The following is a 230,686-nucleotide window of genomic DNA, read 5'->3' as shown; positions in this document are numbered from 1 at the left end:
ACGAAGACGGCGAACCGCACGTCGCCGACCGTGGCCCGCATGAAGTAACGCTTGGCCCGCGCCGCCAGCAGTAAGGTGACCGCGATCAGCAGGACCGGCCAGACGAAGTAGTACTGCTCCTCGACGCCGAGCGACCAGGCATGCTGCAGCGGCGACGGCGGCGCACCCTGCGTGAAATAGTCGGTCTGCTGCGCGACGAAACGCCAGTTGGCCACCCACAGGAACGCCGCGATCGCGTCGTCGCGCAACCCGGTAAGGGCCTGGGCGGGAAGCAGTTCGCGGGCCGCGCCGACGGCGAGCACCATCAGCACCAGCGCCGGAAGCAGACGGCGAGCCCGGCGAATCCAGAACCCGGTGAGGTCGATGCGACCGGTGCGCCCAAGTTCGTCCAGCAACAGCGAGGTGATCAGAAATCCGCTGAGCACGAAGAAGACGTCGACGCCGAGGAACCCGCCGCTGATGCCGGGAATGCCGCCGTGATCGGCGAGCACCAGGGCGACGGCTACCGCTCGCAGTCCATCGAGTGCGGGAATACCGCTGTGCCGATCGGGTTTATCCCAAATCGCCAGTCGGCCGACACGACGTACCGGGTCTACCCAACGCTTCTGCCGAGCAGAAGATGCCGGCTCGGTGTACATCCCGTCCGGCTCAGTGGTTGCTTGTAACGCGCCCTGACCGCTGCGTTGCCCGGCGCGGTAGTTGCTGCCGATACGTCGTCGCCCCTCCTCTTGATCTCAGCAAGCTTAGAGGCGGCGCCGCCGGATGCGGCGCAGACACGCGCCGGTTTCCGGCCGTGGTGCGTTCGGATTTCGGCCTACGGTGTCAGGCCTTGTCGGGGGCTTTCTCAGGGGCATAGCCCAGGGTGCTTTTGACTTCCAGATACTCGTGGAAGCCGAACTCGCTCCATTCGCGACCGTTGCCGCTGCGCTTGTAGCCGCCGAAGGGCGCATTCATGTCGAATGCGTGATTGATCGTCACCCACCCGGCGCGAATCTTGCGGGCAACCTCGCGGGCCTTGTCGAGGTCGGCTCCCGAGACGAACCCGGCCAGGCCGTATTCGGTGTCGTTGGCGATCTCGACGGCGTGGTCGAGGTCGTCGTAGCCGAGGATGCACAGCACGGGCCCGAAGATTTCCTCGCGGGCGATCGTCATGTCATTGGTGACATTCGCGAAGACGGTCGGCTTGACGTAGTAGCCCTTGTCCAGCCCGTCCGGCCGGCCCGGGCCGCCGGTGACCACGGTCGCGCCCTCGTCGACGCCCTGCTGGATCAGCCGTTGGACCTTGTCGAACTGCGTCTTCGACGCCACCGGCCCGATCGTCGTCCCGGAGCCCGGGGCTCCCACCGTGACCTGCTGGGCGGCCTCGCGCGCGATGGTAATGGCCTCGGCCATCCGGGAATTCGGCACCAGCATGCGCGTCGGCGCGTTACAGCTCTGCCCGGAGTTGGGCATCATGTTGGCTACGCCGGCGCGCACACCGTCGGCAAAGCCACTGTCGTCGAGCACGATGTTGGGGCTCTTGCCGCCGAGCTCTTGAGTCACCCGCTTCACGGTCGGGGCGGCAAGCTTGGCCACCTCGACACCCGCGCGGGTGGAGCCGGTGAACGACACCATGTCGATGTCGGGATGGCTGGCCAAGGCGACGCCCACGCCCGCGCCGTCGCCGTTGACCAGGTTGAACACCCCGGCCGGAACGCCTGCGGCATCCAGGATCTCGGCGAAGATGTACGGCGAATACGGCGCCACCTCAGACGGTTTCAGGATCACGGTGCAACCGGTCGCCAGCGCCGGGTAGACCTTGACCGCGACCTGGTTGATCGGCCAGTTCCACGGCGTGATCAAACCGCAGACACCGATCGGCTCCTTGGCGATCAGCGTGGCGCCCTTGTGTTCGGAAAACGCGAAGTTCTTCAGGGCGTCGATGGCCGTGTTCAGATGCCCGATGCCGAGGAAGACCTGCGGTCCCGCGGCCAGCGACGGCGGCGCACCGATTTCCTCGGTGACGGCCTCGGCCAGATCGTCGGCGCGTTTCTGGTATTCGGCGAGGATGGCCTGCAACAGGTCCAGCCGCTGTTCGCGGCTGCTTTGCGACCAGCCGGCGAACGCTCGCCTGGCCGCCTTGACCGCGACGTCGACGTCGTCGGCCGATCCCAGCGAGATCTTGCCGGACACCTGTTCGGTCGCCGGGTTCTCCACGTCGAAAGGGTTGGGCCGCAACGGCTCGACCCATTTGCCGTCGATGTAGAAGTTCAGGTAGTCGCGCATGGCTGCTCCTTTAGTTACTGGGTGCCTTCGGCGTACCAGGTGCGGAATCGGTCGTATTTGGGCATCTCTTCGGAATTGGCCTTCGGATCGATGCAGACGTGCACCACGCCGACTTTGCCACTGGCGTAGGCGCGAGCGATCGCCGGGCCGATTTCCTCTTCCTTCTCGACGTACTCGCCGTGGCAACCGAAGCCCTCGGCGACCTTGTCCATCCGGACGTCCTTGCTCCAGTGCACCCCGGGCTGCGGCGACGGCTGGGCGAAGGTGCGCTTGTACACGCCCACCTCCAGGCCCCACTGGTGGTCAACACCCACCACGCACACCAGCGGAAGGTTCTGCCGCGCAGCGGTTTCCAACTCGGCGATGTGGAAGAGGAAAGCCGAATCGCTGGTCAGCAGCATCACCGGGCGCTTACCGCCCTCGGCGACCGACGCTCCGACCGCGTACGGCAGGCCGGTGCCGAGGTGGCCGAAGTTCTGGTTCCAGATGACGTCGCGCGGCTTGGACTGCGAGTAGGTCCATCCGAAGATCACGGTCGCGCCGCCGTCGCGCACCAGGATGCCGTCGTCGAGTTCGTTGAATGCCTTGGTGGCCTCGACGACGTAGCGCGCCGGGTGGATCGGCGAGCGTCCGGACGGTGCCGACTCCGCCATGTCCGCAAGCTCTTTCGCGTCCTTGTCGATCAGGGCCTGCAGCGCGGGTGCGGCTTGGCGCGGCGAGTCCTTGAGCGCGGAGACCAGCTGCGGCACCACGCCGCGCAGATCGCCGACCAGTGCCACGTCGAACCGGCGGTTGACGCCGATGGCGGCCGGGTCCTGCTCCACGTACACCCATTTGCGGTTCGCATCGTTGCCCGCCCAGTGCTGGGTGCGGCCGTAGTGCATCGGCTCACCGAGTTCGGTACCCAGCGCGACGCACAAATCGGATTGTTCGACGGCCTCATTGGCGGCCGGGGAAAACAGATAGGGGAACGTCCGGTCCCGCAGCCCCGGGATGAACGAGGTGCCGCCGGAGGTCTGGATCACCGGGCAGGCCATCAGCTCGGCCAGCTCCTTGACGTGCTGTTGAGTGCGGGAGGTGTGCACGCCGTGGCCGACCAGCAGGATCGGGCTCTTGGCCTCGCGGATCAGCTGCACGGCCTCGGCCACCTCGCGGGTTCCGGCGCCCTGGTTGACCAGCCGGTAGGCCGACGGCGCGGGCGCGGCCTCGACATCGAGCTCTTCGAGGATGACGTGCGACGGGAACTCGACGTAGGCCGGGCCGGGGGTGCCCGACATGGCCCGGCGGATGGCCTCGTGGATGATCTCGTCGGTCTGATCGGCGTACTCGATCGAGCTGCTGTACTTGACGGAAGCCGCGAAAAGTGGCTCCTGCTGCACGAATTGGATGCGGCCGCGTCGCACTCGGCGCTCGGTGACGCGAGCCCGCTGCCCGCCCAGGAAGATCACCGGCGAATTCTCCACGAGTGCGCATTGGATCGCTCCGGCGATGTTGGCCATGCCCGGGCCGAGGGTGCCGATGCACAGGCCGGGGTTACCCGTCATTCGCGACGCCGCCTCCGCCATGAACCCCGCGCTCAGTTCGTGATGCGGTGCGACCACCGACCAGCCGCGAGCGTCGGCCTCGGCGAACATGTGCACGAAGTTCGGGTCCGGGATGCCGAACAACGTGTTGACACCCTCGGCCTCGAACAGGTCGAGGATGCGTTTGTAGACCGGCACAGCCATGGTTCAGAGTTCCTTTCCGTCGCGAGCGCCGATTTCGGCGAGCACTTCTGCGGTGTGGGCGCCCAGCTGTGGCGCCGGCCCCGCAACCCGACCCGGGGTCTGCGAGAACCAGGTCGGCACGCCAGGGAAGCGCACCGGTCCGTGCGGGGTGTCCACCGTCTCGAACATGCCGACGGCGGCCAGATGCGGATCGTCGAAGAGCGCGCCAGGCGTATTCAGTGGCGCGGCCGGTATCTCGAGTTGGCGCAACAGGGCCAACCACTCCGCGGTGGAACGCTCCTTCATCGTTTCGGCGACCAGCCCGTAGACGGTGTCGATCTCGCGAGCGCGCTGCTCCAAGGTCGAATACAGCTCGCTGGCCCACGGTGGCTGCACGGCCTGTATGAAGGCGTTCCAGTGTTTGTCGTTGTAGATCAATGCGGCGATGTAGCCGTCGCTGGTGCGGTACGGGCGGCGGTTGGGCGCCACGGTCCGCGGATACACCGCCGGTCCGAGCGGAGGGTCGAACATGGCGCCGTTGGCATGTTCGACGAGCATGAACGAGGCCATGGTTTCGAACATGGCGACCTCGACCTCTTGGCCCTGTCCGGTGCGCTCGCGGTGAAACAGCGCCATCATCGTCGCGTACAGCGCAGTCAGACCCGCCACCTTGTCGGCCATGATGGTGCCGACGTAATCGGCTTCACCGGTAAGTTGCTGCTGGACTGCCGGCAGGCCGCATTCGGCCTGGATCGTGTCGTCGTAGGCGGGGCGGTCGTGATCGGGTCCGCGTCGCCCGTACCCATAGCAATTGGTGTAGATGATCGCGGGATTGATTGCGGCGACGTCGTCGTAGCCGAAGCCGAGCTTGGCGATCGCCTTGCCGCGCATCGAATGGATGAACACGTCGGCGGTCTCGACGAGAGCGCGTAACGCGCGCGTTCCGGCATCGGTTTGCAGGTCCAGCACGACGCTGCGCTTGCCCCGGTTGACGTTGACGAATACCCCGCTCATGCCCGGCGCCGGCCCCACCGAGATGTATCGGGTGTTATCTCCTTGGGGTGGTTCGACTTTGATCACGTCGGCGCCCATGTCCGCCAGGATCTGCGTGCAGTACGGTCCCATCACCATCGCGGTGAGGTCGATCACGCGCACACCGGTCATCGGGCCGGTCGGGCTAGTGCCGTGGACCGTCAATTCGCCCGCTCCCTTCTCTTCGGCGCGCCGAGCGTGGGGGATATGCACGAAAAGCACACGGATAGTGTCCATATCCCCCACGCTCGGCATGTCCGACACAGGACGCTAGCCATGGAACGCTCCTTGATCGGTTGAGCGGTGAGCCAGCTCGAAGCTGTAGCGGATGTGCTCGTTATGTCCATCCGGGACGACCGGAAACATCAGCGGCGCTTCGACATAGCGGATCGCGTCCAGGTGGCCGCCGACGTCCTCGATCGTCCACGACGACCGGCACACGCCCGGGCTCTCGGCGACGACCGCGCGGGCCACCCGGCCCGCCAGCGCGATGAACAGTTCACCGGTCACCGAGCACGACTCGTGCGAGAGCCAACCCACCACGGGTGCAACGAGTTCCGCGCCCATCGGCGGGTAGGCCGAAGTGTCGATGCCTTCGGCCATGCGCGTCACCGCGGCCGGCACGATCACGTTGCACCGCACCCCCTCGGCCGCGCCTTCCAGCGCGGCGACGTTGGACAACCCGATCACGCCGGCCTTGGCCGCGGCGTAGTTGGCCACGTTGTGGTTTCCGTACAGGCCACCGATCGACGACGTCAACACGATACGGCCGTAGCCCGCCGCGCACATCACCGGAAACGCGGGCCGCACCACGTGAAACGCACCGCGCAGGTGCACGTCGAGCACGGCATCGAAGTCTTGGTAGCTCATCTCCTTCAGCGAGCCGCGACGGACATTGCCGGCGTTGTGCACCAAAATGTCGATGCGGCCGAAGTTTTCGACCGCCGCCGCGACGATCGCCTCACCGCCCTCGGCGGTCGCCACCGATGCGCTGGATGCGACGGCCACTCCCCCGGCCGCGGTGATCTCAGCGACCACCTCTTCGGCCGGACCGGCGTCGACCCCGGCGCCGTCGAGGCTGCCGCCGACGTCGTTGACGACCACCTTCGCTCCGCGCGAGGCGAGCAGTCGCGCGTAGGCGCGGCCTAGACCGCGCCCGGCTCCGGTCACCACGGCTACCCGGTCGTCGAATCGCAATTGCGGCCCCTGGGTTTCGCTCAAGTGCCGAGCACCAAGCCTTCCAGGTCGCCCTTGTCGCGCCACACCCGCAGCAAGTCCTCGAAGGCGTAGAAGCCCGGGCCGTACGGTTCGCCCAGGTGCGACCGGATTCCTTCTCCTCCGCCGCCACCTTCGTTGTTGTAGTAGCCGGGCGTGCACTGGGCGTCGAACGCCGAGTTGTCGATCGCGGTTTCCCGGATCGTCGCGCACCACTGGTCTTGGGCGGCTTGGCTGGGCTCCACGGTGGTCGCGCCCCGCTTCAACGCCTCGGCGATGATGTAGGCGATGTGCTCGCCCTGCAGCTCGTAGTTCGCGGCGATGTTGGCGGAGATGCCGACTTGGGTGAAACCCGTATAGAACTGGTTCGGGAATCCACGGCTGGTCATCCCGTGCAGCGTCTTGTAGCCGCCGTGCCAGTGGTCGAACAGCGACAGTCCGTCGCGTCCCTCGATCGCTTCGATGGAATAGCGGCGGCTGATCTCGGTCGTGATCTCGAAACCGCTGGCGTAGATGATGCAGTCGACCTCGTACTCGACACCGCCCGCGACCAGGCCATTTTCCGTGATGCGTTCCACGCCTTTGGAATCGGAGACGTCGACGAGGGTGACGTTGGGCCGGTTGAACGTCGGCAGGTACTCGTCGTTGGACAACGGTCGCTTGCACAGAAACCGGTAGTAGGGCTTGAGCGCCTCGGCGGTCTGCGGCTCCTCGACAAGCGAGTCGATGCGGCGGCGCAGCCGCTCCATCAACTTGTAGTCCTCTTCTTCGCGGATCGCCATGAACTGCTCGGGGGTCATCGACGCGGGGTCATCCAGGGCCAGCACTCGGGCCGCGGTGTTGCGCCCCAACTCGGTCCAGAAGTCGCACACCAGATCCGGTTGACCCAGCGCCATGCCCTCGAACGTCCAGGAGTGGAAGTTGCGCTGACGCTCCCGCTGCCAGCCCGGCCGCAGCGTCTTGACCCATTCCGGGTCGGTGGGCGCGTTGTTGCGCTCGTCGACCGTCGAGGGGGTGCGCTGAAAGACGTAGAGGTGCTTGGCGTCTCGGGCCAGGAACGGCACGATCTGGATCGCGGTGGCGCCGGTGCCGATCACGGCGACCTTCTTGTCGGCGAGCTTGTGCAGGTTGCCGCTGGTGTCGCCGCCGGTGTACTCGTAGTCCCAGCGCGACGAGTGGAACGCGTGGCCCTTGAAGTCCTTGATCCCCGGGATGCCGGGCAATTTGGGCCGGTGGAACGGGCCCGAGGCGAGCACCACGAACCGGGCGCGGATATCGTCGTCACGGTTGGTGCCGATTCTCCAGCGTTTGATCTCCTCGTCCCAGCGCAGGTCGCGTACCTGGGTGGAGAAGATCGCCGAATCGTAAAGTCCGAAATGCTTGCCGATGTTGCGGCAGTGCTGGTAGATCTCGGCGCCGTCGGCGAATTTCTTCGACGGCATGAAATCCAGCTCTTCGAGAAGCGGTATGTAGCAGTAGGATTCGTTGTCACACTGGATGCCGGGATAGCGGTTCCAGTACCAGACGCCGCCGAAGTCGCCGCCGAGCTCGATGATCCGCACGTCGTCGACGCCCGCCTTCTTCAGGTGGGCCGCCGACAGCAGGCCGCCGAATCCGCCACCGAGCACCGCGACGTCGATGTCCTCGGCAATCGGCTCGCGCGGCACGGCGGGCGTGTGGGGATCGACTTCGTAATAGCCGGCGAAGTCGTCCTCCAACGCGATGTACTGCTTGGAACCCTCTTGGCGCAGCCGCTTTTCGCGTTCATGGGCATATTTCTCGCGCAGCGCGTCGATGTCTAGGTCGTCGGGCGTCTGGGTTGGCCCACAACCGTCTTGGTACATCGTCATGCCAGTGGGTGCTCCTTATCTTCAAAGCTCTTGGGGCGCACCGGCACCCATGTATCTCGACAATTGGTAGTGCAGATTGACCGTGCTGCGTTCGCGGTATGGGTTGGGCTTGGTGCCCGGAAAGCCGAGGGATTTCATGCCCTGCTGCACGGCTGCCATGTTGGAGAAGTCTTGCGGTAGCACCGACCGCCACCTGGGGTCCCCTACCGGGGTGTACTCCCACTCCGTCTGGGGCTCTTCGCCTTTCGGGTACAGCTCGAAGACCGACACCTCGAAGATGCACTTGTCGGGATTGTAGCTGGGGTGCGGCCGCGCGCCGTAGCACAGCGCGCTGGTCAGGCCCTGCCCGATCTGGAAGTTGGGAAAGATCTGCCATGCGGTGCCGGCCTGGCCCAGGATGTCGGCGGGAATCGTCGGCCAGACCACACCGCGGGCCTCGTCGTCGCGGCGTGCCGATGCCAGCCAGTGCTCGAGAACCTTGTCGGCCGGTGTCCCCTCGGGTAACTCGTCAACCAGCCGCTTGGCGGCGTTCACCAGTGTCTGGGTGGTGGTGGCATTGGTTTCCTCCATCGTGTACACCTGCATCTCCGCGGTCGACACGCGCGGATCGGCGCCGATGCCGAGTCGGATCTTGGACTTGGTGGCCTCCATGTCTTCCGGCGCGTCGTAACCGATGTGGCTGTGCTTGCCCTGCGCTTTCGCCCAGCCCTTGAACTCGCCGAACTTATTGAACTCGGGATGGGTGGTGTAGACGTGGTAGGTCTCGTTGAAGGCCTCCAGCGCGACTTTCCAGTTGCAGTCGAATTCAAGCCATTTGCGCCATTTGTAGCGCATGTTCTCGCACCCGAACGGGTCGAGAATCTTCGCGGCGGGAAACAGGTAGTCGGCCAGCGGCTCACAGTCGGGGTCCATGTTGATCCACAACCAGCCGCCCCACGTGTCGACCTTCACCGGCCGCAGGTGGGTGTTGTCGGGCGTGAGCGCGTCCTGCCAGTCCTGCTGTTCGCGTATGTGCGTGCACGCACCGTCCAGGCCGTAGGTCCAGCCGTGAAAGCCGCAGACGAACGACTTTCGGGCTCGGGCACAAGCGTTCTTGGCGCCCTCGGGCGTGTCGATCAGCCGGCGCCCGCGGTGCATACAGACGTTGTGGTGCGCCCGAAATTCATTGCTGCCGGTGCGCACCACGATGATCGAGTCGTCGAGGATGTCGTAGGTCAGGTAGCTGCCCACCTCGGGCAGCTCCTCGACGCGGCCGACCTGCTGCCAGACCTTGCGCCACAGCTTGTCGCGCTCGGCGCGGGCATAGTCCTCGGAGATGTAGGCCTCGACGCCGATCGTCATCGGTGTCGAAAGTTCCTCGGCCGCAGCATCTTTGGCCAGGTCGGTCATCACATCCTCCTAATCGCCGCGCGGAAGGACTCGTCCTTGAGGAAAAGCGAGGTGTTGTCGGCGCCGAGATGGCTCCACTTGAGGTCCAGCCCGCCGTCGACGAGCAGCGTCTGGCCGGTGATGTAGCTCGACATCTCGGAGAGCAGGAACAGGATCGCCGCGGCCTGCTCCTCGGGCCGCCCGCGTCTACCCATCGCGATCGCCCGCCGATCCCGCTCGGGGTCCTCGTCGACATAGGTGCGGGAGGCCGCGGTCTCGGTGACGCCGGGTGCCACCGCGTTCACCCGAATTCGCGACGCCGCCAACTCGACGGCCATCGTGCGGGTCATCGCCGCGATCGCGGCCTTGGCCGTGCCGTAGGCGATGTGAAACGGCGCGGTGTTCATGCCACTGATCGAGGAGATCGACACGATCGATCCCGGCTGTTGCTGCACGAGGAGTTCAGCGGCCACGGCCTGGCTCATGAAGAAGGCCGTTTCGAGATTGTCGGCGAAGATCTTGCGCCAGTCGCTGCGCGCCACCCGGGTCGACGGCATCCACGTCGACGGTTCGGCGCCGCCGGCGACATTGACCAGCCCGTACAAGCTGCCCTCGGCTCGGCGGGCGTGGTCGATCACCGCGGCGATGCCGTCGTCGGTGGACGCGTCGGCCGCGACGGGCACCACCGCCAGCCCCTGACTGGCCAGGGGTGCGACGTGCTGGTCCAGGTTCTCCTTCGATCGGCTGACCGCGATCACCGTGGCGCCGGCCCGAGCGGTCATGGCCGTGACGGTGGTTCCGATGCCGCCCCCGCCGGCGCCGGATACCACCACGATGCGGCCGTGAAGCCCCAGGAGATCCTCGTGATCGTCCATGACCTGCTTTCGCCTGCTGTGGACGAGGCTTTCGTCTCGTCCACAGCAGGATCTATCATCCGTTTTGTCCGGACAAAATATCGCGTTCTGTCCTTTGGAGAACACTATTCCGATCGGTGGACTTGGCTGTCAAGGTCCATCCGGGTCGGCTTCGGTGCCTATTGTCTGGACTAGGTGGAGTTGATAACGTCCAGCCCAAACGGCCGACGGAAGGACCCGGCGAGTCATGGCGATCTCAACGCAGCCCTCGCGGTACGAAGGGACGCACCCGGTGGACGTTGCGCCGGGTTGGGAGCTCGAACGGGTCACCGCGCCCAGCCGGCTGTTCGGCGCCAACGGATTGCGCACCGGCCCGGACGGTCGCATCTACATCGCCCAGGTGACCGGCAGCCAGATCAGCGCGCTGGATCACCGCACCGGGGAATTGGTGACCGCCAGCCCCAAGGGTGGGGACATCGTGGCGCCCGACGACGTCGCGTTCGACGCCGACGGCAACCTGTACGCGACCGAGGTGATGGACGGCCGGGTCAGCATGCGCGATACCCGCGGACGCACGCGGGTGCTGCGTGACGACGTGCCCTCGGCCAACGGCATCACCGTCCATGCGGGCCGGTTGTTCATCGGTGAATGCCGCGAGGGCGGGCGGCTCATGGAACTCGACCTGGCGGGCGGACCGCCGCGCGTCCTGTTGGAGAACGTGCCCTCACCGAACGCGATGGAGGTCGGCCCCGACGGCCTGCTCTACTTCCCGGTGATGGGCGCCAACGAGATCTGGCGCATCGACCCTGACGGCGGCGAGCCGCAGTGTGTCGCAGGCGATCTCGGCGTGCCCGACTCAGTCAAGTTCGACGCCGAGGGCTACCTCGTCTCCACACAGGTGGCCAGTGGGCAGGTGCTGCGCATCGATCCGCGCAGCGGCGAACGGCGCCTGCTCGCCCAGCTGAATCCGGGCCTGGACAACTGCACCTTCGTGGGCGAACAGCTGTTCGTCTCCAACTTCACCGGCGAGATCACCGAGATATCGCCCGACGGCACAACGCGATCCGTGTTAGCCGGTGGACTGAACTGGCCGATGGACCTCGCCGTCGGCCACGACGGACGGCTCTACATCGCCGACGGCACATACTTCTACGTCGCCCTGCCCGGCGGATCCCTGCATACCGCGGGAATGCTGTTCAGCCCCGGCTATCCGGGATTCCTGCGCGGCGTCGTGGCCAGCGGCCCCGGCGAGTTCGTCGTGACGACGTCCGGTGGGCAGGTCAGCCGCTACCGGCCCGAAGCCAGCGAAACCGAGGTGCTGGCAGACGGTTTCGACCAGCTCTACGGAGTCGCCCTGACTCCCGGCGGTGCGGTGTTTGCGGAGTTGGGCACCGGGCGGGTGCTGTCGCTGCGGTCGGGGGCCGTCGAGGTGCTGGCGACCGATCTGCGCGAGCCGGTCGGCGTCGCGATCGACGCCGACGGGGCATGTCTGGTCGCGGAGGCCGGAGCAGGACGGGTGGTCAGGGTGACCGGGTCGCGGACCGACACCGTTGTCGCCGATCTGCAACGCCCGCAAGGCATTGTGGTCCGGGGCGACGTGCTGTACATCGTCGATGCCGGCGCCAAGGAAGTGGTCGCGTTCGATCTGGCCAGCAGCACGCGGCGCACGATCGCGTCGGGGCTGCCGGTTGGTCCGCCGCCCGGTGTGACGCCCAAGCCGCTGCGCGGCATGCCGCCGTTCTCCGGGCCGCAGGGCCCATTCGCCGGGATCACCGCCGCGCCCGACGGCACGCTGTACCTGTCGGCCGACGGCGACGGCAGCGTGCTGGCGCTGCGCAAGGACGGCGGCTGATGCCCCAGACCATCGAGGGAGACCACCGCTACCTTCAGATCGCGCGCACGCTGCGTAAGGAGATCGTCGACGGCGTTTACCCGGTGGGCTCGCAGCTGCCGACCGAGCACCAACTGTGCGAGCGCTTCGCGGTGAGCCGCTACACCGTCCGCGAAGCCTTGCGCCGGCTGCGCGAGGACAACCTGGTCGCGTCTCGACCGCGGGCGGGCACCCGGGTGGTTCCCCGGCCGGCCTCGAGTTCCTATGCCCAGGACGCGTTGTCGATCGACGACCTGCTCGCATTCGCGGCCGGCGCGCAGCTGACCATCGAATCCAACTCGATGGTGACGATCGACGACGAGCTGGCGGCCCGGACCGGGCTCGAGGTCGGTACCCAGTGGCTGTCGGTGCGCGGCTATCGGCAGGCCGACGGCGCGTCGGCGCCGATGTGCCGCACCGAGTACTACATCAGCCGGAGCTTCGCCGCGGTCGGCAGGCTGCTGCAACGCCATGTCGGCCCGATCTTCCCGTTGATCGAGGATCTGTTCGGCGTGAGCGTCGCGCAGCTGCACCAGGAGATCGCCGCGGTGCTGCTCTCGCCGGAACTGGCGGACGGTCTGGGCGTCCAACCAGGCACGGCCGCGCTGCAGATGCGGCGCACCTACACCACCTCCGACGGCGAGGTGGCCCAGGTGACGATCAACACCCATCTGTCGTCGAAGTTTCGGTACGCGATGACCATGCGTCGCATCACCGGTCAGGCCGGCTGAGATGCTTACCCGGGCACCGCAAGACGCCGCGCTCGCGTCCGAGGCATACCGCCGCGGGCTGTGGGTGCACTCCACGCTGGCCGATTCGCTGCGCACCGCCGCGCAACTATCGCCGCAGCGAACGGTGGTGGTGGACGGGGAGGTTCGACTGGATTGCGCCACGTTGCATTCGCAGGCCGGCGCGCTGGCGGCCGCCATGCTGTCGCGCATCCCGCCCGGCAGCGTTGTCTCGTTCATGCTCCCGAACTGGCACGAGGCCGCAGTCATCTATCTGGCCGCGACCCTGGCGGGAATGGTGGTCAACCCGATCCTGCCGTCGCTGCGCGACCACGACCTACAATTTGTCCTCGAAGACGCCGGCACCGCAATGGTTTTCGTCCCCGGCCGGTATGGCGGGCATGACTACGCCGGGATGCTGGAACGCGTGACCGCCGCGATGAGATCGGCGCCGACAGTGGTGGTGCTGCGTGGTGATGCCGGTCCGCACACACCGTACCCGGCCCTGCTGGCGCAAAGACCAAACGAGACACTTCCCGCGCTGGATCCCGATGCCGTGCGGATGATTCTCTACACATCCGGCACCACAAGTCGCCCGAAAGGCGTCCTGCACACCCATAATTCGATACACGCCCTGATAGTTCAGATCCGCGACCACTGGATGATCGAGCCCGGCGACAAATTCCTGGTCCCGTCGCCGATCGCCCACATCGGTGGCTCTATATACGCGTTCGAATGCCCGCTGCTGCTGGGAACGACGGCAGTGTTGATGGACCGCTGGGAACCTTCGCAGGCGGTCGCGTTGATGGACGCCGAACGCTGTACCCACATGGCCGGGGCCACCCCGTTCTTGCAGCAGCTGTTGTCCGCCGCCCAGCGCGCCGAAACCCACCTGCCCGACTTGAAGGTATTCGTCTGCGGCGGCGCATCCGTATCGCCGCCGCTGATCCGCCGCGCTACCCAGTATTTCGAGCATGCGGTGGTCACCCGGGTGTACGGATGCACGGAAGTGCCCGTCGCGACGGTCGGCGCCCCGCGGCCCGGCGAAGCCGATCACGCGGCGGACACCGACGGCAGGCCCGGGATCGCCGAGATCAAGCTCGTCGCGCACGAGGCGGCGCCCGCCGGTGACGGGGAGATCTGTGTGCGCGGTCCGCAGATGCTGGTGGGCTACCGTCATCCCGAAGACGAATCTTTGGATGCCGCAGGCTTTTTCCGCACCGGGGACCTCGGGCGCTGGGTCGATCAGAAGTACCTGGTCGTGACCGGCCGGGCCAAGGACGTCATCATCCGCAGCGGTGAGAACATTTCGGCCAAGGAGGTCGAGGACCTGCTCGCCGACCATCCCGGCATCGCCGAAATCGCGGTCGTCGGACTGCCCGACGAGCGCACCGGCGAGCGGGCGTGTGCCGTGATCGTTCCCTCGGGCACCGAGCACCCGGACGTCGCGAGTCTGCTTGCGCTGCTGGTGAGCAAGGGCGTCGCCAAATTCAAGGCACCGGAACAGGTCGTGATCGCCGACGCGCTGCCGAAGAACGACGCCGGAAAGGTTCTCAAGCATCGGATCCGGGCGTCATTGCTGCGGACGGGAACCGAGGATGGGTGAGATGCAGGTCGCTATCGTCACGGGAGCCAGCAGCGGTATCGGCTTGGGCTGCGCGGTAAAACTGGCCGAAATGGGCATGGCGGTCGTGGGCACCGGCCGGGACCGAGACCGGCTCGCCGAACTCGAAAAGGCGATCGGCGATCCGGATCGCGTCGCCACCCTCGCGGTCGACCTGACCGACGATGACGCGCCGCGACGCATCGTGGACCTCGCGGTCGGGCGATGGGGTCGCATCGACTTCCTGATCAACAACGCCGGCGTGGGCAGCCCCAAACCGCTGCACGAGACGGACGACGAAACCCTGGACTATTTCCTGGGTTTGATGCTGCGGGCACCGTTTCGGCTCGCTCGCGAGGTGCTGCCGCACATGTCACCCGGATCGGCGATCATCAACGTGACGTCGACATTCGCGGTCGTCGGCGGCTTGCGCGGCGGCGCCTACTCCGCCGCCAAGGGCGGGCTGACCGCCCTGACCACCCACATCGCCTGCCAGTACGGCGCGTCGGGGATCCGCTGCAATGCCGTCGCACCCGGGGTGACGGTGACGCCGATGGTCGAGAAGCGCTTGGCGGACGAGCGATTCCGCAAGATCAACACCGAGATGACCCCGCATCAACGGTTGGGCCGCATCGACGACATCGCCAGCACCGTCGCTTTCCTGTGCTCGCCGGGCGGAAGTTTCATCAACGGCCAAACGATCGTCGTGGACGGCGGCTGGAGTTCGACGAAGTACCTGTCCGAGTCCGCGCTGAATTCGCGGTGGATCGAGCAATGAATCTGTTTGCGATGCTCGAGCAGGCCGCAAGCCGGTTCCCCGATCGCGGCGCCGTGTACCTCGGCAATCACCAGGTCTGCACGTGGGTTGAGTTGCGGGACAGGGCATTACGCTTGGCGGCAGCGATCCGCCAGCAGCACGAGGCGGGTGCTCGTATCGCGATCGCCACGCACAACCGCCCCGAGATCGTCGAGTTGATGTTTGCGATCTGGGCCGCCGAGTGCGTCGCCGTCCCGATCAACTACAAGCTGCATCCACGCGAGATGGCGCAGATCCTCGAGGACGCGGGCGCGGCTCGCGTGTTCGCCTCGTCCACCATCGGCGGCGAGCTTGCGTCGTTGACCGCGACACCAACGGAAGTCATTGACTCCGGGGACTATTCGCGACGATTCGCCGCCGCCCCGTGGGCTCCGCCGCGCACCGACCCGACGGCGCTGGCGTGGCTGTTCTACACCAGCGGAACCACCGGCCGGTCCAAGGGCGCGATGCTGTCGCACCGCAACCTCACGGCGATGACCGTCGCCCACCTGGCCGACATCGACGATCCGGACGAAGGCTGCAGCCTCGTGCATGCGGCACCGATGTCGCACGGCTCCGGCCTTTACGTGCTGCCGTACGTGCTGCGCGCCGCCCGTCAGGTGGTGCCCTCCTCGGGTGCATTCGATCCGGACGAGTTTCTCGATCTCTGCGCGCAGCACCCGGCCGCCAGCGCATTTCTGGCTCCCACGATGGTGCAGCGGCTGGTCGATACGGGCCGCGGCCGTCCGGCCAATCTCAAGAAGATCGTCTACGGCGGTGGGCCCATGTATGTCGAAGGCCTGCGCAAGGCGATCACGGCGTTCGGCCCGATCTTCGCGCAGATTTACGGGCAGGGCGAGTCCCCGATGACCATCACCGGGCTGCGCGGCGTCGATCACGAGTCGGGCGACGACGCGATTCTCGGTTCGGTCGGTTATGCGCGCTCCGGGATGGAGGTCGCGGTGCTGCGCGCGGACGGTCAGCGGGCACCCGTCGGCGAGATCGGCGAAATCGTCTGCAGCGGAGACGCGGTGATGTCCGGATACTGGCGAAACCCCGGCGCGACCGCTGCCACGCTCAAAGATGGCTGGCTCTACACCGGTGACATGGGTTCCTTCGACTCGCGGGGTTATTTGACGCTGCGCGATCGGTCGAAAGATGTTGTCATCAGCGGCGGGAGCAACATCTACCCCCGGGAGGTGGAGGAGGTGCTGCTCGAGCACCCCGGAGTCGCCGAGGCATGCGTGGTAGGCACGCCCGACGCCGAGTGGGGCGAGGTGGTGGTCGCGTTCATCGTCGGCGCGGTCGACCCGGCCGCTTTGGACGCGCATCTGTTGCGGCGCATTGCCCGCTTCAAACGGCCCAAGCGCTACGAATTCGTCGACGAGTTACCGAAAAACAGCTACGGCAAGGTGCTCAAGCGGGAACTGCGGGCCAGCTTGGCGCGGTGAGCCCGCGGCGAATGCCGAGAGAAATCAAGGAGGTCGCAATGAAGTGTCGTGCCGCGGTGATTCGCGGGGTCGGCCAGGATTGGGAGATCCGCGAGATCGAGCTCGATCCGCCCCGCGCCGGTGAAGTCCTGGTGCGGATGGCCGTCGCCGGGGTCTGCCACTCCGACGACCACCTGTTCACCGGCGACGTCGTGCCGACCCCCGAGGTGCTGGCCGCCAGCGGCCAGCCCGCACCGGACTGGTTCCCGCTGCTCGGCGGTCACGAGGGTGCCGGTGTGGTCGCCGAGGTCGGGCCGGGCGTGACGACGGTGCGGCCCGGCGATCACGTGGCGCTGTCGTTCATTCCGGCGTGCGGCAGTTGCCGGTTCTGCGTGAACGGGCAGAGCTACATCTGCGACATCGGCGCCAGCCTGTTCCGGCGGGAGATGCCGACCGACGGAACGTGTCGCCGGCACCTCGGCGACGAAAACCTGTTGGCCTACGGTCAACTCGGCACGTTCGCCGAATATGCGGTGCTGTCGGAGAAGTCCGTCATCAAGATCGACGACGCGATCCCCTTCCATGCCGCCTCCCTGGTGTCGTGCGGGGTCAGCACCGGCTGGGGCTCCGCGACGATCTCGGCCGGCACCGAGCCCGGCGACACCGTGGTGGTCATCGGCACCGGCGGGGTCGGGATGAACGCCCTGCAGGGCGCGCGAGCTGTCGGCGCAACCTATGTTGTCGGGGTGGATCCGGTTGACTCCAAACGGGATTCGGCCAAGTTCTTCGGGGCCACCCATACCGCCGCGTCGGCCGAGGAAGCGATCCCGTTGGTCAGGGAGATCACCGACGGCCTGATGGCCGACCGGGTGGTGGTCTGTCCCGGCGTCGTGCACGTCGACTTGATCCCGTTGGCGCTCACGCTGCTTCGCAAGGGCGGGATCTGCGTGCTCACCGGTATCACCCCGTACACCGAACCTCCGACACCGTTGGTCCTGCAGGAGATGACGCTGTCGGCCAAACAACTCCGCGGGGCTCTGTACGGCGGTATGAACCCGCGCACCAGCGTGCCGCTGCTGTTGTCGTTGTATCAGGCGGGCGCACTCAAACTGGACGAGCTGGTCACCCGCCACTATCGGCTCGAGGACATCAACGAGGCGATGACGGATTTGCGCGAGGGCCGCAACATTCGCGGCGTGATCGATTTCGCCGGTACGTGATCGGGCGCGCAGATCATCCGGACTCGAAGTGATTCCGAATGCCCGCCAGCATCTTGATGTGTGCCTTGACCCCCTCGCGGACGGTCACCCCGGCCAACAGGCGCGGCGCGGTGAACCCGATCCGCTCGGTGACCCGGGTGCCGCCGTCGACCGGTTCGAAGCTCACCGTGCCGCGTAGCCGCACCCCGGGCGACTGGTCGGCCTCCGTCAGTACATCGCCGTGCGCGGGCACTCGCAGCCGGGCCTGATAGGTGGTCCGTAACGTCAACGGCCCCAGCGGGATTCGATCGACCACTCGATAGGTCTGCTGATAGCCGTCCTCGGTTTCGCTGCGCGACACCGTTTCCACGGACACGATCAACGGGTGGACGAGCTTGATGTTGTTCAGGTCCACGTAATAGTCGCGCACCGCGTCGGGCGGCGCGGGCACCAGCTCGGACAGCGTCCGGTCGGTGTGCACGGTCCACCAGCTCATGGAGGAAATCTAGCCCGCGGATGCGCGGAAAGGCCCGCGAGCGTAACGCCACGCTGGTTTTCCGCGGTTGTTCGACCGTGGCGTTACGCTCGGCGCAGACAGCGGAGCGGAGGCGACATGGGCAACCAAGGTCACGTGGTCGAGCGCTACCTGGAATGCCTGGCCGCCCACGACTGGGACGGACTGGCCGACACCATCGCCGAGGAAGGCCTGACCCGGGAGGGTCCGTTCTGCGATGTCGTCGACGGCAAGGCGCGCTACGTCGCCTATCTGCGCAAGGTATGCACCAATCTCAAGGGCCACCGGCTGCACGTGCAGCGGGTCTCACACGTGGACTCCCGGATGTCGTTCGCCGAGCTGTCCGAGACGTTCGAGATCGACGGCGTCGCGACGACGTGGCCCGAATGCATCCTGTTCGAGCAAGACAATGACGGCTTGATCGCTCGGGTCAGCGTGTTTTTCAAGCAGCGCCACGCCGACAACACGTAGCGGTCTATTCCCTCACTCGCGGAATTGACCTAACGTGTCAGGGATGGAGGCAGATGCGACTCCGGAGTCGGTAGCGGTCGAGAAATTGCACTCGGGCGACCCGATCACCGATTGTGGCCAGCGGTACATTGTTCTCGAATCGAAATCCCTCGGCGATAGCTGCGTAGTTCTCGAACTGGAGTCCCGGGTGGATCACCAGCTGCAGGTCATCGAGAAGTCCTTCCCGGCCGGATACCAGGTCGACAGGGCACACCACCGAATTCTGTAAAGCGAATTCACGCGTCGGAAAATAATGCGCGAGTAGCCGTGGGACGGCTACCGCGCATTCGTGTTATTCGGGCCTAATTCCGGGCAATCAAACGCGTTTACGCGGCGGGCGTTGGTCGTTGGGATCGTTCGGGTCGGGTTCGCCGAACCACCGCGACGGCTCGTGCTGCCCGTAGGCGTCATGCCAGTCCCACCACTCGTACGGCGCGGTCTGCGGGTACCCCGGCGGCGAGTCCTCCCAGGCCTCCTGGCGCCCCAGCGCCGTCATGTCCAGGAAGCTCCACGTGTTGCCCAGCACCTCGTCGCCCCGGTTGTTGATGAAGTAGCTGCGGAAAACCCGGTCGCCGTCCCGGATGAAGGCGTTCGTGCCGTGCCACTCGTGCACGCCGAAGTCGACATCGAAGCTGTCCGTGATCGTGTACCACGGCATCCGCCAGCCCATCCGCGCCTTGAGGCGGTCGATGTCGGGCTGGGGTGCACGCGAGGCGAACACCAAGGTGGTGTCGCGCGCGTTGAGATGGGCGAGATTCCCGATGTGGTCGGCGATCATCGAGCAGCCGCGGCAGGCGTGGTCGGGCCAGCCGTGGACGTCGGGCCCGAAAAAGGCACGGTAGACGATCAACTGGCGCCGGCCTTCGAAGAGCTCCAGCAGGTTCACCCGGCCGTCCGGCGCATCGAATTCGTACTGCTGGTCCACTGCCAGCCACGGCATGCGCCGCCGCATGGCCGCCAGTGCATCATGGGCGCGCAGCACCTCCTTCTCCTTGACCAGCAGCCGCTGATGCTCGGCCGCCCACTCCTGCGCCGACACGATCGGTGGTGTGTCCATTGCGTTGTCCGCCTTTCGCTTTGATGTCAGGTCAGCGCCGACAGGCCCGACGCGGTGAGCAGATAGGCGCCGTGCTGACCGGGCTCGCCGCCGGCGATCGCCGATACCGAGGTGCCGACGAGTTCGACGGTCAGCGCGGGTCCGGTCGACGCGACGAAGGTGTCGACGTCGACGCCTTGACGCTCGGCATAGGCCGCAACGGCCTTCGCGCCCAGCTCGGTGGCCGCGGTCAGCCGCGGCAGTACCGAGACGAAGGTGATGCCCAGCCCGGCCCGGTCCGACTCCCCCGCCGCATAGCCGGCGATGAACCGCACCGTCGACTTCGCCCCCGCATAGCCACCGGACAGTGGCGACCCGTTGACCGCGGCGCCGCTGGACATCAGGATGACCGCGCTGCCCGGCGCCAACGGGCGCGCCAGCGCGTGGCGGGTCCAGTGAAACGCTTGCGCGACATCAACATTCCAGTTGGCGCTGAAGGTTTCCCAGCTCTGCTCCTGCAGCGGGCTCATCCGCGGGGCGGAGCCGGCGCACAGCACCAGCGTGCGCGGGTTGTACTTGTCGATCAGCTCGCCGGCCGTGGCCGGGTCGGCGGCGTCGGCGACCACCGGGATGAAGGAGTCGCCGAGTTCACCGCGAACCTCGTCAAGCAGGGCGGCGGTGCGTGCGACGCCGACGACCCCGGCACCGGCTTCGGTCAGCGCGGCCGCGATGGCGCGACCGAACCCGCGACTCGCACCGGTCACGATCGCGGTGGTGCCCGCAAGTTTCTGGTTGGGCCGGTTCATTTGCGTACTCGCTTCCTTGGTGAACTCTGCCGGTGCAACCCCGGCGTGGCTAGACATCCACTGGTTCAGATACGGCGCTTCGACCGAATTAATCGGCCGAAGGGCGATGAATTTCGCCGGCCCGATGTCTCTGTAGAAGGAGTAGCGTTTCGGCCCACCCCGCGAGACATAGGAGAGCGCCTGTGCCGGCTCAGCAGGATTTCATCGAGCAGGCCGCCCCGTATCGCGGCGAGTTGATTGCGCACTGTTACCGGATGCTCGGCTCGGTGCACGACGCCGAAGACCTCGTCCAGGAGACCTATCTGCGCGGCTGGCGTGGTTATCAGGCATTCGAGGAGCGCGCCGCGCTGCGGACCTGGCTGTACCGCATCGCCACCACGGCATGTCTGCGCGCGCTGGAGAACCGCGCCCGCCGGGTGCTGCCGGCCGGCCTGGGCGACAGCTCAATTGACCCGGATACCGATCTCGACGGCGGCGGCGGCGCCCATCAATGGCTGGAACCGATCCCGGATACGCACGTGTTCGCGACCCCGGAACACAGTGTGACGGCGCGGCACAGTGTGCGGCTGGCGGTGATGACGGCGCTGCAGGAACTCCCCGCGCGGCAGCGGGCCGTGCTGATACTGCGCGACGTCGTGCAGTTCAGCACCGCCGAAGTTGCCGAACTGCTGGAAACCACCCCCGCCTCGGTCAACAGCGCGCTGCAGCGGGCGCGGGCCCGGCTCGCCGAGGCCTCCCCCACCGAGGACGACGCGGTCGAGCCCGACGACGCCAAGCGCCGCGAATTGCTCGACCGTTACTGTGCGGCATTCGAAAACGCCGACATGGCCGCGTTGACCGCGCTGCTGCAGGCCGACGTCAAACTCGAAATGCCGCCGCTGCCGGTGTGGTTCACCGGCCGCGACACCGTGCTGGAATTCCTTGCCGCGCACGCATTTACAACCGCCGGTGACATTGTCATGGTCCCGACTGCCGCGAATGCCCAACCGGCCGTGGCCGAGTACCGCCGCGCCGCCGACGGAATCCTGCGGGCGCATTCGATACACGTCATCACTGTCGGTGCCGACGGTGTCGCCGCCATAACGGTTTTCCTCGACCCGGCGTTGTTCGCGACGTTTCATTTGCCGTCCAGCCGGTAAACTTCCCAGGGGACGCGATTACACCCGCTGTTAACCCAGCGAAAATCCCCAACCCACCGAAGCCGTTGGTGTCATCGCCCGGCCTGCCTTCGGGCACAGATGTGGACAGGTCCCCGGCACCCCAGGATTATTAGCGCGACAGACGTATTTGAAGGATGACCGAATGAAGATTCCGGGTGTAACCAGCGTCGTCGCTGGTCTCACCGACGGAGCAGCCCAGCTGGTGAAAGCCGGCGTGTCCACCGCGGCGGGCGCCGCGGGTGCGGTGCAGCTCCTGGCGAGCCCGGTAGTCGAACTGGCCGGGCCCGTGGTGCAGTCGATGGCCGACTCCACCAACCGGGCACTCGGAATCAACCCGTCATCCAACGGGTCTGCTGCCCCCATCACCCCGCCGGTGCGCTGGCAAAGCGGTCGGCGGGTGCACCTGGACCTGGATCCATTGCTGCCGTTCTCGCGCTGGTACGAGTACTCGGCCGTCGTCGAGGAGCCGGTTCGCCGGATCCCGGGCGTAGCCGAGGCCCACGTCGAGGGCTCCCTGGGCCGGTTGGTGTTCGAACTCGCCGAGGACGCCGAAGACTACGACGCCGTCCTGGACGAGGTGCGGTCGACGGTTGCCGCGATTGCCGCCGACCTGGCTTCCACAAAGTCGGACGTACCGATTTCCGCGCCGTTCGCCGACCCGGGCAACCCGCTTGCGATTCTGGTGCCGCTCACCTCGGCGGCCATGGACATGGTGGCGATGACCGCCGCCGTCACCGGCTGGGTGACCCGCCTGCCCGCCGCGCCACAAACCACCCGGGCAGCGGCCGCCCTGATCAACCATCAACCCCGGATGGTGTCGATCCTGGAGTCGCGACTGGGGCGGGTAGGCACCGATATCGTGCTGGCCGCCACGACGGCGGCGGCGCACGGGCTGACCCAAATCGTTCGGCACGCCGCTGCTCGATATGACGCAACGGACGCTGCAGATCACCGAGGCGGCGGCACACCGGCGGGTGTGGCGAGAGCGCGAGCCACACCTGGCGTCGCCCGATCGTCCGCAGGCTCCGGTGGTCCCGGTCATCTCCTCGGCCGGCGCCAAGTCGCATCTACCCCGGCACAGCTGGGCCGCCGCGGCGGCGGGCGAAGCCTCGCACGTCGTGGTCGGCGGAGCCATCGACGCGGCGATGGACACCGAGAAGGGGTCGATGGCCGGCCCGGTGGAGGCCTATGTCGAGTCGGCGGCCAACGGCTCGCTGATCGCCGCGGCCAGTGCGCTGGTGGCCGGCGGCGGCACCGAGGACGCGGCCGCCGCGATCGAGGCCGGGGTGCCCCGCGCCGCGCACATGGGCCGGCAGGCGTTCGCCTCGACGCTGGGCCGCGGCCTGGCCAACGGCGGGCAACTGGTCCTCGACCCCGGCGCCCTGCGTCGGCTGGACCGGGTGAAAGTGGTCGTCATCGACGGCGCGGCGCTGCGCGGTGACCACCGTGCCGTCCTGAAATCGATCGGCGAGGCACCCGGATGGGACGACGACCGGGTTTACGAGGTCGCCGACGCGCTGCTGCACGGGGAACAGGCGCCCGAGCCCGATCCCGACGAGCTGCCCGCCACCGGTGCGCATCTGAGATGGGTTCCGGTGCAAGGCCCGTCGGCCACCCCCGCGCAGGGTCTGGAAAGTGCGGACCTCATGGTCGACGGCGAATGCGTCGGCAGGGTCGAGGTCGGTTGGGAAGTCGACCCGTACGCGATTCCGTTGCTGCAGACCGCGAACCGGACCGGGGCCCGAGTGGTCCTGCGTCACGTCGCCGGCACCGAGGATCTGACCGCCAGCGTCGCCGCGACGCACCCGCCCGGCACACCGCTGCTGACCGTGGTGCGTGAGCTGCGGGTGGATCGCGGCCCGGTGCTGCTGATCACCGCGGTGCACCGCGATTTCGCGTCGACCGATACGCTGGCCGCCTTGGCCATCGCCGATGTCGGTGTGGCACTTGATGATCCACGTGCCGCCACCCCGTGGACCGCCGACATCATCACCGGTACCGACCTGGCCGACGCGGTGCGCATCCTGTCCGCGATTCCGGTGGCCCGCGCGGCCAGCGAATCGGCGATACACCTCGCCCAGGGCGGCACGACGCTGGCCGGGCTGCTGCTGGTCACCGGCAGCGACCAGGAGCGGCCCAGCAGCCCGGCGAGTTTCCGCCGCTGGCTCAACCCGGTCAACGCCGCCGCGGCCACCGCGCTGGTGGCCGGAACCTTCTCGGCCGCCAGGGTGCTGCGGCTGCCCGACCCCACCCCGCAGCCGCTCACCGCCTGGCACGCGCTGGACCCCGAGATCGTGTACTCGCGGCTGGCCGGCGGTTCACGGCCGTTGGCCGTGGAGACCCTGACCCCGTCCTGGCGTCGCCGCCTCGACGACCTGTCCTACAGCCCGCCTTTCGCGGGACTGCGCGGACCGCTGCACAACCTGGCGCGGCTGGCCGCGGCGACCCGGGTCGAGCTCTCCGATCCGTTGACCCCGATTCTGGCGGTGGGGGCCGCCGCGTCGGCCATCGTCGGCAGCAACATCGACGCGCTGCTGGTCGGCGGCGTCATGACTGCCAACGCGATAACCGGTGGGGCACAACGATTGCGGGCCGAGGCCGCGGCCGCCGAGCTGTTCGCCGAGCAGGATCAGCTGGTGCGTCGGGTCGCGGTCCCCGCCGTGGCCACCACCCGGCGCCGCCTGGAGGCGGCCCAGCGCGCCACCCGCACGGTCACGGTGTCCGCCAAGTCGCTGCGACCCGGTGACGTCATCGACCTGGCCGCACCGGAGGTGGTTCCGGCCGACGCGCGACTGCTGGTGGCCGAGGACCTCGAGGTCGACGAGTCGCTGCTGACCGGCGAGTCGCTGCCGGTCGACAAACAGGTGGAGCCGGTCGCCGTCAACGACCCGGAGCGGGCGAGCATGCTGTTCGAGGGCAGCACGATCGTCGCCGGTCACGCTCGCGCGATCGTCGTGGCCACCGGGGTCAATACCGCTGCGCACCGGGCGATCTCGGCGGTTGCCGACGTCGAGACGGCGGCCGGAGTGCAGGCCCGGCTGCGCGAGCTCACTTCCAAGGTGCTGCCGTTGACCCTGACCGGCGGTGCCGCGGTGACCGCGTTGGCGTTGCTGCGGCGCGCGTCGCTACGTCAGGCCGTCGCCGACGGTGTCGCGATCGCCGTGGCCGCCGTGCCGGAGGGTCTGCCGTTGGTGGCCACGCTGTCCCAGCTGGCCGCCGCGCAGCGCCTGACGTCGCATGGGGTGCTGGTCCGCTCGCCGCGCACGATCGAAGCGTTGGGCCGGGTCGACACCGTGTGTTTCGACAAGACCGGCACCCTCACCGAGAACCGGCTGCGCGTCCTGTGCGCGATGCCGCACGATGCCCGGCCGGGCGATCCGTTCCCGGAAGCCGAGGATCCGCGCTCGGCCGCGGTGCTGCGGGCCGCGGCCTGGGCGTCGCCTCAGCCCCAGGACGGACAAGGCCACGCGCACGCCACCGACGAGGCGATCCTCACCGCCTCGAGTTTCCTTCTCACCAAGAACAATTCGGGCTGGCAGCTGCTTGCCGAGGTGCCGTTCGAGTCCAGTCGTGGCTATGCCGCCGCGATCGGCACCCTGAGCGCGGACGCCGACAAGCCGGTGCTGATGCTCAAGGGCGCACCCGAGGTGGTGCTGCCCCGCTGCCGGTTCGCCGACCCGGCGGCCGACCGGGCGCACGCCGAGTCGGTGGTGCGCAGCCTCGCCGAACGGGGTTTGCGGGTGTTGGCGGTGGCGCGCCGCCCCTGGCCGAACGGGACCACGCATGACGAGGACACCGACGTCGATGCCGTCGACGCCACCGCACACGACCTCGAGCTGCTGGGCTACGTCGGCCTGGCCGACACCGCACGGGCGTCGTCGCGCCCGTTGATCGAGGCGCTGGAGGCAGCCGGCCGCGAGGTGGTGCTGATCACCGGAGACCATCCGATCACGGCCCGGGCGATCGCCCGCCAGCTGGGGCTGCCGGCGGATGCGCGGGTCATCACCGGCGCCGAACTGGCCGGTCTCGACGAGGACGCCGCCGCCAAGGTCGTTTCCAACGTCCAGGTGTTCGCCCGCGTCAGCCCGGAGCAGAAGGTGCAGATCGTGGCGGCGCTGCAGCGCTGTGGCCGGGTGACGGCGATGGTCGGCGACGGCGCCAACGACGCCGCGGCCATCCGGATGGCCGACGTGGGGATCGGCGTAAGCGGGCGCGGTTCGTCGGCCGCCCGCAGCGCCGCCGACATCGTCCTGACCGACCGCGATCTGAGCGTGCTGCTCGACGCGCTGGTCGAGGGCCGCAGCATGTGGGCCGGTGTTCGCGACGCCGTCACGATCCTGGTCGGCGGCAACGTCGGCGAGGTGCTGTTCACCATCATCGGGACCGCGTTCGGTCAGGGCCGCGCGCCGGTGGGAACCCGTCAGCTGCTGCTGGTGAACCTGCTCACCGACATGTTCCCCGCGCTGGCGGTTGCCGTCACGTCGCAGTACGTCGAACCCGACGAGGCCGAGTACGAAACCGAGGAGCAGGCCGAAAACGCCCGCGCCGCACACCGTCTCGCGGTGTTGACCGGCCCCACACCCTCGCTCGACGCCCCGCTGATGCGCCAGATCGTCACCCGCGGCGTGGTCACCGCCGCGGGCGCGACGGCGGCCTGGACCATCGGGCGCTGGACACCCGGCAGCGAACGGCGCACGGCCACAATGGGATTGACGGCGTTGGTGACCACGCAGCTGGCCCAGACGCTGCTGACCCGCCAGCACAGCCCGCTCGTCGTGGCGACCGCGCTGGGCAGCGCGGGTGTGCTGGTCGGCATCGTGCAAACCCCGGTGGTCAGCCAATTCTTCGGATGCACACCGTTGGGACCGATCGCGTGGTCGGGCGTGATGGGGGCCACCGCGGGCGCCACCGCGATCTCGTGGCTGGCGCCCAACTGGCTCAACAAGACCATCGGTGTCATCCAGCCCGACCAGGAGTGAGACTCCGGGCACGGTAGCCTCGAGATTTTCGAGTGGGACTGACGAAACCCCGGATGATCCGGCACGCCATGTGGTCCAATCCCGTAGGTGCGGCAACGGTGATCGGCCATCATCCGACGGCATCCCAAATCTTGACGCCCGCGATCGTGTCAGAAGCTAGGAGTCTTTATGTCACGTCCAACGCATCGACATTCAACTGGCCGAAACGGGTGCACCATCGCGGTTGTAGTCGCCTGTGCCGTAACGCTCTTCGGGTGCGGCTCGCCGGCGAAACGCCCGCAGGGTTCGCCGGCGACTGGGACGACGTCGACTGCACCGCAGCGATCGACACGAGCGACTCTGCCCGGCACCCAGGGTGATCGATTGCTGCGGAACTCGTCGACGATCTACGCGGGTTGCGATCCCGCAGTCCAACCCAACGCCCCCCAAACGGGCCAGATCTTCGATACGCAAACCGGCGACAATATCGCCTTGCCGCATCCGGCGATCGCCGCCGGCGAGAAGCTGATGGCGCAGGGCTGCGCGGTCGCGACCACCAACGACGGCAAGCAACGGGTCATCTACCTGCTCACCACCAAGACCCCGTCCCAAGGGCTGACTCCGGAGTCTCAACAGACCAATCTCATCGCCTTTGATCCGTCAACTCCCCAACCGACAGCAAAGAAGCCATTTTCGCCACCGGCCCCCGGAAACGAAGTCGACGCAAACTGGTCGATTTATCCAGCCGAGGGCGGGTTCGTGGTCGTCCACTGGTCGGGACCCGACTTGATCTCGGTTGCCTTCTTCGATCCCAACACGCTTGAGACGAAGGCGCATCTCGAGGTGGCACTGAACACCGATACCGGCATCAGGGGAATCAACTACGACGGTTACGCGGTGCAGAACGCCATCAAAGGGCCCACCTATACCACCTTCGATTTGCACTTCCACAGCGGCGCCGACGGGACCGAAGTCGGCACATTCCGCAACCTCGGCAATATCATTGCGGTAGATCATGGCTTCCTACTCGAACACAACGTGCAAGCCACCCCCAAGGCCGGAGCATCCGTCGACCCGGCGGATCTTGCGCCTGGTGTCTTCTATTTCGACATGCGGGCACGGGACATCACCGGTCCCATCGCGCCCTACCTCGACATGAGTCAGGGAATGGCTCCCTCCCCAACGATTCCCGCGCTGGCGGAGGCCTTCACCTACGGTGACACGATCATCTTGGCGGGCAGTGACAGCCGTCGCGGTGGGTATCTCAAGATCTTCGACACGGCCGCCAAGAAAGAAGTCTTCGGATTGAGTGATCAGCAGATCAGCGGCCTGAAAATTTCGGATGCGGATATCGGCGGAAACCTTGTCTATCTGAAGAATGAATCCGACAACCCGGTGATCGACTACCGCACATCGAAGACCATGTCCGCAGGATGGTCCGTGCGCCCGCTTGCGAAGCTGGACGGCGGATGGGTCCTGCTTCGCACCGAAGGACCCAAGACTTCAACTGGTTCCAACACTTTGTGCGTAGGCAGCTACAGCTTTCCGTGCGGCGGCGGCGGCGCAACAGCGATGGATCGCTCCGGTGCATATCTCGCCCGTGGGGCAACCGGTGACTACGCCGGTCCGTGGTTTTAGCCCGACAGCTCCTTGCGGATGACCTTGCCGGCGGGGTTGCGCGGAATGCTGTCGACGACATGAATGTCTCGGGGCTGTTCGAAGCGAGAGACCTTGCCCTTCAAGTACTCTCGTAGCGCCGCCACGTCGATCTCCCGCTGATTGCGGGCAACGACGAATGCGGCCAGTCGGCGGCCGAACTGTTCGTCGGGCACCCCCACGACCGCGTTCTCGGCGACGTCGGGATGCCCGGCGAGCGCGTTTTCCAGCGCCCGCGGATACACGTTCTCACCGCCCGACACGATCATGTCGTCCTCCCGGCCAACGATGTAGAGCCGGCCCGAGTTGTCCAGATAGCCCATGTCCCCGGTGCTGGTCATCTGGTCGATGACCGTCTTGGCGCCACCGCCGATGTAGCCCTTGGTCATCAGCTCGCCGCCCACGAAGATGCGGCCGGTAACCCGCGGCCCGACGGCCCTGCCGGTCTTGTCGAAGATACGAACCGGGCACCCCGCCACCGGCCGTCCGACCGTGTCCGGGGCATGGCGTAGCTCGAAAGGTGTTGCCAACGCCCCGATTCCGACTTCGGTGGAACCGTATCCGTTGTAAAGGATTTCGCCGTAGGCGTCCATGAAACGGCTGGCGAGGCTGGGATCGAGCCGATCGCCGCTGGATATCACAACCCGCAACGACAACGGGTTTCGCATACGTACCCGTTTCGGCAAGTCCATGATGCGCGCCAGCATGATCGGGACCACGCTGAGCGCATCGGCGCGCTGCAGCGATGCCTGGGCCAGCGTCGCCTCGGCATCGAACCGCCGATGCGTCAGAACCGTACCGCCCAGGCTGATCGTGAGCATCAGCATGCCCAGGCCCAAGCCGTGAAACATCGGTACCGCCACCGCGATTCGCGATCCGACGCGCAGCCCCGTGCGCTCCAGAATCGTCATGCCGACGCCCACTCCCGAACTCATCCGCGGCAGTCGCGGTACGCCCTTTGGCGTACCGGTGGTGCCCGAGGTCAGCAGGATGAGTCGGCCGGACTCGAAAACGCGCGGTCGCGGCGTGCCCGGCCGGCTCTGCACGGTCGCCGGGTCGATAACGTCCACCGCGGGCGCGGCATCGCTGACCCGCTCGGCGAACTCGTTGTCGCAGAACATGTTTCGTACCTGATGCGACCCCAACGCAGTTGCCAGGGCAGTGGCGCGGAACTCCGTGTTCACCAGCACCACGTCCGCACCGACCAGGGCCGCGGCGAACACCGATGCCGCGAAGTCCCGGCCGTTGCGGCACATGATTCCGACGGCCTCGCCGGGGCCGGCGCCGTCGCGGACCAGCTCGTGGGCGAGCGCCTCGGTCTTGGACTGCAGTTCGCGGTAGCTCAGCGCGCCGTCGTCGTCGATAATCGCCGTGCGCTCCGGCCAGCGCGCCGCCGCGACGGCCAACAGCGTGCACAGGTTGGTGCCGCCGCGATACACCTCGCGGATCAGCCGCAGCACCGCGATCGGGGTGGGCACGCTCAGCAGCCGCGACGACACCAGGGCCCGGGCCGTCGTGGCGACCACACCGTCGGTCATCCGTCCGCCTTTCGGCCAGCGGCGAAGAAGTGGCGATGCCATAACCGGGCCGCCCAGTCCGCCGGGCCGGCCAGCAGCACCGAAGCCAGCTCGGCCGGAAACACCCACGGCGGTTCGACGGTACGCGGGCGCTCGACGACCGCCTTGGCGATGACATCGGCGGCCTGGCCGGGGGACAGACCGGGCAGCCGGCCCAGGATCGGCGTCGGCGCGATCATCCGCGTTCGAACCAGCGCGAAGTAGACCGACGTGACAGCAACGCCGTCGGCGTGCAGTTCCGGCGCCACGCTGCGCAGCCAACGATCGAACGCGCCCTTGGACGCCTGGTAGGCACCCCATTGCGGGCCGGGCACCACCCGCACGCCGACGCTCGACACGTTCACGATGTGGCCACCGCCGTTTTCCCGCATGGCCGGCAGCAGTCCCAGCAGCAGCCAGATCGGCCCCAGGTAGTTGATGTCGATGGTGCGCTGGAAATCGTGCGGGCGGTCGTATTGCTGATGCAGCGAACGGCGCAGCGATTTTCCGGCATTGCTGACCACGATGTCGAGGGGGCCGTGGTTCTCGGTGATCTGCTTGGTCAGCACGTGGACGGCGGCCTCATCACTCAGGTCCGTCGGGTAGGCGACGGCGTGCCCGCCGCCGGCGTTGATCGCCGCGGCGAGATCGTCGAGCCGTTCGGCCGATCGCGCGACGACCAGCACGGTCGCGCCGGCGGCGGCCAGTCGGCGGGCAGTCGCCTCCCCGATTCCGTATGACGCGCCGGTGACCAGTACCGTCTTGCCCGAAACCGCGGCGCGCAGCTTGTCTGGATCCGCGACCCGCGCGGGGTTGGCCAACCGGTCCGTCGCCGTCTTAAAGGCCTGGCCTATCAAGTTCACCTTCACACCGCATTCACCGAGAGGCGTGCCGAGTCCTGGTGCAGCGCTGCTTTCCCAACGCTTTGCGACTCGTAACCTACAGCTACCAGACCGCGGGCACCGGCCGAACCCCCGGTACCGGCTGCAGGCCGATGCGGTGTCAGTTCACGATTCGCGACGCTCGGAGTCGGACGCGACTTCGTCGGTCGCGCCGGAGGTTTCGTCGCAGGGGTCCTCGTGCCAATCGCCGAACGGGTCGGGATAGCCGCCCCACTCCCGCGGTTGCGCCATTTCCGCGTCGGTCAGCAGCGCCCCGTGCAGGGCGTCGAGAATGTCGGGGGGTTGCCCGCCGCAGACCAGCACCGTCATCGCGGTGTGCCGGTCGCCGAACCGGTATTCCCACTGCAGCTCGGCGAACAGGCGCCGTTGGGCGTCGACGTTGGCCGCCTCGTGCGTGGTCATGGCCGCCAGCCACTTCCCGGCACCGGCGACCCGTAGGCCGCCGCCGGCGGACTCCAGCCACATGACCTGGTCCGGTCGGCTGGCCAGCCACAGCCGCCCGCGGGCGCGCACCACGCCGGTCAGCAGCAGGTCCACCGCGGCGTGCAAGCGCTCGGGGTGAAACGGGCGGCGGGCGTTGAACTCGACGATTCGCACGGGCCCGTCGGCGCCCAGCGGCGGGCGCCCGGCGAGCAGCCAGCCGTGCGGATGATCGCTGCGGCCACGTCGCGAGTCGTCCTCCAGATTGGCCAGCGCCATGTCGACGCGTTCGAGCCCCACGGTGATCCGCGCCCGCGGCGCAAGCCGGCGCAACACGGCCAGCGTCACCGGCTCGGGACGGGTCAGCACCAGCAGGTCGGCGAACTCGGCCTGGCCGACGACGACCTGTGCCGTCGTGCGTCCGTCCGGCAGCAGGGCGTCCCCGAGCGCGCGGGTGAGCCAGCTGTGGGAGTCGATGCACGTCACCACCCCGGCGATCGCCACATCCAGGGCGGCCGGGCCGTCGGGGTAGCCGGGACCGATCCGCACCCGGACGTGGTTGATCGCGACGCAGATGGGCTCGGGTTCCAGCCATTGCGACAGATGTACGACGATCCGCTCGACCCCGTCGTGGCGGGCCAGTTTGCGCAGCAGTGTCAGCAGGTCGTTGCGCACGGTGCAGGACACACACCCGTGTGCCAGCTCCAGTGCGTCCCCGGCGGTGGTGAGTTCGCCCTTGCACAGCATGGCCGTCGTCCGCCGTACCACGTGTCCGTCGAATCGATGCTCGACGACCACGGTTCCGGGCCGGCGCAGGAACGCCCCCGTCACCGCGTCGGTGTCACCCTGACCCGCTACCAGCACCACCGGGGTCCGCATGCCCACTCCTTATTGCAAATGATTTTCAATAATGCAGCCGCCACGGTACAGTGCGGGCGAGGCCTTGTCGAAAATGATTTTCAATAACCGCGCGCGGGCCGGCCGAAGAGAGGAGGCGTCATGTCCATGCACTGTCAGGTCACCGGCCGCACAGTGGGTTTCGGCAACTCGGTGTCGCACTCGCATCGGCGAACTTCGCGTCGGTGGTCGCCCAACATTCAGACCAAGACGTATTGCCTGCCGTCGGAGGGCAGGCGCATCACGCTGCGCGTGAGCGCCAAGGGCATCAGGGTGATCGACCGCGACGGCATCGAGGCCGTCGTCGCGCGGCTGCGCCGGGAAGGCCGGCGCATCTGATGGCGCGCAACGAGATTCGGCCCATCGTCAAGCTGCGCTCGACGGCGGGCACCGGCTACACCTACATCACCCGCAAGAACCGGCGCAACGACCCCGACCGGCTCACGCTGCGCAAGTACGACCCGGTGGTGCGTCGCCACGTCGAGTTCCGGGAGGAACGCTGAATGGCCAAGAAATCCAAGATCGTCAAGAACGAGCAGCGTCGCGCGATCGTCGCCCGCTACGCCGAGCGTCGGGACCTGCTCAAGCAGATCATCCGGTCGCCGGCGAGCACGCCCGACCAGCGGATGGCGGCGCAGCAGGCGCTGGCCCGGCAGCCGCGCGACGCCAGCGCGGTGCGGGTGCGCAACCGCGATGCGGTCGACGGTCGCCCGCGCGGGCACCTGCGCAAGTTCGGGCTGTCCCGGGTGCGGATGCGCGAGCTGGCACACGAAGGGCAGCTGCCCGGCATACGAAAGGCGAGTTGGTAGATGGCCGGCAGTTCGAAGTCCAAGACCCGCCCGGCCCGAACTTGGTCGGCCGAGGAGAAAAAGAACTTGCTGGCCAGCCTCGGGCTCAAATACGTCGACTACAAAGACATTACGACGTTGCGGATGTTCCTCTCCGAGCGCGGCCGGATCCGGTCCCGCCGTGTCACCGGCCTGACGGTGCAGCAGCAACGGCAAGTCGTTACCGCGATCCGGAATGCCCGCGAGATGGCGCTGTTGCCCTACATCAACGCCGGCTAATCCCGAATGAAACCCTTGTTACGCATCAGCGCGTCGGCCAGGAATCCGTCGTGCGGGATCTCGGGTGCCCCGTAATATGTCGGATGGTTTCCGCGGTAGACGTTGCTGATCGTCGGGTCACCGAGCAGACCGTCGATCAGGTCGTCGTCGCCGGTAATCACGTTGACCACCAAGGATTTTCGCAGCGGCACCAGGCCGTCGGCGCGCGACCACGGCGACACCCACACACACGGGAACGCCAGTTCGGTGTTGATCTTGTCGACGTCGGGTTCGGTCAGCAGGTACACGGCCGGCCGCAGGGCCGCATAGCCGTCGCCCACCGCGGCGACGACCTGATCGGCGCCGAGCAGCGCGGTGGTGCCGGCGGCCTTGGCCGCCAGATAGTCGGCGAGCGCCTGAGCCTTTTCCACGGGCTGGGTGGGCAGGATCGCCCGCTCGTCCTCGGTGGGCAGCGGTTCGATCGCCGCCAACTTCTCGGCAACCGCCGCGGCCAGCGGGGCCGGGTCGCCCTCGTAGAGCACGGCGGTGGCGTTGACACACGCCATACCACCCAGATTCGCGATCGAGTCGACGATCAGGTCGAGGTGGTCGCGCCAATCACGATCGGCGGTGATCAGGATCTTGGCCCGGCCCGGTCCGTTCACCATCACCGTCGGATCGACGGCGTATTTGTCGACGACGTCCTGGCCGCCGTACACCATGGCGAGATCGGCGCAGCGAATGATCTCGTCGGCGCAGGCGTGATCGGTGGGCAGAAAGACGGCGTCCTCGTACCGAAAGCCGGCTTGGCGCAAGGCACTAACCAGGCGGTGCCCGGTGAGCGGTTCACGCCGGGACGGGCGCACCGCGACCCGGTAGCCCAGGGCGAGCGCTTGGGGCCACAACCCGTGCACACCCGGGCCGTTTCCGGCGGCGTGCACGGCGAACACCTCGCCGCGCCGCGTCCAGACCGCACCGCCGGCGCGGGTGCGTTCCTCGCGCCAGTCGCGGGCCGCGCCGGTCGGCTGGGCCGGTCGCACCGCGTCGAATGCGTGCGCTACCGCGTCCGCCACGGCGCGGGCCCCGGCGCGGGTGACGGCAATCGGCACTCCCGAAATCCGGCTGGCCAGTTCGACATACGTGTCGAACCCCAGGCCGCCGATTTCCGCGCTCGCAAAGATTTCGGCGGCGGCGGCCAACGTCTTTTCCCGCTCCGCGGCCGGCAGTGGCGCGACCTTGCGCTGCGCGGCGATGGTGCGCGATACATACAGCGGCGGCACCAGACTCAACTCGGCGACCGGCACCCCGGCCGTGGTGGTGACGATCTCGCGGTTGCGGGTCCGGTACTCGCCCCCGGGCCCGAGCGCGTCGAGCAGCACTAAATCAGCAGCCACACCGGATGTTTCGCCACCCACGTCAGTAGACACCCTCGATGACGGCCTCGCCCTCGAAAGTGGCGACCGGCCGTACCGCGCTGACCGAGTCGCTGAGTTGCCCTGCGGGCCCGGGCATCCGGATCGCCATGTCGCGCTCCAGGTTGTTCGGCAGGAACATGCCCTTGCTGATGTGGTTCATCACCACCTGGCCGAGCTGTCCGTAGGGCACCTGCTCACCGGTGTCGGGATCGACTACCCAGAACACGACGTAGGGTGTGCGCGGGTCGAAAACGAACGCGTCACCATCGACTCGGGTGACAGCCTGCGACAGAATCATCGTGCTGCCGAATGCCATCGTGATCGTCGTATCCGGGAAGATGTCGCGCAGCAGGTCCAGCGTATCGGCATCCACGTGCGCGCCGCTGAGCAGCAGGTAGCGAATCTTGGCGTTTACCAAGTCCACCAGGCCGTCGTCGCGGGCAATCGCCTCGAGCAACGGCGGAGTGGCGTGTAGATTCGCGACGTTCTGTGTCTGCAGGACGTGTGCCGCCTGCTCGAGGACGTGGTCGACATAGGCCGCCACCTCACCGGCGGCATTGCGCGCGGCGATCTTCTTCACCCAGCGGGGATCGATGTCGATCGCATGAAACGCCGAACCCAGCCGGTCGGCGACCAGCCGCGAGAAGAAACCCACGCCGTGCGGGCCACTCGGCATCAGGCACAGGAAGCCCCGGCCGCGCTGAAAGCCGCCGGTGGCGAAGTCCTCGGTTTGCCATTCGATGACTTGCGCGACCCAATCCGGAAGTTGCGCAGTACGTTTCGGAGCCCCGGTGGTACCACCGGATTCGAAGACCTGCGGCACCGGCGGCGGTGAACCGTAGCCGCGCGGGATCAGATCCTCGACCGGCACCTTGCGCAGCTCACTGAGCAGGTTCGGAAACAAGCGCAGATCGGCGAAGGTCTTGATATCGGTCAACGGGTCGAAGTCCAGCGTCTTGGCGGTCCGGAGCCAAAACGCGGAGCCGGTGTCCTCGCCGAAGTGCCAGGCGATGGCCGCACGCAAATAGGCCTCGGCGTCTTCGACCGGTGCCGATCTCGGGACGTCCAACAACGAAAAGTCGATATCGGCCATGCCCTCGATCCTGTCGCATGCCGGTCCACCCCGCCACGCGGGCTCAGCCGCGCCAGGACATACAAAGGCTGAACGTTAGCCCATCCCGCGGCGAATTCTGCGTGACCGCAAGGTTTTCAGTGGGCTCCCTGGCTGCTGCCCGCGCCGCGCAGCCACGCCGTGATCGCCTCGTTGAAGGCCGGATAGATCTCCTGATAGGTGCCATCGCGTTCGGCGTAGCGAAAGTTCTTGACCCGCTCCACCACGATCTCCTCGGCCTGCGGCTGCGACTGCAGCAGTGCCATCGTCTCGGCGATGTAGTCATCCAACGGCATCGCCCGCGGGTCGAATCCGCGCTCCCCCTGCAGCGCGGTCTGCACATGCGGCGGAATGATCTCGATGACCTGGACCGCGGTGTCGCGAAGCTGGAACCGCAGCGACTGCGTGTAGGAGTGCAGTGCGGCTTTGGAGGCGCAGTAGGTCGGCGTGAGCGCACTGGGCATGAATGCCAGGCCCGACGTCACGTTGAGGATCGCCGCGCGCGGCTTTCGCAGCAGCGCCGGGAGCAATGTCGAGATGAGGCGGATCGGGCCCATCAGGTTGATCGCGATGCTCTGTTCCGCCGCGCCGGCGTTGCTGGCGGTGAGGTCCTCGACGCGTTGAGTTCCGGCGTTGTTGATCAAGACGTTGAAGTTCGGGTAGCGGTCGGTCAGCTCGACCGCGAACCGCCTGACGTCGGCCGCGTCGGATTGGTCCAGCGGCAGGTAGCCGATGCCTGGGTTGGCCTCGACGACGGCCCGCAGCAGCTCACGACGACGGCCCGCGATCACGACCTGGTTGCCGAGCCGATGCAGCGACTCCGCGAGACCGCGGCCGATCCCGCTGCCACCGCCGGTGACCAGAACGGTATTACCCGTCATTTGCATTGCTGCGCTCCTCACGCTCGGGCTGACGTAGCGGGATGCTCAGATATGCCTTGAGGTAACCACGAGTTTCCGCCCGAGTCACCACCCATCGGCTCAACTCTGCGAATATGCGTCGCAGACATACTCTCTATGCGAGATATTCATTTCACAAATAGCAGGCCGGGGCGCAGAGTCGAAGGGAGACACAGTAATCCGACAGTGAGGAAACCCGATGCGCTACATCGCTTTAGAGGAAGCGTTCTTCATCCCCGAACTCGCCGAGCGCCAGCCCACTGCGGAGCACCAGCAGCTGCAGAAGCGCATGACGGCCGAATACGCCCAGCGTTGCGAACTCCGGCTCCCCGACGTCGGCGAGCACCGGTTGGCGGAGATGGACGACGCCGGCATCGACATCCAGGTGCTCTCCCTGACGTCGCCCGGGCTGCAGGTCGACATCGACGCCGAACGGGCCCGCGACAACGCCCGCTTCGCCAATGACTACCTGGCCAAGGCGATCAGCGAAAATCCGGATCGCTTCCGCGGATTCGCGGCGTTGCCCTTGCAGGATCCCGCCGCCGCGGTGGCCGAACTGGAACGCGCCGTCACCCAGGACGGCTTCTGCGGCGCCCTGGTCAACGACTGCATCACCGGACCCGGCGGCCGCTACCTGGACGGGCCCGAATACGACGAGGTGTGGGCGGCGGTGGAATCCCTTGGCGTGCCACTGTATTTGCACCCCGGCGCACCCCCGGCCGATCACTGGCAGGTCATCGAGGGGCGCCCGGAGCTGTACGGCGCGACCTGGAGTTGGGCCGCCGAAGTCGGCGGACATGCGCTACGGATCCTGTTCAGCGGCGTGTTCGACCGGCACCCCGGAGCGACGATGATCTTGGGACACATGGGCGAGTTCCTGCCGTTCCAGCGCAGCCGCATCGACTCCCGCTTCGCGTCGACGTCGCTGGCGCAGACCTGCACGTTGCGGCGCGCGCCGTCGACCTACCTCGGCACCAACATCGTCTTCACCAACAGCGGTGTGTTCTCACCCGCGGTGATGAAAGGAGCCGTGCTGGAGGTCGGCGCCGACGCGCTGATGTTCTCCGTCGATTACCCGTACGAGTCCTCCTACGAGGCAGTCCGGGGCTTCGAGCAGACGATGCTGTCGCCCGCCGACCGGGAGAAGATCGCACACGGCAACGCCGAACGGCTGCTGCGGATCAGCTAGCCGCGCGGTTGTGCAGCCGGCGCGGGTCAACGCCCGCCCGGCGCCAGGCCGTCACCGCCCATGGCGTGTAGAGAAACCAGAGCGGAAGCCGGTTGAACACCGGGTTCAGTGCCCGCACGACGGCGGCAAACCGCTGAAATCGCTTCTCCTTCTTGGCATCCCACTGCAACTGGCACACTTCACGCATCTGCGGCGGCATGGTTCCGACCAGCACGAGACGGGTGTAGGCGTTCAACGGCGCGGACAGCACCTTCCAGATTTCCTTGGGCATCCAGCGCGGTCCGGGAATGCCCTTACGGATGTAGCCGGTGCCGTACAGCACCGTCTTGTGCGGCACGAACCGCTCGAGCATGTCGTCCCAATAGGCGACGAAGTCGGCGTAGGTCTCCGGCTGGCCGCGACCGCTGACGCCGTAGAGGCTGTACCAGACCTTGCCTTCGTCGAAGATCTGTTCCTTCTCCGCGTCCGACAGCCGGCGGATGAACGTGTCGGTGTTGTAGATGACCTGATCGACGAAAGTCGCGTGCGCCCAATAGAACAACTCGGGATTCAGGGCGTGATACCGCGAGCCGTCGCTGATGGTGCCCTTGATCGGTTTGTGAAAGTCGCGGACCTTGCGACCCCACTCGTGCGGGGCGTCGGAGTAGACGGTCTTCATCAACGGCGGCGCGGTTCGCTTGGCCCGGCCCAACGTGTCGCTGAAGATCACCGAGTGGTCAAGCACGCCCTGGGCAAGCTGCTCGATGCAGTTCTCCACACCGGCAACGCGCTGGAACCCGAAGAATTGGGTGCGGTGATCGCCGTAGAACTTCCAGATCAACGAATCGGGCCCGAGCCGCGCCGCGGTCTCGTCGTCGACCTGCCCCTCAACCACGATGGGGACCGCCTCCCGCACGCCACTGTCGAAACGGGCGCCGGCCGACCGGTCATTGAGGGTAGTCATGCCCAACCTCCCCGTGAGTCAGTGACACAAAGATGTATCTTTGTGTCACCGTAGCATTCCGGCGTCGACAGTGCCGAGGGAGGTCGTGATCCGTGCGAAACCGCAGCCGTGACGGCAGTCTCGTCGACACCGCCGACATCGACGACACCATCCTGGACACCGCGCGAGCGGTCTTCGAGACCTACGGCGTGCGCCGCGCGAACATCGAGGACGTCGCCGCCCGGGCCGGGGTCAGTCGCAGCACCGTCTACCGGCGGTTTCCCACCAAGGACGATCTCGTCGAACGGGTGGTGCGCCGCGAGGGCGAGCTGTTCTTCGCCACCTTGGACCGGGCCACCGCCGGCTGCACTCCGGCCGAAGCGGTGATCGAGGCCTTCACGCTGGGGGTGCGCCTGGTCCAGGACTCCCCGCTGTACTCGCGCATCGTGGAAAGCGAGCCCGAGCTGTTCGGGCTGTTCTCCCGGTCGCACGCCTTCCCGATCGGCCAATTCGCCGCCGGGATCGCACACACGCTGCGTCGATGCGGCGCCGACATCCCCGATGCCGACCTGGCCAACATCGCCGACGTGCTGCTGCGGGTGGCGCTGGGCATCATCGTGTTCCCCACCGACCGGCTCGACATCTCCGATCACGCCGCGGTGCGCAAGTACGCCGCGCGCTACCTGGTCCCGATCATCGGCGACTTGGCCTGACCTTGTCCTAGCCCTGCATTAGCCTGGTGACGTGGCGCCGGTTCCGCGGACCCGGTACGCCAGTTGCGGCGAGATCGACATCGCCTATCAGGTCTTTGGCGATGGTCCGATCGACTTGCTGGTGCTGCCGGGCCCACTCATTCCGATTGACTGTGTCGACAGCGAGCCGTCGATGTACCGCTTTCACCGTCGGCTGGCGTCGTTTTGCCGGGTGATCCGGTTCGACCAGCGCGGGATCGGCCTGTCGTCGCGGCTCCCTTCGCTGGACATGATCGGGCCGAAATCCTGGGCACAGGACGCGATCGCCGTGATGGACGCGATCGGGTGTGAACGGGCGACGATCTTCGCCCCCGGTTTCACCTCAATGGCCGGGCTGGTGCTCGCCGCGGATTTCCCCGAGCGAGTCAGCAACCTGGTGATCTTCAACGGTGGGGCCAGGACGCTGCGTGGTCCCGACTACCCGATCGGCAGCGACGAGAGCGCCGCGGAACCGTACACGACGATCGGGATCGAACCGGACGCCGTCGAGCAGGGCTTCGACATGCTCGGCATCATCGCGCCGTCCGTGGCCGCCGACGATGCGTTCCGCGCGTGGTGGGACCACGCGGGCAACCGGGCGGCCTCCCCGAGCATGGCCCGGCTCTTCATCGACACCATCCGGCGCTCCGACGTGCGCGACGTGTTGCCGCGCGTCACCGCACCGACGCTGATCCTGCACCGCGACAATCCGGAATTCGCCCCGATCGGGCATGGCCATTACCTTGCCGAGCACGTCGCCGGCTCGCGCCTGGTCGAGCTGCCCGGCGAAGACTCCCTGTACTGGGTGGGCGACACCGCGCCGATGCTCGACGAGATCGAGGAGTTCATCACCGGCCTGCGCGGCGGCTCGGACGCCGAGCGCCTGCTGACCACGATCGTGTTCACCGACATCGTCGGCTCGACCGAACGGGCCGCCCTGCTCGGTGATGATCGCTGGCGCGATCTGCTGGACAACCACGACGCCATCGTGCGCCAAGAACTGCAGCGCTTCTCCGGCCGCGAAGTCAACACGGCCGGCGACGGATTCGTCGCCACGTTCAGCAGCCCGAGCGCCGCGATCGCGTGTGCGGACGCCATCGTCGACGCGGTCCGGGTGCTCGGGATCGAGGTGCGGGTCGGAATCCACGCGGGTGAGGTCGAGGTGCGCGGCGGCGCCGTCAAGGACGACATCGCCGGCATGGCCGTGCACATCGGCGCCCGGGTCGCCGCCCTGGCCGGCCCCAGCGAGGTATTGGTGTCGTCGACGCTGCGCGACATCGTCACCGGGTCGCGGCACCGGTTCACCGATCGCGGCGAGAGCGCCCTCAAGGGCGTGCCGGGCGAGTGGCGGCTCTATGCCCTGGTGAGCGAGCACGCCGTCGTCAAGCGTTAACGAAGGCCACATTCTCGGCGGGTCGAGGCGCCCGGTGGCCGCGCGTAGGCTGCGTTGGGGACTGTCAACGTCGCGGCTCCCGTATTTCGGCGTACAGCTTGGTATTTGATCGAAGGAGTACGCATGACGGACGTACACGTCTCCCTTCCTCCCGCATTGCGCAAAGCGCTGGACCTGCTTGCCGATCCGCCGGCGAATCCGGACGCCGGCAACGGTTATCTGGATCTGCTCGGCGCCGAATCGGAGCACGTTGCCAAGAACACCGGCCCGATCCAGGCCGCGTGGGCATCGCCCATCGGCTCGCTGCTCTACGACCATGCCCAGGCGTTCTCACGACGGCTGCTCACCGCGTTGCAAAACCCCGCCGACTGGCTGGACATCCCGCCGGGCGGAACTGTGCTGGACGTCGGATCCGGTCCGGGCACCGTCACCGCCTCGCTGGCCCGCGCCGCGGGCAAGGACGGACTCGCCCTGGGCGTGGACATTTCCGAGGCGATGCTGGCCCGCGCCGTGCGCAATGAGGCAGGCCCGCACGTCGGCTTCATAAGGGCTGACGCACAACGACTTCCGCTGCGCGACGACACCATCGATGCGGTGGTCTCGATGGCGGTGCTGCAATTGGTGCCGGATCCGGCCGCGGCGTTGGCCGAGATGGCGCGGGTGCTGCGGCCCGGCGGACGACTGGTCATCATGGTCCCGACCGCTGGGCGGGCCGCGCGGGCCTGGCGACTGCTGCCCAACATCGGGGCGCACATATTCGGCGAAGACGAAATCGGCGACATCCTGGAAGACAACGGATTCGCCAGCGTGCGAGTCAAGGACATCGGCACGTTCCAGTGGGTGCGCGCCAAAAAGGGCTGAAGCTCAGTCGCGCCTGAACGCCGGATGACCGCGCACCGGCAGCGGCAGCAATGACTCGGGCGCTTCGGCGGGCTGCTACCCGAGCTGCTGGGCGAGCATGGCGAGCTTGTCCATCGACTCGCGCAACATCTCGGGCGTGGTCGAACGCGCCTTCTCCAGCCGCGTCGTGTCGGTCAACGCGGTGAAGTCGTACGTGTGGGTGACATTGGTCAGGGTGGGATTGATCTCGCTGAGCTCCCAGCGCCACAGGTGACCGGGCGGTTTCTTGCCGGGTTCTGCTGGACGCCAAGCGATCTTGGTGCCTTCGATGAACTCCACGACGTGATTCTCCCGCACCGCGCCGTTGGTCAACGTCGTCTTGAACACGTCACCGACCGCGTGGACGCGCTGCCCGGGAGCCGAGGAGGCCAGGTTGTTGTTCCCGTCCCAGCTCGGCTGACTCGACGGCTCGGCGATCAGTTCGAAGATTCGCTCGGCGCTGGCCGAGATGAAGCGCGTGGCGCTGACAATGCCTTCGGGATCCGTATCGGCCATAGGCCAATCCAAACACGTCGGGCACGCCGATGGGGGCCGGCCTAGTGCCAACCCCCATGGCGGGTGAGTCTCAGCTTGCGCGGAGCAACTCGGCCGGTCCGGCCAGTGCGGCCTTGGCCTGGCGGGAGTGCTGGTCGGCGAGCACCTCGCCCTCGCCGTCCCGGATGCCGTCGACGATCTGCCGTGCGACGTCACGCGGGTCGTTCTTCGGCACGGAGAACTCGGCGGTCATGTCGGTGTCGGTGTAGCTCAGGTGCACCGACGTGACCAGCGTGCCCTGCTTCTCGAGTTCGACGCGCAGCGAGTTGGTCATCGACCAGATCGCGGCCTTGGAGTCGCCGTAGCCGCCGAAACCGCCCACCCAGGCCAGCACGGAACTGATGTCGACCAGGGCTCCGCCGCCGTTTTCGGCCAGGATCGGCGCAAACGCCTGGGCCACCCGCAGTGCACCGAAGTAGTTGGTCTCGAACACCTCCCGCACCTCGTCGATGTCGCTGGTCAGCAGCTGGGCGGCGCCGATGATACCGGCGTTGTTGACCACAATGTCGGCGTCCGACGCCGTAATCGCCAGGGCCGCAACCGAATCCGCCTTGGTCACGTCGAGTGCGACGCTTATGACGCGCGGGTCGGTGCTGGGCTTGGGGGTACGCGCCGTGGCGTAGACCTTGGCCGCGCCCCTACTCAGAAACTCGTCCACGATGGCCTTGCCGAGTCCGCGCTGTCCGCCGGTGACCACGACCGTCGCTCCCTTGATGTTAACCATGATCCACACTCCTTGACTTAGGTGAAGCAGCTTTGCCTCTGTCAAATTAATTGCCGGTTTTGACATAGTCAAGTAGAATTTGATTATGTCTGCATGGCCTGCGTCACACCGCTTCGAACTCACGACCGCGCCCGAGGGCCTCGGGTTGGTGCACGACTTCCTCAACACGGTCCACCAGCCCGACCTCTTGGCCGACACCGCGCTCGCGCAGCAGTGGCTGACCGACGCGGTACCGATGTGGTCCGAGCTACGCGGCGTCAGCGCCGCGCCGCCCGGCCTGACCGATGCGGATCTACCGAAGCTTCGCGCGCTGCGCGGCACCATCGCACAGCTGGTACGCGGGGATGCCCCCGCCGGGGGCGCGCTCGCTCCCGCGTCGTTGGCGGTGTCCGACAGCGGCGCGGTCCGGCTGGAACCAGCCGGCAGCGGCTGGCGCTGGGTGGCATCGGCGCTCTGGGGTGAGATCCTGCTCAGCCAGCAAGCGGGCACCTGGCGGCGACTGAAGCAATGCCACAACCACCCATGCGAATCGACGTTCTACGACCGCTCGAAGAACAACAGCGGCGTGTGGTGCAACGTGAAGACCTGTGGCAACGTCGCCAATCTGCGGGCCTCGCGGGCGCGCCGGCGCGAACGTGACCGGGCCGCGCAGGACACCCGGGGCTGACCAGCACCCGGAGCAGGTGCAGCGGTGCCACCTGGTCGGCGATGACGATGTCACGGTGTGCAGCCGCGGATCCACCCCCGCCCGCGACGCCGGTGAAAACGATTGTGCGGCAATCGAATCGCTGTGGGATCGCAAAGATGACGCCGAGCGTCACCGCGCTCGGTTGGGGGGCCAACTCGAACTTCAGTCGCCGGCCGTGGGCTCAGGCATCGCCGGCGGTTCTATCGACCCGATCAGAGGGTCAGCAGCGCTCCGCGCCCCTGCGCATGACGCGCGAGTCATCTGACTGCCCGCGTGACCTGCTTCTCCGGACCAGGTTCAGCGCGTCACAGGCGCGGGCTTTGATTGGGGCCACTACATCGAGGTTGGTAGCGCTCTGGTTGATCAAGGTCTGCAGTGTTTGCACAGTCTCGACCCCTCCTTCGCCGGTCTAGTTAGCCGACTCGTGTATTTCACCGCAGCTGTTTTACAAGTGTGCAGCAAGCGGGTAAACGCAATGAAAATGCGGCTTGTGGCATGGCGCACATTCCGGGGTGTTCGGTACCGCTCGCCACGTTCCACGCCATCGTGGTGTCCAAACGGCACGTTTAGCTTCACGCCGGCGAAAATGCTGCTGCCTCAAGGGAAAACCCCTTAGCCCAACGCTGGGCAGAATCCAGTCTGCCACATCCGCGGGCATCACGCCGTCATAGCGGCCCGCTCCACGTCGAGGAGCTGCTCACCGCGCCGTTCCTCGTCGTAGGCTTTGCGGCCGCCACGCGCGCCGAACAGGCGCTTGGAGACCACCAGGTAGACCACCGCCAAGATGTTGATGCTGAAGGTGACCAGCCGCGTCATCGTGATGCCCTTGGCCAGGTCGTGGATCTCCAGCGGCAGAAACACCGCGGTGGCGATCACCGCGAAGTATTCGCCCCACCGCTTGAGCAACCACAGGCCGACAGCCTCGAGCACCTCGATCAGTGCGTAGCAGGTCAGCATCAGCGTCAGCAGCGCCAAGGTCGAAGGTTTGGCGGCCAGCGCCTTTTCGAGCTCGTGCACGATCGTCATCTGGTCGACCTTGAATCCGGCGGCCCGGAAGATCGGCAGGTCGCGGTCGAGGGTGGCCTGGATGGATCCCCGTGCGCCGCGGAACGTCCACACCGCGTACGCCGCGAGCGCGATCACCACCGCCCGGAACACCCGCTCGACCGCAAGCGCACGGATGATGATGGCTTGTCGTAAAGCCTTGCCGCGCATAATCATCGGAGCGTCCTCTGCGTGGCCCCGGCCGTGTGGTTCGCCGACGACGAATTCCCCGCAGCGCAGGCACCGCCATACCGCACCGAGTCCGGTCGTGCCGCTGAGCCGGTCGGCAAGCCCCTGTTCGTCGGGCGCGTAGGTGACATGGCCTGCGAGCGCGCAGGTAATCAACTCCCACCGGTTGATGCCGCGATCTTTGCGCATGGCCGATCATTCAACGCGGGCAGCAAACGACGCAAGAGGGCGCGCGCAGCTGTCAGAACCGCGGCCGGCTGCGGGGACGCCGCACTACCGGGCTCACCGCGCCCAAAAGTCCGGCGAGGTCGCTGATCGGGATCTCGTCGACGTGGTCGACGGCGGCGACGATGTCGGTCCGCAGCGCATCGTCGCAGCAGGGTTCGGCGAGCCAGTTGAATTTGTCGACGACGCGGTCCCACGTCATCGGCCGGGTGGGTGATCCTTCGTAATCGCTTTCCTCGCGCGTGAATTCCCGTCCGTCGCGGGTGCGGACATGCACCCGCGTCGCGGTACGTTGTGGATAGTCCGCGGTCAGGTCGGCCGCGGCGACGACGTCGACCCGGGCCAACAGCTCCTGGACGTCGCTGCGCAGAACACGTTCGCTTTCCAGCTGTTCGGGACCCACACCGCCGTCGAGCAGTGCAACGGCGGACAGGTATTTGAGGTTGTAGTCGGCCTGCTCCTTGGTCTGCGGATGATCCTTGTCGCCGTAGGCTCCCCCGCCGGCGATGTCGTACGCGGTCGCAAACACCTCGACGCGCACCCTCGCGACATCGTCGCCGCGCAGCTTGTTGTCCGCCCGAATCGCCAGGAGTGCGTCGATAATGGCCTGTCCGTGGATCAACGCGCAGTACTGCTTGAGGTAGGTGTGTTCGACCGCCGTGAGCCCGCGGTCGGCGGTGTTGAAATCGATTGGCTGATCGAGGAGTTGGAACAGTCCATGCGGGCCTTCGAACAATGACTTGGGCCCGGTGATCCCGCGGCCGGCCAATATCGTCGTGTACACCGCGCGCATACCGGTGATGGCCGGGGAAATGCCTTTCCAGTTGGAAACCGGTTCGGCGTGAACCGCGGCAAGCGAGACGTTGTCGGCGGCAGCGGCGGCGATGGCGTGCGCGGTCTGCTCCGCGTCCAAGCCCAGCAACTTCGCCGACCCGGCCGCCACCGACATCGCCAGCTGCAGCGCGTGATTGAGGCCTCGCGCCATCACGGGAACCTGTGCGCTGAAACGGCATTGGACCTCGTAGGCGACCGCGAGCGCGAGCAGGAAATCGGCTCCGCTGGCATCGACGTGCTCGGCCACGGCCAGGACCGCGCCGAAGTTGTCGGCCGGGTGGCAGAGGCCGCCCACGGTGAGGTACGTGTCGAGCAGGTCGGGATAGCGCACCAGCACGGCGTTGAAGAACGCGGCCTGATCGACCGACGCCCGACCGCCGCCGACCAGCGTCGCCGAGGCGGCCCCGCCGAACTGGCCGGTGTGCTCGCGGATCGTCGGGATGAGTTCGCCGTCGAGCGATCCCACGGCACAGGCGATGCTGTCGAGCACGTTGCGTTTGAGCAAAGCCCGTGGGTGTGCGCTGAGGTCCGCCGGCTGTGCGCCGACGACGAACGCGGCCAGATCGTCCACAACGTACCTATGCGCCATCGCTTTTCGCCCCCTCCGCCTGAGAGCTTAGGCCCGGCGGCGACGCCCGTTGCTGCGCTCCTCGAGGTCGACTACCGGCGGATGTTGCTGGGCTTCGCTGATCGCCGTCGTTTCCGCGGTGAGCTTGTTCCCGATGACCTGGATCTGCCGCGCGGACAGCGGAGACAACGGGTGCACGGCCAGCATCAGGGCGACGTGGCCGCGATGGTCGAAAACCGGTGCGGCGATGGTCACGACCGGCTGTTTGCGGCGTCCGGGATTGTCGTCGGAGAGGAAGCCGATGGTCGTGAACTCGACGAGGAGCTGGTCCAGAATGTGGCGCACCGGCGTCGGCATCTCGTTGCTGTCCAGCGTGCCCACCACCTGGACGGCCTGGGCCAGCGCCGGCGTCGTCCAGTCGACGTCGAACCCACGCTCGCGGGTGTGCGCCAGGACGTGTTCCAGGCGCCGCGCGCGGTCGGCGTTGCTGCCCGCGCCGCGCCGAATCCACGCGCGCTGCTCTTCCTCGCTGTCCCAAGCGGCCAACGCGACGCCGAACGGCGGCGCATACGGGATGCGATCCCCGGGTATCCCCGCGGGCTGGGTGGCGGGATCGCCTTCAAAAGCGGTGACTACCAACGAATCGCCGAACCGCTCGACCACCGAGCCGGCGTAGCCGACCTCGCGGGAAAGTCGCAGGGCCGCCGCTCGTGCCGCGTGCGCCAGCGGCCGGGCGGTGTCCATGCGGGCCGCGACCACGCCCAGCGCCGGTCCCAGCGAGAAGGTCTTCGCGACGGGATCCCGGCTCGCCCAGCCGCGATCGCACAACGTCTTGAGGATCGCGTGCACCGTCCCCTGCGTCAGATCGAGCTCGCGCACGATGTCGGAGAAGCGCATCCGCGTATTGGGAAACCGCGCCAGCAGCTCGACAACGTCGAGTACTCGCGCGGTCGGCGCCGAGGTGGATCCGCGAATGGGTTGACTCCTCTGAGAGCGGGTTTCTACAGTTATAGCGAACATTCGACAGAATAACTCGATTATTCGAGAAAAGAAGGCAGACGCTTTGCGTGCTGTGGTTTTGAGAGACGGTCGGTTGACGGTCCGCGAGACAGCCGACCCCGAGCCCGGGCCGGGTGAGCTGTTGTTACGCACGCTGAGCACGGCGATCTGCGCCTCGGACGTGCACTTCATGGACCACCCCGAACTCGCCGTCGACGATCCGACCGGACGTTCGTTGTACGACGCCGATCGTGACATCGTGCTCGGCCACGAATTCGTCGGCGAGGTCATCGGGCATGGCCCCGGCTGCTCGGATCAGTTCGCCGTGGGCGCCCGGGTCACCTCGATCCCGATACGCCTGGTCGACGGCGGGGCCGGCGGCGTGCGCATCATCGGCCAGCACCCCGAAGCGCAGGGCAGTTTCGCTGAGCTGCTGGTGATTTCGGAGGCCGCGGCCAAGGCCGTGTCCGGTGACGTCGCCAGCGACGCCGTCGCTTTTGGTCGACGCCTTCGCGGTCGGCGAGTTCTACGTGCGGTCGGCGAATATCCAATCGGGCGAGGTCGCCATCGTGATCGGCGCGGGGGCGATCGGCCTGTCGGCCGTCGCCGCCCTGGCCGCCCGTGGCATCGAACCGATCGTCGTGGCGGACTACAAGGCCGACCGGCGCGCGCTTCGCCCGAGACCGCTTCGGCGCGCACGTCGTCGTCGACCCCGCCGAGAAGTCGGTTTTCGATGCATTCCGCGAGGTTCGTGCCGAACGCGGATTACCCGGCCCCGCCGTCGTATTCGAGTGCGTCGGGGCGGCCGGCCTGATCCAGAACATCGTCGAATCCGCCGAAATGCTCACTCGCATCTACTGCGCGGGCGGCTGGTACACCGGGGACACCCTGGACATCACCACCGCGACCCGGCAAGGCGTCACGATCCAATTCGGTGGTGGCCCCCACCCCCAGGACTGGTACGGAACGCTCGACGCCGTCGCCGCGGGGCAGCTGGATCCGCTCCCCAGCGTCGGGAAGGTGATCGGCCTCGACGAGGTTCCCGACGCACTCGATCTGGCCCGCAGGTCCGACGGGCCACCGCGCATCGTGGTCCACCCGAACGGAGACCCGAATTGAGGCAGGCATGACCGAACGAGAAGACCGTCAGGACATCTCCGATCTGCTGGTGCGCTACGCCACCGGGATCGACAGACGCGACTGGCCCTTGTTTCGCACGGTGTTCACCGACGATTGCGAACTCGACTACGGCGAGATCGGCACCTGGCACGGCGTGGACGAAGTCACCGAATTCATGGACAAGACGCACGCGCTGGCCGGCCACACCTTGCACCGCCTATCCAATCAGGCCATCACGCTCGACGGCGACAAGGCATCGGCGCGCACCTACATCGACGCCGTAATCATGTTCGGCGACAATGAATCCGGAGTCAATGCGTGGGGTTTCTACGACGACGAGATCGTCCGGACCGACGGCGGTTGGCGCATCGCCCGACGCCGGTTCACCCAGGTCCGCATCGCGACGTTCGGCCCCTAGGAGTGCTCCATGACATTCGCAGCCAAGTACGGCCCGTGGGCGTTGGTCGCCGGCGCCTCCGACGGCGTGGGTGCGGCGTTCGCCACTGGACTGGCCGAGCGCGGTGTCAGCGTCGTGCTGCTGGCCCGCCGCCAGGCGATGCTCGACCAGGTTGCGGCCGAGATCGAAAACCGAACGGCTGTCCAAACCCGCACTGTCGCTGTCGATCTCGCCGCTCCGGACGCGGCGGCCAGAGTCGCCGAAGCCACCAGCGACCTGGAGATCGGCTTCCTGGTGTACTGCGCCGGAGCCGACCCGAATTACGAACCCTTCCTTGACAATCCGATCCAGGCCGCCGAGGCGATGGTGCAGCGCAACTGCATGGTGCCGATGCAGCTGTGCCATCACTTCGCCCCGGCGATGGTCGAGCGTGGCAGCGGCGGCATCGTCATCTTCGGATCCGGCGCCGGACTGGCCGGCGGACCCAACATGGTGGCCTACGGCGCGACGAAGGCGTTCGACATGGTCTTCGCCGAGGCGCTCTGGGCCGAGTTGCACGACAAGGGCGTCGACGTGCTGGGCCTGATTCTGGGCAAGACGAACACGCCCGCTTTGCGGGAACTCGAATTCAGTCGCGGCACCATCGGTTCGCCCGACGAGGTCCCCGAGGGTGCGGCCGCGGTGGACGACATCATCGCGGAGGCGTTCGACAACCTGGCGAACGGACCGACCCTGATGGCGGGCGACGTCATGAAGGCCGCCGCGCAATTCATGACATCGTTGACCCGCAAGCAGGCCGTCGAAATGTTCGCCCAGGCCGCGGCGGCCGCGATGGGGCCCGACCGTTAACGGCTCGGACCCGCCGGGCGTCGGGCGGAACCCCGGACTCCAGCAATGCGTCGTAGTGGATGTTGACGTTCCACGGTTGCTTCCCAGGCTCACCGCACACTCCGGCAAACCCATCCCACGGCGCACAGAGTCCCCGCAAGACCGCCACATCGATTTGCCATAAACTGAAGTTAGTCGAGGCTAACTTTTTTGATTGACGGTTCTGGCCAGCAAATATAGGTAGACGACCGGCGCCGATTGGCATCTTCACAACGTTGCTGGATAAGGGTATCCCGGGTACCTTTGGCGAGCAGGTCAAGCCACGGCCGCGAGCCAAGTAGCCATTCATGATCGGCCACCCAGAGTGAAGGACGACGATGCTCGCCACTGACAGGGCCATCGCCTCGGTTCCGGCGGCCTCACGCACTCCGCGCCGGATGCTCTTCCGTTCGGCACTGATCACCGCGCTGTTCATCGCCCCCGCGACCGTCGTCCGGGTCATCGGCCTACATCCGGACCCGGTCGTCGCCCTGCTGATCTTCGGCGCCGCCGTCGTATCGGCCAGTTTCCTGCTGGCGTGGGCCGCCGAGGCCGCACAGATCGACGTCTCCGGCGGACTGGCGATCGCGGTGCTCGCGCTGGTCGCCGTGCTGCCTGAGTACGCCGTGGACCTCTACTACGCGTTCGTGTCGGGCCATAACCCCGAGTACACGCAGTACGCGGCGGCCAATATGACGGGATCCAACCGGCTGTTGATGGGCCTGGGCTGGCCGGTCGTGGTGCTGGTCAGCATCGTGGCGGCGCGGCGAATCGGCACCGCCAAGGCGACCGGCTTGACCCTCGAGGCCGCCAATCGCGTCGAACTCGGGTTCCTGCTGATCGCCGGCGTGGTCGCGTTCGCGATACCGGTCGGTGGCGAGATCCACCTCGGACTCGGGTTGGCGCTGCTGGCCTGGTTCGGCTTCTACCTGTACAAGGTCAGCCACGGCGACGTCGAAGAGCCCGACCTGGTCGGTACCGCCGCCGCGCTGGGCGAACTGTCGGACCGGACCCGCCGCGCCGTGGTGGTCAGTCTGTTCGTGGTGTCCGGGGCGGTGATCCTGCTGTGTGCCAAGCCATTTGCCGACAACCTCGTCGCGGCCGGCACCGAGCTGGGGATCGACCGGTTCCTGTTGGTGCAGTGGCTTGCGCCGCTGGCCTCCGAGGCGCCCGAGTTCATCATCGCGACCATCTTCGCCACCCGCGGCAAGGGCACCGCGGCCATCGCCACGCTGATTTCGTCCAAGGTCAACCAGTGGACGCTGCTGATCGGGTCGCTGCCGGTCGCCCATCTGCTCGGTGGTGGCGGCTTCGCCCTGGAGCTCGACTCCCGCCAGATCGAGGAAGTCTTGCTCACCGCAGGCCAAACCTTGATGGGCGTCGCGGTGATCCTGGCGCTGCGCTTCCACCGGGCTGCCGCCTGGACGCTGCTGGGATTGTTCCTCGTTCAGTTCCCGATCACCTCGACCCCCGGACGGCTTGTCCTCTGCGGCGTGTACGCCGTGATCGCCGTCGGCGGGCTGATCGTCAACCGCCGCTACGTGGCCGCCACACTGCAGGCGCCGTTCCTCGGCACGGCGGTCCGGCACGCCGGTCATCCGCACCATCCGGGCGCGGAGTCGGCGCTGCACCGCTAGTACGCGCAAATCGCTGGACGGGCTGCGTATACCGTCCAGGTATGAATCGAGTCTCGGTAATCACCGGCGGTGCGGGTGGCATGGGCTTGGCCACGGCCAAGATCGTCGGCCGCGACCACACCGTCGTGCTCTGTGACGTCAGGCAAGACCGGCTGGACAACGCGACCGCCGCCCTCAAGGAACTCGGGATGGATCCCACGGTCGTCAACTGCGACGTGACCGACCGGGATGCGGTGGCAGACCTGCTGGATACCGCAAAACGCCTCGGAACGCTCGCCTCGGTCATCCATACCGCGGGGGTGAGCCCCAGCATGGGTGCCGCCGACTATGTGATGCGGACCAACGCGGTCGGCACCGTCAATGTCAACGAGGTGTTCTATGCGGCGGCCGGCGAGGGCTGCGTGATCGTCAACGTCGCGTCGATGGCGGCCCATCTGCTGCCCGCGGAATTGATTTCGACAGCACAATTTCCGCTGGCGCTTACCGACGGTGACGCCTTCTGGGACGCCATGATGGCCGCATGCGACCCCATGCCGGACGAGGCGCGGCCCGGGTACGCCTACGCGCTGAGCAAGAGCTTCGTGAAGTGGTACAGCCAATCGCAGGCGGAAAGATTCAACGCCAAAGGATTACGTATCGTCTCGGTGTCGCCGGGGTCCATCGACACCGAAATGGGCCGGCTCGAGGAGCAGGCCGGTGCCGGCGCGATGGTGGCCGATGCCGCCGTCCCGCGCTGGGGCAAGCCCGAAGAGATGGCCGAGCTACTGGCCTTCTGCGCCAGCGACAAGGCCGGCTATCTCACCGGCACCGACATCCTCAACGACGGTGGTGTGATCGCCTCGATGACCGAGCGCGCCAGGGTGGCCGCCGGCGGCTAGCTCGGCCAGCTACGTATGCTGAGCAAATGCCGCAACGAGCGTTGCGTGACCGCCTGATCGAACTCGAAGTTCCGGGCGAGGATGTGGCGCGCGGCCGGGCGTTACGCAAGACCGCGCCGCGCCGCTCGCTCGCGCAACTGACTCCCTCGGCTCGATCCGCGACCGAGATTCTCGTCGCCCAAAATGCCGGGCGGCTAACCGAACTCGTTCCGTTGCGGTTCGCCCGCATGCTGGCCGACCCGTTCGCGTTCTATCGGGGTTCGGCGGCGGTCATGGCCGCCGACCTCGCCGCAAGCCCGACGAGTGGGATCGAAGTCATGTGCTGCGGCGACGCGCACGTCTCCAATTTCGGCTTGTACGCCGCTCCACACCGCTCGATCGTGTTCGACCTGAACGACTTCGACGAGGCCGCGGTGGCCCCGGCCGAATGGGACGTCAAGCGCCTGATCACCAGCGCGGTCATCGGCGGCCGTCACGCCGGCTACCCGGCCAAGGCCATCCGCCGTTGCGTCGAACAGGCGCTGGTGGGCTATCAGCGCAGCCTGGAGGCGATGCTCCAGGAGATGGACGTGCTGGAGCGCTACTACCTGCGGGTGGAGCCCGAGCACTACACCGGGACGGTCTCCAAGGGTTTGCAAGCGGTGATCCAGAAGACGATATCCCGCGCACGCACCCGGACGTCGGCGCGAGTCTTCAAGCAAATCACCGAGATTGGGCCCAATGGAACACCGCGCCTGCGGGAGGCGCCCCCGCTGCTGCAGCACGTCGACGAGGACATCGAAGCCTTCTTGGTGGAGTCGATCCAGGAGTATCTGACCGCGGTCCCCGCCGACGTCGCGTTGCTGCTGTCACACTTCCGGGTCACCGACGTCGCACTGCGGGTGGTCGGCGTCGGCAGCGTCGGTACGCGTTGCTACCTGGTCATCCTGGTGGGGCCGAACGACACACCGTTGATCCTGCAGATCAAGGAGGCGACGCGGTCGGTGCTCGACGAATACGGCGGGTGGCGCCAGCCGGACAGCCTGGCCGCGGCGATCGAGGCCAACGGCCAGGGGGTGCGCGTCACCGATGGCCAGCAGATCCTGCAGGCCATGTCGGACGTGTTCCTCGGATCGACCCGCAAGGACGGTCGCGACTATTACGTTCGTCAGTTCCACGACATGAAGGGCACCATCGAGACCGAAGGCATGTCGCCGTCGACGTTCGCCGACTACGTCACTGCGTGCGCCGTGCTGCTGGCGCGGGCGCACGCGCAGAGCGCGAATGCCTCGATCCTGCGCGGCTACGTCGGCACCAGCAACACGGTGCACGACGCGTTCGCCGAGTGGTCGTACACCTACGCCGAGAAGTCTCTCGACGACTTTCATCAACTGCGCGCGGCGGCCGCCGCCGGCGAGATCGAAGTCGCCGAGGACCCCGCACGATAGCACCTAGTGCCGCAGGTCGATCACGAGTTGTAGGTCCTCGACACAGGTTTGGAGGACGGCGGCAAGCGCCGAGTCGTCCGCGGCGACGCTGGCGCGGGCGGCGGCGACGCGGGTACTCGCCGCGTCGGGATCCGGCTCGGTGAGGGTCAATCCGACCGCGAGGTCCCCGATCGCGGCGTGTACCGGTGGGGGAAGCGAACCGCTGGCGGCCGTCACCGCGCGCGCCAGATACAGCAGCGAGCCGGCCAGCAAGGCCACCTGCGCGCCTTGCCGATCCGCGTCTCGTACGGCGTCGCGTTCGGCCCATCGTCGCGGCGCGATCAACGCGAGATGCCGGGCGTGCGTGCGGGCCTTGGTGAGTACCTCCAGCCGTTCGTGCAGCCGGTCGACGCTTGCGTCCTGCCAGCCCGACGCGATCGACGCGGTACCGCCGACCCGGTCCTCGGTCTCGGCGAGCAGGTCGTGCAGGGCGGCGTATACCCCGACCCGGGCGTCGCGCAGCGCGGTATGCGGGTCGGGTGGGAACACCACGATGCTCAACACCAGCGCCACTCCGCCACCGATCAGTGCCTCCTGCAGGCGTTGGAACACGCTGTCGGTGCCGACCGAGAGCGCCATGACCAAAATCGCGGAGCCGGCGGTTTGGTTGGCGAAGGTCAAGTCGCGGGCCAGGATGCCCTGCCCGAACAGCACCGCGACGCACAATGCGGCAAATACCGTGGCGGCCATGGCAATCCACTCGGTGCCGAACAGTTGCTGCACGGTGGCACCCAGGCAGATCCCCAGTGCCACACCGACAATGTTCTGCACCGCCCGTTGCGCTTGGAACACATTGCTCGCCGACACGCACACCGCCGCGGCGATCGGCGCGAAGAACGGGTCCGGGTGGCCCAGCACGTCATGGGCGATGTACCACGCCAGGCCCGCGGCGACCGACGCTTCGGCGATCGCCCACAACACGTCACGCAAACGTTGAACAGCCGCAACGCCGCTGTCTATCGTCCTGGTAAGCGAAGCAGTCCTCACGCTTGCCTAGCCCAGCACAACCCGCGAGTTCACGAAAGGCCGAATGTCGATGCGAAGCCGCGCGGCGATCCTCTACGAGTACGGGCGTCCGTGGTCGGTCGAGGAGTTCGAACTGGATCCACCGCGCGCCGGCGAGGTTCTGTTGCGGCTGGCCGCCACCGGGCTGTGCCACTCCGACGAACACATCCGGCAGGGAAGGCTGGCCGCACCGCCGGATGTGCTGCGCTCGCTCGGGCTGCCGGCGATGTCGCCGACCATCGGCGGGCATGAAGGCTCCGGTGTGGTGGTGGAGGTCGGCGACGGGGTCACCGGCTTCGCGCCGGGCGATCACGTGGTGACGTCGTTCGTCGCGGTGTGTGGTCAATGTCGTTGGTGCGCTTCGGGAATGGAGTATCTGTGCGACACCGGGTCCGGGACGTTGGCGCCGGGCATGCCCACCGACGGCACCTTTCGCCATCACAGCGCCGACGGGCGAGATCTCGGGCACGTATCCAAGATCGGGGCGTTCGCCGAACACACCGTCGTGTCGGCGAATTCACTGGTCAAGATCGACCCGAACTTCCCGCTGGTGCCCGCCGCGCTGCTGGCGTGCGCGGTTCCCACCGGGTACGGCTCGGCGGCGCGGCGCGCCAACGTGCGCGGCGGTGACACGGTGGTGGTGATCGGCGTCGGCGGGATCGGTACCGCTGCCGTTCAGGGCGCCCGGATCAGCGGTGCGGCCCGCATCGTCGCGGTCGATCCGATCGAGTTCAAGCGCGAGTCGGCGCGGACTTTCGGCGCGACGCACCAGGCGGCGACGGCGGCCGAGGCGATCGATCACGTGCGTGAGCTGACCCGCGGGGTGATGGCCGATGCGGTCGTTGTGTCTGTGTCGATGATCGGCGCGGCCGACGTGGGGGCGGCGCTGGCGCTGACTCGTAAGGGCGGCACGTGTGTGCTCACCGGTTTGCCCATGCCGGCAACCAGCTCCATCGACGTCACGCTGCAGGACTTCATCCTGATGAACAAGACGTTGTGCGGCACCGTGTTCGGCTCCTGCAACCCCAAGAGCGACATTGCGCTGCTGGCCACGATGTACGAGTCGGGCCAACTGCTCCTCGACGAAATGATCACCAAACGCTACGGGCTCGACGAGATCAACGAAGCCTACTCCGACCTAGCCGCCGGTGAATTGATCCGCGGGGTAATCGATTTCGGCATCGGCTAGCCGGCGTCCGGCCGCCGGAGGCGCACCGGTGCGGTGCGACCAGTCTCGGGGTCGCAGCCGCCAGGTCCGGCGCGCGTATTCCAGCGCGGTGTGCGGCCACTGGGTGACGATCCGGCCCGTCGGCGAGCGAAAGTAGCTGTCGCACTGGGTCCAGATGGTGCGCTCCAAGTCGGCGGAAAGCCGGTCGTTGTAGCGCTTTTCGGCCTCGGGGCGCACCTCGAGGTAGCCGCCGCGGCGCGCCAGCCGGGTGACCGCGCTGGTCACCAGGCGCGCACCGGCCTCCAGGATGTAGACGATCGAGTTGCCGCCCTGGTTGGTGTTGGGGCCGTACAGCATGAAGAAGTTCGGGAACCCCGCGACCGCGACGCCCAGGTACGCGCTGGGATCCTCGCCCCACCGCTCGTGCAGGCGCTGCCCGCCGCTTCCGACCACCTCGATGCCCGACAGATAATGCGACGTCTCGAATCCGGTCGCCAGCACGATCGCGTCGACGTCGACCACCTCACCGGCGGTGGTGACGACCGACGTCTCGGTGATCCGGTCGATCGGGTCCGTGACGAGCGCGACATTGTCCTGTTGCAACGCCCGGTAGTAGTCGTCGCCGAGCAGCACCCGCTTACAGCGGAACGGATAGTCCGGCGTCAGGGCGCGGCGCAGCCCGGCGTCGGCCACGGTGCGCTCCAGAAAAGACGTGGCGATCCGGGTGCGGTCGGCGACCACCGGGTCGTCCGCGAAGGTTGCGGTGTTGTCGTGCAGCAGTTTCCAAATCTGCCAGCGAGCGCGACGTACCGCCAGCGGGTTGCGCCGGAATTGCGCCAATTCGGTTGCGCTGTATGGCCGGTCGTCTTTGGGGACCATCCATGGCGGGGAACGCTGAAAAACCGTCACCCCTGCGGCGGCCTTGGCCAGTTCGGGGACAAGCTGAATCGCGCTGGCGCCGGTGCCGATCACCGCCACCTTCTTGTCCGCCGGCGCGAAGCCGTGATCCCACCCTGCGGTGTGCATGACGGAGCCACCGAAATCGGTCAAACCGGTGATATCGGGCAGCTTCAGCGAGCCGAACAGCCCAACGGCGCAGACCACCACGTCGGCGCTCAGCGTGCCGGTGCGGCCGTCGCGTTCCAGCAGACACTCCCAGCTCCAGGTGTCCGCATTCCATACCGCCGAGCGCACCCTGGTGTTGAGCCGTAGGTGACGGCGCAGATCGAAGTCGTCGGCCACCGACTCCAGGTAGGCGAGAATCTCGGGCTGCCGAGCATAGGTTCGGCTCCAGGATTTGTTGGGCGCGAACGAAAACGAGTACAGGTGGCTTTGGACATCGCATGCGGCGCCCGGATAGGTGTTGCGCCGCCAGGTGCCTCCGACGCCGTCGCCGGCCTCGATGATCACCAGGTCGTCGATGCCGGCCCGGCGCAGCGCGACCGCCGCGCCCAGCCCGCCGAATCCGGCGCCGATGATCGCGACCCTGGGTGAGCGTCGACGCCGAGTCGCCGCCCGGGCCCGGCCGAGTAGGTACTTCACCGGCCGGCCCGGCGAATCTCGAGGCCGGCCATGTCGCCCTGGGCCCGCCAGGCCTCCAGGATGTCGGCGTATTCGGTGGGCGTGCCGAAGAAGAAACTGCCCTGTCGGGTCTTGGCGTCCGCCTTGCCCTCGCGGTTGTAGTAACCGGGCGTGCAGGTCTTGGCCCGCTCGGCGGTCGCGGTCGAGCGGGCCACCACCGTGTCGACCCACGCGGCTTCGGCGGCAATCGACGCCTCGACCTCGGTGGCGCCGTTCTCGAGGGCCCACGCGATGATCCAGGCGGCATGGGTGGCTTGGACGTCAAGCAGGTACGGGAAGTTGACCGTCAGTCCCGCCTGGGAGATGCTTTCGATGAAGCAGTTCGGAAATCCGTTGGCGCACAAGCCGTGAAAGGTGCGTACGCCGTCACTCCAGCGCTCGGTCAGGCTCACCCCCTGGCGGCCGATCAGTTCGAAGCCGGTACGCCGGCTGTAGTCGGTGCCCACCTCGAAACCCGTTGCGAAGATCAGGCAGTCGAGCTCGTAGACCACGCCGTCGACGACGACGCCGGACTCGGTGATTTGCTCCACACCGCGACCGCGCGTGTCGACGAGCGTCACGTTGTCGCGGTTGAAGGTTTGCAGGTATTCGTCGTGGAAGCAGGGGCGCTTGCAGAAATACCCATACCAGGGTTTGAGCGCCTCGGCGGTGGCGCGGTCGGTGACGATCTCGTCGACCCGCGCCCGGATCTCCTCCATCTTGGCGAAGTCCGCGAGCTCGATGTCGCGGCCGCGCTGCTCCGGATCCACCGACCCTTGGAGATCCGGGCCGTCGTGACGCATCACCGGGAGCTTGCGGGTGATGCTCGTCCAGGCATCGGCGACCAGATCCTCGGATGCCTGCCCGCCGGCGGTCAAGATCTGAAAGTTCTGGATGCGACGGCGTTGCCAGCCGGGCTGTAAGGTGTTGACCCACTGAGGATCCGTAGCCGCGTTGGCGCGCACATCGACCGACGACGGGGTGCGCTGGAAGACGTAGAGGTGCCGCGCGGCGGCGCCCAGATGCGGCACGCATTGGACCGCCGTCGCGCCGGTGCCGATGATCCCGACGCGCAGACCGGCGAGGTTCTCCAGCTTCTCGCCGGTGTAGCGGTAATCCCAGCGGCTGGTGTGAAACGTGTGACCGCGAAACGACCCGAGCCCCGGGATGCCCGGCAGTTTGGGCTTGGCTTGATACCCGTTTGCCATCGAAACGAACTTGGCCCGCATCTCGTCGCCGCGGTTGGTGCGTATCATCCACCGGGATTCGGTTGCATCCCAACGAATCTCCTGCACCTCGGTGCGCAGGCACGCGTCGCGGTACAGGTCGTATTTTTCGGCGATGCGCTGGCAGTGGGCGAAGATCTCCGCGCCCTTGGCGTATTTCTCCACCGGGATGTAGCCGAGTTCCTCCAGCAGCGGGATGTACACGTAGGACTCGACATCGCAGGCGATCCCCGGATACCGATTCCAGTACCAGGTGCCGCCCACGTCGGCCGCCCGGTCGATCAACCGCACGCTTCGCACGCCGAGTTCATGCAGCCGCGCCCCGGTCAGCAGGCCGCCGAAGCCGGCGCCCACAATCGCCACGTCGACCTCGTCGGTGCGGGGCTCTCGGGCGAATTCCTGGTCGACCCAGGGATCTTCGGCATACCGCGCGAACTCACCGGCGATCTCCACGTACTGGTCGATCCCGTCGGGCCGCAATCGGCGCGCACGTTCCTCGGCATACTTGCGCCGCAGCGCATCGACGTCGAACGCGCACCCAACAGTCTCGGTCAAGTCCCGGCTCCGCTCTTCGTGCGTCGACTCTATAATCAATCGCTTGATCGTATCAAGGCGTCTTCGGTCGTTCGCCGAACAAAGCCCCTCTGACCAGCACTTTGGCCGACCTCAGCGCCGCGTGGTAGTCCCCCGGCGGCAGCGTGGCCGCCAGCTCGGTCAATCCGTAGACCAGCGCGTAAAGCGCCGCCACAACAGCTCGCGAATCCGGATGGTCACCCAGCTCGCCACGCCTGCGGGCGTCCTCGACGACGCCCTCGATGATGTCGCGGAATGCCTCGAATCCGGGGTTCTTCGGTTGCCCGCGGGCCTTCCGGCGGACCGGCGCCACAACGTTTTCCGCCCGGATCGCGAACTCGAACGCGGCCAGGTCCGGGTACTCGCGCATCAATTGGCCCGATTCGTCGAGCACGGCTTCGATCCGGTCGACGATGTTGCCGGGGCCCTCGGCGGCCGCGCGCAGCCTGGGCATGGCGATGTCGGTCCTGGCCGCGACGGTTGCCTTGATCAGTTCGGATTTGTTCGGGAAGTAGTTGTACAGGCTGGCGCTGGTCATGTCGGCCATGCGGGCGATCTCGCGGATGGTCGCTTGCGCGTAGCCGACCTCGGCCACACATTTCATGGTCGCGGCGACGATACGGCGGCGCGTCTCTTCGCCGCTGGCGCCGACGGGGCGGCCCAACTGTGCCTTCGCGCGCATGCTTGCCCACCCTTCGACCGCGGGCGCACTACAACGTCGAATATATTTGACCGACCGATGAATCCGGAGGTGAGCGGCGGTGAACCTCGCGTTGGGGGAGTTTTCGCGCGCGATCGACTTGGCCGGCGTGTTCGTCAATGCCGTGCTGGGTGGGGTCGTGGCCCGCGAATTCCGCATGGACCCAGTCGGATTCGTTGCGCTCGCGATTCTGTCGGGTCTCGGCGGCGGCTTGATCCGCGACACGCTGTTGCAGCACGGACCGCCGGTGGCGTTGACGGACACGCTCTACGTGGTGGTTGCTCTGGCGGGTGCAGCGGTTGCATTTCTGATCCCGCTGCGCGCGAGGGTGTGGTCGGTGACCTACCCGATTGTCGATGCGCTGGCGCTGGGCACCTGGGCGGTGGCCGGTGCTGAGAAGACATTGGCGGCCGGATTGTCTTGGCTCCCAGCAATTTTGCTCGGTACGATCAGCGCCGTCGGTGGCGGGGCGCTGCGTGATCTGGCGGTAAATCGCACGCCGGCAATCTTCGGCGGTAACACGCTCTACGCGACGCCCGCGGTGGCGGCCAGCGGCACCGTGGTGCTGCTGTCGCGTTACGGGCTGGCGCCGCTGGGCGAATTGGTGGGAATCGCCGTCGGCTCGGGCCTGTGCCTACTTGCCAGATGGCGTGGCTGGCGACTCGGTGAGAGTGTGAGCGCGGACTATTACCTGACGCGGCGAAAGCAGGCGTGGCGCATCCGGATCAGCCGGCGAACGCGCCACCCCGACGACCAGTGACTCAGCTGGGGCGTCCGGTGGGAGCGGACAGCGAGGAGACCCGCCGCCGGATCATCACCGCCGCGATGCGCTGCGTGGCCGAGGTCGGCTACTCGCAGGCGACCATCCGCGAGATCGCCCGCATGGCCGAGATGACCAGTGGCAGTCTGTATCACTACTTTCCGAACAAATCCGAACTGTTGCGCGCAACCGGAGAGGAGATCGAGGAGATCGTCGCGCCGCGGCTGCGCGCGGCCGCCGCGCAGCACCAGTACGTCAGCGACCGGCTCGACGCGGTGCTCGACGAGTCGACACGACTGATCCGCGACTACCCGTATCTGACCGGGTTCCTGCGGGCGTTGCGTGCCGCCGGTACTCGGGAGTCCCCCGGATCCAAGGCGCTGCACGACGTCGTCTTCGAGATCGTCGACGATGCGCGGCGACACGGGACATTGTCCGGCGAGACCGACACCCGGTCGACGGTCGAGGCGATCTGCGCACTGACCCGGGGGCTGTCGGAGCAGGCGGACAGCTTGGCGCCGCAGACCTACCAAGCCGCGCTGGGTTCAGCCAAAAGCCTCATTCGGGGAACGCTGTTCACGCAGCGCGTCGCCGAGCGTCCATAGCGCCACCCCGATCAGCACCAGGTCCTTCAGCAAGAACTGGCCGGGCAGCGCCGACAGTACGGGCAGGCCGGCGGCATGCGTCGAGACCACGCCGGGCGTCGTGAACAGAAAGCTCAACGTTCCCAGGAACAGCACCACCGCCAGCGCGCTGCCGATCGCCGACACGCGGGGCCACAGCGGGCGCACCGCAATGAGAAGGGCCGCAACGATTTCCATCGTCCCCAGTCCGCAGGCAACGGTCGTGACGCTGAATACGTCGTACACCCAGCTCATCAGCGGGTTGTGTTCGATCAGCACCCGGGATTCCATCTTCACGTACTTGCCGAAGCCGATCCAGGCCAGGACGACGACCAGCCCGTAACGACTGATCAGATGACCCAGCAGGGTCAGCGAATCCGACACGGGATGCGTTGCGTTGGTGAAGGTACGACTGATCATCGAGCCGGTCATTGAGGAAGTCCTTCGGCAGGCGGGGCTGGTTGTCCGAAGGGACCACGATTCACCGCGCGGTCACGTTCAATCCGTGCAGCCTTTCGAGCCCGGCGACCAAGAGTTGCAATCCGAAGGCGAACTCCTCGACCAGGGGCACCGGCAGGGCGTCGGCAACCGATGCCGTCGCCGGATACCGTTCCGGGTCGAGTTTTCCGAATGCGCTGGCGGACGCGGCATCTTGCTCAGTATCGGCCGCCCCGGAATGTTGGATGGCAAAGCCGAGGACGTAGCGGGCCAGGGTCGCGTAGGCGTGGGCGGCGACATCGGGCGCAAAGCCGCTGTCGAGAAGCACCGATAAGCACAGCTCGCGGTGGGCCAGCGCATTCGGGCCCATCGGGATGTAGTCGGTCAGCAGGGCGGCGACATTGCCATGCCCGCGCAGCGCGGCAAACATGTGCTTCGCAAACGAGGTACAGGCTTGCGGCCACGGCTGTGCGGCAATCTCGTCCGGATCGAGGTCGGCTGCCCCGAGTATGTGGTCGACGACGGTGGCCACCAATTCCGATCGGTTGGCGAAGTGCCGGTACAGCGTGGCGGTACCGGATCCCAGGCGCTGTGCCAGCGTTCGCATGGACAGCGCGTCCGCGCCTTGCTCGTCGAGGATTTCGACGGCCGCCGCAATGATCCGCTCTTTCGCCAGGGCCGGTCGCCCGCGGGAGCGGGCCGGCGACGGCTTGACAGTACTAGTATTAATGGTCACACTGTATCCAGAAATACTTGGCGGGTCAATACCACGGATAATGAGGACATTTCGCTATGTTGCTGCCCCTGGCCTCCGCGCCCTACACCGCTCCGACCGACCGCGACATGCTGCCCTCGGAGCGCCGGGAGTTCGTCCGGACCCACCGGACTTGCGTGTTCGGATACCGCCGCCGCACCGACGGACCGGCGATGTCGGTCGTCTACTACATCCCCACCGACACGGACGAACTGCTGGTCGCCACGATGGCCGGCCGCGGCAAGGCTCGCGTCATCGGACGCGACGGCAAGGTCAGCCTGTGCGTCCTGGACGAGCGGTGGCCCTTCACCTATCTGCAGGTCTATGCGGATGCGACGCTCGACGACGATCGTGACTTTGCGGTCGACGTGATGATGGCGGTCGCCGGCCGGATGTCGGGCCAACCGCTCGACGAAGAGGCGCGGCCGGCCGTGGCGGCCATGTGCGAACGGGAGAACCGCCTGGTCATCCGGTGCCGGCCCTACTCGACGTTCGCAACTCCGCCACGCCATCTGCACCAAAACGATCAGGTCGAACAGTTGACCCACTGGGTGTCTGGCCTGGTCGCGTGGGACGCCGACGATCCGGCCTGACCTACTTCGCGGCGTAGCGGTCGCGCAGCTTGGCCAGCGTCGCCTCGATCCCCGACGCGTTGGCTTTCGCGAACCCCATCCGCTCGTAGTACTTCAGTTTCTTTTTCAGCGTGCCGGCGTCGCGGTAGTCGAACGTCTCGGTGACGCGGGTCAGGGTGGGTGACAGCGACTCGAACTTCCAGCGCCAGCGATGACCCAGCGGATGGCGCCATTCGACCAGTTCGTGCGGTTTGAGCTCGGTCACCGTGCTGGTGATCCGATACGGGACGCCCAGCATCTTCATGCTCGTCGAGAACTTCGACCCCACCACCATTGTTTCCGGCACTTTGATGTTGTGCTGCACGGTGCCCGATCCATCCAGCTCGCAATGACGGCAGGGGTCGGCAGCCAACTCGTAGAGCTCGGCGGCCGGCGCGGCCACGTCAACCGAGCGGCTTACCTGATGGGGTCCCGCGTCGACGATGACGACGGTCATGATGTCTCTCCTTCCACCCACCGGGCAGCGTAGCCCCGGCTACTGGGGCTCCGGAATAGCCGGATCCCACACCGGCGAGGACGCGAAGCGCGCCGGCCACAAGCCGGATTTGGTCAGCCGCGCGACCTCTTCGCGCAGCACGATCCCGATCTTGGTGGCGAACTCGCGCGGCAGTTGCAGCGCCGCGGTGGTACCGACTCCGAGCTGATGGTTGATCTCGGGCTCGCAGATCGTCGCGCTGCGCAGCCGCCCGGCTTCGACATCGGCGTGACATGCCGCCGGCGGCAACACCGCATATCCCAAGCCCGCCTCGACCAGCTGCTTGCAGACTTCCAGCGAATCCGTCGAAAACCGGGCGGTGATTGCGACTTTCGTGCGCAGCGCGGTGTTCTCCAAAGTGTTGCGAATCCCGGTCTGCGCGCTGGGCATCACCAAGGGCAACGCGGCCAGGTCGGCGAAGCGCACCGGGCTCGCGGGCGAAAGATCCGACGCCGGCCCGCCGACCAGCACGAGGTCCTCGACGACGAGGTTGCGGTAAAACAGCCGGTCGTCGGAGACCGGATTGATGACCGCAAGGTCGATCGCGCCTTTGAGCATGCGCTGCATCAGGTCGTCCGTCTCGGCAACGGCAACGTGGAAGTGCACGTTCGGAAAGGCCGCGCCGAGACTGGTCAACAGCGGCGCGGCCAATACGCCGGCCGCGGTGGGCACCATGCCGAACAGCAACCCGCGCTCGATGCGCGCCAGCGGTGATCCCGCGTAGCGGACCGCGAGCTCCAGCTGGCGCAGCGGCGCCGCCGTCGACGCCCGCAACCGTTCACCCTCTTCGGTCAGCTGCACACCGCGGCGGGTCCGCTCGAACAGCGTGATGCCGAGGTCTTCCTCGAGCAGCCGGATCTGGCGGCTCAGCGCGGGCTGGGCGATGCCCAGCACGGTGGCCGCCCGCGAGATCGAGCCCTCCTCCGCGATCCGCAGGAAGTACTTGAGCCGGTGGGTATCCATCGCTGTCAGATCTACCAGCCATACAAAACGGGCATGACTGGTTTCCCGAATTGGTATTACCTCACGCCCCCCATCCGGCCATATCGTCGGCGATGTGGGCATCGCGCCCCGATGCGATGCCGTGCGGGTCTGGCTGGGAGGTCGGCTTTCATGCAACTGCAAGACGAAGCGGACTGGGTGCACCTGCTGGGGCTGGATCGGCTGCCCGAGCACATCATCGGCAAGCGGGTCACCGAGCTGATGGACCTGTCCGGCAAGAAGGCGTTCGTGACCGGTGCCGGCGGCGACGGCCTGGGTCAGGCGATCGCGAACCGGCTCGCCGGCTGCGGCGCCGACGTCGCGCTGATCGGCCGGACGTTCGAGAAGGTCCAGCGCCGCGCCACGGAGGTCGAGCAGCGCTGGGGTGTGCGGGCCATCCCCGTCAAGGCCGACATGTCCGATTGGGACGGGGTGCACGGCGCGGTCGCGCAGGCGCGCGCCGAACTCGGCGGCCTGGACATCATGGTGAACAACCCGGTGATGGTCGCGGCCGGTCCCTTCGAGAAGCAGACCAAAGCCGAAATCGACTACACCGTGCTGGGCAGCCTCACGATGATGATGTACGGCGCGCACGCGGCGCTGCAGTACCTGCTGCCGCAGGGCTCGGGAAAGATCATCAACATCGGAGCTGTCGGCGGCCGCATTCAGCAGCGGGGCCTAGTCGTCTACAACTCCTGCAAGGCCGGGGTCATCGGGTTTACCCGCAACCTCGCCCACGAGGTCGCCCCGCGCGGCGTCAACGTATTGGGCGTGGCTCCGGGCATCATGATCAAACCCGAGATGCGCCAGTACCTGCTCGACCCGCAGGACGACAAGCATCGCGCCGGGCGCGGCGCCATCCACGAGGCGATCACCAACCAGGTTCAGCTGGGTCGCGCCTCGCTGCCCGAGGAAGCCGCCAACATGGTCGCGTTCCTGGCCTCGGAGGCCGCCGACTATATGTGCGGCCAGACCATCGATGTCGCCGGCGGCCAGTGGATGGGCTGAGATGCTAACCGGCCGTGCGGTTTTGGACGAGGCCAGGGCACAAACTGGGCTGGCCGACTTCGGCGAAGACTCCTACACCGAAGGCCTCGAGATCCTGCTGCGCGCGCTGCGGGACGAGGCGCGGCTGAACGAACGCGGCCAGGCGTTCCTGCATCAGCGCATCGTCGGCTACCTGTCGCAGCGGCTGCAGGTCGAGGACTGGTATCGCCGCCACCCGGAGATCGACGACGTGCCGATCAGCGCACCGTTGATCGGCCTGGGATTACCGCGCACCGGGTCCACCGCGCTGTCGATGCTGCTGGCTCAGGATCCCGATGTGCGTTATCTGCGGCGGTGGGAATCGTCGCAACCCTGTCCGCCGCCCGCCACGGTGCAGGGTGTGGACCCGCGCATCCCGCCCGACCGAGGTGAAATCGTCGGCACCCGCCGCCACGTCCCCGGCGACACGCACGGGCCGATGGAATGCCATGAGCTGATGGCCTTGGATTTCAAGTCGCACATCTTCCAGTCCTTCGCCGAAATACCCTCGTATTCAACGTGGTTGGTGCGGCAGGCCGACCTCACGCCTACGTTGCGGTATCAGCGCCGCGTGATGAAGCTGCTGGCGTGGGGCGAGCCGCACCGACCGTGGCGGCTGAAATGCCCGTCGCACGTGTTGTGGCTCGGCGCCCTGAATGCGGCCTTCCCGGATGCGCGGTTCGTGATGACGCATCGCGATCCGACCGATGTCATCTTGTCGGTGGCCGACTTGTATGCCGACATCATCGGGACATTCAGCGACGCGATCGACCGCCGCTACATCGGCCGGCTCAATGTCGAGCATTGGTCGTTGGGCATGGAAAGGGCGCTGCAGTTCCGTGCCGACGGCGCCGAGGATCGGTTCTACGACATCGACTTTCGCGCCATGCAGGACGATCCGATCGGCGAAGTCGCTGGCTTGTACGCGTGGCTGGGCATCCCGGTGGGTGCGCAGTTCGAAGCGCAGATGCACAGCTGGTGGGAGCACGCCGCCGCCGAGCGGGAGCCGAGTTCGCATGCCGACCCCGTGGAATTCGGCATCGATTTCGACGAGGTGCGTCCCAGATTCGCCCGCTACGTGGACAGCGCGCAACGCTGGACCTCGCACCGAACCGCTGACGAGCAAAGGAAATTCGATGGCTGTTGATCTGACCGGGGGTATCGATCCGGCGCGGGAGTACATGCTGGCGCATCGACCGCAGGACCCGGAGATGCGCGACTCGGTGAGCTTTTGGGTGGTCGACGACAGCGGCGAGATTGGCCTGCCGCGCATCGGAATCGAAGCGGTGGGCGCGAACTGGGATTCGCACGATGTCCAGGTCAACGTCGCTTTCCCCGACGGCCGCGTCTACCGGCTGCGCACCAATGAGCCGTCGGTGCCCGCTCAGGGACCCGACGGGCGCGCCAGCGTACTGGGAGCCGGGGGCCTGGCGTTCCGCTGCATCGAACCCTTCGACACCTGGACGATGTCCTACCACGGACCGGCGGTGCGTACGTCGTCGTCCGACTTGGTCGACGGCAAGCGTGCCGGTCCGTCGGGCCACATCAGTTTTCATGTCGAGGCGAAAATGGCCGTACCGCCGTGGGTGCAGGGAGCATTACAGCCCGACGCCGGCACACAGCTCAAAACCACCGCGGTGGGTGACATCATGGGCGGGCCACGCTACGAGCAATTATTCACCGCCACAGGCGAATTCCAGTCCGAGGACAGACACCACGCGTTCTCCGGCAGCGGCCTGCGGATCCGTCGCACGGGCGTACGTAAGCTCGCCGGATTCTGGGGCCACTGCTGGCAGTCGGCGGTGTTTCCCAGTGGGCGGGCGTTCGGCTATATCGCTTACCCGCCCCGGCCCGACGGTCAACCCACCTTCAACGAGGGGTTCGTCTTCAGAGGCGAAGGCGGGCTGATACCCGCACGGGTGGTGCGGGCCCCGTGGTTGACCCGGCTGCAACCACTCGGCGAGGATGTGTCGCTGGTGCTCGAGACGGCCGACGGCGCCGTCGAAATCACCGGGGAGACAGTATTTTCCACGCACGACATTCATCACGACGACGACATGTACTCAATGAACGCTCTCAAGCAGGAGATGCCGAGCTTCCCCGCCCTGCAGCAGGCCGGCGTGCGCTACACGTGGGATGGCGAACAGACCTACGGAATGCTCGAACGCTCCAACCCGCTCGACAAGATCGCCCGTGACTAGGAAGGACCGATGAGCCAACTGATCCCGGGGAAGGTGGCACTGGTGACCGGCGCCGCGCGCGGGCAAGGCCGGGCGCATGCCGTGCGGCTGGCCGCCGAAGGTGCCGACATCATCGCGGTGGATATCGCCGGCCCGCTGCCGCCCAGCGTGCCCTACGATTCGCCGACGCCCGACGATCTCGAGGAGACGGCGCGGCTGGCCGGCGCCGGTGGGCAAAAGGTCATCACCGCCGCGGTCGACATCCGCGACCTCGACGCACTGCGGGGCGCGGTCGACGAGGCCGTCGGCGAGCTGGGCCGGTTGGACGTCATCGTCGCCAACGCCGGAATCTGCTGCCCGGCCCCGTGGGATCAGATCACCGCGCAAGCGTTCCGAGACACCATAGACACCAACGTGATCGGCACCTGGAACACCGTGATGGCCGGGGCGCATCACATCGTCGACGGCGGCCGCGGCGGGTCGATCATTCTGATCGGGTCAGCCGCCGGTATCAAGATGCAGTCGTTCATGATCCATTACACGGCAAGCAAACACGCCGTCGTCGGGATGGCGCGCGCGTTCGCCGCCGAACTCGGCCGGTACAACATCCGCGTCAACAGCCTCAACCCCGGCGCGGTCGCCACCCCGATGGGCACCGGCCGGATGCGCGACGCGCTGGAGTCGGCCGCCGACGACTATCCGCACCTGCGCGGCTTACACAAGCCGCTGCTGCCCGAAGGCATCGCGCAGCCGGAGGATATCTCCGACGCCGTCGCGTGGCTGGCCTCCGACCAGTCCAGATTGGTTACCGCGACCCAGGTTTCGGTCGACATCGGTGTCGGATACATCTGATGCGCGGGCTGAAGGACAAGACCTTCCTGGTGGCCGGGGGCGCCACCGGGATCGGCGCGGCCACCGCCAAACGCCTTGCCGCCGAGGGCGCCCGGGTGGTCATCGGCGATATCAACATCGCCGGCGCGACCGCGGCCGCCGAGCAGATCACCGACTCCGGCGGCCAAGCCATTGCGGTCCAATTCGACCTTGCCGATGCGGGATCGGTGCAGGATCTCGTGGACCGAACCATCCGCGAGTTCGGCGGTATTCACGGTCTGCACAACGTCGGCGCCGATCTCTCCGAAGACAACCTCGGCCGCGACACCACGATTCTCGATACCGGCCTGGACGTCTGGCGGCGCACGCTCGACGTCAATCTGCTGGGCTATGTGCGCACGATCCAGGCGGTGCTCCCGCGCTTGCTGGAGGGCGGCGGCGGCAGCATCGTGAACACGTCCTCGGGTGCCGCGCTGGGCAGTGACCCGCAGCATGTCGCGTACGGGGCCTCCAAGGCCGCCGTCAACCACCTGACCCGCCACGTCGCCGTCAACTGGGGCAAACACAACATCCGCAGCAACGGCGTGATGCCCGGTCTGGTGATGGGTGAGACCCAGGAACGACAGAACGACCTGCAGCTGCAGCAGGCGTTCCTGATGTTCGGCAAGACCACCCGGCTTGGCAAACCCGATGACCTCGCCGCGGTCACCGCGTTCCTGCTCTCCGAGGAGGCCGAGTGGATCACCGGCCAAGTGTGGTACATCGGTGGCGGATCGCATCTGCGGCAATGACGCTCAACTAGCCGTCGTCGGCACAAACGCCAGGTACAGTCGCTCGCCATGGGTGTCCTGCGGTTCATCTGGCAACGCGTGCTGGCGTTCGACCGAGTCGGATCGCGCATCCCACAGCTGATCCAGATCTGGCTCGCCGAGCTGTTCTTCGTGATGCCGTTGACCTTCTTCATCGGCAAAGTCATCGACATTCACGGCGGGTTCGGCGTGCCCGGAACCGGCGAACGGCTCGACGGGGTGTTCTGGGGCGCGCTGGTGATCTCGGTCATCTTCGGCTTGTTCTTCGTGCGCTCCCTGGTGAAGCCCCGGGTGGTGGAGGGGTCGTGGACGCCGACGGTGCACGCCGACATCGGAGGGATGACGGTCTACGGCGGCAACCGCGCGTGGACCGTGACCTATCCGTACCTGACCAGCCACCCGAGTTACGCGCTGCTACTGCTGATCACCGCCCCGATTCCGGCCGTGATGGTCGCCGCGACCACCAATCATGGGGACAGTACGTTCTATTTCCGGGTGTGCGGCATCGTCGGCCTGATCATCCTCGGCTGCATGGCGCTGGCCCGCATCCTGGCCTGGTACGTGTTTCGCCTCGGGCGCCGGCAACTGGACGCGCGGCTGGAGGGATTGCCGATCTCGCAACGCCGGCTCGGCTGGGAGATCGCCTGGAAACCGGTGCTCGTGCTGCTGGTGCTGATGTACGCGATCGTCTGCATCCCACTGGGCGTGATGTGGTTCAACGAACAGCGCACGATCGCCGCGCTGCCCGTCGTCACCGTCGCCGACGCCGACCACCCGGGCGAGTACCGGCGGGTGAAAGGGACCGTGGCGTCCGAGCCCGTGTACTGGGCGCCGCGCGGCACCGGCCGCGGCGGCAACAACTACGCGGGAGCCGGGGTGCTGGTCACGCTGGCCTCCGGCGGCGAGGCGCTGCTACTCGCCGAGTCGCTGTCGGTGCCCGACTTCAAGGGCATGATGGCCGGCGTCCACAACGGCCGGCTGACGGCCAGCGGCAAGGTGATCGACGCCATATCGAACGGCCAGCGGGAGTACTACGGCTTCGATGTGAGCGCTTTTCCGGAGGCGCCGGCAGCGGGCCGGGTAATGCTGTTGCTGTCGCAACCGTAGCGGCCGGACGCCCCGGAACCGGCCTACGCCGCGACCAGGCACAATCACAGACGACCGGCTGGCGGAGACGCGGCTTGACGACTATACCCCCCAGGGGTGTATAAGGGTATGAGGGCTTGTTACCCCCTGGGGGTATATGGAAGGAGCGTCATGACCACGAGCGCGGTCAGCAACCTGGAGTTCACCATCACCGGGATGACGTGTGCCTCCTGCGCGGCGCGGCTGGAAAAGGCGCTGAACAAACTCAACGGCGTGACGGCGACCGTGAATTTCGCTTTGGAGCGGGCGTCGGTCGCCGTCCCGGCCGGCTACAACCCGCAGTTGGTGGTCGACGAGGTAGCAAAGGCCGGCTACACCGCCGCGCTGCCGCAACCGCAGACCGAACCCGCCGATAACGACCGCGAGCTGGCGTCGCTGCGAAGCCGGCTGATCACCGCGATCGTGCTGGCCACACCCGTGATCGCGATGGCGATGATCCCCGTGCTGCAGTTCCGCAACTGGCAATGGGCATCGCTGGCACTGGCCGCACCGGTGGTGGTGTGGGCGGGCCGGCCGTTCCACGCGGCCGCGTGGGCCAACCTCAGGCACGGCGCCGCCACGATGGACACGCTGGTGTCGATCGGGACCCTGTCGGCGTTCCTCTGGTCGCTGTATGCGCTGTTCTTCGGTACCGCAGGGCATCCGCACCTGCACCATGGCTTCACGCTGACCGTCGCACCCGGCGACGGCACCGGCAACATCTACCTCGAAGTGGCCGCGGGCGTGACCCTGTTCGTCCTGGCCGGCCGCTACTTCGAGCAGCGCTCCAAGCGGCGCGCCGGCGCCGCCCTGCGCGCCCTGCTGGAGCTCGGCGCCAAGGACGTCGCAGTGCTGCGCCGCGACATGCTGCGCCCCGACGGCCCGGGCGTCGAGCTCCGCATCCCGGTCGAGCAGCTCAACGTCGGCGACGAGTTCGTCGTGCGTCCCGGCGAGAAGATCGCGACCGACGGGGTCGTCGTCTCCGGCTCGTCGGCGGTAGACGCCTCGATGCTGACCGGCGAGTCCATGCCGATCGAGGTCGGTGAGGGCGACGTCGTCACCGGCGCCACCGTCAACGCGGGTGGACGCCTGGTCGTGCGTGCCACCCGGGTCGGCGGGGACACCCAGTTGGCACAGATGGCCAAGCTGGTCGAAGCCGCGCAATCGGGCAAGGCCAAGGTGCAGCGGCTCGCGGACCGCGTGTCCGGCGTCTTCGTTCCGATCGTCATCGCGATCGCCGTGGCGACGCTGGTGGCGTGGCTCGTCGCCGGATTCCCCGTCGCCGCGGCGTTCACGGCGGCGGTCGCGGTGCTGATCATCGCCTGCCCGTGCGCACTGGGGCTGGCGACACCGACCGCCCTGTTGGTCGGCACGGGTCGCGCGGCCCAACTCGGCGTCCTGATCAAAGGCCCCGAGGTGCTGGAGTCCACCCGCAAGGTCGACACGATCGTGCTCGACAAGACCGGCACGGTGACCACCGGCAGGATGACGCTCGTCGACGTGATCGCCGCCCCGGACACCGACCGCGCCGCGCTGCTGCGCTACGCCGGAGCCCTGGAGGATTCCTCCGAACACCCTGTCGCCCAAGCGATCTCGAAGGCCGCCGGCGCCGAGCTCGGCCCCCTGCCGGCGCCCGAGGGCTTCATGAACATCGAGGGCAAAGGCGTGCAAGGCGTCGTCGACGGCCATGCCGTCGTAGTCGGCCGCGAGAGCCTGCTGGCCGAATGGTCGGTGTACCTGACCCCCGCGCTTTCAAAGGCCAAACTACGTGCCGAGAGCGAGGGCAAGACCGCCGTCGCGGTGGGCTGGGACGGCAGCGCCCGCGGGATCCTGGTGATCGCCGACACTGTCAAGCCCACCAGCGCCGAGGCCATCCGGCAATTCAAGCGGCTGGGGCTGACGCCGGTCCTGCTGACCGGTGACAACGAGATCGTGGCCGACCGCATCGCCGGCGAGCTGCGGATCGCGCACGTCATCGCCGAGGTCATGCCCGCCGACAAGGTCGCAGTGGTTCAGCGTCTGCAATCCGACGGCAAGGTCGTCGCGATGGTCGGCGACGGGGTCAACGACGCCGCCGCCCTGGCCACCGCCGATCTGGGCATCGCGATGGGCACCGGCACGGACGTGGCGATCGAGGCCGCCGACCTTACCCTGGTGCGCGGCGACCTGCGCGCTGCCGTGGACGCCATCCGGCTCTCCCGCAAGACGTTGGCCACGATCAAGACGAACCTGTTCTGGGCGTTCGGCTACAACGTGGCCGCGATTCCGCTGGCCGCACTGGGCCTGCTCAACCCGATGCTCGCGGGTGCGGCAATGGCGTTTTCCAGCGTCTTTGTCGTCGGCAACAGCCTGCGACTGCGCTCCTTCACGAGCACGAACCGGTTGGGCGATATGGGATAGTTGGACTGGCCTACCGGGTTCCATAGTTTTTGAAGGTCTGCACGTTTGCCCCCATTCCTCGGACAACTGTCCCTGCTGCACGGCTGGTTGCCACTCGCCACGCAGGCACTCGCGTTGCTCGTCGTGCTGATCGTGATCGACTGGCGCAAGCCGAGCTGGTTGAGGCGCGCGCTGCCGGTGGCCCTGATCGCCGCGGCCGCCGTCGCCGCACTGGCGTACTGGTACATCGTCTCGCTCGGGGTTGCCGGCGACCCGGCACCGAAGTCCCTGTGGCTGTGGATCGCAATGAGCGGATTGACGGCCACGGTGCTGGTGCTGGGGTGGCAGGGCGCCCGTTGGTGGCGGCGCGCTCTGGCGTTCCTTGCGGTTCCGCTGTGTGTGTTGTGCGCGGGCATGTCCCTGAACCTATGGGTCGGCTATTTCCCGACCGTGCTGGCCGCGTGGAATCAGCTGACGTCGGCGCCGCTGCCCGATCAGATCGACCGGCTGCAGGTCACCGCGATGCAGGTCGCCGGCACCAAACCGGACAAGGGCGTGGTGGTGCCGGTCAACATCGACGCCGACGCATCCCACTTTCCGCACCGCCAGGAACTGGTGTATCTGCCCCCGGCGTGGTTCAACACCAACCCGCCGCCCCGGCTGCCGACGGTCATGATGCTCGGCTCGGCGTTCAACCTGCCTCGCGACTGGCTGGGCCCCGGCGGCGCGTTCACCGCGATCGACGGCTTCGCCGCTCGCCATCACGGTTTTGCCCCGGTCTTCGTGTTCCCCGACCCCACCGGCTCGTTCGACAACGACACCGAGTGCGTCAACGGGAGCCGCGGCAACGCCGCCGATCATCTGACCAAAGACGTGGTGCCGTTCATGGTTTCCAACTTCGGCGTCAGCGCCGACCGCGCCAATTGGGGTGTCGCCGGATGGTCGATGGGCGGAACCTGCGCCGTCACCCTCGCCGTCATGCATCCGGAGTTGTTCAGCGCCTTCGTGGACATCGCCGGCGACTTGCGACCCAACATCGGCAGTACAGAACAGACCATCGCCGAGCTGTTCGGCGGCAACACCGCCGCATGGGCGGACTTCGACCCGCTCACTGTGATGACTCGGCACGGCCGCTACACGGGGTTGTCGGGATGGTTCGACATCCCCACCCCGCCCGGTGCACACAGCGTCGCGCAGGCGGCCAACCCCGCCCTCGGGAGCACCGCCGCGGCCAATCCGGAGGGCCAGGACGCCGCCGCCCACGCGCTGTGCACCATCGCCGGGGCCAACGGGATCGGTTGCGCGGTGGTGACGCAGCCTGGCAAACACGACTGGCCGTTCGCCGCCCAGGCGTTCGACGCAGCGTTGCCATGGCTCGCCTCGACGCTGGGGACGCCGAATGTCGAGCCGGTGCAGCTACCGCAACGCGGCCCCGGGGAACCGCATTGATCCGATAGCGCGTCGTGACCGTTTCGTGACCTCCGCAGCTCTACGCGATTTTTCGTCGGGAATTCACAGCTGACCCTCCCGTAACGAACCCGTCCTAATCGGGCCGGCAATGGTACGGTTCGCTGCTGTGGCCGCGAAGTTTGGCAAGGTAGGCAGCCCGTACGCGGGCTTGCCCGTCGGCCGCCGCACCGCAAATCATTTGTTTCGCGGGTTGACCGGGGCCGCGCCGTGGAAGAGATGAAACGGCGCCGATTCCTCGGCTCGCTTGCCGCGGCCACGGTTGCCGCTGTGGGCACCGCGCGCCTGATCGTCGACCCGCAACCGCGAACGTTTGCGCAGGTGCCGCTCGATGCCGCCCCGACATCTGGCCCGGTCGCCCCGTCGCCGGTCGGTTTGTTGCCGCCCCCGCCCCTGAGTGCTCGGATCCCGCTGCCGGGTGGTGGGGCACTGACGACGATTCCCGGAGACGGCGACCTGCTCGCGCTGACCCTCGATGACGGGGTCAACAGCGACGTCGTGCGGGCCTACACGCAGCTCGCCAAGGACACCGGCGCGCGAATGACATTTTTCGTCAACGGGATCTATAACTCGTGGACCGACAATCTGGATCTGTTGCGCCCGCTGGTGGAGTCCGGGCAGATTCAGCTCGGCAACCACACCTGGTCACACCCGGACTTGACGTCGCTGACGCAGAGCAAGGTCGAAGAAGAGCTCAAGCGCAACGACGAGTTTCTGAAGAAGACCTATGGCGTCGGCGCCAAACCGTATTACCGGCCGCCCTATGGCAAGCACAACGGCGCTGTCGACGCAGTGGCCAACGAACTCGGCTACACCGTGCCGACCTTGTGGTCGGGTTCGTTGTCGGATTCCACGCTGATCACCGAGGAATACATCCTCAAGATGATCGACGAGTATTTCGTCCCGCAGGCCATCGTGATCGGCCACCTGAATCACCTGCCCGTCACCCATGTGTATCCGCAACTCATCGACACCATCCGCGACCGGAACCTGCGTACCGTCACGCTCAACGATGTGTTCCTGAGAACGCCTTAACGACAACACGATTGGCTGCAGACATGCCTGATCCGCAGCGGCTGGGCGGGCTCGGCTGGACGCGCCGCACCGGTGGCCGGCTCTCGCCGGCGCAGCGGCGCCGGCTGCTGCTCGCCACCGCGGTGGGGCAATGGACGAACGCGGTGGGACGGGTCAAGCTCGCATTGGGCCGGATTCCGGAGGCGGCCGCGCGCGTCGACCTGGATACCTTCCGAGTACCGGATTCGAGGTTCGCCCGGGAGGCCGAAGCGGCGGGTGCGGAATTGCCGCCGACCTTGCTCGGGCACTCCTACCGCACCTGGCTGTTCGGGCAGGCACTCGCGGCCGTCGACGGGTGCGAACTCGACGACGAGCTGTTCTACTGCGGGGCGCTGCTGCACGACTATGGCATCGTAAACCCTACTCCGGAACGCGATTTCACGCTGGGCAGCGCCGAGCGGATGTTCGCCTGCGCGCAGGCCGCGGCCGTGAATACCCAACGCGCGGACCTGCTCGCCGACGGTATCTGCGTACATGCGACACCGGGTATCACGGTCGAGGATGACGGCGCGACGGGGTGCTATCTGCAGTGGGGAGCGATGGTCGACGGTGCTGGACTGCGCATCTGGGACATCGCTTCCGACAACGTCGCCGAGGTGCTGCGGCGTTATCCGCGAGGCGATTTCAAGCGTGACCTGGTGGGCATGATCCGTGCGGAGGCGGCAGCGGTACCAGCGGGGCGCATGGGCCTGCTGGTTCGATGCGGATTACCGTTGGCCGTGCGGCTGGCGCCGTTCGACTCCTAAGCTCGCCGGGCTGCCGATCGAGCCAACCAACCATCGAGGGTTTGGTGAAAGTGCCCGATGGCGCTCTCGTGCCTCCCGAACTCGACGAACGGGTTTGCGCCCGTGTGCAATCCACGTTGCACGCCCTCCGACATGTCGTTGTCCTCGACGCCGCCCCGGGCCAGGAGGGTGTTCGCGGGGTTGGTCGCGGGATCGAGTCGTTGGGCGGCTTCTGGTTTGGCCATGGTGTAGATGGTCACCCTGGTGCGATCGATGTCCATCGGATCGATGACGACCATCAGCACCAGATCCGGGAAGGTTGCCAGCATGACGTTGGGAAACAGGTGATAGACATAGGTCACCCGCGCGTCGGTTGTCCAGGTGGCCTCGGAGCGCTCCCGTAGCCGTTCAATATTGCGGTACGGGAAGGTGATTCGGCTGTTCGGGCCGAACGATTCGACGACGTTGAGGTCGTCGTATTGCAGCGGGAAGAAGGTCTCGCTGTGCGTCGAGCGGATGTGATAGCCCTCTAGGAACTGCTCGACGAGCACCTTCCAGTTCATCGCTCGTACCGTCGACTGGGTATAGACAAGGCGCGGAGCCGCCAGGAGCTTGTCCCGCCACGCGGTCCCATCGGACAACGCGACCATCGCCTCGTCCGCCGGCACGTCCGGGTGACCCGCGTCCAGGGAACCGATGACGATGAGTCCGTCGACCTCCCGGCTGACGACCTCGACCAGGCCCCTGGTGGACGTGTCGAGATCGGGAAAAGCGTCGGCATGGGGCACGTGCGAAAGGGAGCCGTCCAGGCGATACGTCCACCCGTGGTAGCGGCACACCAACGCGTGCGCACACCCGGCCCCCTCGACGAGGGCAAAACCCCGATGCCGGCACGCGTTTCGGAACACTCGTGCCCGTCGATCACGCCCACGCACAGCGAACAACGGGACCCCGAAGGCCGTTCGTTCGACATGGTCGCCCGGATTCGGGATCGCCGCCGCCGGAACGAGAGCGCTCGGCATCGCCCGCAGCAGCCCGAACTCCTCGGCGAATCGGATTGGGTTCAGATAATTTTCGACCGGCTCACGCCAGCCCTCACCCTCGTCGGTGGTACCGGCGTCGATATGGGCGAGGACGCGCCGAACGATTTCGACATCGTCGGCGAGCACCGACTTCGTCGGTGAACTCATGCGTGCAAGTATCACACTTTGATCGTCACGCGTCAATGATTTAGTGATAACGTTGGCGTCCGTGGCGGCCGCACTCCAATCCCGGGTGAGCGATCTGATCGGCAACCGTCCGCTCAGCGCACGTTCGGTGCTCGCTACGGCCCTGCTGGGCGCCGACCAACCCCACCTTGCGGTAGCGGAATTGGTGGCGGTGGCCTCCCTGTTCGGGATCAGCGCCGGCGCCGCCCGCACCTGCCTGTGGCGAATGGTCACCGACGGCGAACTCACCGCCGATGGTGGCAGCTACGCGCTCGCCGGGCGCTTGCTGGACCGCCGCCAACGCGTCGATGAGGCATCCCGGATCGATGACACGACGGTCTCCGGCTGGGACGGAACATGGGAACTCGCGATCGTCTCACTGGATCGTCGTTCGGCGGCCGATCGCCTCGACCTCAGGAAGGCCGCGGCGCAGCTGCACCTCGCGGAGTTGCGAGAAGGTGTCTGGATACGTCCGGAAAACCTTGATCCGCAGCGACTTCCAGCCTCGCGACTGGTACTGGATCGGCAATGCACGCACTTTCACGATGCACAAACCGGCATCGCCCCCGACAAGGTGCGAGCGCTGTTTGCCCTTGACGACTGGACAGACGATGCGGAGGTGTTCATCGAGGCGATGGAGGTCGCGCTCAAGGTGCGCGACGATTCGACCGAAAGCTTCACCTACGAGTTCGCCCTGTCGATCGCCGTGGTCCGGCATCTTCAGCTCGACCCGCTGCTGCCCCTGGCCCTCCTGCCAAGGCAGTGGCCGGGACACGCGTTACGCGGCACCTACCGCCGGTTCGACGACGCGTTCAAACGGCGGATGAACGCTGCTTTCCGCCGGGCCGCCGCTACGGCCGGTGGCTGATCAGCTGCTCCCCTCCGGCACCGCCTCGGCGTGGGCCTTGATCGTGTTCAGCGTGGCGCGCATGATCTGCGCGACGAAGGGCCGGATCAGCCACCAGTAGCGCAGGAAGTGCCGCCGTGCAGCGGGATCTGTTGTGACAGTTCGGCATTGGTAGCTGAGCAGCGTGTGGCTTTCACCGTAGCGCGCCACCGAGAAGTTGGCGGCTATCTTTCCCCAGCCGGGTTCGGCGAAGCCGGTGAAATCCGCCGGCGCCACGTCGCGCCATTCGATCACCGGTTGCCAGAACTTTCCCACCGCACCGAAGGCGAATTCGCGGTTCGGTCGATCGCCCAGCACCAACCAGCCCGGCAGGGTGTTCTCGGCGATCACCACGCGTGGCGGCGCAGGAGCGGACCGACCCGACAGCCGAGCCGGCAGGTTCCGAATCCACATGCACGCCACCAGCAGTGGCGTGCGCACGGTCAACAGGTCTAGACCCTTCGCGGCCCGATAGGTGCTCGGCACGTCAGCGGCCACGACCACATGCTCGGCGAGCATCGCGTCGAACGTCGGAACCGCCGCGTCGATCAGCATCCGTTCGGTGCCGATGGTTGACATGGTGCGATTGTCGTTGCGGCCGCGGCCCGATGCCTAGGGTCACTCGTCCCTTTTCGCGAGGGCCCCCGGGCACCTGCCGTTATTGCGAGCCGGATTCCGCCGACAACAGCTTCACCAACGTCTCGCGAAATTCGCCCAGTCGCTGCTCACCCAGCACCTGCTGCCATGTCTTCTCCAATTCGAGTGCGTTGGAACGCATTACCCGCAGCGCCTGCCGGCCCCGTGGTGTCAGCTCGATGATTCTGGCGCGCGCGTCGAGGGGGTCCGGCCCGCGGCTGACGTATCCGTGTCGCTCCAGGGCCGCCACCGCCTGGGCCACCGCCTGCCGGCTCACCCTGAGCCGGTCGGCCAACGCCGACGCATGCAGTCCGCCAACCGCCAGGGGCACCAATGCCACCGCTTGCGCGGGGCGGATCCCGTCCAGCCCGGCCGCGGCGAACGCCGCCCGCAAGCGGGGCGCCCCGGACGCCGCAACCAGATTCACCAGCGCCGGCACGGTGGGCTGCCACTCGGCGTCCGCAACACGTCGCATGACAAGAGTGTGCCATTCCCGGCCAGATTGACAAGTTACTTGTCAAAGATGCTCGCGGGTGCCACGATGGCATCATGCGATCCCGCTGCATCCAGACGCTGAGCATGTGCGTTGTCGCAACGCTGGTCGTCGCGCTCGGCGGCTGCGTGGGCGGTGGACATGCGTTGGGAACACCGGGTTCTGCGTCGATCCCGGTCGGGCAATCCACCCAGAGCATCGAGTCGGGAGGGGTGAGCAGGACCTTTCACCTGTACCGACCGCAAGGCCTGACCGATGCCGTCCCGCTGGTGGTGATGCTGCACGGCGGCTTCGGCAGCGGTGCGCAGGCCGAACGTTCCTATCATTGGGACGGCGCTGCCGACGGCGGTCATTTCCTGGTCGCCTATCCCGACGGCCTCAACCGCGCCTGGAACGCCGGCACCTGCTGCGGTGAACCGCAGCGCGACAACGTCGACGACGTCGGATTCCTCACCTCGATGGTCGCCGCGATCGAACAACAGATCCCGATCGATCGGGCGCGCGTCTACGTCACCGGCATGTCGAACGGGGCGATGATGGCGCTGCGGCTGGGCTGCCAGACCGACACCTTCGCCGCGATCGCACCCGTCGCGGGAACCCTGCTGACAGGCTGCGCCGGGGCGCGACCGACGTCGGTGCTGCAAATCCACGGCACGGCCGACGACCGGGTCCCCTACAACGGCGGCCCCGGTAAAGCGTTCGGCGGCAACGGGAATCCGCGCGTGGACGGCCCGTCGGCGGAGGCGGTCAACGCCACCTGGCGCTCCATCGACGGATGCGGTTCACCGGCGTCGACAACGGCCGGGGACGTGACCACCCAGACGGCCGGGTGCGCGGACGGGCGCACCGTGGAGTTGATCTCGGTGGCCGGGGCGGGACATCAATGGCCCGGCGGCGAATCGAGTCCAGGTGCGCAGCGCCTCGGCATTCCGGCGCCGTCGACCGCGCTCGACGCCACGGCGACGATCTGGCAATTCTTCGCCCAGAGCCGCCGCTAGCGCGTGGGGTCGTGCAGCATCCCGTCGATCAACCGATGCAGCACCTGGCGGGTCTCGCGGCGGGCGCGCTTTTGGTCGTCGGAGGTGGCGATCGCCATCGCCGCCTCGTCGAGCGCACCGATCAGCACGTGCGCCAACGGCCGGGTCGGCTGACGCGCCAACTGGCCGGCCTTGATCGCCTCGGCCAGCAGCTGTTCGGTCATCCCCAAGCTGTACCGCTGTGCGACGTCACGGAACCCCGCCCAGCCCAGCACGCTGGGCGCGTCGAGCAGGATCAGCTGACGGACTTCGGGATCGCTGGAGACCTCGAGCCACGCGTCGACGGCGGCGCGGATCGCGTCGGCCGGAGTCGTTGCGCCCGAACTACCGACGATGGTGGCCATCCGGCCCATCACGTCCTGTTCCACCACCTCGACAACTTCGGCGAATAGCGCTGCCTTGTCGGCGAATTGGTGATACATCGCCCCGCGGGTCACACCGGCGGTCGCGGCGATCTCGGGCGTGCCCACCTCGGTATAGCCCCGCTCGCCCCACAGCCGGCGGGCAGCCGAGATCAGCGCGTCGCGGGTCGCCGCGGAGCGCTCCTCCTGAGTCCGTCTCTTGCTTTCCATACAACCTGTTGGTAACTTACGAACAGACAGCCTGTTTGTAAATGCCCATCCCTGAGTAGGAGTTATCCATGTCGACGATCGACATTAGTGCCGGGACCATCCATTACGACGCAACCGGACCCGAAAACGGCAGGCCAGTCGTCTTCGTGCACGGCTACATGATGGGCAGAGAGCTCTGGCGCCGGGTCAGCGAAAAGCTCGCCGGGCGCGGGCTGCGGTGCATCGCTCCCACCTGGCCGCTGGGCGCGCACCCGCAGCCGCTGCGCCCCGGGGCCGACCGGACCATCCACGGCGTGGCCCGCATCGTCGCCGACGTGCTGGCCGCGCTCGACCTCGAGGACGTGGTGCTGGTCGGCAACGACACCGGTGGAGTGGTCACCCAGCTCGTCGCGGTGCACTACCCGGAGCGCCTGGGTGCGCTGGTGCTGACGAGTTGCGATGCGTTCGAACACTTTTCCGCCGCCGATACTCAAGCCGGTGATTCTTGCGGCCAAGTCGAAAGCGACGTTTAAGGCCGTCGCCCAGGCGATGCGGGTGCCGGCCGCGCGCAAGCGCGCGTTCGACGGGCTGGCGCATAGCAATATCGACGATCTCACCGAGCTCTGGGTGCGCCCGGGGCTGTCCGATCCCGCCATCGCCGAGGACCTGCGCCAGTTTTCGCTCTCGCTGCGCACCGAGGTGACCACGGGCGTCGCGGCCCGGCTACCCGAATTCGACAAGCCCACGCTCATCGCATGGTCGGGCGACGACGCGTTCTTCGAACTCGCGGACGGCGAAAAGCTGGCCGCCACTATCCCGAACGCCCGTCTCGAGGTCATCGACGGAGCGCGGACGTTCTCGATGGTGGACCAACCCGACCGGCTCGCCGATCTGTTGTCGACGATCGCGGTGCGCGCCTAGCGCACTGCCGCGCGAGGTGGTGTAGGAGCGGCTGCGCCGGCCGTATAGCGTTTCGCCCATGTCAGACGTGACGCAGCCGCTCGACGGCCGACGGATCCTGGTGACGGGCGGAGCCACCGGGATCGGCGCGGCCGCCGTCGCAGTTCTCACCGCCGCGGGGGCCGACGTCGCCGCGACGTATCACCGGACACCGCCACCGGACGGTCTCGCCGCCGATTGGCTGCAGTGCGACGTACGGGACGCCGATGCCGTCACCGCGATGGTCCAACAGGCCGCCCGGCAGCTGGGCGGGCTCGATGTACTGGTCAATGCCGCGGGGCTATGGCAAGCCGGCATACCGGGCTATGTCGGCGCCGAGGACATTTCGTTTCTGTTGGACACCAACGTCAAGGCGACGATCCTGACCAATCAGGCGGCGTATGCCGTGATGAAGGAGCAGGATCCCAAGGGCGGCCGGATCATCAACTTCGGCTCCTCCGAAGCCATTATGGGCAGCCCGATTTCGGCGGTCTACGCCGCGACCAAGGGGGCCGTGCAGGCGTGGACGCGATCGGCCGCCAGGGCCTGGGCTTCCGACAACATCACCGTCAACTCGCTGGCCCCCGCGGTACAGACGCCGGGCGCCGACCGGCTGCGTGATTTCCTCGGGCCCCAGGCCGCCTCGCTGATCGACCAGCAGATGCAGATGATGATCCCGCTCGGTGGAACGTTGGGAGATCCGGCGCGCGACCTCGGCCCGATGCTGGTATTCCTGTCGGGCCCGGGGGCCGGCTTCATCACCGGGCAGCTGCTGGCCGTGGATGGCGGCCTGATGATGGTGGGCGGGTAGGACGGCCGCCGCGCCGTTTTCGACGAGATCGACGTTGGCGCGCTCTTTACTCACATTTTTCCACGCTGATGTCGATCTCGACGGTTTTGGCCACCCGCGACCCGCTAAGATAAGACGGACCGTCTCGTCTCGTAAGGGGTGAAGGTGAATCTCGATGGCTGACGACACCATGCAGGCGTTCCTGCGCCGGCGCCTGTCGGATCCGAACGTCGCCGTGAAACACCATGATCTGCAATGGAGTTGGAGCGAGCACCTGAAGCAGGCCACCGCACGGGCCGCGGCCCTGATCGACGCGGCCGATCCCCGACACCCGCTGCACGTCGGCACGCTGCTGGGCAACACCCCGGAGATGCTCAACCAGATGGCGGCGGCCGGTCTGGGCGGCTACGTGCTGTGCGGCCTGAGCAACACCCGGCGCGGTGAGGCCCTGGCCGCCGACATCCGGCGGGCCGACTGCCAGTTCGTGGTGACCGACGCCGAACACCGGCCGCTATTGGACGGCCTGGATCTCCGGGGCGCCCAGATCCTGGACACCTCGACGCCGCACTGGGCCGAATTCATCGGTGCTGCCGGCGAACTGGTCCCGCATCGGGAAGTCAGCGCGACGGACGCGTTCATGATGATCTTCACCTCCGGCACGAGCGGAAATCCCAAGGCAGTTCAGGTCTCTCACCTGATGGCGATGTTCGCGGGCACCAACCTGGTCCAACGCTTCGCCCTCACCGAACAGGACACCTGCTACGTGTCCATGCCGCTGTTTCACTCCAACGCGGTCGTCGCGGGATGGGCGCCGGCGGTATGTTGCGGCGCCGCGATCGTGCCGGCAAAATTCTCGGCGAGCAACTTCCTCGACGACGTCCGCCGCCACGGCGCGACCTACATGAACTACGTCGGCAAGCCGCTGGCTTACATTCTGGCCACGCCCGAACGTGATGACGACGCGGACAACCCGCTGCGAGTGGCGTTCGGGAATGAGGCCAACGACAAGGACATCGAGGAATTCGGCCGCCGGTTCGGGGTCCGGGTCGAGGACGGCTTCGGCTCGACGGAGAACGCGGTCATCGTGATCCGCGAGGAAGGCACGCCGAAGGGCTCGATCGGCAAGGGCATCGACGGGATCGCCATCTACCACAGCGATACCGTCTCCGAGTGCGCGGTCGCGCGCTTCGACGCGACCGGAGCGCTCGCCAATGCCGACGAGGCGGTGGGCGAGCTCGTCAATACCAAGGGATCGGGTTTCTTCACCGGCTACTACAACGATCCCGCCGCCAACGCCGAACGCATGCGCCACGGCATGTACTGGTCGGGGGACCTCGCCTACCGCGACGCCGACGGGTGGATCTACCTCGCCGGCCGCACCGCCGACTGGATGCGGGTGGATGGCGAGAACATGGCTGCCGCCCCGATCGAGCGAATTCTGCTGCGCCACAATGCGATCAACCGTGTGGCGGTGTACGCCGTCCCGGATGGCCGTGTCGGTGACCAGGTGATGGCCGCGGTCGTGCTGAATGACGGCCAAACCCTGGACCCCGAGGAGTTCGAGGCCTTCCTCGACGCGCAGCCCGACCTGTCCCCCAAGGCGCGCCCCCGCTACGTGCGGATCGCCGCCGAGCTGCCCAGCACCGCCACCCACAAGGTGCTCAAGCGTGAGCTGATCAGGCAGGCAACGGCGATCGGTGACGGCGAAATCCTGTGGGAACGCGAACCACGCGGCACGGCTTACCGGAACGCGGCTAGTTCCTCGGTGCCCGACGGCGGATCTGTCCCTTCGCCCGTGGCACCCGCTTGACGGGGTCTCTGTCTGTGCCGCAGGCGATCTCGTCGCGCAGTTGCGCGATGTTGGAGATCTCCGCATACAACCCGCGAATCGCGTAGTCCAGCACGGCGAACGAGAAGCGCTGATCCGGATCGTCGGTGATGCCCAGTTCGCGGGAGCGCTGCCGCGACCACAGTGCCTCGTCGAGGCGGGCCCGGGTGGCCTCGAGATGCCGATCCAGCGTGTCGACGACACGTTCGGGGTCCTCGCCCCGCGCGAGCCAGGTGCGCAGGATGACGGGGTGCTTGATGACGACCTGCTCGTCGCCCGGAAAGTGCTGGACCCAACGGCGCAGGGCGCCGAGCCCGGCGTCGGTGGTCTCGTACAAGGTGATCGCACGCTTGCCGGATCGAGCCGCGATCTCGCTGACCATCCCCCACTCCAGCAGCCGATTCAGTTCGCGCCGCACGTGACTGACCGACGGCGACCAGTAGAAGTGGCCCACCGTGAGCTCGGCGCGCATCTTGATCTCGCCGGCGGTCAGTTGTTCGTCGTTGGCTGCCAGCACACCCAGCACCAGGTAGGCCGTCACCGGTAGGCCATTGGTACTGCGCCGGGGACTCACGATCGGCTACTTCTGTCTGGTGAAGTAGGGCAGCGTCAGATCCGGGCCGACGACACGGAAATCCACCTGTACGCGCATTCCGATCGCCAGTTCCTCGGGTGGTACACCGACGATGTTGGTGAGCATCTGATAGCCCTCGTCGAGCGTGATGATCGCCGGCGCGTAGGGGGGTTCGAACTCCGGTGTGACCGGGCGATAAACCACCGTCCAGCTGTAGATCTCGCCGGTCCCGGCGCTGTTCTCCCACTGCAACGCGGCCGACAGGCATTGGCGGCAGTGCTCGGTCGGTGGGAAGTTGGCCACGCCGCACGTCTCGCAGCGCTGATAGCGCAACTCCCGGGCTTGACACCCCTGCCAGAACGGCACGCTGAGGTGACTACTGGGGTGCGGCAGCGGACCGGTCTGCGGCTGCAACGCGGTCATCGCGGCTCGTCTCCGACGATCAGCACCGTGGTGAACAGGGCGCCCGCTCCCCCGTTGCTGCAGAACGCGATATGTGCGTCGGGCACCTGGAGTGCGCCGGCCTCACCGCGCAGCTGCTGCACGGCGCGGATGGCGCGTTGCATCATCTGCGGATTGGCACCGGCATGGCTGAAGGACATGGTTCCTCCATCGGTGGTGATCGGGTGACTGCCGCCAATGGCGATGTGGCCGTCGGCGACGAAGGGTCCGCCTTCGCCGTCGCCGCAGAAGCCGAAAGCTTCGAGCTGACGGATGATTTCGAACGAGAACGGGTCGTAGAGTTCCAGCACGTCGACGTCGTCGGGGCGGAGTCCGGCGTGGCGGAACGCCCCTTGGGCCGCGCGTCTCCCGACGACGCCGTTCACGTGATCGCCGCGGCGGCCCGCCAGGCCCCATGCCGGTGGGTGCTGATACGACGGGCCGTGAAAGTCCGCGCCGCTGCCCAGCACGTAGATCGGCCGGCTGGCCGGCTCGCCTTTGTCCAAGACCTTGTCGATGTTCGCCACGACCAGTGCGCAGCCGCCTTCGGAGGTGGTGGCGCAGTCCAGCAGGTGAAACGGGTCGGCGATCGGCCGGGATGCGGTGATGTCGTCCGGGGTGAACGGACCACGTTGGTAGTAAACGGCTTCGGGGTTCTGCGATCCGTTGTTGCGGATGGTCGCCGCCACGATCGACAGCTGTTCGCGCGTGGTGCCGTAGACGTGCATGTGCCGCCGGGCGATCAGCGCGAACTCGGCGGTGGTGAACATGCCCCATGGCGCGACGAATTCGTTCTCCGGCCTGGTCCAGGGCGCCGTGGCTTCGTGGTCGCGGTATTCGCCGGCCTGGGCGGCGACCAGGACAACGACGTCGGCCATGCCGTGCTCGATCGCGGTGACCGCCTCGGTGATCATGCCGACCCCGAAGGCCAGGCCCTGCCAGGCCGGACCGATCCGCAGATCGTAGATCAACGAGGTCGAGTGCGGGCTGGCGCTGATGCCGTCGACGTCGTCGAGGGTCAGCCCGGCATCGTCGAGGGCACCCAGAATGGCCTTGATCGCCAGCCCGCGCGATGTTTCGCCGTCCAGGCGACGACCTTGCCGGGTGTTATGTACCCCGACGATCGCGGCGGTGCGTTTCGTCGCGCTCACCCGTGCGGCTCTTCAGTTTTCATCTGCTACTACCCCTAGATAGGTGCCGAGTACGTCATAGTCCTTTCCGTCGCGAACGACGGTGCCGATCATCCTGGTGCGCGGATCGGCGGCCAGGGTTCCGGAGGTGACGACGTCGATTCGCACGTCCACCGGTCGCGCGGTTTGCGGGTCGGTGATCTCGACGACCAGTGCCACCGCACGCTCCTGCTCGACCCACTCGACGCTGGTGATCCGGTGCCGCGCAGTCAGTTCCATCACGACGGAGGCCTGCCGCACCAGGAAGCGCACCGGCGCGCAGAGCTCCCCGGCCCGCGGCGGCACGCACAGCGTGACGGCCATGTCACAGGCCCGCCGGCCGCGCACTGATTGCGCCCGCCGCGCGCAATCGCGCCAAATCTTCGTCGCCGTACCCCAGCACACCGGTGAGCACCTCGCTGGTGTGTTGTCCGTACAGCGGTGACCCACGGCGAATCCAGCGCCTGGGCTTTCCGACGAACGCGAAAGGCATTCCGACACAACGGAACGACCCGGCGACGGGATGATCGACGGTTTCCCAGAAGCCGCGGGCCTGCAGTTGCGGGTCGGTCAGCAGCGCGGCCGCCTCCGTGACTCGTGCCGCGGGCACCTGCGCGGCACTCAGCGTGCCCACCGCCTCACCCACCGACCGCCGCGCGGTCCAATCCGAAAGCAGCTTGTCGATCTCGTCGGCTCGCTCCCGCCACCCAACCTCATCGGCACCGAGTTCGGGCCTGTCGATGAGCCCGGCCAGCGCGGCCCGCGCGGCATCGGTGGTCGCGGCCAGCGCGACCCATTCGTCGTCGCCCTGACACCGGTACACGCCCTGCGGGCTCGCGCCGGGCCCCCGGTTTCCCTCCCGGCGCATCTGGATCCCGTTGCGCGAGTACTCAAGCAGCATTTCGGCGGCGACGTTGAGCGCCGACTCCACCATCGTGGACTCGACGTGCATGCCGATCCCGTCCCGGTCGCGAATCACCAGCGCCGCGACGGCCGCAAAGGCGGCATGCAACCCCGCTATCGGATCGCACACGCCGCGCGGAATCACCGGTGGCCCATCGGCATGCCCGGTCATCCACGCCATGCCGGTGGCCTGCTCCATCGTCTGCGCGAACCCGACGCGGTCGCGCCACGGGCCGTCCAGGCCGAACGCCGGCATCCGGACCATGACGGCGCGCGGATTCACGGCGCTGACTGCGTCCCATTGCAGGCCGAAGTTTTCCATCACCCTCGGCGAGAAGTTCTCGATGACCAGATCGCTCGCGGCGATGAGTTTCAACGCCAGCTCCCGGCCGGCTTCGATACTGAGTTCGACACTGATGCCGCGCTTGTTGTTGTTGCTGCACAAAAAGACCGGGCCCCACTCCCACCACTGGTCCCAGTCGGGTGGCCGGCCCGCGGAGAACCGCATACCGTCAGGCCGGCGCACGCCCTCGAGCTTGATCACGTCAGCGCCCAGTGTTCCGAGGAATTGGGTGGCCACCGGTCCGGCCCAAAACGCGGTGAAATCGGTGATCCGGATGTCGGACAGTGGAAGTGCCTCAGGATCAGCGAGTTTCGGCCGGGCTGGCCGCGGCGGCCAGTGCACGCGCCCGTTGTCGGCGCCCAGCAGTGGCGGCAGCCCGGGCGGCCGCGTCGTGATCGCGTCGCTGCGGTACGGCACCCGCGGTTGTAGCACCCCGATCTCGGATTCGACGAAGACGCCCCGCTCGACGAAGTGGTCGACCGTCGGCAACGTCGCGGGAGCACCGATGGGTGCCACCGGGATACGGAACGCCACCGCGAGGTCGACGATCTCCTGCGTGGTCCGGGTCTGTGTCCACTGGGTGACCATGTCGAGGAATTCGTCGCGACGCTCGACTCGACCGACGAACGATGCCAGCTCGGCATCGTCGACCAGGTCCGCACGGTCGATCATGATCAGAAAGTCCTGGAACTGCTGTGCGGTGATCGTGCAGAAGCCGACATTGCCGTCGGCCGTGGGGACGATCGACGGCAACTCCAGACTGCGTTGGTGCAGAAGGGAATCCGCACCCAGGACGCTGGCCGACATGGCGGACAGCCCACCCATCGCGATCGCCATCGCCTCATACGTCGAGACGTCGATGACTTCGCCGCGCCCACCCCGGGCGGCGTGCCGGGCCGCGGCGGCCGCGACCGGGGCGGCGAACGAGGCGGCCAACCACTCCCCGAGCCGTCCACCCGCCTGCACGGGTTCGTCGCCCGGCCAGCCCCGCCCGGAGATCGACCCGCACAACGCTTGCAGGATGAACTCGTTGGCGGCCAGCTGCTCGTCGACGTAGGGCCCAGTCGTGCCGAACGGCGTCACGGCGACGACCACCGCCGACGGGCCGGTGTGTGCCGTGATGTCGTCGAGCGTCCAGCCGTCGGTCAGGTCGGTGAGCACCACGTCGGCGCCGGCCAGCAACGCCGCGACCTCGCCGGGATCGTTCACCGATTTCTTGCCCGCCGCCAGGTAGCCGAACAACGCCCCGGGCGGGCCGCCGGCTGACCAGCCGCGCATCGAATCACCTTGCGGCGATTCGATCTTCACCACCTCGGCACCGGCATCGGCGAACATCTTCGCGCAGTAGGACACCGCGATCCCGTTAGACGACTCCAGCACACGCCAGTCGGTGAACGGTGCCCGGGCCAGCACGCTCAGTTGCTCAGCGTGGTCTTGCGGCCGGCGATGCCGATCACCTCGGCCGTCACCGGTGTTTGTGCCGACGTCTGTGCCTGCAGGGCGAACTGCGTCATCCGCGTCCACGCGTCGCGGTCACGCTGGCTGGCCTGACGCCCGACGTGGGTGACCACGTCCACATCCGTCGCCTGTGCGCGCAGTTGCCCGGCCCGGGCGTGCTCCTTCGGTATGTATTGGAACGGGTCGAAAGAGTAAGCGGCCATGGCGTTTTCGTGGGTGATCTTGTTGATGACCGCGTCGTCGAGGTGGCCCATGGTCTCGATGATATCCTCGGGCGCGAATGGCCAGTTGCTGTCGGAATGCGGGAAGTCGGACTCCCAGCACAGCATGTCCTCGTTGAACCAATCCATGTTGCGCACACCGACTTTGTCGCTGATGAAGCAGGTGTAAAAGTGCCGCTTGAACACGTCGCTGGGCCCGTCGTAGCCGGGCGGAAATGTCGCCAGCGTCCAGCCGGAGTGACGGTTGAAGACATGCTCGGCGCGCCAGAGGAAGTACGGGATCCAGCCGACGTCGCCCTCGGTGAGCGAGAATTTCAGCTGCGGGAAGTCGGCCCAGAACTCGGCCCAGATCAGCTCGGTGAAGGTGAACATGCTCATCATCGACGACGCCGTCATCTGCACACTGGGCGGAGCGTCCGTCGAGACCTGCGGGGAGCGCGACGCGGAGCCGACGTGCGTGCACAACACCGTCTTGTGTTCGCAGACGGCCTCGAACAACGGATACCAGTACTTGGTGTGAATGCTGGGCATTTGCAACGCTTCCGGGTTTTCCGAGAACGTCACCGCGTGACAACCCTTGTCCGCCAGGCGCCTGACCTCCTTGGCCGCCTCGGCCACGTCGAACAGGGGCAGGATTCCGCATGGGATGAACCGGCCCGGGTAGGCGGCGCACCATTCGTCGACGTGCCAATCGTTGTAGGCCTTGATCATCACCAGATTGGTGTCGCGGTCGGGGCCCTGGTTGAGGACCTGGCCGGAGAATCCGGTGAAGTTCGGGAAGTTCAGGCCCGCCAGCTGACCGCCGGCGTTCATGTCGCGGACCCGCTCGTCGACGTTGAAGCAGCCCGGCCGCATCTCGTCGTAGCGCGAGGCGTCGATGTTGTACATCTCGCGGGGCTTGCCCGCGACGGCGTTCAGGCCCATGTTCCGCCCCCGCACCTCGCCGTAGTACCACTGCTGGACGCCGTCGGGCTCCATGACCACTCGCGGCGCGAACTCTTTGTACTTCGCCGGAACATGCGCGTCGAACATGTCGGCCGGCTCGGCTATGTGGTCATCCACGCTGATCAGGATCAGGTCGTCTTTATTCATGCCACACTCCTCGAGTACAGCGACTAGTAGACCATGATCTTGGTCACATGGGCAACGGCGGGCATGGGATAATGCACTGCTGAGCGGTGTCGGGCCGGGTCTTGAGTAGTGACTAATAGTCAATATATGCGCGCCGGGCATCGGGCGCTGGGATTGCCGGATCGTGGTTTGCCGCTCGTCGCCGCATGCCACCATGAGTCATGGCCGGGCCCGAGGTGAGCGCGAACAAGGTGGTGCGGCCCACCAATGCTGACGTGGCGCGATTGGCCAGCGTGTCGACCGCGACGGTCAGCTATGTCCTGAACAATGTTGCGGGCCGCAGAATCTCGGCGCAAACCAGGGAGGCGGTCCACCGCGCCGCCGAGCTGCTGGGCTACCGGCCCAACCTGGCCGCGCGCAACCTCGCCCGGGGCAAGAGCGGTGTGATTCTGTACGTGGTGCCGCATGTGGCGGTGGGCGAGATGCCGATGATCGCCGGCAGCCGAATGACCACCGAGCTGGCCCGCCTGGGTCTGCTGCAGGTGCAGATCTTCGAGACCGACGACGATCAGTACGTCGTCGATGCGATCGAGAACCTCGACCCGGCCGCCGTCACCAGCCTGTTCCCGCTCAGCCCGGCCGCCTCGCGCGCGGTGCGAGCCGCGGGCATACCGAACATCGAGATCGGGACGCTGCCGGCACTCGGAGATCCGCACCTCTCCGTCGGCGAGCTCCGGGTCGAACATCTCGTGTCGCGGGGTCACCGGCAGATTGCGTTCGCCTACACCGGCATTCCCCGCTGGCGAACCCTGGGCGACTACTGGTTCGAGGGCGTCGTGCGCGCGGCAAAGTCGCACGGCCTGCCACGGCTGGCCGTCGCCGAGGTGACCGTCGACAGCGCCGCGGAGGTGGTGACCGGGTGGGTACGCGACGGTGTGACTGCCGTGTGCGCGCAAAGCGATGAGATCGCCTGCCTCGTCTTGCACGGCATTCACGAAGCCGGGCTGCGCTGCCCGCGCGACCTCGCCGTGATGGGCGTCGACGCCAGCCCGATGGGTGTGGTGAGCAGCCCGCCGCTGACCACCGTCCAATTCGCTTCGCGCGCCGTCGCCGACATCGCTCTGGCTGCTCTGCTCGAACGGTTGGGGTACCCGGCACCGCCGTCGAGTGGGCCGACCGAGATCGCCCAGCTGATCGTGCGCTCGTCGACCTAGCCATACCGCGCTGGCATACTCCCGTCTGACCGCGCCGCCGGACAGGAGCAATTTCGATGGACATTGTTGACGCCCAGGTGCACGCCAACATGCTCGGCACCGAGGTCACGCTGGCGATCATGGACGCCCTGGGCATTACGGGCGTGCTGTTCGATGAGTTCGACACGTTCACCGACGAGGGGTTGCAGCCGGGCTATCGGCTGGCCGACGGCGCCTTTCGCTGTGTGGGACCGAATGCCGAGGCGGCCGCGATACGGCATCCCGAGCGATTCGCCTTCCTGATGCGGGTGGATCCGACAGACCCGGGCATCGAATCGTGGATCGAGACACTGACGGCCGCGCCCGGGTTCAAGGCCCTGCGCACCACGGTCTTCACCCCGGACGAAGCGGCGGTGTTCGAGCAGGGCGGGCACGAGCGGTTGTTCAAGGCCGCAGGCGCGCACGGCCTGCCGGTGTTCGTCACGTGTCCCGGCAAGGTGCCCCACCTGACGCAATACGTGCAGCGCTTTCCCGACGTCCAATTCGTCATCGATCATTGCGGCGCCGCGTTCGATGCGCCGCCCGGCCAAGCCAGCATCGACGATGCCGTGGCGATGGCGGGCTATGCCAACGTGGCCTACAAGTGGGCGCACGCGCCGTCGTTTCTGTCGACCGAGGCGTACCCGTTCGGCGACCTGGAACCAAAGCTGCGCCGCGCGGTTGACGCCTTCGGACCCCAGCGCGTGATGTGGGCCAGCGATTACACGATGACCCGGCACCGCGCCACCTGGGCGGAGAACCTGTTCAGCATCCGCGACTCCTCGTCGCTGTCGGACGACGAGAAGGCCTGGATTCTCGGTGGAACGGCCCGCCAGATTCTGAAATGGCCGGCGCCACAAGCTAGCTCGTAGTAAGCGTCAGGCGATCGCAATCGCGGCCAAACCGTGCCGCACCCGATCGGGCAGCGATCCCCCGTCGCTCAGCCAGTCGTCCAGGGCGATGCGGACCGCGGCCATCGCCAGTGCGCCGATCAGCCGGGGCCTGGGGTCCTGGGGTGCCGACTGGCTGAACCGGGGTGCGATCAGCTCGGCGATCGCCGATTCATAGCGCACGTAAATACGCCCATGCGTCCACGCGTCCAGCGTCTCGGATGATCGTGTGAGCGTCGCCAATTCGCGGACCTGGTCCTCGATCTCGGTGAATCCGCCTGCCAGATCACCGAAAGCCGCGATGACGGCATCGGTGGGGCTCAGGTGCGGGGGCTGGGCCGCCACTGCGGTCGTGATCCGGTTCAACCATTCGACGTTCACGCCCTCGGCGACGGCGTCTTCCTTGGAGCTGAAGTAGCGGAAGAAGGTCGCCCGGCCGATGCCGGCCGCATCGGCGATGCGGTCCACGGTCGCCCCCGCCAGACCGACCTCGGCGACCACCTCGGCTGCGGCGGCCGCGATGCGCCGGCGCGTCGCGGTGCGCCGCCGCTCGGCGAGCGACAAGCGCGGACGATCTGGATGCGAATCCATTGCCAAACCGTGAGACATAGTCTAAGTATAAGACTATGTCTCATACCTTGGCGACGGCGCCGGCCGAGAGCGCTCCGCGTGCGCGTGCCGCATGGCAGTTCTTCCAGCAGATGATCAGCGACGTCACCAAGATCGTGACCGAAGACGCCGAATCCGAGCGCGAGTTGCTCGAAGGGTTGCGAGTGATCGCCCGGGTGTCGTCGTTGTGCTCGCAGATGGCCGTCGAGGCCGACACCGCTCGCCCCGCCTTCTTCGATATGTGTTCGGACACCCGGATGATCGGCGGGCCCAATCCCGACGGCAACTACTTCCTGGCGATGATCCGCGGCGATCGGCGTTATCGGATCACCGGGACCCGCGGCACGACCGCCTACCTCGGCTTCCAGATCCTGGCCGGCACCGGCCTGACCCCGCGGCGGATGTCCAACTACGTCGGCGACACCAACCTCGACCTCGATTCGGGTGAGTTCACGCTGGTGCTCTCGGCCGACGAGTCCGCCGATCTGGGCGGCGCGCAGTGGATACAGATCCCCGAGGACGCGTCGTCGGTGGTCGTCCGGGAGTACATCGGTGATCGCGCCTCCGAGCAGCCTGCCACCATCAGCATCGAGGCGCTGGACCCCGACCCGGTGGGCGTGCTGTCCGATGGCGAACTGGCCGAACAGTTCACCGCGATGGCGTGGTCGCTGATGAAGCTGACCACATTGCACCGCACGATCAAGCCCGAGCTGCTGGCACAGCCGAACACGCTGCTGACCGCCGAGGCCGCCGACCTAGGCGCGGCCGACACGACGCCGGACAACCTGTACATGATGGGCAGCTACCGGCTCGACCCCGGCCAGGCGCTGGTGCTCGACATCGAGCCACCCGACACCCGGTACTGGAACGTCACGCTGGAAAGCGTCTGGCACGAGTGCCACGAGCCGCGCCGCCGGCACAGTTCGGTGACCAACCGCGGCGTGCGGCCGGACGCCGACGGGCGGGTGCGTATCGCAATCTCGGCGCAGGACCTGGGTTTTGGACATTGGCTCGACACCGGTGGCCGTCATCGCGGCTTCGTCGTGCTGCGCTGGCTGGACAACCCCACCCCGCCCGACGTGAAGGTTTCCGTGCGCGAGGGCGGGGCCCGGGCATGACGTTGCAGGAGCGATTCAACCCGGACAACCTGATCGCCGCCGCCTGCGAACAGGCCGGCTGCGACGACTTCGGCGCCGACGGCTGGCGGCCCGGACTGGAACGTCTCGCCGACGGCCTGGTCAACGAGGCACGGCTGTCGGCGATCGGTGTGGAGGTCGCCTCCCTCGACATCATCCGCGCCCTGACGAGCCGGCTCGGTGTGACCGCTTGGCGCAAAGAACATCCCGAAATCGCCCGCAAGCCAATCACTTCGCCGATCTTCATCGTCGGCCAGCCCCGCACCGGCACGACCATCCTCTACGACCTGCTGGCCCAGGATCCCGAGCTGCGGCCACCGCTGACCTGGGAGGTCGACGCGCCCTGCCCGGTCCCGCAGCCCGAGACCTATCACACCGATCCGCGTATCGCGCAGACGCAGGCCACCATCGAGATGTCCGAGCAGATCATCCCCGGCTTCCTCGCGTTTCACCCGATGGGCGCGCTGGTCGGGCAGGAATGCGTGCGCATCACCGCCAGCGAATTCACCAGCATGATCTTCCCCGTGCAGTACCGGCTGCCCAGCTACGCCCGCTGGCTCATGTACGACGCCGACCACACCGGCGCGTACCGGTTCCATCGAATTTTCCTGCAGCACCTGCAGTCTGGTGTGCCCGGCCAGTGGCTGCTGAAGTCACCTGCGCACCTGTGGCAGCTGGACAAGCTGATGGCCGAGTACCCCGACGCTTTGATCGTGCAGACGCACCGCGATCCGCTCAATGTCATCTCGTCGATCGCCGCGCTGACCAACCACCTGCGGCGGATGGGCAGCGACGAGACGAACATCGCCGAGTGCGCGGCGCAGTCGTACGAAGAGATCGTCGTCGGCCTCGACCGCGGAATGTCGTTCCGCGACAGCGGTGTTGTGCCCGCGGACCGGATGATCGACGTTCAGTTCACGGATTTCGTCAAGGACCCGTGGACGACGATCAAGGATATCTATGCCAAGCTCGGCCGAGAGCTGAAGCCCGAGGCCGAGCAGAAGATGCGCGACTTCCTGGCCGCCCATCCCGGAGACGGCGGACGCGGACGCTACACCTGGTCGGACACCGGACTGGACGCCGGCGAGGTGCGTGAGCGGGTGCGTGCGTACCAGGAACGCTACGACGTGCCTACCGAGCAGCTGAAGTAGCCCGTTGCGTCCTGCGCCGGCCGCGCACGCCCGGCTGGCCGGGCGCTCGGCGACCGGGGGTAGCTAGTCGGCGGGCTCGTAGCGCAGCATCGTGACGTCGTGTTCGGGATAGTCGAAGAACACCGGGCGCACTCGCATGCCGACGGCCAGATCCACGGGGTCGACGTTGACCATCTCGGTGGAAAACCGTGGGCCCTCGTCCCATTCGACGATCGCTAGCAGTTGCGGAACGGCGTCGGCGAAGTGCGGGCTGACGGGCCGGTGCGCCACGGTGAAGGAATACAACGTCCCCATGCCGGATATCTCGCGCCACTCCAAGTCGTCGGCGAGCGTGCGCGGCGCGCGTACCCGCGGATAGAACACGTACGTGTCCGACGAGGGCGAGTACTGAATGGCGATGCGATGTTGGGCCAGCGCATCCCAGAACGGGGCGGTGGTAGGTGTTTTGACCGGCATCGGCCGCTCGAAGTTCATCAGTCAGTCCCCTTGCAGGATGAGCGTCGTCTGCTCGGACAGGATTCCGCCGTTGCCGGACACGAAGGCACGGTTGCAGTCGGCGACCTGCGCGGCACCCGCGCGGCCCATGATCTGGCGGGTGGCGTCGCAGACGTGGTGCATGCCGCCGGCCAATCCCGCCTGGCCGAAGCCGAGCTGACCGCCGGCGGTGTTGAGCGGGAAGTCACCGCGGAAGGTCAAGTCGTGGTTGGCGACGAACTCCATCCCGGTTCCTTTCTCGCAGAAGCCCGCATCCTCCAGCGACAACAGCACGGTGATCGTGTAGCAGTCGTAGATCGACACCATGTCCATCTGCTCACGGGTCAGATCGGTCATGGCGAAGGCGGTTTCGGCGGCTGCCGCAATCGGTGTGCACAGCAGATCCTCGGCGTAGGTGGGCGTCTTGAACGGCACGTGCTCGCCAAATCCCTTGATCCACACCGGGCGATTGCGCGACCGCCTGGCGACATCGGCGTTGGCGACGACGACCGCGGCGCCCCCGACGCAGGGCATGACGATCTCCAGCATGTGCAGCGGATCGGCGATCACCGGGCTGGCCAGCACGTCCTCGGCCGTGAGCGGCTTGTCCTTCCAGATCGCGCCGTCGGTGTGATTGGCATTGGTGCGGGTGTCGACGACGATCTTGGCCATTGCCCGCTCGTCGTACCCGTAGATCGCCGCATAACGCTGCGCCACCTGGCCGTAGGGTCCGTTCTGGCCGAGGTTTCCGTACGGAATCTCGAATTCGGCTTGCGGAGAGCCGTATTGGTTGCTCGACGAACCGAAGAACATCGCGTCCACCATCGGCCTGGGCTTCTGCTTCGACGACGGCGTGATGTAGCGGGCCGGCAGCGCACACAGCACGGCGTCGCAGATGCCGAGTTCGACCGCCGCGGCCGCCCGCCACACCATGGCCGCGGCGCTGGCCCCGCCGAGATCCACGTGTTCGGCGAATCGCGCGCCCACACCCAGGTATTCGGCGATCGTGGAGGGCACGAAGATCTCGGACTCGGCGAGGTGGGAGGCGACGATCCCATTCACCACCTCGGCCGGCAGCCCCGCGTCGTCCAGGGCGGCGGCGGAGAGCTCGGCCCACTGCTCCAGGACGAAGGGCGCCGGAGAGGCTTTGTTCAACCGTTCGGGTGGCAGCTCTACGTAGCCGACGATCGCGGCCTCTCCGCGTAATCCCATGGTGCTTCCTTGTTTTCGACGTTTACTTGCGCGGCAGTCCGAGGATCATCTGCGCGATGATGTTCAGCTGGATCTCCCTGGTGCCGCCGCCGATCAGTTCGGCGGGAAGATGCAGATAAGGCTCCACGACCGCGGCGTCGTCGTCATCGACCATCGCGACCTGACCGGTCAGCTGCAGCGTGGCCTGGAAGGTCCGCCGCAGCAGCACATTCATCGCCACCTTGGCGATGCTGGACGCCGGACCCGACGCCTGACCGTCCAACAGCCGGATGGTTTCGCGCACCCCGAGCGCCCTGATGGCGTTGGCGTAGGCATCGAGCTCACCAAGCTCACGCAGCGCGTCGTCACGGTCTGGGCCGGGTTGTCCGGCGAGTCGGCGGATCGCGACCGCCCGGTCGAACTTGACGTATCCGCCGATGGCCGACCGCTCTTCGGCCATGGTGGCGATCGCGAGGGTCCAGCCGTCGGTGGGACCTCCCAGCAGCATCTCGTCGGGGACGAAGACGTCGTTGAGGAAGACCTCGTTGAAGTGGGCCTGCCCGGTCGCCGTTTTGATCGGCTGAATTTCGATGCCGGGCGATCGCATGTCGACCAGGAAATAGCCGATGCCGCGGTGCTTGCCGGCTTCGGGGTCGGTGCGCGCCAGGAGCGCGCCCAGGTCGGCGTACTGCGCCAAGGACGTCCAGATCTTGTGGCCGTTGATCCGCCAGCCGCCGTCGACCTTGGTCGCCCGGGTGCTCAGCGACGCGAGGTCCGAGCCGGCTCCCGGCTCGCTGAACAGCTGGCACCAATGAATGTCTCCGCGTTGTGTCGGCGGAATCAGCCGCTCCTGCAACTCTTTTGGTGCGGCGGCCAGCACCGAGGGCAATATCCACTCGGCGATGTTCAGCGACGGCCGAACCAGCCCGGGCCGTTTGGCGAACTCCTCGTCGATGATGAGTTGTTTCAACGGACCCGCATCGACGCCCCACGGCGCGGGCCAGTGCGGGGCCATCAGTCCGGCGTCGGCGATCAACGTGCGTTGCGGTCCGGACGCCTGGTCCGGGTAGTCGCCGTGTGGCGCGGGCTTGTCGTTGCGCAATTGCATTGCGGCATCGAGCGTCTCGGCGACCCAGGACCGGAACTCGGCTTCCGCGTCGCCGAGATCGACCGACATGTCGCGCGTCTGACTGCAGGTGAGCTCGCCCAGGCGGCGCGCCCAGCGATTCGCCGGACCGATCGAGCCGGCCAGGCTGATGGCTCGCCGCCAGTAGAGGTGCACGTCGTGTTCCCAGGTGAAGCCGATGGCGCCGAGCATCGTCAGAGCATCGAGAACCAGATCGGGTACCGGCGAGACCGCGACCGTCGCAGCTCCGGCCGCCGCAATGCGGTGCTGGTCGAGTGATTCGTCGGCTGCCCGGACCGCGTCCCAGGCCGCCGCCGTGGCCAGCTCGCTGTTGACCAACAGCATTGCCGCGCTGTGTTGCAGAGCCTGGAAGGTGCCGATCACCTTGCCGAACTGTTCCCGGGTGCGCAGGTGCGCGGTGACCACGTCGACGCACCACTGCACGATCCCGGCCATCGTGCTGGCCACCAGGCCCACGACCACACCGGCCGCGCGGTCTGCGTCGATTCCGGTCAGGACGTCGGACTCGGCCGCGCGATGGTCGGCGAGCCGCAGCACCCCGACGTCGACGACCAGGTCGGTGCCTGGCTCGGATTCGACTGTCGCTGTGGGCTGTCCGGTATCGACCGCGACCCAGACGACGTCGTCACCGTCGGTGCGGGCGCCGACCAGGATTACTCGTGCGGCACACGCGCCCGCGGTGACCTTCGAGCTCCCGGTGACCAGCCATCCCTCGCCGTCGGAGCGCACCCGGAAATCGCCGTCGTCGGGAAGGACGACGGCTGCGGGCATTCCGGACGCCAGCTGTCGCACCAGCGATTCCGACGCCGGTACCGGATCTGCCAGCAGCGCAACGGCTCCCGTGATCACGGTTGGCAGCAGCGGCCCGGGCAGCAGCGCCTTGGCCGCCGCCTCCAGCACGCACGCGGCATCCATCAGCCTCCCGCCCTGACCGCCGCGATCCTCGGGCAGATGGACGGCGTGAAAGCCGTTGGCCACCAGCGCGTCCCACCATGCGGGCAGTCGACCGGCCGCGAGGGCGTCGAACGTGTCCCGTGTCGAGGCGATCGGAGCGTGCCGGGCGGCGAACTGGCCGACGGCTTCGCTGAGTTCCTGCTGTTCGGGGGTCAGTCCCAGGGTCATGACCGCGCCCACGCTGTGGCGAACACGGGCTTCGGCCGCACCGGCTGATATCCTTCCGTCTTACAAGACGAACCGTCTCGTCTTGTGGAAGATTACCGGGGCGGGTCGAGGTCTGTAAAGCGACCCCGGACCCCGCGGCGGGGACGGCGAGGGGCCGGACAGACGAGGATCACCAGATGCCAACCGATCTCACCCACACGAGCCCGCGGGCCGGCTCGCCACGGCGCCGCAGCGAGAAGTCGCGGACCGCGATCGTCACCGCCACGCGTGAACTGCTTCTCGAGCGCGGATTCGACGGGTTGACGATCGAGGCGGTCGCCGCACGCGCCGGCGTCGGAAAGCAGACGATCTATCGCTGGTGGCCCAGCCGTCCGGCACTGGTGGCCGACGTCATGCTGGAAGACGCCGACAAGATTCTCGCGTCGGTCGATCACACCGACGACTTGGCGGCCGACCTGGTGAGCTGGGTGCGCAAGCTGACCGCGACGCTGACCACGGAGCGCGGCTCGGCGATGCTGCGGACGTTGACCGTTGCCTGCATGGAGCACGAAGAAACCGCGGTGAAGTTGCGCGCCGGATTCAGTTTGCCGTTGCACGACAGCGTCCGCGCCCGGTTGTTGGCCGACGGCATCGATGCGGCCACCGCCGAGTCGGCGGCCGATGCCATTGTCGGCGGCGTGGTATATCCGATCCTCTCGGACGCGCGGCAGTATTCGAGGCGACGGGCCGAATTGACCACGCAAATCATCGTCGAGTCGTTGAAGCCCAAACGCTGAGCGGTATCGGTTTACCCGATTGGGATCGGAGCCGAAATGCGGCCGACAGGCCCGAATAATAGTTAGATTAGCGAGGCATTTCACGGCCCATCCGCGAAATTGACGGTTCGGCATAAACGTTGCGCATCCCGATCTGCTGACGGCGAAAGTGGCTGGCCTAGAGCATCATCAATACGGATTGCGGGCATCACGGATTCGGATTGGACCTCGATCCGGGCGGATGTAAAGATCCGATCAGTACCTCGACCGAACGACAATCCAGGAGCCCAGCAATGGATCTGTCTATTCAGCGGGTGTGGAACTCGCAAACTGCCACGCCGTGCAACTGCTTGGGGGATTGTCGCGATACCCAGGGTGGTAGTCGTGCGGCTACCCGAAAACCGGCGCGAGCGAATTAGGCTGCGGATTATGACGAGTCCGTGGGGGAATGAGCGCGCGAAACTCGCGCATCAGCTGGACATGCGCGGTGAGATACTCGGCCGTCGGCACGCGCGCCGCCTTTGCCACCGCTTCGCGCGCGTCGGCGTCGAAACTTCGCCGGCCCGGCTCAGGGCCATGCTGGCCGGCGCACCGTGCCCGGCAAGCGAAGAGGCCGATGTCCGATTCGCGTTGATCGCGGCCGAACTCGACCGTGAAGCCCGGACCGCAAAGTACCGCCAGCTCAGACGCGAGGGTGCACGTTCTTTGCTGATCGCGGGCATGACGCTGCTGGCTTTGAATTTCCTGCTCTGCGCGGCGTACGCGCTGCTGAACCTCGCCCAACAATCCTCGCCGTACTAGCCCGCCCACCCATTTCCGTTGCGGCACATCACCAAAGTGCGGGACCGCTGACCTGCCGGCCCGACGACCAGGTCGCCACGACGGCGGCCGTGGGTTCCGTGCGTACCGCGACCAGGTCGGCCGGGTGTCCCGGCATGAGCCCACCGGTGTCGCAGCTCGAGGACGCGATGATTCGGCGCGGCCGGGTGGTGAGCATCGCGACCGCGGAGTCGATCGAATCCACACCGGCATCGCTGATGGCCACGGCGGCCCGGGCCAGTGACCCGCTGTGGTAGTCCGAGGTGAGCACGTCCACCACGCCGGCCTTGATCGCATCGCGCGCGGACAGATTGCTCAGGTGCGAGGATCCTCGCCACGCATTGGGTGCGCCCATCACGACCGCGAGTCCGTTATTGCGCGCTGCGGCAGCGGCCTCCAGGTTGAGGGGGAACTCGCAAATGCTGGCGCGCATCGCCGCTGCCTCGGCGACCGCGCTTTCGCTGTCCGGGTCGTGCGTGGCGAACACCGTGTTGTGCGCCGCGGCGAAGCGGGCAATCTGTTTGCGGCGCAACGGTGTTCCGGTGGCATGCCGGTGTAGGGTGGCCAGCCAGCGGTTGAGTTCGTCGTCGCCGAGACACAGCCGGGTGCCCATCGCCGGACGCCATGCTCGTTCGGTTTGGTATTGCCCCTGACCGGGGGTGTGGTCCATCACCGACAGCAGCCCGATCCGCCGGCCGTGCCGGCGCAGTAGTTCGGCGGTGCCGTCGACGGCTTCGGGGTCGCTGACGTCGACACGAAGATGGACCGGCACCGTCACCGGCAGCTCGCCCGCGACACGCTGCAGGGTCTGCAGCACGGCATCCGCCCGGCGATACCCGTCCGCCGTGTCGGGGCCCTCGCCCACCGAGATGCACAGGTAAGGCAGTACCACGCCGTGGGCGACCGCATCCGTGGCGAAGTCCTCCAACGCCGCGTCGAGTGGAATCACGGTACCCGGCCGGGGAGATTCGAAGCGCGGCAACGAGTCAGAGTGCAGGTCGGTGAACGCCGGCCAGAGCTGCAACGGTCGCAAGTCGACTTGACGCGCGTGTGGCGGCGGCTGGGTGCCGACGGCACTGATACAACCGTCCTCGATCGTCACCCACCGGGGCGCGACGGCTTCGTCGTGGTCCACTTGCTCCGGAATTCCGGTGATCACCCGGGCAGCTTGCAAACTAATTAACATGCGGGACAAACCGATTGGCGCAGCAACCGGGAGGCCGCCGCAGTGCGTAGCGCGTCATCGAGGTGATCCAGATCGGCCGCCGCCGCCACCAGCTCGGCGAAGGGGTAGCGGTCGTGGTGAGTCGCGAGGAAATCGATGGCAGTCCGAAGATGCAGGGGGCGGTAATTGTGCACTCCAGTGATCGTCATGAGATTGCGTACGAGATGCTCGGGATCGATCGATATGGGCTGACTGGCCGACACCGATCCCGCGAGGACGGCCCGGCCGCCGACGTCCAAACTGGCGATGCACGCTTCGACAGCCGTTGGGCTGCCCGACAATTCCAACGCCACGTCGACCGGCGGCACCTCCTCTGCGTCACCGACGACGAGGTCGGCACCGAAGTTGTATGCCGTTTCCTGTCGCACCGGATCGGGATCGCACACCGCAACCCAGGCACCGATGGCATCGGCCATCGCGGCCGCGGTGACTCCGAGCATGCCCGCGCCGGTGATCAGGATCCGGGTGGGATCGCGGTGCCGATCGAGTTCGGCGGCGTCGAGCACCGCCGCGACTGTGGCGGTGGCGCACGACGCGGGTGCGGCCACCGTGTCCGGCACGCTATCGGGCACTTCGACAATCGTGGTGCCCGGCAACAGAACACAGTGACTGGCGAAGCCGCCGTTGAGCGGCCACGCACTGTCGAGCGCCTCGTGACCGTACTTCTTGAGATGCAGGCACTTCTGTTCCAGACCCCATACGCAATTGCGGCACCGCCCGCAGGACGCGGTGAGGGACCACACGACCCGGTCGCCGATCGCCACCTCGGCGTCGTTGGCATAGCGCGGACGCCCGCCCGAACCGATGGCCACCACACGGCCCACCTGCTCGTGCCCGAGGATGCCCGGATGCGGAGCGTCGCGACGTCCATACACGGTATGGAGGTCGCTCCCACAGATCGTGGCCAGGTCGACCGCGACCAGCACCCGGCCGGGACCGGGGTCGCTCGCCGCGCTGGTCGTCACCACGGTGATCGGCTGCCCCACCCCGTCCCAGCGCGCATACCGGGCGGCGACGGCGCCGTCGACTGCCGTCATGCCGACGCTCGCTGCGCAGCGGTTGTGGCAACGAGCTTGCGGGAGCGCGATTTCCGCTGCCGGGCTTCGATGTCGAGGGTATCCAGCGCGACGTCCTTGGGTTCGGTGAGCAGCGTGGTGGCGACGATGCCGAGTGCAAAGCAGACGCCGGCGATCAGGACCGTCGGCCGCAGACCGAGGTGGGCGAGCATGACCGGGGTGATCAGGGCGCCCAGGAAGGCGCCCACCTTGGCGGTGCCGGCCGAAATCCCATGCGCCGTACTGCGGATCGCGGTTGGATAGGATTCTGCGGCCAATAGCATTGTCGTGTAGTTGGGTCCCACGGCGATGCCGAACAGCGACAACCCGAAGACCACCGCGAACGGCGTGACCGTCGACGTCAGCCCCGGGATCGCGGCGATCAGCGCCATCGACAACGCCGAAAGGCCGAAGCCGAGCATCTGCAACGGTTTACGGCCGATCCGGTCCAGCAGGGACAGCCCGACGAGGGCGGCGACCAGGCTGAAACACACCACCAGCGCCGCGTTGATCGCCATGTTCGTGACGATGCTGGTGTGCGGCGCGATGCTGTTGATGAGCAATGGCTGGCTCACCGAGTTCCCGTACACGGCGACGTTGAAGAAGAACCAGCTGCCCGCAGTGCCGAGCAAGGTGAGCTGAAACGATCTCGAGCGCAGCGCTTTCCACAGCGTCACCGACGCGGGCCAGCGGTCGGTAGTGTCCGCCTGGACCGCGCGGCCGGAGAAGACGCTGAGATCCTTCGCCGCCCGCTCGGCATCGCCGGCGACGACAAGGGTCCACCGCGGGGATTCCGGCATGTGCCGGCGGTTCCACAGCACCAGCAGCGACGGGATTGCCCCGAGGCCGAGAATCAGCCGCCACGACAATCCCGGCGGCGTGCCCAGGCCGACGATCACCAACGCTACGACGTAGGCCGCGACCTGTCCGAAAACGTAGAACAGGAAGGTCAATCCGACCAGGCGGCCGCGATTTCGCCGGTTGGCGTACTCGGTCATGATCACCCCGGAGGCCGGGTAGTCGCCGCCGATACCGATGCCCAGGACCACGCGGGCGATCAGCAGGCCGACGAAGTCCGGAGCGAAGGCGGAGGCGAGCGCACCGATGATCATCAGCACCGCCTCCAGCCCGTACACCCGTCGGCGCCCCAATAGGTCACCAAGGCGCCCGAACAGCAAGGCGCCGACCGCCACCGCCAGCAGCGTCGAACTGGTCAACGCCCCGACCTGGCCGGCCGACAAATGGAACTCGGGCTTGACCAACAAGGTCACCGTCCCGATGACGTTGAGGTCGTAGGAGTCGGTGAAGAATCCCATCCCTGCGGTCACCGCGGCTTTCAGATGAAAACGGCTGACCGGGGCGTCGTCGAGGCTTCCGCGCACCCCGTCGGTGGTCGGCGTGGTCATCGCGACACCGCCTGGTTGTGCGTGTCGATGCAGGCGACCAGGTCGGCGATCTGGTCCAGCACGTGGGTGTGCGGCACGGTCGCGAAGTCTTCATCACCGTGCGCCCCGGTGCGGACGCCGGCCACGATCGCCGCGCCGGCTCGCGAACCCGCCAGCAGATCACTGGTGGTGTCGCCGGCAACCGCGATCTGGTCTACCGCCGCCGTGCCGGTGCGCAGCAAAGCCGTGAGGATCATGTCGGGGTAGGGACGTCCGCGGCCGGCGTCCACAGGTGACAACGCATGTGTGATCAAGTCGCCCCACCCCAGGGCCGCGATAATGTGGTCGCGAGTGGTCGGGGCAAAGCCCGTGGTGAGCACGACGGCGCAGCCCGCTGCGCGGAGTTTTTCCATCGTCTCGGCGGCCTGCGGCATCGGTGCCACCCGGTTGCTCCGGATGGCTTCGATGTAGGCCGCTTCGAACGCGACGTTGGCCGCTTCGGCGCGGCGCAGGTCGCCGTCGAAGATCGCCTGAAACACCTCGATCTTCGACTGCCCCATCGTCTCGTGGACATAGCGAATGGCCGCGTCATGGTCCGGGCTCCCGGTCGATAATCCCGCGGCCGACAGCGACGCGTCGAACGCGTCCGCGACGGCGCCGTCGTCGAGCACGGTGGTGCCCGCCATATCCAGGCAGGCCAATCTGATCATGTCTGTCTCCTCCGCCAGGCATGCGGGTACCGCACCGAGCTTTGCTGAAACGGTCTGGCTGAGCCCTGGCGTGACGGCTTCGTGAAGGTGTACGAAAGGTGAACGTTGACGGCCGATCTCAACGCGGTTGTCCGAACAACTCGAAGATCGTCGGTCTCTGGCAAAGCAGGAGAATCCACCCGGCGTTAGGGTGCGCTGTGGTCCCCGACCCGAAGTACCGTTCCATCGCCCGAATCCTGGAAGCAGAGATTCGCGGCTTCGACGACGGCCAACGGGTCCCCAGCGAAAACGAGGTCGCCCAGCGGTTCACCGTTGCCCGCTCGACCGCGCGCGCCGCGCTGCAGTACCTCACCGCCCGCAACGTGATACGCCGGGTGCGTGGCGCCGGAAGCTTCGCCACTCACCGCATCGACTATCCGATCGATGCGGAACGTGCCCCCTCGTGGAGCGCCACCGTTCGCGCCGCCGGCGCATCGCCACGCAGCGTGGTGCGATCCTGCGCCCAGCAGTTACCGCCCGCGGAGATCGCCGCCAAACTGCAGCAGCTGCCCTCGGATTCATGTCATCGCCTGGTGCGGCTGTCCTTCGTCAACGAACTGCCCGCGGCGTGGGGTGTCGAATGGGTGCCCGCCACACTGGTTCCCGACCTCGCGCTGGCGATGCGGGCCAACGACTCGCTGCACGAGGTCCTCACCAACGCGGGCCTGTCGCCGCGGCGGTCGTGGGTACATGCCAGCACAGAGATCTTCGAGGGCGAGGTCGCCGACCAACTCGACGCACCGCGGTCCAGCCTGGGTTGGTACATCGAAAGTCTCAACGTCGACGAAGCCACGTTACGGCCGGTGTCCCTCACGCAGCGGTGGTTGCGTGCCGACACCATTCGCGTCACCTTCGACAGCGCCGTCAGCAGCCGCGTCGGCTTCTGAAGCATGTTGTGTCAGACTGCTCCTTTGCCAGATTCGTTCTGGTTCAGGATTTCTCGCAGCACGAACACCGTCCAGGCCGCAATGTAGTCACGCGGGAGGCGGCTCGGGCGACGGCGCCGGGCCGGTGAGCGTGGAAAGCAACCGCAGGCGCTCCTCGGCGGTCGAGCCGGACTCCGCGTAATAGGTGACGAGCACGTGCTTGGTATCCGGTAGCACGAACGTGCGGTAGCGCAGCTCCAGCAGGCCCACTTGTGGATGGTCGAGTATGGCTGGGCCACTGGTCTTTTGCTTGACCTCCTGGCGAGCCCACAGCGTCCGGAACCGTTGGCTGGCAATGCTGAGTTCACCGATCAGCGCTTGCAGTTCCGGGTCGCCGGAGTTGTCTTCGGCGACGTTGAACCGCAGCGACGACGCCAGAATGCCGGTCACCTCATCCCAATTGCGGATCCAGTTCCGCAGCGCGGGTTCCAGGAACACCGCCCGCATGTGGTTGATGCCTGGACCAAAGTACGGCGTCAGCGCGCACGCCATCGCGTTGGCCGCCACGATGGTCATCCGCCGGTCGTGAACGTAAGCCGGGGTCAGATGCCAATTGTCAATCAGTGTTTGCAAACCGGGGTCAACTTTCTCGACCGGCGGCGCACCGCGCCGTCGCCGCCGGGGCACGGGGCGAGCGAGGTTGCGCATGTACTGGGTGGCGTCGTCGTTGAGCTGCAGCGCGCTCGCCAAGCCCTCCAGAACCTGATCGGAAGGTTGACGTTCCCGGCCTTGCTCGAGCCTCAGGTAGTACTCGGCGCTGATGCCGGCCAGCATCGCGACTTCCTCGCGGCGCAAGCCCGCGACCCGGCGGCGCTCACCCTCGGCCAGCCCGACATCTGCGGGCTTCAGCAGATCGCGGCGCGTTCTCAGAAACGTCGCCAACGACTGCGTATCGTGCATATTTCGACGATAGCGCTGGCGCGCCCGCACAGGGTAACCGCGTTGCTACCAGGAATTGCGCGGCTATGACTTATCTTGCCCGCCAAGGGAATCCCTACCTCACGCCTCGACTCAGGAACCGATTTGTGTGTCTTGTCCCGCGGCACGGAACTTGGTGGGCCACAATGCCATCCGATCGAGCAGCCCGTCCCGCAACACGAGCGTGTGGAACAGAACCGCGCACATGTGGGCGGTGAACGCGGCGAACAACAGGAAGGCGAGCACCCCGTGGCACTCCCGCAGCATCGCATACAGATCGAGGTTCTGCGGTGCGATGCCGGGCAGGCGTAGCGGCCCCACCACGATGACTGGTAGGCGGGCAGCCGAAAGCGTGGCCCATCCGATAACGGGCTGGATCAAAAGCAACGCATAGAGCGCGTACTCCGACCACGTCGCGATGCGCCGTTCGGCGCGGCCCATCGTGGCCAAAAACGGTGGCGGGCGGTGCGTGAGCCGATTCGCCAGCCGCACCGTCGCGAAGATCAGGATCGCCACACCCAGCGGCCGGTGGATAGCCAAGAGCAACGGGTAGTAGGTCAGCGATGCGATCATGGTCACGCCAATAATTAGCTGTACGACAACCATTGGTGCCATCGTCCAGTGCAGAATCCGGGACACGATCGTGAAACGAGGTGCCGTGCCCGACTTTTCGGCTTCTACAGCGCTCATGAGCGCACCTGCCCGACGTTGATCGCGCTGGGCGACTTGGGTTCCTCGGCGCGGCGGGTGAACGAGCGCGCGTAGACGGCCGACCGCGCGGCGAGCAATGGATCGTCGGACACGGTGATGCCGTCGGGTAGCACGGTCGGGTCGAAGTTGATGTCGCGCGCGTTGCCGGCTTCCTCGGTCTGCACCGCATCGATGGTGATGGTGCCGGCGTCGATCGACCGCCGTGATTGCGGCCAGGGCTTGGTGGCGTCGTTGGTCGGGTCGCCCGGTTCACCGATGGTGAGGACCAGTTTCCACGTCAGCGGTCGCTGCGCCACGGTGCGGATGAGCTCGTCGAACAAGTAGTCCTTGTCGGCCGACGCCGGCGGGCCAGACTGCCCCTTGTTTTGCGGCGCGACCGCAGACCAGCGCACCGGGACGGTCGCGCCGGCGCTGTTGGTGAAGTAGAACGCATTCAGACCGTGAAACGTGCTGTCCGCGAACCCCGCACTCGGCGGTGTCTGCTTGATGATTTTCAGCGCGGCGACGGTCTCGGGATGCCGGTCGAGGAATGCGGCCATCTTCTCCGGATCGGGTTTGCCGGTGGCGGGAACGGGTTTGGACGCGAGCAACCGCTCGTAGAAACCTTGCGGGGTGCGGTCGGTGAAGACCGGGAAGTTGATCATCGCGGTGCGCCATTGCTGGCCGCCCGGCACCTGGAACAGCAGCCCCAGACCGCGGACGGTGTCGGGCTTGTCGCTTTGATCCGGCAGCCCACCGCCCAGCGAGAACCGGCCGATCACCGGAGTGTTTCCGGCTCGGAAGACCGTTGCCCGGCAGATGGCCGCGCCGGCCCCGGTGCTGGAAAACGATCCCGTCGCGCTCAGCCCTTTGGCGTGATTGCGCCGAAACCCGTCATGGCGGCCGAAGACGTGCTCGAACCGATCGGCGAACCGCGGCGGGGTCAGGTCGTCGGGCCGCAACCAGCCGCCGGCGTAGGCGAACCCGCCCACGTCCACGGCGGCCACGCCGGCCACCGCACCCATTCCCAGCAGTGCGCCGCGCCGCGTGACAGCACCGAAGCGCGGCCGTTTTTCGGCGGGCCGATCTCCCGGCTCCTGATCGCGATCAGCGGGCTCCATGGCCCACCGTCCTTTCCGTACTGCCGCGCAGCGTGGGACTAAGTCGCTGAAGGCAATTCAATCCGTGGGCTGTTGAGGTGCGCAACTCTCAAGGGGCTACCGATACGCACAATCCGGACCACGACGCGGCAAGAGGATTCGTTCAACTCTCGCCAAGACCTTCACTATTTACGCTCCGAGGCGTAGCGTAATGGTCGGCCGAGGCCGGGCGTCCCCCGGTCTCGTGTCCACCATCTCCGGCCAGCCAGCCCATGGCGACCCCGAACAGACTCGGAGGAGAACAATGTTCGACCTCAAGATCACCGGTGGCACGGTTGTCGACGGCACTGGCGCCGAGCGCTACCAGGCCGATATCGGCATCAAAGACGGCGTGATCGTCGACGTCGTTCGTCGCGGTGCCGACGACGGCGGCCTGCAGGCGGCCGAGGCCGCCGAAACCATCGACGCGACAGGGCATGTGGTGGCCCCCGGCTTCGTCGACATCCACACCCACTACGACGGCCAGGTGAGCTGGGACGGCCTGCTGGAGCCGTCCAGCGGTCACGGCGTCACCACGATCGTGACCGGCAACTGCGGCGTCGGTTTTGCGCCGGTGCGGCCCGGCAGCGAGCAGTGGCTGATCGAGTTGATGGAGGGTGTCGAGGACATTCCCGGCACCGCGTTGACCGAGGGCATCGAATGGGGCTGGGAGACCTACCCCGAGTACCTCGACGCGATCGGCAAGCACAAGTTCTCGATCGACGTGGGCAGCCAGGTCGCCCACGGCGCGATCCGCGCCTACGCGATGGGCGAGCGCGGCGCCCGTAATGAGCCGGCGACGCCCGACGACATCGAGGCGATGGGCCGGCTGGTCACCGAGGCGATCGAGGCGGGCGCGCTGGGCTTCTCGACGTCGCGCACGATGGGGCACCGCGCAATGGATGGCGAACCGGTGCCCGGCACCTACGCCGCCGAGGACGAGCTGTTCGGTCTCGGCCGGGCCATGGCGGCCGGCGGCCAGGCGGTGTTCGAGTTGGCGCCGCAGGGATCCGCGGGTGAAGACATCGTCGCACCCAAGAAGGAACTGGACTGGATGCGACGGTTGAGCGGCGAGATCGACCGGCCGGTGTCGTTCGCCCTGATCCAGGTGGACGCCGATCCGAACCTGTGGCGCGAGATGCTCGACCTCTCCGCCGACGCGCATGCCGAAGGTGCCCGGTTGTACCCGCAGGTGGCCGCGCGCCCGTTCGGCATGATGATCGGGTTCCAGGGCCACCACGGCTTCAGTCATCGGCCCACCTACCGCCGGCTGGCGGCGGAGTGCGGCCGCGCGGAGCTCGCGCAACGACTGGCCGACCCCGCGGTCAAGGCCGCGATCCTGGCCGAGGACGACCTGCCCACCGACCCGAGCCTGCTCTTCGACGGCATGTACGCGCTGGTGCAGCACTCGCTCGGCCGGCTCTTCGCGCTGGGCGACCCGCCCGACTACGAGCCCACGGCCGACCGCACCGTCGCGGCCATCGCCAAGGCACGCGGCGAGGACCCGCTGTCGACGCTGTATGACCTGATGCTGGAGCGGGACGCGACGGCGATGCTGATGCTGCCGCTGTTCAACTACGCCGAGGGCAACCACGACGCGATCCGCGAGATGCTGCTGCACCCCGCCGGCGTGCTCGGGCTCTCCGACGGCGGGGCCCACTGCGGAATGATCTGCGACGCTTCCTATCCCACCTTCCTGCTGACGCACTGGGCGCGGGACCGGCACCGCGGCGACAAGCTGGCGCTGGAATACGTGATCCGCAAGCAGTCTCGGGACACCGCTCACCTGTTCGGTCTGACCGACCGCGGCACCATCGAGCGGGGCAAGAAGGCCGACATCAACGTCATCGACATGGACGCGCTCACCCTGCACCCCGCGGCGATGGCCTTCGACCTACCGGCCGGCGGTAACCGAATCCTGCAGGGAGCCAGCGGGTACGCGGCGACCATCGTCAGTGGAACGGTGACCCGCCGCAACGACGTCGACACCGGAGCCCGGCCGGGCCGGCTGGTACGCGGAGCGCGTTAGGGCCGCGTCGGTGACAGCGGCTGCCGGCAATCCGGCGCGCACCCGGGACGAGGATGCGATCGGCACCCCGCCCGAAAACCCCACGCTGGTGCCGGCCGAGCGTTACTACTCGCCCGCATTCGCCCAACTCGAGATCGAGCGAATGTGGCCGAAGGTGTGGCAGGTCGCCTGCATGGTCGACCACGTCGCCGAACCGGGCGACTACTTCGAATACCGGTGCGGCCCATACGGGGTGCTGATCGTCCGCGGTGACGACGGCGTGCTGCGCGCATTCCAGAATGCCTGCCGCCATCGCGGCAACTCGCTGTGCACCGGCTCGGGTTCGGGACTGCGCGAGCTCAAATGCGGCTATCACGGTTGGACCTGGGACCTGGCCGGCACGCTCAAGCGGGTGCCCAACCGCAAGGGCTTCGGTGCCCTGCACATGTCCGACTTCCCATTGCTGCCCGCCCGAGTCGAAAGCTGGGACGGGCTCGTCTTCGTCAATCTCGATTGTGGCGCGACGCCGCTGCTCGAGTACTTGGAGGCGATGCCCGACGACATCGCGTGGTGTCATCTGGAAGATTTCCGCTGCTATGCGACTCTCACGATCGAGGTCGAGGCAAACTGGAAGACGATCGCCGACGGGTACAGCGAGACCTACCACGTCCAGACCCTGCATCCGGAGTTGCTGCGATGCGTCGATGACATCCATGCGCCACAACAGATCTGGGGCCACACGGGTAAGTCCGACCAGCCCTACGGTGTGCCGAGCCCCCGCTTCGACGGCGCGCTGAGCGACGAAGAGGTCTGGGACGCTTACGTATACACCCAGGGTGCGCTGATGGGCGCGGCCGAAGGCACCCCGTTCCCCGCCGACGAACGCCGACCCGGACAGACGGTCGCCGACCTGATCGCGCAACGCACCCGGGACTTTGCGGCCAGCCGGGGAGTGAACCTGGATTGGGCCGACACCGACCGGATCACCCGGCTGCACCAGTACAACGTGTTCCCGAACATGACGTTGTTGGCCAACGCCGACCACCTGACGATCATGTGCTCACGGCCCGGCCCGGATCCCGATCACGGTGAGTTGGTGATGTTCTTGATGACCCGGATGCCGCCGGGCGCGGCGCGCAACAAGCCGACGGACGTTCGGGTGAGCGCCGGGGAAGCCGAACCCGGCCTGGTTTTGACCCAGGACATCCGGGTGCTACCGGGCTTGCAGCGCGGCATGCATCAACCCGGTTTCACCCACGTGGTGCTCTCGAGCGAGGAGCGCCGGGTGATCAACATGCACCGCAATCTCGAGCGCTACCTAGAGCTACCCGAATCGCAACGGATTATGGGCGGCTAGCCCGAACTTCGGCGCGCCGCCTCTTGGGCAAGTTGGACGCGCGACACCAGGCCGAGCTTGGTGTAGACGTGGGTGAGGTGGGTTTCGACCGTCCGCGCCGAGATGAAAAGCCTTGCGGCGATGTCCTTATTGCCCAAGCCCTCGCAGACGAACCGAACGACGTCCAGTTCGGCCGGGGTGAGTGAGGCCCAGCCGGTCGACGGGCGTTTGCGTTCACCGCGGCCGCGCCGCGCGTAGGCGATCGCTTCCTCGGTAGACAGTGCCGCGCCCTCGGCCCAGGCGACGCCGAAGTCATTCTGGCCCATGGCATCTCGTAGTGCGGCGACCGACGCTTCGTAGTCGGCGCGGTAAACCTCGTACGGAACCTCGCCGGTGCGCTGCCGGACAGCGTCCGCCGCGCCGAAGAGTCGGGCCGCCTCTGAGTAACTCTCGTCTCGGGTGGCCAGCGAAGCAAGAAAGTCGAAGATGGCGGGTGCGCCCAGCTGTGCTCCGCTATCGGCCGCACACGCCAGCGCGTCGTACGCATCGCGCTCGGCTGCAAGCGCGTCGCCCTCAGCGAGCGCCACCCGAGCGCGGGCGGTCAGCGCCATCATCCGGAAAAACCCCGTGGTTGCCGACACGGCTTGATCGGCCCAGACACGGGCCGCAACGAGATCGCCTGCCGCAAGCTCGGTTTCGGCTCGCCATAGGGTGTTCGTGGTGGTAAACCCGGCGTCCGGTATGCGGCTATAGGCCCGTATCAGAGAGTCCCTGGCGGCCGTGGCGTCACCCGCCGAAAGATGTGCAGCACCCAACGTCAGATGGCCGAGCCCTTCGATCACCACGCCGAGGTCGGCGGCGGACGCGATAGCCGTTTCGGCGGCGGCAACGGCCGCGGCCGTCTTGCCCTGCCACCCCAGGACAAAGCTCTGCGTCATGAGGGCGTTGAACCTGCACAACGGGTCGCCGGCCGCATCGGCGTCGACGATTAAATCCCGCAATTCAGCGTCGGCGCCGGGTAGGTCGCCCAGCACCGCGCGCCCTCCGGCGATACCCCACAGGCGGCACTGAACGGAGGCGTACCGGTCACCGATCGCGTCGGCCAGGTCGCGCCCTTCCTCGGCCACGCTCGGCGCTACCGGGTCGCCGGCAATCATGGCCGCATAAGCCTGGAAACCCAGCAGTTGGCTCAGCCTCCATTTGTCGCCTAGAGCGCGGGCCAACTCGACGGCCTCGGCGAAGTAGGTTGCCGCCTCTTCGGGGTTGAACGCGGCCGTACCAAAGCACGCGGTGAGGGCGCGGACCAACAGGGATGGGTCATCGAGTTGGCGAGCGATCGCCAGCGATTCGGCGGCCTGGTCCTGGCGCTCCGGCACGCCGACCCAGCCGTCCAACAGGGCCGCGTCGGCCAGCGTCCGCGCCAGCACCGCCGGTGCCACCTCTCGGTCCACGGTGTCGAGGTCGGCCAGTGCCTCATCGATCCAGCTCAGTCCTTCGCGCAGGCGGCCCCGGGTGAGCCACAGCGGCTGTAGCGACGACGCAATCTGTAGCGCGAGTTCGACATCAACGTTTTCCCGGCTCCACGCGAACGCCGCACGCAGGTTGTCGATCTCGATCTCGATTTGCTCAACACGCTGTTGGTGTCCGGCGGCGGCGGGCGCGTCAAGCCGGGTGGCCATCGCCGTGTAGTAGTCGCGATGACGCGCTCGCACGGTATCGGCTTCACCGGAATCGCCGAGCTTTTCTAAGGCGTATTGGCGCACGGTCTCCAGCAGCCGATAACGCATACGGCCACCGGTGTCGTCGGCCACCACCAACGACTTGTCGACGAGCAAGGTGAGCTGATCGAGGACCTGGAACCGCTCTATCTCGGTGTCGCCGGTGACGGCGCGGGCGGCCGACAGATCGAATCCGCCTATGAATACCGCGAGGCGGCGAAACAGCACCCGCTCGGGTTCGGTCAGCAGAGCGTGCGACCACTCGACCGACGCACGAAGCGTCTGCTGTCGGCGCACCGCCGTGCGGCCCCCACCGGTCAGCAATCGGAACCGATCGTTCAGACTGTCGGCGATCTCTGTCAGCGACAGCGCCCGAACGCGGGCCGCGGCCAGTTCGATGGCCAGCGGCATACCGTCGATGCGGCGGCAAATCTCCCGGACCGCGTGCACGTCCTCGTCGCTCGTTTGGAAATCCGATCGTGCCCGGCGGGCGCGATCGACGAACAACTCGATGGCCTCGTCGTCCAACGAGAGAGACGGCACGCGCCGAGTCACCTCGCCACTGACGCCGAGGGGCTCACGGCTCGTTGCCAACAACGTCAACCCGGGACAACCACTGAGCAGCGCTGTGGTCAGGGCGGCGACCACATCCAGCAGGTGCTCACAGTTGTCGAGCACCACCAACGTTCGACGATCCGATACAAACCGTGCGATCGCCTCCATTGCCGAGCGCCCCGGCTGATCCGGGAGGCCCAGAGTTTTGGCCATCGCGGCCGGGACCAGGTCGGGGTCGGCGATCGGCGCCAGGTCGACGTACCACGCTCCGGCATCGAAATCGGCGGCCACCTTGCCCGCGACCTCTATCGCCAGCCGGGTCTTGCCCACGCCGCCCGTGCCGGTCAAGACGACCAGCCGCTCGACAGCGAGGATCCGCCGCAGGTCGGCAATCTCGGCGCCGCGGCCGACGAAGCTGGTTAGCTGCACCGGTAGGCGTTCGGCGGCAGCGGATTTCGACGGTGTCGATGTTCGCAGCGGCGGAAAGTTGTTGTGGATGTCGGGGTGGCAGAGTTGCACCACCCGCACGGGTCGGGTCACGCCACGCAGCTCATGACTGCCTAGCTCGATCAGCCATGCGCCGGCCGGCAACGCGTCGGCAACAAGTTCCTCGGTGGCGCCCGAGAGCACGGTCTGGCCACCATGGGCGAGATCGCGCAGCCGAGCCGTCCGGTTGACCGTCGGACCGACATAGTTGGACTCGTCGCGCAGCTGCACCTCGCCGGTATGCACGCCGATGCGCAGCCGGATCGGCGCCAGAGGCGCGTGCTGCAGGTCCAGCGCACATGCGATCGCCTGGCTCGCACGGGCAAACGCGACCACAAAGCTGTCACCCTCGCCCTGTTCCACGGGCCGTACCCCGCCGTGTGCAGCTAACAGTTCGACCAGGATGCGATCCAGGTAGGCAACGGCGGCCGTCATCTCCTCCGGCTGGGTTTCCCACAACAGCGTCGAACCTTCGATATCGGCGAGCAGCAGCGTCACCGTTCCGGTTGGTAGCTCGCCCATGCCCAACTCACTCCAGGTCAACGACGGCGTGTTCGCGCGTGGATCAGTTTCGGTCATGCTAGCCAGCATCTGGTGCCGGGGAGTCGCAAAACATCGTGGAAATCCCGTACATCGACGCCGCCGGGCCAGCTCATCGGTCCGCACCGTCAGGGAGCGGCCATGCGTGGCAACCGCGCTTCGCGCCTTCATTTCCGTGTTCGCCCCGATGGTCTGACGCCAACGAAATCAGATAGTCGATTTCGAACCGACCAAGGAGGACCACCGTGACCGCGACGCTCGACTGCCCCAATGTTTTCGATGCCGGACTTCCGAGGATCGACTACGCACGGGCCCAGCACCCCGACGAAGCCCATGCAATCATCAGCGGCGCCCGCGCGCAGGCGCCAATCGCTATCGGCCCCTACGGGCCGGAGCTACTGAGCTACGATCTTGTGCGCACCGCACTTCGCGACGTTCGCTTCCGCATGCCGCAGGGCATGTTCCTTGCGGCCCAAGGCATTACGTCGGGCCCGTTATGGGACCGCGTCGCAGCCCTCATCATTAGCCTCGACGGCGAGCAACACCACCGGCTGCGCAGGCTGGTCAGCAAGGCCTTCACACCCAACGCGACCGCGCGGCTGCGCACGACGATCGTCGAGATCATCACCGAACTGGTCGACCGCGTCAGCGCGAGCGGCCGATGCGACATCGTGGCCGACATCGCCCGCCGCTACCCCATCCCCGTCATCTGCGCGCTGATCGGTGCACCACCGGAGGATTGGGAGCTGTTCTCCGACTGGACCGATGACATCATGGAGGCCTTCGGCTGGAACGTCGCGAGCCAGACGCCAACGATCCTGTCCGCCTGGGAAGCACTTGACGCCTACATCGACGACATGGTCGCCCGCCGCCGCGCGGCACTGACCGACGATCTACTCTCCGAGCTGATCCGCGCCGAAGACGACGGCGACCGCCTCACCGGCGACGAGCTTCGCAACATGGTTGCCTCGCTACTGCTGGCGGGTACCGACACCACCCGCCTCCAGCTGGGCGCCGCGGTGCACGTGCTGTGTGATCACCCGGACCAGTGGGCACTGCTGGGCCGACATCCCGAACTCGCCGTCAACGCCGTCCACGAGCTCATCCGCCACTCCCCGATGACATTCGTCACCCTGCGCATTGCCGTCGAGGATGTCGAACTCGCCGGGGTCACGATCCCCGCCGGCACCATCGTCGTCATCAACACCGGTGCCGCCAACCGAGACTCCGCCGTCTACGAGGATCCGGACCGCCTCGACATCAGCCGCGCGGGCGCCCCACCGATCCAGACATTCGGTGGCGGCATGCATTACTGCCTGGGCGCCAATCTCGCTCGCTTGGAATTGGCCGAAGCGCTCACCATCATGACGCGGCGCATGCCCAACGCGCGGCGCACCGGACCGGCCCCGTGGAAGCCGGTGAACGCGTTGGGCGGACCCACGAGTCTGCCCATCGAATTCGACACCGCGCACTAACCGGGCAGTACCGTCGGCGCGTTTCCGGCACGGATTCACGTCCGATCAGATGTCGAAGGCCGAATCAGCGAGCGCCCCCCGAAAGCGCCGCCACGGGTCTAGACTTCCGGCTTGTGACGACCGCGTCGAATCCGTGTGGTGACGAACGAGGACAGCTGCCGTACCGGTTGCATATGCGATATCAGATCGTCGGCCAGCGGCGCGCGCGGCGGATGTGCCGGTCATTCGCGGACGTGGGTGTCGACACCGGACCGGTTCGTCTGCAGCAGATGCTCGCGGGCATGCCGGTCACCGACGATGAAGTCACCGACGTCAATTTCGCGCTGATCGCGACCCGGATCAAACGCGACGAGCGCAACGCCAAACGCAAGCAACTCCAGCGCCAGGGCACCCGCTCGCTGATGTTCGCCGGGATGATCCTGCTGGTGCTGAACTTCCTGTTCTGCATCGCCTACCTGATGCTCAACCTGACGGACCAGGCTCCGCTGTAGGTCAGCGCGGCGCGACGATCCCGTTGTCGTAGGCGTAGACGATCGCGGCCGCGCGGTCTCGCAATCCGAGTTTGCCGAAGATGCGGCCGATGTGGCTTTTGACCGTGACGCCCGAGATGCACAGTTCGTCGGCGATCTCGGTGTTGGAGAGACCTTTCCCGATCAAGGTCAGCACGTCGAGTTCGCGGGTGGTCAACTCGGCGATGTCGGTCGCGCGCGGCGCCTCGGCCGCTTTGCGGTAGGTGTTGAGCACCCGCGAGGTGACCGCGGGATCGAGATAGCTGTCGCCCCGGGCGACGGCACGCACCGCGCGGATCAGCTCCTCGGCCGAGGAGTCCTTGAGCACGAAACCGGCTGCGCCGGCACGCAAGGCGCCCGACAGCAACTCGTCCTCGTTGAATGTCGTCAGCGCGAGCACCGGGGGCCCGCCGGCGAGTCTGCGCGTCGCCTCGATGCCGTCCACCCGTCGCATCCGCAGATCCATCACGATGACATCCGGTCGGTGCTCGGCCACCGCGGCCGGCACCTCGTCGCCGTCGGCGCACTCGGCGACCACGACAAACCCGTCCTTTCGGCGCAGGATCCGGCGTAAGCCCGACCGCACCAGATCCTGGTCGTCGACGAGCAGGACGGCGATCTCCGGGGATTCGGGGATGTCGGGGCTCACAACTTGCACCAGGGCGGATGCCAGCCGAGATCGCCGTCTTGCAGTGGGATCTCCGCGCGCACCGACCATCCGTCACCGGTGGGGCCGACGTCGATCGCGCCGCCCAACAGTTCCACCCGCTGGCGCATGCCGCGCAGACCACGACCCTCCGAGGACTGAGCGGCGACCGTGGCAGCCAGCCGGTTGGTGACGGCAAGCCGCGCCGACTTCGCCGAAATATCCAGCGTGACTTCAGATTTTGAGTCGGATGCATGTTTGGCGATGTTGGCCAGCGACTCCTGCGTGATGCGGTACAGCGCGAGCCCGACGGCGGCCGAGACGCGTTCGGTGGGACCCTCGATGCGCAGTGTGACGGCCAGGCCCGCGCGGTCGAAATCCTGTACCAGGATGCCGATGTCGTCGATGCCGGGCTCGGGCGCGAACTGCGTGGCCTTCTTGGGCCCGCTGTCGAGCAGTCCGACCGTGCGACGGATGTCGGCCATGGCCTGCCTGCCGAGTTGTTCGGCCTGTTCGAGCGCGTCGACCGCGTCGTCGATGTCGCGGTCTTGCTGCAAGGCGCGCCGCGCACCGGTCACGTGCAGCAGGGTGATGGAAAGCGAGTGGGCGATGACATCGTGCACTTCGCGGGCGATGCGGCGTCTCTCGTCGGCGGCGGCGTGCTCGGCCAGCGCGGCCTGCGCCTCAATTCGCTCGGCCAACAGCAGCCGCTGGGTGCGCATCAGATAGCCGAGTAGCCAACCGGCTCCGACGAAACCCAAATACAGCACCACGGCGTCGAGCCGATGCGATGCGGCCGCTGCGAGCAACAACGCGGCAGCCGATGCAGCGGCCAGCAGGCCGCCGGGCACCGAGGCCAATGTCGCGACGGCCAACACCATCAGGACCAACAAGGCCGGAGCGAAATCGTCGCGCACCGGGGTCGACGTGGCGAACAACATCAGCGCGGTGGACGCGAACCACCCCAGCCACAACGGGGCCGGGGCGAGCCTCATATTGAGGACGAAGAACGCCACCGCCGGCGACAGCGCCAGCGCGAACGCGACCAGTACGACTGGAAAGTCGGCCGCGGGGCGTTGGCATGCCGCGATTGCGCCGCCCGCCACCACGGTGACGTCGACGGAGATCAGGGATGCCCAGGTGATGCCGAGGGGCATCAGCTCACTTTTGCGGCGTATCCGCTCCACCACGAAGGCCGTTGCGCCCTGCAACATCGTCCCATGGTAGAAGAGTGGACCGCTTGCCCACATCATGCTGGGGTCGGCATCGGCCTCCGCCCGTGGTAGGAGACGAAAACCGCACTTCGGCAGGACGCGCTGGGGTCGCCCACCCATTTAGCGTCACAAGTCAGTGTCAGGGTGAGGTTGCCGCTTGTTGCGGTGGTTGGATCCTGATCACCTGGTGTCTGGCTCGTAGCGTCGCTGCCGCCCTCGGGTTGGCGTTCATGGGTTTTGTCGGCATCAGGTGTGAAGGACCGGCCGGCGTGACTTGATAGGAGCGTGGCGTCGCCCCCACTGAGATGTGTCCGCCGACCGGCCCAACCGTCACCTCACAGTGAAGGAGGCAACCTCCATGGTTGTTGTTGGAGCCGATGTACACAAGCGCACGCATACGTTCGTCGCCGTGGACGAGGTGGGCCGCAAAGTCGGCGAGAAGGTCGTTGCAGCCACGACTTCAGGTCATCGCCAGGTGGTGCGATGGGCTCGCAGTCAGTTCGGGGTCGAGCTGGTGTGGGCGATCGAGGATTGCCGACACTTGTCAGCCCGCCTCGAGCGCGACCTGTTATCCGCCGATCAGAAGGTGGTGCGAGTTCCATCGAAGTTGATGGCTCAGAGCCGGGCCTCGGCGCGTACCCGAGGCAAGTCTGATCCGATCGATGCGTTGGCCGTCGCGCGAGCTTACCTGCGTGAGCCCGATCTTCCGGTGGCCTCCCACGACGAGGTGTCGCGGGAGCTGAAGCTGCTGGTGGACCGCCGTGAAGACCTTGTGGGGCAACGTACTTCGACGATCAACCGGTTGTTGTGGCGCGTGCACGAACTTGATCCGGGCCGAGCACCGAAACCGGCGTCGCTGGATCTGAGCAAGCACCGCAGGTTGCTCGGTGACTGGTTGGCTACCCAGCGTGGTCTGGTCGCCGAGCTGGCCCGCGAGGAGTTGGCCGACATCACCCGACTCACCGAAGCCATCAATGCCTTGACCAAACGTATCGGCGAGCGCGTCCGTGCGATCGCTCCGGCGCTTTTGGCGATGCCCGGCTGCGGCGAGCTGACCGCAGCCAAACTGGTCGGCGAAACCGCCGGCGTCACCCGATTCAAAAGCGAGGCCGCCTTCGCCCGCCACACCGGGGTAGCCCCGATCCCGGTCTGGTCGGGAAACACCGCCGGCCGCGTGCGCATGACCCGCTCGGGCAACCGTCAACTCAACGCCGCTCTGCACCGTATCGCGGTCACTCAAATCCGCCTCGACGGCCTTGGTCGGGCCTACTACCGAGGCCGGCTCGCCGCTGGTGACTCCAGCACCGAGGCCCTGCGCTGCCTCAAACGCCGCCTGGCCCGTGTCGTGTTCCACCACCTCCACACCGACCACCACAACCGAATCCAGCCTTGCCAACCGGCAGCGGCTTGACATAGGAGAAACCCATGACATGGAGGGGAATATTCGCGCGTATCAGCGGCCGATACGCGCTGCTGGTCGTCGGGGTGTGGGTAGCGGCGGCGGCCGTCGGCAATCTGGCAGTGCCGCAGCTGGAGCGGGTGATCGATTCGCATTCCCGGTCTTTCATGCCCGCCGATGCGCCCAGCTCGGTGGCCGCTTCCCGCGCCGCCGAGTTGTTCGGCCAACCCCCCAGCAACAACTTCATTTACGTTGTACTGGAACGTGATCGGCCCCTGACGCCGCGGGATCGCGATTATTACGACGCGTTGACGGCGGCGCTGGCCGCCGATCGCAAGCACGTGGACGTGGTGACAGACCTCTGGTCGCAGCCCGCGACCGCGGCGGGGGCGCAAAGTCCGGACCAGCGCGCGGTCCGGGTGATGGTCCGGCTGGTGGGCATGCTCGGCACCTCGCAAGCTCGCGATTCGGTAGGCTCCGTTCGCAAATCCGTTGCCGCCGTTGGCCCGCCGGCAGGTCTGCGGGTCAGCGTCACGGGGCCCGGGGGCACCATCGTCGACGAATTCACCGCGATCGACCGCCAGATGCTCGGCATCACCGCCGCCACCGTCGGGCTGATCCTGTTGCTGCTTCTGCTGGTGTATCGCTCGCCAGTTGCCGCGGCGATCCCGCTGACGTCGGTCGGTCTCGGCCTCGCGGTGGCACGGCCGGTGGTCGCCGCGCTCGGGCAGGCCGGCGCGGTGGAGGTGTCGATCTTCTCGGTGGCGCTGATGGCGGCGATGACGCTGGGCGCCGGCACCGACTACGCGATTTTTCTGATCGGCCGCTATCACGAGGGCCGGCGCCGGTCCGTTTCGCCGGCCCAGGCACTGACCGATGGCTACCGTGCCGTCGCGCCGGTGGTGATCGGGTCGGCATTGACCGTCTCGGTGGCCCTGGCCTGTCTGGGCTTCGCCAAGGTGGGCATGTTCCGCAGCGCGGGAATCCCCTGTGCTATCGGCATTCTGGTGACAATGGCGGCGGCGCTGACGCTGACGCCCGCGCTGTTGGGGTTAGCGGTGCGGCGCGGCTTTCTGGAACCGAGACCGTCGCGCACGGCCCGACGCTGGCGCCGCGTCGGTGCCGCGGTAGCCCGCTGGCCCGGGCCCATCCTAGTCACCGCGGGTGGGCTGACCCTGGTGGCCGCGTTGCCGCTGGCGGGGTTGCGGATCGGCTGGAACGAACCCGCGGCGACGCCGTCGTCCAGCGAGTCCAATCGTGGCTACGCGATGAATGACAGGCATTTCTGGGCGAATTCGCTGCTGCCCGATGTCGTGACCGTGCAGGCCGATCACGACCTGCGCAACCCCGCCGGGCTGATCGCGATCGAGCGGATCACCCGGCAGATCATGGCCGTGCCGGGCGTGCACATGGTCCAGTCGGCCACTCGGCCCGACGGAAAGGTGCCCGATCAGGCGACCTTCAGCTACCAGGCCGGGGTGCTGGGCCGTCAGTTCGGGGACGCGGTGGATTCACTGACCCAGCGCCTGGGCCGGATCTCGGAGCTGGACGATGCCCTGGCGCAGGCGCAAGCGGCGGTGGACCGGCTGGGTGGCGGATTACGCAGCGGCGGAGCGGGATTGGCCGATGTGTCGGCCGCGGCCGACGACATGCGCAGTGGGATGGACGGTGTGCAACGCACCGTGACGACGGTGTCGGGTTACCTCGACCCGTTGCGCGGCTTCGTCTCCGGAACACCCGATTGCATCACGAACCCGCTGTGCGCGACGGTCGACCGGCTACTCAAACGCGTCGACAGTCTGGTGCAGGACTCGAACCGACTCGGCGACGGTGCCGCCAAGCTCACCACCGGGTCGACCGCTGCCGCTCGAGCGATGGCGGGCCTGCCCCAAACCGTGTCGTCGATGAATAGCGCGCTCGGACAGGCGCGTTCGGCCACACACGAACTGCTGGGGCTTTCTCAGACGCTCGGCCCACAGATGCACCAGCTGACCGATTACCTGACCGAGATCGCCAACGAATTCCAAGGCAGTGCCGCGGCGGGCTTCTACCTGCCACAGCGCGCGTTGAGCGATCCGCAATACGTCAGTGTGCTGCGTCAGCTGGTATCCACCAATGGCCGTGCCACCTACTTCCTGGTCTACGGCGACGACCAGGAGTGGGGTGTCGACGGCGCCAAGCGGGCCGAACAGGTGCGCAGCGCTATCAAAGAGGCCACCAAGGAGGGAACGCTGACGCCGACAGGGGTTTACCTCGCCGGCGTCGGGCCTGTGACAACCGATCTGCAGCGATTCGTCGCCCGCGACCTCGCCTTGCTGGTGGGTGCGGCGCTTGCGCTGATCTTTGTGATCATCATGGTGATGTTGCGCAGCCCGGTGGCCGGGCTGGTGGTCGTCGGCACCGTCGTCGCCTCGTACGCATCGGCGCTGGGCGTCAGCGTACTGATCTGGCAGGACTTGTTGCACCGCGACTTGCATTGGGCCGTAGCACCTATCGCGTTCATCGCGCTGATCGCGGTCGGTGCCGATTACAACCTGCTGCTGGCCTTGCGGATCAAGCAGGAGGCGGCCGCGGGCCTGCGAACGGGCATCATCCGCGCGTTCGGCGGCACCGGCGGGGTGGTCACCACCGCCGGGATCGTCTTCGGGCTCACCATGCTGGCGCTGTTGGGTAGCAGCGTGCTCAGCATCGCCCAGATCGGCACCGCGATCGCGGTCGGGCTGTTGGTGGATACTTTGCTGGTGCGGGCGCTGGTCGTGCCGGCGGTCGTGGCGCTGCTGGGTCGGTGGTTCTGGTGGCCGGCCGGCGTGCCGCGCCGGACCGCCGCGAGCGTGAAAACGCCCGAGCGCGAACTGGTTCCGCTATGATCTTGTCGCGTTGCGTGGAGTGTGGATCGTGGGCTTTGCGGGTGCATTCAGGGCGGCGACGCGCCGATAACACACGCCATCGGCGCACACGCAAAGCCGCCGCCGCACATGCCTATTGAGACGCAAACTCAGGCGGGCCGGCGAAAGTGCACGATGTCGTGCCAGCGGTTGCCGGTCGATCGAATTCGAAGTTCTCGGGCCCGACGAGATCGCACGGCGCGCCCACACTCATGATCCAACTAGCTCACCGGCAGGTGGACGGTGATATTTTGGTCGCGCTGTTACGAATTCGCAATGCGCCGTGACAATCGATCTCAGCTTGCGCCAAACTGATTGGCCTGCTGGGTAGTTCACACGCATTGGTCACGCGGGGCCGCGGCCGTCACCGGCCAGCTTCAGCAGGAGCCGAGTTCCGCCCAGCGGGCTGGCGTGCAGAGACGCGTTCCCGCCGTGCAATTCTGCCTGTTGAGCGACCAGCGCTAGCCCCAGCCCCGACCCCGATCGCGATGCCGTCGATCCGCGGGAGAATCGTTCGAATACGGCGGTACGTTCCTCCTCGGGAACACCGGTGCCGTTGTCGTCGATCGTGATTTCCACACCTTCACCGGAACTACTCACGGTGAGTTGAATCTTGGACGCACCGCCGTGTTTGACGGCGTTGGCGATCGCGTTGTCGATCACCAGCCGCAGACCGGTGGGCAATCCCACCATCAACACGGTGGGCGACGGTATCAGCGACACCTCCACGTCGGGGTAGATGCGCAGCGCATCATGTGCGGCGCGATCCAGAAGTTCGGTGATGTCGAACGGGACGAAGTCGTCGACGGTGGTCAGCTGTCCCTGCGCGAGTCTCTCGAGGGCCGTCAGCGTCGCTTCGATGCGGCTCTGAGTCCGGATGACGTCGCCGATGATTTCCTCTCGCTGCTCGGCGGCCAGCTCCAAGGTGGACAACACCTCGAGGTTGGTGCGCATGGCGGTCAGCGGGGTGCGGAGCTCGTGCGAGGCAACGGCGGCGAAGTCGCGAGCCGACTCGAGCGCTGCCTTGGTGCGTTGTTGCTCGTTGCCGATGCGGTCCAGCATCTGCTCGACCGCTTCGGCGATCTCGACGGCCTCCCGCACGCCGCGAACCTGAACCTCGTCCGGGCTGGACTGCGCATTGATGGCACGGGCTTGCCGGGCCAGCAGCACGAAGGGGTTGACCATGATCAACGAGATCACCCAGCCGACCAGGAAGGTGCCGGTGATCACGCCGGCGCAGATCAACAACACCCGCAAATGCAGTTCGTTGATCCGATGCTGGGCCTCGGCCAGCGGGGCGGCCAGCGCAATCGAAACCGGGCCCGCGTTGAAGGTCCGGACGCGGTACTGCACGCCGTTGATGGTCGTGTTCGCATAGCCGTTGGCAAGTTTGGGCAAGACGATGTCGCTGGGCACCGACACCGTCAGCCCCCCGACGCGGGCGGTGCGCACCAGGTTGCCGTCCGGCGTGGGCCGGTCGGGGCTGTTCTGGTGCGGGCTGTTGAGCAATGTGTTGATGTCGCCGAGACTGCTCACGGAGTCCAGCCGCCGGTCGAGCTGGCTGTACTGGTCGTTGGTGACGCCGACCCACACCCATACGCCCAGCGTGACCACCAGAGCGATCACGCCCAATTGCGCAACGATGACGATGGTGCGCAACGACAAGACACGCATCGGCAGTCGAATTTTTCTCAACGCGCGAATGTTGGGCTCCCTCATTGACCTACTGCTGCTTCGCGACCATCATGGCCCATTCATCGTGGTGCAACGGCTCTCGCCTCAACCGAGAGTCAGCTCGCCGGGCAGCCCCTCACCACACGCGGCCTCGGCGAGGAGCTCGCCGAGCAATGGCCCGAACTTCATCAGGTTGTTGCCGACGAAGCCGACGACCCGGCCGCGGCGCACCACCTTCCACCCGTCCCCGCCGGCGTCGAGCCACGGAGCGTGCACCGAGAAGCAGTCCACCTGGCCCACCGGCGACAGCGACGGGAACAGCGCACGCACGCCGCCCGGATCCGGTACCCGCTGACCGAATGCCCAGCGACCCGTGCTACCCAGCGGCAGCCCATAGCCCTCCGGCGCGGCCAGGCAGGCGGCACCGGTGGCGTCGGCGCCCTCGTAGGCGTAGCGAGTATGCGGGATGAGCTCGACGTCGAGCGGGCCGAGTAGGTCCGGCGTCTGGGCCCCCACGCACACCACGACTTGCTCACCCCGCAGCACGGTGCCATCCGCCAGACGCACCGAGCCGTCGTCGCCGAGCGAGACGACCTGGCCGCGCCGGATCTCCACCCGGGTGGCCACGGCGGTCAGCGCGCGCCGAATACGCAGGCTGCCGCCGAGGGGATCGAAGATCCCGGTCTCCCAGGGGGCCGCGACGAACGGGATACGTGCCTCGATCTCGTGGCGGTCCAGCCAGGCGAATTCGGCGCCGGCCTCCGTCATCGCCGTCGCGGTCTGCTCCGCCGGGGCGGCCGCGATGAAGCCCTCCGAGCCGAGCAGCCGCCCCACCTCGAGGTCGCGTTCCCAGCGCTGCCAGCAGGCGCGGGCCCGGATCGCCAGCCTGCATAGCGCCGCGCGTTGATGTGCGATGCGGAAGATCCGCGCCAGACCCGCGGACAGCCCGGCGAACGGCTCACCGCGTTCGAACACGACCGTCTGCTGCCCGCGCCGCGACAACTCGTAGGCGGTCGCGAGCCCGCATATTCCCGCACCGACGACAATGATCACTCGTTAACCTCCTCAGCCGCAACGGAATTCATCGCACCACCTCGCGATGCCCGGCGTCGAGGCGCCGGGTCCAGCCGCGGGCGTCGAGGTGTTCCAGCAACGGAATCGCCACCCGCCGCGTGGTGCCGAGCACCTGTCGCGCTTGGCTCGTGGTGAACGGCTGCTCCAGCCGGGCCAGCTCGCGCATCGCCAAAGCCGGTGCGGTGGGCAACAACACCACGCCGTCGCGCAGCCGCAGCACCCGCCCGGCCCGCTCGGCCGCGGCCAGTTCGCGGGCAGACAGTTGCAACGCCGACAGGTCGTCGGCCTCCGGCGCGTGGAAGGGTTCGGCCCGCAGTCGCGCTTCCAGTTCGGCGACGGCGGCCTCGGCGAGGCCAAGGTCGTCGCGAGCGCCGGCCACCCGAAGGTGGCCGCCACGCTGCTCGAGTCCCGCGTCGCGGGTGACGGCATCGAGCAGCGACTCGTCCGGCAGTGCCAGCAGGTCGCGGGCGGCACCGCGAGATAGCCCTGCTGCCAATGGGTCTCGCGCGTGCAGCTCCTCGACCGCGGCTCGCAGGCGCTGTTGCCAGGCGTCATATGTCGCGTCGTGCACCCACCAGCCGTCGAGCACCCGGATGCCCTGCGGTGTGGCATCCGCTGACGTGAGGAACCCCAGCCGCCGCAGCCGGCTCTCCCGCACCGCGCCACGCCGGGCCACCTCGGCGCCGACGTCACCGGCCGCGTCCATCGCGCTCAGGGCCGCGGCTCGGCGGGTTCCGTCACCCCGCCGTCGCAACACCGGGGGGTCGGCGTCGAGCACCAGGGCACCGGCGAGCACCCGCTGGCCGCCCGGGTCGCGCAGCACCAATCGGTCGCCGAGCACCAGCGGCAGCTGCCGGTCGAGCGTGAGGCGGCCATGGTCGTCGTCGAATGGCCGCAGCCGCGCGGGCACGGCCGCGGTGCCGACGTGCACGACGAGTCGAGCCGCGGCATCGGTCAACGGCCCGCCGGTGGTGCGTCGGATGTCCAGCGCGTTGGTGTTCGGCCATGCCCCCGGCGTCACCAGCGCGTGCCCGCGGTGCACGACATCGCGCGGGACGCCGCGCAGGTTGAGCGCGACCCGGGCCACCGGTCCCAGCGCCGGGTAGGGCTCACCCCGGCTCTGCAACCCTCGGATCACCACCTCCTGCGGCTGGTCCGCGCCGAGCACGTCCAGCCGGTCGCCGGGCGCCACCGTGCCGGCCGCGAGCGTGCCCGTCACGACGGTGCCGGCGCCGGTGATCGTGAAGGAGCGATCGACCCACAGCCGTACCCGGGCGGTGGTCTCGGGTGCGGGCAGTTGCTCGAGGACGCGATCGAGGGTGGCGCGCATTTCGGTCAGCCCGGCCCCCTCGACCGCCGATACGACGACGCCGGGCGCATCCCGCAGCCCGGTGCCGGCCAGCTCGTCGCGGGCCTGCGCCAGCACTGCGGCGGCGCGGTCCGGAGCGCGGTCGGTGCGGGTGATCACGATCAGGCCGTGCCGGATTCCCAGCGCCGCGAGCGCGTCGCGGTGGTCGCTGGACTGGGCCTGCCAGCCCTCGTCCGCGGCGACGACGAAGCAGACCACCGGTGCGGGGCCGAGGCCGGCGAGGGTGTTGGCCAGGAAGCGCTGATGTCCGGGCACGTCGACGAACGCGACCTCGCGGCCCGAGGGCAGGGTGGTCCAGGCGAAGCCGAGGTCGATCGTCAGGCCGCGGCGGCGCTCTTCCTCCCACCGATCGGGCTCCATGCCGGTCAGCGCGCGGATCAGCGTGCTCTTGCCATGGTCGACGTGGCCGGCGGTGGCCACGACATGCGAGTCGTGGGTGCTCAGTGGTCCGCCTCGGGCGTCGCCGCCAACGCGATGCGCACCGCCTCCAGCAGGCGAACGTCGTCGCACTCGGGAATGCAGCGCAGATCCAGCAGGCACGCACCGTCGTGTACCCGCGGCAGCACCGCCGGCTCACCGGCGCGCAGCGCGGCGGCCGCGGGCTCGGGAAGCCGCACCGCCCACCCGGGCAACGGGACGCCCGGGGCTCCACCGCCACCGACCCGGCCGTCGTGGGCGACGACGGACGCGCCGATGGCCTCAGCCAGGCGTACCGCGCGTGCCCGCAGTCGTTCGGGATCGGCGTGTAGGGCCTGGGTCACCGGCGAGGTGCCGGCCCGGACCGTGGCCTCCAGCGCGGCGAGGGTGAGCTTGTCGGCACGAACCGCGCGGGCCAACGGATGCCGTGCCATCCGCGTGACCATGTCGCAGCGGCCCAGCACGATGCCCGCCTGCGGCCCGCCGAGCAGCTTGTCGCCGCTGGCGGTGATCACGTCGGCCCCGTCGGACAGCGTGGTGGCCGCGTCCGGCTCGTCGGGCAACACCGCATCGGGTGCAAGCAGCCCGCTGCCGAGGTCGACGACCAGCGGCACCTGCTTGGCTGCGGCTACTTCGCGAAGCTCGGACACGGCGACTGCGGAGGTGAAACCCTGCACCCGGAAATTGCTCTGGTGCACCTTCAGCACGCAGCCGGTCTGGGGCCCGATCGCGTCGGCGTAGTCCTTGAGGTGGGTGCGGTTGGTGGTTCCGACCTCACGCAGGCGGGCGCCCGTGGAGGCGATCAGGTCGGGCAGCCGGAAGCCGGCACCGATCTCGATCAGTTCGCCGCGGCTGACCACGACCTCGCCGCCGGCGGCCAGCGCGGTGGTGGCCAGCACCAGCGCGGCGGCGCCGTTGTTGACCACCAGCGCGTCCTCGGCGGCGGGGCAGGCCTCCAGCAGTGCCTGGCGAAGGGCGACCCCGCGCTTGGAGCGCGTGCCGGTGGCGAGGTCGAGTTCCACGTCGACGTAGCCGCTCGCGGACACCAGTGCCTCGACCGCGCTGGCGGCCAACGGCGCACGACCCAGGTTGGTGTGGACGACGACGCCGGTGGCGTTGAGCACCGGCCGCAACCTGGTGTTGCGGTGCGCGATCAGCGACGCCAGCACCGCGTCCTGCACCTGGTCGGGAGCCAGGTCGCCGCGGCGGGCCCGGTCCTGGATGTCGCGCACGACGGCCCGGACCGCATGCTCGCCCAGCCGGTCTCGCGCCTCCTGCACCGGCGGAAGCGCGAGCAGCTGATCTGTGCGCGGAATCAGGCGGCGCGGGTCGACCTGTGTCACTTGCCTCCTCGACCTCCTCGGGTGCGCGGCTGGCGGAGGCGGACGGGAATCGAACCCGCCAGACCGAGATACTCGACCTCACCGGTTTTGAAGACCGGGGGGACCACCAGGAACCCAAACGCCTCCATGCACAAACTAGCGTGGTCAGCGCCGATGCCGGCGAGCCCGCCTCCGAGCGGCCTCGAGTGTGCGGGCGCGGCGTTCAGTGTGCGGGAGCGGCGTTCAGTGTGCGGGAGCGGCGTTCAGTGTGCGGGAGCGGCGGCCTGCCCCGGGCGTGTCGCCGCCCTGGGCACACACTCAAAGCCCAGGACGCACCCGGCCCGGCGTCGAGTGTGCGGGCCCGGCGTTGAGTGTGACGACGTTGACAGTTGTCGCTGCGAGGCGGGCAAAGTGTGGGCACACCTGTTCCTCGTAGGCTTGTGAGATGACTCAGACGCAGACCCGGCTGACCGGCTATGCGCACGGCGGTGGCTGTGCCTGCAAGATCCCACCCGGGGAGCTGGAAGAGGCGGTCCGCGGCCTCGTCGGACAGACCAACGAGAACGTTCTGGTCGGGCTCGACGACGGCGACGACGCCGCCGCGGTCTTGGTCGGCGACTTCGCGGTGTTGTCCACGGCGGACTTCTTCACGCCCGTCGTCGACAACGCCTACGACTGGGGCCGGATCGCCGCGGCCAACGCGCTTTCCGATGTCTACGCGATGGGCGGACGCCCCGTGGTCGCGATCAACCTGGTCGGCTGGCCGCGCGACGTGCTGCCCCTGGAGCTGATGACCGAGGTGCTGCGCGGCGGGCTGGCGGTGGCCGCCGAGGCTGGCTGCCCGGTGATCGGCGGCCACTCCATCGACGACCCGGAGCCGAAATACGGCATGGCGGTGACCGGTGTGGCCGACCCGAATCGATTGCTGCGCAATGACGCCGCCGAAGCCGGGCTGCCGCTGACCCTGACCAAGCCGCTGGGCGTCGGGCTGCTCAACAATCGGCACAAGCAGACCGGCGAGGTGTTCGCCGAGGCGATCGCGACGATGACCCGGCTCAACCGCGACGCCGCCGAGGCCGCCGTCGCCGCCGGCCTGAAAGCGGCCACGGATGTGACCGGTTTCGGGTTGCTCGGCCACCTGTACAAGATGTGCCGGGCCTCCAAGGTGGGCGCCGTGATCGATCGCTCCGCGGTGCCGGTGCTCGATGCGGCCCGCGCAGCGCTGCGCGACGGGTTCGTCTCCGGCGGGTCTCGGCGCAACCTCGATTGGGTGCGGCCGCAGCTGCATACCGGCCCCGGCGTGACCGAGGATGATCTGTTGCTGCTCGCCGACGCGCAGACCTCGGGCGGCCTGCTCGTGGTTGGCGAGTTACCCGGTTACCCGGTGATCGGCCATACCGTCACCGGTGCGGGCATCGAGCTGCGCTGATCCACGCCGAGCGGTCCGCTAATCCGCCGTCGTGATCGAGTCGTCCGTGATGCCCGCCGCGCGGCGTTTCGCCAGCCGGCGCTTCTGCGGCTCCATCGTGTAGCGAGGGTCGCGGGCCGACTCCTTGCCCGCCTCGAAGAAACCGAACCTCAGCATCGCCGACGCCGTCAGCAGCGCCAGGCCGGACAGCGCGGCGACGTCGCGTCGATGCCCGCCCAGCAGTGCACCCAAACCACCTGCGGCAGCAAGCAATTCACTCCCCTGTAGCAACCGACCGGGTGTGCCGTGATGCAGCGGCTCCCTGGTCACCGGATCCATCCGGAACTCGGTGAACCGGGCGGAGATCAGATCGCTGACCGCTCCGATGACCGCGAGCTTGCGCGCGGGCCCGGCCTCGGCGACCGGGGTGGTGATCATCGCCAATCCCGATGCGGCCAGGCTCGCCGAGCTGACGAACACGAACGGCAGGTCGCGGTACGCGGCGTTCCACGTCGGGGTCGCGGTGTCGGTCAGCAGCACCGCGGTGTAGACGGCAAGGGGTGCGGCGAAGACGGCGGCTTCCAACCCGGCCGGCCCCTCCGCGGCACGCAGTGCGGGCCGCAACGGGCCCAACGGTATTCGCTCACCGGTGATCCGGTCGATCTCCGAGGCGGCGGCGACCCCGATGCCGGCGCTGAACAGGCTGAGGATCCACGAGCCGATGCTCATCGGCGAGGTCAGCTTGACCGTCCGCAGCATGTTGACGAAACGTTCGGGCCGGCCCAGATCCTTCACCAGCGCGACCGCACCCAGCGACACCGCGACCAACGCCGATATTCTTGTGTTGCGGCGCAACACTTTTCGACCGGTCAGCTGGGCGCCGGCAGCCAGCAAGCCCGAACCACCGGCGACGCCACCCAAGAACAGGTAGGCGGCCACCTCGTGTCCCCAGGGTGCGGGCTTGACCACCGGACGCCCGTAGTACGAGGTGAACTCGGCGTCGGGCACCATCGGCATCTCGCGCGAGCCGTCAGAACCGCCGCCACGGCGACCGCCCCGCCCGCCTTTGCGCCGTCGCTTGCCGCCCATCGGCTCCGGCGGACGGAAGCTGTCGAATTCCGACGTGCTCACCGGCTACTCCAGAACGCCAGCACGGCCGCGCCGACCATGCCGGCCGCGGCCATGGTTGCGCGCTTGAACATCGTCGGCAAGTCGGCCGTGCACACCCGCGGATCGGGCGGCAGGCCGTAGACCTCCGGTTCGTCGAGCAACAAGAAGATCGACCCCGTGCCGCCCACGCCGTCGTGCTCGTTGGCGCCGTAAAGCCTTGCCTCGGTGCGCCCTTCGGCATGTAGTTGGGCGACCCGCGCTCGGGCTCGGTCGACCAGGTCGTCGTGATCGCCGAACTTGATCGACGTGGTCGGACAGGTTTGCGCGCAGGCGGGTATCTGGTCCTCGATCAACCGGTCGTAGCACAGGGTGCACTTCTGGGCGACCCCCGTGACGAACTCCTCCTGCGGGCGGCCCGGCCGTTCCACCGGCGTCGCGTAGGTGCCGTCACTGCGGCGCTCGACGACACCGAACGGGCAGCCCGCCACGCACGTTCCGCAGCCGTTGCACACGTCGTGCTGCACCACCACGGTGCCGAACTCGGTGCGGAACAACGCTCCCGTCGGGCACACGTCCAGGCAGCCCGCGTGCGTGCAGTGCTTGCAGACGTCAGACGACATCAACCAGCGAAACTCCGGGGTGTCCGGCGGCTTGATATCCGGCTGGACGTCTGCGGCTCCCGGCAGCGACGGCATGCCGAGGCTCACCAACGCCCGGCCGGATTCGCGGGCCTGTTCGATGCGGTCGCGCCCCTGCTCGATGAACGCCACGTGCCGCCAGGTGCTCGCGCCCAGCGATCCGGTGTTGTCGTAGGACGAGCCCAGTAGTTCAAGGTCACCGTCGCGCGGGTTGCGATTCCATTCCTTGCACGCCACTTCGCACGCCTTGCATCCGATGCAGATCGAAGTGTCGGTGAAAAAACCCTTGCGCGGCTTGACATCTCCCCAGCCGGCATCGGCGGCAGGGTCACTCGGTCCGGTCAGCTGACCCATCGGCCCCCCTTCTGTGCTCCGGCGGGGCCTGGTCTTCGGAGATCTTCCAGACGGCGTCGGTGACTCGTACATTGTCCGTCTCGACCGTGGCGCCCGCGCGAGACTGGTACTCGGCCACCAACTGCAACAGCGCGGGTCCCTGCGGTCGCCGGCCCGGCCGGATGTCGCACGACCCGGCCTTGGACTCCTGGATCTGGACGTTCGGATCCAGCGTCAGGCCCAGCAGATCGTTGGCCGCGTCCCCGCTCACCACCGCGTCGCTGCCGACACCCCAGTGGTAGGGCAGTCCGATCTGGTGCACGGTGTGGTCGCCGATCCGTAGCGGGGTCATCCGCTCGGTGACCAGTACCCGTGCCTCGATCGCCGCCCGCGGCGAGATGATCGTGGCCCAGCCGTAGGGTTCCAGTCCGCGTTCGGCGGCCAGCTCGGGTGAGACCTCGCAGAACATCTCCGGTTGCAGCTCGGACAGATACGGCAGCCATCGGCTCATGCCGCCGGCGGTGTGGTGCTCGGTGAGGCGGTAGGTGGTGAACACGTACGGGTACACATCGGCGCCGGGGTCACCGGCGCTCGGTGCGCTCAGATTGTCCTTGCGCGGGAAGATGATTCGCGAGGGATTCTGCTGTTGCGGGTAGAGCGCGTTGGCGACCGGCGACTCCTGCGGCTCGTAGTGTGTGGGCAGCGGCCCGTCGACCATGCCCTTGGGCGCGAACAGCCACGCCTTGCCGTCGGCCTGCATGACGAACGCGTCGTCGCCGGCCAACGCGGCCGGACCACCGAGCTCGGGGTCGGGCCGGCTGCCCGGCGCCCGATCCACCGGGAAGTCGGGCACGTCACCGCCGACCCAGCGCTGCTGCTCGGCGTCCCACCAGATGTAGCGTTTGCGCTCGCTCCACGGATTGCCGTCGGGGTCGGCCGAGGCGCGGTTGTACAGGATCCGGCGATCGGCCGGCCACGCCCAGCCCCATTCCGACTGGCTCGGGCCGCTGCCGCCGCGCGGCACCCGGCGAGCGGCCTGGTTGATGCCGTTCGCGTACACCCCGGCGTAGATCCAGCAGCCGGCGGCGGTGGATCCGTCGGCGCGCAGCTCGGCGAACGACGACACCGGCTTACCGGCGTCGGGACCGGTGAGGTGGCGGCCGTTGTATTCGGCCAGCACCGCCTCGCCGTCGATCTCGCCGTGCTCGTCGCTCGGGTAGTCCCACGTCAGGTCCAACAGCGGCCGGTCCCGCTCGTCGGTCGACCCGGCCAGCCGCGCCCTGATCCGCTTGCCCAGCTCGAAGAAGAACTCCAATTCGCTTTGGCAATCGCCCGGCGGCTCGACCGCCTTGTGCCGCCACTGCAACAGCCGCTGCGTCTGGGTGAACGATCCGGCCTTCTCCACGTGCGTGGCCGCCGGAAAGAAGAACACCTCGGTCTCGATCTTCTCGGTTTCCAACTCCCCGGACGCGATCTCCGGTCCGTCCTTCCACCAGGTGGCCGACTCGATGAGGTTAAGGTCGCGCACCACAAGCCATTTCAGGTGCGACATACCGAGCCGCTGCATCCGGCCGTGGGCCGACCCGATCGCCGGGTTCTGCCCTAACAGGAAGTAGCCCTCGACCTCGTCATCGAGCATGCCCATCACGGTTTGGTAGGTCCCGTGTGGTCCGGACAGCCGCGGCAGGTAGTCATAGGCCCAGTCGTTGTCCTCGCGCGCCGCGTCGCCCCACCACGCCTTGAGCAGGCTGATCGTGTAGGCGTCGGCGTTGGCCCAAAAGCCTTTCTGCTTCTTGGATCCCACCGCGTCGAGGTAGTCGGCCAGGGTGTCGTGTATGCCCGCCTTGGGCATCGGCAGGTAGCCGGGTAACAGATTGAACAGCGTGGGAATATCGGTGGAGCCCTGAATGCTGGCGTGGCCGCGCAACGCCATGATGCCGCTTCCGGGGCGTCCGACGTTGCCCATCAGCAGCTGCAAAATTGTTGCGGTGCGGATGAATTGGGCCCCCAGCGTGTGCTGCGTCCAGCCGACGGCGTAGGCGAAGCAGGTAGTGCGCTCGCGGCCGGAATTCTCGACGATGGAGCGCGCGAGATAGTCGAAGTCCTCGAGGCTGATGCCGCAGACGTTCTTGACCATCTCCGGCGTGTAGCGGGCGTAATGCCGCTTGAGGATCTGGAAGACCGTGCGCGGATGCTGCAGGGTTTCGTCTCGCAGCACCTGAGCATGGGCCAGCGCCGGACCGCCCATTCCATGCTCGTCACCCGCCGCGCGCGCCGAGGCCGACGAGCCGTGCTCGTGTGCGTCACCGGGTCCGGCGATGTCGCCGTTGTCGGCGCTGGCGTACGCCCACGTCGACTGGTCGTAGTGCCCGGTCTCGGGATCCAAGCCGGAGAAGACGCCGCCGAGATCCTCGGCGTCTCTGAAATTTTCGTTGATCAGCGTGGCCGCGTTGGTGTAGGCGACGACGTACTCCTTGAACCACAGGTCGTTGCTGATGACGTGGTTGATCAGCGCGCCGAGCAGCACCACATCCGAGCCCGCCCTGATCGGGACGTGCTTGTCCGCGACGGCCGAGGTGCGGGTGAAGCGCGGATCGACGTGGATCAGCCGCGCCCCACGGGCTTTCGCCTCCTCAACCCACTGGAATCCCACCGGATGGCACTCGGCCATGTTGGAACCCTGGATGATGATGCAATCCGCGTTGGCCATGTCTTGCAGCGATTGGGTGGCGCCGCCGCGCCCGAAGGAGACTCCCAGACCGGGAACCGTGGCGGAGTGTCAAATACGAGCCTGGTTCTCGATCTGGATCGCGCCCGCCGCGGTGAAGAGTTTCTTGATGAGGTAGTTCTCTTCGTTGTCCAGCGTGGCACCGCCGAGGGCGGCGATCCCCATGGTGCGGCGCAGCAGGTTGCCCTTCTTGTCGATGTCCTGCCAGGTGTTTCGGCGGGACTCGAGGAAGCGGTCTGCCACCATGTCGATGGCGGTGTTCAGGTCGAGGCGCTCCCACTCGGTCGCCCGCGGGGCGCGGTAGAGCACCTCGAGCTGCCGACCCGGCGAGTTGACCAGTTGCTCACTCGCCGACCCCTTGGGGCACAGGCGCCCGCGCGAAATCGGTGAGTCGGGATCGCCCTCGATCTGGACGACCTTCTCGTCCTTGACGAAAACCTTCTGGCCGCAGCCCACCGCGCAGTACGGGCACACGCTTTGCACGACGCGATCGGCCGTCGTGGTGCGCGGGGCGATCGCACGGGTGCGCTTGGAGGTCACCGCCGGTCCGCGACCGAACGCATCAGCCGAACGCAGCTGACGGACGACGGGCCATTCGAGGAGAATCTTCGGGGAGGGCAGCTTCGGGGCCATGGCTCGAAGCCTAGTGCGCTCGCGGACGCGATGCCCGAACGGCTACGTGATGGACGCCGCGTAGATCTGCTCGATGTTCGACCCCAGCTTTTCGTCGAATTCGGTGTCGGTTTGCTGGGCGGTCAGCCCCTCGGTCAGGGCCCGCGAGAAGCTGGCGATCAGGCCGCGATTGCGGGCCAGGATCTCGCAACTCTCGGTGAGGCTGTAGCCGCCGGACAGGGCCACCACCCGCAGCACCCGCGGATGGTCGATCAGTGGGGCGTAGAGGTTTTCCTCGTCGGGCAGCGTCAGCTTGAGCATCACCTGCCGGTCGGCCGGGAGCTCGTCGAGTTTCGTGCGCAGCGCCGCCACCAACAGGCCGTCCGCCTTGCGCTTGTCGGGGCTGTTGATGCTCACCTCGGGCTCCACGATCGGCATCAGTCCGCGCTGCGCGATGGTATCGGCGTACTCGAATTGCTGGTCGACGATGGCTTTGATGCCCGCCTCGTTCGGCTCCTGGATGAACGAGCGCATCTTGGTGCCGAAGATCCCTTTGTCCACCGCCCGCTCCAGCAGCGAGTCGAGTTTGGTCATCGGCTTCATCAGCTGGACGCCGTTTTCGGCCTCGCTGAGCCCCTGGTCGACCTTCACGAACGGCACGATGTGCTTCTGCTTCCACAAGAAGGCCGCGGTGTCCTCGCCGTTGATGGCCCGGTCCATGGTCTGCTCGAAGAGGATCGTTGCCAGCACCTTGTCGCCGGTGAAGCTGGGGCTGGACATCAGGCGCTCGCGCATCTCGTGGATCAGGTTGAACATCTGCTCGTCGTTGTCGTACGCGTCCTGCTCAATCCCGTAGAGCTTCAAGGCTTTTGGCGTGCTGCCGCCACTCTGGTCCAGCGCGGCGATAAAGCCACGCCCCGACGCCATCGCGTTGCGTTGCTCGTCGTTCACTGCGATCCCTCCGTCGTTTGGTCCGGGCCCGGCCCGGAGCTGCGAACCGCGACCCGGCTCCCAGCATTGCGCACCGACCCCACCTGCGGCTAGGGCGGGTACCAGCCCGCGTTTGCCATCGACATGGTGAGTGAGTACTCTCTCACCGTGGCCGATTCGGGACGCGACCGACTATTGGCGGAGGCACTCAAGCTCTTCGCCGCCAAGGGCTACGCGGCGACCTCGGTCGCCGACATCCAGCGCGCGTCGGGTCTGGCCCCGGGATCGGGCGCGTTGTACAAGCACTTCGCCTCCAAGCGCGAACTACTCGAGGCGGCGGTGACCCAACGGATCGACAGCATCGTGTCCGCGCGAGAGCAGTTCGACGCCGGACAGCCGGGCAGCGTCGAGCAGGCGGTGCGTACCGCCGGCCAGTTGATCTGGAGCAATCTCAACCAGAGCGAGGATTTGCTCAAGGTCATGCTGCGCGAACCCGACGAGCTCGGCGATCTCGACGAGAAGACGTGGCAGGTCATCACCGACAACGCGTACCAACGATTCGCCGACGAGCTGGCCGCGTCCAATCGCTCCGGCCGTACCAGCATTCCCGATCCCGAGGCCGCCGCGGCCGTGGCGATCGCTTCCTTGTCCCACGCGGCGACGCTGCAGGCGCTGTCCGGACGCTTACCGGGCAACGTCGACCAGGACCGCTATTTCGAGGCCTGGGTCACCCAGACGGTCAGCGTCCTCGCACAGCACACCAACCACAGAAACCGTTAAGTAGCAACATCTTCCAGGAGCAACACCATGACCTTCTCACTGCAACTGAGCGACGACGTCATCGAGGTGCGCGATTGGGTGCACCAGTTCGCGGCCGAAACCATCCGCCCCGCCGCGGCCGAGTGGGATGAACGGGAGGAAACCCCATGGCCGGTCATCCAGGAGGCCGCGAAGGTGGGCCTCTACTCCCCCGACTTCTTCGCACAGCAGGCCGCCGAGCCGACGGGCCTGGGCTTTTTGACCGCGTTCGAGGAGATGTTCTGGGGCGACGCCGGCATCGCGCTGTCCATCATGGGCACCGGGCTGGCCGCGGCCGCGTTGGCGGGCAACGGAACTCCCGAGCAGCTCGGTCAGTACCTGCCCGAAATGTTTGGTACACCCGGCGACCCCAAGCTGGGTGCGTTCTGCTCGTCGGAACCCGACGCGGGTTCTGACGTCGGCGCCATCCGCACCCGGGCCCGCTTCGACGAGGCGACAAACGAGTGGGTGCTCAACGGCACCAAGACCTGGGCGACCAACGGCGGGATCGCCAACGTGCACATCGTCGTCGCATCGGTCTATCCCGAACTGGGCACCCGCGGGCAGGTGTCGTTCGTCATCCCGCCCGAAACCAAGGGTCTGTCGCAGGGCCAGAAGTTCAAGAAGCACGGCATCCGCGCGTCACACACCGCCGAGGTTGTCCTCGACAACGTCCGGCTGCCCGAGGACTGCATTCTCGGTGGCCGGGAGAAATTCGAGGCCCGGATCGCGCGGGTCAAGTCCGGCGCCTCCGCCGGCGGTCAGGCCGCGATGAAGACCTTCGAGCGCACCCGGCCCACCGTCGGCGCGATGGCCGTCGGGGTGGCAAGGGCCGCCTATGAGTACGCACTCGAATACGCCTGCCAGCGTGAGCAATTCGGCCGCAAGATCGGCGAGTTCCAGGCGGTCGCGTTCAAGCTGGCCGACATGAAGAGCCGGGTCGACGCCGCCCGCCTGCTGGTGTGGCGTGCCGGCTGGATGGCGCGTAACAACCAGAACTTCGACTCGGCCGAGGGCTCGATGGCCAAGCTGGTGGCCAGCGAGGCCGCCGTCTATGTCACCGACGAGGCCATCCAGATCCTCGGCGGTAACGGGTACACCCGTGATTACCCGGTGGAGCGGATGCACCGCGATGCGAAGATCTTCACGATCTTCGAGGGCACCAGCGAGATCCAGCGGCTGGTGATCTCACGGGCACTGACCGGACTGCCTATCCGCTAGGTTGAGCGTCATGAAACGTGCGGTCGTCGCGGCTGTCGGGTTTTTCGTCGCGGGCGGCTGCCTGGCGATGCCGCCGGCCGCCGCCGACCAACCGGCGTGCACGGCGTCGGAGTGCGCGTTCGTGTCTGCGTCGCGCAACATCAGCTGCGAAGTCAACTACCAGCGGGCCGGCCTCTCCGACGAGGCGTATTGCCAGACGATGGAGCCGCCGCAGTCCGTCCGACTGTCCTCCGCCGGCGTCGTCGCTTCGTGTCAAGGAACGTCGTGTCTCGGCAACCCGGGCGAGAACACGCCCACCCTCGCCCACGGCCAATCCGCGAATATCGGTCCCTTCCGCTGTATCTCGATGCAAGAGGCGATGACCTGCACGATTGGCTCAGGCAAAGGGTTCACGATCTCCAACGCGGGGATCACACCCATCGGTTGACGCTACGAGCCAACTTCGTTTTTCGTCCCTTTCTCGCCCTGGACCGTCCCGGGCCGAACGACTCTCGTGGCTGGCTCCGTAATCCTTTGTGTAGGCGCGTGCGTCGGAAGGGCCACATCATGCCTCGTGGGGTGTCGACCAGAGTCGGCGTGTATTTCGGCTTACTCCAGCTCGTCTTCGGGCTGACGTGGGTGGGATACGTCATCTATCTGCCGCAGCTTGCGGTGCGCGCCGGCATCGGCGCCGGGATAGTGGGTTGGCTTCTGGTGTTCGATCAGATCATCTTCGCGGTCTGCGACTGGGCGGCCGGTGTCGCCGTCGACCGGGTGGCGCGGGTGGTGGGCCGGGTGGGCACGATCGTCGCGGCGGTGACCGCGGTCTCGGCGCTGTCGTTCCTGCTGCTTCCCCTCGTATCACGGTCCGGCGCTTACATATTCGTCACGTTGATTGTCGTGTGGGCGGTTGCCTCCTCGGCACTGCGCGCCCCGCCGCTGGCGCTGCTCGGCCGCTACACGCCAGACGGCCGGCAACCGTGGGTCTCGTCGCTGTTCGTGGTGGGGGCCGGCATGGCCACCGCGTCGACGCCCTTTCTTGCCGGGCGGCTCACCGCGTACGACCCGCGGATCCTGTTCGGCGCCGCGGCCGTGTCCGTGTTCGCGGCGACCTTGTCGATCGTGTGGGCCGAAAAGGCCCTCACCCGCTCCGTCCCGCCGGAGCGGGAGGCGCCCACCGAATTCCGGATCGGCCTCTTGCTCGTGTTCCTCGTTGCGGTTTTGTTGGCACAGGTGGGATTTCAAATACACTCCTCGGTCAACGCGCAGCGACTCTTCGCCAAGTTCGCCGGCCCCGGCGACCTCCCAATCCTGTTGTCGCTGTTCTGGATCGGCTTCACGCTGGTGACGCCGCTGGCGTCAGTGCTGGCCAAGCACCTCGGCGGCGGGGTCGCGATGATGGTGGGCGCGCTGGTCGCTGCCGAATCGGCCTGTGCCGCCGCCCTGGCCACCGACGTGGTCTCGCTCAGCATCGCCCAATTCGTCTGCGGCGCGGCCTGGGGTGTCGTGATGGTCGCCGCGGTGGTCGCGGCCTTCGCGATCGGCCGGCACGGCCGCGCGGGCACGGCGGCCGGCGCCCTGTTCTCGGTGATCGCGGTGGCGACGATGGCACGCATCGCGTTGGTGACCGGGCACGCGGACCGGGTTGCGGCGGTCGCGTCCGCCTTGCCTTGGCTGCCGGTCGTGTTGTGGTTGGCAGCGCCGCTGCTGCTGGTGCCGGTCCTGTTGCGGATGCGCCGAGTGAACTGAATCGGCGGGGCCTTGAAGCCGGCGCCGGGCGAACAAGACATGATGGCGCAATGACCACCGAGATCCGGGTTCTCGAGAGCGAGAGCGACCTCGTCGCCGCGCTCAACGTGTTTCGCGTCGCGATGGTGGGCTTTCCGCCGATACCGGATCTGCCACCCGGCCAGATCACCAAGATGCTCGAGCCCGGGCGGATGGTCGGCGCGTTCGTGGGGGGACAACTGGTCGGCACCGCGGACGCCGCGACAAGCACGCTGACCCTGCCCGGCGGAGCGCTCGTCAGCCACGCGGCCGTGACGCATATCGGAGTGCTGCCGTCGTTCACCCGGCGCGGCATCGCCACCGCCCTGATGCGGCACCAGTTGGACGACTTCGACGCCCGGGGTGAGGTGGTCGCGTCGTTGCGGGCCTCGGAGGCCACGATCTACGAGCGCTACGGCTATGGCGTGGCGAGTTCGGCCCAGAGCGTGGAGGTTCAGACCGCGCGGGCGGCGTTTCGTCCCGGTGTCGGGTCCGGGGGGCCGGTGCGGCTGGCCGGCGCCGCCGAAGCCTGGGAGATCCTGCCCCGCATCTACAACGCCCATCGCCCGTCGCGGCCGGGGACCATCGACCGGCCCGGGGCATGGTGGGAGGGTGTGCGGCTGCGCACCGAATCATCGACGGGCGCTTGGTATGTCGCCGTGCACGGCGAACCCGGGGCTGAGTCGGGTTTCGTCCGCTACCGCCCCGTCGACACGGACCGGTGGTTCGTCAGCGACCAGCGCACCATTGTGGTCGAGGATTTCTTCGCACCGACCAGCGAGGCCTATCTGGGGTTGCTGCGATTCCTGCTGGGGCTGGATCTCATTGACCGGGTGACGTTTTGGATGCTGCCCCTCGACGATCCGCTGCCCGCACTGCTGGTGGACCGTAGAGCTGTCAAGGTGACCGCGGTGCATGACGAAACGTGGCTGCGCATCGTCGATGCCGAGCGCGCGCTGGCGGCGCGGTCTTATGCCGGGGGCGGCTCGGTCACGCTCGCCGTCAATGACCCACTGCTGCCCAAGAATTCGGCCAGCTTCAGCATCAGCGAAGGCGGCGCCGAAGCGACGAACCGGCCCGCCGACCTCCACGTCGGGATCGAGGGGCTGGGTGCGGTGCTGTTGGGCGGCACCACCTGGCGCAGTCTGGCCGTGGCCGGGCGGGCCCGGGCGGAGGATCCGGCGGCGCTGGCGGTGGCCGATCGGCTGTTCGCGGTGCCCGAGGCACCCCATGCCGGAACGTTCTTCTAAACAGCGACTTTGACCGGGTAAAGGTGGTAAGTCCCTGGTAAGCCTTTCAATTCGGCCTCATACGGCGCGCAGAGCTCGATATCGGGTGCACCGTTGATCGCGTCGCGTACCTGCTCGCTGACGAGGATCTCGCCGCCAGCGGCTTGTCCGGCGACCCGGGCCGCCATCGCGACATTGCGCCCGAAGAGGTCGTCGCCGCGGCGGACCGACGGGCCGACGTGGATGCCGATTCGCACGCGGATGCCCTCCCCGCGTTCGCCGGCCTCGAGCAGGGCGCGTTGCACGCCGATGCCGCACAGCACGGCCTGGCGGGGATCGGCGAAGGCCATCATGAAGCCGTCGCCCTGATTCTTCACGACGTGGCCGCCGTGTTCGTCGACGAGTTTTTGGATGAGCCGGTTGTGCTTCTCCAGCACCCGCACCCAGCCGCGATCCCCCAGGGCCTCGTTGTGCGCGGTGGAATTCTCGATGTCGGAGAAGGCGATCACCACATCGCCGTCGGCGGTGAGCCGGGCCAGGTCGGGCCGTTCCACCTGCGCCCAGCCGGCGAGATCCTCGACCGAGTTGCGGACGGTGGCACCGACGCCCTTGGTCAGCAGCGAATCGGCCGTCTTGAATGCGGTCCTGATCGCAAAGGGGGCGACGCCGCGGCGCCGTCGGCGACGGCCACTGCTGCGCCGGCTGCGCTCGAGCGCCGCGCGTGCTCCGCTGAGCTGCCGGCGCGACACGATCAGCAGCACTGCCAGCGTGATGAGGCCGCCGAGTTCGGCCACAACGATCACGGCCAGCAATACGGTCACGCTCATTGGCCGAGTATGCCGCAGCGATGGGTCACCGGTTCGGGGCAGACCTTTGGATCACCAGGCGAACGCCCGCCGCCACCAAGTCGGGCTGGTGGATCTGGACGAAGTGGTCGCTGCCGGTCGCGATCAGGTGCGGGGTCTGTGGCCGTAGCGCGATCAAAGCCTCCGTCGCCTCTCGCCACGCCCGTTCCAGATTCGCCCCCTGCTCGGCTGAGACGGTGCCCGGGATCGCGAACGGCTCGGTCCTCGTCAGCACAACGGTGGGCACGGGCGGGAAGGGCGGCGCCTCGGCGACCTGGGCGACACTCTTGTCGATGTCGATTTCCTCGAACGAATCCGCGTTCGCGAACTGTGGCAGCGGCATGTCCAACTGCCGGCGATAAATCGGCCAGTCCGAACCCATCAGGCTGGGTATCTCGATGGGAAAGGCATCCACGAACGCCAATGCGCGCACCTGTTCGGGATAGGTCTGGGCGTAAAGCCGGATGAACAGCCCGCCCAGCGAGTGACCGACCAAAACGTACGGACCCGGTATGTGCGCGGCGGCGAGCAACGCATGAAGGTCCTGCACGACGTCCCGCGCCGTGCGCGGCATCGCAACCGGTGAACTCCGGTCGGTGATGCTGGGCGGGTCGGGAAAGCGCAGGGTGCCGGGCCGGTCGTAGGCGCAGACGCGGTGTTCATCGGCCAGGGCCGGCAGCACGCCGGGACCGACCGCCGGCGGGTCGGCGTAGGACTGACTCCATGGATCCGACGAGTTGTGATAGCCGGATTCCAAAATGACTGTCGGACTGCCCCTTCCGTGGCATTCGAGATACAGGTGGCGACCGTTGCCGATTTCGATCGGCCCGGCAAAGTCGCCGCCGCCGCCCGCGGTTGGTGCCGTGCGGCCGTTGGTGCCGCAGCCCACCAGCGCGATCAGCACAGCGATGGTCAACAAGAATCGACGGGCGGCGTCATCGGTGCGCATCGCGTCATTGTGCAGCTAAGACCGCCGCGGGTAGCGGAATTCCGGGCAAGATTGCGCACCGGCGTTTCTTGGCCGCCCTCGTCTGCGGACCGATCACCGGCTTGGGAGATGATGCGGTGGTGACGGTCGAGAAGACGGACGATGTGCTGCGGGTCGGCGACAACTTCGAGCCCACCTTCGACAACGAGCTGGCGGCTCGCTACGAAATCCCCGCGCTCCCAGGGGGTCCGCACCGAGCCGAGTTCCTGGCCCGGCACGCGGAGCGGATTCGCGTGGTGGTCACCTCCGGCAAGCCCGGTGTCGACGCCGAAATCATTGCGGCCCTGCCTAATCTGGAGGCGATCGTCAACAACGGGGCCGGCGTGGACATGATCGATCTGAAGGCGGCCAGGCAGCGGGGCATCGGGGTGAGCAACACCCCCGACGTGCTCTCGGACACCGTCGCCGACACCGCGCTGGGGCTGATCCTGATGACCCTGCGCCACTTCGGCGCGGCCGATCGGTACGTGCGAGCGGGGCGGTGGGCGCGGGAGGGACAATTCCCGTACGCCAGAGACCTCAGTGGTCTTCAGGTGGGAATCTTGGGGCTGGGCCGTATCGGCTCGGCCATCGCAACCCGGCTGCTCGGATTCGACTGCGCCATCGCCTATCACAACCGGCACCGGATTGACGGGTCGCCGTACCGCTACGCGGAGTCGCCGCTGGAGTTAGCCGAATCCGTCGACGTGCTGGTCGTCGCTACCACCGGCGATGAGCAGGCGCGCCATCTTGTCGACCGCTCCGTCCTCGAGGCCCTGGGTCCCGAGGGCTACCTGATCAACATTGCGCGCGGAAGTGTCGTGGACCAGGACGCGCTGGTGGAGATGGTCGCCGGCGGGGCGCTGGGCGGTGCGGGGCTGGACGTGTTCGCCGACGAGCCCAATGTGCCTGCGGCGCTGTTGGATCTGGACAACGTCGTGCTGTTCCCGCACATCGGCAGCGCGACAGCCCGCACCCGCCGGGCGATGGCGCTACTGGCGATCCGCAACCTCGACAGCTACCTGAACACCGGCGAACTGGTCACACCCGTACTGCGGCCCGGCAAATAGACCGCTAGCGCCGCCGTGTCAGCCGCTTCTCCAGCGCGGCCAGCGCGCCGTCGGTCAGTTTGCCCAGTCCGGCCAGCAGGACGATCGCCAACAGCATCACATCCGTGCGCCCGGTGTTTTGGCTGTCGAGCAGCAGGAACCCGAGTCCCTTCGAGGACGCGATCAGCTCGGCCGCGACCACGAACAGCCATGCGTTCGCCAGGCCCAGCCGAAGCCCGTTCACCAATTCCGGAGCCGCGGCGGGCAGCATCACCGTCGCGAGCAGGCCGACACCACTTCGGCCGTAGGCCCGTCCCACCTCCACCAGCTGTGGGTCGACGTGGGAAACCGCCGACGCCGTCGTCGTGTAGATCGGAAAGAACGCGCCGATGGCGACCATCAGGATCTTCGGCGTCTCGTCGATGCCAAACCACAAGAGCAGCAACGGGACCCACGCGAGGGAAGGCACCGTGCGAAAAGCCGCGATGGTCGGCGCGAGCAATCTGCGCACCCCCACCGACAGCCCGACCAGCGAACCCAGCGTGAGCCCTGCGGCGGCGCCGGCGAAATAGCCGACCAGAACCCGAGAACCGCTGGCCCGCAGGTGCGTCCATAGTTCGCCACGGCGAAGGAGTCCGCCCAGCGCGGACATTACGTCGCCGGGCGGAGGGAGCTGGCTGGGCGCGAAGAACCCGGTGACCGCCGTGGCGAGCTGCCAGATCCCCAGCAGCAGAACCGGGACGATCAGCCCCACCAGCGCCGGCGGCACCTTCACCGACCGGCCGGACCGTGACGTCAGTGCGCCTGCTGCGCGTATTTCGGCTCGATCAGCGTGTTCAGTGCGCCGCGGCCCGCGTCGTCGGACTTGATATCGGCGTCGGCCACCGCGAGCGGCTCCACCCGGGTCAGCACCGTGCGTACCGGATCCCCCGGCACCGGGTCGATGTCCACCAGTGTCCGGGTCAGCTCCTCCTGTGCCACGCTCAGCGCTATGTTCGCCTGCGAGGCCAGTAGTGCCGCCAGTTGATCGGGATACGCTTTCGCCCACTTGCGAGCCTCCTCATAGCTGTTGACCACCGCCTGCAGGGCTTCGGGCTGGTTGGCGATGAAATCCTCGCGGGCGTTCAGCACGCCAAAGGTGTTGAAACTCGGATTGCGGTAGATGAAGCGCGAGCCCTGCTGCTGGATGGTCTGCGCGATGAACGGGTCCAATCCGGACCACGCATCGACGTTTCCGCGTTCCAGCGCGGTCTTGCCGTCGGCGTGCTGCAAGTTGACGATCTCGACGTCGCTGGGTGAAAGCCCCACTGTGGCTAGCGATTGCAGCAAGAAGAAGTACGGGTCGGTGCCCTTGGTGACAGCGACCTTCTTGCCCTTCAAATCGGCCACTGAATTGATGGGCGAGTACCTGGTCACGACCAGGCCCGTCCACTCACCGCCGGCGTAGAGGTCGACGACCTTGATCGGCGACCCGTTGGCCCGCGCGACCAGGGCGGCCGAACCGGCGGTCGACCCGACGTCCAGCGCCTTGGACCGCAAACCTTCGTTGGCCTTGTTGCTGCCCGCCGAAAGCACCCAGTTGACGTGGTAGCCGCGGTTTTCCAGCAGGTGCTGATCGCGCACAACCAGACTCAGCGGGTTGTAGTAGGCGTAGTCCAGATGGATCTCCTTCGACGCCGTAGTGCCGGCGTTCGACCCGCAACCGGAAACCGCGACGATGCTCGCGATCACCGAAATCGAGGTCAGGTAACGAACTTTCACCATGCTTTTGCCTCACTGCTACGTCGGGGTACACCGAGCTCGTCCAACAACCGTTCCCGCAACGCCGCGATCCGCGGATCGCCGCGATCGCGTGGTTTGGGTATCGCGACTTCGTGTGTCGCGGCGATGCGCGCGCCACCGGGTGCCGCACCTGTTTTGAACGCGCGCAGAATCAGTACCCGATCGGCCAGGATCGCGGCCTCGTCCACGTCATGGGTCACCAACACCGTTGTGGTGCCGGCCTCTTGCTGCACGGCGTCGAGTAAGTCCTGCATCCGCAACCGGGTCAGCGCATCGAGGGCGGCCAGTGGCTCGTCGAGCAGCAGGACACGCGGGCGCCGCGCCAGGGCACGCGCGAGTCCCGCACGCTGCGCCATCCCACCGGATACTTGGCGCGGGCGGTGGTCGCCGAACTCACGCAACCCGACGACGTCGAGCCAGTGTTGCACCGCGCCAGAGTCTTTCGGTCGCGCGGTACCGGGAGGCAGGCCGTACTCCACATTCGCGGCCAGCGACCGCCAAGGCAGCAGCCGGGGGCTCCTGGAAAACCACGGCGCAGCGTGCGTCGATGCCACGAACGGCTTCGCCGTCGATCTCGATCCGCCCTCGGGTCGGACTGTCGAGGCCGGCGATGAGCCGCAACAGCGTCGACTTGCCGCTGCCCGACGACCCGAGCAACGCGACGACCTCACCCGGCTCGATTTCGATGTCGACTTCGTGCAGCACCGTATGTGCTCCGAACGTGCGGTCGACACCACGAAGAGATACCCGGGCAGGTGCCGGATTAGTCGACATCACCCGCGCAGCCTAGGAATCGCTGTGACACACCGCCAGGTTTGCTTCGGGCATGATTCAAACCCGGGCGGGCCGGGCAGACTTCGCCGGTGACAACCGCTGTTGTATCGCGAGGCCGGAATAAGCACCTGAGCGGCGCCGTCTGTGCACAGGGCGCCGCGCTAATTTCCGCGGCGCGCCTCAAAAGCACAGCGCTGTGGCCGATATCACCGCGATACACAGTTTTCGATCAACCGCGTGCAGAGACTGAGGAGGAATCAGTGTGCAGGTCGAATGTGGCAGTGCCCCGCCGGGAGCAGCCGGCGCCGGTGGAACCGCATGGACGCGACGAGCGCGGTGAATCCGAGGGACGTGGGCTGTTATTCGCCGCGGTGTTAGCTGTCCTGCTGGCGACGGGTTGGGCGGCCAACCATTTCGCCGGGTTGATCCCCGCACTCAGTGATCACCAGCACCTCGACCGGGAAACGCTCGACGCGATCTTCGGGATCTACGCGGTGGGACTGCTGCCCGGGCTGCTCATCGGCGGCCGCGTGTCGGATTTGCTGGGACGCCAGTCGGTCGCCTGGGCGGGATCGATCATCGCGCTCACGGGCACGGTCGCAATGTTGGTATCGCAGCATTCCACGGTCTTGCTCGGCGGTCGTCTGGTGGTCGGGGCCGGGGTCGGGCTGGTTGTAAGCTCTTGCACCGCATGGGCTTCCGACATGAAGGGGCCGGCCGGCGCCGCCGTTGCTGGTGCCGTCCTGACGGCCGGTTTCGCGGTCGGACCGTTCGCGTCGGGCGTGATCGCCTCGGAGGGGCGGTCCGGGCTTTGGAAGTCGTTCGGAATCGCCGCCGTGCTTGTCGTACTGGCGACCGTGGTCGCGGTGGTGGCGGCCCAACGCGCGGACGTGACCGCCTCGGCACCGGTTCCCGGTCCGGAGCAGACCGCTTCGGGACGTCCCGCCATCGCACGGGCGTTGAGCTGGGCGCTACCACTGTCGCCGTGGGTGTACTCGTCGGCGACGCTGGCATTCGTCACGATCCCCACCCATGTGCACACCGGGCTCGCGGCGCCGATGGCGGCGGGGACCGCGGCGCTGATTGCCAACGGCGTCAGCGGCATCACTCAGTTGATCGCCCGCGCGCGTCAGTGGGGCCCGCAAGCGGGCACTATCGGCGCCGCCCTGGCCGCGCTCGGCTATGCGGTGGCCGCGGCGGCGCCGTCCACCATGCCGCTCGGGGTGGGCCTGTCGCTCCTGGTGGTTCTCGGCTGCGCGTCCGGGCTGCTGCTGCGCGAGGGCCTGATCGACTTGGAAGCTGCTGCACCGCAACGCTTGCGGGGTGCCCTCACCGGAACGTTCTACACCGTGAGCTATATCGGGTTCGGCCTGCCGATGCTGTTGAGCACCATCGGGTCGGCCGAGGCCGCCGCGACGATCCTGGCGGTGATGGCGGTGCTGGCGTTCACGACCGCCACCGCCCGGGCGGTGCGCCTGCGCCGAAACACCCACCGGCAGAGCGATTTCCGGTCTGTTTGAGCGCCGGCCGCTACAGCGCCAGCGCTCGGCGCAGCACGGCGATCTTCTCCGCCTCTTCCCGCCGTGAGATCACCGCGTCCTGGATCAACATCGAGCCGTGGAAAGTTCCAGGGAACAAATGCAATTCGACGGTCACGCCGGCGGCGAGCATGGCCAGCGCGTAGGCGACGCCTTCGTCGCGCAGCGGGTCGAAATGCATGACCGAGACGTACGCGGGCGGCAGACCCGCCAAATCGGTGGCACGAGCCGGCGCCGCGTAGATCGGCACGTCGTCGGTGCCGGCGCGACCGGCGCCCAGATAGCTGTCCCAGCTGACGACCGCTCGGGGGCGGCTCCACAGCGGGGTATCGGTGAAGTCGGTCATGCTCGCGGTGGTGAGCCGGTCGTCGAGTTCGGGCACCGAAAGGAACTGGAACGCGATGTGCGGGCCGCCGCGGTCCCGCGCCAGCAGAGCCAGCGCCGCGCAGAGTCCGCCCCCGGCGCTCATACCGTGGATGGCGATGCGTTGCGGATCGATACCTAGCTCGTCGGCCTGCGCGGCCATCCAGACCAGCCCGGCGTACACGTCCTCCAGTCCACCCGGAAACGGCGTTTCGGGTGCGAGCCGGTAGTCGACGGACACCACGACGACGCCGAGTTCGCGGGCAAGCATGACGTTGGAACCGTGCTCGGTTTCGAGGTCGCCGGCGATGAAACCGCCCCCGTGCACGCTGTACACCCCGGCCGCAGCGCTGGGCTGATCGGGCCGGTAGATGCGGATCGGCACCGCGGGATCGCCGTCACGGCCCGGGATTTCGCGGTCCTCGATCTGCACTCCGGTGGTGTCCGGCACGGGAAGCGCGGCGATGAAGTCCGACATCGCCGCCCGGATGGCCAGCGGATCATCACCCGGCAGGTCGGGCAGATGTGGAAGCACCGCAGCGATTTCCGGGTCGAACGCATACGTCGTCATGGGCACTCCTGAATATGTCACCGGCAAGGTCGCTCGCTATATTGCCCCCGGCATCGGTGTCTGGCTAGCCCGATTTCGCCTTTTTGCGCACGCTGGATAGGTCTTCGCGTTTTCGATACGGCCGCCCGGGTGGAATGAAGTCGGGCACCAATCGGTTCCTATATGTCGATGAAATTCCTGCTGATAACGCTGATCACGCATGTTCCGGATGCTGTTTCGGGCAAACAGCTCAGCCCGGCCGAGCGGTTGCGCGATGTGCTCGACAAGGCGGTGCTCGCCGAGGAGCTCGGTTTCGACGGCTTTGCGGTGGGCGAGCGCCACGAGGATCCGTTCATCTCGTCGTCGCCCCCGGTGGTGCTGAGCCACATCGCGGCACGCACCTCGAAAATCAGTCTGTTCACCGGGGTTACGACGTTGAGCTTGCTTGATCCGGTCCGCGCATTCGAGGACTACTCCACGCTCGACAACCTGTCCGGCGGGCGCCTCGAGCTGATCATCGGCAAGGGCAACGGGGCGGCGCAGGCCCAGTTGTTTCACGTGACGGCCGAAGACCAGTGGGACCGCAATCGCGAAGGTTACGAGCTGTTTCGGCTGCTGTGGGAGAGCGACAACGTGACGTGGTCGGGCAGGTTTCGGCCGCCTCTGGTCAACGCCAAGACACTGCCCCGGCCGCTGCAGCAGCGGATCCGGATCTGGCATGGCAGCGCCACCAGCAGGGACTCCGTCGACCTCGCGGCTCGTCACGGTGATCCGATCTTCTCCGCCAATGTCATCAACCCCGTCGAGCCGTACGCGGAGCTGGTGCGCCATTACCGACAGCGCTGGGAGTGCTACGGACACCGCCCCGAGGATGCCTTGGTGGGCGCCGGAACCGCGGGGTTTTACCTGGCCCGAACGTCGCAGGAAGCGGTGGCGGCCTACCGGCCGATGTTCGAGGCGCGCCTGGCATTCGCGCGCCGCGCCGGGGCCCCGGTGGTGTTCGACTCGATCGAGGATTTCGTCGAGCGAAGCTCCGCATTGGTGGGCAGTCCCGAGCAGGTGATCGACAAGGTGGGTCGCTACCACGAGCAGCTCGGCCACGAAGTGATGCACCTGTCCGCCGATACCGACGGCATCACGGCCGGCCAGCAGCGTCGCAGCCTGGAACTGATTCAGGCTGACGTCGCCCCGATTCTGCGTGAGCGCATTCCGAGTCGGCCGCTCGTTGCTCAGTCGGCTGCCAAAGAGGTTGTCGGCTAACTACTTCCACGCGAATACCGGTTGCTCGAGGTGGTCGACCGAATCGTGGCGTCCTTCCAGGCACAACCACCGCAGCTGCAACAACACCGCGCCGGTCGGTGCGTGGATGAGGTCATTTCCCAACGGGATCTGCACCACCGGTCGCGGGCTCTCCTCGATCTTGATGAACCGCGGCGAGTCATCGCGCTGCAACTGATGGAGCCCCACCCGGTATACGGCCACGACCTCGTCGGGGGCCGGGTCGGGATCGAGCCGTCCGCCTCCCCAGATCACCACCGGTGTGATGACGTACCCGGATCGCGTCGGATAGTCGTCGAGCAGGCCCAGCACCGACGAGCCGGGCAATGCGATCCGCACCTCTTCGCGCAGTTCCCGCAATGCCGCGTCGACGGCTGTCTCGCCCGCGTCGAGCCGCCCGCCCGGAAGTGCCCACTGCGCCGCGTGCGAGGTGAGGCGAGATGCCCTGCGGCACAGCAGAAATGCCGCGCCCCCCGAGACGTCGACCATGCGGCCGTCCAGATCGGCTGCCGGCATCGGTCGACCGGCGTTCCAGTCCGGGACAAACACCGGATCGACGCGGTCCTCCCCTACCTCCGAATCAACCAGCACCACCGCGACGGCCGCGTGTCGCTTGGTCGGATCGGTGACCACGCGACGGTCATGGCTCGCGAGATGGTCGCGAATCCGGTCGCGCAGTGCCGCGTCGTAAGGGATCGTCACTTCTCGAGCGTAAGCGGCACCGCCCTCAGTTCTGCCGCCCGGCCAGCTCGGCGACGAAGCGGTCGATGAAGCCGTCCGGTGCCCCGCCGCCGGCGGGCCGGATGACGAACTTCGTCAATCCGGCATCCAGGTAGGCGTCCAGCTGCCGATGTAGCTGATCCCAGCTGGCGGCGATCAGGTCGGCGGGGTCGACGTCGGGGCGACGCCGGCGGGCCGCGGCGACCAACTCCGGCGACAACTCGCCGTCCGCGACGCCCAGCGAAATGCCGAAGTGGTCCGGCTCGATCTGCCGGCCGGCCTGCTCCGCGGCCCGCTCGATCGCCTCGCGCCCGGCGCGCGCCTCATCCGGCGTCAGAAAGCTGCCCAACCAGCCATCGGCCAGCCTACCGATGCGCCGAAATGCCGCCGGCGCCGATCCGCCCAGCCAAATGTCCAGTGGCGGAGACGGTTTCGGCGTGATCACTGCCCCGCTGACGGAAAAGTAGCGGCCGCTGTAACCGGCCGAGTCCTCGGCCAGCGCCCAACGCAGTACCCGCAGCGATTCGTCGAACACCGCGGCCCGCTCTCCGTCAGGCACCTCGAACAGCTCGCGCTCGGCCGGTATCGCCGACCGCAAACCGAAGGCCGGAAGCACCCGCTTGGGTGCGATGGCCGCCAGCGACGCCAGCTGTTTGGCCACCAGCACCGGATGGCGGCCCGGCAGCACCGCCACCGACGTGCCCACCTTCAACCGGGTCGTCCGGGCGAGCGCGTACGCCATGCCCACGACGGGATCCACCGTGGGGGCGTAGACCAGCTCGGAGAACCACAGCGAATCGACCCCGCTGTTCTCCAAATGATCGACGATGCCGGCGAGCTGATCGGGCGTGCTGTTCGCAGCCAGTCCAACCCCGAAGCGAATCTTCACCCGCGTCTCCCTTCGCGCTTGGCCCACCTGCGTATCGCAACGCGGCGGCGCCGCCGTTTGTGCCCCTTACTATCGGAGAACCATGACCGACAGCGACGTGGTGACGATCACGCAATTGGTGAACCTGTACGGGCTGGCCGTCGACTCCCAGCGATGGGAACTGTTCGACCGGATCTTCGCCGCGGACGTGGAAGCCGACTACGGCCCGACGTCGCGCTGGACGGATCTCGAGCAGTTCAAGTCCGACTTCGCGGCGTTCCACGATCCTTTCGATGCCACCCAGCACACGATGTCCACCCATGTCGTGCAGGTCGAGGGGGACCGCGCGCACAGCTTCTGCAACGGCAGCTGGCGCCTGCTGCGCAAGGCCACCGACGGCGACCCGCTCTGGGACGGCAGCGGCTGGTACGACGACTCGCTGGTGCGTACCGGCGGCGGATGGCGGATCACGCACCGGGTATGCCGCATCACCTGGTGGACCGGCAACCCGTTGGTCAACGAGACGATTGCGGGCGTGAAATTCGACCTGGCCACCTCCGTGCTGCGCCGCGAAGCCGAGGCCGGACGCGTCGGGATCCTCCGCGTCGTCGAATAACGCGGCCGTCAGGCGGTGGCGAACTTCTCGGCCAACTCCACGGCCTCCCGCTGAATGCGCTCGAACTGGGCACCCATCGCTTCGGCTAGCGCCGTGGCACCCGACAGCGGACGCACCATCACCGTGAACTCGTCGATCAGGCCGCTCTCGTCGAAATGCAGGAAGTCGCAGCCGGTGAGCTTTACGCCCGGCACACCGGCGATGCCGGTCTCGAAGATCAGCGCGTGGTCGCGACCGTCGGCGCCCGAGATCTCACGGACGTAGCGGAAACCCTCGAAGATGCGCAGCACGCCACGCAGAATCGCCGCGGTGATCGGCTTGCCGACGTACGGCTTGAACGCCACCGGGCTGGTGAACACCACGTCATCGGCCAGCAATGCCTGGATGGCCGCCTCGTCGCGGTCCTCGACCGCCTTCCGGAAGGGATGCATCAGATCATGGTGCCGGATCGGCGAGGTAGTGCGCGAACACGGGTCGCAGCCATTCGACGAGCTGGGCGTCGTCCATGTCGGCCAGCGGCGGCAGGCACAGGATGTTGCGGGCCACCGCCAGGCCGAGCAGTTGCGACCCCAGCAGCGCGGCACGTTCGGGGGCGCGATCGGGGACGACGGCCGCCAGGGCCGGCGCCACCTGGTCGACGAAGACCTCGACGAGCGCTTCCGCGGCGCCCCGGTTGGTCGCGGCCGAGCGCAGCAACGGCAGAAACGGTCCGTGCGGTCCCCAGACGGCAACGAACATCGGCACCAGCACATCGGCGATCTGGTCGGGCGCGATCTGCGACAGATCGGGGAATTTGACGTCGATCCGGGAGGCTGCCGCGAACAGCTCCGCCTTACTGCCGAAGTAGTGCATCACCAGCGCCGGGTCGACGCCCGCCGCCGAGGCGATGGAACGGATGGTGGTCCGTTCGAACCCCAGATCTCCGAACTGCGACCGCGCGGTCGCCAAGATCGTCGACCGGGTGGTTTCTCCATCGCGGACTTTCGCCGGCATGATGCCCAGTGTATTCAACAGCTGTTGACATGGGCCGCACCGGGGTCTAGCGTCTGAGTTCAACAGTTGTTGAACTCATCATTCGGGGGTGCGACCATGACCGTCACGGCGATCCAGATCGGGCTCGATCCCGACGTGATCAACTACTCCTCACCCGACTTCGCGCAATTTCCCGGCCTTTCGCGGGAGAAGCTGCGCACCGCCAACAACGACAACGTCGCCGCGCTGCGGGACGCGGGCTACCGGGTCGACAACTGCCTGATCGCGTTCGGGGAGGCGGGAGTGGACAAAGCCCGCAAATGGCTCAACGCCAAGCGCTACGACGCGGTGCTCATCGGCGCCGGCATCCGGCTGGTCGCCAGCAACACGCTGCTGTTCGAGTCGATCGTCAATGCCGCGCACACCGCACAGCCCGGCTGCCGCTTCGTCTTCAATCGCGCAGCCGTGGCGACGCCCGACGACATCCGCCGCTGGTACCCGCACCCGGAAGCGATGGCGCGATGACCATCCACCGCGTCGATGTCGTCGTCGTCGGCGCCGGGCCGACGGGGCTGACCGCCGCCGGTGACCTTGCGCGCGCGGGCCGCTCGGTCACCGTTCTGGAACGCTGGCCCACCCTCAACCCGTCCAGCCGTGCTTTCGCCACCATGGCCCGCACGCTGGAGGTCCTCGACGCCCGGGGGCTCGCCGAGGATCTGTTGGCACGCTCCCATCGAGCGCCGGGAGTCACGATTTTCGGCGGGGCCCGCATCGACCTCACCCACCTCGATTCGCCCTACCGATTCGCGATGATCACGCCGCAGACCAATGTCGATCGGGCGCTGGCCGATTACGCCGTCGCGCAGGGTGCCGACATCCGGCGCGGCGTCGAAGTCATCGGACTCGACCAGGACGCCGACGGCGTGACCGTGGTCGCACGACCAAACGGCGACGGCGCGAGCGAGCAGACCCGGTGGCGGGCAACGTATCTGATCGGCGCCGACGGCGCGCACAGCACGGTTCGCGCCCTGGTGGGTGCGGACTTCCCCGGGCGCACGATCATGTCGTCGATCGTGCTGGCCGATGTGAAGGTCGCGCACGGGCCCACCGGAGGCGGCCTGACGCTGGGCAGTACTCGCAACGAGTTCGCGTTCCTGGCCCCTTACGACGACCGCGACGACAGCGGGTCGTGGTATCGCGCGATGGTCTGGGACCGCAAGAATCAGCAGCCCGACAACGTGCCCGTCGAGTCCGACGAGATCGCCGGCATCTTGGCGCGGGCGATGGATCTTGATCCCGAATTGCTCGAGGTTGGGTGGAAGTCCCGATTCCATTGCGACGAACGCCAAGTCGGGCAGTACCGGCATGAACACGTGTTTCTGGCCGGCGACGCCGCCCATGTCCACTCCCCCATGGGCGGTCAGGGCATGAACACCGGCATCCAGGATGCGGCCAACCTCGCGTGGAAGATCGACGCGGTGCTCGCCGGTGCCGACGACGCGGTGCTGGACACCTACCACGACGAACGTCATCCGATCGGCCAGCGGGTGCTGCTGCAGTCCGGCTTGATGGCCCGCGGTATCAAACTGCGTCAGCCCGTCGCCCGTGCAATGCGAAACATCTTGGCGCCCAGGGTGCTTCGCATACCCATGGTGCGTGATGCGATCGCCGGAGGCTTCGCCGGGACCACGCTGCGGTATTCGCACCGGCACGGCGAGAGCCCGTTGGTCGGCACCCGGGCCACGCAGATCCCGTTGCGGCATGGCCGGCTCACCCAACTGCAACGCCTGCCCGGCTTTGTCTTCATTCGCGAACGCGGCGCGGCCCCGTTCGACGCGGCCGGACTCGTTCAGGTCGAGCGGGCAGACGAGGGACCGGCGGTGTTGGTGCGTCCCGACGGCTACATCGCCTGGGCGGGCTCGTCGGCCGACCGGACCGCGGCAGCCCAGACGCTGGCGCGCTGGACGGGTCACGAAACCGCCTGCCTGGCACGGTAATCGGCCGTCAGGCGGTGGCCTCGACTCCCACCAGGTGGGCCAGCTGCTTGGCCGAATAACGCCCCGGGCCGTGGGCACTGTGCACTGCTGCCCGGGCGGCGCGGGCCAACGCGGCGTTCAGCGGCGCCGCGATGCCGTGCCGGTGAGCCAGCCGGACGATCTCGCCGTTGAGGAAGTCGGTCTCCACATTGCCGGTCTGGCGGGTCAGCGATTGCCAGGTGGAATTGCTCGGCCCGGCAGCGGTTCCCGGCACCGGCCGTATCGTCGGTCCGTCCGCGCGGGCGGCCGTCGAAACCTCGAATGAGATGAACTCGATCCCCGCGTGCCGCAACACATTTTCGCCTTCGCGCCGCACCGCTTCCACCACCGCGCCCGCCGCGTCGCCGGTGAGGGCACCCACGGCGTTGCCGAGGTTGCTCAGCAGCTTGTTGTACTTCCACGGGGCGACGTCGTCGGGCGTACGCACCCGAACCCCCGCCGCGGTCCAGGATTCCGCGAGCCCCGCCAACAACTCGGCGTCGTCTCGCGTGCGCAGTGCCGCCGGCCACCGCGCGATGTGGAACTGCCCGACCACCGGCCAGGCCCGCACGACGACCTCACCCGGTTCCAGATGCACGGCCGGCAGCCACACGCAGATCCCGAAGACCCGCCGAAAGTAGCGCAACGCTTTCTCTTCTGCGGCAACGCCATTGAGGGCGGTCATGGCCGGCAGGTGCTCGCCGGCGCTGCCCAGCACGCCGTCCGGGCCGTGGACGCGTTGGTCCACCCGGTCCTGCAACGCCGCATCGAGCTGTTGGGTCTTGGTCGCGAATACCAGGACGTCGCGATCGGTCAACCGAACGTCCTCGGGCCGCGAGGCCGTGGTGACCGCGGCGCGAAAGGTTCCGTCGGGCGTCCGCATGGTGATGCCCTCGGTGGCCAGCACTTCGGCATGGCGACCGCGCGCAACCAACACCGTGGGAGTGCCGGCGCGGGCCAGCACCCCGCCCACGGTCCCGCCGATAGCGCCGGCGCCGACGATCACGTATCGGTGGTCAACTCGTGCAGACAATCGGGCCCCACCTTCCGTCGGCTCCGCGCGTTTCTTGCGCGAGGTTACGTCGGCTCCCTTGGAAATGGGTGGGCACGCGAAAGCGGGCCTCCTCGGGAGGTTGCTGGCACCCCTCGACCAGCAACCCCTGGAGGAAGCCCGCTTTTCCGTGCGATCCCAGGTCTGTAGTCACGTGACTACAATGTAGTGTAGACACGTGACTACACGCAGCGCAAGCCCCGGTTCGGCGCAAGAATCCGTCCCGACCGGCCGCGACGAGGTGACCGCCGCGATCCTGGACAGCGCCGCCGAGATGTTCGCCGAGCGCGGCCCGGCCGCGGCGTCGATTCGCGACATCGCCGCCAGGGCTCACGTCAACCACGGACTGGTGTTTCGCCATTTCGGGACGAAGGAGAAGCTCGTCGCCGCCGTCCTCGACGACCTGGCGGCCAAGCTGACCAAGTTGACCGACGGCGTGGCGTCCCAGGAAGAGGTCGAGGTGGCCACCTCGCGACATTTGCGGGTCATCGCCCGAGCGCTGCTCGACGGGTTCCCGGCCGGCAAACTGCAGTCCAGCTTTCCCGCCGCCGCCAGGTTGCTGGAGGGGATCCGACCCGAGCACGAGAGCGAAGCGAGCGCCCGACTGGGAGCCGCGAACGCGATCGCCCTGTTGTTGGGTTGGCAACTGTTCGAGCCGTTCGTGCGCTCGGCGACCGGACTTGAGGATCTGACCCGGGAGCAACTGCGCGAATCGATGTTCGCCGAGATGGCCAGGCTTGCCGAACCGCACTGAGGCCCGGGCGTTGTCGTCTCGAGATTCGCAACGGGCGGATCCTCGGTAGGCTGAGCTGGCGTCGAAAGCCCCGAGGAGGCGCTTATGTTCCGCACCATGTGGGCGCGTTGACATGAGCCAGACGACGCCAACCGCGACCGACGACCGTCTGGCGCGGCTGCCGTTACCGCCCGGTCCGCGAGTCCCCGGCGCGGTGCAGACCGCACTGTTCTCGCATCGGGACCGGATCACGCCGTGGTTGCGCAAGCGCTACGGCGACGTCATCGCGGTCTCCGTGCTGGGCCGCCCCTCCGTGCTGGTGTGCAGCCCGGAGCTCAATCGGTCGGTGCTGGGCGGCGAGCCGACAACCTTCCACGCGGGCGAGGGACGAATCCAGGGGATCCGCAACGTGATGGGTGAGCGCTCGGTGGTGACCACCGACGAGGCCGCGCACCAACGGCTCCGCAAACTGCTGGTGCCGCCCTTCAACGGCGCCGCGCTGCGCGGCTATCGGGACATGATGAACGAGCTGGCCGCCAAGGAAATGCGGCGGTGGCCAATCGGCACCCCGTTCGCCGCGCAGCCCCGGATGAACGCCGTGACGTTGGAGATGATGCTGCGCGTGGTCCTGGGTCTCAGACAGGGACCGCAGCTCGACGCGCTTCGTGTTCCGTTCTCGCGTCTCGTCTCCGCATCCATGGCCGTTTACGCGGGCGAGGTGGTACCGCAGTTGCAGCGGTTCGGGCCCTGGAAGCGCTTCCGTCAGCTACGGGAAGGCATCGACGACGCGCTCTACGCCGAGATCCGCGAGCGTCGCGGCGCCGGAAACACCGCCGACCGCGGCGACGTGTTATCCCAATTGATCGCCACGCAAGTCGACGGTGACCGGCTCTCGGATGCCGAACTGCGTGACCAGATGGTCACGCTGCTGCTGGCCGGCCACGAGACCACCGCGATCACGCTGTCCTGGACCCTGCACGACCTCGCGCATGATCAAGCACTGCAGGACAAGGCTATTGCCGCCGTCGACTCCGGCGACGACAAATATTTCGAAGCCGTGATCAAAGAGTCGATGCGGCTACATCCCGTGTTCTACGCCGTCGCACGTCGACTCACCCACGATGTCGAATTGGGTGGCTATCGTGTCCCGGCCGGCTACACGGTGTTCGCCGGTATCGGCCCGGTGCAGTCCGATCCGTTGCAGCACGCCGATCCGCACGTCTTTCGTCCCGAGCGATTCTTCGACGGCTCGGCCACGGCCTGGAACTGGTTGCCGTTCGGTGCCGGCGTACGACGTTGTCTCGGTGGCGGATTCGCGATGATGGAGTCCACCGCGATCCTTCGTGAGGTCCTGCTCAACTACCGCCTCACGCCCGGCCGTCGCCGGCCCGAGACTGCCCGCGCCCGCCACGTCGTCTACGTCCCATCCCATGGCGCCCGTATCATTGCCCACCGGCGTACCAAATAGGTTGTCAGAGCATTGAACTGATCATCGCTCCGCCGTCGTTGTCAACCTGTAGGGTCGCGTTGTCGTTCTGCCTGAAGTTGACGAATGCCGTCTGCCGCGTCGAGGTGTTCAACAGTTCGTTGAAGGTGCCGATGACGGGAATGGGTCCCGCGCCGCTCCAACCCGGCGCGGGCGTGACCGAGACGGCGCCCGTGACGGGAACCGAGTCCGCCGAAGTCAGCCGCACTGACCGGCGGGTGCCGGTCGCGGCCATGACGACCGCCGCGGTCGCGACACCGACGGCCGCGAGCAACCACACCCGCCGTGCGAATCCTCGACCCTGGTAATGCACTCGTGGTAACGGGGTGCCCATGCTCTCGCTCCTGACGCTATAGGGGCGAATACCTAACTCGCCCTTCGACTTTTAGCGTCGCCGTGAGCGCGCAGAGCTGTCCAAGATCGGGTTGCTATGGCCCGATACACACCGCTTATGAAAGCCTTCAGGCAGCGGTTGCCGGGCTAGCCGTGAGGAGGGTCACCTCGGAGTGCACGTGGCCGCAGGTACCGCAGCACACTTCGTACTTGAGTTCGGTCTTGCCGACTTCCAGGAACCGGTACTCGGCGAATGCCGCGCATCGTGGGCACCGCGTGCGACCGTGCTCTACCGTCGTCATCTCCGGCCCCCTTCTCGACAGTGGCTCCGTGGAAATACTCGCTCGAGGGCTGGTCAAACCATTGATTTCAAGGCTCTCCGTTCGGCGGCCTATTGACCGCTTTGAACACATATCGTTAATGTGTTCAAGTGCCCGTCGATGCCGCGCGAGACACCAGGCAGGTGCCGAACGCGTTGTTGGCCGCCGCCTCCGACACGCTGCGCCAGCTGGGACCCCGGCGCTTCAGCTTGACGGCGGTGGCCGAAGCCGCCGGCGTGTCGCGTGGCACCGTCCACAATTTGTTGGGCACCCGCGACAACGCGATTGCCACCGCGCTCAACCAGTTGGCCGCCGGCTTCATCGAGACCATGGCCGTCGAGGTCGCCAAGGAAGCCACCCTGGCCGAGCAAGCGGCGGCGGTCGCGGTACTGATTTGTGCGCATCGTCAACGCTCGCAGTCGATGCCGCGCGGCCTCGATCGCGGCATCCTGGTCCTGCTGTTGGATCACGGCGGCGACGAGCTGATGCGCCGCTCCATCGAATTGTGGAAGCCCTTGGTCAAAGCCGCCCAGCGCACCGGAGAAGTCGGCCCGTCGGTCGACGCGGCGCGTGCTAGTGAATGGATCGTGCGAATGCTGTTCAGTTTCGAGTTGATCCCGCCCATCGCGGTCAACCTCGACAATCCGCGTGCCGTGCGCCGGTACGTCTGCGATCACATCGTCGCCGGTCTGGCCGGAGCCGACCGTGGCTGAACCCGACCACGAAGTGGCGATCATCGGCGCCGGACCGGGTGGGATCGCGGCGGCGAAGTTATTGCGCGACAAGGGCATCACCGACTTCGTCATACTGGAACGCGGACCCGACTTCGGCGGCACCTGGCGGGACAACCACTACCCCGGCCTGGCCGTGGACATCCCGGTGCTGTGGTACCAGTTGTCCTTTGCGCCCAATCCCAATTGGACGCGATTCTTTGCACCCGGTCCCGAGATCTACCAGTATCTGCGCGACACCGCGACCCGCTTCAAGCTTTACAAACACCTGCGCGCCAATGCCGAAGTAGTCCAACAGAAGTGGGACGCGTCGGCCAGTCTGTGGCACCTGAGCATCAGGGACCAGCCCGCGGTTTCGGCGCGCTTCCTGATCAACTCGGTGGGCGGTTATGTCAACGCCAAGAACGTGACCGACATCGACGGCCTCGACGATTTCACCGGAACCATCCTGCGGCCCAACGCCTGGGATGACGACTACGACACCGCGGGTAAACACATCGCCATCGTCGGCACCGGGTCCAGTGGAGTCCAGATCGCCGGGGCGCTATCCAGCCGAGCCGCCAGTCTCGTTGTCTATCAGCGCACCCCGGCGTGGGTGCTGCCCAAGATCGACTTCGACATCCCGTCGTGGATGCGCCGGCTGTTGCGGTTGCCCGGCATGGTCGGCGCCGTCAACGCCCTGGGCCGGGCCAGCATGGACGCTTTCATGCTCGCACCGCTGATGCACCTGCTGCCGCTGCTGCCGGACCGAGCACTCACGCGTCTCATGCCGCTCTACGACGGCTGGTGTCGGCTGCTGTATCGATTGCTGCTGCGCGCAGTCGTCGAAGATCCACAGACGCGCCGGGCGCTGGTTCCGCGTTATGGCCTACTCGCAAAGCGCCCGGTCATCTCCAGCAACTTCCTGCCGGTGTTCAACCACTTGGGCACCCAGCTGGTCACCACCCCGATCGAGCGCATCACCCGCACCGGCATCCGCACCACCGACGGCACCGAGCGTCCGGCCGACCTGATCGTGCTGGCCACCGGCTACGAGCTGTGGACCGATCCCGAGACCTACCGACCCGGAACCATCCTGGGCGACAACGGCTTTGACCTCGCGCAGTATTACCGCGCCGAGGGGTTGCGCAGCTACTCCGGGACGGCGCACCCGCGGCTGCCCAACCGGTGGGAGATCGTCGGCCCACTGGGTTTCGTCGGATTCGCCTGGCCCGACTTCGTCGAGACGATGGCGGCCCATGCCGTGCGGATGATCGACGAGGTCCGACGGCGCGGCGCGACGTCCGTCGCGGTCAGCGAGTCGGCGTTCGAACGCTGGAACGATCGGATGCACCGGCAGGGCAAAGCCGTTCACCTGTACCTGACGGCATGCAACCCCGGTCTGTCCACCTACTTCGTCAACTCACAGCGCGACACGGTCTATCACCGCCCGCAGACCATCACCGCGTCGCGGCGGTTCAGCCGACGATCGCCGCTGACGGACTACGACTTTCGCACCCACCCCGCCGTTCAGCAGCCGGCGCCGCAAGCAGAGGAGCTCACGGCATGACCGACACCGCCACCCCGTTAGTCGGGAAGGTCGCCTTCGTGACGGGAGCGGCCCGCGGACAGGGCCGCTCGCACTGCATCCGGTTGGCCCGGGCCGGCGCCGACATCGTCGCGATCGACGCGTGCGCACCGGTCGCCGAACACAACGGCTATCCCCCGGCGACGCCCGAAGACCTCGCCGAGACGGTCAGCCTGGTCGAGGGCGAGGGCCGCAAGATACTGGCCGGCGAGGTCGACGTTCGCGATCTGGCCGGCCAGCAGCGGGTCGTGTCGAATGCGGTCGAACAGTTCGGGCGGCTGGATATCGTCGTGGCCAACGCCGGGGTGCTGAATTGGGGCCGGGTGTGGGAGATTTCGGCGCAGCAGTGGCAGGAGACCCTCGACACCAACCTCACCGGGCTGTGGAACACCATGAAATCGGTGGTGCCGGCGATGATCGACGCCGGCAATGGCGGTTCGATCATCAACATCAGCTCCGCGGCGGGCATCAAGGCCGTGCCGGGCTGCGGACATTACTGCGCAACCAAATTCGGGGTCGTCGGGCTCACCAACTCGTTGGCGGTCGAACTCGGAGAATTCGGTATCCGCGTCAACTCGGTGCACCCCTACGGCACCGACACCCCGATGGGCAACGACCTGTCGATGTATCAGGTCTTTCAGGACCACCCGCACTACATCCACAGCTTCTCGCCGGGCGCGCTGCCGACCGATTCGCTGGCGGCCCCCGACCTGATTTCCGACATCGTGGTGTGGCTCGCCAGCGATGCGTCCTCGTTGGTCACCGCCGCCCAAATCCCGGCCGACAAGGGCTATCTCAAGATCTGAGACTATCGACTCAATACCGGCCTGAGATCGTCGAGACGGTCGAACAGGTGCCAGATGTATCCCGATGATCCGTTCTCGCGATGCGGGTGCAGGTCGGCCAGTTCCGGGTCGTTGCAGTAGCTGTCGAAGGCCTCGCGCGATTCCCACTCCACGAGGATCAGCACCCGACGCGGTTCGATGTCGCCGACAATCGCGTCCTGGAAACTTCCGAGCGCGACGACACGGCCACCGTGCTTGGCCACCTCCGCCGGTGAACGTCGTGAGTACGCGCGGTATTCGTCCGCATCGGCGATGTCGAAGAGGTTCAACGCATAAACGGTCATGTTCGCCGACGTTACGCCGCTACCGCAGGCTGACGAGTTGATCGACGGAGTCCTTGGGCAGCTCTCCGTCGACAACCGCGCTGACGGTCATGTTCTGCAACGTGATGGCGCCGCCATGGTTGTCGAGGAACGCGGTGTCGGCGGCATCGCGCCCGGTGGCGATGCGGACCATCGATTGCCGGGGCGCCAGGCACGTGGCGTCGACGACTCGCCACACGCCGTCGATCAGCGCCTCGGCCACCGCGTGAAAATCCATCGGCTGACATCCGGGCGCATACACCGCCGCCAATCGGGCCGGGACGTTCACGGCGCGCAGCAGCGCGATGACCAGATGGGCGTAGTCGCGACACACGCCCGCACCCGCGAGCAGGGTATCGGCGGCGCCGTCGATCGGATCGCTGGATCCCGGGACATAGTTCAGCCGAGTACCGACCCACGACGAGACCTTCTCGAGCAACGCGGCCGACGTGCCGTATTGCTGGAATTCCGTCGCGGCGAATCCGAAGAACTTGTCGGCTTCGGCGTATCTGCTCGGGCGCAGATACTTGATGGCGTCGATGTCGCTGACCGGCTCGGGGTCGGCCTCACCGGCGACCGTCGCCGAGTACGACAAGGTCACCGTTCCTTTGTCGGCGGCCACGACGTGGATGCGCGAGCGGTGCGCGCCGATGATCTCGCGCGGTTGGACGGCCTTGCCGTTTCGTTTGATCGTGAGCGTTTCGCTCACGTCGATGCCCGGCTGGCGGCTGATCGCGACCTGAAAATCCAGCACCGTCGGTTCGGTGACCTCGAGTTCCATTTCCACGCCGACGCTGCGGCAAGCGTCGGTCGTGCTGCCGTCTTGCGGTGCGCCGCGGCGCCTGAATGCAGGCATGCGATCAAGCCCTTTCGTCTAGGCCAGCCGACTCCCGCTCGCTGCTTGGCAGGGCTTTCGTGTACGCACTTTCTACCGCACTACTGCCGCGTCCGCCCGTCGATCTAGACGACCGGCAGAGTCAGCCGCGATGCTCCGTGGGCGACAGTGTGGCGCGACGGCTTCATGGCGGACGCGGTCAGCGGGGGTTCACCCGTCCCGAGGTTGCGGGCGTAATGCGGGTGCGAGCCGCCGGCGATCATCAGTCTGATCCTCGTCCCGGCACGGAAGCGGTGTGCGATGGCATCCAAAACGATTCGCACGGTTGCGTCTTGGTCGGCGCGCCGGAGGAAACCTTCGGAGACATTGCGCGAGCGGCCGCGCGAGTCGACTTCGCTGAGCCGGACGAAGACGTCAGCGTGCGGGTTGTCGGTGGAATGTTCGAGTTCCACCGATGGTGTTCCGATTACCTCCCAGTCGCGCGTCAACCGCGTTGTGGTGAAGGTGATCACGTCGTCTCGGACGCTCAGGGCGGTGTCGTCGCGATAACCGGCGTTGGAAGCCGACAGCAACGGCCCGCCGATGGTCGGAGTGGGATCGGCCGGGTCGTAGGTGAAGCACGACCGCGACCCGTCTTCGGCGGGCGCTTCCTCCGACAGTGCGCCCCCCGCATTGAGATAGAGGGTGCGGGATTGGCTGGCGGGCGGCCAGTCCGGTAGCTCGCGCCAGCCCGGGCCGCCCGTCACGAAGATTCGGACGGGGCTTCGCTCCGCCGACGTCACGCTGCCGAGATGCCGCGCCAGCCAGGGCAGCGTCTCGCGCGTGATCAAGCCCGCCGCCTTGCCCAGCATCTGAAGGTGAGTCCACGCACCGATGTGCAGCGCGGGATTTGAGCCGTTGGCCTTCAGCCGCCGGTACTGCTCGAGCGTCTGGCTTAGGAAAAGGTCTTGCCACCCGCCGATCAGCAACACCGGAATGTTGGTGCGGTCCGGGGCGGCCTCGACGTCCGCGCGCCGCCAGAACTCATCGCCGACGCTACTGTGTTCCAGTGCGTCTTCGTACCATGTCGCTCCCGGCCCGAGCAGGTCCCGTCCGCTGCGGCCCAGGGGCAGACGATTTGCCGCAAGCCGCACTCCGCGCTCGGAAGTGAATTGGCGCAGCGTCTTTCGCGCGGCGCCACCGACCTCTTGATTGGCGACTTGGGCGCACCACCACAGCACGTTGTTCAATGCGAGTCCGCCGTTGCGCGCGATGAGCGACTTGGACTCGTGGGGTCCGACGATGATGACGGCCGTGACCAGCTCCGGGGGCGGGTCGACGAGCAGCGCCCACTGCGTGAAGCCCAGATACGACTGGCCGAGCGTGGCGAAGGTGCCGGTGAACCAGGGCTCGCCCCGCAGCCATGCCACGGTGTCGGCCCCGTCTTCGACCTCGTTTGTGGCCGGCTCGAACACGCCGCCGGAGCCGAATGTCCCTCGCACACTTTGCAATACGACGTGATAGCCGCGTTGCGCATACGCCTGGGCGTATATCCAGGACAGCGGTACGCCGCGGCCGTAGGGGCTGCGCAGCAGTAGCGTGCCGGCCGGTGTCGCGGTGCGTGGCACGTAGTGGTCGGCGCGCAGGACGACGCCGTCGCGCATCGGCACGGGCACGTCTTTGCGCAGCGAGTAGTCGGTCGTTGCCGGCGGCAAGCCGAGCATGCGGGTCATCGCGCGATCGACGACCTGCATTCGCGCCGAGCGGGGTAGCGATGGATCTCCACGAATTAGATTGTCTGTCATGGTATTTCCCGATCGCCTGCGAATGCCCGCCAGTCGTCACCCGATGAACCGGTCCCGACTACTGGGCCGCCCTGCTGGCCAGGTCGATCGCGTACTGCGTCACGAAGGTGCCCGCCGGCGGGTCACCCTTGCCGCACGATCCGTCGGATTCGCCGGGACGCTTGATCCACAGGTAGGCGTCGGCGTGCGCGCCCGCGGTGTTCGCGGTGGGCGGCGTGCCCAGCGCCCGGCCGCTGGGATTGCACCAGTTGAGTTCGGCGTCGGGCGCCGGTCCCGCACCGTTGCGCGACGTGTCGATCACGTAGTGCGAACCATTCGTGAGCCCCGAAATCGCTTCGCCATAACCGATTTCGTCCTCGGTGGTGAAGAAGTTCGCAGTGTTGACACTGAACCCCCGCGCGTGGCCGACGCCGGCCTGGTTGAGTCGGGCGGCCATGTCCTCGGCACTGTGCCAGCGCAGGTGCCCCGCATCGACATAGACGGCCGCGTTCGGATCCCGGGTCAGCGTGTCGACGGCGTAGCGGATCAGGTCGAAGCGTTCCTGGCGCGCGTCACCCGACAAACAATCGGCCATCGCGAGCGCGTCGGGTTCGACGACGATCGCCACGCGCGAGGCACCTATGCCGGCAGCGATGCCGTCGATCCAGCCTCGGTAGTCGGCGCCCGACCCGAGACCGCCGGCAGCGAAGCTGCCACAGTCGCGGTGCGGGATTCCATAGATCGACAGCACCGGGATGGCACCGGCGGCATTCGCGTCGCCCACGTACTTTCCGACCGTGCCCGCCGAACCGCCCGGGACGATCCAGTACGCCTGCGGGGTGTTGGCGATGGCGGTCAGCTGGGGACTCGGCGGGTCGGCGCTCTGCGCGGCGCGCATGGCCGCCGACGTGGGATTGACGTAGAACGGCGCGCCGGCCAACGGGTTCCCGTCGCTGGTCAAGCGCACCGTCGGGACGTGCGCTGGGCTGGCCAAAATACCGATGCAGGCGACGGCCGCAATGGTCACACAGGGAGCAATCCACCGCGCCAAGGCGCGCGCAGCTGAGGAGATCACACCAGGGAAATTAGTGTGTCAAGGCATCGAGCGCGCAACCGGCCCAAGAATCGATCGGCTCAGCCCCACCAGAACGACGCGGCGATGATCCCGTAGAGCACTACTAGGGTCGCGCCTTCGAGCCAGGTCGATTCGCCGTCGAACGAGATGAATGCGGTGAGCACGACCGCGAGCAGCAGCGCCACCACCAACATCGGACTGAAGACCAGGGTCAGCCCGGCCATGCCGGCGAACTGCGAGACGAGCACCAGCACCGGCCCTAGCACCAGCGAGATCTGAAGTGGCGAATTGAGGACGACCGAGAACGCGTACGCGGACTGTCCCTTGGCAGCCAGCTGAATGCCGACGAAGTTCTCCACCGCGTTGCCGGCGATCGCCACCACGACCAGCCCGGCGAACACCTCGGAGATATTGAGCGCGTGCATCGCCGGCTGCAGCGCGTCGACGAACCACTCCGACACGAAGGCCGCCAGGACGCCGGCGGCGGCCAGCATCCCGATCGCGAGCCAGACCGGCCAGCGCGGGTGCTCGTGAAATCCGGCGGATTCGACCTCGTGGTCGTCGCGGCGCAGCGAGGCCGGCAGGGACAGCGCGAACAGGCCCAGCAACAGCACCGAGACGACGATCGACAGCGCATCCTCGTGGTGGGACGCCGGGGTGTGGATCCAGTAGGCGACCGACGGGATCGACAGCGCGGTGACCGACAGCAACATCAGCACCGTCACGGTGCGCGCCCGGTTCGAGCCGAGTTGCTGGGGGCCGTGACGCAGTCCGCCGGCCACGAATGCGAGTCCCAGCACCAGCAGGAGGTTGGCCAAGATGGACCCGACCAGCGCGGCACGGACCACGTCGACCAGGCCGTGCCGAAGACTGAACAGGCAGATGAAAAGCTCGGGGAGATTGCCGAGCGCTGACTGGAGCACGCCGGTGGCGCCGGCTCCGAAGCGGTCGCCGAGCTGATCGACGCTGTGGCCTACCACCGCCGCCAGAACGCCGACCGCCGCGGCCGCGACGATGAACGTGAGCACCGAGTTCCAACCGCCGTAATGGGCGAATCCGGCGCACAGCGTCAACGCCACCGAGAGGAGCAACAAGATTCGATCGGACCGGACCAGTACGGGCGTTGCGGCGGCCGACATGGGCCCAACCTTAATGGGTCGTGGCACCGCGCGTCGTGCCGCAACATTGACCATCGGCCGGATCCGACAACAATGGGGACTGCATCAGCCGATCACGAACCGTCGCGTCGAGGAGTGTGGATGTCACCCCGTTCGCTTGCATTGATCATCGGAAGCTTCCGAACGGCAGGCGGATTGGCCGGTTACTTTTGGCCGACCGCTTTCGCGCGACACGGGCAGATCCCGGGCGCCGGGGACGACGCGGATTCACGCTATGTGACTCGCTTGTTCGGAGCACGCGACATCGTGATCGGCGTTGCGACGGTGGCGGGCCCGGCGACGCGTACCGCGCTGTGGATGGGCGCGATATGTGATTAGTCGCGGCGCCGCAACCCAAGACGAGTAGTCGACTACTCGTGCGCAAGCGCGGTCCTCGGAAATAGCGTCGTCGATACCGGTACGAACAACACCCTCAGCTCTGGACGGCGGAGCCACCGAGGATCGCGTGTTTCGCGATGGTGCGCTCCCCAATGCCTTGTTGGCCGTGGACAATTGGGAGCGGGAATGACCAGTCCCACGTCGGACGAATTGATCACCCCGGTGCGCAACACACCGGAGGACCACGGCCTGCTGCCGGAAGACGGCCTGGCGCTTTGCCTGTCCGGCGGCGGCTACCGGGCGATGGTCTTCCACGTCGGAGTGCTCTGGCGACTCAACGAGGTCGGCCTACTGGCGAAACTCGATCGCATCTCCAGCGTCTCGGGCGGTTCGATCACCGCCGGCGTCCTGGCCAAGAACTGGAAGCAGCTGGCGTGGGGCGCGGGGCAGGTCGCCGCCAACTTGGAAGACCTGCTCGTCAAACCCGTACGGCGGATGAGCCAAACCGCTCTCGACGTGAAGGCGGTTCTCGGGGGAATACTGCCTTTCGGCGATTCGGCCGCCGATCGTGTCGCCGCGGCCTATCGCAAGCACCTCTTCGAGGACACCAGCCTGCAGGATCTGCCGGACACGCCGCGGTTCGTGTTCAACTCCACCAACCTGGAGTCCGGCGTGCTGCTGCGGTTCAGCAAGCCCTACCTCGCCGACTACCGGGTGGGCCGAATCCTCAATCCCGACCTGCCGCTGGCGGTCGCGGTTGCCGCGTCGTCGGCCTTTCCGCCCGTGCTATCGCCCTGCACGCTGCACCTCAAGGGCCGGAGCTGGATCGACGAGCAGGGCAACACGCTTACCCAGCCCGGCTTCCGCGACGAGATCCAGGTGACCGACGGCGGCGTATACGACAACCTCGGCCTGGAAACCGCGTGGAAGAGGTACCGGTCGATCATCGTCAGCGACGCCGGCGGCCAAGTCGCCGACGACGCGGATCCCGCGACCGACCCGCTCCGGCAGAGCACTCGAGTGCTCGACCTCATCCAGAACCAAGTCCGCGCGCTGCGCAAGCGCCAGGTGATCGGCTCCTTCAAATCCGGTCTGCGGCAGGGCATGTACATCGGCATCCGCAGCCAGGTCGCGAAATACGGCGGGGCAATACTGCCGGCCAACCCCGAGCGCACGCGCGAACTCGCCGAGCTGAAAACGAGGCTTGCGCCGCTGTCCGACGCCGATCAAGAGCGCCTGATCAACTGGGGCTACACCATCTGCGACGCCGGCTTGCGGACGCACCTGTCCGGTGAACTCACCGATCCCACCAAGACCGAACTGCCCTACCCGAACGAGGCGTTGACATGACCGAGGAAACGTCAATCTCCCGAAAGTTGGTCGATTACATCCTGGTTGGCACCGGCCCCGGCCGTCGGCACCTGCAGGGCTCACCGATCCTGGGCGATGTGTGGACCGCCTACGTGCAAGACCTGAGTAAACCGGTCGATCTGCTCATCACGTCGCACAAGGGCACCACGGCCAACGACCTGGCTGCCGAAATCTTCAGTCAACTACAAAAGATCCGCAGCGGTATCGCGCACGACGACGACCCGAGGGTCGCTCCGGTGCAGAACTATGTGGCCGCCCGCCTCTACTTCGACGAAGTGATACGGGTGTTGATCCCGATGACCCAGTGGTGGCTCGATCCGCGGACGCGCAACGAATTCGACGCGTGGCTGAACTCCGGGGAATCCGCGGCCGAAAGCGGATCCGACCGCATCACCCAGACGCTCGACGATGTGCGGGTCCTGGTCGACGCATGGAACAAGGGGCCCTCGTTCGTCGACGACTTGGTCAACGATCCCACCGCCGGGATCCGTAACCGGCGCACCGCATTCGAGCGCTTCGTCGCGTTGTGCACCCTGGTCTTGATGGTGCAGCGGCCCCCGGAGGAGACGGACCGCAAGCCGATGGCGCAAGCCAATTTGACCAGGATTCAGCGCAAGGACCAAGGGCTGCTGGTCGACACCAGCAGGGACGAGTTGCGCGAGCTGGTGGTCGATCTGATCTCCACGGACATGTCCCCGGCAAAGGAGGCGAAGGTCTGGCAGATCTCCCGAAACCGGCCGGCCTCCACGGCGATCATGAAGTCGGTGCCCACCGTGAAGGCGGACGCGGCCCGACGGCTGTTCGAACTCGACGGCAGCGGGATCACCTGGGCGGTAATCGATTCCGGGATCTACACACAGCACGGCGCGTTTGGTCAGCACCCGATCCGTAAGACGTATGACTTCACCTACTACCGCGAGGTCGTCAACCTCAGCAACGTCGACGACGTCGTTCGCAAGCGCAATCTCGCGACGATCGAGGCGGCTCGGGGCAACACGCTCCCGTCCGGCGCAGACCGCAAGCTCAAACAGATCGCCAAGGCCGCATGCAGACGTGAGCCGATGCGGTATGACTTGATCAAGGAGTTCCTGGAACTCGGCGACGGCGACACACCTCCACCACGGCCGTCCAGCGATCACGGCACTCACGTCGCCGGCATCATCGCCGCCTCGGTCGACGAAACTGGCCAAAAGCTGGTCACCGGCATGTGCCCGGGTATCGGTCTGTACGACTTGCGCATCATCGGATCCGACAAAGAGGACACCGAGCTGGCGGTGATCGCCGCGCTGCAATTCGTCCGGCGCACAAACGAATTAGCGGGCGACATGCAGATCCAGGGTGTAAACATGAGCCTTTCGATCGAGCACGACGTGCGCAATTACGCCTGCGGAGCAACGCCGGTCTGCATGGAGGCCGAACGACTCGTCGACAGCGGGGTGGTCGTCGTTGCGGCGGCCGGAAACTTCGGCTACCAGAACATTGTGGTCAACGACCAGCCATTCAATAACTATCTGGCGTTCAGCATCACCGACCCGGGCAATGCGGACCGCGTGATCACGGTGGGATCCACGCACCACTACAAGCCTTTCACCTACGGCGTGAGCTACTTCTCGAGCCGCGGTCCCACCGGCGACGGCCGTCTCAAGCCCGATCTCGTCGCCCCTGGCGAGCGCATCTACTCCTCGGTGCTGGACGACGATTGGGGCTATCTGGACGGCACCAGCATGGCCGCACCTCACGTGAGCGGCGCTGCGGCACTGCTGATGGCTCGCTATCCAGAACTGGTCGGACAACCCGACAAGATCAAGAAGATTCTCTGCGAGACAGCGACCGATCTCGGACGAGAGCGCAACTTTCAGGGCCACGGCCTACTCGATGTCCTTCGTGCACTACAGAGTCAATGAGGTGAATTCACATGGTCAACAACGTTTTCAGTCTTGAAGTTCTGCCCGCCAAGAAGGGCGACTGCCTACTGCTTCGGTTCGGGCCGAAGGCGAGCAAGAGGCAGAAGCTGGCGCTGATCGACGGAGGCCCCAGCGGCGTCTACGCAAACCACCTCGGGCCGCGGCTGAAGCAGCTGCGCGCCGAGAAGGGCGTGTCCGACGACGAACCGATGGTATTGGACTGGGTCATGCTCAGCCACGTGGACGACGACCACGCCAACGGACTGGTGCGACTGACCGAGGAGCTCAGAGCGCTGCCCGCCAACAGGTTCGTAAAGCCACAGCGGTTGTTCCACAACACTTTTGACAAAATCATCGGCAATGATGCCGCCGAGCTGAAGAAGGCCACCACCAACGGCTATGGAACGGCGTCGCTGACCGGGGACATCCCCATCGACCTGGTGCCCGACGACGCGAAGGTCGACGCCACCACATTCAACGACGCGCTGATGGTGCTCGCCGGCATCGAGCAGGGCATTGACCTGGCCGGCAACGCCGAGGTGCTGCAGATCCAGGTCAACGACGGCGAGGGCGGGCTGATCGTCGCCGAGGACGGCGGCACGGCGATCGAGATGGAAGGCGGCCTGAAGTTGAGCGTTATCGGGCCGATGCTCCCAGAAGTCAAGGCGTTACAAGAGGCGCACCGAAAGTGGTTGGAGGAACAAAAGAAGCGCCCGAAGCCACCGTCCGCCGCGCTGGCAGCCTACGTCGACGAGTCGGTGCCCAATCTGTCCAGCATTGTGGTGCTCGCCGAACTGGGTGGAAAGACGATCCTGTTCACCGGCGACGCCCGTGGCGACAAGATCCTCGCGGGGATGCGGCTCGTCGGTCTGGGCGACAGAATGCACGTCGATGTGCTGAAGGGACAGCACCACGGCAGCGACAACAATGTCACGCGAGACTTTTTCGAGCGCGTCACCGCCGATCACTACGTGTTCTCCGGAAACGGTGAGCACGGCAATCCCGAGCGGGAAACGCTGGACCTGCTGCGCCAGGCACGCAACGCCGTCCGGCCCGACGAGGACTACCAGATCTATTTGACCTACGAGATCAAAGACATCGACGCGCTGCGCAAGAGGGACTGGGAGATCAAGCAGAAACGGGCCAGGAGCCAGGGCCGCGATCCCGGGCCCAATTGGTCGGCCCCCAAACAGGGTCTGGTCGCGTTCTTCAAGAAGCACCCCGACATGGCGGCGCGGGTCGTGCCACTGCAGGGCGATCTACCCAGGCACCGCATCGATCTGCTGGCCACGCCGTAACCGTCGAACGCGTCTAGTCCCCTGCGGAATCGCGGCCGAAGTAGAGCTCTTGGGTTGCGACGCAGACCATTTGGCCCTTGCGGTTGTACATCGTCGAGGTCGTCAGCCCCCGGCCCGCTACACCGCTGGTCGACATCTGATCCGAGAGGACCCAGTCCGTCAGGTCGACCGGCCGGTGAAACCACAGTGCGTGGTCGATGAGGGCGTTGAACGTGCTGACGGGCGTGGCCCGCCGCATGACGAGTGCGGGCTCCACCATCGTGGTTCCGGAGAGATAGGTCAGCAGGCAGCTGTGCAGCACCTCGTCATCCGGAACAGATCCGTTGGCCCGCCACCACATTCGGAGCCGTGACGACGGCTCGCGCAGGTCGATGGCAAGCCGTGGCGGGGGGTCGACGTAGCGCAGCTCGAAAGGCCGAGGTGCGACCCAGTGACCGTCCAGTTCGTCCGCGTACGCGGCCAGCTGCTCGTGCATCGGCGCAAGCGAATCGGGACCGGCGATGTCGGGCATCGGCTGTTGGTAATCGAGCGAATCGAATGGCACGTTGAACGACGCGAGCGCTTCGAGCAGGATCTGCCCGTCCTGGCGGGCCGTGATCTTGCGGGTGGACAACGTGCCACCGTCACGCGCCACGTCGACGTGGAGGTCGACGGGCTTGCGGGCATCGCCGGCTCGCACGTAGTAGACGTGCACGCTGTGCGCCGTGCGGCCCGGCGCGGTGAGGCTCGCCGCCATTAAGGACTGGGCGGCAATATGGCCCCCCACGATGTGGTGGCTCGGGTTGTCCAATTGAGTGGCGACGAAGTGGTGCTCGTCAGCGCGAGCAACATTGAGCGTGTCGATGACATCGGCCAGGGTCGGCCAGGGGTAACTCACTCGAAAATCTTGTCAGCCGGTCAGCCGAGGCAGCGGCCCGGGGCGTCCACCAGGAGAGCGATGTGAGCCGATGTGAATTGATCCGCCGTGAGCTGCCATGCCGTGATCGGCCGTCCGAGCACCTCTAGGCGGCCGCGCCTGGGGGTCCGCACGGACGCCGAGCACCGGCTGCCGACGACGGCCATGCCCCCACCTCGCATCCCAAGGCCAACGGCCCTTGTCGTCAGCCCACACCAATTGCAGGGCACGGACACGTGGGCCGAAGAGCCCGACCGCGAACTTCAAGTGGACATCCGGATGCTCGACCTCGACCACTTCGACAAGAAATCTGTCTTGGTAGTCGATATGCATTGTCGGTGCGAGCACCGTACCGTCGTCGACGATCATGTGAGCAATGGAATTGAGGACGCGACAGCTCGTGTCGGCGGGCAGACCCGTCAGCAACAGTTCGGGTAACCCCCTACTGTGTAACCCGACCGTGTAGGCGAAGGGCCTGTTATCGCTCTCGACGTACTGAACCGCCCAACCGTGTTCGCGGATGGTTGCACGCAGTACGTCCAGGTAGTCCTCGGTTGTGGCGCTTGGATTGTCGCATTGCCAGCACATCGCAGCTCCCTCTCGTAGTGGTTGCGCACCAGCATGCACGCACCCTCCGACAAGAACCTCCACCCGACCTGGCCACGCTCGTCTTGACCACTCCCCGGCATAGTCTCGGTCCTCGCACCTAGGTGCCGTCGCGGTCATGATCAGCGCAAAACGCTGCTGGTGCAATCTCTCCACCGTCATCAGATTCACCTGCATCTTGACCAGTCATCGCCGGCGCAGCGCTCGAGTCGAGATGCAGCGAACATTGACAAGACACGCCTGGCTACTTTGACGAAACGTCGGCGTGTCGCAGAAGCTTGTTAAGCTTCGCTGCAAAAGCACTGGTCAGCGACTCGGCGGTCGCCAGTGATTCAGGCTGTCGGCGTTGGCCGGTCGACCACTCAGCCCGGACGGGGTGGTGTTGGGTCATCGGGTCGTTTATGGACCAGCATCGCGGCCCGCACGACCGTGTGAAACTAGACGACCTCGAATGCACCCTTGTGGCCTCGCATGTCGTTCGCCCAGTAGTGGCCATGTACTGAGCGGATGCTTGCCGCCACAGCTGAATGGAAGCCGTTTAGGTTCTGGTCGAAGCCATGCTGGCGAAAACCAATTCGGGCTCCAAGCAATCTTGCACGGCATCAACACGCTCACCCAACAGCCACATCGTCCACAACGCTAGAAACCCGCATTGCGATGAGGCGCGCAACCACCCACTCAAACCCTCAAAATCCGTGGACCAGTTGTCGGGGTCCCCGCCAGCAGTAGCCAACTGAGTATTAGCGGATGGGTCTAGTCAGGCTTGGGATGATGACTTGATCGACGAGAGTCTCCACGGTCCGTGGTGAGGGTGGTCGACTGCTGATGATGAATCGGAATAATAGGTAGCCCGGTAGCAAGTCCAACAACTCGTTGTCGATAGCAGCCTTCTCGATTTCGCCTCGGTCGGCCGCCTGCCGCAGGACATGACGGATTAGAGCTTCGCGCGGATAGAAGAACTGGGCCCGCATAGCAGCATTGAGTGCTGGGCTGCGCGGTACCTCGAAGACCACCGCTCTGACGGTGCTGGCGAACGCCGGGGCTCGCTCGCACATCACTTTCCCTAGGTGCAGTAAATCGCCGCGCAGCGTGCCGGTGTTAGGCGCAACCGCTACCTGGCGAACGCTCTCAATGAAGGCGGCCGTGACTAATTCGGCTTTCGACGGCCAGCGCCGGTAAATGGTTGCCTTACTGGCGCGTGCGCGCGTCGCAACCGCGTCTACCGTCAACCCCTCATACCCGTGCTCCTGCAACAGCTCCAACGTCACCTCGAGCAACTCGCGTTCCCGCGCCGACAACAATGGAGACTCAGCGCCACGGTGGGCAGTTCGGGCCATAGCCGCACACAATAGAACTGTGCCTGGAGCGCAGTCCAGCACCCAATTCACCTTCCACCTGGGATGTACTCCACGATCCGCGCCGAGTTTCACTGTTGGGCGGGTCGGCGAGTGTTCGCGTTCCGAACATTTGCCGCCGGCATGGGGCGAACACAATCTTGGTGGCCGTCAGCGCTAGGCGGCCGATGGCGTGAGGAGTGGACAGTGAATGTTGAGATGTCATCAGTCAGCGTCGCAGTAGGCGCGGATTTCGTGATGACCGTCGATGGCCAGCCAGCTATGTCACCGAACACCGAGCCGGTCTTCAACCCAGCTACACGCCAAGTACTGACCAACGTTCCGTCGGCAACAAAAGAGCAACTCGATTCAGCAGTAGCCGCAGCGCGTGCAGCGTTTCCCTCGTGGGCGGCCACCGATGTGTCCCAGAGACAAGCCGCGGTGTCATCCATCGGTGACCGACTCGAGGCCCATGCCGAAGAGTTCATGACCTTGCTCACCGCCGAGCAAGGAAAGCCGCGCGCAATGGCCGAATGGGAGGTGTACGGCTCGGTAGCGTGGTTCCGCGAGACTGCCAAGCAGTCGCTGCCAGAAGAGGTTGTCGAGGAGACCGGTGCGCGACGAGTGATCAGTAGGCACACCCCATTGGGGGTGGTCGCCGCGATCGTGCCGTGGAACTTCCCCATTCTGTTGGCCGTGTGGAAGATCGCACCGGCCCTTGTTGCCGGTAATTCGATTATCGTTAAACCATCGCCGTTCACTCCGTTGTGTGACCTCAAGCTTGTCGAGTTGGTTCAGGACTTGCTGCCGCCCGGTGTGCTGAGCGCGGTTTCCGGCGCCGACGGGCTGGGCCAGTGGATGACAGTCCACGAGGGAATCGCCAAAGTGGCGTTTACCGGCAGCACCGAAACCGGCAAGCACGTGATGCGCTCGGCCGCGGGCACCCTCAAACGAATCACCCTGGAACTCGGCGGGAACGACCCGGCCATAGTGCTGGGCGATGTCAATCCAGAAAAAGTAGCGCCGCAACTGTTTTGGGCCGCCTTCCAAAACAATGCGCAGTTTTGCAACGCCGCGAAACGGCTCTACATCCACGACAGTGTCTATGCCGAGGTGCGCGATGCACTGGTGGAGTACGCGCGCACCGTCGTGGTGGGCGACGGGGCGCATCCTGACACACAACTCGGACCAGTTCAAAATGAACCGCAGTACCGCAAGGTGGCCGAGTACTTCGAGGACTGCCGTCAACGTGGGTACACCTTCGCGCTGGGCGGCCAGATTGACCCTGACGCACCGGGATGGTTCGTCCCAGTTACTCTGGTGGACAACCCACCTGACGATTCGAGGGTGGTTACCGAGGAACCGTTTGGGCCGATCCTGCCACTACTGCGCTGGTCGGACGAGGCCGACGTGGTGCAGCGGGCCAACAACACTCCTTGGGGTCTCGGAGCAACGGTGTGGGGTCAAGATTTGGACGCGGTCCAGCGAATCGGGCGGAGATTGGAAGCGGGAACGGTGTGGCTCAACGAAGTTCACCAATATTCCCCGCATCAGGTCTTCAGCGGACACAAGCAGTCGGGGATCGGAGCCGAGAATTCCCTATACGGACTCGCCGAGTACACCAACCACCAGACGATCACCCTCAACAAAGCACCCGGAGCAGTGTCGTGAAGGCCCAGGCCGCGGTATTGCGAGCTGCATCAACTCCGTTGGAGCTTCTCGAGATTGACGTGGAAAGTCCCCGGCCGCGTGAAGTTGTCGTCCGCCTTGTCAGTGCCGGCATCTGCCATACCGACCTTGGGGTCATTGCAGCCGCCACGGATGAGCAATTGCCGATCGTGCTCGGTCATGAAGGCGCCGGAATAATCGAGAAAGTGGGCACCGGCGTGACAGAACTATCCGTGGGAGACCACGTCGTGCTGTCCTACAACCACTGCGGGTCTTGCGACAACTGCAGATCCGGGCTACCCATGCATTGTCGCGACTTCATCCCCCTCAACCTGGTCGGTGCGCGCCTGGACGGCACCTCGCCGTTTAGCCTTGAAGGCAAGCGCATCCTCGGTCACTTCTTCGGCCAATCATCCTGGGCCACACGAATAATCGCGACCGAACTAAATTGCGTCAAGGTCGACGACGATCTGCCGTTGGCGTTGCTGGGGCCGCTAGGCTGCGGTATCCAGACCGGGGCTGGGGCTGTCCTGAACACGCTCAAGCCCACTGCCGGTTCGTCCATCGCGATCTTCGGCATGGGTTCAGTGGGGTTGTCCGCTCTGTTAGGCGCCGTTGTTTCCAACTGCGAGACCATCATTGCAGTCGACATTGACGACGCTCGCTTAGCGCGCGCCACTGAACTCGGCGCGACAGCGACGGTCAATGCCGCCGCGACCGCGGCGGCTGATCAGATTCGGCGACTGACAGCTGGGCGTGGCGTCCAGTTCACAGTCGACTGCATTGGATTCGGTGATGTGATACGCACCGCGCTGGAATCGCTGCAGACGCCGGGCGTTTGCGCCACGGTGGGATACCAAGGCGTGCCCAACGAAATCACCATCGACCACGGCCATCTACTCTTCGGCAAATCCTTGATCGGTGTCATCGAGGGCGACGCAATCCCCCAGCAATTCATTCCGCGATTGTTGGATCTGTTCCGAGCGGGGCGTTTTCCGTTCGACCGGCTCGTCGACAACTTCCCGTTCGAGTCGATCAATGACGCGATCGAGGCTCTCCACGCCGGGAAGGCCATCAAAGCCGTACTGACCTACCCCTCAGCAGACCGTGATGCAATCAAGTCCTCCAACGGCTAAATTTTCGACGACTGGCCCGGGTGAGATTGTGCCTCTGGCCGCCCAGCGCAACCCCGACAAGCTCGCGCTGATTTGCAACGGCCTTCGGCTGACCTACCGCCAGCTCGATGAAGCCTCCGCAGCACTGGCGGTTGCATTGGGCCGCAGAGGAATCGGTTCGGGTGATGTCGTGTCGCTATACGGCCAAAACACCTGGGAGTGGATCGTCAGCTACCACGGCGCGCTCCGCGCCGGCGCCGTGGTCAACCCGATCAATGTCATGCTGACACGTGACGAGCTCCGCCACGTGCTGTCCGACTGTAAGGCTAAGGCACTCTTCGCCGGGGCAGCACAGCTACCCACAGCGTTGTCTGCTGTCGATTGCGAAGAGTCACCAATTGATTTTGTGTTCTCCTCTGCCGACTGCTCCGCACCTGACATTACGTCAGTGCCACAATTAGTCGACGAGGCCGTCGGCGCCCAGCCACCCTCTATCACCCCGAACCCGACAGACCTTTGTGCGATCGCCTACACCTCGGGAACAACCGGGTACCCCAAGGGCGCCATGCAATCTCATCGATCGGTGCTGCTCAACTGCGCGCTGACGGCCGCCATGCACGGCCGAACCGCCAGCGACACGGTGGTGACTGCCTTACCCTGCGCCCATGTCTACGGCAATGTTGCGATCAACAGCACCTTCCTGGCCGGCGGCACGGTCGTCCTGCTGGAGCGCTTCGATGCTGGAGCGGCGATAGCCTCGATCGACCGAGAACACGCAACGATGTTCGAGGGTGTTCCGGCCATGTATTCCATGATGCTCTCGCATCCCGCGCTACGCGATGCGAGGTTAAATACGCTGCGTTGCTCGACTGTGGGAGGACAGACAGTATCGGTCAGCGTGCTAAATGCCTGGCAGCAGCGAACCAACGCACCTGTGCTCGAACTGTGGGGAATGACCGAGATAGCCGGACTTGGTGCCACGCACGCCATATACTCGCCTCCGGCGCCCGGGTCGATTGGTGTTTCGCTACCGGGGGTACAACTGAGGGTGGTTGATTTGGACCTTGGCAAGCGCGAACTTGGCCCCGGCGAACCCGGGGAACTACAGGTCCGTGGTCCCCTGGTAATGCTGGGATACCTCGGGCAGCCCAGCGCGACCGCAGAGGTGTTGATGCCCGACGGGTGGCTGCGCACCGGCGATGTCGCATACGCCGACGAATCCGGCCATTTTTTCATCGTCGACCGTGTCAAAGACATGATAGTCACGGCCGGATACAACATCTACCCCGCCGAATTAGAGCGCGTCATTGCCACGTGTCCTGGCGTGGCCCAGGTGGCGGTGGGTCGCAAGCCTGACGACGTGCGCGGCGAAATCGCCGTCGCCTACGTGGTGCCCCGCCGCGGCGCTGAACTAAATGAGGACGCCATCATTGACTTCTGCCGCGGCAAGCTCGCGGCTTACAAGCGACCGCGCGCAGTGATATTCACCGATGCATTACCGATGACGTCAACCGGAAAGGTAATGCGGCGCAAGCTCATCGAGATCGATACTGACGCCTTAAGCAATCGCACCTAGTGCGGGAGCTTGAAGAAGCGCAGACGCTGATACAGAGTGGTACGCCCGATCCCTAGTTCAGCTGCAGTCGCGGACTTGTTGCCGCCATTGTTGGCGAGCGCTTTGGCAATCGCGTCACGTTCCGCAGCCTCGAGCACCGTCAAGTTTCGCCCCCCCGAACCGTTCGCGACAATATATTCGGGCAGGTCGCTCACCGCGATGTCGCCCACGCGGCGGTCCTGCACGCTGGCGGACAGCACCGCCCGCAATTCAGCGATGTTGCCTGGCCATGTGTGGGCCATCAACATACGCATTGTCGAGGGAGCGATCCGCAGGGAGTGAGGGCCAAACAACTCACGCAGCACGCTAATAGCCAGATCGGGAAATTTTGGTCCGTACTGGCGTAACGGTCGCAGCTCGTGGCGATCGATGGCAACCGACATCAGAGCGGCGATTTCAGGATCGGATTCTTTGATCGGGGACGAAGTCATGACCACACGGGCCTGGGTATTACGCACCGCAGGCGTCAGCGCCGCCGCATCACGACGATGCAGCATGTGTACGTCATCGAGGATCACCGTTTGGTCAGCGTCTCTCTCCAAGAGCGCCAGCGAGTCGTGCAGCCAGGTGTCACGCTTCAACGAATCCGCGCAATCCAAATGGTGAGAGTCCGGTCCGGCCAGTTCGACAGCGAATCGTGACCGGCCGGCGCCTGGTTCACCGACGACGAGCGCGGGCGCGTCGACTGCGCTTGTCGTCCGGCGCCGTTCAGTCCGACGGCTCTTCGACGACGTGCACGGGACGACCTCGTAGAGGACACCTTCAGTGCCCACGACCGGATGTGCGCGGACCACCACTTCTGATCCCGAACTCAGCGTCAGTCGCTGAACAACAGTGGCGGTGCCCTGCGATGCGTCAATTAACGCTTGCAGCCGGCTGTGATCTTCACCGGCAACGAGATCGGCGGCGGTGGAATTGCTAAGGATCACGGTGGGGCTGAGCACCAGTATCGCGTGGCGTTTGCGACGAGCGTGTGTGTGAAAGGCTGCCAAGAGCTGTCTTTCGGCGCTACGGGCGGCTTCGATCATCCGCAACTCGATTTCCCGAGCCGCGCGGCGAACGAATGGACCCAGTAGCGCGGTATATTCAGTGGCTGGGCCGGTGACGTCAAGAACACCTTCTAGCCTATGCGTAAGCGGGTCGATGACGGGGGCGCCGTAGCAGCAAAACACCCTGAGTGATTCGAGAAAGTGCTCTTCACCGGTGACGGCGATAGGCTGGTGTAGCTCATAGGCGGTGGCCAGCGAGTTGGTGCCGGTGTTGTCCTCTACATAGCGCACACCGGGTACGGCTAGAACCCGATCCAGCGTTTGGCTGAGGTCGCGCTGGCCCAATTTGCGATCAACAATGGCGCAGTTCTTGTCGGCAAGCAACACCGAGAAGTGGGTGTCGCTCAATTCAGCGATCATCGCGTCCAACACCGGTGCCGCGGCACGCATCAGGCGGCTGCGGTGGTCAACATCGACGATGTCTGAGTCGCGGACCTCCATGGTGGGGTCGAGCCCGTTGATATGCGCACGATGCCAAGCGTTCGCGATCTCGGGGCGAAGCTTAGGGCCCGGCATGTGCGCCAGCTGTCCGCTCATGTCAAAGAAATTGTTCGGTTGCCGGCAGGCGCGCCGCCAACACTATCGAGCATGCTGCTCCGCTTCTCGCAGAATGTGGCGGATTCTGGCGCACACCTCGTCGGCTGCTACTGCGTCGCCGAAGTGGGCGACGAACTCGCCATCGGGTCCGACAAGGTAGGTGATCGCCGTGTGCGGCATGACATACCCATCGGGGGCCGACGGATCTTCGCGACGCTCGGTGAACACGTGGAAGGCGGACCGGGCTGCGTCCACCTGTTGCTGTGTCCCAGTCAGTCCTATGAAGGCCGGCGCGGCGCGCATCAGGAAGCGTTTCAACGCATCAGGCGTGTCCCGCTGCGGGTCGACCGAAACATAGAGCGGCTGGATTCGATCCGCGTCGGCTCCTAGTCGGGCTAGCACGTCGGTTAGCCTGCTCAGGGCGCGAGGGCACACCATGGCGCAGTTGGTAAACCCGAAGAAGACCAGCAAGTAGCGGCCAGGGTAGCTGGTCTCGGTAACCTCATTGCCATCGTGATCGATGAGTGTGAAGCTCGGACGCCCGGGGATTTTCATGAAGAGGGCTCCCAGCCCGCCACGCTCAGTCTCATGTTCGTCGATGTCGGTGGCACCTGGAGGCGCAGCCGGGATTCCTCGCAGCGCGCGACCGCGGGCGCCGCCGCGCCGTCTTCCTCTTCCAGAACGAAATCACCAACGTTATCGATCTCGATGAAGGCGTCAGCGGCTCCTTCACCAACCCGACGCGCAACGGTGAAGTTCAAGGCTCGACTCTCGCGATCGAAGACTGCGCGGGTGATATCGACATTATCCGTGCGCCCGACGATCAGAGGCTCCGAGAAATGCGAACGATCCCACGGCCGGTTGTATAGCCCCCACATACCGTCTTCCACGTTCAGTCTCGCGTAGCCGAGCAGTGCATTGCCGGTCAGCGGCGCCATACGAACCCAGTGACCATCCTGATCGAATTTCTCATCGTTGCGGGGGTAGTGCAAGGCCCCGTCGTGCCACGTCGGCTTCATGTGGCGGTCAGCATGGGCGAGTAAGCCCTCTAGTGTGGGCCTGTCACCCATCTCGGATGCCCAAGCCGCTACCCACCCGAAATCGTTTGTGTCCGTGTCGATTACAATATCGCCGAAGGAAGCGGGCTCGACCTTGACCGACAAGGTTCCATCCGATTCCTCGACGAGGAAGTCGGCGACCTGCCGGGGATAGTGCTCACGGACGAACTCGGTGTTCCATGTATTCATCAGCGCACCGCACCACGCGTCTACCCAAGGGTTCCCCCTGTTGGGTATCACGACCTTGGAGTCCTCGAGCACCATCATGTTGTAGTGGCCGTCATCGCCGAGCCGGCCAAAGTCCGCGTACGCACGGCGGTATCCTTCGACGACATCGTCGGCGACGTTGCCGCCGGTTACTAAGTCGTGCATCCGGAAGCCGATTATCGCGGGCTGATTACAGATCTGGAATATGCAGTTCGGCTCGCACGCAATACCGAGGTAACCGTTCTCGACCATCTTCCAGTACAAGAGCTCGGTGAGCGAGTTTTGGTCGTACTCAAAGGATTTAGGTTCGCCACCCCAAAAAAACGACCAGTAGCGGAACGACAACGCGCCCGGTTTCGTATAACGATCGTCGTCAAACAAGACGTTGTACATCGCGGCCATGGACTGCACATAGGCGCTATACATAATGTTGTCCCGCACGACAGGGTCCCACTGTTCGAAAAGGCGATCGCTCAGGTGAGCGTTGAATGGGGCTCCGCCGCGGCCAACATCGCGCCAGTACATCCAGACCTCGGGCTCTAGGAGCTTTTCGATCAGCCGGTTGAAAGTCGACTCAAACATCGCCGGCGCGTTAGGCAGCCGGTGGCGATGGGCAAGTGCCAAAGCGTAGGCGCCATAGGCGAGCTGAAAGCGGTAACCCCCCAAATCGTCGCCTTGTCCGGGAGCAATGGAATGCATACCTGACCAGTCGCCGCGGGGTAGTTTAGACAGCTGTTCAATATGCTTGATGTGCCCTAGCTGCAGCGCATCCACGCCGTTTAGGGCGCTACCGGAAACCTGGGTCGACGTGCTCATTTGCGGGTCCTTTCGCAATCTTTCCCTGTCACCGCATTAGGTATCGCAGCCTGGCAGGGCGCACCATCACAGGGCCAAAGTCGACGGCTATCGAACCGCCCAAAGTCAGGGCACTCAGCTGGAGCCGGCCTCCGGTCGCGTGGGCGTCCATATGATTTTGCCTCCAGTGTCTTTGGGCCGGACGATATTTGCGTATGCATCACCAGCCTGCCCATTTCGCTCACTGGATCCCGGACTGTCGAAGGATCGGCCACATTATCAGCGTCGCTGTGATAGGGGTAACGCGGCCAGCTACCGGTTCCGATAGATGGAACGTGTGCGACGGCGGATTGAGAGCTCTGTGGTGCGTCGCAATGGGCCTACCGACTGACTAAACCCGGCGGCAGGAACTAAGAGCACTGAGATGCCACCGACCCGTCGCGGCCGACCTCGCCAGATATGAAGGTCGAAACAACTTGGCCCGCGAAAGCTGTGGTCAGACTGGTCAGGCGTAAAGTCGTCAGATGGTGATGCAGCACGATCCTCTAGCCGCGGTCGAAGCGGCCGCCCTATTCGCGAGGGATCCCGACTACCTGCTCCAGGATGCGAGAGCAACACGGGAGCCGGTGGCGCAGCGCATTGTCCTAACCCTTGAGGCCTGTGCCTCCAAGAAGGGCGCCATGACAATCATGGAACTTGTGCAAGCCACCGGCTTGGCAAAAACCACGGTCCATCGGATGTGTTGGAAGCTTGTGGAACTGGGTCTTCTTGAGCACTCCGCCGACGGCTTCTCGGTCGGCAGCAAGATGTTCGCGCTAGCCGCGGCAAATCCCCGGATCAGCCAATTGCGTATCGCCGCGATCCCTCACCTGGTAGAGCTGCAGCGACGCACCGGGGCGATGTCGAACATCGCGATCCTCAGCAATGGCAGGGCTCTCGTGATCGACGGTCTGTTCACGACGGGGTCTGTTCAGACGCTACGGCTGATCGGGCACGCCCTTCCCCTGCACTGCACAGCACTTGGAAAGGCGATCGCAGCACAATTCGAACCCGAGGAACGTGACAGGCTCCTTTTCAGCAAAGGCCCGCTTGCCCGAGCTACGCGGAATACCTTGGTCCAGCCAGGACTGCTCCGGCAGCACATCCAGCGGGTCGCGGAGACTGGAATCGCGGTCGCCGACAGAGACTTCCTACCCGATATCAAGGCAGTGGCCGCGGGTTTCCGGTTGCGCGACGGAGGCGCGGCTGCCATCGGGGTCCTCGAGGCTTGGAATAGCCCGACGCTCCATAATGCACCTCTTGCTGTGGCCGCTGCGGCGGCAGCGCTGCATCGGGAACTCAGCCAATAGAAGGCTTTCGCAAAACAAGCCACAGCATCGATGGGGTTCATTTAGTTAGTCGGTTTCAGGACGCGACCTGCAGAACGGAGTTCGGCCGGGATCGTCGTGTTCCAGAGCCGATGATCCGCCTCGCCAACTACGACACCGAGTACCCTTCCTCGAGGTCGAGGGCAAGCAGGCGCATCATGAGCGATCCTGAGACGTACCAGGCGAGTAACAAGGTGAGCTGCACCAGCTGCTGGGTCGTCAGATGAGCCGCGACGGCGTCCCACGTCTCTTGCCGAACGTCAGATCCCTCGCTGAATTCCCGCGCCAGCCGCATGACTGCCTTCTCGAAGTCGTCGAACACGTCCGCCGTTTCGAAGTGCGGTACCGCCTTCACCTGCTCGACCGTCAAGCCGGCCGCGAGCGCGTAGGACTGATGGTGGGCGACTTCGTAGTCACAACCCGTTGCGTGCCCCACCGTCAGAACAATCAACTCCCTTAGCAAGGGACTCAGATTGCAAGATCGCAGGGCGTTGGCGTAGGACAAGAACCGGTCGAGCTGATCCGGCGCATGCGCAAGCGCCAGATAGATGTTCGGCGTCGGAGTGCTTCGCTCGGCCTCGAGTCGATCGTAAAGCGGCTGAGACTGATCCCCGGCCTCATCGCGGTGCAAATACGGAACCCTGGCCACAATCCTCCTCATCAACAATGTGGTTCTGAAGTTTGCCGATCCCCGGTATTTCGACGCAGACGACGTCGCCGGGCGCGAGCCAACGTTGGCCCCCACGATCCAAAAACGTTCCGGCGGGGGTGCCCGTGAAGATCACGTCGCCGGGACTGAGCGGCATGAAGGCGGTGATGTGCTCGATCAACGTCGGCACATCGACGAGCATGAGGGATGTGTCGCTGTCCTGCAAAGTCTCCGTGTTTACCGTCGTGATGATTCGCAGCGCCGCGGGGTCAGGCAGCTCGTCCGCTGTCACCATCCAGGGACCCATAGCTCCGCTATTGGTGAAGTTTTTGCCGGCCGTGGGCGTGGGTGCGGCACGCTGCCAATCGCGCACGCTTCCCTCCTGTCCGATCGTGTAGCCCCCAATCACGGTTAGTGCTCGTTCGCGAGGCACCCGCCAGCAGTGCGTGCCGATCACGACGACGAGCTCGCCCTCGACATCGAATTGTTCCGATACACGTGGCCGAATGATGGGCTCCTGATGCCCGACCAGAGAGGTCCAGTAACGCGAGAAAAGCGCGGGGTGAATGGGTACCCCAGGACCCGTCTGTCGCGCTCCAGCAGCGTGGTCGGCGTAGTTGAGCCCGACGCAAATCGGCGCGGCGGAGCCCAGGGCCGGCGGCAACCACGTCACCTCGTCGACTGGAATACGCTCGCCCGACTTGGGCGGTGCCTCCTGCGCCGCGCGCACCAAAAAGGCCGCCAGCGGTGCACATCCAAGCGGACCTACCCAATCGGTCAGATCGACAACCTCGTTATCAACCACCATGCCCACGCAGCGAGCACGGTTGGGCCGCTCGAACAGCGCGATCCTCACTGGCGTCTGCTTCGTCCGCGGCGAATGCATTGCCGCCGCAACATCATTCCACGACACAATCACGCGCTGGTGCAGACCGCCAAGCACGCGGTCCCATGTGGTGGAACACCAAGGTCCGGTCAGGTGGTAGGGAGGATCCCGCTAAGTACCCGCAGGGTTCGTCCACGGTGGTCGTCAAGGGCAGCCACGACCTCATCCACCGACTTGCGGCGAACCGCGTCGAGGATCTCGTCGTGGGCCGCTACGGTCGCCGAGCGTTCTTCCGCCGAGTTGTAGTACATCGCTCGATAGGACTCCGTGGAATCCCAGAGCAGCCGGATCAGACGCATCGTATGCGGCTGATCCGGTGCTTCCAACATCCCGAAGTGAAACCGCCGATTTGCCTCTAGCTCGGCGGCGACATCGCCGCGCTTGGCGGCTTCGGCGCAGTCGCGTGCAGCCAGTGCGATCCGCTCGACCGCATCGTCGTCTAGGGCAGGCAACGCGGCACGCACTGCGCGTTCCTCTAAGAGCCGGCGCAGCGCGTAGATCTCTTGGAGGTCCTCAACACGTAGTTCGGTGATGAAGTATCCCCGCCGGGGCCGGTAGACGACCTGGCCTTCCTGTTCAAGGGCGCGCAGAGCCTCCCGGACAGGCGCGAGGCTGACGCCTAGCTGCTCCGCTATCTCTTCTTGGTGGACCCGTTGTCCTGGGCGATAGCGTCCCGCGACGATGGCTCGCCGGAGCTCGTCTAGCGCGTGCTGCGTCGTAGTTCCTGGCCCGTCAGGACGTGTGGTCATCGGGCCGTACCTTATCTGCTCTGTGATCAGCGGAAGGCGTCGATTCCCGTCAGCGCGCCGCCGATGACCAGCGTATGCACATCCGCGGTCCCTTCGTAGGTAACGACGCTCTCCAGGTTGGCCAGGTGCCGGATGACGGGATACTCAAGGGAGATACCGTTGGCGCCGAGCATCTGCCGGGCGGCCCGGGCCACGTCTAAAGCGGCGTTGACATTCCCGAGCTTGCCCATGCTCACTTGTTCCGGACGCAATCGACCGGCGTCCTTGAGTCGGCCGAGATGGACCGCCAGCACAGTGGCGCGGTTGACCTCAAGCGCCATGGCGGCGAGTTTTTGCTGCTGGATCTGGAATGACGCAATCGGCTTACCGAACTGCACACGGGTGGTGCTGTAATCGAGCGCGGCTTCCAGGCAGGCCCGGGCGGCACCCGCTGCGCCCCAGACGATCCCGTAGCGGGCCTCGTTCAAGCATGCCAGGGGTCCGCGCAAGGACGTCGCCCCCGGCAACATTGCCGACGCCGGGAGCCGAACGTCGTCGAGGATTAACTCAGAGGTGATGGACGCACGCAGCGAAAGCTTCTTGCGTATGTCTTGAGCTCGGAAACCGTTGGTGCCCTTAGGGACAAGGAAGCCACGGACGCCTTCGTCGGTGCGTGCCCACACCACGGCGACCTCGGCAATAGATCCGTTAGTGATCCACATTTTCCGTCCGCGCAGTATCCAGTCCGGACCGTCGCGGCGGGCTGAGGTGCGCATTGCCCCGGGATCGGAACCCGAATCTGGTTCGGTGAGGCCGAAACACCCGACTGCCTCGCCGGCTGCCATCCGCGGGAGCCACTCCAGCTTCTGCTCCTCTGATCCCCAGCGGTGGATGGCGAACATCGCCAACGATCCCTGCACCGACACCAGGCTGCGAATCCCGCTGTCGCCTGCCTCGAGTTCCAGACAGGCCAGGCCATATGCCGTCGCGCTTGTACCCGCGCACCCATAGCCGTCAAGATGCATCCCAAGGATCCCCAATTTGCCCAACTCCCGGACGATTTCAACCGGAAGGCGCGCCTGTTCGAACCATTCGCCGACATACGGAAGGATGCGGTCACGGACAAACACGCGAACCGCGTCACGAATGTCCCGCTCCACGTCGGTGAGCGAGCTATCGACGGATAGATAGTCCAGCGGAGCAAAGCTGGCGGGCATCATTGAACTCCTTGACCTGCGAGATCGCGATCACCTAGCATATGTTCGATTTTCGAAAATCGATGATTGGATGTTGGCATATGGGTGGCGCCCTTGACAAGCTCCATGTTTTGGACTTCTCCCGAATCCTCGCCGGCCCGTTCGCGACGATGCAGCTTGCCGACCTCGGCGCAACCGTCATCAAAGTGGAACGCCCAGTCATCGGCGATGACACGCGCCGCTGGGGGCCGCCTTTCGACGACCATGGGCAGGCAACCTACTTCCAAACGGTGAACCGCAACAAGGACACGATCATCCTCGACCTAAACGATCGGCGTGACCGATCTGAGGCGCGACGACTAGCCACATGGGTCGATATCGTTGTGGAGAACTTCCGGCCTGGGCTAATGACCAAGTTCGGGCTCGATTATGAACAACTCAAACCGGAGAACGACGGCCTGATCTATTGCTCCATCACCGGTTTCGGCCGAGGGCTTGGCGCCGAACTGCCCGGATACGACTTGCTGATTCAAGCCCTCGGTGGGTTGATGAGTATTACCGGGACACCCCAGGGAGAGCCCCAGAAGGTGGGTGTCGCCGTCGTCGACGTGCTCGCGGGGCTATTCGCTACGACCGGCATCCTCGCCGCATTGCACCACCGGAGCGCAACCGGCAAAGGTCAGCGCATCGACATCGACCTGTTGTCCTGCCTGCTCGCCGGCTTGGCAAATCAAGCGACTGCCTACACCTCGGCGGGCGTGGTCCCTAGCCGCATGGGAAACCAACACCCCAGCATCGCGCCCTACGAGCTGTTTGCCTGCGCAGACAGGGAACTGGTCCTCGCTGTTGGAAACGATCGCCAGTTCGCGGCACTGTGCGAGGCACTCGGCGCGCCCTCGCTCGCGGCCACCGACCAGTTCGCGACCAACCCAGCTCGGGTGCGGCATCGCCAGCAATTGCGCGCCGAGCTCGAGCGTTTGCTTGCAACGCGGACCGCCGCCGACTGGATGAAGGTACTGACCGAGGTCCGCGTGCCTGTCGGGGTGGTCAACGACATCGCCGGCGCCTTCGCCCTCGCCGACAACCTTGGGCTCGACCCCATCGTTGCAGTGCCACGACACGACGGCAGCACTGTTTCGCTTTGTCGGAACCCGATCAATCTCTCCGCCACTCCTCCGGTCTATCGCTGTGCCCCACCCGAATTACCGGTCCCCACAGTGCCGTAGGTCGCAGAGCTGCGCACGATACGCGCCGCTAAGCAATTTTCGAATTCGAGGATTTATCGTTGGCGCTGCAGCATCCTGACGAGCTGTAGCTGCGTATCAGTACTGAGGAGCACCGGTGTTGATGGTTAGTCCGAACAGCGACTCGAGCGCGGACGCGACGCAGCAGCGCGACCCTGTCGCACAGCGGATCTTGCTGGTCCTGGAGGCTTGCGCAGCCATGAAAAGACCACCGACGATGACCGACCTCGTCGAGGCTACCGGTCTGGCCAAGACCACGGTGCATCGCATGTGCTGGAAACTTGTAGAACTCGGATTACTTGAGCGCTCGGCCGATGGCTTCTGCATTGGCACGAAGATATTCGCTTTGGCCAACGCCAATCCCATTATCAGCGAAGTCCGCGTGGCGGCCATGCCACACCTGGTGGAGCTACAGCGCTGCGCCGGCGCATCGAACTTGGCGATTTTGACGGGTGGCAAGGCGCTTGTTATCGACGGGCTGTTCAACCAGGAATTGCGACCCGGACCGCTGCTCGGCGTCGGCCTGCCACTGCACTGCACCGCGGTCGGCAAGGCCATCGCGGCCAGCCTAGATGCCGACTACCGTGAACAACTGCTCGGTTCAGGCCTGCTGCCCGCCGCCACTCGGCGAACGATTGTGCATCCCGCGATGATTCGCCGGCACCTCGAACGCGTGGCAGCTGAAGGCGTGGCTTTGTCACACGAAGAATTCCAGCTGGGTACACGTGGAGTCGCGGCCGCTTTCGCGGTAAGCAACGGCACCACCGCGGCCATCGGATGCGTCGGCGCGTGGAACAACGCTGCGATCAGCCGTTCCGCGGCCCGCGTCGCCGCAGCCGCCGCGAGCCTTCAACGCACGTTGTCAAGCACCGAGAAGCCAGCATGCTGAGCCCAGCGGTTACTGCGGGAGCAGAACGACCTTTCCAATAGTCGCGCGAGATTCGAGAGCCCGATGGGCATCAGCGATATCGCTGAGCGGGTACTTGCCATCGATCCGAACTGTGATCATCCCGCTTTCAATCGCAGCGAACAGCTCTTTCGCCCGGTACAACAGCTCGTCACGTGTGGCGATGAAGTGAGCTAGCCCGGGTCGAACAAGGTAAACCGAACCCGCCAGATATAGGCGGCGTGGGTCGACCGGTGGAAGCGGTCCCCCTGCTATTCCGTAAACGACAAGCATTCCGCGGCGACGAACGCTAGCAAGACTCGTGTCAAAGGTCGATCCGCCGACGCCGTCGAAGACCACATCGACCCCGACGCCGTCCGTCAGTACATCGATGGCGGTTTTGACCTCGGAGTAGAGCACGGCGCGCTCGGCGCCGGCGGCCAGCGCCGCCTCGGCTTTGGCTTCACTCGACACCGCCGCGATGACACGTGCACCCTTGGCAGCGAGCATCTGTGTGAGGAGGCGTCCCACGCCCCCAGCTGCCGCCCAGACCAGCGCACTGTCACCAGCCACGGTGAGGCGTAGTGAGTTCGCAAGATAGTGGGCGGTCAGGCCCTGCGAGCAGATCGCGGCTGCATCAACTGCGCCTAGCCAGGGCGGCAGCTTAATGGTCTCCTGGACAGGCACTTCAACCAATTCCGCGTGACTTCCCCGAATGTGAGCCCACATCACGCGATCCCCAACAGCTGGCTCGGTGATGCCGGCGGCTGCGGCGACCACGATCCCTGCTCCTTCTACGCCCGCGCGTACGGGTGGCCGCGGTTCGCCCGGCAATAGGCCTCGCCGTTCGATGATGTCCCGAAAATTCAGGCCCGCGGCCTGGACTGCGACCAGCACGTTGCCAGGCTGTGGGGTTGGCTTGTCGACCTCTTTGATAACGATGTTCTCTGGTCCGCCGTAGGCGGTAATGACGGCAGCCCGCATGACGAAGACTTCCTCGTGGTCGGCATTTCCCGGTCAACACCACTTAGCTTCGGGCGCGCTGAGAAAACGAGGAAACTCATGGGTCCGCCTAGCGGAACGGGGAGGTGGCATTCGGTTGGTGGCGCATGTAACAACAACGGGGAGGCAGTGTGGGAAACCCGCACCGACGTCGAAAGACTGACTGATGTGAATCACGGCTTGATGCCGTTGCTACTGGTCACCACCAAACTTTCGGTGAAGCTGGCGTTCGCCGATGGCCCGGACCCCTTGAAAGGAAGGCACTGGCTTGTTGCCCGAAGTTGATTTGCGCCCACCGTTTAACATCACCCGGGCGAGCCACGTCCGGTTGGCGGTCGCCGACGTTTCCAAAAGCCGCGACTTCTATACCAAGGTGATGGGTTTGATTATCACGGAGGAGGATTCCCACACGTGCTATCTGCGTGGGCTTTCCGAAGCGTGCCATCACAGCCTCGTCCTCGAGCAGGGTGAAGACGCCGGCCGGTCGCGCCGGCTCGGGTTTCGAGTTTTATTCGACGAGGACCTCGACGTTGCCTACCGCTACTTTTCCGAACGAGGACTGCCTGCGGAGTGGGTCCAAAAACCGCATCAAGATCGGACTCTGCACGTGAGCGATCCGATTGGCACGCCTTTGGAGCTGTGCGCAACCATGGAGACTCGCCCTCGTATGTACAACGAGGTTCGACTGTTTAAGGGTGCGATGGCACAACAATTTGATCACTTTCAGATCCATGCGCCCGATCCCCTTGCACTCGTCGAGTTCTACAGCGCGCTGGGCTTCAGAACGTCCGAATACATCGCACATGGCGACGACTTGACCGCCGCTTTCTTGTATCGCAAGGGCACGACGCTGGACCTGGCGATCGCGAGAGGCACGGGGCCTCGGATGCACCATTTCGGTTACGTAGTGCCAGAAGCCAGGGATATATTCAGTGCCTGCGATTGTGCCGGCCAGATGGATTACAAGGAGTCAGTCGAGAGAGGACCCGGCCGGCATGGCCCTGGCGGAATCCTTTACGTCTACCTTCGCGACCCCGACGGACACCGGGTGGAGGGATTCATCAGCCACGCCCAGTCGATCGATGTGGAAATCGAGCCCGTCCGGTGGGACGCGGCAACTATAAGCACCGCCGAGCGCTGGGGTCTGCCTGCCGTCGAGAAATGGTATTTCGAGGCATCGGAATTCCCCGACGTTCCGCTCTTGGAACCCGCCGTTCCCCCACAACCGATGACACTCGAACGCTTTCTCCTTGAGCGCATGGCCCGCTAACCGGAATTGCCTTGGGACAGTGCCGCGCCCGGGCCACAGAGCGTAGGTAGACGCTATCTAAGTAACGTCAGGTAGCTGCCCGACGGATGGACAAGGAGGACAATGATGTCACGCACCATGCGGGCCGCGCGCCTGCATAAGATTGGCGAGCCCCTGCGCATAGATGAAGTCGAGGTTCCCGTCCCTCGACCCACCGACGTGCTGGTTGAAGTGAAGGCATGCGGAATCGTGCCCAACCTAGGAAATGTATTACGCCGCTTGTATGACTTTCCGGTCCTCTGCATGCCAAAACTGCCAGCTGTCTTCGGTCTTGACGCGACTGGCGTGGTCGTCGAAAAGGGAGCCCAGGTGCACGGCCTGGAAATCGGAGATCGCGTTTATGTAAACCCGGCCAGGTACTGTGGGGGCTGCCGAGACTGCCGCATGTACCACCCGCAGTCCTGCCCGGCGTTCACATTCAACGGCTATTTCGGATTCAGCAAGCACTCTCAGGCGCTGTTTGACGACTATCCGTACGGAGGGTTCTGCGAGTTCATGACGGCACCGGTATACAGTTTGGTCAAGCTAGCCGACCAGGTCTCGCACGAGACGGCGGCACGCTGGGGGTACCTTGGCACTGGCTATCGGGCCCTACGTCGCGCCGGAGTGGGGCCGGGGAGCACCGTGCTCATCAATGGCATCAGCGGAACCCTGGGGCTGGGCATTGCCTTGTTCGCGTTGGGACTGGGGGTTCAACAAATCCTTGGTACAGGTCGCGACCGTGGTTTGCTTGAGAGTGTGCGTGCCATCAATCCCGGGCGAATCCAAGTTCACTCCGCCTATGACGAGGAGCCGCTTACCGATTGGGTGCACAGGCTCACCGGCGGCACCGGAGTGCCAGCTGTCATCGACGCTCTGTTTACGGAGACGCCGAAGGAACCATTGCTTACTGCGATGAGCACCCTGCGCCGAGGCGGCGTTCATGTCAACGTCGGTGGGGTCACCGAATTGGTTCCGATTGATATGTTCGCGGCTATGTCGAGGGACCAATCCTTTATCGGCAGCACGTGGTTTACTACCGCCGATGGCCAAGAGATGGCCGACATGGCGGCCGCCGGTCAAGTCGATCTGTCGGTGTTTGAGCACGAAATTTTCAAACTCGCTGACGTCAACGATGCTTTGTCGCTCATGAAAAATCGTCGCGGCGGGTTCAGCAACTATGTCATCTGCCCGTGAGCAGATAGACGACCTGAGCGCGGTCAGCGAGCTAGCGCAGACTTTCCAGCACGGCGGCTCGCTGCCGCAGCGCTCCGGTAAGACTCTCAAGCCTATTGCGGAGGGTAGGCGGGGGGTGGGTACACGCCCCGGAGAATCCAGGGCAGCCATTTCATGCCGAACTCGACCTCATCGCTGGCGTCATAATCTGGGTTCGGATCCGGTCCACTTACACTGCCTCGCGTGTCGATCGGCCGCTGTGGCTGCCCATACACAGCGACCACGACGCTCCGATCCAGGCTGTTTTCCGACCACACCCCGATTTGGGTGTAGGCGCAGTCGGACATGATGGCGAAATCTGCGGGGTTGTAATACCACTGGTGGAGAACCTCGATGCCGCTGATCGCGATTGCGGGATTGATTGCCACGGTTTCGGCGATCTTTCCCTCGAACCCGGCGGCGGACGCGCGGTCGTTTGGCGTGGAACCATCCGATCCGATGTCGCCGTCGAGGCTCCGGTTGATCAGCACATCATGGGTGTGCCGTTGTGCGGCTTGCCGTAACTGAGGATTGGACTTCACGTCGTTGGTGCACCCTGCCTGGTGCTGCATGGTGTAAACGTTGGCCACGATCCCGTCGTTGAGTCGCTTGTTGTTCGGTATGAGCGTGTTGTTGTCATTGTCGGCGTGCGCGGCGCGGGCTCCGAGCACGGCGCCGGCAACCACGGCAATCGATGCAGGAAGCGCAAGTGTTCGATACATCACGTTGGTTCTCCTTTTTGCCGTTGTCACGGCGTCGGTGGCCGGTAGCCGGCCGCTGATTGTCGTAACTGCCAGATCAGCGCCGGGCATAGCTCATTGACGGCCTGACTGATCAGATAGGAGGCTTGGTATTCGTCGGAGGTGTTGAAGTCAGCTTTGATGTCGCCCATGACCTGCGCGTAAGTGTGTCCTGCACTCACCTTGTCGCAGACGCCGTGTCCGTAGCGCAAGGCCTCGTCAGCGTTGGGGAAGTTGTAGCCCGGCCGCACAGTTACGTTGAGCAAATATGCCACCGCGTCAGCAGAGGCGCGCGGAGTGAGAAGCGTCGCAATACAAAAGATCGCGGTTACGGGAGCCATCATCGATACCGGGCGGCTTAGATGGGCTGGAATTGAGAGACGAGCCATCGTTCATTGACTTTGTCGAGGGTGACCCGCACAGTGGATACGGTGTCGGTGGGCGGATCATTGCCAATCGTCGTGGTTTGGTTCACGAAAACCATGACGACCGCCCGATTTTCGGTCACTGATACCGAAGCGGCCGCCGGAACCGTAGCCACCGCCGTGACACGTTTTTGTTTGGCGCCGGGAATAACAACCTCATTGATAAGCCGCAGGTACGCGTCGCGAAAGTTGCCGGTCATTCGGTCGCGGGCCGTGGTGAGTTCTTTATCCACCGTTTCGGGGTGGTAGGACAACATTGCGATTGTGTCTTCGGTCGCAACCCGAACAGACTGTGCGGCCCAGCTATCCGACTCACGGATTGACGCGTCCTGCCACTTCAGATACCCCGCTACCGCAGCCAAGGCCATCGCCAACACGGGTATAACGGCGAATACGATTACGCGCGACCATCTTCCGTCCGTATTACGCTGTTTCCCAGCAGTCTTGACGCCAATCGCGTCCGAGGCGCCGTCCGCGGATTCCTCGTCGTCTTGAGGTGTCTCGGATGTCGTCGGTGCGGCTACCGGAGCGGTCTCCTCGTGGACGGTGTCTCCGCTACGGCCACCCCTTACTGTTGTGCTCATGGCACGAACTCCACGTTGGACACCTTGACCTCGTTGCCGGCTCTGTGCACCGAGATTCGCATTCGCCAACCCCGTGGATCCTGCTCTGCTGCACCGGTGTTGGAACTTTTCACGCTTACCGCGACTAGAACCTGGGCATCATTATCCGATGAGGATTCCAGCCCCGCCTCGGTCACCGTGCCTTCGGATTTCGAATGGACCTGCTTGACCACATCGATGAAGGGTTGCGACCGCTTGGAGAAATCGTCGTAGAAGGTGCCGGTAGCGGAGTTTAAGATGCGTTGGACGTCGGCATCGGCGTGTTGCCAATCGATCGTGGTCAGATTTACTGCGCCCTGGCGTCCCACTTGCAGAAAAAGTGAGCGCAGCTGGCGGGCTTGGTATGACTGGTGCGCCCGCCATTCGAGCCAACCGATAAGCGCGCACAGCCCGATGACCACTGTCAGACCGAGCGCGAGCGCGAGTCGATGCGCACGGCGCTGAGCCCGTGGGCGGCGCATTGCCGCTTCGTCGGTGTCCGCTGCGTGATCGGTGGCGCCTTCGTTCGTCTCACGGCCGCTTGGCGGCGCCATGTTGCCGGTCTCGTCCATCGACGCATCGGCCGGCTTTGTCACGGTGTGGGGCTGGATTGTCAACGGTCAGTTTCCTTTCGGCGGAGTCAGGAGGTCCTGCCAGGTTCGGGGCTTGGCGCCGTCGCGGGTCAGGTTCGACTGGGTGTGCGGCTGCCCGTCGGGGCCGATGTAGGTGCCGGTGTTGGGGTCGTATGGGGCGACCGCGACTGGTGAAGGGGCTGGCGCCGTCGTGGGAACAGCGCCTGGTGGCAACTGCGGGACGGGCTGGCCGGATAGTGTTGCGTTGGGGTCGCCCTTCCAGTTGAAGCCGTCGTTGAGGGGGACGTAGTTCTCGTCGCTCTCGCACATCTTGACGGTGGGAGCTCGTTTGCCTGGGCGCGTCTCGCACGGGATATTACGAACCCCACGGACATCGAGTGGGGAGTCCTGGGGAACCCGGCAATACAAATCGCCGGACGGCCGATCCGGATAGTCTTCGGCGCTGGCGGATCGTATTTGCTGAGGCGGTAGATATCCGGTACTGCAGGGGGGAGGTAAGTTGAGGTTCGCGATGAAGTCGAGTTGGAAACCTTTGACTGGATTATTGCTGTAGAGACTTCCCGCGGTTGTCGCTTGCAGGGCCGCCACCCCCAAAGGCAGCAGTACCAATAGCTGTTCGAGGTCTGCCTGGTAAGTGACAAGAACGGGCGCGATGCTGGCTAGGTTTGCCAGAATGATGGGCAAAGTCAGGTGCAGCCGGTCCAGGAGCCGGTGGGCTTCGTCGGCTGCCCCAGGACCTTTTCGTAGTATCCCGCCGAGGTCGCTGTCGTGGGTTCGCAATTGGTCAGTGACGGTGGCGAGGTGAGCGGCCCAGGCACGGACTGAGTCAGCTGTGTCGGATTGGGTGTCTAGCAGCGGCGCGGCGTTGTCCGCCAGGTTAGTGAGTCCGTCAAGATTCTTATGGGCATCGGTCGCCAGGGAGGTCAATCCCTTTACTAGCCGTGAGATTTCGGGACCTAGTCCACCGAAAGCGGTGTAGGACTCGTCGATCACGGTCTTGAGGTTGTCGCCGGGAATGGCCTGCAAACCGCGGTTGGTCGCAGCCAGAAGTTCGTTGATATCGGGTGGAATCGTGGTTCGGTTGCGAGCGATGACATCGCCGTTTTTTAGGGGCGGCGCGGTGTCGTTGCGCGGCAGCAGCTCCACATACTGCTCACCGACAGCTGTCTGACTGTGCACTTGGGCGTCGAGATCGGCTGGGATGGCGATGTCTGAGTTGAGTGACAGGACCGCTTCGACGCCGTTATCTGTCAGGTGAATCGTCTTTACTTGGCCTACTTCGGTGCCAAGGTAGGTGACGTTGGCCCGCTGGTACAACCCGGCGGATTCGGGCAACCGCATGGTTACCTCGTAGTGGCCGACGCCGAACAGGAGGCTGGGCAGACGCATGTAGTCCAGTCCCATGATCAGCGCCGCTGTCAGGGAGATGACGGTGAAGACCACCAATTGGATGACAGATCTTTTTCGCAGATGCAACCCGAACACTTCTATGGCCCCTGGTCGAAGTGGTAGGGAGCCACTAACGGGTTGCCGGCGGTGTAGGGGCTGGGTATTTGACCTATCGTGCGACCCCATTGCAGCTCCAACTCGGTGAGGTTGCCCTCCCAGCGGGTACCGACGAAGAACCCGGCGTCAAGTCTGCTGAGCGTCAGATCGAACACGGGGCTGATGTTTGCCAAGTCACCCCGGAACCAGTTCGTGACATCTTCTTTCACCCATGGGTATGTCGATAACAAACTCAAGGAGCGAGTCAGTGAGGGGCCGGCGTCGGCCAGTGACTGCAGGACTGGTCCGAGCTGGTTGAGCTCCTTCACGACGCTGTCCTTGGTCTGGTTCACTGAGTCAGCGGATACTGCGCTGAACTTCCCTAGCGAGTCCAACGCGCCGGCCAGGCTCTGGCGGTGGTCCTTGAGCACTGTTAGCGCCTTGGGAATAGTTTTCAGTGCTTTGTCGATGACCGGTTTCTGGTTGGCAACTTGGCTGGCGAGGTTGTTCAGACTTGCGGTTGCCGCGATGATGTCGTCGATTTGGCTGTTGAGGGAGCCAATGAACGTGTCAAGTTGTTCAATGAGGCTACGCAGGTCTTGCTCACGTCCGGCGAAGGCCGTGCTGAGCGCTTGCGTGATGTCTTGAATCTGCCCAATTCCACCGCCGTTGAGCAGCATTGATACCGCTGCGAGGGTCTTTTCTGTTGTGGGATAGGTGCGTGCGGATGACAACGGGATTTGCGAACCGTTGTGCAGTCTGCCCTGTGGTGGCATATCTTTGGGTGGGGCGAGCTCGACATGTTTGGAGCCGAAGAGGCTGGTCTGGCCGATCGTGGCCGTGGCGTTGGATGGCAGTCGCACGTCGCCGTCGATTGTCAGGGTCAGTAGCGCGTGCCATCCCTGCCGTTGGATCTGCGTGACGGTGCCGACATCGATATCTCCGACTCGGACGCGCGAATTACGTTGAATATTATCGACATCGGGCAGTTGCGCCTGGATGCTGTATGCGCCCGGCCCGTGGCCCCTGGTTCCTGGCAGCGGCAGTGTGTTCGCTCCCCGCCAACCGCATGCTGCTGGGGCCAGCGCGGCCACTACCGCGAGACCAACGACGCCGACCCATCGGCGCCGGGTCACGATTCCGCTCCTGGTGGCATCATGAGTCCCTGTAAACCTTGCGCTGGATTGGTCTGGCGCAGTTCGGGATTGGGCGGCGACGCGACTGGCAGATCGGCTGGTGGCGGCGCCTCTGCGGGTGGCCTCAGCGAGTCGGCCGGCGGTGCAGTCGGTGGCGGTTGGCTGGGACGATGGTCGGGCCGTAGCCAATCTTCGCTGTACGTCAGCTCATTGGGCCGCGCTGTCGCGCCAACTATCGGGTTAAAGCCCAGCGGCAGGAAGTTGTATTGGCGATTCTTGACAATCGGCGCCAGGTATTGCACGCATAGCTTCGCCGACTGCTCGGCGTTGAGCCGGGAGGCAGCCTGGATAGCTCCGCACAGGAAGGTGATCGGGTTAGCGAAGGTGTTGACGACTGCTGCACCGGCTATTGCGGCCTGGGCTGGGTGATAGACGTTGATAAAGTTTTGGACCGTGTTCGGGGCGATGTGAAGTGTCTGCTTGAGATCATCAAGACTCTGGATGAGCGCGGTACTGACCGACGCCACCTTGTTTGAGGTGGTGCCCAGTGTTTCCCGGTTGGCGGCGACGAAGCTTTGCACGTCGGCGGCTACGTCGTTGACGTCGCGAACCGCATTGCCGATCTCGTTGGGGCCGTTGGACAGCAGTGCTGTCGCCGCGGCCAGATTTGCGTTTAGCTGACGTATGACGTCGGTGCTGTCTCGTAGGGCCGACACTAGGGTCGACAGGTTCTTAACGGTGGAGAAAATGTCGTCGCTGTGATCACCTAGCGCTGAAAACGCTTGTGAGAGTTCGATGAGTGCTTTTCGGATGTTGGCGCCTTGGCCGCGCAGGTTGTCCGCGGCTGTGTTGATAAAAGACCCCAATGCGCTAACACCGCCTGGCTGGGTCGGTTCCAATGTCGTGGTGAGTTTTTGCAGTTGTTGGCGGAGCTCGTCCCATTCCAGCGGAACGCCGGTGCGTTCTTGTGGAATGACGGCGTTGTCGACCATCGCGGGTCCGCCGGTGTACGCCGGTGTCAGTTGGATGGCTCGCACCGGCACCAGCGATGGAGACAAGATCACGGCCTTGGCTTCGGCCGGCACATTGTATGCGGCGTCGTACCAGAAGGTGATTTTAACCCGGGTACCTTGGGGCTCGATCCGATCGATCTTTCCGACGGGGACACCTAGAATTCGCACGTCGTCTCCGACGAAAATGCCTGTGCTGTTCGCGAAATAGCCCACCACGTGGGTGCGGTCGATCCGGCTGTTAGCCCGCAGCGCAGTGAAGAATCCGGCGACCAGTACGAGTGCCAGGGCACTTGCTAGTACCGCCCTGATGCGTGGTCTTGTCACTGCCGACTCCTTTGCGGCGCTGGCTGATCGGGCATGTCGAGAGGTGGGAATGTGACGGTCGTGGATTGTGGCTCTGGTGTCGGCCACGGACCCGGCGGGGTCGCAGGAGGTCCCGGCGGGGGTCCGCCAGGAGGTGGCGCCGGCAGTGGGGGCCGGTAGGGGTAGCGGGTATCACCCGGCTTGCCTGTGATCGCGTCGGGCAGGTTCAGATTCGGGGGACCACCCTGGCCGGTGCGCGGATAAGGCACCGGAAGCGCGGGCGTTCCCGGCTGCCCTACTTGCGGGTCAGTGAGTTGCGACGGCGGCAGGACGTTGGGATCTATGCCGAGGTCTGAGAATGCAGCGTCGATGAAGGGCTGCAAGTACTGTCCCGGCAGAAGATTGGCGATGTAGGCCTTGAAGAATGGGCCCGATGACGCCGATTCCCCGAGCGACATGAGATATGCGTTGAGCTGTTTGATGACTTTTTGGAGCTGTTCTTTGCGGTTGTCGACGATGGTGAGGACCCCGTTGAGTTTGTCCAGGGCCGGCTTGAACGGGTCACGGTTTTCGGCGATGAAGCCTTTGAGTTGGATGGCTAGCGCCGAGATGTTGGCTGAAATCTGGTCCAGCGCTGCGCTTTGGCTTCGCAGTTGTGCCAGCAGCGAATTGGTGTTGGCGACCAAGCTGACCACCTGATCGCTACGCTCGGCCAGCACCGCTGTTGTCTTGTTCGCATTAGCCAACAGGTGGCGCAGCTGCTCGTCGCGCCTGTTGAGAGTGTCGGAAAACCGGGTGACTCCCTGTAGCGCCAACTTCAAAGTAGGAGGTGTGTTTTTGAACGTATCCGACAGCGTGGCTAGCGACTGCGACAGCTGGTCTGTGTTAAGTCCGCTGATGGTCAACGTCAGATCGCCTAGGGCGTCGGGGAGCTGATAGGGCGATTGGGTCCGGTCGATCGGGATTGGGCCACGCAGGCGACCGTTGCCGCGGGGGGTGAGCTCGAGGATTTTTGCGCCCAGCAGGGTCTTGGTCTTAATGGCCGCCTCGGTGCGATCACCGATGGGGATGTGTTTATTGATGTTGAAGGTGACCAGCACCTTGGGACCGTCCAGCCCGATACTTTCAACCTGTCCCACGCGTAGCCCTGAAATCTGTACGGCGGCATCGGGAGTCAGGCCTCCGGCCTCAGCGAAATAGGCGGAGTACTTCTTGTTTTGGTTGATCAAGGGTAGCTTGTCGTAGTTCAATGCCGCCGAGACGATTCCGGCCGTTAGTCCTAATGCGATCCCGCCGATGACAAGGCGGCTGCGCTCTGAGAATGATTTCACTTGGGTGTGCACCGTCCGCTGGGCTGGCTGATGACTTTGATGTACACCGGCTGTCCACCCTTGCCGTTGACTTTTAGCGACAAGTTGCACAGGTAGAAGCCAAAGTAGTCGCCGTACAGGCCTTGTCGGCTCAGCGCCTGATAGGCATCGGGCAGCGTGGCGATAAGGTTGTCGACGTAGTCATGATCGGCTAGCACGACTCCGCCCGTGCGGTCGGTTTCATGAACGACACGTTGGATCAGTGGACGCGATTGCGACAGCAAGCTGGCGATGGAGCTCGCCGCCGCGTTGGAGTAGGCCACGGCGTTGCTGATGTCGTCCTTGCGGGCAGCCAGCGTCGAAACCAGCTGTGACAATGAGTCAACCGCCTTCGCGAACTGACTGTTTTGGTCGCCTAGTGAACCCAGCACGGTGTTAAGGTTGACGACGACCTGACCGATGAGCTGGTCGCGGTCTGCGAGCATCGTCGTCAGCGCGGCAGTCTGCTCGAAGAAAGAGTTAAGCGTTTCGCCTTGTCCTTGGAAGGCTGCGATCAACTGGCCTGAAAGCGCGTTCACCTGTTTGGGGTCAAGCGCACGAAACAACGGGCGAAACCCGCCGATCAATGCATCCAAGTCCAACGCCGGCGAGGTGTTGGATAGCGGGATGGTGTCACCAGGTTTAAGTGGAATAGTACTTCCAGCACCTTCCTCAAGCGCCAGGTAGCGACCGCCGACCAGGTCGTCGTAGCGGATTACGACCCTGCTGCCATGAGTGAGCACAACCGAGTCGTCGGCACTGAACTTCACCGAGACCGTCGTGTCAGGGCGCAGCGAAAGTTGTTTAACTTTACCGACTTCCACGCCGGCGATGCGGACGAACTGGCCTTCTTTTAGCCCGGACACATTGGAGAACTCGGCCGTGTATTGCTTTTCTGCTTGGAAGCGCACCTGAGCGAAGATCGCGAACATTGCGGCCATGAACAGCAGGCTGATCGCGAAAAAGATTCCCAATCGCCACATAACACCCTTGAGTCTGTTTCTCATTGCTGTTGTCCGCTCACTACTTGTGGAGCTTCGCGTGCTGCACCATCGGGCGAGGGCGGCGTCGGCTCCCGCGATTGGAGCGGCGGCGCAGATGGTTGCAATTCAGGCGACGGATTGGACGCATCGGGTGGCGGCGGATCCGACGGCAGGCGCTGTGGCAGTCCAGGAAACAACGGCGCGCCGTCTGGCGCGTACCATGGCGCGCCGTAGGGTGGCCCACCCGGGTAAGCAGGTGGTGGACCTGGTGCAGGGCCGCCAGGGTAACGGATGCTTGGCGGCTCGGGCACAGCACGGGTGACGGGAAAGTAGTCGGCCCACCCAGGAAATCCGATGCCGGGGTTTGGTCGCCAATCCAGCCCGGTACCCCAACCGGTGTTGGTGACCAGTTGCCGCACTGGCCAGTTCTTGGAAACGTCTGGCAATGACCCACATCCTGGTTTGCCTCCCTCACCGCCTTTCGCGGCAACGATCGGCAGGTTGTCCGGGTATTTATATGGATCGTCACCCCACTCGAGGCCGACCGAGGTGGCCCCGGAGAACCCATTGGCTCCAACGGTGTCGGCATAGGAGTACTTGGTGAGGGTCGTGTAGGCGCCCACCAGCACGCAGGTCAGCTCCGGGTTGTACTTAAGCAGCAGCGCCGTCGTCGGTTCCAAGTCGTTGACCGCTCGGATCAAGTTGCCTTTGTTCGGTGCGAAGAGGTTAGTACCGGCTTCCGAGAAGCCAATGACGTTGACCAGCAGCGCATCCAGCGCTGCCGCATCGCTGACAATAGTTGTGCTGGTGGTGCTGGCCGCATCGAGTACCGCTAGAATATGTTGAGCTGCATCGCTATAGGTGTCGGTGAATCCCTTCAGCGATCGCCAATCCCGCCGGATTGCCTCGGTGCGCGTGTTCATTGCGAGTAACACCTGATTGGCCTTAGTAGTCGCCTCACCTAACCTGGGTCCTTGTCCCCGCAAGCCCTCTGAAAGTGCTGTCAAGACGCCATCGAGCTTGGCCGGGTCGATCTGGTTCAGCACGTTCACCAAATTCTGGAAGACGGTATTCACCTCAGTCGCAACGTTTTGCGCTGGAATGACCATGCCGGCGGCCAGCCGCTTCGAGCTGGGGTCGTCGGGGAGGGTGAGTTCGATGTACTTGGTTCCGAACAATGTGGTCGAACGGATCTGCGCCTTCACGTTCGCTGGAATGTGCTTGACTTGATCGGGGAATATTTCGAGATTTAGACGCACCGAGTCGTAACGGCCCCGAAGGTCGCTGACCCGCCCAACTTCTACACCGCGCAGCTTGACTTTCGCGCCGGGCTCCATAACCAGACCAGACCGATCTGAGGTAACCACAACAGGCACGTTGGAGTCGAAAGTTCCTAGGAACCGCGAAATTGTAGCGAATACGAATATGGCCACGACGGCCACGAGAATGAGCGCCCACCACGCTGGGTGGAGTCGGCCTTCCCGTCTCGATTTCATGCGCTAACCCGAAAGGTGGAAGCTGCCGGAGGGCCCGTATATGGCTAACGACACCAACAGCGTAACGACGACGACTGCGACAAGCGAGGCACGGACCGCCCGTCCTACGGCTTCGCCGACGCCCGCCGGGCCGCCCGATGCGCTGAAACCGTAGTGGGTGTGGATCAGCATCACGACGATGGCCAGTACTACCGCCTGGAAGAAGGACCAGAGTAAATCAGCGGGGTTGAGAAAGGTGTTGAAGTAATGGTCGTAGACGCCAGTCGATTGCCCATACACGGCCGTAGTGCCGACGCGCGTGGCCGTAAATGCCATCAACATCGCGACCGAAAACAACGGCATGACCACAATGACGCCGGCCACCAATCGGCTCGAACACAAGTAGGGGACGGCGCGGATACCCATCGCCTCGAGCGCGTCAATCTCCTCGCTGATCCGCATGGCGCCCAGTTGAGCTGTCGCGCCAGCACCAATCGTTGCGGCAAGCCCGATACCGGCGATCAGCGGACCAATGAACCGGACGTTGACCATCGCCGATAAAAATCCAGCCAAGGCGTCGACACCAACTTGCTGAAGTTGGGGGTATAGCTGTATCGCTAGCAGTGATCCGGTCGATAGCGTCAGGAATCCAATGATGACCACCGCGCCGCCGATCAATGCCAGCGCACCAATGCCAAGGCTCATTTCGGCGATGAGCCGAAGCAATTCGCTCGGATACCGAAGAATCGCATCTCTGCTACCGCGAATCGTCTCTGCGTAGAAACGAGCCTGCACCCCTAGCCGGTTCCAGCCTTGCGCCGTGCCGCCAACGGCGCGGCGCAATCTTGGATGAAGCGGGCTAGGCGCTGCCTGCGTCACAGCGTTGCCTTCACTCCGACGGCCGTGGCGATCATGTTGAGGAGAAACAACGCCAGGAATGTGTACACCACAGTCTCGTTGACTGCATTTCCGACCCCGGCGGGACCACCACCTACCGACATGCCTTTATAGCAAGCGATCAGACTCCCTGACAGACCGAAGATCGCCGCCTTAACTAAGCAGATAACGACCTCGGACACACCGGCCAGCAACGTTAGGCCCCCCACGAACGCGCCAGAAGTAATGTGCTGCAGGAATACTGAGAAAAAGAATGCGCACACGAGGCCGACCATCGTGACGATGGACGCAAGCAAAACTGAGACCAAGGTTGTCGCCAACACACGCGGCACCACTAGCGCCTGGATCGGGTTAATGCCCAGAACACGCATTGCATCGAGTTCTTCACGGATCGCACGCGCGCCGAGGTCAGCACAAGTCGCGCTGGCGGCCGCACCGGAGATCACGAGAACCGTTACGATTGGGCCACTTTGCGTCAGCGCAAGAAATGCCACACCGGATCCCGATAGGTCACCAGCCCCAAACTCTACGAGGAGAATGTTGAGGGTGTAGGTCCCCAGCACAATTAGTGGGATAGCCATGAAGACCGCTGGTGCGAGGGACACACGTGCCACGAACCAGGTCTGGAATACAAACTCTCGCCAAGCCCAGGGCGGCCGGAACATCATCACGAACGTATCCAGGCACATGGCGAAGAAGCCGCCGAAAGCACGAACCGGTCTTGCGACCCTATCGGTGATTGCAATGCCGTGATTTCCAGTGCCGCGAATGTGACCGCCGGAACGTCGGACGTCAGACAGTCGAACACCGCCGAGAATCTTTGCACCGTTGGCACTTTGGCCGCTCGGGACCGATCGACCGGCCAGCAGCGACGTAGCAGTCGCGTGGTCGTCCACCATTCGAACCTCCGGACCAAAAAGCCCGCTCACCAGATGCAACTAGTAACAGTTGGGCCCGGTTGCCACCAAGAGCTGTGCACGAATCGGCCGGGAGCGAACATCTTCGGCAATCGGCAAGATGCGCTGGCCGATCCGACCACGACCTTGTGGATCGTCATTTGTTAACTCCCTTTTTGGTGCGTTGTTTTCCTATGACCGTCGACAGCTGAGCCGATCTTCGGTCAGTCGCTTGGAATGGGATCGGCCGGGCTCGAGGGATGAATGTCACCCGTGTCGAGTCGTGTGAGGCGCGCTTGATGCGGCCCCTGCCCGCGGGGTCCTCCCCCGATGTCAGACGTACCGCCGAGATCGTCGGCGTTAAGACATATTGCGTCTCCTTCGATCCGAGATCTGTACGCGTCATGCGCCCTCCGCTACCTTGCGCTTCGCGAGACGATGTTGACTCACCTTCATCCGTCCTGTCGTCGTCCGCGTCGAGGATCGTGCGCACTAGGCTCCGCGTGCGGCAAGGAATAAGTTCCGCCCAGTGGGATCGGACGCGGTCGCGCGCCATTGTGGTGTTCGAGTACCGGCCAAATCTTGGCGCTGGCTCCACAATGACCAGGGAGTCAGTTCGACCCGGAAACCGCAGTGACACACAGTAACCGTCCCGTTGGTGGTGTGCGGACCAACGGCTCGCTCGATAAACACGATGTACCTGCGGAATTCGGCATCCACCGCTACAACGGCCCACAAGGCAATCGCGCTCATCTCACTCCCTGCGCGCGGGATTGTCCAGGAACGTCGAAACGGTCGGGTAAAGGAAGCTAGGACGGTCTTGGCGCCAGTCAAGCCTCCCGCATCGAGATGACGAAAAAGCCCTCGAGCCTGACGCTGATCCCGGACCACGGAACGCGGACACCTGCCGGTCCCGACAGTTGGAACTGACGACTGGCGTTTGAATGGGCACCCCGCATACCAACGATGCGTACAGGCGGACTCGTCAACACGGGAGAAGCGAATGGTGTCGAAATTGCGGGTCGTCATAGCTAGCACTCGCCCCGGGCGGCTCGGTGGCCGCATAGGGGCCTGGGCCGCCGACGCTGCAAGGCAGCACGGCGGTTTTGAGGTCGAACTTCTCGACCTGGTCGAGTTCGGCCTGCCCATGCTCGACGAGCCAAATCTTCCCCGCGATGCGCTTTACACCAAGGAACACACGCGACGGTGGAGTATGAAGGTCGACCAGGCCGAAGCCTTCGTCTTTGTCACCCCTGAGTACAACCACGGGCCGCCGCCAAGCCTGATCAACGCGCTAAGTTACTTGCACCACGAATGGCATTACAAGCCAGTCGGTTTCGTAAGCTATGGCGGCGTATCCGCTGGCACCCGCGCGGTGGAGGTGATCAAACAGATCGTGACCACGCTGAAGATGATGCCAATCCCCGAGGCGGTCTCGATCCCCTTCGTCTTCAAACTGATTCAGGGCAGCGATTTCAAGCCCGGCCCGGAACTCGAAGCCGCCGCCGTTGCGATGCTCGACGAGCTCCGACATTGGGCCGGCCCTCTTTCGAATCTTCGCGCAACGCGCCAGCCGGCCGCGGCGATCCACGAAGGCGCGACGCCGGTCCTGCCGCGATGACATGCTGCAATGTGCGATCGCTTAATGAAGAGCCCCTAGAGCCGTCGAGTCGGTCAACAGCGCTCCATGGCCTAGCTCGATATGGTGCACGATGCGGCCAACTCTCGCGCATCCGTTCTCCCGCTGGTCGACTGCGTGCAGCGATCCTCGCGGGCAAATGTCCGTCTATTGGCCCCCAACTCGGACCGGATGAACCGTCCTTGCTCCGTCAGTTCGCAATCGTGGGTATCAAGAATCTCGCCCATCTGGTTTTTTCCCAATACTGCGCCGCAAAAGCGTTGTCGCCGTGGAGCAGTAGGTGATCGAGCTAGTGACACCTTGCGGCGGCGTGCTTGATGCCGTCCATTCAACGGAACAGGATGCTGGCAGTTGGTTGGTGCTGATTGCTAGACAGCACACAAGATCACGACCCTCGACCTGCGGACTGGATAGCAGCGCTGCCGCCGCGATGACCGGGTGTCGCTGACAGAACGGTCGGAGGATAGCCATGCGCACGTTCGAAACTGACGTCTTGGTTGTTGGTGCGGGACCCGCGGGTTTAACTGCATCTGCGTTCCTAGGGATGTTCAGCATCTCGGCAATCACCATCTCGCGCCATCCCGGCACGGCACCCCAACCGCGCGCAACGATCACCAATCAGCGCACGGTCGAGACCCTGCGCGATCTCGGCATCGAGCACCGGGTGCGTGCGGTAGGAATCCCTTTAAAGACGCTCGGCAACAATGTGATTGCGACGAGCTTCACGGGCCCGGAGATCTTCCGTTACGCCTCGTATGGCACCGGGGCTCGAATGGCCGACTACGTGGCGGCCAGTCCCTGCGACGGGTACAACGCTGGCCAGCACCTGGTCGAGCCAGAGTTGCTTCAAGCGGCGGTCGAGCGGGGCGCGGACGTCCGCTTCTCCCATGAGCTCCTGGACGTGACGCCATCCCCGGAGGCAGTCCTGTCTCGGGTCCGCGATGCGGAGGGCGAGTATCTGGTTCGGTCACAGTATGTGATCGGCGCCGATGGTGGGCGTTCGCGGGTGGCCGAGCAGCTTGGCTTCCGGATCGAGGGCGAATCGGCAATCAAACATATGTTGAATATGTGGGTCGAGGTCGATCTTGCTGAATACGCCGCGCACCGACCCGGAGTGATCTACACGATCTTGCAGCCGGGGGCGGATTCGTGGGTGGGCTCGGGTGCCTTCATTTGTGTGCGCCCATTTAGTGACTGGGTGCTGATGCGTGAGTATGACCCGTCACAGGGCGAGCCCGACACCTCTGAGGCCGCGGTAACACAGTTCACGCGTACGTTGATCGGGGATCCCAGCGCACAAATCCGGCTGAAGGGCACCAGCAAGTGGCAGGTCAATAATGTAGTGGCCAAGGAGTACCGCCGTGGGCGGGTTTTCTTGATGGGCGATGCGGCCCATCGCCACCCGCCGGCGGGAGGTCTGGGCAGCAACACCTCGATCCAGGACGCCTACAACCTGGCCTGGAAGCTGGCCTATGTGCTCTCAGGACGCGCCGGCGAGGACCTGCTCGACAGCTACCACGAGGAACGCCAGCCCGTCGGCAAACAAATCGTCGACCGGGCAATCCAGAACTTAAAGAATCAAGCTGCCGCGGTCGAAGCACTTGGGCTGCGTCGTGAGCAGTCGCCCGAAGAGGCGTGGGTGTCCTTGAACAACCTCGCCTCCGACGCGCCGGGTGCAGCTGAACAACGCGAGGCCCTGGCCGCGGCGGTGGCACTGCAAAACTATCGATCCAACGCTCTTGGCGTGGAACTTGGTCAGCGCTACACCTCGCGGGCGGTGATCGATGACGGGACACCATTCCCAGAACCGACGCGTGATCCAGTGTTGCATTACCAGCCAACCACTCACCCCGGGGCATATCTGCCGCACGCCTGGGTCGAACACCAACGCAAGAAAGTATCGACACTGGATCTGGCTGGACATGGACGCTTCTGCTTGATCGTGGGCATAGGCGGTGAACCGTGGGCCCAGGCAGCGGACAAGCTCAGCGCCGAACTCGGCATCGAACTGCCCGTGTACCGGGTCGGCTATCGCTGCGAATACGACGACGTCCTGGGCGACTGGGCAGCGTTACGCGAAATCGATGACCGGGGCGCACTGCTCGTGCGACCCGACCGACACATCGCCTGGCGCTGCGCCAGTCGACCCAAGCAGACCGAGGACGTACTTCGCGCCGCCCTCCATCAAGCCCTCGCCCGAACCGACGAACAAAAACACAAACACGGCAAAAAACCCGACCCGACCACCCATCCAGCCACCGACGCGCACGCGACCAACTAAGGCCACAGCACCAGCTGGTTGGAGCGCAATCCGGCGGGCGGCCGAAAGTTTCCACCTGTTCCGACACGTGGGACCGGACATTCGCGCCAGCCCGTAGAGGCAACTTAGCGTTCGGGTAATCCCTCAACAGCCATAAGGGGGAGGAAGGAAACCGACATGACAGCAGCGCGCAAGTCAGCGTTGTCGCTGGCTGAAATCGGGTCGGCAGTCAGACGGCTGCGAGTTCACGACGTTTCACCGACGTATCGACCAGATCTTCCCTTGTTCTTCCCTATGCCACATGTGCAGGTGCAAAATATCTCCGATCGCAGTCCCGATGTCGATGTCGCGGTGGCCGCGAACGTATGGACACTGCCGGAGCACTCCGGTTCTCATGTCGATGCCCCATATCATTTTTGGGCCAACGGGCCGGCGATTCATGACCTGCCCATCGATGCACTCTTCTTTCGGCCCTTCAAGAAATTCGACGTCACTGCCGACGCTCCCCAGCCGGGCCGGCCTGTCGGCCGAGGCCAATTGGTGGCCGCTGCGGAGCGGGGCGGCTTTTCCCTTAAGCCCGGCGACTTGGCCATCGTCGAGTTCGGATGGGATCAATATCTGCCCGACGGGGACGCGAGCAAAGGCGGCGCATGGTGGGGCCTAAACGAGCCCGGCCTTTCGGATGAAGCCTGCGAGTACCTCGCGAGTGCTGGTGTCGCAGCGGTGGCATGTGACACCTCGGCCTGCGATTTTTCCTTGAGCGACGGCCAGATTTCTGGTGGTTCCGGGCACACCAAGTGGTTTCTGCCCCGCGGAATCCTCATCGTTGAGGGCCTCACGGGACTAGCCGATGTCCCTGCGACCGGCGTGTTCGTGGCGCTCCCCCTCAAGCTGGAGAACGGCACCGGTTCGCCGCTGCGTGTCCTACTGCTAACCGAATGAATCACGCGTGTGATATCGCACCGCCGTATCTGAGTTTCACGGCCTGCGACCCCCACAAAGGCGGTATTTGACCGTGCCGACATCAAAACGCGCTCTCGACGACAAGTACTTGCTGTCCGACGGACAGAGCTTCATGACAGGGATACAGGCCCTGGTACGGCTGCCGCTGCAGCAGCAGCGCCGGGACGGATGCGACGGGCGCACCACCGCGACCTTCATATCGGGCTACCAGGGGTCCCCGCTTGGTACCTACGACATGGAGCTTGAGCGCGCCCGCAAGATTCTCGACGAGCACCACATCGTCTTCCAGCCCGGCCTGAACGAAGAGCTCGCCGCGACAGCAGTCATGGGCAGCCAGCTCATCAACGAAGTGGGACAGCAGCGTTTCGACGGAGTTTGTGGCATCTGGTACGGCAAGGCGCCCGGCGTTGATCGCGCCAGCGACGCGTTGCGACACGCCAACCTCGTCGGCGTCCCACCGACCGGTGGCGCCATTGTGCTCGCTGGTGATGACCCGTCCGCCAAATCCTCGACGTTACCGTGCGCCTCGGAGACCGCGCTGTTCGACGTCGGCATTCCCTTCTTATTCCCGGCCGACGTGCAAGAAGTTCTCGATTTCGGGGTGCACGCGTTCGCACTGTCACGCTGCAGCGGACTGTGGGCCGGGATGAAGATCGTCACGAACGTCGCCGATGGGTCGGCGACCGTGAACCTCGCCTCCGACCGCGTGCAACCGCAGATGGTCCAGATCGAGGACAACGGCCGGCCGATCACACATCAACCGAACGCCATCCTGATCGGCGCGCAGCTTGAAGAGCTCGAGCGCACACAGTGGAACGCGCGGCTCGACGCGGCCCGCCGCTACATCGCAGTCAACGGCTTGAACCAAATCGTGGCCGACGCGCCTGGTGCCAAAGTCGGGATCGTCGCACCGGGAAAGTCATACGTCGACGTGATCGAGGCGTTGCACCGGATGGGACTCGACGGGAACGCCATCGGGGAAGCGGGCATCCGGCTGTTGAAGGTCGGCGCGCCGTTCCCGATGGACCCCATGATCGTGCGCGAGTTCGCCAGTGGCCTGCGCGAAATCATCGTCATCGAGGAGAAGCGCGCGTTCGTCGAGCTTTTCGTGAAGGACGCGCTCTACGGCACGCCTGATCAGCCGCGCATCGTGGGTAAGCACGACGAGCGTGGCGCCGTACTGATGCCGATAAACGGCGAGGGGTCCCCAGATTTGATCGCCCGGATCCTTGCACCAAGGCTGTGTGGAGCGGGCGGCACGCCCCTCAAGTACGAAGGCGAACATACCCGTATCCCGCTGCCACTGATCGCCTCGCATACCCAGTCCCCAGCACGTACGCCCTATTTCTGTTCCGGCTGCCCACACAACACCTCCACCAAAGTGCCCGAAGGTTCGGTTGTCGGTGCCGGCATCGGATGCCACGGCTTGGTCATGATCATGGACGCCAAACAGGTCGGCAACATCATCGGCGTCACCCAGATGGGCGGAGAAGGAGCACAGTGGATAGGGCTGGCACCATTCACCGAAGTGCCGCACCTCATCCAGGACATCGGCGACGGCACCTTCATGCATTCCGGGTCACTAGCCATTCGCGCCGCGGTTGCAGCCGGCGTCAACATCACCTACAAGCTACTGTACAACTCCGCAGTTGCCATGACCGGTGGACAAGCACCGGTGGGCGCATTGTCGGTTCAGGGCATCGTCGAACTACTGCTGGCAGAAGGCGTCCAGAAGGTGATCGTTACCACCGAGGACACCACCCGCTACCGAAAAGTGAAGCTGCCCAGGGGCGTCAAGGTTCTCGATCGTTCTCGGTTGCTCGAGGCCGAGCAGCAGCTCGCCAAGATTCCTGGCGTCACGGTGCTGCTTCACGACCAGGAATGCGCCGCCGAGAAGCGGCGTAAACGCAAGCGCGGCAAGATGGATGACCCCGCTACCCGCATCTTCATCAACGAACGAATCTGCGAGGGTTGCGGCGACTGCGGCGAGAAGTCGAACTGCCTGTCTGTCGAGCCGGTCGACACCGATTTCGGTCGCAAGACCAAGATCAACCAGTCGTCGTGCAACAAGGACTACGCTTGCGTTAACGGTGACTGCCCCTCTTTCGTAGAGGTGATTCCCTCGGGCCGCAAATTGGCGGCCAAGATCGAGCCTTTGGCCCCCGACGACTTTTCGGCGCCGCAGCGCCTTAGTGAGAACACCGACTTCAGCATGAGAATCACCGGAATTGGCGGCACCGGCGTCGTGACGCTTGCGCAGGTGCTTGCGACTGCGGCAACGCTCGACGGCTGGATAGTGCGCGGCCTCGATCAAACCGGTATGGCACAAAAAGGCGGCCCCGTCGTTTCAGACCTACGTTTCACGTGCACCGACCAGATACGAGCCAACAAACTGGCAAGTGACGACTGTGATCTCTACCTCGGATGCGACGTGCTTGTGGCCGCCGCCGAGGGCAACCTCAGGGTTGCCGACCCGCAGCGCACGTTTGGTGTCGTATCGTCCGCGGTCGTTCCCACAGGTGCGATGGTTGTCAACACGCAGGTGAGCTTTCCGGATCTGACCGAACTGCAGGCGCGTATCGCCAAACGAATGCGGCCCAATAGCTTTCACCTCGTGGACGCTCGTTCATTGACCGAATCCCTTTTCGGGTCGAGCCAGACAGAGAACATGCTGCTTGTCGGCGTTGCCTTCCAGGCAGGCGCGCTCCCCCTAACCGCCGAATCGATCGAAAAGGCCATCACGCTTAATGGGGTCGCGGTCGAGGCGAATCTGCAAGCGTTCCGCCGTGGCCGTCAGGTCGTGGCAGCCCCCGAACAGCTAGCCGATACCGCTGGGAAAAGATGGCGCAGCGCTCGCGCGGCCCTGCGGGGTAAGCGCCATGCCCGCGCGGATGCGGTACTAGCCCGCATCGCATCTCAACCCAATTCGGAATTGGAGCGAGTGATGAATGTTCTTGTGCCAGAGCTTATTGCGTACCAGAACGTCCGATATGCCCGACGCTACGCCAGTCTTGTCGAAAGGATCCGCGCGCGCGAGTCTGAGGTCACTGCTTCCGGCGGTGATGCACTCGCGTCGGCCGTCGGGCGCAATCTGTTTAAGCTGATGGCTTATAAAGATGAGGCGGAGGTCGCACGCCTCAGCATCGACGGCCAACTACAGGCTGCGCTAGATGAGGAATTCGGCCCCGGAGCTCGCATTGTATACAAGTTGCACCCACCAGCGTTACGTGCCCTCGGCGTCGACCGCAAGGTCGCGCTGGGACCGTGGTTCAAGCCGGCGTTCCACGCCCTGTATCTGATGCGCCACTTGCGGGGTACTCCGCTCAACCCCTTCGGCCTCGGCAAGGTTCGGCGTCTAGAACGCGAGCTCATCAAGGAGTACATCCATGTCCTCACTGAGATCGATCAGCACCTCACCACAGCTAATCACGCAACGGCCGTCGAAATCGCCGAACTCCCCGACATGGTGCGCGGCTACGAGGACATCAAGATGCGCAACGTCGCAAAGTATCGCGAGAGATTGGCGGAGCTGCTGGCGCAACTAATGGCGTCGAGCGACCCAGCAACAGCAGTGAAAGCAGGTAGAGCGTGACCAATAAGGTCTTTGACAGCGCGGCCGACGCGATCGCCGACATTGCTGATGGAGCTGCGCTTGCCGTCGGTGGGTTCGGATTGTGCGGAATCCCCGATGTTCTCATCGGCGCTCTTGCCGAGGCAGGGGTCGGGAACTTGGAGGTGTTCTCGAACAACTGCGGTATCGATGGCCACGGTCTCGGAATCCTATTGGGGCTTGGGCGAATCCGGCGCATTGTCGCTTCGTATGTCGGAGAAAACAAAGAGTTTGCCCGGCAGTATTTGGCAGGTGAACTCGAGGTCGAGCTGACGCCGCAGGGCACCCTGGCTGAGCGCCTACGCGCTGGCGGTGTCGGCATTCCCGCGTTCTTTACCCCCGCTGGGGTGGGGTCGCCCATCGCGGACGGAGGTCTGCCGTGGCGGTACCGCGCCGACGGCTCGGTTGCGATCGCGTCGCCGCCTAAGGAGACTCGGGTGTTCAGCGGCAAGCGGTATGTGCTCGAAACCGCGATCACTGCGGACGTCGCACTCGTTCATGCGAAACTGGGTGATACGCAAGGCAACCTGGTGTTCGATAAGGCGGCAATGAACTTCAATCCGCTCGCCGCGATGGCCGGTCAGCTGACGATTGCCCAGGTCGAGCGTCTGGTCGCGCCGGGACTGATTGACCCGGCGAATGTCCATCTGCCGGGAGTGTTCGTGCAGCGCATTGTCGAAACCGGACCCCAACAGGCGCTTATCGAAAAACGCACCACACGGGACGCGGCGGGAGTGCGCGCATGAATGAGACGGCATCGAAGTCGCTGGCCGCTGTGCGCGGCTGGACGCGCCACCAGATGGCCCAGCGTGCAGCGCAGGAGTTGCAGGACGGAGAGTACGTCAACCTCGGCATCGGGCTTCCCACACTCATTCCCGACTACCTCGACCCGTCGGTACGTGTGACCTTGCACTCGGAAAACGGCATTCTGGGCACCGGACCCTATCCGACCGAAGACGCAGTCGATGCCAATCTGATCAATGCGGGTAAGGAAACGGTCACCGTGCTGCCTGGCGCAGCATTTTTTGATTCGGCATTGTCTTTCGGAATGATTCGAGGCGGGCACATCGACACGGCCGTGCTCGGCGGCATGCAGGTCTCCACTGCCGGCGATCTGGCGAATTGGGTGATACCGGGCAAGATGGTCAAGGGCATGGGTGGAGCGATGGACCTCGTCCATGGCGCAACGCGGGTCCTCGTCGTCATGGAACATACTGACCGGCAAGGTAATCCGAAGATCGTAGACACCTGCACACTGCCACTGACAGGCGAAGGGGTGGTCGATCGGATAATCACCGATCGCGCAGTGATCGATGTGGTTGGTGACGGCTCGCTGGTGTTGCGTGAGACTGCGCCCGGCGTGACCGTCGATGAGGTCCGTATCGCCACTGGAGCAGCATTGACAGTAGCCGACGACCTGATCCAGCATGGGGGCCTTGCGGCAGTATCAACGCGAGTTCAATTAGCGTAAGCGACGCCAGAACGGCGATCGAAAAGATGCCAGATCGCCGAACAGATGCCACCTGCCTCCGAATCCGCGCCGCCTGTCACGCAAAGTGCTAGTGCAAGGAGCCGCGCCTTCCGGCGATCAAGGGTAACGGTCTGCCGACGCCCAGTATCAGAGCCAAGTGCATCGTGCCGGCATCCGCTTCGATATGGGAAGCGACAAACATTTGGAGGTCGAAAACTGCTCTGTTGCGGGAGCTTTCGGCAGAATGCGACGCACCATTTTTTTTCGCATGGCCGTGGTCGGCCGACGAATGGCTAGACGGTGGTCTGTCTCAGGTCCGTGTCATACATGACATCTCAATTGAGAATGTGACATTGGAATTTGAGAACCTACAACAAGGCCGCTACCGCGCCATGTTTGCGAAGCGCGACAGGTGCAGCTGGTGGGCGACGGTGACCGTCTTGGTCGGGCCGTTGCGGTGCTTGGCCAGGATGAAGTCGGCCTCTCCCCCACGCGGGTCGTCGCGCTCGAAAGCGTCCGGCCGGTTCAACAAGATGACCATGTCCGCATCCTGCTCCAGCGACCCCGATTCACGAAGATCCGACAGCATCGGCTTCTTGTCGGTGCGCTGCTCGGGGCCGCGGTTCAGCTGGCTGATCGCCACCACCGGGACTTCCAGCTCTTTGGCCAAAAGCTTCAATTGGCGCGAGAATTCGGAAACCTCGAGCTGGCGCGACTCGACCTTCTTTCCCGACGACATCAGCTGCAGATAGTCGACCACGACCAGACGCAGGTCGGCCTTCTGTTTGAGCCGGCGCGCCTTGGCGCGGATCTCCATCATGGTCAGATTCGGCGAGTCATCGATATACAGTGGCGCCTCGCTGATTTCACTCATCCGCCGCGCCAGCCGCGTCCAGTCGTCGTCGTTCATCCGGCCCGAACGCATATCGGAGAGTTTGATTTTCGCTTCCGCCGACAGCAGTCGCATCACGATCTCAGACTTGCTCATCTCCAGCGAGAAGATGACGCTGGCCATCCGGTGCTTGATCGAGCATGAGCGCAGGAAGTCCAGTCCCAGTGTGGATTTCCCCACTCCAGGCCTGGCCGCCACGATGATCATCTGCCCGGCGTGCAGACCGTTGGTCACCTCGTCGAGCTCGGTGAAACCGGTCGGCACGCCGCGCGCCACTCCCCCGTTGGAGGCGATGGCGTCGATCTCGTCCATCGTCGGCTGCAGCAGATCCTCGAGCGGCACGAAGTCCTCCGACGTTCGCCGCTCGGCAACCTCGTAGATCTCGGCCTGGGCCCGGTCGACCACCTCGGCGACGTCGGCACCCTCGGCGCCGGCGTAGCCGTACTGCACGACCCGCGTTCCGGCCTCCACAAGCCGGCGCAGCAGCGCCTTCTCGGCCACGATGTCCGCGTAGTACCCGGCGTTGGCGGCGGTCGGCACCGTGGAAATCAGGGTGTGCAGATACGGTGCTCCGCCGATCCTGCGCAGCAACCCGCGGCGGTCCAGTTCGGCGGCCACCGTCACCGCGTCGGCGGGCTCCCCGCGCCCGTAGAGGTCCAGGATCGCGTCGTAGACGTTCTGATGTGCGGGGCGATAGAAATCGCCGGGCCGCACCCGCTCCAGCACGTCGGCGATGGCGTCCTTGCTCAGCAGCATCCCGCCCAGCACCGACTGCTCCGCGGCCAGATCTTGCGGCGGTTGACGGCTGAACTCCTCGCTGGGCGGCGACGAGTCCATTCCCGGCGCCAGGTCATCTACGACGGCCACGGACTCACACCTCCCTCACGAACCATGATACGAACATACATTCGATAGCCGACACTGGACTACGTCGATCAGGGCACTCCCACTCCGGTCCCATGCACCCGTAAAGCCTCGCGCCGGAAAGACCGTAAACGTTGCTGGCCTGCGGTTGAAAGGGCCGTTGTTCATAAGGCTGTGCATCGTGTGTGCATATCCATCGACACCTGTGTTGAGTGGGGTGTGGAGAACCTGTGGAACAAAACGCGGCGCCGCGACATCCCCGCTGCTAAGGGCAGTACAACACCGGTTAGCTGGTGTGGAGAAGAATCTCTTCGGCGTGTCGTCCCAGGTTACTGCGCCGGGCGTGTTGGCTTTCGGCCATATTTTCGCCGCGTTACGAGGGGGTTAAGGGGTGCACCCGACGATGTCACCCAAATAGTTCGCCAGCCCGACCACGCCTGCCCATCCACAGGGGAACCCGTCGGCGCGCCGATGGCACGACAAAATCCGGCGGCCGCCGATTAACGGCAGCCGCCGGATCCGAACAAACGGTGCCGAGTTAGCTATCCGCGACGACGTTGAGCGCAACGTCGACATTGATCTCGGGGTGCAGATGCACCGCCACCGAATGGGTGCCGACCGCCTTGATATGCGACTTGGGCAACCGAATAATGCGCTTGTCGAGATTCGGGCCGCCGGCCTTCTTGATTGCTGCGGCGACATCCCCGGCCGTCACCGAGCCGAACAACTTGCCGGAATCGGCGGCGGTTTTCACCGGCAGCGAGACCGGGCCGAGCGCCTCGATCGCCGTCTTGATCTCGTTGGCATGCCCGAGATCGCGCACGGCCTTGGTCTCACGGGCCCGGCGGATCTCGTCGGCCTGCTTCTGCGCACCGCGCGAGGCGACGATCGCCAGGCCGCGCGGAAGGAGGAAGTTACGGCCGTACCCGTCCTTGACCTCGACAGTCTCGCCGACGGTACCGAGATGGTCGACGTCGGCCGTCAGAATCAGCTTCATCGTTTTCGTACTTTCGGTTGGGTCGTAAACAAAACGCGCCGGTTATCGCGCCGACGACGTGAAGGGCAGCAGAGCCACCTCGCGGGCGTTCTTCACCGCAAGCGCGATGTCGCGCTGGTGCTGCACGCAGTTACCGGTGACACGACGGGCGCGGATCTTGCCGCGCTCGCTGATGTAGGTGCGTAACAGGGTGGTGTCTTTGTAGTCGATCGACTGGCCCTTCTTGGCGCAGAAGACGCATTTTCTTGTCTTGATCGGCTTTTCGGGCGCCGGGCGCCGTTTCGTGGACTTTGCCATGTGTTCGTTTCTTTCCGTTTGCTACTGGTCTTGTGTGCTTTTGTGTTTGACGTCAGAACGGAGGTTCTTCGTCACCGCCGGCGAAGGAGCCCGATGCCGGAGCACTGCCCCACGGGTCGTCCGCCGGCGCGCCGCCGCCCGACTGGGCGGGCGCTGACTGTCGGGATCCGCCACCGCCGCTGCCGAAGCCGCCGCCTCCGCCGCCACTGCGGCTGGCCTTGTTGACCTTGGCCGTGGCGTAGCGCAGCGAGGGGCCGATCTCGTCGACCTCAACCTCGACGACGGTGCGCTTCTCCCCTTCGCGGGTTTCGAAAGAGCGCTGCTTGAGCCGCCCGGTGACGATCACCCGCGATCCGCGGGTCAGGCTCTCCGCGACGTTCTCCGCCGCCTCGCGCCAGATGTTGCACCGCAAGAACAGCGCCTCACCGTCTTTCCATTCCCCACTTTGGCGGTCGTAGATCCGGGGTGTGGACGCCACGGTGAAATTCGCGACGGCAGCACCCGACGGCGTGAACCGCAGTTCAGGGTCGGCAGTCAGGTTTCCGACGACGGTGATAGTGGTGTCACCAGCCACTGTGTCCTCCTGGATCCATCCTGGCTCTCGCCCGGGGACGGTAGACGGTCATGAGCATGTCTCGCTGAGCCTACGCAAGCGCGCCGACGGCGGGGAGTGTGCTCGCTACCCGGCTCAGTGCTTGTCGGTGCGCATCACCTTGGTGCGCAACACCGACTCGTTGAGGCTGAGCTGACGGTCGAGCTCGGACACCGTGGCCGGGGCCGCCTTCAGGTCGACGACCACATAGATGCCTTCGGCGTGCTTGGCGATCTCGTAGGCCAGCCGGCGCTTGCCCCAGATGTCCACCTTGTCGACGGTCCCGCCGTCTTTGCGGACGACGTTCAGGAACGTCTCCAGGGACGGAGCAACGGTGCGCTCGTCAAGTGTGGGGTCAAGAATGACCATGATTTCGTATGGACGCATGGAAACCTCACCACCTCCTCTGGTCTAAGCGGCCACGGTCTGTCCGTGGCAGGAGAGTCGCCTGCGTCGGCAACCGCCCCAGGGTACCGGACGACCAGCTAGCCTCCAAAAATCGCCGAGGTCGCGCCGGCAAGCAGTTACTGCCGCTGTCGCACGTATTCCTCGGCCCGCGCCTTGGTCGCCGCGTCGGCCTTGGCGAGCGAACCGGAGTCGAACGGCGGCCGCGGGTCGTATTCGATCATCAGCTGCGCGGCCTGCGCCGCCTCTCGGTCCACGAGCAGCTCGGTGAGCCGCAAAGCCATGTCGATGCCGCTCGATACCCCCGCGGCGGTGATGATGCGTTGCGGTAGGTGCTCGACGACCCGGTCCGCGACGTAGCGTGCGCCCAACTCGTTGAGCAGATCCGCTGCCCGCCAATGCGTGGTCGCGGTGAGACCGTCCAGCAATCCCGCGGCGGCCAGCAGCAGTGCGCCCGTACACACCGAGGTGGTGAATGTGGTGGCTGGGTGCACCGCCCGCAGCCAGTCGCGGATGGATTCGTCGTGAAGGAGTTTGCGGGTGCCGATGCCACCGGGCACCACCACCACGTCGGGCGCGCTGATTTCGTCGAAGCTGGAGTCGCAGGTGACGCCCAGCATCCCGTTCTCCGTGCGCACCTCGCCGCGACGGTGCCCGACGAACGTCACCTCGATCGACGGAATGCGTTGCAGCACTTCGTAGGGCCCGACGGCGTCGAGTGCGGTGAAGCGCGGGAACAACGGGATTGCGACTAGAGTCATGTTTGTCCTTGAGCGCTAACCATTTCGGTGTCCAGCGAAGGCGCCGGTGCGGGCACCCGTCTCGTGTGGGCCGGGCGCAGCCAGTCCGGCAACCAGCGCGGCGGTGCATCGGGAGCGCGGTCGAACGGCCCACCGGCCGGGTCGTCCACCCGTCCGTCCCAGCGCACCAAATCCTCGTCGGGCCGGTAGATCTGACGAATCACCAACGCGCACAACGCCATAACGGCGATGTCCCGTATCAAGACCGTGGTGGTGAAAAACTGTTCCGGCAGTGAACGATTCGGGTTTCCGTACAGGTAGTACATCCGCGGCACCCACACCACCGCATCGATCGTCATCCACGCCAGCAGCACCCGCCGATGCGGCAACGCCAGCACGGCAAGCGGCACCAGCCACAGCGAGAACTGCGGGCTCCACACCTTGTTGGTCAACAGGAACGCCGCGATGACCAAAAACAGCAGCTGCGCCACCCGTGGCCGCTGCGGAGCGGTGAGCGCGATGTATGTGATTGCCGCACAACATGCGACGAACGAAACCGCGACCACGGTGTTGAGCACCGTGGGCGGCTCCCAGAAACCCAGCTTCGGATCGAAGCCGGGCCAGCCGGTGAAGGACTTGACGACGTTGTAGATCGAGTCCATGTCGTCACCGCGACGGGCGTTGAGCCGGAAGAACTCCGACCAGCCTCGCGGAAATAGCACCAGCACAGGAAGATTCACCAGCGTCCAGGTCAGCACGGCGGCCACCGCCGTGCGCACCAGCATCCGAACACGGCCCGTGCGGACAGCCAGCACCAGCATCGGACCCAGGAACAGCAGCGGATACAGCTTGGCCGCGGCACCCAACCCGATCAGCACACCGGCCAGCACCGGTTTGCGCCGCGCCCAAGCCAGCAGCCCGCTCATCGCGAATCCCGTTGCCAGCGCGTCGAAATTGGTGAATATCTGAAAGATCAGCAGCGGTGAGGCGGCCACCAAAGCCGCGTCCCAGATGCGGCGGCCGGACAGACCCGCCGTCGCCCACACGGTCGCCAACCAGGCAAGGGCCAGACCGAATGCGGCGACGTCGAAGAACACCACCACCTCCGCTATCACCGGAAGCGGCGCCAGCTTGCTCAGGGCGGTGTAGGTCTTGGCCAGCGCCATCGACGCGTACTGATAGACCCCGGTCAACACCGGATACTCCATGTAACGCACTGCGGGCTTGCCGTCGTAGCGGATCTGCGGGGCGCCGCTGGAATCGGTTTCGATCCAGCTCGACTTGTACGGGAACTTGCCCTGATTCAACAACTCCGCGCCGTACAGCGGCACCGTATCGGAGTAGCACAACTCGTAGTAGGCGCGCTGATTGTCCCAGTTGGCGACGCGCTGGTCCCCGGTCCCGGTGCCGCTGCTCTGCAGGCACGCCGCCTTCGTCGACCAGCCCAGCGCCAGAAACACCAGCGCGAACACGAACATCACTCGCAGCGGCGTCATCAGCCGGGCCCGCCCGATCAGCGCATGCCGGCCCACCGGTCCGCCGACGGCATCGGCCAGCGCAGCGCCCAAATAGTCGGTGCGGCTGGGGCAATCGCGGTTGTCCGCGCTACGCAGATCGTCAGCCAGCGTGCGCGGGGAAATAGTGGCGCTCTCCTGCCGAGCGCCGCTCACGGTGGCGGTTGCCCGAATGGTGGGGGGGCCGGTTCGGGCGGTGGTGCCTGTCCCGGTGGTGGCGGCGGCGCCCCGGTGATCGTCGTCGGTGGACCCACCGGGATGGTGATGCCCGGGGCCACCTCGATCGTGGGCTGGATGACGGTCACCGCGGGTGGCGGCGGAGGCGGCGGGGCGGGCACCCCCGCGTAGCCACCGATCTCGGTCGGCTTGGGGAAGGTCTCGTTGGGCGTGCCCTTCAGCGCACCGTCCATCGTCGACTTCCAGATGTCCGACGGCAGGCCCGAGCCGTAAACTTCTGCGCCCGAAGCGGTTACCAGCGGAACATTGTCCTGGACGGTTCCCACCCAGACCGCCGTCGACAACGACGGGGTGTAGCCGACCATCCACGCGTCCTTGTTGGCTTGGGTGTCGCCCAGCTGCACCGTGCCCGTCTTGGCCGCCGACGCCCGGCCACCCGACAGGGCGTGGCCGCGTGAATAGGCGGCGATCGGTTGCATGGCCGCGGTGGTGTTGTCGGCGACCGCCTTGTCGATGCGCTGGTCGGCGCCCTTGTCCGAGTTGCCGGCGTCGAAGAGCACCTGGCCTTCGGCGTTGACCACCTTTTGCACCAGGTGCGGCGGGTGGTACACACCGGAGGCGGCCAGGGTGGCATAGGCCGAGGCCATGTCGATCGGACGAGTTTGGTACTGGCCCAACACGATTCCGTTGTTCGGCGGACCGCCTTTGCCGTCCTCGGACAGGGTGTGTGGAACACCGGGGAAGCTCTTGGCGACGCCCGCCGCGAACGCGGCGTCGGCGACGGCCTGTGGTCCGTTCTTCAGCTTGAGCATCAGCCGGTAGTAGGCCGTGTTCAGTGACATCTTGAGCGCCTCGGCGATATTGCAGGTGCCGCAGTTTTCGCCGTCGACGTTGGTGATCTTGATGCCGTCGACCGTGAGCGGCGAGCTGTCGACCTGGTAGCCCAAGCCGATGCCCTGTTGCAGGGCGGCCACCAATGCGAAGACCTTGAACGACGATCCGGTCTGCAGCCCGGCCTGAGCGAAATCGAAGCCGTTGGCGTCCGAGCCGCCGTAGTACGCGCGGATGGCGCCGGTGTGCGGGTCGATGGACACGACGGCCGAGCGCATGTCGGGGTCTTGTCCGTCGAGGTATTTCGAGACGGCCTTCTCCGCGGCCTGCTGAGCCTTCGGGTCGATCGTCGTGGTCACCTGCAGGCCCTGCGTGTTCAGGGTCTGCTCGTCGATGTTGAACAGCTCCATCAGCTCTTTGGTGACCTGACGCTCGATCAGGCCACTGGGGCCGGTGGTCTGGTTCTGTGCGCGCGCCTGATCGGGCGGGACGGTCTGGGGAAATTGCTGTGCCGCACGATCGCTCGCCGATAGCGCCTTGGTTTCCACCATGCCGTCGAGGACCCAGTTCCAGCGCGCCTCGCCACCCTTGGGATCCACGGCCGGGTCGAGTGAGGACGGCCGGCGGATCAGCGCCGCCAACAGCGCTCCCTCGGAAACGGTGAGCTGGTCGACGGGTTTGTCGAAGTAGGCCTTGGACGCCGCGGAAATCCCGTAGGCGCCCCGGCCGAAGTAGATGATGTTCAGGTAGGCCTGCAGCACTTCGTCTTTGGACCACTCCCCCGACATCTTGGTGGCGATGACGAGTTCCTTGGCCTTGCGCAGCAGGCCGGCGAACCCGTGCTGCGCGGAGCCGACGAGCGCGTTCTTCACGTATTGCTGCGTGATCGTCGACCCGCCCTGCAGATCGCCGTTGCCGAACAGGTTGTTCTCCACCGCCCGCACAAAGCCCCTGAAGTCGAAGCCCGGGTTCGAATAGAAGTTGCGGTCTTCGGCGGCGATGACGGCCTGACGAACGTGCACCGGCACCTGGCTGATGTTGACGTCAACCCGATTGCCTTCGGGTGGAACGATTTTCGCGATCTCCGAACCGTCGCTGGCCAGGATGGTCGACACCTGGTTGGTGCGAATGTTGCCCGGCTTGGGAATGTCGACGATGAAGTACGCCATCGCGAAGGTGACGATCGGTAACAGCACCAGGACCGCCGCGGACAGGTAGGCCGCGCGCCGCACCCACCGCCAGTTGATCTGATCGACCCAGCTCCAGTCGACACCCGACCCGGGGGCGCGGTGGCTTGGCACGTCGGGACCACCGACGTCGCCGGGCCGTCGCGGAGGCGGCGGAGGTGGCGGGCCTTCCGGTGGGCGACCCGAGAGCGGACGGTCGCGCCGCGGCGGGCCTGGCGACCGCCGCCCGTCGAGGGCGGCCTTCACCTCCTCGATCGGGTCGCGTGGCTGGGCCCTGGATCCGGGGCTACCCAGCGCGGCCCTGACCTCGTCGATGGGGTCGGACCGCCGAGCAGCGGCGTCGTCGACGACCGGCGGCAGGATCGTCGTCTGCCGATCGTCGGGAGGAACACGTCGACGGGTCCCGGCGTCGGTGCGGTGCACCGGGCGGTCGGAGTCGTCCGGATGCTCGGCGTTGGGTTCCTTGCTCATACGTTCAGTCGCGGACCTGCTCGGGTCATCGGGCGACTGATCGTGGCGCCCTTCGTTATTCAATGGCCGCGCTGGCGCCGTTGCGTGCAGTCCGCGGGCCGCGGGTGCCCTTGGGTGGGCGTTCCGCGCCGAGCACATACGACTTGACTAGGTGATTCCAGCTGCAGGTTCGGCAGACCTCGACCACGTGAACCGAGAACTCGGTGAACTTCATCGCCAGCAGGACCAGCTCTTCTGCGGTGCGGGCCGAACCCGATACCGCGCCCAGGTGATCGCCGAACACCCACGACACGAGCGTGAGCGGTTCCTTTCGGCAGATCGGGCACATCACCTGGCTGGTTTTGCCGTGAAATTTTGCGGCGCGCAGCAAATAGGGGTTCGCATCGCAGACCTCGGTCACGCCCGTGCGGCCCGAGTAGACCTCGGCCAGCAGCGAGCGACGCCGAAGCGCGTAATCCACCACTTGTCGCTGCAGTCGCACGTTGACCAGAGTACGTCTCCCTCGGCACCGCCGATACGCAACCGAGGCTGTCGGCACCGCTGCGCCGCGGTAACAACGGGTGACTTCTACGATCATCCCCATGGCGAAATGGCTGGGCGCACCACTCGGCGGCGGAGTGACCACCGCGACGCGCGCCAAGGACACCGACCGGCAAGAGACCTGTGCGGTGCTGGACAACGCGTTCGCCGACGGCGAGCTGTCCGGCGAGGAACACCGCGAGCGCGTCAGCAAGGCCACCAATGCGGTGACGCTGGGCGACCTCAAGCTACTGGTGTCGGATCTGCAGGGCAGCACCCCGACGCGGCTGCGTGCGGCAAAGTCGACGGCGGTGCCGGCGGTTCGCGCGCGAGGCATCGCGATCGCCGCCCTAGTGGTGTCGGTTTTGTTCGGCATGGGCCTGGGCTGGGGGCTGTACGGCAACACCAGCTCACCGCTGGACTTCACCAGCGACCCGGGCGCCAAGCCGGACGGCGTCGCGGCCGTGGTGCTGACTCCGCCCAAGCAACTGCATTCGTTGGGCGGACTCACCGGGTTGCTCGAGCAGGCCCGGAAGAAATTCGGCGACACCATCGGCTATCGACTGCTCGTCTACCCCACCTATGCCAGCTTCTATCGCCCGGACCCCGCCGACGACCGCCGGGTGCTGGACTACGACTACCGCGGCGGCTGGGACGACCCGACCGCCTCCCCCAAGACCGATGCCAAGTCCGTCGCGGCCGACCTGGGCAAGTTCGACGTCAAGGCGGCGGTCGGCGTGTTGCGCGGAGCCCCCGAGACGCTGGGCATCAAGCCGTCCGAGGTCAAGTCGACGTACCTGATCATCGAGCCCGCCAAGGACCCGACCGCCCCCGGAACGCTGACCCTGTCGGTGTACGTGTCCGGGGAGTACGGCAGCGGTTCGATCGATTTCGCCGGTGACGGCACTCCCAAGCGGGTGAACTACCCGTCCAGCTGAGACTCCCGCCTGCTTGACTGTGCGGTCCGGGCGTTGGGTGTGGAGCCCGGGCATTGACTGTGCGGTCCGGGCGTTAAATGTGCGTTCACGACAGTCGCCCTCGGCGCGTCGCCTCCCTGGACACACACCGAAAAACGTCGGCGCACACCGAAAGCCCGCGGAACCTGGGCAGCCTCGGCGCCACCGGGACCGGCCCGTATCTGGCCCGTCAACTCAATGCCAACACCAGGTAGTGTTGTGGCAAATATATCGAGGCGATACTATTACGCGACGCGTCGGCCGGACGTAACCAGTTATGCAAAGGAGGTGACTCGATGCTGGAGCTTGCCATCCTTGGGCTCCTGATCGAATCGCCGATGCATGGCTATGAGCTGCGCAAGCGGCTCACCGGCTTACTCGGTGCGTTCCGCGCGTTTTCGTACGGCTCGCTCTATCCGGCGCTGCGGCGCATGCAGGCGGATGGGTTGATTGCCGAGAATGCCGCGCCGGCCGGTACTCCAGTCCGGCGGGCCCGGCGGGTCTACGAGCTGACCGATAAGGGCCGTCAGCGTTTCGGTGAGTTGGTGGCCGACACCGGTCCGCACAACTACACCGACGACGGTTTCGGAGTACACCTGGCGTTCTTCAACCGCACCCCGGCGGAAGCCCGGATGCGGATCCTCGAGGGCCGCCGCCGTCAGGTCGAGGAACGCCGTGAGGGTTTGCGTGAAGCCGTCGCGCGGGCCAGCAGCTCACTCGACCGCTACACACGTCAGCTGCACCAACTCGGGCTTGAGTCCAGCGAGCGCGAGGTCAAGTGGCTCAACGAGCTCATCGCCGCCGAGCGCGCGGCACCCGGGCTCACCGAACAGACCTAGACCACCCAGACATTCGAGACATAGGTAATTGAGGTTAGGAGAACGCCCTATGAGTCAGCACAAGCCTTCACGGGCTCCTGAGGCACAGGACGAGGTACGAGTCGCCATTGTCGGCGTCGGTAACTGCGCGTCCTCGCTGGTTCAGGGCGTGCAGTACTACTACGACGCCGACCCGAACAGCACCGTGCCCGGCCTGATGCACGTGAAGTTCGGCCAGTACCACGTCCGCGACGTGAAGTTCGTGGCCGCCTTCGACGTGGACGCCAAGAAGGTCGGCTTCGACCTGTCGGAGGCGATCTTCGCGTCGGAGAACAACACGATCAAGATCGCCGACGTGCCGCCGACCAACGTGACGGTGCAGCGCGGGCCGACGCTCGACGGCATCGGCAAGTACTACGCCGACACCATCGAGGTGTCTGACGCCGAGGCCGTCGACGTGGTCCAGGTGCTCAAGGAGGCCAAGGTCGACGTGCTGGTGTCCTACCTGCCGGTGGGCTCCGAGGAGGCCGACAAGTTCTACGCGCAGTGCGCGATCGACGCCGGTGTGGCGTTCGTCAACGCGCTGCCGGTGTTCATCGCGTCGGACCCGGTGTGGGCCAAGAAGTTCGCCGACGCCGGTGTCCCGATCGTCGGTGACGACATCAAGAGCCAGGTCGGCGCGACGATCACGCACCGCGTGATGGCCAAGCTGTTCGAGGACCGCGGCGTGCAGCTGGACCGCACCATGCAGCTCAACGTCGGCGGCAACATGGACTTCCTCAACATGCTCGAGCGCGAGCGACTGGAGTCCAAGAAGATCTCCAAGACGCAGGCCGTGACCTCTAACCTGCAGCGCGAGTTCAAGACCAAGGACGTGCACATCGGTCCGTCCGATCACGTCGGCTGGCTCGACGACCGCAAGTGGGCCTACGTGCGGCTGGAAGGCCGTGCGTTCGGTGACGTGCCGCTGAACCTGGAGTACAAGCTCGAGGTGTGGGACTCACCGAACTCGGCCGGTGTCATCATCGACGCGGTGCGGGCGGCCAAGATCGCCAAGGACCGCGGCATTGGCGGACCGGTCATCCCGGCGTCGGCCTACCTGATGAAGAGCCCGCCGCAGCAGTTGCCCGACGACATCGCGCGCACGCAGCTCGAGCAGTTCATCGCCGCGGATTAGTTCCAACGAGTGCGCCGCCTCGCGGCGCGCTGCCGAACCGGATGCACCGGGCAATTCGGTTCACTCATCGAGTGTGCGGTGAGGTCGCGTTTCAGAACGGCGACTTCACCGCACACTCATTTTTGTGCGGGTGTGCGCCGGCGGTTTCGGGTGTGCGCCTGTTGCGGCGACACGCCGGGCGGGCCCGCCGTGGCCGCACACCCGAGGCCGGGACTGCACACTCAATTCGTCGTGACGGCCGCACACCCGAGGCCGGGACTGCCATACCGTGAACGGCGTGCTGTGCAGTCGCTTAGCATTACGCGGAGCACCCCTCCATCGACGAGTCAGGCCTAGTCACGGATGAAAGTTCAGCCCGCCGCGTTCCTGCGCACGACCCTGCCCCTGGACATGTCCCGTCTCGCCGAGCTCGACAGCGGGCGCTACCACTCGATCTGGCTGCCCGATCACATAGTCAGCTTCTG

Annotated in this window: 205 protein-coding genes, 1 tRNA gene and 4 pseudogenes (2 of these 210 running past the window's edge); 96 read left to right on the top strand and 114 right to left on the bottom strand. The window is 65.9% G+C overall.

Annotation, left to right across the window (positions count from 1 at the left end; all coding sequences use genetic code 11):
- The 8 genes from BN973_RS03295 to BN973_RS03260 all read right to left on the bottom strand — a co-directional run.
- On the bottom strand, positions 1–638 hold the 5' end (the start) of the coding sequence (locus BN973_RS03295) for an acyltransferase family protein (RefSeq protein WP_051641105.1). 1,417 nt of this gene lie to the left of the window's left edge; 638 of the gene's 2,055 nt are visible here — the first part of the coding sequence; it begins with the start codon at positions 636–638; its stop codon lies off the left edge, out of view.
- A 184-nt stretch (positions 639–822) separates the two neighbouring features.
- Positions 823–2,265, bottom strand: a complete 1,443-nt coding sequence (locus BN973_RS03290; RefSeq protein WP_036465888.1) for an aldehyde dehydrogenase family protein — start codon at positions 2,263–2,265, stop codon at positions 823–825.
- Between the two features lie 14 nt (positions 2,266–2,279).
- On the bottom strand, positions 2,280–3,992 hold the full coding sequence (locus tag BN973_RS03285; RefSeq protein WP_036465887.1) for a thiamine pyrophosphate-binding protein: 1,713 nt from the start codon (positions 3,990–3,992) through the stop codon (positions 2,280–2,282).
- 3 nt (positions 3,993–3,995) lie between these two features.
- Complete coding sequence (locus tag BN973_RS03280; RefSeq protein ID WP_036465885.1) at positions 3,996–5,135, bottom strand: CaiB/BaiF CoA transferase family protein; 1,140 nt, start codon at positions 5,133–5,135, stop codon at positions 3,996–3,998.
- 138 nt (positions 5,136–5,273) lie between these two features.
- Positions 5,274–6,224: an SDR family NAD(P)-dependent oxidoreductase gene (locus BN973_RS03275; protein ID WP_036465883.1), complete on the bottom strand. Its 951-nt coding sequence runs from the start codon at positions 6,222–6,224 to the stop codon at positions 5,274–5,276.
- The gene (locus BN973_RS03270; RefSeq protein WP_036465881.1) at positions 6,221–8,068 is read right to left on the bottom strand and encodes a flavin-containing monooxygenase; all 1,848 of its coding nucleotides are present in this window, start codon (positions 8,066–8,068) and stop codon (positions 6,221–6,223) included. Before BN973_RS03270 ends, BN973_RS03275 begins: the two co-directional genes overlap by 4 nt.
- A 21-nt stretch (positions 8,069–8,089) precedes the next feature.
- Positions 8,090–9,457, bottom strand: a complete 1,368-nt coding sequence (locus BN973_RS03265) for an aromatic ring-hydroxylating oxygenase subunit alpha (RefSeq protein WP_036465878.1) — start codon at positions 9,455–9,457, stop codon at positions 8,090–8,092.
- Positions 9,457–10,311 carry an SDR family NAD(P)-dependent oxidoreductase gene (locus BN973_RS03260; protein ID WP_036465876.1) on the bottom strand — a complete coding sequence of 285 codons (855 nt, stop codon included), beginning with the start codon at positions 10,309–10,311 and terminating at the stop codon, positions 9,457–9,459. The genes BN973_RS03265 and BN973_RS03260 overlap by 1 nt, the downstream gene beginning before the upstream one ends.
- Positions 10,312–10,537: 226 nt before the next feature.
- Between BN973_RS03260 and BN973_RS03255 the strand changes: the two genes are divergently transcribed.
- The 6 genes from BN973_RS03255 to BN973_RS03230 are packed head-to-tail and all read left to right on the top strand — an operon-like array spanning position 10,538 to position 17,937.
- Complete coding sequence (locus BN973_RS03255; protein ID WP_036465873.1) at positions 10,538–12,142, top strand: Vgb family protein; 1,605 nt, start codon at positions 10,538–10,540, stop codon at positions 12,140–12,142.
- Positions 12,142–12,891: a GntR family transcriptional regulator gene (locus tag BN973_RS03250; protein ID WP_036465870.1), complete on the top strand. Its 750-nt coding sequence runs from the start codon at positions 12,142–12,144 to the stop codon at positions 12,889–12,891. Before BN973_RS03255 ends, BN973_RS03250 begins: the two co-directional genes overlap by 1 nt.
- 1 nt (position 12,892) lies before the next feature.
- Positions 12,893–14,494, top strand: coding sequence for an AMP-binding protein (locus tag BN973_RS03245; protein WP_036465868.1), 1,602 nt, complete (start codon positions 12,893–12,895; stop codon positions 14,492–14,494).
- Positions 14,487–15,269 (top strand): SDR family NAD(P)-dependent oxidoreductase, encoded by a 783-nt coding sequence (locus tag BN973_RS03240; protein ID WP_084163287.1) that lies wholly within the window; start codon positions 14,487–14,489, stop codon positions 15,267–15,269. The genes BN973_RS03245 and BN973_RS03240 overlap by 8 nt, the downstream gene beginning before the upstream one ends.
- Positions 15,266–16,738, top strand: a complete 1,473-nt coding sequence (locus BN973_RS03235; protein ID WP_198048884.1) for an AMP-binding protein — start codon at positions 15,266–15,268, stop codon at positions 16,736–16,738. Before BN973_RS03240 ends, BN973_RS03235 begins: the two co-directional genes overlap by 4 nt.
- 56 nt (positions 16,739–16,794) lie before the next feature.
- Positions 16,795–17,937 (top strand): NDMA-dependent alcohol dehydrogenase, encoded by a 1,143-nt coding sequence (locus BN973_RS03230; RefSeq protein WP_036471984.1) that lies wholly within the window; start codon positions 16,795–16,797, stop codon positions 17,935–17,937.
- A 13-nt stretch (positions 17,938–17,950) separates the two neighbouring features.
- Here the strand turns inward: BN973_RS03230 and BN973_RS03225 are convergent, their stop codons facing one another.
- Positions 17,951–18,412: an SRPBCC family protein gene (locus tag BN973_RS03225; RefSeq protein ID WP_036465863.1), complete on the bottom strand. Its 462-nt coding sequence runs from the start codon at positions 18,410–18,412 to the stop codon at positions 17,951–17,953.
- A gap of 117 nt (positions 18,413–18,529) precedes the next feature.
- Here BN973_RS03225 and BN973_RS03220 point away from each other — a divergent pair, with 117 nt between their 5' ends.
- Positions 18,530–18,901 carry a nuclear transport factor 2 family protein gene (locus BN973_RS03220; protein WP_036465861.1) on the top strand — a complete coding sequence of 124 codons (372 nt, stop codon included), beginning with the start codon at positions 18,530–18,532 and terminating at the stop codon, positions 18,899–18,901.
- A gap of 43 nt (positions 18,902–18,944) precedes the next feature.
- Positions 18,945–19,169, top strand: coding sequence for a hypothetical protein (locus BN973_RS03215; RefSeq protein ID WP_036465859.1), 225 nt, complete (start codon positions 18,945–18,947; stop codon positions 19,167–19,169).
- Between the two features lie 87 nt (positions 19,170–19,256).
- On the opposite strand, the gene BN973_RS03210 is transcribed toward BN973_RS03215, so the two are convergent.
- On the bottom strand, positions 19,257–19,997 hold the full coding sequence (locus BN973_RS03210; protein ID WP_036465858.1) for a DUF899 domain-containing protein: 741 nt from the start codon (positions 19,995–19,997) through the stop codon (positions 19,257–19,259).
- A gap of 26 nt (positions 19,998–20,023) precedes the next feature.
- Positions 20,024–20,782 (bottom strand): SDR family NAD(P)-dependent oxidoreductase, encoded by a 759-nt coding sequence (locus tag BN973_RS03205; protein WP_036465856.1) that lies wholly within the window; start codon positions 20,780–20,782, stop codon positions 20,024–20,026.
- Positions 20,783–20,892: 110 nt separating this feature from the next.
- Between BN973_RS03205 and BN973_RS03200 the strand changes: the two genes are divergently transcribed.
- The 3 genes and pseudogenes from BN973_RS03200 (at position 20,893) to BN973_RS03190 (ending at position 28,538) form a co-directional block, all read left to right on the top strand.
- Positions 20,893–21,921 carry a sigma-70 family RNA polymerase sigma factor gene (locus BN973_RS03200; RefSeq protein WP_084163286.1) on the top strand — a complete coding sequence of 343 codons (1,029 nt, stop codon included), beginning with the start codon at positions 20,893–20,895 and terminating at the stop codon, positions 21,919–21,921.
- Between the two features lie 163 nt (positions 21,922–22,084).
- Positions 22,085–26,921 (top strand): annotated as a pseudogene (locus BN973_RS03195) (HAD-IC family P-type ATPase).
- Positions 26,922–27,284: 363 nt separating this feature from the next.
- Complete coding sequence (locus BN973_RS03190) at positions 27,285–28,538, top strand: hypothetical protein (protein WP_036465853.1); 1,254 nt, start codon at positions 27,285–27,287, stop codon at positions 28,536–28,538.
- Here BN973_RS03190 and BN973_RS03185 read toward each other — a convergent pair.
- From BN973_RS03185 to mrf, 3 genes are all read right to left on the bottom strand, one after another.
- Positions 28,535–30,094, bottom strand: coding sequence for an AMP-binding protein (locus BN973_RS03185; RefSeq protein ID WP_036465851.1), 1,560 nt, complete (start codon positions 30,092–30,094; stop codon positions 28,535–28,537). The two genes, BN973_RS03190 and BN973_RS03185, sit on opposite strands and share 4 nt — an antisense overlap.
- The gene (locus tag BN973_RS03180) at positions 30,091–30,975 is read right to left on the bottom strand and encodes an SDR family NAD(P)-dependent oxidoreductase (protein ID WP_036471983.1); all 885 of its coding nucleotides are present in this window, start codon (positions 30,973–30,975) and stop codon (positions 30,091–30,093) included. Before BN973_RS03180 ends, BN973_RS03185 begins: the two co-directional genes overlap by 4 nt.
- Positions 30,976–31,119: 144 nt before the next feature.
- Entirely contained in the window at positions 31,120–32,313 is a 1,194-nt protein-coding gene (gene mrf, locus BN973_RS03175; protein ID WP_036465850.1) for a ribosome hibernation factor-recruiting GTPase MRF, read from the bottom strand.
- Positions 32,314–32,433: 120 nt separating this feature from the next.
- Here mrf and rpmB point away from each other — a divergent pair, with 120 nt between their 5' ends.
- From rpmB to rpsR (BN973_RS03155), 4 genes are read left to right on the top strand one after another with little or no spacing between them, the layout of a single operon-like run.
- Positions 32,434–32,670, top strand: coding sequence for a 50S ribosomal protein L28 (rpmB, locus tag BN973_RS03170; protein ID WP_036465849.1), 237 nt, complete (start codon positions 32,434–32,436; stop codon positions 32,668–32,670).
- Positions 32,670–32,834 carry a 50S ribosomal protein L33 gene (gene rpmG, locus BN973_RS03165; protein WP_036465848.1) on the top strand — a complete coding sequence of 55 codons (165 nt, stop codon included), beginning with the start codon at positions 32,670–32,672 and terminating at the stop codon, positions 32,832–32,834. The genes rpmB and rpmG overlap by 1 nt, the downstream gene beginning before the upstream one ends.
- Positions 32,835–33,140 carry a 30S ribosomal protein S14 gene (rpsN, locus tag BN973_RS03160; RefSeq protein ID WP_036465846.1) on the top strand — a complete coding sequence of 102 codons (306 nt, stop codon included), beginning with the start codon at positions 32,835–32,837 and terminating at the stop codon, positions 33,138–33,140. It begins immediately after the preceding gene.
- Positions 33,141–33,398: a 30S ribosomal protein S18 gene (rpsR, locus tag BN973_RS03155; protein ID WP_036465845.1), complete on the top strand. Its 258-nt coding sequence runs from the start codon at positions 33,141–33,143 to the stop codon at positions 33,396–33,398. It begins immediately after the preceding gene.
- Here rpsR (BN973_RS03155) and BN973_RS03150 read toward each other — a convergent pair.
- The 3 genes from BN973_RS03150 to BN973_RS03140 all read right to left on the bottom strand — a co-directional run bounded on the left by BN973_RS03150 (position 33,395) and on the right by BN973_RS03140 (position 36,790).
- A complete protein-coding gene (locus tag BN973_RS03150; RefSeq protein ID WP_036471982.1) occupies positions 33,395–34,771 on the bottom strand; it encodes an aldehyde dehydrogenase family protein in 1,377 nt (458 codons plus the stop codon). The two genes, rpsR (BN973_RS03155) and BN973_RS03150, sit on opposite strands and share 4 nt — an antisense overlap.
- A gap of 22 nt (positions 34,772–34,793) precedes the next feature.
- The gene (locus BN973_RS03145; RefSeq protein WP_036465844.1) at positions 34,794–35,885 is read right to left on the bottom strand and encodes an acyl-CoA synthetase family protein; all 1,092 of its coding nucleotides are present in this window, start codon (positions 35,883–35,885) and stop codon (positions 34,794–34,796) included.
- A gap of 116 nt (positions 35,886–36,001) precedes the next feature.
- On the bottom strand, positions 36,002–36,790 hold the full coding sequence (locus BN973_RS03140) for an SDR family oxidoreductase (RefSeq protein ID WP_036465843.1): 789 nt from the start codon (positions 36,788–36,790) through the stop codon (positions 36,002–36,004).
- 211 nt (positions 36,791–37,001) lie between these two features.
- On the opposite strand from BN973_RS03140, the gene BN973_RS03135 reads away from it, so the two are divergent.
- Positions 37,002–37,991, top strand: a complete 990-nt coding sequence (locus BN973_RS03135) for an amidohydrolase family protein (protein ID WP_036465842.1) — start codon at positions 37,002–37,004, stop codon at positions 37,989–37,991.
- Here the strand turns inward: BN973_RS03135 and BN973_RS03130 are convergent.
- Entirely contained in the window at positions 37,984–38,934 is a 951-nt protein-coding gene (locus tag BN973_RS03130) for an oxygenase MpaB family protein (protein ID WP_036465841.1), read from the bottom strand. The two genes, BN973_RS03135 and BN973_RS03130, sit on opposite strands and share 8 nt — an antisense overlap.
- Before the next feature lie 92 nt (positions 38,935–39,026).
- On the opposite strand from BN973_RS03130, the gene BN973_RS03125 reads away from it, so the two are divergent.
- The 3 genes from BN973_RS03125 to BN973_RS03115 all read left to right on the top strand — a co-directional run bounded on the left by BN973_RS03125 (position 39,027) and on the right by BN973_RS03115 (position 41,898).
- Positions 39,027–39,626, top strand: a complete 600-nt coding sequence (locus BN973_RS03125; RefSeq protein ID WP_036465840.1) for a TetR/AcrR family transcriptional regulator — start codon at positions 39,027–39,029, stop codon at positions 39,624–39,626.
- Positions 39,627–39,657: 31 nt separating this feature from the next.
- Positions 39,658–41,037: an adenylate/guanylate cyclase domain-containing protein gene (locus BN973_RS03120; RefSeq protein ID WP_036465839.1), complete on the top strand. Its 1,380-nt coding sequence runs from the start codon at positions 39,658–39,660 to the stop codon at positions 41,035–41,037.
- Between the two features lie 123 nt (positions 41,038–41,160).
- A complete protein-coding gene (locus BN973_RS03115) occupies positions 41,161–41,898 on the top strand; it encodes a methyltransferase domain-containing protein (protein WP_036465838.1) in 738 nt (245 codons plus the stop codon).
- 75 nt (positions 41,899–41,973) lie between these two features.
- On the opposite strand, the gene BN973_RS03110 is transcribed toward BN973_RS03115, so the two are convergent.
- Positions 41,974–42,432 carry an SRPBCC family protein gene (locus BN973_RS03110; RefSeq protein ID WP_036465837.1) on the bottom strand — a complete coding sequence of 153 codons (459 nt, stop codon included), beginning with the start codon at positions 42,430–42,432 and terminating at the stop codon, positions 41,974–41,976.
- A gap of 70 nt (positions 42,433–42,502) precedes the next feature.
- Positions 42,503–43,195 (bottom strand): SDR family oxidoreductase, encoded by a 693-nt coding sequence (locus tag BN973_RS03105; RefSeq protein WP_036471981.1) that lies wholly within the window; start codon positions 43,193–43,195, stop codon positions 42,503–42,505.
- Between the two features lie 85 nt (positions 43,196–43,280).
- Between BN973_RS03105 and BN973_RS03100 the strand changes: the two genes are divergently transcribed.
- Positions 43,281–43,862: a CGNR zinc finger domain-containing protein gene (locus BN973_RS03100; RefSeq protein WP_051641103.1), complete on the top strand. Its 582-nt coding sequence runs from the start codon at positions 43,281–43,283 to the stop codon at positions 43,860–43,862.
- 678 nt (positions 43,863–44,540) lie between these two features.
- Here the strand turns inward: BN973_RS03100 and BN973_RS03090 are convergent.
- The 3 genes from BN973_RS03090 to BN973_RS03080 are packed head-to-tail and all read right to left on the bottom strand — an operon-like array spanning position 44,541 to position 47,718.
- Positions 44,541–45,305: a DUF2127 domain-containing protein gene (locus tag BN973_RS03090; RefSeq protein ID WP_036465835.1), complete on the bottom strand. Its 765-nt coding sequence runs from the start codon at positions 45,303–45,305 to the stop codon at positions 44,541–44,543.
- A 52-nt stretch (positions 45,306–45,357) separates the two neighbouring features.
- Entirely contained in the window at positions 45,358–46,746 is a 1,389-nt protein-coding gene (locus tag BN973_RS03085; RefSeq protein WP_084163284.1) for an MmgE/PrpD family protein, read from the bottom strand.
- A gap of 45 nt (positions 46,747–46,791) precedes the next feature.
- Complete coding sequence (locus tag BN973_RS03080) at positions 46,792–47,718, bottom strand: helix-turn-helix domain-containing protein (RefSeq protein WP_269147655.1); 927 nt, start codon at positions 47,716–47,718, stop codon at positions 46,792–46,794.
- 97 nt (positions 47,719–47,815) lie between these two features.
- Between BN973_RS03080 and BN973_RS32070 the strand changes: the two are divergent.
- The 6 genes and pseudogenes from BN973_RS32070 (at position 47,816) to BN973_RS03050 (ending at position 54,067) form a co-directional block, all read left to right on the top strand.
- Positions 47,816–48,861: pseudogene (locus BN973_RS32070) on the top strand (zinc-binding dehydrogenase).
- 7 nt (positions 48,862–48,868) lie between these two features.
- The gene (locus tag BN973_RS03070) at positions 48,869–49,279 is read left to right on the top strand and encodes a nuclear transport factor 2 family protein (RefSeq protein ID WP_036465833.1); all 411 of its coding nucleotides are present in this window, start codon (positions 48,869–48,871) and stop codon (positions 49,277–49,279) included.
- 9 nt (positions 49,280–49,288) lie between these two features.
- Positions 49,289–50,107, top strand: a complete 819-nt coding sequence (locus BN973_RS03065; RefSeq protein ID WP_036465831.1) for an SDR family NAD(P)-dependent oxidoreductase — start codon at positions 49,289–49,291, stop codon at positions 50,105–50,107.
- Between the two features lie 356 nt (positions 50,108–50,463).
- Positions 50,464–51,762: a sodium/calcium exchanger protein gene (locus BN973_RS03060; RefSeq protein ID WP_036465829.1), complete on the top strand. Its 1,299-nt coding sequence runs from the start codon at positions 50,464–50,466 to the stop codon at positions 51,760–51,762.
- A gap of 41 nt (positions 51,763–51,803) precedes the next feature.
- Entirely contained in the window at positions 51,804–52,640 is an 837-nt protein-coding gene (locus BN973_RS03055; protein WP_084163282.1) for an SDR family oxidoreductase, read from the top strand.
- A gap of 26 nt (positions 52,641–52,666) precedes the next feature.
- Positions 52,667–54,067 carry a DUF2252 domain-containing protein gene (locus BN973_RS03050; RefSeq protein ID WP_036465827.1) on the top strand — a complete coding sequence of 467 codons (1,401 nt, stop codon included), beginning with the start codon at positions 52,667–52,669 and terminating at the stop codon, positions 54,065–54,067.
- Between the two features lie 3 nt (positions 54,068–54,070).
- Here BN973_RS03050 and BN973_RS03045 read toward each other — a convergent pair whose 3' ends face one another.
- Positions 54,071–55,027 carry an FUSC family protein gene (locus BN973_RS03045; RefSeq protein ID WP_232232016.1) on the bottom strand — a complete coding sequence of 319 codons (957 nt, stop codon included), beginning with the start codon at positions 55,025–55,027 and terminating at the stop codon, positions 54,071–54,073.
- A gap of 115 nt (positions 55,028–55,142) precedes the next feature.
- Between BN973_RS03045 and BN973_RS03040 the strand changes: the two genes are divergently transcribed.
- Positions 55,143–56,300, top strand: coding sequence for a Zn-dependent alcohol dehydrogenase (locus BN973_RS03040; RefSeq protein ID WP_036465823.1), 1,158 nt, complete (start codon positions 55,143–55,145; stop codon positions 56,298–56,300).
- Here BN973_RS03040 and BN973_RS03035 read toward each other — a convergent pair.
- From BN973_RS03035 to BN973_RS03025, 3 genes are read right to left on the bottom strand one after another with little or no spacing between them, the layout of a single operon-like run.
- On the bottom strand, positions 56,250–57,821 hold the full coding sequence (locus BN973_RS03035) for a flavin-containing monooxygenase (RefSeq protein ID WP_051641101.1): 1,572 nt from the start codon (positions 57,819–57,821) through the stop codon (positions 56,250–56,252). The two genes, BN973_RS03040 and BN973_RS03035, sit on opposite strands and share 51 nt — an antisense overlap.
- On the bottom strand, positions 57,818–59,620 hold the full coding sequence (locus tag BN973_RS03030) for a flavin-containing monooxygenase (RefSeq protein ID WP_036465820.1): 1,803 nt from the start codon (positions 59,618–59,620) through the stop codon (positions 57,818–57,820). The genes BN973_RS03035 and BN973_RS03030 overlap by 4 nt, the downstream gene beginning before the upstream one ends.
- A gap of 52 nt (positions 59,621–59,672) precedes the next feature.
- The gene (locus tag BN973_RS03025; RefSeq protein ID WP_036465818.1) at positions 59,673–60,320 is read right to left on the bottom strand and encodes a TetR/AcrR family transcriptional regulator; all 648 of its coding nucleotides are present in this window, start codon (positions 60,318–60,320) and stop codon (positions 59,673–59,675) included.
- Between the two features lie 79 nt (positions 60,321–60,399).
- Here BN973_RS03025 and BN973_RS03020 point away from each other — a divergent pair, with 79 nt between their 5' ends.
- Both BN973_RS03020 and BN973_RS03015 read left to right on the top strand, forming a co-directional pair.
- Positions 60,400–61,098: a trimeric intracellular cation channel family protein gene (locus tag BN973_RS03020; protein ID WP_036465816.1), complete on the top strand. Its 699-nt coding sequence runs from the start codon at positions 60,400–60,402 to the stop codon at positions 61,096–61,098.
- Positions 61,095–61,703: a TetR/AcrR family transcriptional regulator gene (locus BN973_RS03015; protein WP_036465812.1), complete on the top strand. Its 609-nt coding sequence runs from the start codon at positions 61,095–61,097 to the stop codon at positions 61,701–61,703. Before BN973_RS03020 ends, BN973_RS03015 begins: the two co-directional genes overlap by 4 nt.
- Here BN973_RS03015 and BN973_RS03010 read toward each other — a convergent pair.
- Together BN973_RS03010 and BN973_RS03005 are read right to left on the bottom strand one after the other, a co-directional pair.
- Entirely contained in the window at positions 61,644–62,153 is a 510-nt protein-coding gene (locus BN973_RS03010; RefSeq protein WP_232232015.1) for a DUF417 family protein, read from the bottom strand. The two genes, BN973_RS03015 and BN973_RS03010, sit on opposite strands and share 60 nt — an antisense overlap.
- 49 nt (positions 62,154–62,202) lie before the next feature.
- Positions 62,203–62,835 carry a TetR/AcrR family transcriptional regulator gene (locus BN973_RS03005; protein WP_051641525.1) on the bottom strand — a complete coding sequence of 211 codons (633 nt, stop codon included), beginning with the start codon at positions 62,833–62,835 and terminating at the stop codon, positions 62,203–62,205.
- Positions 62,836–62,951: 116 nt separating this feature from the next.
- Between BN973_RS03005 and BN973_RS03000 the strand changes: the two genes are divergently transcribed.
- Entirely contained in the window at positions 62,952–63,506 is a 555-nt protein-coding gene (locus BN973_RS03000; protein WP_036465811.1) for a pyridoxamine 5'-phosphate oxidase family protein, read from the top strand.
- Between the two features lies 1 nt (position 63,507).
- On the opposite strand, the gene BN973_RS02995 is transcribed toward BN973_RS03000, so the two are convergent.
- Positions 63,508–63,981: an SRPBCC family protein gene (locus BN973_RS02995; protein WP_036465809.1), complete on the bottom strand. Its 474-nt coding sequence runs from the start codon at positions 63,979–63,981 to the stop codon at positions 63,508–63,510.
- Between the two features lie 39 nt (positions 63,982–64,020).
- Positions 64,021–64,983, bottom strand: coding sequence for a LysR family transcriptional regulator (locus BN973_RS02990; protein ID WP_036465807.1), 963 nt, complete (start codon positions 64,981–64,983; stop codon positions 64,021–64,023).
- 150 nt (positions 64,984–65,133) lie between these two features.
- On the opposite strand from BN973_RS02990, the gene BN973_RS02985 reads away from it, so the two are divergent.
- The 10 genes from BN973_RS02985 to BN973_RS02940 all read left to right on the top strand — a co-directional run bounded on the left by BN973_RS02985 (position 65,134) and on the right by BN973_RS02940 (position 76,638).
- A complete protein-coding gene (locus tag BN973_RS02985; RefSeq protein ID WP_036465804.1) occupies positions 65,134–66,009 on the top strand; it encodes an SDR family NAD(P)-dependent oxidoreductase in 876 nt (291 codons plus the stop codon).
- Between the two features lies 1 nt (position 66,010).
- Complete coding sequence (locus tag BN973_RS02980; RefSeq protein ID WP_036465802.1) at positions 66,011–67,174, top strand: sulfotransferase family protein; 1,164 nt, start codon at positions 66,011–66,013, stop codon at positions 67,172–67,174.
- Positions 67,164–68,228 (top strand): hypothetical protein, encoded by a 1,065-nt coding sequence (locus BN973_RS02975; protein ID WP_036465799.1) that lies wholly within the window; start codon positions 67,164–67,166, stop codon positions 68,226–68,228. Before BN973_RS02980 ends, BN973_RS02975 begins: the two co-directional genes overlap by 11 nt.
- A 9-nt stretch (positions 68,229–68,237) precedes the next feature.
- On the top strand, positions 68,238–69,059 hold the full coding sequence (locus tag BN973_RS02970; protein WP_036465797.1) for a mycofactocin-coupled SDR family oxidoreductase: 822 nt from the start codon (positions 68,238–68,240) through the stop codon (positions 69,057–69,059).
- Positions 69,059–69,829, top strand: coding sequence for an SDR family NAD(P)-dependent oxidoreductase (locus tag BN973_RS02965; RefSeq protein ID WP_036465796.1), 771 nt, complete (start codon positions 69,059–69,061; stop codon positions 69,827–69,829). The genes BN973_RS02970 and BN973_RS02965 overlap by 1 nt, the downstream gene beginning before the upstream one ends.
- A 48-nt stretch (positions 69,830–69,877) precedes the next feature.
- A complete protein-coding gene (locus BN973_RS02960) occupies positions 69,878–70,954 on the top strand; it encodes a hypothetical protein (RefSeq protein ID WP_036465793.1) in 1,077 nt (358 codons plus the stop codon).
- A 150-nt stretch (positions 70,955–71,104) separates the two neighbouring features.
- Entirely contained in the window at positions 71,105–73,372 is a 2,268-nt protein-coding gene (locus BN973_RS02955; protein ID WP_036465788.1) for a heavy metal translocating P-type ATPase, read from the top strand.
- 45 nt (positions 73,373–73,417) lie between these two features.
- Positions 73,418–74,800, top strand: coding sequence for an alpha/beta hydrolase (locus BN973_RS02950; RefSeq protein ID WP_036465787.1), 1,383 nt, complete (start codon positions 73,418–73,420; stop codon positions 74,798–74,800).
- 237 nt (positions 74,801–75,037) lie between these two features.
- On the top strand, positions 75,038–75,853 hold the full coding sequence (locus tag BN973_RS02945) for a polysaccharide deacetylase family protein (RefSeq protein WP_036471974.1): 816 nt from the start codon (positions 75,038–75,040) through the stop codon (positions 75,851–75,853).
- A 23-nt stretch (positions 75,854–75,876) separates the two neighbouring features.
- On the top strand, positions 75,877–76,638 hold the full coding sequence (locus BN973_RS02940; protein ID WP_051641100.1) for an HD domain-containing protein: 762 nt from the start codon (positions 75,877–75,879) through the stop codon (positions 76,636–76,638).
- Here BN973_RS02940 and BN973_RS02935 read toward each other — a convergent pair.
- The gene (locus BN973_RS02935) at positions 76,635–77,807 is read right to left on the bottom strand and encodes an aromatic ring-hydroxylating oxygenase subunit alpha (protein WP_036465786.1); all 1,173 of its coding nucleotides are present in this window, start codon (positions 77,805–77,807) and stop codon (positions 76,635–76,637) included. The genes BN973_RS02940 and BN973_RS02935 overlap by 4 nt on opposite strands.
- 61 nt (positions 77,808–77,868) lie before the next feature.
- Here BN973_RS02935 and BN973_RS02930 point away from each other — a divergent pair, with 61 nt between their 5' ends.
- Entirely contained in the window at positions 77,869–78,693 is an 825-nt protein-coding gene (locus BN973_RS02930) for a PaaX family transcriptional regulator C-terminal domain-containing protein (protein WP_036471972.1), read from the top strand.
- Here BN973_RS02930 and BN973_RS02925 read toward each other — a convergent pair whose 3' ends face one another.
- Positions 78,694–79,290: a hypothetical protein gene (locus tag BN973_RS02925; protein WP_036465784.1), complete on the bottom strand. Its 597-nt coding sequence runs from the start codon at positions 79,288–79,290 to the stop codon at positions 78,694–78,696.
- Positions 79,291–79,369: 79 nt separating this feature from the next.
- The gene (locus tag BN973_RS02920) at positions 79,370–79,822 is read right to left on the bottom strand and encodes a MarR family winged helix-turn-helix transcriptional regulator (RefSeq protein ID WP_036465782.1); all 453 of its coding nucleotides are present in this window, start codon (positions 79,820–79,822) and stop codon (positions 79,370–79,372) included.
- 74 nt (positions 79,823–79,896) lie between these two features.
- On the opposite strand from BN973_RS02920, the gene BN973_RS02915 reads away from it, so the two are divergent.
- A complete protein-coding gene (locus BN973_RS02915; protein ID WP_036465781.1) occupies positions 79,897–80,838 on the top strand; it encodes an extracellular catalytic domain type 1 short-chain-length polyhydroxyalkanoate depolymerase in 942 nt (313 codons plus the stop codon).
- On the opposite strand, the gene BN973_RS02910 is transcribed toward BN973_RS02915, so the two are convergent.
- A complete protein-coding gene (locus BN973_RS02910; RefSeq protein ID WP_036465780.1) occupies positions 80,835–81,449 on the bottom strand; it encodes a TetR/AcrR family transcriptional regulator in 615 nt (204 codons plus the stop codon). The two genes, BN973_RS02915 and BN973_RS02910, sit on opposite strands and share 4 nt — an antisense overlap.
- A gap of 68 nt (positions 81,450–81,517) precedes the next feature.
- On the opposite strand from BN973_RS02910, the pseudogene BN973_RS02905 reads away from it, so the two are divergent.
- The 3 genes and pseudogenes from BN973_RS02905 to fadD1 all read left to right on the top strand — a co-directional run bounded on the left by BN973_RS02905 (position 81,518) and on the right by fadD1 (position 84,967).
- Positions 81,518–82,349: pseudogene (locus BN973_RS02905) on the top strand (alpha/beta fold hydrolase).
- A 67-nt stretch (positions 82,350–82,416) separates the two neighbouring features.
- Positions 82,417–83,178, top strand: coding sequence for an SDR family NAD(P)-dependent oxidoreductase (locus BN973_RS02900; RefSeq protein ID WP_036471971.1), 762 nt, complete (start codon positions 82,417–82,419; stop codon positions 83,176–83,178).
- A 154-nt stretch (positions 83,179–83,332) separates the two neighbouring features.
- On the top strand, positions 83,333–84,967 hold the full coding sequence (fadD1, locus tag BN973_RS02895; protein WP_036465777.1) for a fatty-acid--CoA ligase FadD1: 1,635 nt from the start codon (positions 83,333–83,335) through the stop codon (positions 84,965–84,967).
- Here the strand turns inward: fadD1 and BN973_RS02890 are convergent.
- From BN973_RS02890 to BN973_RS02865, 6 genes are read right to left on the bottom strand one after another with little or no spacing between them, the layout of a single operon-like run.
- Positions 84,912–85,559, bottom strand: coding sequence for a MarR family transcriptional regulator (locus tag BN973_RS02890; RefSeq protein ID WP_036465776.1), 648 nt, complete (start codon positions 85,557–85,559; stop codon positions 84,912–84,914). The genes fadD1 and BN973_RS02890 overlap by 56 nt on opposite strands.
- A 6-nt stretch (positions 85,560–85,565) precedes the next feature.
- Positions 85,566–85,982: a Zn-ribbon domain-containing OB-fold protein gene (locus tag BN973_RS02885; RefSeq protein WP_036465775.1), complete on the bottom strand. Its 417-nt coding sequence runs from the start codon at positions 85,980–85,982 to the stop codon at positions 85,566–85,568.
- Positions 85,979–87,151, bottom strand: coding sequence for a thiolase family protein (locus BN973_RS02880; protein ID WP_036465773.1), 1,173 nt, complete (start codon positions 87,149–87,151; stop codon positions 85,979–85,981). The genes BN973_RS02885 and BN973_RS02880 overlap by 4 nt, the downstream gene beginning before the upstream one ends.
- A gap of 12 nt (positions 87,152–87,163) precedes the next feature.
- Positions 87,164–87,493 carry a hypothetical protein gene (locus BN973_RS02875; RefSeq protein WP_036471970.1) on the bottom strand — a complete coding sequence of 110 codons (330 nt, stop codon included), beginning with the start codon at positions 87,491–87,493 and terminating at the stop codon, positions 87,164–87,166.
- 1 nt (position 87,494) lies between these two features.
- The gene (locus BN973_RS02870; protein ID WP_036465772.1) at positions 87,495–89,828 is read right to left on the bottom strand and encodes a CaiB/BaiF CoA-transferase family protein; all 2,334 of its coding nucleotides are present in this window, start codon (positions 89,826–89,828) and stop codon (positions 87,495–87,497) included.
- Positions 89,829–89,830: 2 nt separating this feature from the next.
- On the bottom strand, positions 89,831–91,186 hold the full coding sequence (locus tag BN973_RS02865; protein WP_036465771.1) for an amidohydrolase family protein: 1,356 nt from the start codon (positions 91,184–91,186) through the stop codon (positions 89,831–89,833).
- A 200-nt stretch (positions 91,187–91,386) separates the two neighbouring features.
- On the opposite strand from BN973_RS02865, the gene BN973_RS02860 reads away from it, so the two are divergent.
- Both BN973_RS02860 and BN973_RS02855 read left to right on the top strand, forming a co-directional pair.
- Positions 91,387–92,379: a LacI family DNA-binding transcriptional regulator gene (locus BN973_RS02860; protein WP_036465769.1), complete on the top strand. Its 993-nt coding sequence runs from the start codon at positions 91,387–91,389 to the stop codon at positions 92,377–92,379.
- A gap of 56 nt (positions 92,380–92,435) precedes the next feature.
- Positions 92,436–93,269 carry an amidohydrolase family protein gene (locus BN973_RS02855; RefSeq protein ID WP_036465767.1) on the top strand — a complete coding sequence of 278 codons (834 nt, stop codon included), beginning with the start codon at positions 92,436–92,438 and terminating at the stop codon, positions 93,267–93,269.
- 6 nt (positions 93,270–93,275) lie between these two features.
- On the opposite strand, the gene BN973_RS02850 is transcribed toward BN973_RS02855, so the two are convergent.
- A complete protein-coding gene (locus tag BN973_RS02850) occupies positions 93,276–93,878 on the bottom strand; it encodes a TetR family transcriptional regulator (protein WP_036465766.1) in 603 nt (200 codons plus the stop codon).
- Positions 93,879–93,913: 35 nt separating this feature from the next.
- Here BN973_RS02850 and BN973_RS02845 point away from each other — a divergent pair, with 35 nt between their 5' ends.
- Entirely contained in the window at positions 93,914–95,014 is a 1,101-nt protein-coding gene (locus BN973_RS02845) for a DUF1214 domain-containing protein (RefSeq protein WP_036465765.1), read from the top strand.
- Positions 95,011–96,183: a sulfotransferase family protein gene (locus BN973_RS02840; protein WP_036465764.1), complete on the top strand. Its 1,173-nt coding sequence runs from the start codon at positions 95,011–95,013 to the stop codon at positions 96,181–96,183. The genes BN973_RS02845 and BN973_RS02840 overlap by 4 nt, the downstream gene beginning before the upstream one ends.
- 63 nt (positions 96,184–96,246) lie before the next feature.
- Here the strand turns inward: BN973_RS02840 and BN973_RS02835 are convergent, their stop codons facing one another.
- From BN973_RS02835 to BN973_RS02825, 3 genes are read right to left on the bottom strand one after another with little or no spacing between them, the layout of a single operon-like run.
- The gene (locus tag BN973_RS02835) at positions 96,247–96,660 is read right to left on the bottom strand and encodes a Zn-ribbon domain-containing OB-fold protein (protein WP_036465762.1); all 414 of its coding nucleotides are present in this window, start codon (positions 96,658–96,660) and stop codon (positions 96,247–96,249) included.
- On the bottom strand, positions 96,661–97,869 hold the full coding sequence (locus BN973_RS02830) for a thiolase family protein (protein ID WP_036465761.1): 1,209 nt from the start codon (positions 97,867–97,869) through the stop codon (positions 96,661–96,663).
- A 22-nt stretch (positions 97,870–97,891) separates the two neighbouring features.
- A complete protein-coding gene (locus BN973_RS02825) occupies positions 97,892–100,117 on the bottom strand; it encodes an acyl-CoA dehydrogenase (protein ID WP_036465759.1) in 2,226 nt (741 codons plus the stop codon).
- Between the two features lie 176 nt (positions 100,118–100,293).
- On the opposite strand from BN973_RS02825, the gene BN973_RS02820 reads away from it, so the two are divergent.
- Positions 100,294–100,893: a TetR/AcrR family transcriptional regulator gene (locus BN973_RS02820; protein ID WP_036465756.1), complete on the top strand. Its 600-nt coding sequence runs from the start codon at positions 100,294–100,296 to the stop codon at positions 100,891–100,893.
- A gap of 408 nt (positions 100,894–101,301) precedes the next feature.
- Positions 101,302–101,673 carry a hypothetical protein gene (locus BN973_RS02815; RefSeq protein WP_036465754.1) on the top strand — a complete coding sequence of 124 codons (372 nt, stop codon included), beginning with the start codon at positions 101,302–101,304 and terminating at the stop codon, positions 101,671–101,673.
- Positions 101,674–101,701: 28 nt separating this feature from the next.
- On the opposite strand, the gene BN973_RS02810 is transcribed toward BN973_RS02815, so the two are convergent.
- The 4 genes from BN973_RS02810 to BN973_RS02795 are packed head-to-tail and all read right to left on the bottom strand — an operon-like array spanning position 101,702 to position 106,066.
- Positions 101,702–102,877 (bottom strand): alpha-D-ribose 1-methylphosphonate 5-triphosphate diphosphatase, encoded by a 1,176-nt coding sequence (locus BN973_RS02810; protein ID WP_084163280.1) that lies wholly within the window; start codon positions 102,875–102,877, stop codon positions 101,702–101,704.
- Positions 102,871–103,953, bottom strand: a complete 1,083-nt coding sequence (locus BN973_RS02805) for a zinc-binding dehydrogenase (RefSeq protein ID WP_036465748.1) — start codon at positions 103,951–103,953, stop codon at positions 102,871–102,873. The genes BN973_RS02810 and BN973_RS02805 overlap by 7 nt, the downstream gene beginning before the upstream one ends.
- On the bottom strand, positions 103,950–105,377 hold the full coding sequence (locus BN973_RS02800; RefSeq protein ID WP_051641097.1) for an MFS transporter: 1,428 nt from the start codon (positions 105,375–105,377) through the stop codon (positions 103,950–103,952). The genes BN973_RS02805 and BN973_RS02800 overlap by 4 nt, the downstream gene beginning before the upstream one ends.
- Complete coding sequence (locus BN973_RS02795; RefSeq protein WP_036465746.1) at positions 105,374–106,066, bottom strand: HAD family hydrolase; 693 nt, start codon at positions 106,064–106,066, stop codon at positions 105,374–105,376. The genes BN973_RS02800 and BN973_RS02795 overlap by 4 nt, the downstream gene beginning before the upstream one ends.
- 197 nt (positions 106,067–106,263) lie before the next feature.
- Here BN973_RS02795 and BN973_RS02790 point away from each other — a divergent pair, with 197 nt between their 5' ends.
- Complete coding sequence (locus tag BN973_RS02790; protein ID WP_036465745.1) at positions 106,264–106,992, top strand: GntR family transcriptional regulator; 729 nt, start codon at positions 106,264–106,266, stop codon at positions 106,990–106,992.
- An 87-nt stretch (positions 106,993–107,079) separates the two neighbouring features.
- Here BN973_RS02790 and BN973_RS02785 read toward each other — a convergent pair whose 3' ends face one another.
- From BN973_RS02785 to BN973_RS02775, 3 genes are all read right to left on the bottom strand, one after another.
- On the bottom strand, positions 107,080–107,931 hold the full coding sequence (locus BN973_RS02785; protein WP_036465744.1) for a helix-turn-helix domain-containing protein: 852 nt from the start codon (positions 107,929–107,931) through the stop codon (positions 107,080–107,082).
- A gap of 111 nt (positions 107,932–108,042) precedes the next feature.
- Positions 108,043–108,639: a cytochrome b gene (locus BN973_RS02780; RefSeq protein WP_051641096.1), complete on the bottom strand. Its 597-nt coding sequence runs from the start codon at positions 108,637–108,639 to the stop codon at positions 108,043–108,045.
- Entirely contained in the window at positions 108,636–109,760 is a 1,125-nt protein-coding gene (locus BN973_RS02775; protein ID WP_276328140.1) for a catalase family peroxidase, read from the bottom strand. The genes BN973_RS02780 and BN973_RS02775 overlap by 4 nt, the downstream gene beginning before the upstream one ends.
- A 283-nt stretch (positions 109,761–110,043) precedes the next feature.
- On the opposite strand from BN973_RS02775, the gene BN973_RS02770 reads away from it, so the two are divergent.
- Positions 110,044–111,807 (top strand): N-acyl-D-amino-acid deacylase family protein, encoded by a 1,764-nt coding sequence (locus tag BN973_RS02770; RefSeq protein ID WP_036465742.1) that lies wholly within the window; start codon positions 110,044–110,046, stop codon positions 111,805–111,807.
- 10 nt (positions 111,808–111,817) lie between these two features.
- The gene (locus BN973_RS02765) at positions 111,818–113,143 is read left to right on the top strand and encodes an aromatic ring-hydroxylating oxygenase subunit alpha (RefSeq protein WP_036465741.1); all 1,326 of its coding nucleotides are present in this window, start codon (positions 111,818–111,820) and stop codon (positions 113,141–113,143) included.
- On the opposite strand, the gene BN973_RS02760 is transcribed toward BN973_RS02765, so the two are convergent.
- Positions 113,140–116,403 (bottom strand): helix-turn-helix transcriptional regulator, encoded by a 3,264-nt coding sequence (locus BN973_RS02760; RefSeq protein WP_036465740.1) that lies wholly within the window; start codon positions 116,401–116,403, stop codon positions 113,140–113,142. The two genes, BN973_RS02765 and BN973_RS02760, sit on opposite strands and share 4 nt — an antisense overlap.
- 263 nt (positions 116,404–116,666) lie before the next feature.
- Here BN973_RS02760 and BN973_RS02755 point away from each other — a divergent pair, with 263 nt between their 5' ends.
- Positions 116,667–117,896 (top strand): cytochrome P450, encoded by a 1,230-nt coding sequence (locus tag BN973_RS02755; protein WP_036465739.1) that lies wholly within the window; start codon positions 116,667–116,669, stop codon positions 117,894–117,896.
- 113 nt (positions 117,897–118,009) lie between these two features.
- Complete coding sequence (locus tag BN973_RS02750; RefSeq protein WP_139830047.1) at positions 118,010–118,387, top strand: hypothetical protein; 378 nt, start codon at positions 118,010–118,012, stop codon at positions 118,385–118,387.
- Between the two features lies 1 nt (position 118,388).
- Here the strand turns inward: BN973_RS02750 and BN973_RS02745 are convergent, their stop codons facing one another.
- Positions 118,389–119,054 carry a response regulator transcription factor gene (locus tag BN973_RS02745; protein ID WP_232232014.1) on the bottom strand — a complete coding sequence of 222 codons (666 nt, stop codon included), beginning with the start codon at positions 119,052–119,054 and terminating at the stop codon, positions 118,389–118,391.
- Positions 119,051–120,265, bottom strand: coding sequence for a sensor histidine kinase (locus BN973_RS02740; protein ID WP_036471965.1), 1,215 nt, complete (start codon positions 120,263–120,265; stop codon positions 119,051–119,053). The genes BN973_RS02745 and BN973_RS02740 overlap by 4 nt, the downstream gene beginning before the upstream one ends.
- A 340-nt stretch (positions 120,266–120,605) precedes the next feature.
- On the opposite strand from BN973_RS02740, the gene BN973_RS02735 reads away from it, so the two are divergent.
- Together BN973_RS02735 and BN973_RS02730 are read left to right on the top strand one after the other, a co-directional pair.
- Positions 120,606–121,676, top strand: a complete 1,071-nt coding sequence (locus BN973_RS02735; protein ID WP_198048883.1) for an IS110 family RNA-guided transposase — start codon at positions 120,606–120,608, stop codon at positions 121,674–121,676.
- Between the two features lie 14 nt (positions 121,677–121,690).
- Complete coding sequence (locus BN973_RS02730; protein ID WP_036465738.1) at positions 121,691–124,531, top strand: MMPL/RND family transporter; 2,841 nt, start codon at positions 121,691–121,693, stop codon at positions 124,529–124,531.
- Positions 124,532–124,894: 363 nt separating this feature from the next.
- On the opposite strand, the gene BN973_RS02725 is transcribed toward BN973_RS02730, so the two are convergent.
- The 5 genes from BN973_RS02725 to BN973_RS02705 form a co-directional block, all read right to left on the bottom strand.
- Positions 124,895–126,223 (bottom strand): sensor histidine kinase, encoded by a 1,329-nt coding sequence (locus tag BN973_RS02725; protein ID WP_036465737.1) that lies wholly within the window; start codon positions 126,221–126,223, stop codon positions 124,895–124,897.
- 105 nt (positions 126,224–126,328) lie between these two features.
- Positions 126,329–127,276 carry an NAD(P)/FAD-dependent oxidoreductase gene (locus BN973_RS02720; RefSeq protein WP_036465736.1) on the bottom strand — a complete coding sequence of 316 codons (948 nt, stop codon included), beginning with the start codon at positions 127,274–127,276 and terminating at the stop codon, positions 126,329–126,331.
- Positions 127,277–127,304: 28 nt separating this feature from the next.
- Positions 127,305–129,086: a selenocysteine-specific translation elongation factor gene (gene selB, locus BN973_RS02715; protein ID WP_198048882.1), complete on the bottom strand. Its 1,782-nt coding sequence runs from the start codon at positions 129,084–129,086 to the stop codon at positions 127,305–127,307.
- Positions 129,087–129,106: 20 nt separating this feature from the next.
- Entirely contained in the window at positions 129,107–130,426 is a 1,320-nt protein-coding gene (gene selA / locus BN973_RS02710) for an L-seryl-tRNA(Sec) selenium transferase (protein WP_036465735.1), read from the bottom strand.
- Between the two features lie 30 nt (positions 130,427–130,456).
- Positions 130,457–130,552, bottom strand: a tRNA-Sec gene (locus tag BN973_RS02705).
- Between the two features lie 298 nt (positions 130,553–130,850).
- Between BN973_RS02705 and selD the strand changes: the two genes are divergently transcribed.
- The gene (selD, locus tag BN973_RS02700; protein WP_036465734.1) at positions 130,851–131,834 is read left to right on the top strand and encodes a selenide, water dikinase SelD; all 984 of its coding nucleotides are present in this window, start codon (positions 130,851–130,853) and stop codon (positions 131,832–131,834) included.
- 18 nt (positions 131,835–131,852) lie between these two features.
- Here the strand turns inward: selD and nrfD are convergent, their stop codons facing one another.
- From nrfD to BN973_RS02675, 4 genes are read right to left on the bottom strand one after another with little or no spacing between them, the layout of a single operon-like run.
- Positions 131,853–132,944 (bottom strand): NrfD/PsrC family molybdoenzyme membrane anchor subunit, encoded by a 1,092-nt coding sequence (gene nrfD, locus BN973_RS02695; protein ID WP_036465733.1) that lies wholly within the window; start codon positions 132,942–132,944, stop codon positions 131,853–131,855.
- The gene (locus BN973_RS02690; protein WP_036471962.1) at positions 132,941–133,915 is read right to left on the bottom strand and encodes a 4Fe-4S dicluster domain-containing protein; all 975 of its coding nucleotides are present in this window, start codon (positions 133,913–133,915) and stop codon (positions 132,941–132,943) included. The genes nrfD and BN973_RS02690 overlap by 4 nt, the downstream gene beginning before the upstream one ends.
- The gene (fdh, locus tag BN973_RS02685) at positions 133,890–137,255 is read right to left on the bottom strand and encodes a formate dehydrogenase (protein WP_232232013.1); all 3,366 of its coding nucleotides are present in this window, start codon (positions 137,253–137,255) and stop codon (positions 133,890–133,892) included. Before fdh ends, BN973_RS02690 begins: the two co-directional genes overlap by 26 nt.
- Positions 137,256–137,297: 42 nt before the next feature.
- Positions 137,298–138,185: a fructose bisphosphate aldolase gene (locus BN973_RS02675; RefSeq protein ID WP_036465729.1), complete on the bottom strand. Its 888-nt coding sequence runs from the start codon at positions 138,183–138,185 to the stop codon at positions 137,298–137,300.
- Positions 138,186–138,308: 123 nt separating this feature from the next.
- On the opposite strand from BN973_RS02675, the gene BN973_RS02670 reads away from it, so the two are divergent.
- The 5 genes from BN973_RS02670 (at position 138,309) to BN973_RS02650 (ending at position 143,179) form a co-directional block, all read left to right on the top strand.
- Positions 138,309–138,944 (top strand): TetR/AcrR family transcriptional regulator, encoded by a 636-nt coding sequence (locus BN973_RS02670; RefSeq protein WP_051641095.1) that lies wholly within the window; start codon positions 138,309–138,311, stop codon positions 138,942–138,944.
- Between the two features lie 27 nt (positions 138,945–138,971).
- Positions 138,972–140,183, top strand: coding sequence for an acyl-CoA dehydrogenase family protein (locus BN973_RS02665; protein WP_036465727.1), 1,212 nt, complete (start codon positions 138,972–138,974; stop codon positions 140,181–140,183).
- 10 nt (positions 140,184–140,193) lie between these two features.
- On the top strand, positions 140,194–140,610 hold the full coding sequence (locus BN973_RS02660; RefSeq protein WP_036465725.1) for a hypothetical protein: 417 nt from the start codon (positions 140,194–140,196) through the stop codon (positions 140,608–140,610).
- Between the two features lie 119 nt (positions 140,611–140,729).
- Positions 140,730–141,911 carry an MFS transporter gene (locus BN973_RS02655; protein ID WP_036465723.1) on the top strand — a complete coding sequence of 394 codons (1,182 nt, stop codon included), beginning with the start codon at positions 140,730–140,732 and terminating at the stop codon, positions 141,909–141,911.
- A gap of 50 nt (positions 141,912–141,961) precedes the next feature.
- Entirely contained in the window at positions 141,962–143,179 is a 1,218-nt protein-coding gene (locus tag BN973_RS02650; protein WP_036465722.1) for a GNAT family N-acetyltransferase, read from the top strand.
- On the opposite strand, the gene BN973_RS02645 is transcribed toward BN973_RS02650, so the two are convergent.
- Complete coding sequence (locus tag BN973_RS02645) at positions 143,176–143,985, bottom strand: adenylate/guanylate cyclase domain-containing protein (protein ID WP_051641094.1); 810 nt, start codon at positions 143,983–143,985, stop codon at positions 143,176–143,178. The genes BN973_RS02650 and BN973_RS02645 overlap by 4 nt on opposite strands.
- 25 nt (positions 143,986–144,010) lie before the next feature.
- Positions 144,011–144,952, bottom strand: a complete 942-nt coding sequence (locus BN973_RS29830) for an alpha/beta fold hydrolase (RefSeq protein WP_051641093.1) — start codon at positions 144,950–144,952, stop codon at positions 144,011–144,013.
- A gap of 119 nt (positions 144,953–145,071) precedes the next feature.
- On the opposite strand from BN973_RS29830, the gene BN973_RS02635 reads away from it, so the two are divergent.
- Positions 145,072–146,040, top strand: coding sequence for a 2-hydroxyacid dehydrogenase (locus BN973_RS02635; protein ID WP_036471958.1), 969 nt, complete (start codon positions 145,072–145,074; stop codon positions 146,038–146,040).
- A gap of 4 nt (positions 146,041–146,044) precedes the next feature.
- On the opposite strand, the gene BN973_RS02630 is transcribed toward BN973_RS02635, so the two are convergent.
- The 3 genes and pseudogenes from BN973_RS02630 to BN973_RS02620 all read right to left on the bottom strand — a co-directional run bounded on the left by BN973_RS02630 (position 146,045) and on the right by BN973_RS02620 (position 148,575).
- The gene (locus BN973_RS02630; protein WP_036471957.1) at positions 146,045–146,773 is read right to left on the bottom strand and encodes an ABC transporter permease; all 729 of its coding nucleotides are present in this window, start codon (positions 146,771–146,773) and stop codon (positions 146,045–146,047) included.
- A gap of 41 nt (positions 146,774–146,814) precedes the next feature.
- The gene (locus tag BN973_RS02625; protein WP_036471956.1) at positions 146,815–147,780 is read right to left on the bottom strand and encodes an aliphatic sulfonate ABC transporter substrate-binding protein; all 966 of its coding nucleotides are present in this window, start codon (positions 147,778–147,780) and stop codon (positions 146,815–146,817) included.
- Positions 147,777–148,575 (bottom strand): annotated as a pseudogene (locus BN973_RS02620) (ABC transporter ATP-binding protein). The gene BN973_RS02625 and the pseudogene BN973_RS02620 overlap by 4 nt, the downstream one beginning before the upstream one ends.
- Positions 148,576–148,883: 308 nt before the next feature.
- On the opposite strand from BN973_RS02620, the gene BN973_RS02615 reads away from it, so the two are divergent.
- Positions 148,884–150,095 carry an MFS transporter gene (locus BN973_RS02615; RefSeq protein ID WP_036465720.1) on the top strand — a complete coding sequence of 404 codons (1,212 nt, stop codon included), beginning with the start codon at positions 148,884–148,886 and terminating at the stop codon, positions 150,093–150,095.
- A 10-nt stretch (positions 150,096–150,105) separates the two neighbouring features.
- Here BN973_RS02615 and BN973_RS02610 read toward each other — a convergent pair whose 3' ends face one another.
- Positions 150,106–151,047, bottom strand: a complete 942-nt coding sequence (locus tag BN973_RS02610) for an alpha/beta hydrolase (RefSeq protein ID WP_036465717.1) — start codon at positions 151,045–151,047, stop codon at positions 150,106–150,108.
- A gap of 168 nt (positions 151,048–151,215) precedes the next feature.
- On the opposite strand from BN973_RS02610, the gene BN973_RS02605 reads away from it, so the two are divergent.
- The gene (locus BN973_RS02605) at positions 151,216–152,286 is read left to right on the top strand and encodes an LLM class flavin-dependent oxidoreductase (RefSeq protein ID WP_036471955.1); all 1,071 of its coding nucleotides are present in this window, start codon (positions 151,216–151,218) and stop codon (positions 152,284–152,286) included.
- Here BN973_RS02605 and BN973_RS02600 read toward each other — a convergent pair whose 3' ends face one another.
- Together BN973_RS02600 and BN973_RS02595 are read right to left on the bottom strand one after the other, a co-directional pair.
- Positions 152,287–153,006 (bottom strand): NUDIX hydrolase, encoded by a 720-nt coding sequence (locus tag BN973_RS02600; RefSeq protein ID WP_036465715.1) that lies wholly within the window; start codon positions 153,004–153,006, stop codon positions 152,287–152,289.
- A 25-nt stretch (positions 153,007–153,031) separates the two neighbouring features.
- Positions 153,032–153,913: a TIGR03854 family LLM class F420-dependent oxidoreductase gene (locus tag BN973_RS02595; protein WP_036465713.1), complete on the bottom strand. Its 882-nt coding sequence runs from the start codon at positions 153,911–153,913 to the stop codon at positions 153,032–153,034.
- An 82-nt stretch (positions 153,914–153,995) separates the two neighbouring features.
- On the opposite strand from BN973_RS02595, the gene BN973_RS02590 reads away from it, so the two are divergent.
- Positions 153,996–154,508 (top strand): nuclear transport factor 2 family protein, encoded by a 513-nt coding sequence (locus BN973_RS02590; protein WP_051641092.1) that lies wholly within the window; start codon positions 153,996–153,998, stop codon positions 154,506–154,508.
- 8 nt (positions 154,509–154,516) lie between these two features.
- On the opposite strand, the gene BN973_RS02585 is transcribed toward BN973_RS02590, so the two are convergent.
- Positions 154,517–154,939 (bottom strand): nuclear transport factor 2 family protein, encoded by a 423-nt coding sequence (locus BN973_RS02585; RefSeq protein WP_036465711.1) that lies wholly within the window; start codon positions 154,937–154,939, stop codon positions 154,517–154,519.
- Between the two features lie 4 nt (positions 154,940–154,943).
- Complete coding sequence (locus BN973_RS02580; RefSeq protein ID WP_036465709.1) at positions 154,944–155,501, bottom strand: TetR/AcrR family transcriptional regulator; 558 nt, start codon at positions 155,499–155,501, stop codon at positions 154,944–154,946.
- A gap of 96 nt (positions 155,502–155,597) precedes the next feature.
- Between BN973_RS02580 and BN973_RS02575 the strand changes: the two genes are divergently transcribed.
- Both BN973_RS02575 and BN973_RS02570 read left to right on the top strand, forming a co-directional pair.
- Positions 155,598–156,005: a hypothetical protein gene (locus tag BN973_RS02575; protein ID WP_036465707.1), complete on the top strand. Its 408-nt coding sequence runs from the start codon at positions 155,598–155,600 to the stop codon at positions 156,003–156,005.
- Positions 156,002–157,477: an FAD-dependent oxidoreductase gene (locus tag BN973_RS02570; RefSeq protein ID WP_036465705.1), complete on the top strand. Its 1,476-nt coding sequence runs from the start codon at positions 156,002–156,004 to the stop codon at positions 157,475–157,477. Before BN973_RS02575 ends, BN973_RS02570 begins: the two co-directional genes overlap by 4 nt.
- Before the next feature lie 7 nt (positions 157,478–157,484).
- On the opposite strand, the gene BN973_RS02565 is transcribed toward BN973_RS02570, so the two are convergent.
- On the bottom strand, positions 157,485–158,528 hold the full coding sequence (locus tag BN973_RS02565; RefSeq protein WP_036465703.1) for a ketopantoate reductase family protein: 1,044 nt from the start codon (positions 158,526–158,528) through the stop codon (positions 157,485–157,487).
- Positions 158,529–158,724: 196 nt separating this feature from the next.
- On the opposite strand from BN973_RS02565, the gene BN973_RS02560 reads away from it, so the two are divergent.
- Positions 158,725–159,300, top strand: a complete 576-nt coding sequence (locus BN973_RS02560) for a TetR/AcrR family transcriptional regulator (protein ID WP_084163276.1) — start codon at positions 158,725–158,727, stop codon at positions 159,298–159,300.
- A 112-nt stretch (positions 159,301–159,412) separates the two neighbouring features.
- Positions 159,413–160,747, top strand: a complete 1,335-nt coding sequence (locus BN973_RS02555; RefSeq protein WP_036465699.1) for a cytochrome P450 — start codon at positions 159,413–159,415, stop codon at positions 160,745–160,747.
- Positions 160,748–160,751: 4 nt separating this feature from the next.
- On the opposite strand, the gene BN973_RS02550 is transcribed toward BN973_RS02555, so the two are convergent.
- Both BN973_RS02550 and BN973_RS31335 read right to left on the bottom strand, forming a co-directional pair.
- On the bottom strand, positions 160,752–161,099 hold the full coding sequence (locus tag BN973_RS02550) for a hypothetical protein (RefSeq protein WP_139830360.1): 348 nt from the start codon (positions 161,097–161,099) through the stop codon (positions 160,752–160,754).
- Positions 161,100–161,226: 127 nt separating this feature from the next.
- Positions 161,227–161,400, bottom strand: coding sequence for a hypothetical protein (locus tag BN973_RS31335; protein ID WP_169718265.1), 174 nt, complete (start codon positions 161,398–161,400; stop codon positions 161,227–161,229).
- A 128-nt stretch (positions 161,401–161,528) separates the two neighbouring features.
- On the opposite strand from BN973_RS31335, the gene BN973_RS02545 reads away from it, so the two are divergent.
- Genes BN973_RS02545 through BN973_RS02535 form a run of 3 tightly spaced genes read left to right on the top strand, consistent with a single transcriptional unit; the run spans position 161,529 to position 164,522 of the window.
- Positions 161,529–162,131: a TetR/AcrR family transcriptional regulator gene (locus BN973_RS02545; RefSeq protein WP_036465697.1), complete on the top strand. Its 603-nt coding sequence runs from the start codon at positions 161,529–161,531 to the stop codon at positions 162,129–162,131.
- A complete protein-coding gene (locus BN973_RS02540) occupies positions 162,124–163,698 on the top strand; it encodes a flavin-containing monooxygenase (protein WP_036465695.1) in 1,575 nt (524 codons plus the stop codon). The genes BN973_RS02545 and BN973_RS02540 overlap by 8 nt, the downstream gene beginning before the upstream one ends.
- Entirely contained in the window at positions 163,695–164,522 is an 828-nt protein-coding gene (locus BN973_RS02535) for a mycofactocin-coupled SDR family oxidoreductase (RefSeq protein WP_036465693.1), read from the top strand. The genes BN973_RS02540 and BN973_RS02535 overlap by 4 nt, the downstream gene beginning before the upstream one ends.
- Before the next feature lie 2 nt (positions 164,523–164,524).
- On the opposite strand, the gene BN973_RS02530 is transcribed toward BN973_RS02535, so the two are convergent.
- The 5 genes from BN973_RS02530 to cax all read right to left on the bottom strand — a co-directional run bounded on the left by BN973_RS02530 (position 164,525) and on the right by cax (position 169,675).
- Positions 164,525–164,845: a DUF1330 domain-containing protein gene (locus BN973_RS02530; RefSeq protein WP_036465692.1), complete on the bottom strand. Its 321-nt coding sequence runs from the start codon at positions 164,843–164,845 to the stop codon at positions 164,525–164,527.
- A gap of 19 nt (positions 164,846–164,864) precedes the next feature.
- Positions 164,865–165,719: a transglutaminase-like domain-containing protein gene (locus BN973_RS02525; RefSeq protein WP_051641089.1), complete on the bottom strand. Its 855-nt coding sequence runs from the start codon at positions 165,717–165,719 to the stop codon at positions 164,865–164,867.
- 104 nt (positions 165,720–165,823) lie between these two features.
- On the bottom strand, positions 165,824–167,482 hold the full coding sequence (locus BN973_RS02520; RefSeq protein WP_036465691.1) for a CocE/NonD family hydrolase: 1,659 nt from the start codon (positions 167,480–167,482) through the stop codon (positions 165,824–165,826).
- 58 nt (positions 167,483–167,540) lie between these two features.
- Positions 167,541–168,536 carry a glycoside hydrolase family 6 protein gene (locus tag BN973_RS02515; protein WP_036465690.1) on the bottom strand — a complete coding sequence of 332 codons (996 nt, stop codon included), beginning with the start codon at positions 168,534–168,536 and terminating at the stop codon, positions 167,541–167,543.
- A gap of 59 nt (positions 168,537–168,595) precedes the next feature.
- Positions 168,596–169,675, bottom strand: coding sequence for a calcium/proton exchanger (cax, locus tag BN973_RS02510; RefSeq protein ID WP_036465689.1), 1,080 nt, complete (start codon positions 169,673–169,675; stop codon positions 168,596–168,598).
- A 543-nt stretch (positions 169,676–170,218) separates the two neighbouring features.
- Here cax and BN973_RS02500 point away from each other — a divergent pair.
- Genes BN973_RS02500 through BN973_RS02490 form a run of 3 tightly spaced genes read left to right on the top strand, consistent with a single transcriptional unit; the run spans position 170,219 to position 174,605 of the window.
- Positions 170,219–171,382 carry a patatin-like phospholipase family protein gene (locus BN973_RS02500; RefSeq protein ID WP_036465686.1) on the top strand — a complete coding sequence of 388 codons (1,164 nt, stop codon included), beginning with the start codon at positions 170,219–170,221 and terminating at the stop codon, positions 171,380–171,382.
- Entirely contained in the window at positions 171,379–173,307 is a 1,929-nt protein-coding gene (locus tag BN973_RS29825; RefSeq protein WP_051641088.1) for a S8 family peptidase, read from the top strand. Before BN973_RS02500 ends, BN973_RS29825 begins: the two co-directional genes overlap by 4 nt.
- A gap of 11 nt (positions 173,308–173,318) precedes the next feature.
- Positions 173,319–174,605 carry a ComEC/Rec2 family competence protein gene (locus BN973_RS02490; RefSeq protein ID WP_036465684.1) on the top strand — a complete coding sequence of 429 codons (1,287 nt, stop codon included), beginning with the start codon at positions 173,319–173,321 and terminating at the stop codon, positions 174,603–174,605.
- Between the two features lie 13 nt (positions 174,606–174,618).
- Here BN973_RS02490 and BN973_RS02485 read toward each other — a convergent pair whose 3' ends face one another.
- From BN973_RS02485 to BN973_RS02475, 3 genes are all read right to left on the bottom strand, one after another.
- Entirely contained in the window at positions 174,619–175,482 is an 864-nt protein-coding gene (locus BN973_RS02485) for an acyl-CoA thioesterase (RefSeq protein ID WP_036465682.1), read from the bottom strand.
- Positions 175,483–175,494: 12 nt separating this feature from the next.
- Positions 175,495–176,088, bottom strand: coding sequence for a DUF4262 domain-containing protein (locus BN973_RS30270; RefSeq protein WP_084163275.1), 594 nt, complete (start codon positions 176,086–176,088; stop codon positions 175,495–175,497).
- 758 nt (positions 176,089–176,846) lie between these two features.
- The gene (locus tag BN973_RS02475; RefSeq protein ID WP_036465679.1) at positions 176,847–177,443 is read right to left on the bottom strand and encodes a TetR/AcrR family transcriptional regulator; all 597 of its coding nucleotides are present in this window, start codon (positions 177,441–177,443) and stop codon (positions 176,847–176,849) included.
- Between the two features lie 204 nt (positions 177,444–177,647).
- On the opposite strand from BN973_RS02475, the gene BN973_RS02470 reads away from it, so the two are divergent.
- From BN973_RS02470 to BN973_RS02460, 3 genes are read left to right on the top strand one after another with little or no spacing between them, the layout of a single operon-like run.
- Complete coding sequence (locus BN973_RS02470; protein WP_198048881.1) at positions 177,648–179,111, top strand: aldehyde dehydrogenase family protein; 1,464 nt, start codon at positions 177,648–177,650, stop codon at positions 179,109–179,111.
- The gene (locus BN973_RS02465) at positions 179,108–180,244 is read left to right on the top strand and encodes an NAD(P)-dependent alcohol dehydrogenase (protein WP_036465676.1); all 1,137 of its coding nucleotides are present in this window, start codon (positions 179,108–179,110) and stop codon (positions 180,242–180,244) included. The genes BN973_RS02470 and BN973_RS02465 overlap by 4 nt, the downstream gene beginning before the upstream one ends.
- Before the next feature lie 28 nt (positions 180,245–180,272).
- A complete protein-coding gene (locus BN973_RS02460) occupies positions 180,273–181,799 on the top strand; it encodes a class I adenylate-forming enzyme family protein (protein ID WP_232232012.1) in 1,527 nt (508 codons plus the stop codon).
- On the opposite strand, the gene BN973_RS02455 is transcribed toward BN973_RS02460, so the two are convergent.
- Genes BN973_RS02455 through BN973_RS02445 form a run of 3 tightly spaced genes read right to left on the bottom strand, consistent with a single transcriptional unit; the run spans position 181,796 to position 185,505 of the window.
- The gene (locus BN973_RS02455) at positions 181,796–183,424 is read right to left on the bottom strand and encodes a sigma-54-dependent Fis family transcriptional regulator (RefSeq protein WP_051641086.1); all 1,629 of its coding nucleotides are present in this window, start codon (positions 183,422–183,424) and stop codon (positions 181,796–181,798) included. The two genes, BN973_RS02460 and BN973_RS02455, sit on opposite strands and share 4 nt — an antisense overlap.
- Before the next feature lie 42 nt (positions 183,425–183,466).
- Positions 183,467–183,979, bottom strand: a complete 513-nt coding sequence (locus BN973_RS02450; protein ID WP_036465675.1) for an SCO family protein — start codon at positions 183,977–183,979, stop codon at positions 183,467–183,469.
- A complete protein-coding gene (locus BN973_RS02445; RefSeq protein ID WP_139830359.1) occupies positions 183,976–185,505 on the bottom strand; it encodes a linalool dehydratase/isomerase domain-containing protein in 1,530 nt (509 codons plus the stop codon). The genes BN973_RS02450 and BN973_RS02445 overlap by 4 nt, the downstream gene beginning before the upstream one ends.
- A gap of 503 nt (positions 185,506–186,008) precedes the next feature.
- On the opposite strand from BN973_RS02445, the gene BN973_RS02440 reads away from it, so the two are divergent.
- The gene (locus BN973_RS02440) at positions 186,009–186,833 is read left to right on the top strand and encodes an IclR family transcriptional regulator (protein WP_036465674.1); all 825 of its coding nucleotides are present in this window, start codon (positions 186,009–186,011) and stop codon (positions 186,831–186,833) included.
- 127 nt (positions 186,834–186,960) lie between these two features.
- On the opposite strand, the gene BN973_RS02435 is transcribed toward BN973_RS02440, so the two are convergent.
- The 4 genes from BN973_RS02435 to BN973_RS02420 form a co-directional block, all read right to left on the bottom strand.
- Positions 186,961–187,500: a carboxymuconolactone decarboxylase family protein gene (locus BN973_RS02435; RefSeq protein WP_036465672.1), complete on the bottom strand. Its 540-nt coding sequence runs from the start codon at positions 187,498–187,500 to the stop codon at positions 186,961–186,963.
- Complete coding sequence (locus BN973_RS02430; RefSeq protein WP_051641084.1) at positions 187,469–188,356, bottom strand: fumarylacetoacetate hydrolase family protein; 888 nt, start codon at positions 188,354–188,356, stop codon at positions 187,469–187,471. The genes BN973_RS02435 and BN973_RS02430 overlap by 32 nt, the downstream gene beginning before the upstream one ends.
- Positions 188,357–188,475: 119 nt before the next feature.
- A complete protein-coding gene (locus BN973_RS02425) occupies positions 188,476–189,135 on the bottom strand; it encodes a GntR family transcriptional regulator (protein ID WP_036465670.1) in 660 nt (219 codons plus the stop codon).
- Positions 189,136–189,161: 26 nt separating this feature from the next.
- The gene (locus BN973_RS02420) at positions 189,162–190,331 is read right to left on the bottom strand and encodes an acyl-CoA dehydrogenase family protein (RefSeq protein ID WP_198048970.1); all 1,170 of its coding nucleotides are present in this window, start codon (positions 190,329–190,331) and stop codon (positions 189,162–189,164) included.
- An 80-nt stretch (positions 190,332–190,411) separates the two neighbouring features.
- Here BN973_RS02420 and BN973_RS02415 point away from each other — a divergent pair, with 80 nt between their 5' ends.
- Both BN973_RS02415 and BN973_RS02410 read left to right on the top strand, forming a co-directional pair.
- On the top strand, positions 190,412–191,536 hold the full coding sequence (locus tag BN973_RS02415; protein ID WP_036465668.1) for a CaiB/BaiF CoA transferase family protein: 1,125 nt from the start codon (positions 190,412–190,414) through the stop codon (positions 191,534–191,536).
- A gap of 121 nt (positions 191,537–191,657) precedes the next feature.
- Positions 191,658–192,443 (top strand): IclR family transcriptional regulator, encoded by a 786-nt coding sequence (locus BN973_RS02410; protein WP_269147654.1) that lies wholly within the window; start codon positions 191,658–191,660, stop codon positions 192,441–192,443.
- 9 nt (positions 192,444–192,452) lie between these two features.
- Here the strand turns inward: BN973_RS02410 and BN973_RS02405 are convergent, their stop codons facing one another.
- Entirely contained in the window at positions 192,453–193,424 is a 972-nt protein-coding gene (locus BN973_RS02405; protein WP_036465665.1) for a zinc-binding dehydrogenase, read from the bottom strand.
- 286 nt (positions 193,425–193,710) lie between these two features.
- Between BN973_RS02405 and BN973_RS02400 the strand changes: the two genes are divergently transcribed.
- Together BN973_RS02400 and BN973_RS02395 are read left to right on the top strand one after the other, a co-directional pair.
- Positions 193,711–194,712, top strand: coding sequence for a VOC family protein (locus tag BN973_RS02400; protein ID WP_036465663.1), 1,002 nt, complete (start codon positions 193,711–193,713; stop codon positions 194,710–194,712).
- Between the two features lie 102 nt (positions 194,713–194,814).
- Positions 194,815–195,927, top strand: a complete 1,113-nt coding sequence (locus tag BN973_RS02395; protein ID WP_084163272.1) for an alcohol dehydrogenase catalytic domain-containing protein — start codon at positions 194,815–194,817, stop codon at positions 195,925–195,927.
- Between the two features lie 92 nt (positions 195,928–196,019).
- On the opposite strand, the gene BN973_RS02390 is transcribed toward BN973_RS02395, so the two are convergent.
- The 12 genes from BN973_RS02390 to BN973_RS02335 are packed head-to-tail and all read right to left on the bottom strand — an operon-like array spanning position 196,020 to position 207,635.
- Positions 196,020–196,670: a CAP domain-containing protein gene (locus BN973_RS02390; RefSeq protein ID WP_036465661.1), complete on the bottom strand. Its 651-nt coding sequence runs from the start codon at positions 196,668–196,670 to the stop codon at positions 196,020–196,022.
- 23 nt (positions 196,671–196,693) lie between these two features.
- On the bottom strand, positions 196,694–197,029 hold the full coding sequence (locus BN973_RS02385; protein WP_051641082.1) for a DUF732 domain-containing protein: 336 nt from the start codon (positions 197,027–197,029) through the stop codon (positions 196,694–196,696).
- 14 nt (positions 197,030–197,043) lie between these two features.
- On the bottom strand, positions 197,044–197,694 hold the full coding sequence (locus BN973_RS02380) for a hypothetical protein (protein ID WP_198048879.1): 651 nt from the start codon (positions 197,692–197,694) through the stop codon (positions 197,044–197,046).
- Positions 197,691–198,329 (bottom strand): YfgM family protein, encoded by a 639-nt coding sequence (locus tag BN973_RS02375; protein WP_232232011.1) that lies wholly within the window; start codon positions 198,327–198,329, stop codon positions 197,691–197,693. Before BN973_RS02375 ends, BN973_RS02380 begins: the two co-directional genes overlap by 4 nt.
- A gap of 3 nt (positions 198,330–198,332) precedes the next feature.
- Positions 198,333–199,781 carry an MCE family protein gene (locus BN973_RS02370; protein WP_036471943.1) on the bottom strand — a complete coding sequence of 483 codons (1,449 nt, stop codon included), beginning with the start codon at positions 199,779–199,781 and terminating at the stop codon, positions 198,333–198,335.
- An 11-nt stretch (positions 199,782–199,792) separates the two neighbouring features.
- Entirely contained in the window at positions 199,793–200,926 is a 1,134-nt protein-coding gene (locus BN973_RS02365) for a virulence factor Mce family protein (RefSeq protein WP_051641081.1), read from the bottom strand.
- Positions 200,923–202,263, bottom strand: coding sequence for an MCE family protein (locus BN973_RS02360; RefSeq protein WP_036465658.1), 1,341 nt, complete (start codon positions 202,261–202,263; stop codon positions 200,923–200,925). Before BN973_RS02360 ends, BN973_RS02365 begins: the two co-directional genes overlap by 4 nt.
- Positions 202,260–203,573, bottom strand: a complete 1,314-nt coding sequence (locus BN973_RS02355; RefSeq protein ID WP_036465657.1) for an MCE family protein — start codon at positions 203,571–203,573, stop codon at positions 202,260–202,262. Before BN973_RS02355 ends, BN973_RS02360 begins: the two co-directional genes overlap by 4 nt.
- Positions 203,570–204,598 (bottom strand): MCE family protein, encoded by a 1,029-nt coding sequence (locus BN973_RS02350; protein WP_036465655.1) that lies wholly within the window; start codon positions 204,596–204,598, stop codon positions 203,570–203,572. The genes BN973_RS02355 and BN973_RS02350 overlap by 4 nt, the downstream gene beginning before the upstream one ends.
- Entirely contained in the window at positions 204,595–206,070 is a 1,476-nt protein-coding gene (locus BN973_RS02345; protein ID WP_036465653.1) for an MCE family protein, read from the bottom strand. Before BN973_RS02345 ends, BN973_RS02350 begins: the two co-directional genes overlap by 4 nt.
- 3 nt (positions 206,071–206,073) lie before the next feature.
- Complete coding sequence (locus BN973_RS02340) at positions 206,074–206,928, bottom strand: ABC transporter permease (protein WP_036465652.1); 855 nt, start codon at positions 206,926–206,928, stop codon at positions 206,074–206,076.
- Positions 206,925–207,635 (bottom strand): MlaE family ABC transporter permease, encoded by a 711-nt coding sequence (locus BN973_RS02335; protein ID WP_036465651.1) that lies wholly within the window; start codon positions 207,633–207,635, stop codon positions 206,925–206,927. Before BN973_RS02335 ends, BN973_RS02340 begins: the two co-directional genes overlap by 4 nt.
- 1,210 nt (positions 207,636–208,845) lie before the next feature.
- On the opposite strand from BN973_RS02335, the gene BN973_RS02330 reads away from it, so the two are divergent.
- From BN973_RS02330 to BN973_RS02305, 6 genes are all read left to right on the top strand, one after another.
- Positions 208,846–209,463, top strand: a complete 618-nt coding sequence (locus BN973_RS02330) for an NADPH-dependent FMN reductase (protein WP_198048878.1) — start codon at positions 208,846–208,848, stop codon at positions 209,461–209,463.
- 487 nt (positions 209,464–209,950) lie between these two features.
- Positions 209,951–211,762 (top strand): FAD-dependent monooxygenase, encoded by a 1,812-nt coding sequence (locus BN973_RS02325; RefSeq protein ID WP_084163270.1) that lies wholly within the window; start codon positions 209,951–209,953, stop codon positions 211,760–211,762.
- A gap of 156 nt (positions 211,763–211,918) precedes the next feature.
- Positions 211,919–212,683, top strand: a complete 765-nt coding sequence (locus BN973_RS02320) for a cyclase family protein (RefSeq protein WP_084163269.1) — start codon at positions 211,919–211,921, stop codon at positions 212,681–212,683.
- Between the two features lie 73 nt (positions 212,684–212,756).
- Positions 212,757–216,296, top strand: a complete 3,540-nt coding sequence (locus BN973_RS02315) for an indolepyruvate ferredoxin oxidoreductase family protein (RefSeq protein WP_036465649.1) — start codon at positions 212,757–212,759, stop codon at positions 216,294–216,296.
- Complete coding sequence (locus tag BN973_RS02310; protein WP_036465648.1) at positions 216,293–217,060, top strand: CoA transferase subunit A; 768 nt, start codon at positions 216,293–216,295, stop codon at positions 217,058–217,060. Before BN973_RS02315 ends, BN973_RS02310 begins: the two co-directional genes overlap by 4 nt.
- Complete coding sequence (locus BN973_RS02305; RefSeq protein WP_051641079.1) at positions 217,057–217,785, top strand: CoA transferase subunit B; 729 nt, start codon at positions 217,057–217,059, stop codon at positions 217,783–217,785. Before BN973_RS02310 ends, BN973_RS02305 begins: the two co-directional genes overlap by 4 nt.
- A gap of 382 nt (positions 217,786–218,167) precedes the next feature.
- On the opposite strand, the gene dnaB is transcribed toward BN973_RS02305, so the two are convergent.
- From dnaB to BN973_RS02260, 9 genes are all read right to left on the bottom strand, one after another.
- A complete protein-coding gene (gene dnaB, locus BN973_RS02300; RefSeq protein ID WP_036465647.1) occupies positions 218,168–219,544 on the bottom strand; it encodes a replicative DNA helicase in 1,377 nt (458 codons plus the stop codon).
- A gap of 535 nt (positions 219,545–220,079) precedes the next feature.
- Positions 220,080–220,538, bottom strand: coding sequence for a 50S ribosomal protein L9 (gene rplI, locus BN973_RS02295; protein ID WP_036465646.1), 459 nt, complete (start codon positions 220,536–220,538; stop codon positions 220,080–220,082).
- A gap of 42 nt (positions 220,539–220,580) precedes the next feature.
- The gene (rpsR, locus tag BN973_RS02290) at positions 220,581–220,835 is read right to left on the bottom strand and encodes a 30S ribosomal protein S18 (RefSeq protein ID WP_025738217.1); all 255 of its coding nucleotides are present in this window, start codon (positions 220,833–220,835) and stop codon (positions 220,581–220,583) included.
- A 52-nt stretch (positions 220,836–220,887) separates the two neighbouring features.
- A complete protein-coding gene (locus BN973_RS02285) occupies positions 220,888–221,409 on the bottom strand; it encodes a single-stranded DNA-binding protein (protein ID WP_036465645.1) in 522 nt (173 codons plus the stop codon).
- A gap of 114 nt (positions 221,410–221,523) precedes the next feature.
- The gene (gene rpsF / locus BN973_RS02280; protein WP_036465644.1) at positions 221,524–221,814 is read right to left on the bottom strand and encodes a 30S ribosomal protein S6; all 291 of its coding nucleotides are present in this window, start codon (positions 221,812–221,814) and stop codon (positions 221,524–221,526) included.
- A gap of 137 nt (positions 221,815–221,951) precedes the next feature.
- Positions 221,952–222,593, bottom strand: a complete 642-nt coding sequence (locus BN973_RS02275; RefSeq protein WP_036465642.1) for a DJ-1/PfpI family protein — start codon at positions 222,591–222,593, stop codon at positions 221,952–221,954.
- Positions 222,590–224,242, bottom strand: coding sequence for a glycosyltransferase family 87 protein (locus BN973_RS02270; protein ID WP_036465640.1), 1,653 nt, complete (start codon positions 224,240–224,242; stop codon positions 222,590–222,592). The genes BN973_RS02275 and BN973_RS02270 overlap by 4 nt, the downstream gene beginning before the upstream one ends.
- Positions 224,239–226,752, bottom strand: coding sequence for a transglycosylase domain-containing protein (locus BN973_RS02265; RefSeq protein ID WP_084163268.1), 2,514 nt, complete (start codon positions 226,750–226,752; stop codon positions 224,239–224,241). Before BN973_RS02265 ends, BN973_RS02270 begins: the two co-directional genes overlap by 4 nt.
- Positions 226,753–226,807: 55 nt before the next feature.
- Positions 226,808–227,233 (bottom strand): DUF5318 domain-containing protein, encoded by a 426-nt coding sequence (locus tag BN973_RS02260; RefSeq protein WP_036465638.1) that lies wholly within the window; start codon positions 227,231–227,233, stop codon positions 226,808–226,810.
- A gap of 100 nt (positions 227,234–227,333) precedes the next feature.
- On the opposite strand from BN973_RS02260, the gene BN973_RS02255 reads away from it, so the two are divergent.
- From BN973_RS02255 to BN973_RS02240, 4 genes are all read left to right on the top strand, one after another.
- Positions 227,334–228,209, top strand: coding sequence for a DUF1707 SHOCT-like domain-containing protein (locus BN973_RS02255; protein ID WP_036465636.1), 876 nt, complete (start codon positions 227,334–227,336; stop codon positions 228,207–228,209).
- A 314-nt stretch (positions 228,210–228,523) separates the two neighbouring features.
- Complete coding sequence (locus BN973_RS02250; protein ID WP_036465634.1) at positions 228,524–229,066, top strand: PadR family transcriptional regulator; 543 nt, start codon at positions 228,524–228,526, stop codon at positions 229,064–229,066.
- Between the two features lie 49 nt (positions 229,067–229,115).
- Positions 229,116–230,222, top strand: a complete 1,107-nt coding sequence (locus BN973_RS02245) for an inositol-3-phosphate synthase (protein WP_036465633.1) — start codon at positions 229,116–229,118, stop codon at positions 230,220–230,222.
- A gap of 342 nt (positions 230,223–230,564) precedes the next feature.
- Positions 230,565–230,686, top strand: partial view of an LLM class flavin-dependent oxidoreductase gene (locus BN973_RS02240; protein ID WP_036465631.1) — the 5' portion only. 1,006 nt of this gene lie beyond the right edge of the window; 122 of the gene's 1,128 nt are visible here — the first part of the coding sequence; its start codon is at positions 230,565–230,567; its stop codon lies off the right edge, out of view.

Origin of the sequence: Mycobacterium triplex, from assembly GCF_000689255.1 — a bacterium.
GTDB classification, from domain to species: Bacteria; Actinomycetota; Actinomycetes; order Mycobacteriales; family Mycobacteriaceae; genus Mycobacterium; species Mycobacterium triplex.
This window is presented reverse-complemented; position numbering and strand designations above follow the sequence as displayed.

What these genes read in the sequence shown, in the direction of transcription:
- BN973_RS02830 (WP_036465761.1), bottom strand. Translation starts at nt 97,869, where the DNA reads ATGGGATTACGCGGAGAGGCCGCGATCGTCGGCTACGTAGAGCTGCCA.
- BN973_RS03040 (WP_036465823.1), top strand. Translation starts at nt 55,143, where the DNA reads ATGCGAAGCCGCGCGGCGATCCTCTACGAGTACGGGCGTCCGTGGTCG.
- BN973_RS03100 (WP_051641103.1), top strand. Translation starts at nt 43,281, where the DNA reads ATGTCTGCATGGCCTGCGTCACACCGCTTCGAACTCACGACCGCGCCC.
- BN973_RS03055 (WP_084163282.1), top strand. Translation starts at nt 51,804, where the DNA reads ATGAATCGAGTCTCGGTAATCACCGGCGGTGCGGGTGGCATGGGCTTG.
- BN973_RS02655 (WP_036465723.1), top strand. Translation starts at nt 140,730, where the DNA reads ATGCCTCGTGGGGTGTCGACCAGAGTCGGCGTGTATTTCGGCTTACTC.
- BN973_RS02920 (WP_036465782.1), bottom strand. Translation starts at nt 79,822, where the DNA reads ATGCGACGTGTTGCGGACGCCGAGTGGCAGCCCACCGTGCCGGCGCTG.
- BN973_RS29830 (WP_051641093.1), bottom strand. Translation starts at nt 144,952, where the DNA reads ATGCGCACCGATGACGCCGCCCGTCGATTCTTGTTGACCATCGCTGTG.
- BN973_RS02255 (WP_036465636.1), top strand. Translation starts at nt 227,334, where the DNA reads ATGGCGAAATGGCTGGGCGCACCACTCGGCGGCGGAGTGACCACCGCG.
- BN973_RS02670 (WP_051641095.1), top strand. Translation starts at nt 138,309, where the DNA reads ATGGTGAGTGAGTACTCTCTCACCGTGGCCGATTCGGGACGCGACCGA.
- BN973_RS02740 (WP_036471965.1), bottom strand. Translation starts at nt 120,265, where the DNA reads ATGTTGCAGGGCGCAACGGCCTTCGTGGTGGAGCGGATACGCCGCAAA.
- BN973_RS02405 (WP_036465665.1), bottom strand. Translation starts at nt 193,424, where the DNA reads ATGCGGGCTGCCGTCATTACCGCCTACGGCGGACCAGAGAACATCGTT.
- rpsN (WP_036465846.1), top strand. Translation starts at nt 32,835, where the DNA reads ATGGCCAAGAAATCCAAGATCGTCAAGAACGAGCAGCGTCGCGCGATC.
- BN973_RS02875 (WP_036471970.1), bottom strand. Translation starts at nt 87,493, where the DNA reads ATGGCCGTCACGCTGTGCGTGCCGCCGCGGGCCGGGGAGCTCTGCGCG.
- BN973_RS02410 (WP_269147654.1), top strand. Translation starts at nt 191,658, where the DNA reads ATGGTTAGTCCGAACAGCGACTCGAGCGCGGACGCGACGCAGCAGCGC.
- BN973_RS02500 (WP_036465686.1), top strand. Translation starts at nt 170,219, where the DNA reads ATGACCAGTCCCACGTCGGACGAATTGATCACCCCGGTGCGCAACACA.
- BN973_RS03280 (WP_036465885.1), bottom strand. Translation starts at nt 5,135, where the DNA reads ATGACCGGTGTGCGCGTGATCGACCTCACCGCGATGGTGATGGGACCG.
- BN973_RS02345 (WP_036465653.1), bottom strand. Translation starts at nt 206,070, where the DNA reads ATGAAATCGAGACGGGAAGGCCGACTCCACCCAGCGTGGTGGGCGCTC.
- BN973_RS03205 (WP_036465856.1), bottom strand. Translation starts at nt 20,782, where the DNA reads ATGAACCGGCCCAACCAGAAACTTGCGGGCACCACCGCGATCGTGACC.
- BN973_RS31335 (WP_169718265.1), bottom strand. Translation starts at nt 161,400, where the DNA reads ATGACGACGGTAGAGCACGGTCGCACGCGGTGCCCACGATGCGCGGCA.
- BN973_RS02445 (WP_139830359.1), bottom strand. Translation starts at nt 185,505, where the DNA reads ATGAGCACGTCGACCCAGGTTTCCGGTAGCGCCCTAAACGGCGTGGAT.
- BN973_RS02525 (WP_051641089.1), bottom strand. Translation starts at nt 165,719, where the DNA reads ATGCCTGCATTCAGGCGCCGCGGCGCACCGCAAGACGGCAGCACGACC.
- BN973_RS02845 (WP_036465765.1), top strand. Translation starts at nt 93,914, where the DNA reads ATGTCTCATACCTTGGCGACGGCGCCGGCCGAGAGCGCTCCGCGTGCG.
- BN973_RS02275 (WP_036465642.1), bottom strand. Translation starts at nt 222,593, where the DNA reads ATGACTCTAGTCGCAATCCCGTTGTTCCCGCGCTTCACCGCACTCGAC.
- rplI (WP_036465646.1), bottom strand. Translation starts at nt 220,538, where the DNA reads ATGAAGCTGATTCTGACGGCCGACGTCGACCATCTCGGTACCGTCGGC.
- mrf (WP_036465850.1), bottom strand. Translation starts at nt 32,313, where the DNA reads ATGCGGACCCCGGTGGTGCTGGTAGCGGGTCAGGGTGACACCGACGCG.
- BN973_RS03250 (WP_036465870.1), top strand. Translation starts at nt 12,142, where the DNA reads ATGCCCCAGACCATCGAGGGAGACCACCGCTACCTTCAGATCGCGCGC.
- BN973_RS02780 (WP_051641096.1), bottom strand. Translation starts at nt 108,639, where the DNA reads ATGAGCGCTGTAGAAGCCGAAAAGTCGGGCACGGCACCTCGTTTCACG.
- BN973_RS02850 (WP_036465766.1), bottom strand. Translation starts at nt 93,878, where the DNA reads ATGGATTCGCATCCAGATCGTCCGCGCTTGTCGCTCGCCGAGCGGCGG.
- BN973_RS02910 (WP_036465780.1), bottom strand. Translation starts at nt 81,449, where the DNA reads ATGGAAAGCAAGAGACGGACTCAGGAGGAGCGCTCCGCGGCGACCCGC.
- BN973_RS02730 (WP_036465738.1), top strand. Translation starts at nt 121,691, where the DNA reads ATGACATGGAGGGGAATATTCGCGCGTATCAGCGGCCGATACGCGCTG.
- BN973_RS02820 (WP_036465756.1), top strand. Translation starts at nt 100,294, where the DNA reads ATGCCAACCGATCTCACCCACACGAGCCCGCGGGCCGGCTCGCCACGG.
- rpmG (WP_036465848.1), top strand. Translation starts at nt 32,670, where the DNA reads ATGGCGCGCAACGAGATTCGGCCCATCGTCAAGCTGCGCTCGACGGCG.
- BN973_RS02610 (WP_036465717.1), bottom strand. Translation starts at nt 151,047, where the DNA reads ATGACGACGTATGCGTTCGACCCGGAAATCGCTGCGGTGCTTCCACAT.
- BN973_RS02815 (WP_036465754.1), top strand. Translation starts at nt 101,302, where the DNA reads ATGACGAGTCCGTGGGGGAATGAGCGCGCGAAACTCGCGCATCAGCTG.
- BN973_RS03290 (WP_036465888.1), bottom strand. Translation starts at nt 2,265, where the DNA reads ATGCGCGACTACCTGAACTTCTACATCGACGGCAAATGGGTCGAGCCG.
- BN973_RS02490 (WP_036465684.1), top strand. Translation starts at nt 173,319, where the DNA reads ATGGTCAACAACGTTTTCAGTCTTGAAGTTCTGCCCGCCAAGAAGGGC.
- BN973_RS02660 (WP_036465725.1), top strand. Translation starts at nt 140,194, where the DNA reads ATGAAACGTGCGGTCGTCGCGGCTGTCGGGTTTTTCGTCGCGGGCGGC.
- BN973_RS02550 (WP_139830360.1), bottom strand. Translation starts at nt 161,099, where the DNA reads ATGGGCACCCCGTTACCACGAGTGCATTACCAGGGTCGAGGATTCGCA.
- rpsR (WP_036465845.1), top strand. Translation starts at nt 33,141, where the DNA reads ATGGCCGGCAGTTCGAAGTCCAAGACCCGCCCGGCCCGAACTTGGTCG.
- BN973_RS02335 (WP_036465651.1), bottom strand. Translation starts at nt 207,635, where the DNA reads ATGTGCCTGGATACGTTCGTGATGATGTTCCGGCCGCCCTGGGCTTGG.
- BN973_RS02985 (WP_036465804.1), top strand. Translation starts at nt 65,134, where the DNA reads ATGCAACTGCAAGACGAAGCGGACTGGGTGCACCTGCTGGGGCTGGAT.
- BN973_RS02350 (WP_036465655.1), bottom strand. Translation starts at nt 204,598, where the DNA reads ATGAGAAACAGACTCAAGGGTGTTATGTGGCGATTGGGAATCTTTTTC.
- BN973_RS02995 (WP_036465809.1), bottom strand. Translation starts at nt 63,981, where the DNA reads ATGACCGTCGTCATCGTCGACGCGGGACCCCATCAGGTAAGCCGCTCG.
- BN973_RS03105 (WP_036471981.1), bottom strand. Translation starts at nt 43,195, where the DNA reads ATGGTTAACATCAAGGGAGCGACGGTCGTGGTCACCGGCGGACAGCGC.
- BN973_RS03140 (WP_036465843.1), bottom strand. Translation starts at nt 36,790, where the DNA reads ATGCAAATGACGGGTAATACCGTTCTGGTCACCGGCGGTGGCAGCGGG.
- BN973_RS02860 (WP_036465769.1), top strand. Translation starts at nt 91,387, where the DNA reads ATGGCCGGGCCCGAGGTGAGCGCGAACAAGGTGGTGCGGCCCACCAAT.
- BN973_RS02330 (WP_198048878.1), top strand. Translation starts at nt 208,846, where the DNA reads ATGGTGTCGAAATTGCGGGTCGTCATAGCTAGCACTCGCCCCGGGCGG.
- BN973_RS02590 (WP_051641092.1), top strand. Translation starts at nt 153,996, where the DNA reads ATGACCGACAGCGACGTGGTGACGATCACGCAATTGGTGAACCTGTAC.
- BN973_RS02650 (WP_036465722.1), top strand. Translation starts at nt 141,962, where the DNA reads ATGACCACCGAGATCCGGGTTCTCGAGAGCGAGAGCGACCTCGTCGCC.
- BN973_RS02915 (WP_036465781.1), top strand. Translation starts at nt 79,897, where the DNA reads ATGCGATCCCGCTGCATCCAGACGCTGAGCATGTGCGTTGTCGCAACG.
- BN973_RS02520 (WP_036465691.1), bottom strand. Translation starts at nt 167,482, where the DNA reads ATGACAGACAATCTAATTCGTGGAGATCCATCGCTACCCCGCTCGGCG.
- BN973_RS02805 (WP_036465748.1), bottom strand. Translation starts at nt 103,953, where the DNA reads ATGACGGCAGTCGACGGCGCCGTCGCCGCCCGGTATGCGCGCTGGGAC.
- BN973_RS03090 (WP_036465835.1), bottom strand. Translation starts at nt 45,305, where the DNA reads ATGCGCAAAGATCGCGGCATCAACCGGTGGGAGTTGATTACCTGCGCG.
- BN973_RS03000 (WP_036465811.1), top strand. Translation starts at nt 62,952, where the DNA reads ATGTTGCTGCCCCTGGCCTCCGCGCCCTACACCGCTCCGACCGACCGC.
- BN973_RS03270 (WP_036465881.1), bottom strand. Translation starts at nt 8,068, where the DNA reads ATGACGATGTACCAAGACGGTTGTGGGCCAACCCAGACGCCCGACGAC.
- BN973_RS02785 (WP_036465744.1), bottom strand. Translation starts at nt 107,931, where the DNA reads ATGCACGATACGCAGTCGTTGGCGACGTTTCTGAGAACGCGCCGCGAT.
- BN973_RS03135 (WP_036465842.1), top strand. Translation starts at nt 37,002, where the DNA reads ATGCGCTACATCGCTTTAGAGGAAGCGTTCTTCATCCCCGAACTCGCC.
- BN973_RS03050 (WP_036465827.1), top strand. Translation starts at nt 52,667, where the DNA reads ATGCCGCAACGAGCGTTGCGTGACCGCCTGATCGAACTCGAAGTTCCG.
- BN973_RS02425 (WP_036465670.1), bottom strand. Translation starts at nt 189,135, where the DNA reads ATGACCACACGTCCTGACGGGCCAGGAACTACGACGCAGCACGCGCTA.
- BN973_RS02940 (WP_051641100.1), top strand. Translation starts at nt 75,877, where the DNA reads ATGCCTGATCCGCAGCGGCTGGGCGGGCTCGGCTGGACGCGCCGCACC.
- BN973_RS03245 (WP_036465868.1), top strand. Translation starts at nt 12,893, where the DNA reads ATGCTTACCCGGGCACCGCAAGACGCCGCGCTCGCGTCCGAGGCATAC.
- BN973_RS02800 (WP_051641097.1), bottom strand. Translation starts at nt 105,377, where the DNA reads ATGACCACGCCGACCACCGACGGGGTGCGCGGAAGCCTCGACGACGCC.
- BN973_RS02840 (WP_036465764.1), top strand. Translation starts at nt 95,011, where the DNA reads ATGACGTTGCAGGAGCGATTCAACCCGGACAACCTGATCGCCGCCGCC.
- BN973_RS02945 (WP_036471974.1), top strand. Translation starts at nt 75,038, where the DNA reads ATGAAACGGCGCCGATTCCTCGGCTCGCTTGCCGCGGCCACGGTTGCC.
- BN973_RS03215 (WP_036465859.1), top strand. Translation starts at nt 18,945, where the DNA reads ATGGAGGCAGATGCGACTCCGGAGTCGGTAGCGGTCGAGAAATTGCAC.
- BN973_RS02385 (WP_051641082.1), bottom strand. Translation starts at nt 197,029, where the DNA reads ATGATGGCTCCCGTAACCGCGATCTTTTGTATTGCGACGCTTCTCACT.
- BN973_RS03060 (WP_036465829.1), top strand. Translation starts at nt 50,464, where the DNA reads ATGCTCGCCACTGACAGGGCCATCGCCTCGGTTCCGGCGGCCTCACGC.
- selD (WP_036465734.1), top strand. Translation starts at nt 130,851, where the DNA reads ATGACTCAGACGCAGACCCGGCTGACCGGCTATGCGCACGGCGGTGGC.
- BN973_RS02320 (WP_084163269.1), top strand. Translation starts at nt 211,919, where the DNA reads ATGACAGCAGCGCGCAAGTCAGCGTTGTCGCTGGCTGAAATCGGGTCG.
- BN973_RS02775 (WP_276328140.1), bottom strand. Translation starts at nt 109,760, where the DNA reads ATGGAGCCCGCTGATCGCGATCAGGAGCCGGGAGATCGGCCCGCCGAA.
- BN973_RS02605 (WP_036471955.1), top strand. Translation starts at nt 151,216, where the DNA reads ATGAAATTCCTGCTGATAACGCTGATCACGCATGTTCCGGATGCTGTT.
- BN973_RS02885 (WP_036465775.1), bottom strand. Translation starts at nt 85,982, where the DNA reads ATGACCGCGTTGCAGCCGCAGACCGGTCCGCTGCCGCACCCCAGTAGT.
- BN973_RS03070 (WP_036465833.1), top strand. Translation starts at nt 48,869, where the DNA reads ATGACCGAACGAGAAGACCGTCAGGACATCTCCGATCTGCTGGTGCGC.
- BN973_RS02990 (WP_036465807.1), bottom strand. Translation starts at nt 64,983, where the DNA reads ATGGATACCCACCGGCTCAAGTACTTCCTGCGGATCGCGGAGGAGGGC.
- BN973_RS02570 (WP_036465705.1), top strand. Translation starts at nt 156,002, where the DNA reads ATGACCATCCACCGCGTCGATGTCGTCGTCGTCGGCGCCGGGCCGACG.
- BN973_RS02810 (WP_084163280.1), bottom strand. Translation starts at nt 102,877, where the DNA reads ATGTTAATTAGTTTGCAAGCTGCCCGGGTGATCACCGGAATTCCGGAG.
- BN973_RS02770 (WP_036465742.1), top strand. Translation starts at nt 110,044, where the DNA reads ATGTTCGACCTCAAGATCACCGGTGGCACGGTTGTCGACGGCACTGGC.
- BN973_RS02690 (WP_036471962.1), bottom strand. Translation starts at nt 133,915, where the DNA reads ATGGGTCAGCTGACCGGACCGAGTGACCCTGCCGCCGATGCCGGCTGG.
- BN973_RS02380 (WP_198048879.1), bottom strand. Translation starts at nt 197,694, where the DNA reads ATGAGCACAACAGTAAGGGGTGGCCGTAGCGGAGACACCGTCCACGAG.
- BN973_RS03185 (WP_036465851.1), bottom strand. Translation starts at nt 30,094, where the DNA reads ATGACCGACGGTGTGGTCGCCACGACGGCCCGGGCCCTGGTGTCGTCG.
- rpsR (WP_025738217.1), bottom strand. Translation starts at nt 220,835, where the DNA reads ATGGCAAAGTCCACGAAACGGCGCCCGGCGCCCGAAAAGCCGATCAAG.
- BN973_RS02555 (WP_036465699.1), top strand. Translation starts at nt 159,413, where the DNA reads ATGAGCCAGACGACGCCAACCGCGACCGACGACCGTCTGGCGCGGCTG.
- BN973_RS03130 (WP_036465841.1), bottom strand. Translation starts at nt 38,934, where the DNA reads ATGACTACCCTCAATGACCGGTCGGCCGGCGCCCGTTTCGACAGTGGC.
- BN973_RS03265 (WP_036465878.1), bottom strand. Translation starts at nt 9,457, where the DNA reads ATGACCGACCTGGCCAAAGATGCTGCGGCCGAGGAACTTTCGACACCG.
- BN973_RS02925 (WP_036465784.1), bottom strand. Translation starts at nt 79,290, where the DNA reads ATGTCAACCATCGGCACCGAACGGATGCTGATCGACGCGGCGGTTCCG.
- BN973_RS29825 (WP_051641088.1), top strand. Translation starts at nt 171,379, where the DNA reads ATGACCGAGGAAACGTCAATCTCCCGAAAGTTGGTCGATTACATCCTG.
- BN973_RS03235 (WP_198048884.1), top strand. Translation starts at nt 15,266, where the DNA reads ATGAATCTGTTTGCGATGCTCGAGCAGGCCGCAAGCCGGTTCCCCGAT.
- BN973_RS02980 (WP_036465802.1), top strand. Translation starts at nt 66,011, where the DNA reads ATGCTAACCGGCCGTGCGGTTTTGGACGAGGCCAGGGCACAAACTGGG.
- BN973_RS02325 (WP_084163270.1), top strand. Translation starts at nt 209,951, where the DNA reads ATGCGCACGTTCGAAACTGACGTCTTGGTTGTTGGTGCGGGACCCGCG.
- BN973_RS02760 (WP_036465740.1), bottom strand. Translation starts at nt 116,403, where the DNA reads ATGGGCGAGCTACCAACCGGAACGGTGACGCTGCTGCTCGCCGATATC.
- rpmB (WP_036465849.1), top strand. Translation starts at nt 32,434, where the DNA reads ATGTCCATGCACTGTCAGGTCACCGGCCGCACAGTGGGTTTCGGCAAC.
- BN973_RS02965 (WP_036465796.1), top strand. Translation starts at nt 69,059, where the DNA reads ATGCGCGGGCTGAAGGACAAGACCTTCCTGGTGGCCGGGGGCGCCACC.
- BN973_RS03225 (WP_036465863.1), bottom strand. Translation starts at nt 18,412, where the DNA reads ATGAGCTGGTGGACCGTGCACACCGACCGGACGCTGTCCGAGCTGGTG.
- BN973_RS02250 (WP_036465634.1), top strand. Translation starts at nt 228,524, where the DNA reads ATGCTGGAGCTTGCCATCCTTGGGCTCCTGATCGAATCGCCGATGCAT.
- BN973_RS02265 (WP_084163268.1), bottom strand. Translation starts at nt 226,752, where the DNA reads ATGAGCAAGGAACCCAACGCCGAGCATCCGGACGACTCCGACCGCCCG.
- BN973_RS03220 (WP_036465861.1), top strand. Translation starts at nt 18,530, where the DNA reads ATGGGCAACCAAGGTCACGTGGTCGAGCGCTACCTGGAATGCCTGGCC.
- BN973_RS02415 (WP_036465668.1), top strand. Translation starts at nt 190,412, where the DNA reads ATGGGTGGCGCCCTTGACAAGCTCCATGTTTTGGACTTCTCCCGAATC.
- BN973_RS02825 (WP_036465759.1), bottom strand. Translation starts at nt 100,117, where the DNA reads ATGACCCTGGGACTGACCCCCGAACAGCAGGAACTCAGCGAAGCCGTC.
- BN973_RS02575 (WP_036465707.1), top strand. Translation starts at nt 155,598, where the DNA reads ATGACCGTCACGGCGATCCAGATCGGGCTCGATCCCGACGTGATCAAC.
- BN973_RS02450 (WP_036465675.1), bottom strand. Translation starts at nt 183,979, where the DNA reads ATGAAAATCCCCGGGCGTCCGAGCTTCACACTCATCGATCACGATGGC.
- BN973_RS02975 (WP_036465799.1), top strand. Translation starts at nt 67,164, where the DNA reads ATGGCTGTTGATCTGACCGGGGGTATCGATCCGGCGCGGGAGTACATG.
- BN973_RS03145 (WP_036465844.1), bottom strand. Translation starts at nt 35,885, where the DNA reads ATGGCCGATATCGACTTTTCGTTGTTGGACGTCCCGAGATCGGCACCG.
- BN973_RS02865 (WP_036465771.1), bottom strand. Translation starts at nt 91,186, where the DNA reads ATGAATAAAGACGACCTGATCCTGATCAGCGTGGATGACCACATAGCC.
- BN973_RS02935 (WP_036465786.1), bottom strand. Translation starts at nt 77,807, where the DNA reads ATGAGTTCACCGACGAAGTCGGTGCTCGCCGACGATGTCGAAATCGTT.
- BN973_RS02645 (WP_051641094.1), bottom strand. Translation starts at nt 143,985, where the DNA reads ATGAGCGTGACCGTATTGCTGGCCGTGATCGTTGTGGCCGAACTCGGC.
- BN973_RS03285 (WP_036465887.1), bottom strand. Translation starts at nt 3,992, where the DNA reads ATGGCTGTGCCGGTCTACAAACGCATCCTCGACCTGTTCGAGGCCGAG.
- cax (WP_036465689.1), bottom strand. Translation starts at nt 169,675, where the DNA reads ATGTCGGCCGCCGCAACGCCCGTACTGGTCCGGTCCGATCGAATCTTG.
- rpsF (WP_036465644.1), bottom strand. Translation starts at nt 221,814, where the DNA reads ATGCGTCCATACGAAATCATGGTCATTCTTGACCCCACACTTGACGAG.
- BN973_RS02245 (WP_036465633.1), top strand. Translation starts at nt 229,116, where the DNA reads ATGAGTCAGCACAAGCCTTCACGGGCTCCTGAGGCACAGGACGAGGTA.
- BN973_RS03210 (WP_036465858.1), bottom strand. Translation starts at nt 19,997, where the DNA reads ATGGACACACCACCGATCGTGTCGGCGCAGGAGTGGGCGGCCGAGCAT.
- BN973_RS02535 (WP_036465693.1), top strand. Translation starts at nt 163,695, where the DNA reads ATGACCGACACCGCCACCCCGTTAGTCGGGAAGGTCGCCTTCGTGACG.
- BN973_RS03110 (WP_036465837.1), bottom strand. Translation starts at nt 42,432, where the DNA reads ATGGCCGATACGGATCCCGAAGGCATTGTCAGCGCCACGCGCTTCATC.
- BN973_RS03115 (WP_036465838.1), top strand. Translation starts at nt 41,161, where the DNA reads ATGACGGACGTACACGTCTCCCTTCCTCCCGCATTGCGCAAAGCGCTG.
- fadD1 (WP_036465777.1), top strand. Translation starts at nt 83,333, where the DNA reads ATGGCTGACGACACCATGCAGGCGTTCCTGCGCCGGCGCCTGTCGGAT.
- BN973_RS02455 (WP_051641086.1), bottom strand. Translation starts at nt 183,424, where the DNA reads ATGAGCGGACAGCTGGCGCACATGCCGGGCCCTAAGCTTCGCCCCGAG.
- BN973_RS02855 (WP_036465767.1), top strand. Translation starts at nt 92,436, where the DNA reads ATGGACATTGTTGACGCCCAGGTGCACGCCAACATGCTCGGCACCGAG.
- BN973_RS03260 (WP_036465876.1), bottom strand. Translation starts at nt 10,311, where the DNA reads ATGGACGATCACGAGGATCTCCTGGGGCTTCACGGCCGCATCGTGGTG.
- BN973_RS02475 (WP_036465679.1), bottom strand. Translation starts at nt 177,443, where the DNA reads ATGGCCCGAACTGCCCACCGTGGCGCTGAGTCTCCATTGTTGTCGGCG.
- BN973_RS02440 (WP_036465674.1), top strand. Translation starts at nt 186,009, where the DNA reads ATGGTGATGCAGCACGATCCTCTAGCCGCGGTCGAAGCGGCCGCCCTA.
- BN973_RS02305 (WP_051641079.1), top strand. Translation starts at nt 217,057, where the DNA reads ATGAATGAGACGGCATCGAAGTCGCTGGCCGCTGTGCGCGGCTGGACG.
- BN973_RS02580 (WP_036465709.1), bottom strand. Translation starts at nt 155,501, where the DNA reads ATGCCGGCGAAAGTCCGCGATGGAGAAACCACCCGGTCGACGATCTTG.
- BN973_RS02795 (WP_036465746.1), bottom strand. Translation starts at nt 106,066, where the DNA reads ATGATCAGATTGGCCTGCCTGGATATGGCGGGCACCACCGTGCTCGAC.
- BN973_RS02960 (WP_036465793.1), top strand. Translation starts at nt 69,878, where the DNA reads ATGGGTGTCCTGCGGTTCATCTGGCAACGCGTGCTGGCGTTCGACCGA.
- BN973_RS03010 (WP_232232015.1), bottom strand. Translation starts at nt 62,153, where the DNA reads ATGACCGGCTCGATGATCAGTCGTACCTTCACCAACGCAACGCATCCC.
- BN973_RS02420 (WP_198048970.1), bottom strand. Translation starts at nt 190,331, where the DNA reads ATGCCCGCCAGCTTTGCTCCGCTGGACTATCTATCCGTCGATAGCTCG.
- BN973_RS30270 (WP_084163275.1), bottom strand. Translation starts at nt 176,088, where the DNA reads ATGTGCTGGCAATGCGACAATCCAAGCGCCACAACCGAGGACTACCTG.
- BN973_RS02725 (WP_036465737.1), bottom strand. Translation starts at nt 126,223, where the DNA reads ATGCGTGTCTTGTCGTTGCGCACCATCGTCATCGTTGCGCAATTGGGC.
- BN973_RS03255 (WP_036465873.1), top strand. Translation starts at nt 10,538, where the DNA reads ATGGCGATCTCAACGCAGCCCTCGCGGTACGAAGGGACGCACCCGGTG.
- BN973_RS03065 (WP_036465831.1), top strand. Translation starts at nt 49,289, where the DNA reads ATGACATTCGCAGCCAAGTACGGCCCGTGGGCGTTGGTCGCCGGCGCC.
- BN973_RS02955 (WP_036465788.1), top strand. Translation starts at nt 71,105, where the DNA reads ATGACCACGAGCGCGGTCAGCAACCTGGAGTTCACCATCACCGGGATG.
- BN973_RS02970 (WP_036465797.1), top strand. Translation starts at nt 68,238, where the DNA reads ATGAGCCAACTGATCCCGGGGAAGGTGGCACTGGTGACCGGCGCCGCG.
- BN973_RS02395 (WP_084163272.1), top strand. Translation starts at nt 194,815, where the DNA reads ATGATGTCACGCACCATGCGGGCCGCGCGCCTGCATAAGATTGGCGAG.
- BN973_RS03240 (WP_084163287.1), top strand. Translation starts at nt 14,487, where the DNA reads ATGGGTGAGATGCAGGTCGCTATCGTCACGGGAGCCAGCAGCGGTATC.
- BN973_RS02585 (WP_036465711.1), bottom strand. Translation starts at nt 154,939, where the DNA reads ATGCATCCCTTCCGGAAGGCGGTCGAGGACCGCGACGAGGCGGCCATC.
- BN973_RS02665 (WP_036465727.1), top strand. Translation starts at nt 138,972, where the DNA reads ATGACCTTCTCACTGCAACTGAGCGACGACGTCATCGAGGTGCGCGAT.
- BN973_RS02530 (WP_036465692.1), bottom strand. Translation starts at nt 164,845, where the DNA reads ATGACCGTTTATGCGTTGAACCTCTTCGACATCGCCGATGCGGACGAA.
- BN973_RS03025 (WP_036465818.1), bottom strand. Translation starts at nt 60,320, where the DNA reads ATGCGCGCGAAGGCACAGTTGGGCCGCCCCGTCGGCGCCAGCGGCGAA.